Annotated in this window: 192 protein-coding genes, 3 tRNA genes and 1 pseudogene (2 of these 196 cut by a window edge); 96 read left to right on the forward strand and 100 right to left on the reverse strand. The window is 59.5% G+C overall.

Annotated features, from left to right (window positions below):
- The 12 genes from DBAC_RS10855 to DBAC_RS10910 form a co-directional block, all read left to right on the forward strand.
- Positions 1-50 carry the final stretch of an ElaB/YgaM/YqjD family protein gene (locus DBAC_RS10855; RefSeq protein WP_015774346.1) on the forward strand. Its footprint begins 247 nt before the window's first position, so 50 of the gene's 297 nt are visible here — the last part of the coding sequence; its start codon lies beyond the left edge, outside the window; its stop codon occupies positions 48-50.
- A gap of 1 nt (position 51) precedes the next feature.
- Positions 52-441, forward strand: a complete 390-nt coding sequence (locus DBAC_RS10860) for a phage holin family protein (protein ID WP_015774347.1) — start codon at positions 52-54, stop codon at positions 439-441.
- Positions 420-626 (forward strand): hypothetical protein, encoded by a 207-nt coding sequence (locus DBAC_RS10865; protein WP_015774348.1) that lies wholly within the window; start codon positions 420-422, stop codon positions 624-626. Before DBAC_RS10860 ends, DBAC_RS10865 begins: the two co-directional genes overlap by 22 nt.
- A gap of 367 nt (positions 627-993) precedes the next feature.
- Positions 994-2,472: an arginine-ornithine antiporter gene (gene arcD, locus DBAC_RS10870; protein ID WP_015774349.1), complete on the forward strand. Its 1,479-nt coding sequence runs from the start codon at positions 994-996 to the stop codon at positions 2,470-2,472.
- Between the two features lie 64 nt (positions 2,473-2,536).
- Positions 2,537-3,760 carry an arginine deiminase gene (locus DBAC_RS10875; protein WP_015774350.1) on the forward strand — a complete coding sequence of 408 codons (1,224 nt, stop codon included), beginning with the start codon at positions 2,537-2,539 and terminating at the stop codon, positions 3,758-3,760.
- Between the two features lie 47 nt (positions 3,761-3,807).
- A complete protein-coding gene (argF, locus tag DBAC_RS10880; RefSeq protein ID WP_015774351.1) occupies positions 3,808-4,806 on the forward strand; it encodes an ornithine carbamoyltransferase in 999 nt (332 codons plus the stop codon).
- A 25-nt stretch (positions 4,807-4,831) separates the two neighbouring features.
- The gene (arcC, locus tag DBAC_RS10885; RefSeq protein WP_015774352.1) at positions 4,832-5,746 is read left to right on the forward strand and encodes a carbamate kinase; all 915 of its coding nucleotides are present in this window, start codon (positions 4,832-4,834) and stop codon (positions 5,744-5,746) included.
- Positions 5,743-7,182: an efflux transporter outer membrane subunit gene (locus DBAC_RS10890; RefSeq protein WP_015774353.1), complete on the forward strand. Its 1,440-nt coding sequence runs from the start codon at positions 5,743-5,745 to the stop codon at positions 7,180-7,182. The genes arcC and DBAC_RS10890 overlap by 4 nt, the downstream gene beginning before the upstream one ends.
- Before the next feature lie 24 nt (positions 7,183-7,206).
- A complete protein-coding gene (locus DBAC_RS10895) occupies positions 7,207-8,610 on the forward strand; it encodes an HlyD family secretion protein (RefSeq protein ID WP_015774354.1) in 1,404 nt (467 codons plus the stop codon).
- Positions 8,607-11,390: a ribosome-associated ATPase/putative transporter RbbA gene (gene rbbA, locus DBAC_RS10900; RefSeq protein ID WP_015774355.1), complete on the forward strand. Its 2,784-nt coding sequence runs from the start codon at positions 8,607-8,609 to the stop codon at positions 11,388-11,390. Before DBAC_RS10895 ends, rbbA begins: the two co-directional genes overlap by 4 nt.
- A gap of 4 nt (positions 11,391-11,394) precedes the next feature.
- Positions 11,395-12,519: an ABC transporter permease gene (locus tag DBAC_RS10905; RefSeq protein WP_015774356.1), complete on the forward strand. Its 1,125-nt coding sequence runs from the start codon at positions 11,395-11,397 to the stop codon at positions 12,517-12,519.
- 350 nt (positions 12,520-12,869) lie between these two features.
- Positions 12,870-13,346: a general stress protein gene (locus DBAC_RS10910; protein WP_015774357.1), complete on the forward strand. Its 477-nt coding sequence runs from the start codon at positions 12,870-12,872 to the stop codon at positions 13,344-13,346.
- Between the two features lie 17 nt (positions 13,347-13,363).
- Here DBAC_RS10910 and DBAC_RS10915 read toward each other — a convergent pair whose 3' ends face one another.
- Complete coding sequence (locus DBAC_RS10915; protein WP_228644878.1) at positions 13,364-14,440, reverse strand: ATP-binding protein; 1,077 nt, start codon at positions 14,438-14,440, stop codon at positions 13,364-13,366.
- Positions 14,441-15,025: 585 nt separating this feature from the next.
- Between DBAC_RS10915 and DBAC_RS10920 the strand changes: the two genes are divergently transcribed.
- From DBAC_RS10920 to DBAC_RS10945, 8 genes are all read left to right on the forward strand, one after another.
- Positions 15,026-15,205, forward strand: coding sequence for a CsbD family protein (locus DBAC_RS10920; protein WP_015774359.1), 180 nt, complete (start codon positions 15,026-15,028; stop codon positions 15,203-15,205).
- The gene (locus tag DBAC_RS10925) at positions 15,177-16,106 is read left to right on the forward strand and encodes a BON domain-containing protein (protein ID WP_218915574.1); all 930 of its coding nucleotides are present in this window, start codon (positions 15,177-15,179) and stop codon (positions 16,104-16,106) included. Before DBAC_RS10920 ends, DBAC_RS10925 begins: the two co-directional genes overlap by 29 nt.
- Before the next feature lie 26 nt (positions 16,107-16,132).
- Positions 16,133-16,354, forward strand: a complete 222-nt coding sequence (locus tag DBAC_RS10930) for a hypothetical protein (protein ID WP_015774361.1) — start codon at positions 16,133-16,135, stop codon at positions 16,352-16,354.
- 200 nt (positions 16,355-16,554) lie between these two features.
- Positions 16,555-16,704 (forward strand): lmo0937 family membrane protein, encoded by a 150-nt coding sequence (locus DBAC_RS20045; protein ID WP_143890901.1) that lies wholly within the window; start codon positions 16,555-16,557, stop codon positions 16,702-16,704.
- 302 nt (positions 16,705-17,006) lie between these two features.
- The gene (locus tag DBAC_RS10935) at positions 17,007-19,124 is read left to right on the forward strand and encodes a PAS domain-containing hybrid sensor histidine kinase/response regulator (protein ID WP_015774362.1); all 2,118 of its coding nucleotides are present in this window, start codon (positions 17,007-17,009) and stop codon (positions 19,122-19,124) included.
- 133 nt (positions 19,125-19,257) lie between these two features.
- Positions 19,258-28,008 (forward strand): GH36-type glycosyl hydrolase domain-containing protein, encoded by an 8,751-nt coding sequence (locus DBAC_RS10940; RefSeq protein ID WP_015774363.1) that lies wholly within the window; start codon positions 19,258-19,260, stop codon positions 28,006-28,008.
- A gap of 62 nt (positions 28,009-28,070) precedes the next feature.
- Complete coding sequence (locus DBAC_RS19070) at positions 28,071-28,316, forward strand: hypothetical protein (protein ID WP_143890903.1); 246 nt, start codon at positions 28,071-28,073, stop codon at positions 28,314-28,316.
- 23 nt (positions 28,317-28,339) lie between these two features.
- Complete coding sequence (locus tag DBAC_RS10945) at positions 28,340-29,530, forward strand: AI-2E family transporter (protein ID WP_015774364.1); 1,191 nt, start codon at positions 28,340-28,342, stop codon at positions 29,528-29,530.
- Positions 29,531-29,724: 194 nt separating this feature from the next.
- Here the strand turns inward: DBAC_RS10945 and DBAC_RS10950 are convergent, their stop codons facing one another.
- The 35 genes from DBAC_RS10950 to prsT form a co-directional block, all read right to left on the reverse strand.
- A complete protein-coding gene (locus tag DBAC_RS10950) occupies positions 29,725-30,213 on the reverse strand; it encodes a response regulator (protein WP_081434422.1) in 489 nt (162 codons plus the stop codon).
- A gap of 195 nt (positions 30,214-30,408) precedes the next feature.
- A complete protein-coding gene (locus tag DBAC_RS10955) occupies positions 30,409-31,212 on the reverse strand; it encodes a sigma-54 interaction domain-containing protein (RefSeq protein WP_050762082.1) in 804 nt (267 codons plus the stop codon).
- A 23-nt stretch (positions 31,213-31,235) separates the two neighbouring features.
- A protein-coding gene (locus tag DBAC_RS10960) for an IS3 family transposase (RefSeq protein WP_143890812.1) occupies positions 31,236-32,347 on the reverse strand; the annotation gives its coding sequence in 2 pieces (ribosomal slippage) (positions 31,236-32,095 and positions 32,095-32,347; 1,113 coding nt in all).
- 42 nt (positions 32,348-32,389) lie between these two features.
- Positions 32,390-33,325 carry a response regulator gene (locus tag DBAC_RS10970; RefSeq protein ID WP_050762083.1) on the reverse strand — a complete coding sequence of 312 codons (936 nt, stop codon included), beginning with the start codon at positions 33,323-33,325 and terminating at the stop codon, positions 32,390-32,392.
- Positions 33,322-35,151 (reverse strand): PAS domain-containing sensor histidine kinase, encoded by a 1,830-nt coding sequence (locus DBAC_RS17945; RefSeq protein WP_015774365.1) that lies wholly within the window; start codon positions 35,149-35,151, stop codon positions 33,322-33,324. Before DBAC_RS17945 ends, DBAC_RS10970 begins: the two co-directional genes overlap by 4 nt.
- A gap of 251 nt (positions 35,152-35,402) precedes the next feature.
- A complete protein-coding gene (gene prsR, locus DBAC_RS10980) occupies positions 35,403-36,773 on the reverse strand; it encodes a PEP-CTERM-box response regulator transcription factor (protein WP_015774366.1) in 1,371 nt (456 codons plus the stop codon).
- Between the two features lie 127 nt (positions 36,774-36,900).
- The gene (prsK, locus tag DBAC_RS10985; protein WP_015774367.1) at positions 36,901-38,955 is read right to left on the reverse strand and encodes an XrtA/PEP-CTERM system histidine kinase PrsK; all 2,055 of its coding nucleotides are present in this window, start codon (positions 38,953-38,955) and stop codon (positions 36,901-36,903) included.
- A 4-nt stretch (positions 38,956-38,959) separates the two neighbouring features.
- Complete coding sequence (locus DBAC_RS10990; RefSeq protein ID WP_015774368.1) at positions 38,960-41,059, reverse strand: hypothetical protein; 2,100 nt, start codon at positions 41,057-41,059, stop codon at positions 38,960-38,962.
- Between the two features lie 17 nt (positions 41,060-41,076).
- Positions 41,077-41,709, reverse strand: coding sequence for an exosortase C-terminal domain/associated protein EpsI (locus DBAC_RS10995; protein WP_015774369.1), 633 nt, complete (start codon positions 41,707-41,709; stop codon positions 41,077-41,079).
- Positions 41,706-42,539, reverse strand: coding sequence for an exosortase A (gene xrtA / locus DBAC_RS11000; RefSeq protein ID WP_015774370.1), 834 nt, complete (start codon positions 42,537-42,539; stop codon positions 41,706-41,708). Before xrtA ends, DBAC_RS10995 begins: the two co-directional genes overlap by 4 nt.
- A 41-nt stretch (positions 42,540-42,580) precedes the next feature.
- Complete coding sequence (locus tag DBAC_RS11005; RefSeq protein ID WP_015774371.1) at positions 42,581-43,753, reverse strand: carboxylate--amine ligase; 1,173 nt, start codon at positions 43,751-43,753, stop codon at positions 42,581-42,583.
- A gap of 44 nt (positions 43,754-43,797) precedes the next feature.
- The gene (locus DBAC_RS11010) at positions 43,798-44,592 is read right to left on the reverse strand and encodes a hypothetical protein (RefSeq protein ID WP_015774372.1); all 795 of its coding nucleotides are present in this window, start codon (positions 44,590-44,592) and stop codon (positions 43,798-43,800) included.
- Between the two features lie 41 nt (positions 44,593-44,633).
- Positions 44,634-46,409 (reverse strand): asparagine synthetase B family protein, encoded by a 1,776-nt coding sequence (locus DBAC_RS11015; RefSeq protein ID WP_143890905.1) that lies wholly within the window; start codon positions 46,407-46,409, stop codon positions 44,634-44,636.
- Positions 46,410-46,522: 113 nt separating this feature from the next.
- Positions 46,523-48,808: a WD40/YVTN/BNR-like repeat-containing protein gene (locus DBAC_RS11020; protein ID WP_143890907.1), complete on the reverse strand. Its 2,286-nt coding sequence runs from the start codon at positions 48,806-48,808 to the stop codon at positions 46,523-46,525.
- Entirely contained in the window at positions 48,796-50,004 is a 1,209-nt protein-coding gene (locus tag DBAC_RS11025; RefSeq protein ID WP_015774375.1) for a polysaccharide deacetylase family protein, read from the reverse strand. The genes DBAC_RS11020 and DBAC_RS11025 overlap by 13 nt, the downstream gene beginning before the upstream one ends.
- Positions 50,004-51,323, reverse strand: coding sequence for a phenylacetate--CoA ligase family protein (locus DBAC_RS11030; RefSeq protein WP_015774376.1), 1,320 nt, complete (start codon positions 51,321-51,323; stop codon positions 50,004-50,006). The genes DBAC_RS11025 and DBAC_RS11030 overlap by 1 nt, the downstream gene beginning before the upstream one ends.
- Positions 51,320-52,435 (reverse strand): glycosyltransferase, encoded by a 1,116-nt coding sequence (locus tag DBAC_RS11035; RefSeq protein ID WP_015774377.1) that lies wholly within the window; start codon positions 52,433-52,435, stop codon positions 51,320-51,322. Before DBAC_RS11035 ends, DBAC_RS11030 begins: the two co-directional genes overlap by 4 nt.
- Positions 52,432-52,692 carry an acyltransferase gene (locus tag DBAC_RS19865; protein WP_228644881.1) on the reverse strand — a complete coding sequence of 87 codons (261 nt, stop codon included), beginning with the start codon at positions 52,690-52,692 and terminating at the stop codon, positions 52,432-52,434. Before DBAC_RS19865 ends, DBAC_RS11035 begins: the two co-directional genes overlap by 4 nt.
- Positions 52,693-53,062: 370 nt before the next feature.
- Entirely contained in the window at positions 53,063-53,548 is a 486-nt protein-coding gene (locus tag DBAC_RS19870; RefSeq protein ID WP_228644882.1) for an acyltransferase, read from the reverse strand.
- 304 nt (positions 53,549-53,852) lie between these two features.
- Positions 53,853-54,992 carry a glycosyltransferase family 4 protein gene (locus DBAC_RS11050; protein ID WP_015774380.1) on the reverse strand — a complete coding sequence of 380 codons (1,140 nt, stop codon included), beginning with the start codon at positions 54,990-54,992 and terminating at the stop codon, positions 53,853-53,855.
- Positions 54,989-56,167, reverse strand: coding sequence for a glycosyltransferase (locus DBAC_RS11055; protein ID WP_015774381.1), 1,179 nt, complete (start codon positions 56,165-56,167; stop codon positions 54,989-54,991). Before DBAC_RS11055 ends, DBAC_RS11050 begins: the two co-directional genes overlap by 4 nt.
- A gap of 55 nt (positions 56,168-56,222) precedes the next feature.
- Entirely contained in the window at positions 56,223-57,710 is a 1,488-nt protein-coding gene (locus tag DBAC_RS11060; RefSeq protein ID WP_050762085.1) for a lipopolysaccharide biosynthesis protein, read from the reverse strand.
- Positions 57,711-57,712: 2 nt separating this feature from the next.
- Positions 57,713-58,579 (reverse strand): O-antigen ligase family protein, encoded by an 867-nt coding sequence (locus tag DBAC_RS11065; protein ID WP_167320935.1) that lies wholly within the window; start codon positions 58,577-58,579, stop codon positions 57,713-57,715.
- 427 nt (positions 58,580-59,006) lie between these two features.
- Positions 59,007-60,185 carry an acetyltransferase domain-containing protein gene (locus DBAC_RS11070; protein WP_015774384.1) on the reverse strand — a complete coding sequence of 393 codons (1,179 nt, stop codon included), beginning with the start codon at positions 60,183-60,185 and terminating at the stop codon, positions 59,007-59,009.
- A gap of 1 nt (position 60,186) precedes the next feature.
- On the reverse strand, positions 60,187-61,302 hold the full coding sequence (locus DBAC_RS11075) for a glycosyltransferase family 2 protein (RefSeq protein WP_015774385.1): 1,116 nt from the start codon (positions 61,300-61,302) through the stop codon (positions 60,187-60,189).
- A complete protein-coding gene (locus DBAC_RS11080; protein ID WP_015774386.1) occupies positions 61,299-62,537 on the reverse strand; it encodes a DegT/DnrJ/EryC1/StrS family aminotransferase in 1,239 nt (412 codons plus the stop codon). Before DBAC_RS11080 ends, DBAC_RS11075 begins: the two co-directional genes overlap by 4 nt.
- A complete protein-coding gene (locus DBAC_RS11085; RefSeq protein WP_015774387.1) occupies positions 62,534-63,562 on the reverse strand; it encodes a FemAB family XrtA/PEP-CTERM system-associated protein in 1,029 nt (342 codons plus the stop codon). The genes DBAC_RS11080 and DBAC_RS11085 overlap by 4 nt, the downstream gene beginning before the upstream one ends.
- Complete coding sequence (locus tag DBAC_RS11090; RefSeq protein WP_015774388.1) at positions 63,559-64,455, reverse strand: XrtA system polysaccharide deacetylase; 897 nt, start codon at positions 64,453-64,455, stop codon at positions 63,559-63,561. The genes DBAC_RS11085 and DBAC_RS11090 overlap by 4 nt, the downstream gene beginning before the upstream one ends.
- A 77-nt stretch (positions 64,456-64,532) precedes the next feature.
- Positions 64,533-65,756, reverse strand: a complete 1,224-nt coding sequence (locus DBAC_RS11095; RefSeq protein ID WP_015774389.1) for a TIGR03016 family PEP-CTERM system-associated outer membrane protein — start codon at positions 65,754-65,756, stop codon at positions 64,533-64,535.
- A gap of 64 nt (positions 65,757-65,820) precedes the next feature.
- Positions 65,821-67,008 (reverse strand): XrtA/PEP-CTERM system-associated ATPase, encoded by a 1,188-nt coding sequence (locus tag DBAC_RS11100; protein WP_015774390.1) that lies wholly within the window; start codon positions 67,006-67,008, stop codon positions 65,821-65,823.
- A gap of 8 nt (positions 67,009-67,016) precedes the next feature.
- A complete protein-coding gene (locus DBAC_RS11105) occupies positions 67,017-67,817 on the reverse strand; it encodes an XrtA-associated tyrosine autokinase (RefSeq protein ID WP_015774391.1) in 801 nt (266 codons plus the stop codon).
- A gap of 36 nt (positions 67,818-67,853) precedes the next feature.
- Positions 67,854-69,323 carry an XrtA system polysaccharide chain length determinant gene (locus tag DBAC_RS11110; RefSeq protein ID WP_015774392.1) on the reverse strand — a complete coding sequence of 490 codons (1,470 nt, stop codon included), beginning with the start codon at positions 69,321-69,323 and terminating at the stop codon, positions 67,854-67,856.
- 21 nt (positions 69,324-69,344) lie between these two features.
- The gene (locus DBAC_RS11115) at positions 69,345-70,190 is read right to left on the reverse strand and encodes a polysaccharide biosynthesis/export family protein (protein WP_015774393.1); all 846 of its coding nucleotides are present in this window, start codon (positions 70,188-70,190) and stop codon (positions 69,345-69,347) included.
- Between the two features lie 2 nt (positions 70,191-70,192).
- The gene (locus tag DBAC_RS11120; protein WP_015774394.1) at positions 70,193-71,569 is read right to left on the reverse strand and encodes a TIGR03013 family XrtA/PEP-CTERM system glycosyltransferase; all 1,377 of its coding nucleotides are present in this window, start codon (positions 71,567-71,569) and stop codon (positions 70,193-70,195) included.
- A 9-nt stretch (positions 71,570-71,578) separates the two neighbouring features.
- Positions 71,579-74,233 (reverse strand): XrtA/PEP-CTERM system TPR-repeat protein PrsT, encoded by a 2,655-nt coding sequence (gene prsT, locus DBAC_RS11125; RefSeq protein ID WP_015774395.1) that lies wholly within the window; start codon positions 74,231-74,233, stop codon positions 71,579-71,581.
- Positions 74,234-74,953: 720 nt separating this feature from the next.
- Here prsT and DBAC_RS11130 point away from each other — a divergent pair.
- The 6 genes from DBAC_RS11130 (at position 74,954) to DBAC_RS11155 (ending at position 84,226) form a co-directional block, all read left to right on the forward strand.
- Positions 74,954-75,748, forward strand: a complete 795-nt coding sequence (locus tag DBAC_RS11130) for an outer membrane lipoprotein-sorting protein (RefSeq protein WP_015774396.1) — start codon at positions 74,954-74,956, stop codon at positions 75,746-75,748.
- 184 nt (positions 75,749-75,932) lie between these two features.
- On the forward strand, positions 75,933-77,741 hold the full coding sequence (locus DBAC_RS11135; protein ID WP_015774397.1) for an AMIN domain-containing protein: 1,809 nt from the start codon (positions 75,933-75,935) through the stop codon (positions 77,739-77,741).
- 178 nt (positions 77,742-77,919) lie between these two features.
- Entirely contained in the window at positions 77,920-78,786 is an 867-nt protein-coding gene (locus tag DBAC_RS17950) for an N-acyl amino acid synthase FeeM domain-containing protein (RefSeq protein ID WP_015774398.1), read from the forward strand.
- A gap of 151 nt (positions 78,787-78,937) precedes the next feature.
- Positions 78,938-79,837: an N-acyl amino acid synthase FeeM domain-containing protein gene (locus DBAC_RS11145; protein ID WP_015774399.1), complete on the forward strand. Its 900-nt coding sequence runs from the start codon at positions 78,938-78,940 to the stop codon at positions 79,835-79,837.
- A complete protein-coding gene (locus DBAC_RS11150) occupies positions 79,834-82,101 on the forward strand; it encodes an efflux RND transporter permease subunit (protein WP_015774400.1) in 2,268 nt (755 codons plus the stop codon). The genes DBAC_RS11145 and DBAC_RS11150 overlap by 4 nt, the downstream gene beginning before the upstream one ends.
- A gap of 85 nt (positions 82,102-82,186) precedes the next feature.
- Positions 82,187-84,226: a ThiF family adenylyltransferase gene (locus DBAC_RS11155; protein WP_015774401.1), complete on the forward strand. Its 2,040-nt coding sequence runs from the start codon at positions 82,187-82,189 to the stop codon at positions 84,224-84,226.
- A 92-nt stretch (positions 84,227-84,318) separates the two neighbouring features.
- On the opposite strand, the gene DBAC_RS11160 is transcribed toward DBAC_RS11155, so the two are convergent.
- Together DBAC_RS11160 and DBAC_RS11165 are read right to left on the reverse strand one after the other, a co-directional pair.
- The gene (locus DBAC_RS11160) at positions 84,319-85,110 is read right to left on the reverse strand and encodes a THxN family PEP-CTERM protein (RefSeq protein WP_015774402.1); all 792 of its coding nucleotides are present in this window, start codon (positions 85,108-85,110) and stop codon (positions 84,319-84,321) included.
- 334 nt (positions 85,111-85,444) lie between these two features.
- Positions 85,445-86,356: a PEP-CTERM sorting domain-containing protein gene (locus tag DBAC_RS11165; protein WP_015774403.1), complete on the reverse strand. Its 912-nt coding sequence runs from the start codon at positions 86,354-86,356 to the stop codon at positions 85,445-85,447.
- A 290-nt stretch (positions 86,357-86,646) separates the two neighbouring features.
- Between DBAC_RS11165 and DBAC_RS11170 the strand changes: the two genes are divergently transcribed.
- Complete coding sequence (locus DBAC_RS11170) at positions 86,647-87,333, forward strand: CAAX prenyl protease-related protein (protein ID WP_015774404.1); 687 nt, start codon at positions 86,647-86,649, stop codon at positions 87,331-87,333.
- Between the two features lie 40 nt (positions 87,334-87,373).
- Here DBAC_RS11170 and DBAC_RS11175 read toward each other — a convergent pair whose 3' ends face one another.
- From DBAC_RS11175 to DBAC_RS11185, 3 genes are all read right to left on the reverse strand, one after another.
- Positions 87,374-87,685: a hypothetical protein gene (locus DBAC_RS11175; RefSeq protein WP_015774405.1), complete on the reverse strand. Its 312-nt coding sequence runs from the start codon at positions 87,683-87,685 to the stop codon at positions 87,374-87,376.
- 206 nt (positions 87,686-87,891) lie between these two features.
- Positions 87,892-88,671 carry a THxN family PEP-CTERM protein gene (locus tag DBAC_RS17955; RefSeq protein WP_015774406.1) on the reverse strand — a complete coding sequence of 260 codons (780 nt, stop codon included), beginning with the start codon at positions 88,669-88,671 and terminating at the stop codon, positions 87,892-87,894.
- Between the two features lie 256 nt (positions 88,672-88,927).
- Positions 88,928-89,278, reverse strand: a complete 351-nt coding sequence (locus DBAC_RS11185; RefSeq protein WP_015774407.1) for a PilZ domain-containing protein — start codon at positions 89,276-89,278, stop codon at positions 88,928-88,930.
- A gap of 70 nt (positions 89,279-89,348) precedes the next feature.
- Here DBAC_RS11185 and DBAC_RS19075 point away from each other — a divergent pair, with 70 nt between their 5' ends.
- Positions 89,349-89,729, forward strand: a complete 381-nt coding sequence (locus DBAC_RS19075) for a hypothetical protein (RefSeq protein WP_143890911.1) — start codon at positions 89,349-89,351, stop codon at positions 89,727-89,729.
- A 200-nt stretch (positions 89,730-89,929) separates the two neighbouring features.
- On the opposite strand, the gene DBAC_RS11190 is transcribed toward DBAC_RS19075, so the two are convergent.
- The 8 genes from DBAC_RS11190 to DBAC_RS11230 all read right to left on the reverse strand — a co-directional run bounded on the left by DBAC_RS11190 (position 89,930) and on the right by DBAC_RS11230 (position 99,848).
- Complete coding sequence (locus DBAC_RS11190; RefSeq protein ID WP_167320936.1) at positions 89,930-91,462, reverse strand: putative bifunctional diguanylate cyclase/phosphodiesterase; 1,533 nt, start codon at positions 91,460-91,462, stop codon at positions 89,930-89,932.
- Between the two features lie 131 nt (positions 91,463-91,593).
- Positions 91,594-93,087, reverse strand: coding sequence for an ATPase domain-containing protein (locus DBAC_RS11195; protein ID WP_015774409.1), 1,494 nt, complete (start codon positions 93,085-93,087; stop codon positions 91,594-91,596).
- Entirely contained in the window at positions 93,084-93,716 is a 633-nt protein-coding gene (locus DBAC_RS11200; protein ID WP_167320937.1) for a hypothetical protein, read from the reverse strand. The genes DBAC_RS11195 and DBAC_RS11200 overlap by 4 nt, the downstream gene beginning before the upstream one ends.
- A gap of 463 nt (positions 93,717-94,179) precedes the next feature.
- Positions 94,180-94,968 carry a dimethyl sulfoxide reductase anchor subunit family protein gene (locus DBAC_RS11210; protein ID WP_323740352.1) on the reverse strand — a complete coding sequence of 263 codons (789 nt, stop codon included), beginning with the start codon at positions 94,966-94,968 and terminating at the stop codon, positions 94,180-94,182.
- Between the two features lie 11 nt (positions 94,969-94,979).
- A complete protein-coding gene (locus DBAC_RS11215; protein ID WP_015774412.1) occupies positions 94,980-95,537 on the reverse strand; it encodes a 4Fe-4S dicluster domain-containing protein in 558 nt (185 codons plus the stop codon).
- 12 nt (positions 95,538-95,549) lie between these two features.
- Positions 95,550-97,802: a molybdopterin-dependent oxidoreductase gene (locus DBAC_RS11220; RefSeq protein WP_015774413.1), complete on the reverse strand. Its 2,253-nt coding sequence runs from the start codon at positions 97,800-97,802 to the stop codon at positions 95,550-95,552.
- Positions 97,803-97,831: 29 nt separating this feature from the next.
- Positions 97,832-98,401 carry a TorD/DmsD family molecular chaperone gene (locus DBAC_RS11225; protein ID WP_015774414.1) on the reverse strand — a complete coding sequence of 190 codons (570 nt, stop codon included), beginning with the start codon at positions 98,399-98,401 and terminating at the stop codon, positions 97,832-97,834.
- A 106-nt stretch (positions 98,402-98,507) separates the two neighbouring features.
- Positions 98,508-99,848 (reverse strand): helix-turn-helix transcriptional regulator, encoded by a 1,341-nt coding sequence (locus DBAC_RS11230; protein ID WP_015774415.1) that lies wholly within the window; start codon positions 99,846-99,848, stop codon positions 98,508-98,510.
- Positions 99,849-99,977: 129 nt separating this feature from the next.
- Between DBAC_RS11230 and DBAC_RS11235 the strand changes: the two genes are divergently transcribed.
- Complete coding sequence (locus DBAC_RS11235; RefSeq protein WP_015774416.1) at positions 99,978-100,394, forward strand: hypothetical protein; 417 nt, start codon at positions 99,978-99,980, stop codon at positions 100,392-100,394.
- A gap of 257 nt (positions 100,395-100,651) precedes the next feature.
- Here DBAC_RS11235 and DBAC_RS11245 read toward each other — a convergent pair.
- Positions 100,652-100,728: transfer RNA gene (locus DBAC_RS11245), tRNA-Pro, on the reverse strand.
- A gap of 93 nt (positions 100,729-100,821) precedes the next feature.
- Between DBAC_RS11245 and DBAC_RS11250 the strand changes: the two genes are divergently transcribed.
- The 9 genes from DBAC_RS11250 to DBAC_RS11290 all read left to right on the forward strand — a co-directional run bounded on the left by DBAC_RS11250 (position 100,822) and on the right by DBAC_RS11290 (position 108,040).
- Positions 100,822-101,604, forward strand: a complete 783-nt coding sequence (locus DBAC_RS11250) for an SAM hydrolase/SAM-dependent halogenase family protein (RefSeq protein WP_043812505.1) — start codon at positions 100,822-100,824, stop codon at positions 101,602-101,604.
- The gene (locus DBAC_RS11255; protein WP_015774418.1) at positions 101,601-102,326 is read left to right on the forward strand and encodes an adenosylcobinamide-GDP ribazoletransferase; all 726 of its coding nucleotides are present in this window, start codon (positions 101,601-101,603) and stop codon (positions 102,324-102,326) included. Before DBAC_RS11250 ends, DBAC_RS11255 begins: the two co-directional genes overlap by 4 nt.
- Before the next feature lie 218 nt (positions 102,327-102,544).
- Complete coding sequence (locus tag DBAC_RS11260; RefSeq protein WP_015774419.1) at positions 102,545-103,627, forward strand: NAD(P)H-dependent flavin oxidoreductase; 1,083 nt, start codon at positions 102,545-102,547, stop codon at positions 103,625-103,627.
- Positions 103,628-103,785: 158 nt separating this feature from the next.
- On the forward strand, positions 103,786-104,151 hold the full coding sequence (locus DBAC_RS11265; RefSeq protein ID WP_267195238.1) for a flagellar export protein FliJ: 366 nt from the start codon (positions 103,786-103,788) through the stop codon (positions 104,149-104,151).
- Positions 104,072-104,731 carry a MotE family protein gene (locus DBAC_RS11270; RefSeq protein ID WP_015774421.1) on the forward strand — a complete coding sequence of 220 codons (660 nt, stop codon included), beginning with the start codon at positions 104,072-104,074 and terminating at the stop codon, positions 104,729-104,731. The genes DBAC_RS11265 and DBAC_RS11270 overlap by 80 nt, the downstream gene beginning before the upstream one ends.
- A gap of 1 nt (position 104,732) precedes the next feature.
- Entirely contained in the window at positions 104,733-105,473 is a 741-nt protein-coding gene (gene truA, locus DBAC_RS11275) for a tRNA pseudouridine(38-40) synthase TruA (RefSeq protein WP_015774422.1), read from the forward strand.
- An 87-nt stretch (positions 105,474-105,560) separates the two neighbouring features.
- A complete protein-coding gene (locus DBAC_RS11280) occupies positions 105,561-106,403 on the forward strand; it encodes a flagellin N-terminal helical domain-containing protein (protein WP_015774423.1) in 843 nt (280 codons plus the stop codon).
- Positions 106,404-106,587: 184 nt separating this feature from the next.
- On the forward strand, positions 106,588-107,181 hold the full coding sequence (locus tag DBAC_RS11285; RefSeq protein ID WP_015774424.1) for a hypothetical protein: 594 nt from the start codon (positions 106,588-106,590) through the stop codon (positions 107,179-107,181).
- Between the two features lie 109 nt (positions 107,182-107,290).
- Positions 107,291-108,040 (forward strand): DUF4197 domain-containing protein, encoded by a 750-nt coding sequence (locus tag DBAC_RS11290; protein ID WP_015774425.1) that lies wholly within the window; start codon positions 107,291-107,293, stop codon positions 108,038-108,040.
- 85 nt (positions 108,041-108,125) lie between these two features.
- Here the strand turns inward: DBAC_RS11290 and DBAC_RS11295 are convergent, their stop codons facing one another.
- Positions 108,126-109,478 (reverse strand): phosphohexomutase domain-containing protein, encoded by a 1,353-nt coding sequence (locus DBAC_RS11295; RefSeq protein ID WP_015774426.1) that lies wholly within the window; start codon positions 109,476-109,478, stop codon positions 108,126-108,128.
- A 354-nt stretch (positions 109,479-109,832) separates the two neighbouring features.
- On the opposite strand from DBAC_RS11295, the gene DBAC_RS11300 reads away from it, so the two are divergent.
- The 7 genes from DBAC_RS11300 (at position 109,833) to DBAC_RS11330 (ending at position 115,878) form a co-directional block, all read left to right on the forward strand.
- On the forward strand, positions 109,833-112,646 hold the full coding sequence (locus DBAC_RS11300; RefSeq protein ID WP_015774427.1) for an FAD-binding and (Fe-S)-binding domain-containing protein: 2,814 nt from the start codon (positions 109,833-109,835) through the stop codon (positions 112,644-112,646).
- Between the two features lie 197 nt (positions 112,647-112,843).
- Positions 112,844-113,092, forward strand: a complete 249-nt coding sequence (locus DBAC_RS11305) for a type II toxin-antitoxin system Phd/YefM family antitoxin (RefSeq protein WP_015774428.1) — start codon at positions 112,844-112,846, stop codon at positions 113,090-113,092.
- Entirely contained in the window at positions 113,082-113,369 is a 288-nt protein-coding gene (locus tag DBAC_RS11310; RefSeq protein ID WP_015774429.1) for a type II toxin-antitoxin system RelE family toxin, read from the forward strand. The genes DBAC_RS11305 and DBAC_RS11310 overlap by 11 nt, the downstream gene beginning before the upstream one ends.
- A 153-nt stretch (positions 113,370-113,522) precedes the next feature.
- Positions 113,523-113,711: a twin-arginine translocase TatA/TatE family subunit gene (locus DBAC_RS11315; protein ID WP_015774430.1), complete on the forward strand. Its 189-nt coding sequence runs from the start codon at positions 113,523-113,525 to the stop codon at positions 113,709-113,711.
- Positions 113,712-114,034: 323 nt separating this feature from the next.
- Positions 114,035-114,616 carry a peroxiredoxin family protein gene (locus DBAC_RS11320; RefSeq protein ID WP_015774431.1) on the forward strand — a complete coding sequence of 194 codons (582 nt, stop codon included), beginning with the start codon at positions 114,035-114,037 and terminating at the stop codon, positions 114,614-114,616.
- A gap of 11 nt (positions 114,617-114,627) precedes the next feature.
- Complete coding sequence (locus DBAC_RS11325; protein ID WP_015774432.1) at positions 114,628-115,227, forward strand: redoxin domain-containing protein; 600 nt, start codon at positions 114,628-114,630, stop codon at positions 115,225-115,227.
- A gap of 141 nt (positions 115,228-115,368) precedes the next feature.
- Positions 115,369-115,878, forward strand: coding sequence for a nitroreductase family protein (locus DBAC_RS11330; RefSeq protein ID WP_015774433.1), 510 nt, complete (start codon positions 115,369-115,371; stop codon positions 115,876-115,878).
- A gap of 178 nt (positions 115,879-116,056) precedes the next feature.
- Here DBAC_RS11330 and DBAC_RS11335 read toward each other — a convergent pair whose 3' ends face one another.
- Positions 116,057-117,133, reverse strand: a complete 1,077-nt coding sequence (locus DBAC_RS11335; protein ID WP_015774434.1) for a sigma-54 interaction domain-containing protein — start codon at positions 117,131-117,133, stop codon at positions 116,057-116,059.
- A 275-nt stretch (positions 117,134-117,408) separates the two neighbouring features.
- Between DBAC_RS11335 and DBAC_RS11340 the strand changes: the two genes are divergently transcribed.
- Genes DBAC_RS11340 through DBAC_RS11385 form a run of 10 tightly spaced genes read left to right on the forward strand, consistent with a single transcriptional unit; the run spans position 117,409 to position 125,155 of the window.
- Complete coding sequence (locus DBAC_RS11340; protein ID WP_015774435.1) at positions 117,409-118,398, forward strand: sulfite exporter TauE/SafE family protein; 990 nt, start codon at positions 117,409-117,411, stop codon at positions 118,396-118,398.
- Positions 118,399-118,425: 27 nt separating this feature from the next.
- A complete protein-coding gene (locus DBAC_RS11345) occupies positions 118,426-118,845 on the forward strand; it encodes a hypothetical protein (RefSeq protein ID WP_015774436.1) in 420 nt (139 codons plus the stop codon).
- 11 nt (positions 118,846-118,856) lie between these two features.
- Positions 118,857-120,089 (forward strand): sigma 54-interacting transcriptional regulator, encoded by a 1,233-nt coding sequence (locus DBAC_RS11350; RefSeq protein WP_015774437.1) that lies wholly within the window; start codon positions 118,857-118,859, stop codon positions 120,087-120,089.
- A gap of 2 nt (positions 120,090-120,091) precedes the next feature.
- Positions 120,092-120,445: a hypothetical protein gene (locus DBAC_RS11355; protein WP_015774438.1), complete on the forward strand. Its 354-nt coding sequence runs from the start codon at positions 120,092-120,094 to the stop codon at positions 120,443-120,445.
- Positions 120,442-122,157 (forward strand): sensor histidine kinase, encoded by a 1,716-nt coding sequence (locus DBAC_RS11360; RefSeq protein ID WP_015774439.1) that lies wholly within the window; start codon positions 120,442-120,444, stop codon positions 122,155-122,157. Before DBAC_RS11355 ends, DBAC_RS11360 begins: the two co-directional genes overlap by 4 nt.
- A 2-nt stretch (positions 122,158-122,159) precedes the next feature.
- Positions 122,160-122,552 carry a response regulator gene (locus DBAC_RS11365; protein WP_015774440.1) on the forward strand — a complete coding sequence of 131 codons (393 nt, stop codon included), beginning with the start codon at positions 122,160-122,162 and terminating at the stop codon, positions 122,550-122,552.
- Complete coding sequence (locus DBAC_RS17960; protein WP_015774441.1) at positions 122,545-123,171, forward strand: hypothetical protein; 627 nt, start codon at positions 122,545-122,547, stop codon at positions 123,169-123,171. Before DBAC_RS11365 ends, DBAC_RS17960 begins: the two co-directional genes overlap by 8 nt.
- A gap of 23 nt (positions 123,172-123,194) precedes the next feature.
- Positions 123,195-123,578, forward strand: a complete 384-nt coding sequence (locus DBAC_RS11375; RefSeq protein ID WP_015774442.1) for a response regulator — start codon at positions 123,195-123,197, stop codon at positions 123,576-123,578.
- A gap of 6 nt (positions 123,579-123,584) precedes the next feature.
- Positions 123,585-124,733, forward strand: a complete 1,149-nt coding sequence (locus DBAC_RS11380; protein ID WP_015774443.1) for a hybrid sensor histidine kinase/response regulator — start codon at positions 123,585-123,587, stop codon at positions 124,731-124,733.
- Between the two features lie 2 nt (positions 124,734-124,735).
- The gene (locus tag DBAC_RS11385) at positions 124,736-125,155 is read left to right on the forward strand and encodes a response regulator (RefSeq protein ID WP_015774444.1); all 420 of its coding nucleotides are present in this window, start codon (positions 124,736-124,738) and stop codon (positions 125,153-125,155) included.
- Between the two features lie 58 nt (positions 125,156-125,213).
- Here the strand turns inward: DBAC_RS11385 and DBAC_RS17965 are convergent, their stop codons facing one another.
- From DBAC_RS17965 to DBAC_RS19080, 6 genes are all read right to left on the reverse strand, one after another.
- Positions 125,214-125,573 carry a response regulator transcription factor gene (locus DBAC_RS17965; protein ID WP_015774445.1) on the reverse strand — a complete coding sequence of 120 codons (360 nt, stop codon included), beginning with the start codon at positions 125,571-125,573 and terminating at the stop codon, positions 125,214-125,216.
- A gap of 76 nt (positions 125,574-125,649) precedes the next feature.
- A complete protein-coding gene (locus DBAC_RS11395) occupies positions 125,650-126,027 on the reverse strand; it encodes a NifB/NifX family molybdenum-iron cluster-binding protein (protein WP_015774446.1) in 378 nt (125 codons plus the stop codon).
- 27 nt (positions 126,028-126,054) lie between these two features.
- Entirely contained in the window at positions 126,055-126,927 is an 873-nt protein-coding gene (locus DBAC_RS11400) for an ATP-binding protein (RefSeq protein ID WP_015774447.1), read from the reverse strand.
- Positions 126,920-127,789 (reverse strand): nucleotide-binding protein, encoded by an 870-nt coding sequence (locus DBAC_RS11405; protein ID WP_015774448.1) that lies wholly within the window; start codon positions 127,787-127,789, stop codon positions 126,920-126,922. Before DBAC_RS11405 ends, DBAC_RS11400 begins: the two co-directional genes overlap by 8 nt.
- Positions 127,790-127,798: 9 nt before the next feature.
- On the reverse strand, positions 127,799-128,491 hold the full coding sequence (locus DBAC_RS11410) for a NifB/NifX family molybdenum-iron cluster-binding protein (RefSeq protein WP_015774449.1): 693 nt from the start codon (positions 128,489-128,491) through the stop codon (positions 127,799-127,801).
- Between the two features lie 84 nt (positions 128,492-128,575).
- Positions 128,576-129,154: a DUF134 domain-containing protein gene (locus tag DBAC_RS19080; protein ID WP_015774450.1), complete on the reverse strand. Its 579-nt coding sequence runs from the start codon at positions 129,152-129,154 to the stop codon at positions 128,576-128,578.
- Positions 129,155-129,544: 390 nt separating this feature from the next.
- Here DBAC_RS19080 and DBAC_RS11420 point away from each other — a divergent pair, with 390 nt between their 5' ends.
- From DBAC_RS11420 to DBAC_RS11465, 10 genes are all read left to right on the forward strand, one after another.
- Positions 129,545-130,198 carry a CBS domain-containing protein gene (locus DBAC_RS11420; RefSeq protein ID WP_015774451.1) on the forward strand — a complete coding sequence of 218 codons (654 nt, stop codon included), beginning with the start codon at positions 129,545-129,547 and terminating at the stop codon, positions 130,196-130,198.
- The gene (locus DBAC_RS11425; protein ID WP_015774452.1) at positions 130,185-130,979 is read left to right on the forward strand and encodes an ABC transporter ATP-binding protein; all 795 of its coding nucleotides are present in this window, start codon (positions 130,185-130,187) and stop codon (positions 130,977-130,979) included. Before DBAC_RS11420 ends, DBAC_RS11425 begins: the two co-directional genes overlap by 14 nt.
- Positions 130,980-132,875: an AMP-binding protein gene (locus tag DBAC_RS11430; protein WP_015774453.1), complete on the forward strand. Its 1,896-nt coding sequence runs from the start codon at positions 130,980-130,982 to the stop codon at positions 132,873-132,875.
- 10 nt (positions 132,876-132,885) lie between these two features.
- Positions 132,886-133,773 carry a branched-chain amino acid ABC transporter permease gene (locus DBAC_RS11435; RefSeq protein ID WP_015774454.1) on the forward strand — a complete coding sequence of 296 codons (888 nt, stop codon included), beginning with the start codon at positions 132,886-132,888 and terminating at the stop codon, positions 133,771-133,773.
- Positions 133,770-134,819, forward strand: coding sequence for a branched-chain amino acid ABC transporter permease (locus tag DBAC_RS11440; RefSeq protein WP_015774455.1), 1,050 nt, complete (start codon positions 133,770-133,772; stop codon positions 134,817-134,819). The genes DBAC_RS11435 and DBAC_RS11440 overlap by 4 nt, the downstream gene beginning before the upstream one ends.
- A gap of 49 nt (positions 134,820-134,868) precedes the next feature.
- The gene (locus tag DBAC_RS11445) at positions 134,869-136,026 is read left to right on the forward strand and encodes an ABC transporter substrate-binding protein (RefSeq protein ID WP_015774456.1); all 1,158 of its coding nucleotides are present in this window, start codon (positions 134,869-134,871) and stop codon (positions 136,024-136,026) included.
- A gap of 91 nt (positions 136,027-136,117) precedes the next feature.
- Complete coding sequence (locus DBAC_RS11450) at positions 136,118-136,915, forward strand: ABC transporter ATP-binding protein (protein ID WP_015774457.1); 798 nt, start codon at positions 136,118-136,120, stop codon at positions 136,913-136,915.
- Positions 136,916-137,018: 103 nt separating this feature from the next.
- Positions 137,019-138,275 (forward strand): phenylacetate--CoA ligase family protein, encoded by a 1,257-nt coding sequence (locus DBAC_RS11455; RefSeq protein WP_015774458.1) that lies wholly within the window; start codon positions 137,019-137,021, stop codon positions 138,273-138,275.
- Positions 138,276-138,284: 9 nt separating this feature from the next.
- On the forward strand, positions 138,285-139,697 hold the full coding sequence (locus DBAC_RS11460) for a sigma-54-dependent transcriptional regulator (protein ID WP_015774459.1): 1,413 nt from the start codon (positions 138,285-138,287) through the stop codon (positions 139,695-139,697).
- Positions 139,694-141,304: a PAS domain-containing sensor histidine kinase gene (locus tag DBAC_RS11465; RefSeq protein ID WP_015774460.1), complete on the forward strand. Its 1,611-nt coding sequence runs from the start codon at positions 139,694-139,696 to the stop codon at positions 141,302-141,304. Before DBAC_RS11460 ends, DBAC_RS11465 begins: the two co-directional genes overlap by 4 nt.
- 93 nt (positions 141,305-141,397) lie before the next feature.
- Here DBAC_RS11465 and DBAC_RS11470 read toward each other — a convergent pair whose 3' ends face one another.
- Together DBAC_RS11470 and DBAC_RS11475 are read right to left on the reverse strand one after the other, a co-directional pair.
- A complete protein-coding gene (locus DBAC_RS11470; RefSeq protein ID WP_043810866.1) occupies positions 141,398-141,628 on the reverse strand; it encodes a hypothetical protein in 231 nt (76 codons plus the stop codon).
- Positions 141,629-141,640: 12 nt separating this feature from the next.
- Positions 141,641-142,132, reverse strand: a complete 492-nt coding sequence (locus DBAC_RS11475) for a YajQ family cyclic di-GMP-binding protein (RefSeq protein WP_015774461.1) — start codon at positions 142,130-142,132, stop codon at positions 141,641-141,643.
- Between the two features lie 302 nt (positions 142,133-142,434).
- Here DBAC_RS11475 and DBAC_RS11480 point away from each other — a divergent pair, with 302 nt between their 5' ends.
- From DBAC_RS11480 to DBAC_RS11500, 5 genes are all read left to right on the forward strand, one after another.
- A complete protein-coding gene (locus DBAC_RS11480; protein ID WP_015774462.1) occupies positions 142,435-142,839 on the forward strand; it encodes a Ros/MucR family transcriptional regulator in 405 nt (134 codons plus the stop codon).
- A 481-nt stretch (positions 142,840-143,320) separates the two neighbouring features.
- Complete coding sequence (locus DBAC_RS11485; RefSeq protein WP_015774463.1) at positions 143,321-144,958, forward strand: glutamate synthase-related protein; 1,638 nt, start codon at positions 143,321-143,323, stop codon at positions 144,956-144,958.
- A gap of 109 nt (positions 144,959-145,067) precedes the next feature.
- Positions 145,068-146,213, forward strand: coding sequence for a sensor histidine kinase (locus tag DBAC_RS11490; protein WP_015774464.1), 1,146 nt, complete (start codon positions 145,068-145,070; stop codon positions 146,211-146,213).
- Positions 146,200-146,868, forward strand: a complete 669-nt coding sequence (locus DBAC_RS11495) for a response regulator transcription factor (RefSeq protein ID WP_015774465.1) — start codon at positions 146,200-146,202, stop codon at positions 146,866-146,868. The genes DBAC_RS11490 and DBAC_RS11495 overlap by 14 nt, the downstream gene beginning before the upstream one ends.
- Before the next feature lie 145 nt (positions 146,869-147,013).
- Positions 147,014-148,315, forward strand: coding sequence for a hemolysin family protein (locus tag DBAC_RS11500; protein ID WP_015774466.1), 1,302 nt, complete (start codon positions 147,014-147,016; stop codon positions 148,313-148,315).
- Between the two features lie 344 nt (positions 148,316-148,659).
- Here DBAC_RS11500 and DBAC_RS11505 read toward each other — a convergent pair whose 3' ends face one another.
- The 9 genes from DBAC_RS11505 to DBAC_RS11545 all read right to left on the reverse strand — a co-directional run bounded on the left by DBAC_RS11505 (position 148,660) and on the right by DBAC_RS11545 (position 157,095).
- On the reverse strand, positions 148,660-148,893 hold the full coding sequence (locus DBAC_RS11505) for a hypothetical protein (protein WP_015774467.1): 234 nt from the start codon (positions 148,891-148,893) through the stop codon (positions 148,660-148,662).
- Positions 148,893-149,639: an N-acyl homoserine lactonase family protein gene (locus tag DBAC_RS11510; protein ID WP_015774468.1), complete on the reverse strand. Its 747-nt coding sequence runs from the start codon at positions 149,637-149,639 to the stop codon at positions 148,893-148,895. Before DBAC_RS11510 ends, DBAC_RS11505 begins: the two co-directional genes overlap by 1 nt.
- A 57-nt stretch (positions 149,640-149,696) precedes the next feature.
- Positions 149,697-150,536, reverse strand: a complete 840-nt coding sequence (locus DBAC_RS11515) for an MBL fold metallo-hydrolase (RefSeq protein WP_015774469.1) — start codon at positions 150,534-150,536, stop codon at positions 149,697-149,699.
- Between the two features lie 16 nt (positions 150,537-150,552).
- Complete coding sequence (locus tag DBAC_RS11520; protein ID WP_015774470.1) at positions 150,553-151,464, reverse strand: Mrp/NBP35 family ATP-binding protein; 912 nt, start codon at positions 151,462-151,464, stop codon at positions 150,553-150,555.
- Complete coding sequence (locus DBAC_RS11525; protein ID WP_015774471.1) at positions 151,465-151,857, reverse strand: NifB/NifX family molybdenum-iron cluster-binding protein; 393 nt, start codon at positions 151,855-151,857, stop codon at positions 151,465-151,467. It abuts the gene before it with no gap.
- A 160-nt stretch (positions 151,858-152,017) separates the two neighbouring features.
- Positions 152,018-153,394 carry a sigma-54 interaction domain-containing protein gene (locus DBAC_RS11530; RefSeq protein ID WP_015774472.1) on the reverse strand — a complete coding sequence of 459 codons (1,377 nt, stop codon included), beginning with the start codon at positions 153,392-153,394 and terminating at the stop codon, positions 152,018-152,020.
- A gap of 103 nt (positions 153,395-153,497) precedes the next feature.
- On the reverse strand, positions 153,498-154,667 hold the full coding sequence (gene metK, locus DBAC_RS11535; RefSeq protein WP_015774473.1) for a methionine adenosyltransferase: 1,170 nt from the start codon (positions 154,665-154,667) through the stop codon (positions 153,498-153,500).
- Between the two features lie 30 nt (positions 154,668-154,697).
- Positions 154,698-156,119, reverse strand: coding sequence for an adenosylhomocysteinase (gene ahcY, locus DBAC_RS11540; RefSeq protein WP_015774474.1), 1,422 nt, complete (start codon positions 156,117-156,119; stop codon positions 154,698-154,700).
- Positions 156,120-156,159: 40 nt separating this feature from the next.
- Positions 156,160-157,095 carry an ArsR/SmtB family transcription factor gene (locus DBAC_RS11545; protein ID WP_015774475.1) on the reverse strand — a complete coding sequence of 312 codons (936 nt, stop codon included), beginning with the start codon at positions 157,093-157,095 and terminating at the stop codon, positions 156,160-156,162.
- Between the two features lie 123 nt (positions 157,096-157,218).
- Between DBAC_RS11545 and DBAC_RS11550 the strand changes: the two genes are divergently transcribed.
- The 4 genes from DBAC_RS11550 to DBAC_RS11565 all read left to right on the forward strand — a co-directional run bounded on the left by DBAC_RS11550 (position 157,219) and on the right by DBAC_RS11565 (position 158,597).
- Positions 157,219-157,746, forward strand: a complete 528-nt coding sequence (locus DBAC_RS11550; protein WP_015774476.1) for a DciA family protein — start codon at positions 157,219-157,221, stop codon at positions 157,744-157,746.
- Positions 157,743-158,378, forward strand: a complete 636-nt coding sequence (locus DBAC_RS11555; RefSeq protein WP_015774477.1) for a DUF2927 domain-containing protein — start codon at positions 157,743-157,745, stop codon at positions 158,376-158,378. The genes DBAC_RS11550 and DBAC_RS11555 overlap by 4 nt, the downstream gene beginning before the upstream one ends.
- A gap of 61 nt (positions 158,379-158,439) precedes the next feature.
- A tRNA-Gln gene (locus tag DBAC_RS11560) sits at positions 158,440-158,513 on the forward strand.
- Between the two features lie 6 nt (positions 158,514-158,519).
- Positions 158,520-158,597: transfer RNA gene (locus DBAC_RS11565), tRNA-Glu, on the forward strand.
- A gap of 122 nt (positions 158,598-158,719) precedes the next feature.
- Here the strand turns inward: DBAC_RS11565 and DBAC_RS11570 are convergent.
- The 8 genes from DBAC_RS11570 to DBAC_RS11610 all read right to left on the reverse strand — a co-directional run bounded on the left by DBAC_RS11570 (position 158,720) and on the right by DBAC_RS11610 (position 173,861).
- Positions 158,720-159,769 carry a Fic family protein gene (locus DBAC_RS11570; RefSeq protein ID WP_015774478.1) on the reverse strand — a complete coding sequence of 350 codons (1,050 nt, stop codon included), beginning with the start codon at positions 159,767-159,769 and terminating at the stop codon, positions 158,720-158,722.
- Between the two features lie 329 nt (positions 159,770-160,098).
- Entirely contained in the window at positions 160,099-163,266 is a 3,168-nt protein-coding gene (locus tag DBAC_RS17970; RefSeq protein ID WP_015774479.1) for a transporter substrate-binding domain-containing protein, read from the reverse strand.
- Positions 163,267-163,471: 205 nt separating this feature from the next.
- Positions 163,472-167,335, reverse strand: coding sequence for an efflux RND transporter permease subunit (locus tag DBAC_RS11585; protein WP_015774480.1), 3,864 nt, complete (start codon positions 167,333-167,335; stop codon positions 163,472-163,474).
- Between the two features lie 2 nt (positions 167,336-167,337).
- Complete coding sequence (locus DBAC_RS11590) at positions 167,338-169,455, reverse strand: efflux RND transporter periplasmic adaptor subunit (RefSeq protein WP_015774481.1); 2,118 nt, start codon at positions 169,453-169,455, stop codon at positions 167,338-167,340.
- Positions 169,456-169,473: 18 nt separating this feature from the next.
- Positions 169,474-169,755 (reverse strand): YHS domain-containing protein, encoded by a 282-nt coding sequence (locus DBAC_RS11595; protein WP_015774482.1) that lies wholly within the window; start codon positions 169,753-169,755, stop codon positions 169,474-169,476.
- Positions 169,756-169,771: 16 nt separating this feature from the next.
- Positions 169,772-171,148 (reverse strand): TolC family protein, encoded by a 1,377-nt coding sequence (locus tag DBAC_RS11600; RefSeq protein ID WP_081434428.1) that lies wholly within the window; start codon positions 171,146-171,148, stop codon positions 169,772-169,774.
- A gap of 270 nt (positions 171,149-171,418) precedes the next feature.
- Positions 171,419-171,988, reverse strand: coding sequence for a 2-oxoacid:acceptor oxidoreductase family protein (locus DBAC_RS11605; RefSeq protein ID WP_015774484.1), 570 nt, complete (start codon positions 171,986-171,988; stop codon positions 171,419-171,421).
- 10 nt (positions 171,989-171,998) lie between these two features.
- Positions 171,999-173,861, reverse strand: coding sequence for a thiamine pyrophosphate-dependent enzyme (locus tag DBAC_RS11610; protein ID WP_015774485.1), 1,863 nt, complete (start codon positions 173,859-173,861; stop codon positions 171,999-172,001).
- 141 nt (positions 173,862-174,002) lie between these two features.
- On the opposite strand from DBAC_RS11610, the gene DBAC_RS19085 reads away from it, so the two are divergent.
- The 3 genes from DBAC_RS19085 to DBAC_RS11620 all read left to right on the forward strand — a co-directional run bounded on the left by DBAC_RS19085 (position 174,003) and on the right by DBAC_RS11620 (position 175,997).
- A complete protein-coding gene (locus tag DBAC_RS19085; protein WP_143890915.1) occupies positions 174,003-174,194 on the forward strand; it encodes a hypothetical protein in 192 nt (63 codons plus the stop codon).
- Positions 174,195-174,250: 56 nt separating this feature from the next.
- Positions 174,251-175,507, forward strand: a complete 1,257-nt coding sequence (locus DBAC_RS11615) for an ATP-binding protein (RefSeq protein ID WP_015774487.1) — start codon at positions 174,251-174,253, stop codon at positions 175,505-175,507.
- A 124-nt stretch (positions 175,508-175,631) separates the two neighbouring features.
- On the forward strand, positions 175,632-175,997 hold the full coding sequence (locus DBAC_RS11620) for a virulence RhuM family protein (RefSeq protein WP_015774488.1): 366 nt from the start codon (positions 175,632-175,634) through the stop codon (positions 175,995-175,997).
- A gap of 193 nt (positions 175,998-176,190) precedes the next feature.
- On the opposite strand, the gene nspC is transcribed toward DBAC_RS11620, so the two are convergent.
- Genes nspC through speA form a run of 3 tightly spaced genes read right to left on the reverse strand, consistent with a single transcriptional unit; the run spans position 176,191 to position 180,551 of the window.
- Positions 176,191-177,360: a carboxynorspermidine decarboxylase gene (nspC, locus tag DBAC_RS11625; protein WP_015774489.1), complete on the reverse strand. Its 1,170-nt coding sequence runs from the start codon at positions 177,358-177,360 to the stop codon at positions 176,191-176,193.
- Positions 177,360-178,550 (reverse strand): saccharopine dehydrogenase family protein, encoded by a 1,191-nt coding sequence (locus DBAC_RS11630; protein ID WP_015774490.1) that lies wholly within the window; start codon positions 178,548-178,550, stop codon positions 177,360-177,362. The genes nspC and DBAC_RS11630 overlap by 1 nt, the downstream gene beginning before the upstream one ends.
- A 33-nt stretch (positions 178,551-178,583) precedes the next feature.
- Positions 178,584-180,551, reverse strand: a complete 1,968-nt coding sequence (gene speA, locus DBAC_RS11635; protein WP_015774491.1) for a biosynthetic arginine decarboxylase — start codon at positions 180,549-180,551, stop codon at positions 178,584-178,586.
- 213 nt (positions 180,552-180,764) lie between these two features.
- Between speA and DBAC_RS11640 the strand changes: the two genes are divergently transcribed.
- From DBAC_RS11640 to DBAC_RS11685, 10 genes are all read left to right on the forward strand, one after another.
- Positions 180,765-181,325, forward strand: coding sequence for a manganese efflux pump MntP (locus DBAC_RS11640; protein WP_015774492.1), 561 nt, complete (start codon positions 180,765-180,767; stop codon positions 181,323-181,325).
- A 99-nt stretch (positions 181,326-181,424) separates the two neighbouring features.
- A complete protein-coding gene (locus DBAC_RS11645; RefSeq protein WP_015774493.1) occupies positions 181,425-183,368 on the forward strand; it encodes an aldehyde ferredoxin oxidoreductase family protein in 1,944 nt (647 codons plus the stop codon).
- Positions 183,369-183,634: 266 nt separating this feature from the next.
- Complete coding sequence (locus DBAC_RS17975) at positions 183,635-186,904, forward strand: PAS domain S-box protein (RefSeq protein WP_015774494.1); 3,270 nt, start codon at positions 183,635-183,637, stop codon at positions 186,902-186,904.
- 75 nt (positions 186,905-186,979) lie between these two features.
- Positions 186,980-188,068: an HD-GYP domain-containing protein gene (locus DBAC_RS11655; protein WP_015774495.1), complete on the forward strand. Its 1,089-nt coding sequence runs from the start codon at positions 186,980-186,982 to the stop codon at positions 188,066-188,068.
- Positions 188,069-188,201: 133 nt separating this feature from the next.
- Entirely contained in the window at positions 188,202-191,678 is a 3,477-nt protein-coding gene (locus tag DBAC_RS17980) for a bifunctional diguanylate cyclase/phosphodiesterase (RefSeq protein ID WP_015774497.1), read from the forward strand.
- The gene (locus DBAC_RS11665) at positions 191,654-192,415 is read left to right on the forward strand and encodes a UPF0280 family protein (protein ID WP_228644885.1); all 762 of its coding nucleotides are present in this window, start codon (positions 191,654-191,656) and stop codon (positions 192,413-192,415) included. The genes DBAC_RS17980 and DBAC_RS11665 overlap by 25 nt, the downstream gene beginning before the upstream one ends.
- Before the next feature lie 412 nt (positions 192,416-192,827).
- Entirely contained in the window at positions 192,828-195,503 is a 2,676-nt protein-coding gene (locus DBAC_RS11670; RefSeq protein ID WP_015774499.1) for an intermembrane phospholipid transport YdbH family protein, read from the forward strand.
- 1 nt (position 195,504) lies between these two features.
- Complete coding sequence (locus tag DBAC_RS11675; protein ID WP_015774500.1) at positions 195,505-195,705, forward strand: YnbE family lipoprotein; 201 nt, start codon at positions 195,505-195,507, stop codon at positions 195,703-195,705.
- A gap of 11 nt (positions 195,706-195,716) precedes the next feature.
- On the forward strand, positions 195,717-196,088 hold the full coding sequence (locus DBAC_RS11680; RefSeq protein ID WP_015774501.1) for a YdbL family probable chaperone protein: 372 nt from the start codon (positions 195,717-195,719) through the stop codon (positions 196,086-196,088).
- 256 nt (positions 196,089-196,344) lie between these two features.
- On the forward strand, positions 196,345-197,220 hold the full coding sequence (locus DBAC_RS11685) for a DMT family transporter (RefSeq protein WP_015774502.1): 876 nt from the start codon (positions 196,345-196,347) through the stop codon (positions 197,218-197,220).
- A 30-nt stretch (positions 197,221-197,250) separates the two neighbouring features.
- On the opposite strand, the pseudogene DBAC_RS11690 reads toward DBAC_RS11685, so the two are convergent.
- The 6 genes and pseudogenes from DBAC_RS11690 to DBAC_RS11715 all read right to left on the reverse strand — a co-directional run.
- Positions 197,251-197,703: pseudogene (locus DBAC_RS11690) on the reverse strand (rhodanese-like domain-containing protein); the annotation flags it as partial.
- Positions 197,704-197,802: 99 nt separating this feature from the next.
- Positions 197,803-199,101 carry a rhodanese-like domain-containing protein gene (locus DBAC_RS11695; RefSeq protein ID WP_015774504.1) on the reverse strand — a complete coding sequence of 433 codons (1,299 nt, stop codon included), beginning with the start codon at positions 199,099-199,101 and terminating at the stop codon, positions 197,803-197,805.
- An 80-nt stretch (positions 199,102-199,181) separates the two neighbouring features.
- Complete coding sequence (locus tag DBAC_RS11700; protein WP_015774505.1) at positions 199,182-199,904, reverse strand: formate dehydrogenase subunit gamma; 723 nt, start codon at positions 199,902-199,904, stop codon at positions 199,182-199,184.
- A gap of 8 nt (positions 199,905-199,912) precedes the next feature.
- A complete protein-coding gene (locus DBAC_RS11705; protein WP_015774506.1) occupies positions 199,913-200,668 on the reverse strand; it encodes a 4Fe-4S dicluster domain-containing protein in 756 nt (251 codons plus the stop codon).
- The gene (locus DBAC_RS11710) at positions 200,668-202,857 is read right to left on the reverse strand and encodes a molybdopterin-containing oxidoreductase family protein (protein ID WP_015774507.1); all 2,190 of its coding nucleotides are present in this window, start codon (positions 202,855-202,857) and stop codon (positions 200,668-200,670) included. Before DBAC_RS11710 ends, DBAC_RS11705 begins: the two co-directional genes overlap by 1 nt.
- Positions 202,858-202,951: 94 nt before the next feature.
- Positions 202,952-203,293 (reverse strand): c-type cytochrome, encoded by a 342-nt coding sequence (locus tag DBAC_RS11715; RefSeq protein WP_015774508.1) that lies wholly within the window; start codon positions 203,291-203,293, stop codon positions 202,952-202,954.
- A 280-nt stretch (positions 203,294-203,573) separates the two neighbouring features.
- On the opposite strand from DBAC_RS11715, the gene DBAC_RS11720 reads away from it, so the two are divergent.
- Positions 203,574-205,004 carry a sigma-54 interaction domain-containing protein gene (locus DBAC_RS11720; RefSeq protein WP_015774509.1) on the forward strand — a complete coding sequence of 477 codons (1,431 nt, stop codon included), beginning with the start codon at positions 203,574-203,576 and terminating at the stop codon, positions 205,002-205,004.
- Positions 205,005-205,165: 161 nt separating this feature from the next.
- Here DBAC_RS11720 and DBAC_RS18425 read toward each other — a convergent pair whose 3' ends face one another.
- The 9 genes from DBAC_RS18425 to DBAC_RS11770 form a co-directional block, all read right to left on the reverse strand.
- Complete coding sequence (locus DBAC_RS18425) at positions 205,166-206,485, reverse strand: (Fe-S)-binding protein (RefSeq protein WP_015774510.1); 1,320 nt, start codon at positions 206,483-206,485, stop codon at positions 205,166-205,168.
- A gap of 86 nt (positions 206,486-206,571) precedes the next feature.
- Complete coding sequence (locus tag DBAC_RS11735; RefSeq protein WP_015774511.1) at positions 206,572-207,486, reverse strand: universal stress protein; 915 nt, start codon at positions 207,484-207,486, stop codon at positions 206,572-206,574.
- 21 nt (positions 207,487-207,507) lie between these two features.
- Positions 207,508-208,425 carry a CoB--CoM heterodisulfide reductase iron-sulfur subunit B family protein gene (locus DBAC_RS11740; protein WP_015774512.1) on the reverse strand — a complete coding sequence of 306 codons (918 nt, stop codon included), beginning with the start codon at positions 208,423-208,425 and terminating at the stop codon, positions 207,508-207,510.
- Positions 208,422-208,988: a 4Fe-4S dicluster domain-containing protein gene (locus DBAC_RS11745; protein WP_015774513.1), complete on the reverse strand. Its 567-nt coding sequence runs from the start codon at positions 208,986-208,988 to the stop codon at positions 208,422-208,424. Before DBAC_RS11745 ends, DBAC_RS11740 begins: the two co-directional genes overlap by 4 nt.
- A gap of 18 nt (positions 208,989-209,006) precedes the next feature.
- Positions 209,007-212,438 (reverse strand): 4Fe-4S binding protein, encoded by a 3,432-nt coding sequence (locus DBAC_RS11750; RefSeq protein ID WP_015774514.1) that lies wholly within the window; start codon positions 212,436-212,438, stop codon positions 209,007-209,009.
- 16 nt (positions 212,439-212,454) lie between these two features.
- Entirely contained in the window at positions 212,455-213,597 is a 1,143-nt protein-coding gene (locus DBAC_RS11755; protein ID WP_015774515.1) for a 4Fe-4S dicluster domain-containing protein, read from the reverse strand.
- A gap of 20 nt (positions 213,598-213,617) precedes the next feature.
- Positions 213,618-214,043, reverse strand: coding sequence for a hydrogenase iron-sulfur subunit (locus DBAC_RS11760; protein ID WP_015774516.1), 426 nt, complete (start codon positions 214,041-214,043; stop codon positions 213,618-213,620).
- A gap of 10 nt (positions 214,044-214,053) precedes the next feature.
- The gene (locus DBAC_RS11765) at positions 214,054-216,063 is read right to left on the reverse strand and encodes a CoB--CoM heterodisulfide reductase iron-sulfur subunit A family protein (protein WP_015774517.1); all 2,010 of its coding nucleotides are present in this window, start codon (positions 216,061-216,063) and stop codon (positions 214,054-214,056) included.
- 21 nt (positions 216,064-216,084) lie between these two features.
- Entirely contained in the window at positions 216,085-216,354 is a 270-nt protein-coding gene (locus tag DBAC_RS11770) for a transposase (protein ID WP_015774518.1), read from the reverse strand.
- A 457-nt stretch (positions 216,355-216,811) separates the two neighbouring features.
- Here DBAC_RS11770 and DBAC_RS11775 point away from each other — a divergent pair, with 457 nt between their 5' ends.
- The gene (locus DBAC_RS11775; protein WP_015774519.1) at positions 216,812-218,221 is read left to right on the forward strand and encodes a sigma-54-dependent transcriptional regulator; all 1,410 of its coding nucleotides are present in this window, start codon (positions 216,812-216,814) and stop codon (positions 218,219-218,221) included.
- A gap of 141 nt (positions 218,222-218,362) precedes the next feature.
- The gene (locus tag DBAC_RS11780) at positions 218,363-219,958 is read left to right on the forward strand and encodes an aspartate:alanine exchanger family transporter (RefSeq protein ID WP_015774520.1); all 1,596 of its coding nucleotides are present in this window, start codon (positions 218,363-218,365) and stop codon (positions 219,956-219,958) included.
- Positions 219,959-219,981: 23 nt separating this feature from the next.
- Here DBAC_RS11780 and DBAC_RS11785 read toward each other — a convergent pair whose 3' ends face one another.
- From DBAC_RS11785 to DBAC_RS11800, 5 genes are all read right to left on the reverse strand, one after another.
- A complete protein-coding gene (locus DBAC_RS11785) occupies positions 219,982-220,434 on the reverse strand; it encodes a PaaI family thioesterase (protein ID WP_015774521.1) in 453 nt (150 codons plus the stop codon).
- A gap of 84 nt (positions 220,435-220,518) precedes the next feature.
- Entirely contained in the window at positions 220,519-220,665 is a 147-nt protein-coding gene (locus DBAC_RS19235) for a hypothetical protein (protein WP_015774522.1), read from the reverse strand.
- A complete protein-coding gene (gene wtpA, locus DBAC_RS11790) occupies positions 220,666-221,643 on the reverse strand; it encodes a tungstate ABC transporter substrate-binding protein WtpA (RefSeq protein ID WP_015774523.1) in 978 nt (325 codons plus the stop codon).
- A gap of 183 nt (positions 221,644-221,826) precedes the next feature.
- Complete coding sequence (locus DBAC_RS11795; RefSeq protein ID WP_015774524.1) at positions 221,827-222,093, reverse strand: hypothetical protein; 267 nt, start codon at positions 222,091-222,093, stop codon at positions 221,827-221,829.
- A gap of 102 nt (positions 222,094-222,195) precedes the next feature.
- Positions 222,196-223,557: an MFS transporter gene (locus DBAC_RS11800; protein ID WP_015774525.1), complete on the reverse strand. Its 1,362-nt coding sequence runs from the start codon at positions 223,555-223,557 to the stop codon at positions 222,196-222,198.
- A gap of 147 nt (positions 223,558-223,704) precedes the next feature.
- Here DBAC_RS11800 and DBAC_RS11805 point away from each other — a divergent pair, with 147 nt between their 5' ends.
- The 6 genes from DBAC_RS11805 to DBAC_RS11830 form a co-directional block, all read left to right on the forward strand.
- Positions 223,705-224,619, forward strand: a complete 915-nt coding sequence (locus DBAC_RS11805; protein ID WP_015774526.1) for a bifunctional enoyl-CoA hydratase/phosphate acetyltransferase — start codon at positions 223,705-223,707, stop codon at positions 224,617-224,619.
- Positions 224,616-225,704, forward strand: coding sequence for a butyrate kinase (gene buk / locus DBAC_RS11810; protein ID WP_015774527.1), 1,089 nt, complete (start codon positions 224,616-224,618; stop codon positions 225,702-225,704). Before DBAC_RS11805 ends, buk begins: the two co-directional genes overlap by 4 nt.
- Before the next feature lie 123 nt (positions 225,705-225,827).
- The gene (locus DBAC_RS11815; protein ID WP_015774528.1) at positions 225,828-226,223 is read left to right on the forward strand and encodes a bacteriohemerythrin; all 396 of its coding nucleotides are present in this window, start codon (positions 225,828-225,830) and stop codon (positions 226,221-226,223) included.
- Positions 226,224-226,351: 128 nt separating this feature from the next.
- Positions 226,352-227,749, forward strand: coding sequence for an efflux transporter outer membrane subunit (locus DBAC_RS11820; RefSeq protein ID WP_015774529.1), 1,398 nt, complete (start codon positions 226,352-226,354; stop codon positions 227,747-227,749).
- On the forward strand, positions 227,746-228,927 hold the full coding sequence (locus DBAC_RS11825) for an efflux RND transporter periplasmic adaptor subunit (protein WP_015774530.1): 1,182 nt from the start codon (positions 227,746-227,748) through the stop codon (positions 228,925-228,927). The genes DBAC_RS11820 and DBAC_RS11825 overlap by 4 nt, the downstream gene beginning before the upstream one ends.
- A gap of 4 nt (positions 228,928-228,931) precedes the next feature.
- Positions 228,932-230,686: the 5' portion of an efflux RND transporter permease subunit gene (locus DBAC_RS11830; RefSeq protein ID WP_015774531.1), read on the forward strand. It continues 1,344 nt past the right edge of the window; the window shows 1,755 of its 3,099 coding nt (coding positions 1-1,755); its start codon is at positions 228,932-228,934; the stop codon falls past the right edge of the window.

The raw sequence follows: 230,686 nt of genomic DNA on the forward strand, positions 1-230,686 counted from the left end.
GAACCTTTATCTCCGGCCTGCTCCTGGGCTGGATGATGACCAGGAAATAACGTGAACAGGCTCTCCACGGGGATTTTCGGATTCACCGGCGCGGCAACCCGGCTCGGCGGGGTTGCCACCCAAATCCTTCAGGACCGCCTGGCACTGCTGGCGCTTGAACTGCGGGAGGCCAAAATCCGTTTCGTGCAGGCCTTGGTCCTGGTCTGTCTGGGGGTGGTCTTTTCCCTGCTCGGTCTCGTACTGCTGATGGTGGCCGGAGTGTGGATATTGCCGCCAGAGTGGCGGGTCTATGGGCTCGCAACCCTGGCCGTAGCCAGCCTGATCGCAGGAGTGGCCGCCTTTCGCACCCTCGTAAGAGCTCTTGCACAAAACCCCTTGGCCTTTGACCAGAGCGTGGCTGAACTCAAAAAGGACGCGACATGCTTCTTGACCAAAAACTAGATCTGATTCGGGATGAGAAAGCCAGGCTTGGCATTTGCTGCGACCTGCACCGGCAGCTGGTCCATATCGAATTGCGGGAACTGGTATCCGGGGCGCTTCGCACAGCCACAAACGTCACCCTGGGATTTGCCGTGCTCCAACAGATCATTCAGCGGCTGCGTGACCGCAAAGACCGTCGACAGTGACACGCGCCCTGATCATCCAGTCACGGACACGCGCCGGCAAGAATGAACAGCTGTTCGGTTCAGACAATTTTCTCGCGATTGCGACACCGCGCATGAACGGTAGTCTCGTATCGCCTCCTTGCTAGGGTCCGCGCAGATCACTTCCCCTTCATGCGCGGCGTCGCAATCGCGAGTTGAGGATACCCCTCCCGGGCCTCACGCCGGGAGGGGAAATTTATCCATGGAACAATCTGCCCCTGGCTGCGGATCATGAAATCCGCGTGCGCCCCATACGCACAAGACCGCTCCATGCACATGTTGCCCGCCCCCGTTCTGAATGTTTCCCAATGACTTGGCATAAAGAAAAAAAGTACCAAAGGAGTGTTGCATGGCTTCACAAAATACCGCCGTGGCTTCTGACCCACCGCCCGCATCCGCGGTCAGCAATGCCAAAGAATCTCTGGGCGTTGCGTTGCTGGTGGCGCTGGTCGTGGGGTCAACCATCGGCAGTGGCATTTTTGGACTGCCGCAAAACATGGCAGCGGGCGCAGGCGCAGGCGCGATCCTCATCGGCTGGGCTGTTACCGGCGTTGGCATGCTCATGCTCGCGCTTGTCTACCAGCGGCTTGCGATCCGGAAGCCCGAACTGGACAATGGCGTGTATGCGTATGCCCGAGCCCTGTCGGGCGAGTATGTCGGCTTCAACTCGGCATGGGGCTACTGGATCAGCGCATGGATCGGCAATGTCGGGTATCTGGTGGCCGCTTTCGGGGCTCTTGGCTACTTCTATCCGGCCTTTGGCGCAGGGAACACGCTGAGTTCGATCATTGGCGCTTCGGTCGTCGTATGGGTCGTGCACGTCCTGGTTCTGCGCGGGATCCAAGGCGCAGCAGTGCTCAACGCCGCGGTCACCCTCGCCAAGATCGTGCCGCTGGTGCTTTTCATCATCCTGGTGGCCATGGCCTTCCAGGTCGACACCTTCAGTTTCAATTTCTGGGGAGATCCCGGGCTTGGCTCGGTGCTTGATCAGGTCAAAAGCACGATGCTTGTCACGGTCTGGGTCTTCATCGGCATCGAAGGCGCAAGCGTCTACTCCGCGCGGGCTCGGCAGCGGGCTGATGTGGGCCGGGCCACGGTCATCGGCTTCCTGATCACTCTCATGCTGCTCATGTCCGTCTCGCTCCTCTCGCTTGGAATCTTCGCGCAGCCGGAACTGGCGGCACTCAAGAATCCCTCCATGGCCGGCGTGCTCGAAAAGGCGGTGGGCACCTGGGGCGCGATACTGATCTACATCGGACTCATCGTGTCGGTTGGCGGCGGATTTCTGGCCTGGACGCTGCTGGCCGCCGAATCGCTCTTCACTCCGGCCGGAGACGGGGTCATGCCGACCTGGCTTGCGCGTCAAAATCACAAGGGCGTGCCTGCAAACGCCCTGTGGCTGACCAGCTCCATGGTGCAGATCTTTCTGCTGCTGACACTCTTCTCAAAGGCTTCCTATCTGGCTCTGATCTCGCTTTCCACGGCGATGATCCTCGTCCCGTATCTGTTCAGTGCCGTGTACGGGCTGTCGCTGACGTGGCGGGACAAGGTCCACCACGGCGCGGGAAACGCCCGGTTGAACCGTCTCGACATTCCAGTCGCAACCCTGGCCACGATCTACTGCCTCTGGCTGCTCTATGCCGCCGGACTGAAATACCTCCTGCTCAGCGCCCTGCTCTATGCGCCAGGTGCCGTGCTGTACCTGGTAGCCAAACGTCAGCGCGGCGAGCGTGCGTTCACCGCTCGGGAACGCTTCATCCTCGGAGCGCTAATCGTTCTTGCCCTTGCGTCCACCTATCTGCTCGCAACCGGCCGTCTTGGCCTGTGAATCAGGCCCACGTGACCCGGCTTGTGGCAATTCATGAAAACGGACTTCAACAATGGAGAATATAATGGTTCCTTCAAAAGGACTTCACTCGGAGGTCGGCCGGCTACGCAAGCTGCTGGTCTGTCGACCCGGCCTTGCCCATAAGCGTCTGACACCGGCAAACTGTCATGACCTGCTGTTCGACGACGTGCTGTGGGTGGCGCAGGCCATGAACGATCACGATACATTTACCAATGCCATGACCGAGCGCGGCGTCGAGGTTCTCGAACTGCACGATCTGCTCACGGATACGCTCGGCGATCCGGCAGCACGTTCGTGGCTGCTCGACCGCAAGCTCGGTCCCGGTTTCATCGACGAGGAGACAGCCCTGCAACTGCGCCCCTGGCTTGAAGAACTGCCCGAGGCAAAGCTCGCCGACCATCTGATTGGAGGGCTGTCGCGAGCCGAATTGCCTTTCGAACCCACGGGGCTGCTGGGACACTTTACGACTCCTGCCGATTTTCTCCTCCCTCCGCTGCCCAACATCCTGTTCACGCGTGACAACAGTTGCTGGATCGGGGAAGGCGCGGTTCTGTGCCCGATGTTCTGGCCCGCGCGCAGGCAGGAAACGCTGCTCATGGCCGCCGTGTACCGCTTTCATCCCATGTTTTCCGGCCAGGTCCGGGAATGGTGGGGCGATCCGGATCAGGATCATGGACAGGCCACCATCGAGGGCGGCGATGTCATGCCCCTGCGCAACGGTGTCGTGCTGATCGGCATGGGCGAGCGAAGCTCTCCGCAGGGCGTCAGCCAACTGGCCCGCAGCCTGTTCGCGGGCGGCGCGGCGACCACCGTGCTGGCCGCGCAAATTCCCAAGTCGCGCGGCGCGATGCATCTCGATACTGTCTGCACCTTTTGCGACGTCGATCTGGTGACCGTCTTTCCCGAGATGGTCGATGCGATCCGCGTTCACACCCTGCGGCCCGGCAAGCGGGAGGGCACGCTCGATGTCCGGAGCGAATCAAAGCCCTTCCTCGATGTGGTCGCCAAGGCCATTGGTGTTGCAAAACTGCGCACGGTGGCTACCGGCGGCGACGCCTACGAGGTCGAACGCGAGCAATGGGACGATGGCAACAACCTGCTCGCCCTCGCTCCGGGCGTGGTGATGGCCTACGAACGCAACACCTACACCAACACCCTGCTGCGCAAGGCCGGAGTGGAAGTGATCACGATCTCAGGCGCGGAACTGGGCCGGGGCCGTGGCGGGAGCCACTGCATGTCGTGCCCCATCGAACGTGACGAGGTCTAGGCTCGCATCAGGCCAAAGCGATACATTCTTTAAAACGGGATACACACATGAGTTTCAATCTACGCAACAAGAGTCTGCTGGCCCTGAAGGATTTCTCTCCAAGGGAAATCCGCTTTTTGCTCAGCCTGGCCAAGGAGTTGAAACACTCCAAATATGCCGGCAACGAAATCCCTCGTCTGAAGGGCAAAAACATTGTTCTCATTTTCGAAAAATCTTCGACACGCACGCGCTGCTCTTTCGAAGTGGCGGTGCACGATCAGGGGGGGCATGTCACCTACCTTGATTCGGCCGGTTCCCAATTGGGGCACAAGGAGTCGCTCAAGGATACGGCCAGGGTTCTGGGTCGGCTGTATGACGGGATCGAGTACCGGGGATACGATCAGACCGCTGTCGAAGACCTGGCCCGCCATTCTCACGTGCCGGTCTGGAACGGCCTGACCGATGAGTCGCACCCCACTCAGGTCCTGGCCGACCTGATGACCATGGAGGAGTTCGGGGACAGGCCGCTGCATGAAATGTCCTTTTGCTATCTGGGGGATGCCCGCTTCAACATGGGCTGCTCCCTGCTGGTCGGCGGAGTGCAGATGGGCATGGACGTTCGTATTGCCGCGCCAGACGGATTTCAGCCACCGCCGCCGCTCGTGGATGAGATGCGCGCCCTTGCGCAGACCACCGGAGCACGCATCACCATCGAAACCGATCCTCTGAAAGCCGTCGCGGGCGCGGATTTTCTCTATACGGACGTCTGGGTTTCGATGGGAGAGCCGGACGACGTATGGAAAGAGCGTCTTGAGCTGCTGCTGCCCTATCAAATTAACACCGGCCTGATGCAGGCAACGGGCAAACCGCACACGCGGTTCATGCATTGCCTGCCCGCGTTCCACAATCTCGAAACCGAAGTCGGCCGCGAAGTGCACGAAAAATATGGCCTGAGCGAACTCGAAGTGACCGATGACGTGTTCGAGTCCGAAGCCTCCATCGTCTTCACCCAGGCCGAAAACCGGATGCACACCATCAAGGCCGTGCTCGTGGCCACCCTCGCATGAAAATACTCACACCAGGAGGCCGCTCATGAAACTGGTCGTCGCCCTTGGAGGCAATGCCCTGTTGCGCCGCGATCAGGCCCCTACCTCCGAGAACCAATTGGAGAACATCCGCCGAGCGGCTTCACAGCTTGCCCGCGTGGCATCGTCGCACCAGCTGGTGCTGACGCATGGCAACGGCCCGCAGGTGGGCCTGCTGGCGTTGCAGGAAGCCTCCTACAGGGCGGTGGAAGCCTACCCGCTGGATGTACTGGGCGCGCAAACAGATGGAATGATAGGCTATCTGCTTGAACAGGAGCTTTGCAACCTGTTGCCTGCCTCGCGCGTGGTGACGACCTTGCTGACGCGTGTGGAGGTGGATCCGGGGGACCCGGCCTTTCAAAACCCCCACAAGCCGATCGGCCCCGTGTACACACAGGCCGAGTCACAGCGCATCGCCGCTGACAAGCAGTGGTCCATGGCTCCCGATGGAGACGGTTTTCGCCGTGTGGTGCCTTCGCCGCAACCCATGCGCGTGCTCGGCATGGAACCGATTCGCTGGCTGCTCGAACGCGGTGCGCTGGTCATCGCTGCGGGCGGTGGCGGCATCCCGGTCGCACGGGGCGCCGATGGCCGCAGCCTGCATGGGGTAGAGGCCGTCATCGACAAGGATCTGTGCAGCTGCGCGCTGGCGATTGAGCTGGAGGCCGACTGTCTGGTCATCGCCACCGACGTGGACGCGGTTTACCTTGACTGGGGAAAGCCCGGTCAACGCGCGCTGGGAAAAGTGACCCCGCAGGCGCTGGAACAACACACGTTCCAGACGGGATCGATGGGGCCAAAAGTCGAAGCCGCCTGCCATTTTGCCCGGGCCTCCGGAAAAAGGGCAGTGATCGGCTCTCTTGAACGGATCGAAGAAATGCTTGCGGGACGCGCCGGGACCGAGGTCAGCGAAGCACCATGAACACAGATTCCCGCATGCGAAGGGGCGCGCTCCTCTGTATTGCCGCCATGATTCTTCTGTCCGGCTGCGCCTCCATGGCTCCACGTTATGAAGCGCCCGCCCTTCCGGTGGCTCCCATATACGCCCCGGACAACGCGCAGGACGGAGCTTCGGCATCGGCCATCGGCTGGCGCGACTATTTCATCGACCCGTCATTGCAGAACCTGATCCAGCGCGCGCTGGACAACAACCGCGACCTGCGAACCGCAGTGCTGCGGGTCGAGGAAGCGCGCGCCGTCCATGGCATCCAGCGCTCGGAGCTTTTTCCGACTGTCGGAATTCAGGCTGGCGAAGACCGTTCACGGACTCCGGCCGATCTGAACATGACCGGCAAGACGCTTTTCGCCAGCCAGTTTCAAGCCGGGCTGGGCATGGCCAGCTGGGAGCTTGATTTCTGGGGGCGCGTACGCAGCCTGCAGGACGCCGCGCTGGAAAACTTTCTGGCCACCGATGCCGCTCGTCGTGCAGCCGCCCTCGGCCTGGTCGCGCAGGTGGCCGACAGCTATTTCAGGTTGCTTGAATTTGATGAGCGCATCGCATTGGCGCATCAGACCATCGCCAGCCGGACAGAGAGTTTCCGCATCTTCACGCGTCGCGTGGAGGTGGGCTCGACGTCGCGGTTCAGCCTGACCCAGGTGCAAACGCTATTGACACAGGCACAAGCGCTCGGAGCGCAACTGGAACAGGAACGTGAAGCACAGTTCCATGCACTGACGCTCCTGGTCGGGGCGACCATTGATCCGCCACCCGAACAGGATCAGCCAGGCGAACGAAACACCCTTGTCCGAGTGCGCCCTGGCCTGCCTTCCGACCTGCTCTTCCAGCGCCCCGACATCGTTGCCGCCGAACATCGGTTGAAAGCCGCCAATGCCAACATCGGGGCGGCGCGGGCGGCTTTTTTCCCACGCATTGCCCTGACCGGTTCCCTCGGTACGGCAAGCGCCGAACTCGGCGATCTGTTTGCCGCCGGCAGTCTGGCCTGGATTTTCTCCCCGAGCATCTCGCTGCCCATCTTCGACGGCGGGCTCAGGTCCGCCAACCTGAGCCTCGCCGAAATACGTCTCGACATGAACGTGGCCAACTACGAGAAAACCGTACAGGCCGCCTTCCGCGATGTCGCCGACGCACTTTCGGCTCGTCACTGGCTGGCCCGGCAGGTCTCCATCGCCCAGGCGGCGCTGGAGACGCAGACCGAGCGGGCGCGGCTCTCGCAGCTACGCTACGACAACGGCGCCTCGGCTTATCTGGAGGTGCTCGACGCCCAGCGCGATCTGCTCGACACCGAGCAACGGCTTGTGCAGATGCGCCGGGCACTGCTGACGAGCCACGTCAGCCTGTATGCCGCGTTGGGTGGCGGATCCATGGATTTTGTTTCCACCCCCGGCACGTACTTCTAACCGCACACAAGGCGCGAGCACCCCATGACCACCACCCCTCCAGTCATCCCTCCGTACACCGTCACGGTCACCGTGACGATTCCGCCTCCTGGCACGGAGCCAGCCATTGCGGCGCAGGTTCCCCCTGCCCATGCCCCGGCCGCATCAGCCACTCCTGTGGCCGACGTGGCGGTTGCCGCTCCCGGCGAACCGGCTCCTGTGCCCACCGCAGCGGCTGCCGCGCCCGCCGCTCCGGAAGGCAAGCCGTCAGCCACGGCGGCCACGCCCCCGGTCGCCAACGCCTCCGAGGCTCCTGCTCCGGCGGAGAAGAAACCCGCTCCGGAGGCGAGCCCAGAGGCCGCGCCGGCCACCCCGCAACCGCAGAAATGGAAAAAATGGCTGATCCCGCTCGGGATTGCCGCCGTCCTTGTGGCGGCGGGCCTGGTGGCGTGGCAAATGCTGCGCCCTAAAGGGCCCGGCGAGGGTTTCATCAGCAGCAACGGCCGCATCGAGGCCACGGAAATCGATGTGTCGTCCAAATTCAGCGGACGCGTGCAGGACATCCTGGTGGCTGACGGCGATTTCGTCACGGCAGGCCAGACCCTGGCGCACATGCAGGTGCAAACCCTCGAAGCCCAGCGTGATGAAGCGCAGGCGCGATACCAGCAATCCCTCACCCTGGTGGCGAGCGCCGAGGCGCAGGTCGCCGTGCGTGAAAGCGACCGGCACGCCCTGCAGGCGCTCGTTGCGCAGCGAATGAGCGAACTCGACGCCGCCCAGCGGCGTCTTGCCCGCTCGGAAACGCTGGCTGGCGAGGGCGCGTCGTCGGACCAGGAGCTTGACGATGATCGCGCCCGCGTGCGCAGCGTGCAGGCCGCGGTTGTCGCGGCCAAGGCGCAGGTCCAGGCGGCGCAGTCCGCGATCATGGCCGCCCGCGCGCAGGTGGCCGGGGCGCGCTCCACGGTTGACGCGGCGCAGGCCACCATCGACCGCATCAAGGTTGACATCGACGACAGCGCCCTGGTCGCGCCACGCGATGGCCGCGTGCAGTACCGCATCGCGCAACCGGGCGAGGTGCTCGCGGCAGGCGGCAAGGTGCTCAATCTGGTCGATCTTGGTGATGTGTACATGACCTTCTTCGTGCCCGAAACCGCCGCCGGGAAGCTGGCGCTGGGCAGCGAAGTGCATATCGTGCTCGACGCCGCACCGCAGTACGTGATCCCGGCCACGATCTCGTTTGTGGCCAGCACCGCGCAGTTCACGCCCAAGACGGTGGAGACGGCCAGTGAGCGGCAGAAGCTGATGTTTCGGGTCAAGGCCCGGATCGGCCGCGATCTGCTGGAAAAAAACATCACGCAGGTCAAGACCGGACTGCCGGGCATGGTCTGGTTGAAGCTTGATCCGCAGGCGCAATGGCCGCCCGAGCTTACGGCCAAGGTACCGCAGTGACAGCGAATCCAGGTACTGCGGCACCCGGTGCTACTGCACCCGGCGCCAAGACACCTGTCGCGCGACTGTCAGGCATCAGCCTGCGCTACGGCAGGACGCTGGCGCTGGACAACGTCACGCTGGACATCCCGGCCGGTTGCATGGCCGGATTGATCGGTCCCGACGGCGTGGGCAAGTCCAGCCTGCTGGCCCTCGTAGCCGGTGCGCGGGCCGTGCAGCAGGGGCATCTGGAGGCGCTGGGCGGCGACATGGCCAATACGCGCCACCGCGACACGGTCTGCCCGCGCATTGCCTACATGCCGCAGGGCCTTGGCAAAAACCTCTATCCGACGCTCTCGGTGGAGGAGAACTTGCAGTTTTTCGGCCGCCTGTTCGGCCACAACGCCGCCGAGCGCCGCCAGCGCATCGACGAACTGACGGCCAGCACTGGCCTGCGAGCTTTTCTGACACGCCCGGCAGGCAAGCTCTCGGGCGGCATGAAGCAGAAGCTGGGCTTGTGCAGCGCGCTGATCCACGATCCCGACCTCCTGATTCTGGACGAACCGACAACCGGCGTCGATCCGCTCTCACGCAAGCAATTCTGGGACCTGATCGGTCATATCCGTCTCGAACGCGGCAGCATGAGCGTGATCGTCGCCACCGCCTACATGGAGGAGGCCGAGCGCTTCGACTGGCTGGTGGCCATGGACGCAGGCAAGGTGCTGGCCATTGGCACGCCGACCGAATTGCGGACGAACAGCCGAACCGAATCACTGGAAGCCGCCTTTATCGCCCTGCTGCCCGAGGAAAAACGCCGCGGCCATCGCGCAGTGGTCGTTCCACCGCTCGCCGCGTCCGATGACGCCAGCATCGCCATCGAAGCCAAGGGGCTGACCATGCGTTTCGGCGACTTCGTGGCCGTCGATCATGTCGATTTTCGCATCAAGCGAGGGGAAATCTTCGGCTTTCTCGGCTCCAACGGCTGCGGCAAGTCGACCACCATGAAGATGCTGACCGGACTCTTGCCGGCCAGCGAGGGCGAAGCGTGGCTGTTCGGCAAGAAAGTCGATTCGCGCGATATCGATATTCGCCGCCGCGTGGGCTACATGTCACAGGGCTTCTCGCTGTATGGCGAGCTTTCGGTACGCCAGAACCTGGTGCTGCATGCGCGACTGTTTCAGGTGCCCGAGACGGAAATTCCGGGGCGTACCCGGGAGATGCTGCAACGCTTCGGCCTCGGGGACGTGCAGGACAGCATGCCCGCGAATCTGCCGCTTGGCATACGCCAGCGCCTGTCACTGGCCGTGGCCATGGTGCACAAGCCGGAAATGCTGATCCTCGACGAACCGACCTCCGGCGTGGACCCGGTGGCGCGTGACATGTTCTGGCAGCTGATGATCGACCTCTCGCGCCAGGATCACGTCACGATCTTCATCTCCACCCATTTCATGAACGAGGCCGCCCGGTGCGACCGCATCTCGCTCATGCATGCCGGAAAAGTGCTGGTCAGCGACACGCCGGCGAAGCTGACCCTCCGGCGCAAGGCAAAAACCCTGGAGCAGGCCTTCATCATGTATCTGGAAGAAGCTTCAGCCGGCACCGCGCACAAGGAGAGCGCGTCGGAAACGGCGCCGCTCGCGCCACAGACCAAGGCACCGCTCAAACCGCGCCGCTTCGGTTTCAATTTCGGCCGGGCCTTCAGCTACACGCTACGCGAATCGCTGGAGCTCCGGCGCGATCCGGTGCGCGGCACATTGGCGCTGCTCGGTACGGCGCTGCTCATGTTCATCATCGGCTACGGAATCAACCTCGATGTCGAGAACCTGTCCTATGCCATGCTCGACCGCGATCAGACCGTGCTGAGCCAGAACTATGCGCTCAACCTCTCGGGTTCGCGCTACTTCATCGAGCGCCCACCCATCAGCGACTACGACGATCTGGACCAGCGCATGCGCAGCGGCGAGCTCTCGCTGGCCATCGAAATTCCCCCTGGTTTCGCCCGTGACATCGCGCGGGGCACACCCGCACAGATCGGGGCCTGGGTCGACGGCGCCATGCCCACACGTGCGGAAACCGTGCGCGGTTACGTCCAGGCCATGCACCAGATGTGGCTGGTCGACATGGCCAAGCACCGCATGGGCGTCGATCTCGCGGCGGCGAGCACGCTTGAAACCCGCTACCGCTACAACCCCGACGTAAAAAGTCTGCCGGCCATGGTGCCGGCGGTGATCCCCATGCTGCTGATGATGATTCCGGCCATGCTGGCCGCCTTGTCGGTAGTGCGCGAGAAGGAGCTGGGCTCCATCATCAACCTCTATGTCACGCCGGTCACGCGCAGCGAATTCCTGCTGGGCAAGCAGTTGCCCTACATTGTACTGGCCATGGTCAATTTCCTGCTCCTGGCTTTGCTCTCCGTCACGGTCTTCGGGGTGCCAATCAAAGGCAGCTTTGCCACGCTGGCACTGGCGGCGTTCATCTTCGTCATCTGCGCCACCGGCTTTGGCCTGCTGGCCTCGACCTTCACCCGGAGCCAGATCGCCGCCATGTTCGTGACCATGATCGGCACCATCATCCCCTGCGTGCAGTTTACCGGCTTGCTCAACCCGGTGTCCTCGCTGGAAGGCGTGGGCGCCTTCATTGGCAGCATCTACCCGGCAACGCATTTCCTGACCATCAGCCGGGGCGTGTTCAGCAAGGAGCTCGGGCTCGCCACCCTGGCCCCTTCGTTCTGGCCGCTGCTGGCCGCCGTGCCGGTCATACTTGGGCTGGCCATCGTGCTGCTCAGAAAACAGGAGGCCTGACCTCATGATCCGGATCGAAAATGTACTCCGCCTGGGAGTGAAGGAGTTGTGGAGTCTGGTGCGCGATCCAATCATGCTGGTGCTGATCGCCTACACCTTCACGTTCGCGATCTACGTGGCGGCCACCGCCATGCCGGAGAGCCTGCACAACGCACCCATCGCCATCGTCGACGAGGACGGTTCACCCCTGTCCGCGCGTATCGTTTCCAGTTTTTATCCGCCCCGTTTCAAAACGCCGGCCATGATCGCGCTGGCGCAGATCGATTCCGGCATGGACAGGGGCGACTACACTTTCGTGCTGGACATTCCGCCGGGATTCCAGCGCGATGTGCTGGCCGGACGAATGCCGGCGATCCAGCTCAATATCGACGCCACGCTCATGAGCCAGGCCTTCACCGGCAACGGCTACATCCAGCAGATCGTCGCCGGCGAAGTCGGCGAATTCGTCCAGCGCTACAGAAGTACCGAGGTGCCGCCGGTGGAACTGCTGCTCCGCATGCGCTTCAACCCCAATCTGGAAAAGTCCTGGTTCGGTTCGCTGATGGAGATCATCAACAACGTGACCATGCTGTCCATCATCCTGACTGGCGCGGCGCTGATCCGCGAGCGTGAGCACGGCACCATCGAGCATTTGCTGGTCATGCCCGTGACGCCTGCTGAAATCATGCTGGCCAAGGTCTGGTCCATGGGGCTGGTCGTGCTGCTGGCCGCGATGGTGGCGCTGGTGTTCGTGGTGCAGGGCGTCCTGCAGGTCCCGGTGCAGGGTTCGGTGGCCCTCTTCATTGTGGCGACGGCGCTGCATCTGTTCGCCACGACGTCCATGGGCATCTTTCTGGCGACGCTGGCCCGCTCGATGCCCCAATTCGGCATGCTGCTGGTGCTGGTGCTGCTGCCGCTGCAGCTCCTTTCGGGCGGGGCCACTCCGCGCGAGAGCATGCCGGAGCTGGTTCAGAACGTCATGCTCATCGCACCCACCACCTATTTCGTATCGGCAGGGCAGGCCATTCTGTATCGCGGAGCAGGCATCGACGTGGTCTGGCCCCAGTTTCTGGCCATCGCCGCGATTGGCACCCTGCTGTTCTTCGCCGCCCTGGCACGATTCCGAAAAACGATCACCCAGATGGCGTGACGGCGTAAACACATCAATATTAATCATCAGAATCGGATAGTTAAGTGGAAATATGCTGAATTGTCGGGGAAGAATGAACCAGCGATCGACTCTGACATGCGAATACCCGTCACATATCGCGATGTTGTCATATGCAATAGACATTGTTGTTTACCAAAATTTAAATTTGTACATTTTTATTTTAATTTAATAATAAAATTCAAATATTTAAATTTTTTCTTCAATTTATTTCATTTGGTGTATTTGTTGCTCTTTCATAAAAAAGCAGAAATGCCCATGTCGATATATAAATATTTTTTTCTTACGTGAATGGCAACAATATTAAAAAAAGCTAATCAAGAAAATAAGTTATGAAAAATAACCACGTATCACTAGGAATTTTCAATACCAATACCGAAGCTGAAGCGAGTATAAAAGAATTCCAGCGGTCAAGATTTAACAGAAAAAAGCTGTCCATAATTGGTAATGACAATCAAACTGAAGAGCATGCTGTCGGCTATTACAATACAGCCGAGCGCATGATGGACTGGGGGAATCACGAGGCGTTTTGGGGCGGCCTGTGGGGCATGTTGTTTGGCTTGGCTCTTTTTGTTGTTGGCTCGGCCCTTTTTGTTCTGCCGGGCATCGGCCCCCTCCTCGTATTTGGCCCGCCGGCTTCGTGGGTTGTCGGGCTTCTGGGAGGTGCGATCGTTGTTGGCGGGCTGAGCACCTTGGCCGCGGCGCTGCTCGATACAGGCAGCCCCGAAGAGAGCTGCCTGTATCATGAGACGACCAAAGTCAAAAGCCTCCTCGAATCCAGCGGAGCATCGCATATCGACCTTCATTGAACGATTTCCGTATCCCGTCAGATCCGAGAATAGGTGACGCTGTCTTTTTCGAATTCATCCAGCACATCGGCACTCAAGGACGGGACAATCTTCGGATTCATATGCAGGAATGTTTCCGTGGTGACGAGGTAGTCAGTATTGCTTTCCAGCTCCCTCTCAAATGAAAAGCTGGCAATCTGCTGAAACAAATACTGGATATCGGCAGGAGTAAATCCACGGGTCATCTCGACTACGCTCTCAATGTCGACCTTGCCTGCATTTATCTTCGAAAGATAATATTCGAGAATGGTCCTTCTTCCGGCATCGTCCAGGCCGCCCACCGGTATGATGCAATCAAACCTTCCGGGGCGCAGCATCGCCGAATCGAGTTGGCGAATGTAATTGGTGGCGCACACCAGCAGAATCTTGCTGTTTTCATTCTTGAACAGCGGAATTTGTTTCAAAAATTCATTCGTGATGGACTTGTCGATCCTGTCTCCCATGTCGCGGCTGCCCGCGAGCTCCTCGAATTCGTCGATGAAGAGAACCACCCTGTCGAGACCTCTGACTTCCTCCATGACGTGCCGCAAATTCGCCCCGATCTTCTCAACCCCGTTCGCCATGAGCATGCTGGGCATGACCTCTATGTACCACCAGGACAGGATTCCGGCGATGGCCTTTACGAAATGCGTCTTGCCTGTGCCCGGAGGGCCGAAAAACACGATCGCCTTGGGCGGGACCACGCCATGTTTCGTAGCCAGACCTTCCTCTATCAAGGGGAGAATGACCCGGCGCTGAATCAACTGTTTTGGAGGTTGGGAGTCGGAGATGGTATTCCAAAGATCGCTGCTGATGGTTTGAGCACCCATCTCACGCAATGTGTCTTTACGTCGCTGTGTAAAGTACTCATCAACTGCTTGATCCGTGTTTTCTAAAAAATCAATACAGGAAGTTCTCACACCAACATCTCTTCCCAATTTTTCAGATAGAATCCATTTATGTTTTAATATTTTTAACCATATATCAGATGCTATTTCAGGCTCATACATCATTCCACTCAGTTCAAATATTTTATTTGAACACTCTTCAAAAGACAAATTTTCTATTTTATTCATAATCATTATTAAACAAGAATATTACAATAATCAACTATTATATTTCATTTTATATTAAAACATTAATCATGAATAATGCGTAATAAATCAACATGTCTGAATTAAAATCAAATGTATAATACGATTTATTTGAATACATAAATTTCAAGACCGATTCGTAGAGAAGCGCCAGAAGCTTTTCGCAACATCTTGCAGTTGCGCCATATATGGCGGCCTCAGCCGACCGACCTCCTCGACTCCTCCCAAAACTCCTTATTTTCCCCATTATAATCAGACCATTAAGAAGCACAAGCAATCCGCCGAGTATGGCACGTTCGTTGCGATGTACATCATGCCCCCGAAAATCGCGCCTCCACATTTACGAGGCACTGCAAAAAAGTCGCGAGGTGCCATTCACGTCATTCTCGCGAACGTATGCCCAGGTTGATGCCCGTCAGGGTGAATCCGGTGTTTCAAATGGCTATGCAAAGCATGAAACCCCTTCTTCAAAGGGATGACGAATCACTGGCGCCTGCATTTCATAAAAATGCGAGGGCGTGAAAAGCGGGAAGAATTTAAGGTCTTTTACAGAAAAAGGAGAAATGTATGAAGTCCAGCACAAAAAACAAGACGGAAGGCGTTTACCATGAAGGCAAAGGCAAGATCAAGGAAACCGTCGGAAAGATTATCGACAAACCCTCCTTGGAAGCTGAAGGACAGGCGGAAAAGGTAGCCGGCAAGGTGCAGAAAAAAGTCGGTGAGGTGCAAGAGGTTTTGGAAGATTAGCCAGACGCAAAAAACCCTTCGCCCGCACCGCCCGGTCGCCACGAATCCGCGGCATGCCGGGACGGCGATCAAAGCCCCGGAGAGCGAACGTGCTCTTCGGGCAACCCTTAAAATTAAAAAAGGTTCCATATTGATGAAAACGACATTTCTTCGGTCCCTGCTTTTCGCAGCGGCGGCGCTATTGGTTCTCGGCATGCCTTTGCAGGCGGCTGAGTCGGATCGCGACATCGAAACATCCGCCAAACAGTCGCATGTATTCAAGAAATACCTGCAGGAGGATGATATCAAGATAGAGTCCAAGGATGGCGCAGTCACAATGACAGGAGTTGTCTCGGGAGAATACCACAAAGCCCTGGCTCAGGAAACCGTGGCCAATCTTCCCGGAGTCAAAAGCGTGGACAACAAGCTCGAACTCAAGAGCACTCCACCTTCCACCAACACCGACGCATGGGTGCTCGACAATGTAGTCGCGACACTCTTGTTTCACCGCAGCGTCAGCCCCACAACAACGCAGGTCGATGTCAAAGACGGCGTGGTGACTTTAAAAGGCGAAGCATCCAGCCAGGCTCAAAAGGAATTGACAACCGAATACGCAATGGATGTCGAAGGCGTGAAGGACGTCAAGAATGAAATGACCGTGGCGAAGGCTCAAGAAAAGGACAACGACACAAAGCAAACCTTCATCGAAACCGTTGATGACGCATCAATTACTGCCCAGGTCAAGATGACGCTTCTCTATCACCGCTCGACCAGCGCCCTCAACACCAAGGTCAAAACCCTGGACGGCGTGGTCACCCTGACTGGCGAGGCAAAGAACGCGGCGGAAGCGAATCTGGCCACCAAACTTGCCTCCGATGTGAATGGTGTGAAGGAAGTCAAAAACCAGATGAGCGTCAAATAACGTTCGACCAACAATCGGGAGTAGTCATGAAAACATTAAGCATAGTGGGAATCCTGCTGATCGTCCTTGGAATAGCGGCCTTTGCTTACCAGGGCATCACCTACACGACCCAGGAAAAAGTCGTTGATCTTGGTCCCCTGCAGATGACGGCTGAAAAAACGCGAACAATACCGCTGCCCCCGATCTTGGGCGCAATCGCGCTTGCGGGCGGCATCACACTGCTGATTGTGGGAAAAAGGAGCTCATAACCGCAATAGCGGCCTTGCCAGAAAAGCAGTCAGGCCATCAGCAACAGAGGGTGCTGCAACCCATCGCGAATACCGCGAAAATTCATTTTCGCGAAGGAGTGAATATATTATTTTCTGGCAGTTAAAAAAATACGGTCATTTTCTTCAAGGAAATAACAACTTTTCACTGCAACACCAGTAACTCACAATGGAGAAAAAAAATGTTATACACTATCGCCGGCGTTCTTATAATATTATGGCTTCTTGGTATTGTTAGTGGCTACACAATGGGTTCTTTCATTCACATACTCCTTGTTGTTGCCGTCATTGTCATCCTCGTAAATTTAATACAAGGAAGACGCACACTCTGATCAACAATGATTACTTATACGCAACAATATGGTCCAATATTTTCATTCTTAATTATTTCACTTGTTGTTATAAACATTTTACCTTCTTATACACATGAATTATCGTACTTTTTAGCTCAATATGTTTGATATATGGGACTCGATAAAGACAAAAATATAGACGACAAGCTGCTTACGGACTGCGATTTGGATACAATTTTACACAGTATTCATCGCAAAATAGAAATTCGCACGGACAAAAGAGCCTGCACGGGAGAGGGCCTGCTTGGCCAACCCTGGCCAACCAAGGATGGAGACGCCCGATGAAGAACAAAACAGGTCAACCCGAAAATCCGGACCTGCTTCGCCGCAAAGCTGAAGAAATCAGCCGGAAGAACGAAGCAGGTTCGCCGGAGAGCCTCGCCACCGACTCCGTCGAAGAGCCGTCATGGATAGTCCATGAACTGCGCGTTCACCAAATCGAGCTTGAGATGCAAAATGAGGAATTGTGCAGGACACACGCAGAACTCGAAGAAGAACACCAGCAGTACCTGGATCTCTACGACTTTGCTCCGGTGGGCTATTGCACTCTTTCGGAACAGGGACAGATCACGGCAACAAATCTCACTGCCACGGCAATGCTCGGCATACCCCGAGACAACCTCATCGGACAGCAGATAACCAGCTTCATCTGTGATGATGACCAGCACACCTTCACCCGCGAAATGAAAGAACTGTTTGCGACCAGGGTAGCGCGAAGCTGCGAACTGCGCATGAAAAAAACAGACGGTGTCCAGTTCTGGGCCTGCCTGGAATTCGTTTTAAAGCCTTGCGATGACTGCCCCGTGTGCCGCGTCGTCATAAGCGACATCAACGACCGTAAACAGGCCGAGATTGCGCTGACCGAGAGCGAACTGCATTTCAGAAACCTGTCCAACAGCGGCCAGGCATTGATCTGGACTTCCGGAGAAGACACGCTGTGCGATTATTTCAATGAGCCCTGGCTCGACTTCACCGGCCGCACCCTGGAACAGGAGCTCGGCAACGGCTGGGTCGAAGGGGTGCATGCGGAGGACCTTGACCGTTGCATTGACACCTATGTGACGGCCTTTGCCCGACGCGAACCGTTCAACATGGAGTACCGGCTGCGCCATGTCAGCGGCGAATATCGCTGGCTGGTGGATCAGGGCACGCCACGCTTCAATTCACAGGGCGCATTCGTCGGGTACATCGGTCATTGCCTGGACATCACCCCCCGCAAGCAGATGGAAGTGGAGCTCGTGGCCGCGAAAAATGCGGCTGAATCGGCGAACAAGGCCAAGAGCGCATTTCTGGCCAACATGAGTCACGAAATCAGGACACCTTTAAACGGGTTGCTGGGCATGATGCAGCTCCTTGAAACGACGGATACAAGCGACGAACAGCAGATGTACATCGAAATGGCCATCCGCTCCGGGGGCAGACTCACCCGCCTTTTAAGCGACATCCTGGACCTGTCCCGCATCGAGGCAGGCCGAATGCCCTTGAGCGAGGAACCGTTCAATCTGTCCGAAACATTTTCCGCCGTCACCGACAGTTTTGGCCCGGTGAGCATTCAAAAGAGACTGCCTGTCCGCATCGACGTCGCGCCGGATGTGCCCAAGGAAGTGTTCGGGGATGAGGTCCGCGTCCGTCAGGTGCTGTTCAATCTTGTCGGCAATGCCATGAAATTTACCGACCAGGGAGAGGTCCGGATCGAGGTATCGACCCTGCTTCCCCTGCCGCCGGATACGGTCCGCGTGCTGTTTTGCGTTACCGACACGGGCGCGGGAATGAGCGACACGACGCTTAAGACTTTGGGGAACCCTTTCACCCAGGCCAGTGAAGGTTTCACCCGCGAGCATCAGGGCGCAGGCCTTGGGCTTTCCATATGCAAGCGTCTTGTTGCCGCCATGGGAGGCACGCTGACCTTTGAGAGCACCTTGGGAGCTGGAACCGCCGCGTACCTGATGCTTCCTTTCAGGTGGCGGGCGTATTCCATCCTCCCGGATCAGCCAGGCCTCGACTCCGCCGCGCCATCGCTACGCATTCTGCTCGTCGAAGACGACGAAATAAGCCGCGTGGCGGAAACGCAGCTGCTCAAAAAAATGGGACACACCGTGCAAACGGCCGGCAACGGGATTGAAGCACTGGAAAGCATGCGACGCAGCACCTTTGATTGCGTACTGATGGATGTGCAGATGGAAGTCATGGATGGCCTGGAAGCCACCAAAAACATCAGGACGGACGTCTCCAAATTCTTTGACCCCAAAATTCCCATCGTCGCCATGACGGCGTATGCCATGCGTGGCGATCGCGAACGGTTCATCATGGCGGGCATGGATGACTACATAGCAAAACCGTTCGACCGTAATAAGTTGGAGCAGGTGCTGGGCGGCATTGACGTCAAAAACAGGACATGAGCCGCCCTGCATGTGCGGCCGAATCATCCTTTGGCGTCTTCGCTGAGGCCAAGAAGTGATTTTTGAAATTTCACGGAATCCGCAACCAGGGCAAGTCTCATGCTTTCGCTCTAACTGAAAGGGGACACCACGCATGAAGACGACGAGCGACATTGGCAAGAGCTCCTTTTCAATTCTCTGGACACGTCTGACCGGACGCGGTCCATACGACACGAGCATCGACGAGGAGCTCCCTCTCCGGGCGGAACTGTTCAGCGCCTCCCAGATGGAGCAGCACGGCAAAATTCTGGCGAGCATGCACCAGCTCACGGAAAAGCGCACGCACGACCGCCTCCTGTCGCGTCTGGCCGAAAACGAGCGGGTGTTGCGGAACGTGCACCGCCTGCTGACGGAAGACGTCAAGAACGACCGGCGCATGACCCCGGCGGGGGAATGGCTGCTCGACAATTTCTATGTGATCGAAGAACAGATCCGCACCGCCGCCAAACACTTGCCCAAGGGTTACAGCCGCGAACTGCCGCAACTGCGCGGCGGGCATTCGGCCGGTCTCCCGCGCGTGTACGATCTCGCCCTGGAGGCCATCTCGCACGGCGACGGCCGGGTGGACCCGGAATATCTGAGCCGCTTCGTGGCCGCCTACCAGACCGTGACATCCCTCAAGCTCGGCGAACTGTGGGCCATCCCCATCATGCTGCGCCTGGCCCTGATCGAGAACCTGCGCCGGGTCGCCGCCCGCCTCGCCGTGCGCAGGAAAGAACGCAACAATGCCGATTACTGGGCCAATCTGATGACCGAGGTGGCCGCCAGCGACCCCAAAAGCCTGATCCTGACCATCGCCGACATGGCCAGGTCCGACCCGCCCATGACCAGCTCGTTTGTCGCGGAACTCACCCGCCGTCTGCAGGGACAGGGTCCGGCGCAATCCCTCCCGCTGTCCTGGATCGAACGCCGCCTGTCCGAATCCGGCCAAACCATCGATCAACTGGTGCGCCTGGAAAACCAGCAGCAAGCCTCCGACCAGATCTCCATCAGCAACAGCATCGGCAGCCTGCGTTCCCTGAACGCCACCAACTGGAACGATTTTGTCGAGTCCTTGAGCACGGTCGAAAGTATTCTCGGGCAAGACCCCGTTTCCATCTACGCCAAGATGAATTTTTCCACCCGCGACAGATATCGCCATGTCGTGGAAAAAATAGCAAAAAAATGCCCGCATTCCGAATCCGAGGTGTCGCGCAAGGCGCTGGAACTGGCACAGGAAGGCGCGGCGAGCCAGAGCGAACAACGCAAGGGCCATGTCGGGTTCTATCTGGTCGGTGACGGACGTGCCCAGCTTGAGCGGCTGGTTCAGATGCGCCGCTCGCCCGCTGCGGCGCTGTGCGTTCTTGGCCGCCAATTTCTCTTCTATGGCGGCGGCATCGTGCTCCTGACGGCCATGCTGACCACGTTGCTTGCGTCCAAGGCCCATGGCGACGGACTGAGCGGCTGGCAGCTCGGCCTTTTCTGCCTGCTCCTCGTACTCTGCTGCAGCCACCTGGCGGTGTCGCTCGCGAATTGGCTGGCCACGCTCCTGGCCACCCCGCGCCTGCTCCCGCGCATGGACTTTTCCAAGGGAATCCCGCCCGAGGCGCGGACCCTGGTCGTGGTCCCGACAATGCTCACCAGCGCACGCTGCGTCGAGGAACTGGCCAACGATCTCGAAGTCCGATTTCTGGGGAATCGCGACCGGCACCTCCATTTTGCCCTGCTCACCGACCTTGCCGACGCAGCCCAGGAAACCATGCCGGAGGACGAAGAACTGGTCAGCCTGGCCCGCGGCATGATCGAAGCGCTGAACGCCAAATACCCGAGCGATGCCGGCAGCACCTTTTTCCTGCTGCATCGTCCGCGCAGATTCAACGCCGCCGAAAAGACGTGGATGGGCTTTGAACGCAAGCGCGGAAAACTCGGTGATTTGAACGCCCTGCTGAGCAAGGGCTCGGCTGATGCGATGGATCGCTTCGCGCTCATCGTCGGCGACACGTCCATCCTGCCGGACATCAGGTTCGTCATCACCCTGGACACCGACACGCAGCTGGCCCGCGACTCGGCGCGAAAGTTTGTGGGCGCCATGTGCCATCCGCTGAACCGCGCCGTCTACGACGCGGCACGCGGTCGCGTCACGGCCGGCTACGGCATCCTGCAGCCACGGGTGGCGATCAGCCTGGCCGGCTCGAATCGTTCGAAATATGCGCGGATGTGCGCCAGCGAGGTCGGCATCGACCCCTACACCAACGCCGTCTCCGATGTGTATCAGGACCTGTTCGGCGAAGGTTCGTTCATCGGCAAGGGCATCTACGACGTGGACGTCTTCAGGCAGGCGCTCGAAGGCCGCTTCCCGGACAACCGGATTCTGAGCCACGACCTCCTGGAAGGCTGTTACGCCAGGTCAGGACTTTTGAGCGATGCGGAACTGTATGAGCAGTATCCGTCCCGCTACAGCGAGGACGTGAGCCGCAGGCATCGCTGGATCCGGGGCGACTGGCAGATCGCGCGTTGGCTGATGCCCCGGGTTCCCGGCGCGGATGGGCGGCGTTACAAAAACCCCATTTCCATGCTGTCCCAATGGAAGATTCTCGACAACCTGCGGCGCAGCCTGACCGCCACGGCGCTGACCCTGCTTCTGATCCTGGGCTGGACGGTTCTGCCCGCCGCCCTGTTCTGGACCACGGTGGTGCTCGGCATCATTCTGATCCCTTCCCTGGTGGACTCGCTTTCAAACCTCCTCAAAAAACCCGATGACGTTTCCCCAGCGCAGCACTTCGCCGCGTCGGCAGGCCTGACCCTCCAACATTTGGGGCGCACGGCCTTCACCCTTGTCTGTCTGCCCTACGAGGCCTATTTCAGCCTGGACGCGATCCTGCGCACCATCTGGAGGATGCTGGTCACGCATCGGGGACTGCTGGAGTGGAATCCGTCATGCAACGCACAAAGCGACCAAGCCGGTTTCGCCGGCTCACTTACGGCCATGTGGATCGGGCCGCTTCTGGCCATCAGCGTTGCGAGCGTGCTTGCCGTATCGGCGCCGCAGACGCTGCCGGTGGCAGGTGGACTGCTCGCGCTCTGGCTTGTATCCCCGGCCATAGTCTGGTGGATCAGCCGCGCCATCCCTCGCCGCAAGGACGCCCTGACCAGGGAACAGATTCTCTTTCTGCGCAGGGCGGCCCGCAAGACCTGGGCCTTCTTCGAAACATTCGTCGGCCCCGAGGATCAGTGGCTCCCACCCGACAATTTTCAGGAGCACCCCGCTCCCGTGGTTGCGCACCGCACCTCTCCGACCAACATGGGCCTTGCGCTGCTGGCGAACCTCTCCGCCTGCGATTTTGGGATCATCTCCGCCGGAAAATTCCTCGACCGCACCATGAAGACGCTGCGCACCATGGGCACGCTGGAACGCTATCGAGGGCATTTCTACAACTGGTACGACACCCTGACCCTGGCCCCGCTGCCTCCGAGCTACATCTCCTCCGTGGACAGCGGCAACCTGGCCGGTCATCTGTTGACCTTGAAGCCTGGCCTGCTCGAACTTGCGGGCCGCAAGATTCTGGAACCCCGCACTTTCGAGAGCTTGCGCGACACGCTTGAAATCCTGGCCGAGGCCTTGAAATCCACCCCAAAAGCGGCAGTGGACCCGCTTGCCGGCCTCAGGCTCGACCTGAACGCCGTGAACGCCGCGCCCCGCTCCGAGCCGCTCACCCTGGTGGCTTCACGGCAGCGGCTCGAACGGCTGGCGGCATCGGCCACGACCCTGATCGACAGCTTAAGCGCCTCGGGCTCGAACTCGAACGCACTCTGGTGGGCAGGCGCCTTTGCCGAGCAATGCCGCGACGCGCTCGCGGAGCTGACCAGCCTTGCCCCGTGGGCGGAGCTTGCCATCGTGCACAAAAATCTGCCGGATCTTCCCGCTCTCGACCGGATCCCGACCTTAAGCGAACTGACGACCCTGGCCGAGGCCATCCTGCCGGACATGACGCGGCGGCAGGAAACGGCGTCCTCCCTGGATTACAACGCGTGGGGAGAGCTGCAAAGCCTGGTCACCAAGGCCGGCCAGCACGCCGAGGCGCGGATCAAGACCTGCGAGCGCCTCGCCCTGCAATGCGGCACAATGGCCCAGATGGAATTCGAGTTCCTGTGCGACGAAACGAGCCATCTGCTGGCCATCGGCTACAATGTCTCTGAATGTCGACGAGACAACAGCTTCTACGACCTCTTGGCCTCGGAAGCGCGGCTGGCCACCTTCGTGGCCATTGCCCAGGGGCAGATTCCGCAGGAGAGCTGGTTCTCGCTGGGGCGCCTGTTGACCACCGCCGGAGGCGAGCCGGTGCTGTTGTCCTGGAGCGGCTCCATGTTCGAATACCTGATGCCGATGCTGGTCATGCCGACCTACGAGTCCACCCTGCTTGAGCAAACCTGCAACGCCTCCGTGGCCAGACAGATCGAATACGGCAAGAAGCGCTCCGTGCCCTGGGGCATTTCGGAGTGCGGATACAACGCCATCGACGTGCACCAGAACTATCAATACCGGGCCTTTGGCGTGCCTGGCCTTGGCCTCAAACGCGGACTGGCCGAGGATCTGGTCATCGCGCCCTACGCCTCGGCCCTGGCGCTCATGGTCACGCCGGGTGAGGCATGCCGGAATCTCATCCGCCTGGCGGACGAAGGATTCGACACCAGATTCGGCTTTTACGAGGCCATCGACTACACGCCCACGCGCCTGCCGCGCGGCCAATCAAGCGTCGTGGTCCGGTCCTTCATGGCCCATCATCAGGGCATGAGCCTGCTCTCCATGGCCCATCTGCTGCTTGATCGCCCCATGCAAAAGCGATTTGCCTCCGACCCGCTGTTCCAGGCGACCATGCTGCTCCTGCAGGAGCGCATCCCCAAGACCACCGCGTTCTATGCGCACACCTCCGAACTGTCCGAACTCCAGATGGACTCGGACAGCGGGGGCTCGCACATCCGCGTGTTCTCACGCCCGGACACGCCCGCCCCGGAAGTGCAGCTGCTTTCCAACGGCCGCTACCACGTCATGGTCACCAATGCCGGTGGCGGCTACAGCCGCTGGAAGGGTCTGAGCGTAACCAGGTGGCGCGAAGACCGCACCTGCGACAACTGGGGCACGTTCTGTTTCCTGCGTGATCTGGACACCCGGGAATATTGGTCCACGGCGTACCAGCCGACGCTCAAACAGGCGCAGCGCTATGAAGCCATCTTCTCCGAAGGCCGGGCCGAATTCCGCGTGCAGGACCACAATTACGACACCCATACGGAGATCACGGTGTCACCCGAAGACGATATCGAGCTGCGCCGGGTGCGCATCACCAACCGCGCCCGGACGCGCCGGACCCTTGATCTGACCAGTTACGCCGAGGTGACCCTGGCCGACTCCGCCTCCGACGACCTGCACCCCGCTTTCAGCAACCTGTTTGTCCAGACCGAGATCATCCCCAAGCAACAGGCCATCCTCTGCTCCAGACGGCCGCGCTCCCGGGGGGAAAAGCCGCCCTGGATGCTGCACATGATGATCGTGCACGACGTACGCCCCGTCGACATCTCCTTTGAAACGGACCGCATGCAATTCCTCGGGCGCGAAAACACCGTCGCCGAGCCGCTGGCCATGAGCTGCAAGGGCGAATATTTCTCCGGCGCGCTCTCGGGCAGCGAAGGCTCCGTTCTGGACCCCATTGTCTCCATCCGCGGCCGCATCGTCCTTGAGCCTGAAGAATCGGTAACCCTCAACATCATCTCCGGCATCGCCGAAACCCGGGAAGAAACCCTGCGCCTGGTTGAAAAATACCAGGACCGCCGCATCGCGGACAGGGTCTTCGACCTGGCCTGGACACACGGCCAGGTGCTTTTGCGGCAGCTCAACGCATCCGAGGCCGACGCGCAGCTCTATGGCCGCCTTGCGGGATCGGTCATTTATGCCAATGCGGCGCTGCGGGCCGAGCCGGGCATTCTCATCAAGAATCGGCGAGGACAATCCGGACTCTGGAGTCATGCGATTTCCGGGGATTTGCCCATCGTGCTGCTCCAGATCCAGGACATCGCCAACATCGAACTGGTCCGCCAGCTCGTGCAGGCCCACGCCTACTGGCGCCTGAAAGGGCTCAAAGTCGATCTGGTCATCTGGAACGAGGATCAGACCGGATACAGGCAGGTCCTCTATGATCAGATCATGGGCCTCGTCGCGGCCGGGGTCGAATCCGGCGGAACCGAACAGCCCGGCGGGATCTTCGTGCGCTCCGGCAATCGCTTCGCGGAAGAGGACCGCATCCTGATCCAGACGGTCGCGCGCGTCGTCATCTCCGACACCCTCGGGACCCTGGCGCAGCAGATCGACGGCCGCACCTTAACGCGCATCAGGATTCCCCAGCTGGTACCGAGCAGAACGCATCGCTCCGATCCCCTACCGCTAGCTCCGCAGCCACGCCACGACCTGACCTTTTTCAACGGCCAGGGCGGATTCACTCCGGACGGACGCGAATATGTCATCACCACCGCCCAGGACCTTGCCACGCCCGCGCCCTGGGTCAATGTGCTGGCAAACCCGCTCTTCGGGAGCGTCATCTCCGAATGCGGCGGCTCCTACACCTGGAGCGAGAACGCCCATGAATTCCGCCTCACCCCCTGGGACAACGACCCTGTCAGCGGCGAGGGCGGGGAAGCCTTCTACCTGCGCGACGAAGAACGGGGGCATTACTGGTCGCCCACGCCGCGCCCTTGCCGCGGAGTGACACCGTATGTGACCAGGCACGGGTTCGGATACAGCGTCTTCGAGCATACCGAACGCGGGATCCGCTCGGAACTCATGATCTATGTCGCCCTCGACGCGCAGATTAAATTCTCGGTGCTGAAAGTGTCCAATGTTTCCGAGCGCTCCCGGCGGATTTCCGCGACCGGATACGTGGAGTGGGTGCTTGGCGACCTGCGTCCGAAATCCGCGTTTCACGTCATCACGGAAATCGACCAGCACAGCGGGGCTCTGCTGGCGTGCAACCCGTACAATCCCGAATTCGGCACGCGAACGGCGTTTTTCGATGTGGACGACGTCTCCCGCACGATCACCGCCGACCGCACGGAATTTCTGGGCCGCAGCGGCACGCTCCGAGCGCCCGCCGCCATGACCCGCACCCGCCTCTCCGGCAAGACGGGGACGGCCATGGACCCATGCGCGGCGATCCAGGTCGGTTTCGATCTCGAAGTCGGAGAAGAGCGGGAGATCATCTTCAAACTGGGCGTGGGAACCGACGCCACGGACGCGCAGCAGCTGATCCAGCGTTTCAGGGGCGCGCCCGCGGCGCGGCACGCCCTCGACAAGGTATGGCAGCACTGGGCTCATACCCTCGGGGCCATTCATGTCCAGACTCCCGACCAATCGCTCAACGTGCTCGCCAACGGCTGGCTCCTGTACCAGACCCTGGCCTGCCGCCTGTGGGCGCGCAGCGCGACCTACCAGTCGGGCGGGGCGTTCGGTTTTCGCGACCAGCTTCAAGACGTCATGGCCCTTGTCCATGCCAGGCCGGGCCTGGTCCGTGAACATCTCCTGCTCTGCGCCTCCCGCCAATTCGAGGAAGGCGACGTGCAGCACTGGTGGCATCCGCCCATGGGCCGGGGCGTGCGCACCAAATGCTCGGACGACTACCTGTGGCTGCCGCTCGCGACGTGCCGCTATGTCGCCGCCATCGGGGACACCGGCATTTTGGATGAAAGCGTCCCGTTCCTGCGGATGCGCGCGCTCGGTGACGACGAGGAATCCTGCTACGATCTGCCCGAACGCTCGGACCAGAGCGCCAGCCTCTACGAACACTGCGTGCGGGCCATCCGGCACGGCTTGCGCTTCGGCGTGCACGGGTTGCCGCTCATCGGCTCCGGCGATTGGAACGACGGCATGAATCTGGTGGGCGAACACGGCAAAGGCGAGAGCGTCTGGCTCGGCTTCTTCCTGCATCATGTGCTCGACGCCTTCGCCACGCTGGCCAATGGACGGGGAGACGCCCCGTTTGCCGAAGAGTGCCGGCAGGAAGCCGCCAAACTGAGCCGCATCATCGAAGAGAGCGGTTGGGATGGAAACTGGTACCGCCGTGCTTACTTTGATGACGGCACGCCGCTGGGTTCAGCGAAAAACGACGAATGCCGCATCGACTCCATCGCTCAGAGCTGGTCCGTGCTCTCGGGGGCGGGAGACCCCAAACGGGCGCGCACGGCCATGCAGTCCCTGGACAGGCATCTGGTTCGACGCGAGCACGGGCTGGTTCAACTTCTGGACCCGCCTTTCGACACGTCCGACCTCAACCCCGGCTACATCAAGGGATATGTGCCCGGAGTACGTGAAAACGGGGGCCAGTACACCCACGCAGCCATCTGGGCTGCCATGGCCTTTGCCCGTCAGGGGGATACGAAACGCGCCTGGGAGATTTTCGACATGATCAACCCGGTCAACCACGCCCGCACCCCCGAAGAGACGGCCATCTACAAGGGCGAGCCCTACGTCGTCGCCGCCGATGTCTACGGCGCGCCGCCGCATACGGGCCGTGGCGGCTGGACATGGTACACGGGCTCGGCCGCCTGGATGTATCGGCTCATCATGGAGTCGCTTCTGGGCCTGAGCCTTGAAGTGGACAGGCTGCGCATCACGCCCTGCCCCCATCCGCAATGGCAGGAATTCACGGTGCACTACCGCTTCCGGGAAACGGTCTATCACATCACCGTGTCGCAGTTTAAAGGCAAGAAGACCGGCACGCGCCTGACCCTCGATGATGTCGAGCAGACAGGCCAGACCATTGCGTTGGTGGACGACCACCAGGAACACTGGGTCAAGGTGCGCATGAACGTGAGCGGTGTTTGAGAATCGAAATTTGCAAAACATTTCGTTAATGTACACAACCTCATACCCTCAAAGGATGAAAAATGAACACACCCCCTCCTCAAACCTTGCGTGCAGACATGAGCCCCGCAACGCGAGGCAACGACCGCAGACAGCAGACGGACAGAAGGCGCGTGAGCGGTCGGCGGGAAACGGACCAGCAGCCGGAGGAATCATTCCAGCATGATGGAGACAACGATGCGCGCAGGCGCGAAACAGTACTGAACAGCAGACCTGCCGGACGGGCATTAAGCGAGGATGAAATCAGATTTCTTTTGGTCGATGACTGAAGGTAAAGGTCGAAAAGACGAGTATGCCAAACAAATCAGCAGATCAGACAAGACGAAGCTTTGTTTCGTATCATATCATTCTTGGCGCAGTGTTGTTCGCCGGCATTCAGTCCTTCACGCTGCTCTCTCACATTCTGTTGTCCTTTCTGCTTGTCATGCTGATTTCACTCGCGCTCAACCCCGCGATTTCGCGGATGCGCGCATGGACCGGCGGCAGGGCACTGCCAACGGGACTGATCCTGGCAGGATTCCTTTCAATCCTGGTCTTGACCGGGTGGGCCTTCCTCGGGCCAATGCAGACTTCGATCACGAATATCTCGAAGCAATTGCCCGGCTACTGGGAACGCCTCCAGAAACCCTTGATCATGATGGAACAACGGGCCGCAATCTCGGAGGAAAAACTCCAGGCGGAAGTCACCACTGAAATCGCCCGGGCCGAACGGCTGGCAGGCGAACCCGTGGTCCCGGTCGCGCCCCAAAAGCCCCCTGCGCCGGAAGATTCCGGCTCTCTTCGTTCCAGCTTGAGCGAAATGCTGGGAGAGGCGGTCAGCAGCTTCACCAGCGTGGCCTTCAATGGAACCCAGATCCTCATTGTGATGGTGACCGTCTTCTTCGGCGTGTTCTTCACGCTCCTGAATCCCCGCCCGATCGTGGGCGTCATATTCGCCATCGTGCCCGTGCGTCACCACGACAAGGCCCTTGCCGTGGCGCAGCGCATCGGGATGTTCGCGCCACGGTGGGCCGGAGCCATGCTGGTGGGCATGGTGACGATCGGCATGCTTGTTTTCCTGACCATGTGGCCGATATTCGGATTCACGGACGCGCTGGTCCTGGGCCTGATCGCAGGCATCCTGGAAGCGGTCCCCTTCCTGGGGCCGACACTCAGCTCCATACCGGCGCTGCTGCTCGCGCTCGGCATGGGAGGCATGACGACACTGTGGGTGGCCCTCATCTATGTCGCGATCCAAATCCTCGAAAACAACATCATCGTCCCATTCGTCATGGCCGGCGGCATGAAACTGCATCCGACGGCGGTGATCTTCTCGATGCTCCTGTGCGTCGGGGCCTTCGGCGTACTCGGAGTCCTGGTCGCAGCCCCGCTGGTTGCCATCGCGAGCATCCTGCATGAGGAACTGTATCGAAAGCAATATCTTCAGACAGTTACCGATGAATACATACGTGAAATGGCGCGAAAAGCTCTGCACGAAAAATGAGGTTTGCGTAAGAGTGTTCCACCGCTGATAAAAACAAACACTGCACGCGAGCAAAAAAAAGTGTTGTTGCAGACCATGTCTTTTGCAACAACACATATTTTATTAAAAAAAGATTATTATAAAATTTAAACTTTCAAATTATAAAAATTTTACTATTAATAATTTATTATTAATAGTAAAATATAAATAAAAAACTACGCAGAAAGTTCTTTTTTCGATTCACTATTATTTTTACGCAAAGACAATTTGCTCTGTATAATATTATTTACAGAAGAAATAAGCTCATTTTGCCTTATTGGCTTTATAATATAATCCGCTGCGTGCATCTTGAAACTCATGTCAATTGTTTCCATGGTCGGATATGCCGTCATTATGATCACCTGAGTTTCAACTTCGTTGCGATCAACTTTTTTTAAGACATCCAATCCACATCCGTCGCTGAGAATAATATCCACAATTATCACGTCATAAATCGTCTCTTTCATTTTAGAAAGAGATTCAAATAAATTTTTTGACGTGCAGACGTTATTCCCTTTCTCGGCCAGAAATTTACAAAATGTAAATCGAATGGATTCTTCGTCATCAATGACAAGTATGTTTGCGCTCATAGCTGTTTCAATTAAAATTTCATAAAAATGAATTTTTGAAAAAATTATGCCGAAACATAAAGTCGGGATCAGCATTTAAACCCGCACTGCCAAGAAACCACTGAACCGAGTCAATACAACATTCGTGCCAATAAAAAGACAAAAATGGTTGTTTTTACCATTTTAAAATAGTTGAGCTTTTCTATAGAAAATGAATGCGGGCTAGGATGGGGAAAGAAATAAACGTTGCATGCAACAGAATCGTTGCATGTGAAAAATGTATCAGAAACGCTACAGTTTCACATCGAGGGGCTCACGAACCAGACCGTATCTCTTGATCTTGCGATACAGGGTCACCCGGTCTATCCCAAGCAGCCGCGCAGCTTTCGCCTTGTTCCAGTCGGTATTGTTCAGGGCCGCAAGAACCGCGCCCGCATCGTCACTCTGAGCCTCGGGACGGGAGCGACGCACGCCTGCCAACTTCATGAAATCCGTGGGCAAATCGTCATACGTGATGACGCTCTTGTTACAAAGGACAAAGGCATGCTCCATGGTATGCTCAAGCTCGCGCACGTTGCCCGGCCATGAATATTTGAGGAAAGCCTGAAAAACATCGGATGACACGGATTTGATGTTCTTCTTGAACTTCGCGTTGAACCGTTCACAAAAATGATCGACAAGGAGCGGGATGTCCTCAGTCCGGGCGCGCAAAGGAGGCAGCTTGATCTCAACCACCTTGAGCCGGTAATAAAGATCCTCCCGTAGCGTCCCCTGACTGACCTGCTCCAGGAGATTCTTGTTTGTCGCCGCGATGACCCGCACATTGGCCTTCACGGTCGCGGAGCTTCCAACCCGCTCAAACTCCCGCTCTTCCAGGACGCGCAACAGCTTGAGCTGCACCATCGGCGAGAGGTCGCCAATCTCATCAAAAAAGATTGTTCCGCCATTTGCTTTCTGAAAGCGCCCTTCACTGTCCTTGATCGCGCCCGTGAACGCCCCCTTGACGTGACCGAAGAGTTCGCTCTCAAGCAGGCTCTCGGGCAAGGCCGAGCAGTTCACCTTGACCAGGGGCTTGTCGCTGAGATCTCCGGCCATGTGCAGGTGTAAACCTCCCCAAGTTAGTGCCATCCAAAAGTAGAGACTTCCTTGGGTGAATATTTCATGAGGAACTCTGCCGGGGTCAAATCGCCAAGAGACTCATGGGGCCGCTCCTCGTTGTACTGCCTCTGCCAATTCTCCGTAATTTCCTTCACTTCCGTGAGTGATTTGAAAAAGTAGAAGTCTAGGACCTCTTCCCTGTAGGTCTTGTTGAACCGCTCAATGTACGAATTCTGCGTGGGCTTGCCTGGCTGGATGAACTCCAATGCCACGCCGTTCTTTTCGGCCCAGTCGGCCAGCAGCACGGAAATCAGCTCCGGCCCGTTGTCCATTCTCAGCTTGGCAGGAAGCCCGCGCCAAGCCACAATCCGATCCAAAACCCGCAATATCCTTGCCGCTGGCAGATTCGTATCCACCTCAATCCCCAAACACTCACGACTGAAGTCGTCCAGCACGTTGAAAGTCCTAAACCTCTGACCGCTGGCCAGCGCGTCATGCATGAAGTCAATGGACCAGCAGACATTCGCGCATGGCGGAACCGCCAGTGGTTGCGGGTTTCGCGAGGGCAGGCGCTTCTTGCCTTTGCGCCGGAGATTCATCTTCAAAAGACAATATACCCGGTAGACGCGTTTATGGTTCCAGCGAAAACCGTGTCTGCGCAATACCGCGAACAGCTTGCCGAAACCGTAACGAGGATACCGGTCGACCAGTCCCAGAAGCGCTTCAATGATCGGCGAATCATCTTTCGGTTTGGGCTCATACCGGTACACAGTCCGGCTAAGGCCCAGCGCAGCGCATGCCTGCCGCTCACTGATGCCATGCTCGCTGTGCATGAAATCCGCTAAATCGCGCTTCTCGGCTGGCCTCAGAGCTTTTTTGTGATGACATCCTTCAATGCCTCGTTTTCGAGGCTGAGATTGGCGAACATGCGCTTGAGCTTGCTGTTCTCTTCTTCAAGCTCCTTGAGCCTGCGGATATCCGAGGCTTCCATGCCGCCAAACTTGGCCTTCCACTGGTAGTAGGTGGCTTGGCTCACGCCGTGTTCACGACAAATATCAACAACCTTGCGACCGCCATCGGCTTCTTTCAAAATCCGAATGATCTGGCTTTCCGAAAATCGAGACTTCTTCATCTTGCCCTCCGTGAGGCAATCTTTACCAGAAATCTCTATTTTTCAATGGCCCGGTTTTACGGGAAGGCTACACAGGGCCTCGGCGACAAGCTCCTTGCCCGTGCCGCTTTCACCGGTGATCAGGGCCGTAGTCTGAACGCTGGCCAGCGTTTTTATCAGGGCGTAAACCTTCTGCATCGGCTCGCTCTTGCCGATGATGCGGTGAAACTGCCCGTACTCCCTCAGCTTCATTTCCAGATTGGACACATGCGTGTCGTCACGCAGCATCATCACCACACCGGTGGATTGCCCCTGGGTGTTGAGCAGCGGATAGATCCGCGCGCTGACCACTTTGCGGACTCCATTCGCCGCCCTGCACTCGACGCGATCATCTTCGCGGGGCTGTCCGCTCGTCAGCGCTTCCGCAAGAATCCTCTCGAACCTGTCGTCGCTCGTTCGCGGCAGCAAACCGACTGGGTTCCCGATGTCGGCCTGGGAAAACCCGCACATTTCGCTGGCCGCCTCGTTGAATTCGATCAGCACGGACTCGTTGTTCACAGAGAGGATAGCCTCTCTGACGCTTCTGAAGATCGCTTCGAGATTTGAGCGGTATCTCTCCTTCTCGTCGTTGGCGGCTTTGTAGGACAAGGCCAGGCGGGTGGCGTTCAAGAGCGCCTCCTGCTTGACGGGCTTTGGGATGTAATCGAAAGCCCCCAGATGAATGGCATCGGTCACGGTCTCGATGCCGGGATCGCCGGTGATCATGATCACCGGACAGGCCAGCCCTCTGGCTTTGATCTCGCGCAGGATGTCAATTCCCGTACCGTCTTCGAGGATTATGTCCGCGAACACGACGTCAAAGCCTTCCCCTGAAATTTTGGCCAAGGCGTCACCGCAACTTGAAACGGTCACCACAGTATGGCCCGCAGCCCGCAAAAATCGTGAAAGCGTGAACCTGATCGACTCTTCGTCATCGAGAATCAGAATTTTGCCGGTCATTTACATGTTCCTTCATCTTTTTGATGAACCGGCAAATCAATTATAACGCGGGTAAACTCCCCCTCTTCACTCTCAAACCGCAGATGCCCGCCGTGATCATCGATGATCTTCTGCGTAATGCTCAGCCCCAGCCCGGTCCCCTTGCCAAAAGGTTTGGTGGAGAAAAAAGGCTTGGTCAAAAACGAGAGCTTTTCGACCGATATCCCTCCCCCCTGATCCAGAAACGCCACCCGTACAAAAGGACAGCCATCGACCAAGACGGATTCGCCGGAGATCGCGAGACATTTGTTCTTATGCCACCCCGGATACTTTTCATTCAATGCATAGCGCGCATTGCTGATGATGTTTATGAACCCCTGCTGAACCTGCTGCAGATTTGCCGTGACCTTGGGGAGACTTTCAGGGAAGTCGAGAACAAGCTGAATGCCGTCCTTGCGAATCTGGGCCTGGGTCAGGGCCAGGGTTTCCTCAAGAATAGTCGCGACCTGTGTCGCTCTTTTCTCTTTTCGCCTTTCGTGCGCGTAGGAAAGGAGGGACTTGACGAGGCGGCCGATGCGCTCGCCCTCTTTGAGGATGCGCACTCCCAGATCACGCTCCATGCTCTCTGCGCCGCATTCGTTGACCAGTATTTGCCCGTAATTGATGATGCCGTTGACCGGATTGTTTATCTCATGCGCGACGCTCGCAGCCAGTTCCCCGAGTGACAAAAGATGGCAGGCATACTGCGCATCCTCCTGAATCGCCATTTTTCCCGTGACATCGCACACCAGCAGCAGCACACTGCTCACACTTCCACTTTCCTTGACGGGAAAGGCCCGTATATCCAAAACAGATTCGCCATGCGTAACGATGCACGATTTTTTTTCTCCGGTATTAAAGCAATCAATGATAACAGATTTTTCATAGAGCACTGAACAATTACTCACAAAATCATTGCAATACTTTAAAACACTTTCTGATATATTCGAATTAATTCCAAAATCGTTGACTATGTTCGACCATAAAACCTTCATATCTGGCGAAACAATAATTACAGTACCACTGATATCACTTAATATCGCGTGAAACTGCTGTAATAATATTTGAAATTTATCTTCACTTTCTACAGTAAAATCTGTATTTGAATGAAAAATTTCATCCACATCAGAAGAAGAAAAGTTATTTAAGAGTTTTGGATTATACATGCCAGTAATATCTGCCAAAGCAGACATACACAAATCAGCACAGCCACTATTTGAAGATTTGATGCTGTCTATTTTGACCCGGAGATCCTGCATGTTCTTCCGCTTGAGCATCAACTCGCAACTCTGCCGCTCTCCTGTTTTGAAAACAAGATCAAGATGCACCCTGAATTTTTCCATGTCCTGAGAAGCGACACGCTGCCCAAAAGACGAGCCAAGCAGCGCGTCTCTTTCCACGCCCAATTGACCGATTGTCCAAGGGTTTGCCTCCCAAACGCGCCCCTGTTCGTCCAGGCAGACCAAGCCATAGGGAGAAAAATCATAAAAATCCGAATAGATCGCTAATTTCTTTTCCGAGTTGTCCAAAGCCCTGCGCAGTTCTTCGTTCTGTATCAACAACGCGCCCTGCTTGGCTTTGAGTTCATTCAGCACCCGAACATCATTGGAATCGTCAAGCCCGTGAAGCCGGTGGGAGAAACACTCCTCCCGGCCCAACGTCCCCCCTCTGTTCAACTCAAAGAGGTGATCTTGCTCCGCATACCGTTTTGTCATGCCATCACTCTCATTATAATTCTTCTTTATATCAAACATGTAAAAACCAGAGATCGTAACTGTTTCGCAATACGTCGGCATAGCAACGATCACGCCAAGACAATCCTGTAAATATTATTTCACAACAATCTGATTATAAAGAAGAAATAAAAAAAATCGCATGAGCTGTCGAAAAAAGATTTTCACCTGAATCCGTCACGCGCCCCACAACTGCACTATATGACGGGTCATTTTTAAAAAGCGTGTATCACTCTTTTGAATCATCCATCCAGAAAAATAATCTTCGTGTCGCCTCCTGAAACTGAAAAAAAAACTTCAATTTTTACAAAATGTTAAAAAAAATCCTAGTTTTCGATCTCGTGCTTTTTCAAAAGGTCGTACATGGTCGGCCGGCTGATCCCCAGCGCTTCGGAAGCCTTGACGATGTTGCCTTCGTACTTGGCCAGGGCAGCCAGAACCATCTTCTTTTCGAGCATGGCGCGAGCTTCCTTCAGGGTTTTATCCGCTAGGCCAAGCCCGTTCAGGGCGAAGGCGCTCTCCCCGAAACCCAACTCCTCGGCCGTGAGCAGGGTCGAGTCCGCGAGCAACACCGCACGACGCAGCTTGTTTTCAAGCTCGCGAATATTGCCGGGCCAGCCGTAGGTATTGAGGCAGGCCAGGGCGTCCGGCGTGAACCCGGCCAGGGGCTTACCCAGGTCGCGGGTGATGCGCTCCAGAAAATATTCGGCCAGAATGCGCACGTCATCTTCCCGCTCCCGCAGGGGAGGAAGATGGATATTGACCACGCCGATGCGGTAATACAAGTCTTCCCGAAAACGTCCATGGGCGATGGCCGCGGCGATATCGATGTTCGTGGCCGCGATGATGCGCACATTGACGGGAATGTCCTTTCTGCCCCCGACACGCTGAATGACCATTTCCTGCAGGAATCTGAGCAGCTTGACCTGCAGGTTGACGGGCAGCTCCCCTATCTCGTCCAGAAAGAGGGTCCCGTCGCCGGCATACTCGACCTTGCCCCTGACCATGGAGGCGGCCCCGGTGAAAGCCCCTTTTTCATGCCCGAACAGCTCGGATTCGATCAGGTTCTCCGGGATTGCTCCGCAGTTGATACAGATCATGGGACCGTGCTTGCGCAGGCTCTTGGAATGGATGGCCCTGGCCACCAGTTCCTTGCCCGTGCCGCTCTCACCGGAAATGAGGATCGGCACGTCCGAAGCCGCGACCTTGTCGATGAGGCCGAGCACCCCGCGCATGGCCGCGCACGAACCCACAATTCCGCAGTTGTCCTTGACCTCGCTCGCGGCTTCGTCCTGCTGAACCACACTCTCCCGCTCGATGGCATGCAAATGGAAAGCGCGGCGGATGATGACCCGCAGCTCGTCCAGGTCGATGGGCTTGCGGAAAAAATCGAAAGCCCCCAGCTTGATTGCCTGCAAGGCGTTTTCACGCTCATCGTTGCCGGTGACGACAATAATCTTGGCTGAGGGCTCAAGCTTGAGCATCTCCACCAGCCCCCGAAACCCCTCCTCCGAAGACTCCACGTGCGGAGGCAGGCCCAGGTCCAGGGTTACGACGCCGGGGTGAAGCTTGCGAAAGACAGCGAGCGCCTCGTCGACATTGGCAGCCAGGTGGAGCGTGTAGGATTCCGAAGTCAGACCCCATTTGAGCTGGGTCAGGACGTCCTCGTTATCGTCAACGATTAGCAGATGTTCCAATTATGTCTCCACTCACTGTGAATTTTTCGGCCGCAAAACATGTCATGCTGCGGCAGAAAAAAAGATGTTTATGAAAAAAATAGCACAGCCAGCCAGGGAACGTCCACACTTCCTGGCCCGAAAATGCTCACAAATCCTGCCTGTCCCCAAGACAGACAACAAATTCAGCACCCTCGCCCAGCGCACTGCGCACTTCGATGCGCCCGCCGTGGGCCTCCACGATCTGCTTGCATTGATAGAGCCCGATCCCCATGCCCTTGGCCTTGGTAGACTTGAACGGCGCGAAGAGGCCGCCGGCCATGAACTCCTCGGCAATGCCCACGCCGTGATCCGTGACCCGTACAAACGGTTCCGGATCCTCACCGACCGTGACGGATATGGTTTGTCCCGCCGTGGAAGCCTCCAGTGCGTTGAGGCAAAGGTTGAGGATCACCTTGCCCATCTCCGCGCTGTCGACCATGACCCGCGCGTCCGGACCCTGAAAGTCCAGACGTTCCTGCGGCAGTGGACGGGTGGCGTCTTTTGCGAGGGACAGAAGGCCCACAGGCTCGCGCTTCAGGGTGTGACGGTCGGGAAGGCCTTTGAGCTGCGAAATGAGAATCTTCATCTTGCCCACCGTGCTGCCCAGGGAATCGACCAGATCCTTCTGGAACTCGGGATTGGCTATATGCTTTTGCGCGTTGTCGGCCATGAGCGAGAGCGTATAGACGTGATTTTTTAAATCATGGAGCACAAAGGCCGACACCTTGCCCATGATCTCCATCTCCCGCGACCGGGCCAATTGGTCCAGAAGGCGCATGTTCAAGAGGGATGAGGAGATGTGCCGAGCCATGGTGTCCATCAGCTCGAAGTCCTCCTCGTCGTATTCTTCCTTCGGATTGATGGGCGGGCCCAGCAACACGAATCCGTCCAGCACGTCTTCGCGGAAAATGGGGATGGCAAAGCCGGCCCGCGCGAGCCAGGGCGAGGGGTCGTCCACATCCGCCGCGCGCAGCACCGAGCGCCGGGCCTCTAGCGCCGTCACCAGGGCCGAACCTTTCTCGAAACCGCCTTCGTAGTGGTCCGTCTCCACCAGGCTGACGGGCAGATAGAGCTTGCGGCCATGATCGAAGAGAAAAAGCCCCGCGCCGACAATGCCGAAGGTTTCGCAGCAGGCCGATAATGCCGCCTGCTGCAGCTCGTTTTGCGTGCGGGCCGAGGCCAGGTGCTGGGTGAACTGCACCCACTGGATGCGGTAATCATACTTTTCGCCGTAAAAATGCATCTGCAGAAAAAGGCGGATCTTGCGGCGTACCGTGTCCGAGAGAAAAACGACCAGGAGTCCGAGCCCGGCCAGAAAGCTGACCACCAGCAGCACGGCCCGGCCCAGATCGTCTCCGAAAAGGCGCGCGCCCTCGCCGAGCAGCCCGAGCCCGACCAGATACAGCCCGGCCGCGACCAGGACCACGGACTTGAAGGCCAGCCGCCTCGAAAAGCTGATCCGTACTTCGGGGCCGCGCCGCAGGTCCGAAAACCACATCATGGCCGTGCCCAGAAGCAGGGCCAGGGAGCGCAGGCCCGCCAGGCTCATGTCGATGGAACGATGCAAAAGGCTCTGGCTGTAATAGAGGATCAAGGCAGCCAGGATGCTCACGGCCCCCAGAAGAATGAATTTGATCTTCCAGCGGCGGTGATGCACGGCCGCCGCCAGGGTGGCCTCAATGTTGAGAAGCGCCGCGACGCAGCACACGGCAAAACCGATATAGAAATAAAAGCTGCCGGGAAGAAGGAAAAGAAGGCCTTCGGCCACGAAATCCGGCGCAAAATAGGCGCCCTGCGCAGCCAGGTATCCGGCCCAGGGCAGCATGAGGCAGGACAGGAGAATCAGCGCGCGCTGCGTTCCGGGCAACCTGCCCTCTTCATAATCCCGGGCAAAAAGGGCCGTGAACCAGATCCAGGCCGGTCCCAAGGCCCCTTCCACCAGCAGCCCGGCCATGCGCCAGGCCTGCACCGCTTCGGGGTACAGGAGCGTCAGCAGATCCAGCGCTTCCAGCCCGGCAGACAGCACGAGCGCCAGGGCCAGGGCTCCCGAGGCCCGCGACCGATCGGCGCGCATGACGCCAAGCAGCATGCGCGCGGCAAATCCCAGGGCCAGGATGACGGCGCACAAGGTTGTCAGAAAGGAAACGAAGGAAGGCGTCATCAAGCTACTCCAGATTGCCCGCAAGCGTTGCCGTATTGCCGAAAGGATCCATCAATTCCAGCCTCCACGGCTCCCCCTTGCGCACTTCCCGCTTGGGGACGAACACGCAGGGCCTGGAGGCAAAGCGTTCGAAGACATGCGTTGCCCCGTTTTCCTCGCCAGCAACGCGGCCAAGGCGCATCTGGGCCAGGCGGGGCTCATGGGCGCTCGACCCCAAATCCGCCATGACCAGATATCCCTTGCCGCGCTCCGCATCGCGCGCCTGCGCCACGCGCACGTTTTTGTCCCAAGTCAGGCCGGTCAGGCCCCCCGGCTTTTGCGGTTCAGGCGACAATCGGTACAGAGGATCGCCCACAAAACTGGTGATCCAGCCCAGGTGGACCTGGTTGCCAAGCAGAATTTCACCCACAGGGCGGCCTTCACGCAGGGCCGGATAAAACACCGCTTCGTCCCAAAAACTGTGGCTGTGTATGTGGGGCGTCTTGCGCGGGTCGACGCGAGCCGACCCGGCCGTCATCGTCACCCCTTGCCTGAGGAATTCGTGGAATCGCGAATCCTTCATGTTCCAGCCCTGATTCGATTGGACAAAGGCCCCAATCCCGCCGGGAAGGAACACAGGGCCTGAGTTGAAGAATCCGCTCCCCGGGGCCAGTTTGAAAAGGTCAAGCCGGACCCTGCCTTTGGGGTGCTGGAACAGATGCCTGTATCCCAGGTCCCAAAACGGCTTGGCCGGAGTCCGGTCACCGATCTCTCCGACGCGTTCCGGGGTTTTTAAGAGAGTCACATCCGCAAGCATGCCCATTTCCGGGCCCGCATGCCTGGATGCATAGACGGCCCGGTCCACCAGTTCCATGGCTTCAAGGGGTGTCTGTCCGTCGATGCGCATGGCGAAAAAGAGGTGGCGATCCGGGCGCAGGGCCCTTCGCGCTGATGTGAACCGGGGCGAACCCAGCCCGGCCTTATTCCCGCCTTTGCTGTAGGCCGCAGGGTGCACGAACGGATTTATATCCGCCCCTTCGAGCGGCATGGACATTCGCGTGCGGAATATAATATTCGTGAATGCGCTTTTCTTTGGAGCCGGAGCAAAGCGCATCGGCTGGACCTCACTTTGGTGCAGGCTCTCGAAATCGTAGTACATGAGCTGGAGTCGCTGACACAAATCAATCGCAGATCCATAATCGCGCAACTGCGGGCCGACCCCGGTGGCAATGCCGTACGGAGCCGCAACGGTGCGGGGCAGCCCATGACAAACAACGATGTACAGGACATGATCCTTCAGCAGGGTTCCGTCGGGCCGCGCATTGGCGGGGTCTTCCAGAAACGCCTTGATCGGAGCCTCCACCAGATCCAGATACTTCCGGTCGTCACGGATTCCGTCGAGGCCCGTGGCACTCCATGACGCCTGCAGAATGTCCTTGTACTCGGCGCTCCACTCATGAACATCGCCCTGAACATTCCCGCATCGGGCCTTGGCCGTAAATGTCCCCTTTATGAAAAGCCCGCCCAGAGCCCTGATCTGCCAATCCCCGTCATGCCGGACCCGCACCTTGTCGGGATAAAGGCTTGCGCCATTCTCGACGAGCAGGAAGCGTGCGCGGTTTGAACTGTCGTCGGACGCGATCTCAAGCCGCAGGGTGCCTGGGTCCCACGGAACCTCGGACTTGGGCAACACCACCTCCACCATGCGGCTGTCCCGCATCTCGCAGGCGGACACGGAACGTTTCGAATCATGGGGCTGATAAACCACCCCGCAACCGTTATCGCTGCTGGGTTCCTCCAGATGATCGCCGAGGAGGAGGCTTTTTGACGACCGGTCATCCGTCAGTCCCAGCAGATAGGGTCTCTCCCCGGTGACCGGGTCGGTATGCATCCGCGCATAATGCTCGGCGACCGCCAGGGAATCCTGAGCTGCAGAAACAAGGGGATGCCGCGCTCGCAAGTCCGCATTGTAAAGGACGAGGACCTGCGAGGGCGACACCCCGGCCGGGGACCCGGCAAACGCCACGCCTCGGCAGAAAATAAACGCGCACAGGAAAAACAGGAACGCGGCGGACAGGCGGCATGAAATCTGGAGCCAGGCAAGCCTTGATATATCCATGTGCATACGCCCCCCCGAAATTCCTAGTTTGGCAAAAAATCGCGAATGACCGGATAGAAATCCCGCAGGAAATCTTCGATCTGCTGCTCCGCCGCCTCCTGGGCGCCATCTCCCTGCACGGAAATTCTCATGAAGCTCTGATCCCGGCGGCGGTGAAACATGGAACCCGTGATCTCGGCAAGCTTCAGGGAAAACTCGTCCGACATGGTCCTGCCGCGCATGGAGAACCAGTAGTAGATGACCTCCCGCTTGTTGCCCATGGCGTACACGGCCCGGGCCAGGTTGACCGCTTCCCCGCCCAGATCCAGCGTGGTGTGCGTGGAGGATATTTCCGTCCAGCCGCCGCCCGGCAAACAATGCTTGGGCGAGTGAATCCTGCCCGCATCGGGGCCGCCGTTGAAAAAGCTCAAATACATGTCGACGCTTGATCCGTCCTCTCTGGCATAGCGCCGGGAGAGGTAGTCCGTCGGCATGAGCACTTTGAGGATGTTTTCGCCGAGGTTTGCCTGCCCGATCATGCGCCAGCCCTCATGGCTGGCCGGGAACTCCCCGAAGGGCCGCCCCAGGGGCACTTCGAGATCGCGGTGATAGCCCATGTATATCCCGGCTCCGGCCAAAAGAAGCATTATGAAAATAAAACGGAAGCGAATATTCATGACCACCTCTTGAGTGCTGCGCCCAGGGCCACGAACATGACCACCGCTGCGAAAAAGACGAAGAATCCCGCGAATTCATGAAAAAATCCTTCGGCTGCCGCCGCTCCGAAATATTGGGCCAGAACCCCCGTGGCGATGACCCGCAAACAGTTGGTGAAGACCGCGATAGGCAGGGTGGAGCCGATGAGCACCACCCGGTCCCGGACCGAGGAATGCAGCACGAAGGCGTATGCCGTGCCCAGGGCCAGCAGGGACATGATGGAGCGCAATCCGCTGCAGGCATCCGCCACTTCAAGGGTGATGTTCGGGAACATGAGGATGTTGCCTTCCTGCCAGATGACGATGCCCATGGCTTTCAAGGCCAGGACCGAAACCTTGGTCACAAAGAGCTTCAGCGGAAAGGCGGCGGCGTCGTAGATGATGTAGGGGATCGGGATCATGAGCAGCAGATAGGCCAAAGGGGCAAGGAGAATCCCAAAAATCCTCCAGCCCAGGATATAGAGCACCGATCCCGCGATGATGACCACCAACGAGGCGCGCATGGTGAAGTATTCCGTGCCCAGCCAGCCGAAAAGAAGCATGGCCAGCCCGAAGAGGACGAGCCCCATGCCGGACTCGGCAGGCTTGACCTCCGCCTCCAGGAGATCGTCCCGACGCATGTAGGCCAGGTACCCGGCGATGAAGGGCACGAGAAAGCCGTGCGAGTAATTGTCGTCGGCAGCCCACTGCCTGACCATGGGGACGACGATCGGCCAATAGACGACCCCGGCGGCAACGGCCAGAAAAACAACCCAGATGATCAGATTCTTTTGATTCTTCAAGAGTTCCATTCAGCTCCCCTCATCCGATGTTCACGTTCCAAAGGCCTGTCCTACTCCCAAACTCCGTCCAAAGCCTCCCGATGCGCGCCCCGTCCGACCAGGCTGCGCACCTTGCGCGCGGCCTGACAGGCGGCCCAGCCTGCCAGGGGAAAAGGATCGAGCAACTCGAAATCATCCATGGCCGCGAATCCGGCCAACACCGCGTCCGGCCGCGCGGCGCTGGATCCGGACAAAAATGCGTGGGCTTTTCTCATCATGTCGCCGCCCAGCCACCGCGTGGCGACGACCGGCGGGTTCAGGGGCGCACTGAAGTCGTTCTCGCCCATGGCACATTTGTAATAGTAGTAGGGAAAATCTATGCCCCGGGCGATGCTCTGCCCGACCGAGCCCCAAAAGCGCGGATTGACGTCGATGAGAAAACTCTTGCCCCGGACCTCGTCATGAAGAAAGTCCGCCTGACACGGCCCGGTCCAGCGCAAATCATCGAGGATGGTCTTCATCGCCGCCGTGGCATCGGGAAAATCCCGGCTGACCCGGACCGTCGGCTGGCCATACGGATGGGGATAGGTCTGCACGGTCCAATATGAGTCCGCAGCGACCAGGGCCCCGTCGCGGTAGAGCATGGCCACTCCCGCAATGGGACCTTCGATTTTCTCCTGAACGAGATAGCGCTCCGGAAGCACGTCAAACTGCTCTGTCATGCCCCGCAGGGCAGTCATGTCGTGCACCTCCATCACCGACCACCCGCCCCCGCCCTGCTTGGGCTTGAGGACGGCAGGGAAATGAAAATCGGACGGCAAGCCTGAAGTCATTGCGTCTTCGAGTTCCACGGTCAGGGGCATGCTCACCCCGAGACGCTCCGCAATGTTTTTGAGAGAGCGCTTGTCGTGCAGACTGATGAGATCCGTGTACTGCGCCATGAAGATGCGCACATGAGGGGCAAGGACGGCGCGATGACGCGCCACGAAATAGGTTTCTTCCAGCACAGGGATAAGAACGTCGATTTTCTCCTTGTCGATGATCCGAAGGAGGTCTTCGACAAAGCGGGCCTCATCCAGAAAGGGCGAAGCGTACACATGTCTGCCGGCGGCATGGCGCGACCAGAATGACATGGCCAGCGGATCGGAATCCGCCATGACCGCCTGGATGCCATGGCGACTTAAATTCTTACAGATGCAGTAGGCAACACGAGTGCTGGCCGAAGTGATGAGTGCGCGTCCCACAGTATCTCCATTCTACACATTGAGATTAATTTTAAGCGCACTATTCATGAAGCTATCTTCCTTGCCAAAGAATTCTTCATGGACTTGAGAAAAGAGAAAGTGCGCGAATTCTTATCAAAATAATTTTTGGGCTTTGAATAATAATTCAAAAAATACATACATTTTCCATACGGGCCGAGCCTGTCTCCAAGACCCTTCACATATGTATTCTTACAAGGATTACATGTTCCGCACGGCTTGGAGAAAAACGTTGGACGATGACAAAACCATGACAAATTCAGTATATCCGCAAAATCGTGTTCTGCCGCTATTCTTCGCATGTCCACTTTATAAATGTCCGTTATCGCGAAAGCAAAATAATGAAAAAGATCGTAGACAGGCGTTCCTTTAAATTTTGCATCGATACCGCGATATCCCTTTTCATCTTCGGATAAATAATTTGCAATGACGGAACGACAGCCGACAACCGAATCAGAACGTTCAATAACCAGCTCAATTTCCGACAGGCCGAACTGATCGGCCCAGATGGACAGCCACTCGTATTGTCCACCCAGTCTCTCTTTAAGTCCGTCATAACATACGGATAAATGCAGATTTTCGCCCACATCGGTTTTGTCAAAATAGAGTGTCGGCAACAGAAGAGCACTCAATTCAGGATATTTTTGTTTCAAGGTACGCTTGATGTTGCTCATCGCCTTGAACTCATGAACAAGAGACCAGCGGAACGGATCAATTATATAAAATGTCTGCACGGGACATTTCTCCACCACGACAAGGTAAAGCACTCTGAATGTCGAGTCCCACCCGCCAGTCCATAATACTTTTTTAACTTCACTCATTGATCCCTCTTCACCAGTATAGAACTGATAATTTCAGCATTTTACCAAAATTTAACCCATCTATTCTTAACAAGCCGCAGCACTATCTCCACAGTAAACATTTTCGTAAACATATGGCCACTTTTGTCCCCACTGAGCAATTCCATCAAATTCTTCTTGGAAACATATTTTGATATCTCAAGATCATGACCGTGAAAAAACTCATCGATCCATGCTCCACAATCATTATTCAGCCATGTTTCCCAATCTTCGAGCGGGACCTGATTTATTTCCTTATTCAATGTATTGCGAATCTTATGGTTAACCCGGTACAGGAAGTGAAAAAAATCTCCCGCCAGGACAAACTCGGGACGCGCGCTGACAATGGGTATTTTTGCAAGGTGAGGAGCTTTTTTCGCCAGCAGATAGGACTGCATGACCATTTCGCAGCGCGAGCCGCGACTATGCTCGGGCAAAAACTGGGAATAGCTCAGCATGCTGAGCTCCGAAGCAAAACCGTACTCAATGATTTTCGTATCGTATGCAGGAACTCGCCACGTGGTGAAGTTATCCGCAATTTTCATTTCCCCGCCAAAATATCTCGCGCCGATCATGTACAAGCTATATGAAAAATGATGTGCGCTGGACGTAAAACTCCCGAATCTATCAGCAAGTAAACAGTTTGTTTCTACAATATGATCCGAGAAATGACCAAGGTCATCTTCAAATACTTCACTCCATGAACCATTTTGAAATTCTGATGTCTTGCCTTCAAAGAGGTCGTATACGTCTGGAGAAGTCAAGGGATGCCATCCAGCATGTCCACGCAGCGCACCCAAGGCAACACCGCTCAGGGTAAGAGGATATTTCGTCCCATTTTGCGTTATCGAGCGATACACGTGCAGCAATGTGGCCCGTTTCACCCCTTGTGTTCCGGAAGACACATAAACAGTGTCCAGCATAAGCTCAGGCAAACCGGCTACGAATTCCTGACCAAACAAAATTTCCTTGTGCGACGTTCCGGCGCTGTGGGCCACTCTTGCCGCACGGATCAGATCCGACGTACCGGGAATTCCGTAGGTGTAGGTTGTCAAGTCCGCACCGGCCGGCTTGAAACCAAGCACCGTCCGTGCATCCCAACCGGCGGTGATGGGGCACGCCATTTTTGTATCTTCAAAATAAAGCGGGAATCTTTCCGAAAAAACGTCCAGGGCAGCTTCCAGTGCCTTTTCTTTCTTGAGAAGCGGCGTATGCACCTTGAATTCCGATGCATATGTGAAAATTTTGTGCACAATTGAATCTTGCAGCGAAAACTTCATCACCGTGCCTGCAGAAGCTCTGGTTACACCTTCCAAAAAACTTACGTTGGAGACAGGGAAATTGTAATATAAAAATTCCCATATCCATTTCTTGCTGATATTAAACGCATCCAGCTTGCAAAACGACGAGACCTCAGACCCTATATACAATTTCCCAGAATCAACCCCCCAGTAAATGGAATATTGGCTTCTTCTGTCGGTCACGACAAACACTTCATTTTCAAGATTATTTACTGCGATTATCCCGTACATACCCTCGAATTTGGATAATTCATAAAATGACTCCCTGCTGAGAGCATCGGATATGATCTCAATATGATTCGAAGGAATATCAACCACATCCCCTATTATGAATATCTTCCATTTCGAATTTTCATAAAAAATTGAATACTTCATTTCCGGCGAAGGAGTTTTGCCAATTCTGATGCGAAAATTCTTTCCGATGAAGCTTGAAAGTGTGCGCGTCCGACAAGGATTCAATGTTTCATCGACATCCAGAAAAAGAGAATCCTGATTCAAACATTCTTCATTGCATCCAAAGCAACTAAAAAATGAGGACATATGCACCTCGCTCTATACAAGCATCAATTTTCAATCCAGATCTTTCGTGTAAACTCATGTCCTGCCTACTCTCATTGCGGAAGATAGGGACCTTCAAACACCCCCTGTCCAAAGGTCGTGACAATGATCCGTGTCATATCCGCAGGATCAAAATTAATGCTTTGCACCGTTGCAGCAGGAAATTCCGAATAATGCCGCCAAGTCGCCCCGCCATCCTGGCTGTAGAGCAATCCGTTCCTGGAAGTACCGGCATAAACCAACCGGGAATTTTGAGGATGAAGGGCCACAGCCATGGTCTGTTCATAGCTCTCCCCCCGGGCCGCTTTTTGAATCATCTCGTCGGTCAGGACATGCGCCCAGGAGCCTCCGCCGTCCGTCGTCTTGTATATGCCGCCCTGCATCCAGTGCCCTTCCGAAGACCCGGCCGAGACGTACATCACGTCTTCGTTTTCAGGGTCCCAGGCGAAATTCGTGGTCCACCAGACAAGGTTGACGCCACTACTGATTGGCTTCCATGTTTCGCCACCATCCGTCGACTTCCAGACGCCGCCTGGAGCCGTGAAATAATTATTCTTGGAGCGCAGCCCTGTGATGAGGCAGTACAAATTTCCGCTCTTCGGATGCATGCGTAACCTGTAGATATGCAGATTTGGCGCAACGCCCGGGCCCGGCGAAATTTTTGCCCACGACGTTCCTCCATCAACGGACTTGTACACACCCGCTTCGTCATCATCGCCTTCCCCGTAGATTCCGGCGTAAAGAATCCGCCTGTCCGTAGGCGACTTCGGATCGAGAAGCACCGTAGTGCAGACCTGCTTGGGCAACCCGGAGGAGCTGCCCGGCTTGTAGGGAACCTGCCAGCTCAGGCCGCCGTCCGTGGATCTGACCACCCCGCCCTGATGCCCCCGATATCCCGATTTGGTAACCGAAAGATTGGAGTGGTGCGGAATGTCGTGACGGGCGCTCACCGCCGCGTACAGTACGTCCGACACATCCGGATCGATGGCCAGATCATAGAACGTGTTCCTCCAGGGCGAACCCTGCGCCGTCCATTGCCAGCTTTTTCCGCTGTCCGGCGACCTGGCGAACCCGATGTCCGTGTAGGTGATGTAATGTCTGGCCGGGTGATGGGGGTCGAAATGATAGCCCCAGGCGCTGGTCACCTCCAGCCCGATACTCTGGTAATGCGCCGACTTCTCCGGCCCAACGGCAACCTCTGTGGCCATGCGCGGATGCCATGTCTCTCCTCCGTCCCGGGTGCGATACAGTTCGCCCTGCGTGACGAGAAAGGCTTCCTCGGGTTTTCGCGGATTGACCGCAAAACCCTTGGGCGAGATCAGATAACTCCATTTCAGGGAGTCCTGAATCCAGGTCGGTTCCACATTCGCCTTCCAGCCGTATTTGCGGGCGAAATCGGCCATCCTGAAACTCGGGCTCCAGCTTTGACCGCCGTCAATGGAACGGAGCAGGTTGATGTTGACGTTTGATCCGGTCTGGGCGGCATAGACGACATCGATCTGCCCGGGGGCCATGACAAGGTGATTTTCGCCCCCATAGGGTGAATGCGCGAGGGCCCAGCTCGACCCTTGGTCCGTGGAGCGGATGATGCCGAACTTGTGCAGACTGGCCACCATGAGCGAACCTTTTTCCGACACCGCGCCAGTAAGCCCCATGGCAGGGTGCCCCTTGATTGCCCGCCCGTCGACGACCACGGGAGACGTCGTCCACGTCTGGCCCCGGTCACGGCTGCGTGCGACAACATCCGGATCCGCCATGGCGCAGAGGACCTCGCCAAGGATGACGGTCTCGGTTGTTTGCCGGTCCAGCACTATTTTCCAGGTCGCGCAGTCGTCATCAGTACGCCACAGCCCGCCCTTCGTGCCGACGAGAAGAACATCCGGCGAGCCGGGAATCGCGGTCAGGTGCAAAATCGCTTCTTTCCCCCAGGGCATGCCGTCCACCTTGGGCCACGAGCGTCCCTGGTCCGTGCTGACCCGCAGTGCGGTCTTCCCCGACCGCCAATAGATGCGATCCTTGAAGAACACCGGGGGCGTGGAGAACTGCATGAAGCGAAAGCCCTGGGTGTAATGGATCAGTTCCCACCGCTCGCCGCCGTCTTCCGAGCGGTACGCGCCGCCCATGTCGGTGACCAGAAACATGAGCCCCTCGTCGTATGGAGAGATGGAGAGGACGTACATTCCGCCCCCGCCGCCAATGCCACGCGGGGAAAACACTCCCGTATTCACCGTTGCAAACGATGACGGCGCGGACATGCCCATGATGACGAACACGGCCCAGAACATCAGGCCATACGCTGCGCATTCGCCATGCTTTCTCTCTTCCATTATTCGTGACACGATTCGTCCCTCACCCGCCCAAGCATGGCTATCTTCATTTTTTCCCAGTTTTCGACCGCGAGCTTCCCGCCTCCCCGAAAGAGCCGCGCCAGGCGGCTTCCGCCCCGCACCTCCTCCAGAAACAGCGGCAGCAGCCACGGACCGAGATAGCGAAACCCCATGCGCCCCTCGACCCCCGGAGGCCCTACGCGGGAAAAGCGGAAACACCCCTTCGCGTCCAGGGCCGCCGGCCGGAGCCGTTCCCGAGACCCGACGGTGGTGCCGACATAGTACTCGGCGGCCGCGTCAAACACTTCCTCAGTGTAACCACCTCCCGGCCAGCAGAAGAAATCGATCTTCTTGCCCAGGTTTTCCTCCAGTACGGTTTTTGAGTCCGCGAGCTCCCGGCGCACCCGCAGCATGAATTCATCATGGGTCTCCAGCCCGGTGCGCGTGCAGGTTTTCATCAGTTCTTCAGCCTTGGCGCGCAGCTCGTCTCTCCAATCCGGCCGGTCGAAAAACGACCGTCCCCGAGCGGCCGCAAATTCACGCAGCGCCTGTCCGACGCGTTCATCAGGATAGTAAACAGGGCCATCCATGGATTTGGCGTGTTCATACACCGGCTCGCCCCAGACGCCCGGATCGGATTTGAAATCCAGATAGCGCCACTTGTCTGCGGGCGAAGCGTTCCAGTCCATCCAGTAGTGCGTATCGCCCGGGTGACGAAAATCCACGATCCCGGGCCCGCAAGGATACCAGGTGTGCGTGATCCCGTGGGACTGAATCTCCATGACACCGCTCTGCTCCAGGGCGCGCATCTCGCTCCAGGAGAGAAAACCGGCGCCTGGCAGACGGGCGCTGTCCGGACGCAGCGGATCAAACTGGGGCCGTGGCTCGCTCGCGGGATCGACGAAATCGGTTGAAGCGAAAATCGTGGCGCAAAAGCCGTGTTTTTTGAGCAGCGGCGCAGCATAGACCCAATTATCCAGATACCCGTCGTCAAAAGTCAGGGACACGACCCGCTCCTGGCCAAGACGCCCGGCCAGGGCGATGTCCATGTACTCGCGCAGGAAAACCGACCGATAGCCGAAACGCCGCAGCGCGCGAAGCTGGGCGTCGAAGAGCTGCCACGGAACCGTGAGGAAACTCCAGGCCCAGCGTCTGTCAGGCACGCCCACGGTATGAAACATGACGGAACTGGTTCCAGGACGAGACATTACTGCACCTCGCAGACGATATACCTGTGTTTTCCACCGATTGTGCGTGGGATTTCATCCACAAAGCGGACCCGCAGCCGGATCTCGCCCCCGTGATCATGTGCGACGCATTGCGGCAAGGCATTGAGCTGCCTCATGGACTCTTCGCTCACGCCTTCCTTGCATTTGACCAGCAGTTCCACCTCTCCGGACACCGATTGCCTGAACTGGAATGAAAGAACGCCCTCTATCTCTTTGATGATCTTGACAAAATATGCGCCGTGAATCTTGCCCCCGCCTGCGGCGAGCATGTAGTCATAGATGCGGCCGATATCCATGCGGATGAGGGGAAAGCCCCGGCCACAGGGACAGCCATGGGAGAGCGGGGTCGCGTAATCGCCGATCTCGTAGCGCAGGAGCGGCATGGTCCGATTGGTGAGGCCGGTCACGACCAGACGCTTCAGTTCCGAACCCGCCTCGGGCAGGAACTCGGCATAGGCCGAATGCGTCAAAAGGTGCATGCCGCCGTGCTCGCACTCCACGGCGATGCACGGCACCTCCCTGCTCCCGTACTGGTCGTGGACCCGGCACCCGAACGCCTGCGCGATGAGGGCGCGCTGATGGTCATGGAGTTTCTCCGCCGAGGTCATGACTGCGCACACGCTCGAAGGCTTGCGTCCGCAGGCCAGGATGTGTTCGGCCAAATCGCTCAAAACCGAGACATAGCCGTACACGAAGACCCTGCGAAAACGCGCCAGAACCCCCAGCCAATCATCCATTTCCTTGCGCCCGTAGCGGTAGGCGCTCAAGGTCATGGATCCTGAAAGCCATTGCTTCAGGTCCACCGACGGCCGCGCAGTCCCCTTATCCCTTGGATTGCCCCAGATGTTGACGATCATGTCGGAGGGCTTCCACCCGGCAAAGGAAAGCCCGAGCATGAAGCTGCCCTGCATGGCATCGAACACGTCCATGTCCTGATAAAATCTGACAGGTTCCCCGGTGGACCCCCCGGTGGCGTTGTCCACGCGGCGTGACCCGTTCGATGCGGAGGACAACATGCGCGGCAGGTTCTCGCGCAGATCCTGTTTTAAAAGAACCGGCAGACAGGCAAAATCTTCAAACGTCCTGATCTCGCTCGCCTTGAGGCCGTGCGCACGAAAAAGGTCCTGATAGAACGGCACCGTGCGGGCGGCATGCTGGACCACCTGGACAAGCCGGGCCAGTTGCCGCCGCCGCAATTCCTCCACGGGCAGCCGTTGCAGGGTGATGCCTTCACGCATGAGCGCATAGCGCCTGCTTCCGCGCAGGGTATGCATTGCCTGGCGCACAAGACCTATCATGGCCGCCTCCCCGCATCCGCATACAGCGCTGCATAACGCTCCACCATCCGCTCATGCCCGTATTGCCCATGAATCAGGGCCTTGCCCCGCGCCGCCATGTCGGCGCGCGCGGCGGCATTCTCGACCATCCAGGCCAAGCCCCCGGCAAGGGCCTGGACGTCACGAGGAGCTACGACCTTGGCCGTCACTCCGTCCTGCACGACCTCGCCAATCCCCCCGACATCGGTGGTGAGCACAGGCAAGCCTGCGGCCATGGCCTCCAGGACCGAGATCGGCATGCCCTCGCGCATGGAGGACAAGACAAAGACGTCCATGAGGCCCAGCAGGGCCGGGACGTCCCGGCGCATGCCCGTCAATTGGACGAATTCGCCAAGGCCAAGCTCGCCGATCAGGGATTCGATGCCCGGCCGGGTTTCGCCGTCGCCCACCAGCAGGAGACGGGCGCCGGGATGACTGCGCCGGACCGCGTCAAAAGACCGCAGCAGTACGGGGTGATCCTTGGCTTCGCTGAAGCGGGCCACATTTCCGAACACCGTGATGTCCGGCCCTCCCCAGTTCTCGGGCAAGAGCCCGCGCGTTTCAGGGCTTGGCTCCGCTTGGGCAAAACGTCCCAGGTCCACCCCGTTGGGGATGACCTGAATCCTGCGTGCGTTGATGCCTACGCGCTCGACCATGAAGGACTTCAGGTTCTCCGAGACGCAGGTGACCGCGTGCAGAAACGGAGCGCAAAGGCGCACCATGCGCCGCAGCATGGGCTGCTGTTCGAGGGAATGCTTGGCGTGCTCAGTATAGACCACGCGCACACCGGCCAGCAGCGCTGCCGGGAGTACGAAGGAGAGAAGATAGCCAGCCTGGACGTGCGCCACATCGACCCGCTCGCGGCGCAGCAGGCCCGCAAGAGCCTTCCAGACCGGGAGACGGCGGGGGGAATTTGACGAGAGCACATGCCAGGGCAACCCCAGGGCCTCGATGGCCGGAATCAGCGTACCGGTGCCGCGCACCAGTCCGCACACGGAGCCACGCACGCCCGCCTTCTCCAGAATGGTCAAGGCCAGGCTCTCGGCGCCTCCGGGAGCCAGGGAGACAACACACTGCATCACATGGGGCTTCACGGACGCTCTCCGATGACCTTGGCGGGCACGCCCGCAGCGATGCTGTACGGAGGAATCGGTTTGGTCACCACGCTGCCGGCCGCGATGACGCAGCCCTCGCCCAGATCGGCCATGATGATGGCGCCGTTGCCGACCCAGCAGTCCCTCCCGATGGTGATGGGCTGGAACTCCCCGCCCTGCAACCGGATCGGGATGTCCCGGGAGTCGAAACGGTGCTGATTCTTTCCGCCGGTGACCATGACGTAGGTGCCGATCATGCAGTCAGCCCCGATATGGCATCTGCCTATATTGGCACCCGTGCTGAAATCCGTATTGTGACCGATGCGGATATCCGGAGATGAAAACGTGGTCAGAAATCCAACAGCACAACTTTGCGGAAACTCATTCATCGCAATACGGTAAAAACCACCACGAATATACGAACCCAAAAATCCTGGAAAGAGAGATAAGAATTGCGACATGCTTATAAATGCGCCGTTTTTTCCGACAAAAAAAGATCCAATCCGATATATGACGTACGGAATTATTGCGATAACGAGAAAAATTGCATGAAATAATTTCTTGATCATATATCACCAGCCCCTATCTATGTGTGCATGAAACTAAAAGCCTGTTGAAAAATTCATGTTAAATGACAACAGCCGCCTGCTGCTCCTTCCACATCCGGTATCGATCTTCCCCGAAATGCTCCTTGAGTTCTTCGGCAATGGGGAGCTTGCCCACAATGCGGCCCGGATTGCCCGCGACAAGACAGAACGGAGGAATTTCGCCCGCCACGTGGGCACCGACCTTGGCCACGACCCCGTCACCGAGACGCGCGCCGGGATACAGGCAGCTCCCTGCGCCGAGCAGACACAGATCGCCCACGCTCACCGGCCGGACGCTCTCCCGGGAAGCACTCCCACCTCCAGAGGTCATTCTTGCGGCCGCGTTGGCGATGGGGTGTCCGGAATTGTCCATGACGATGCGGCATCCAATCAGGCTCCAACTGCCGATGACGACACTTTTGGCGACCATGAACCTGGATCGTGGTGAAATGTACGTGTTATCCCCAATCCTCAGTTCAGGATCGTCAAATATCTTGAGACCGGCCAAGCTGACGTTGTCGAACATCGTGACATTTGATCCTATGTAAATATTCAGCTTCCCCCCAATGCGCGTAATTCCATTTCCGCCATAATACATCTTGAATCCTGGTCCAACCTCTTTGCACATCGACTTGAACATGGGCTCATAATAAACGACACGCCAGAAATCATGCCATAATGAAGTCCGAAACGCCCATTCCGTATACAAAAATTTATGCAGACCCGGGATTACAGGAACTGACAATCCATAAAATTTCTTTGCTATGTCATAGAGCTTTGAATGGAACGGAGTTTCACGGCGCCGGATCGCCAGTTTGAATTCAGAAAAATTACGCATTTTTGTTTCCTTCAAGAGTTTGCGCCACGAGGAGTTCTTTATAGAGCGCCAGCAAACGATCCACTCTGACCGTTGGTGAAAAATTATCGAGCGCGCGGCGTCGCCCCGCTTCGCCCATGGCCTGCATGCGACTCGGCGATTCCAGCATGCGAATAAGTGCCACAGCCAAAGACTCGGCATCGCCCGCAGTGACCATGAAGCCCGTCTCGCCTTCAACCACCACCTCGGGCACCCCTCCAACCCGGCTCGCGACCACCGGCTTTGCGAATATCATGGCCTCCAGGGCCACATTGGGCATGCCCTCGCTCAAGGAAGGCATGGCCACGAGATCCATGGCCCGGTAATAATCGCCCAAACCTGAAATATGCCCTGTAAAAAAAACCGCCCCCGCGAGCCCGCACCGGACAGCCTCAGTCTCCAGCATGGCCCGGTCCTGGCCATCACCCAAAAGAATCCCCACCGCATTGGGCACTTGCTTGCGAGTCTGAGCCAGGGCCTTGAGAAAAAAAATCTGCCCTTTCTCCGGACTCAATCTTCCAACCACTCCGACAACCAGCGCCTCGCCGGGAATACCCAATTCGTGCCGTACATCACGTCCGCTTGAATCATTGAGTTCAGCCGGATCCACGGCGTTGGGAATCACCGTCATCTTGCGCTGCGCGATCCCCGGCAGTCGTTTCCCCAGCGCTTCGGAAACAGCGACAACTCGTGTTGCCAGCGTCACCAGACCCATTTCAACGAGCCTGTAACAATGCATTTTCATGTTTTCGGAAGTCCAGCCGTGAACAAAAGCAACCCAGGGAAGTCGTACGCGTCGTTTCAAAAGAGCGCACAGTACATGGCTTTTATATCCATGCGACTGCAATATCTGACAGCCTTCCCTTTTAACGATGTTCTCCGCCTGATCCACCAAGTTCATGTCAAATTTTCTATTCTGGCGAAGCTCGACGACATTGGCTCCCGACAAGCGCATGACTCGCGCAAACTCCGATTCGCAGCCTGATTCCGTGACAAAATCCACGACCACGGGATCACAAAGCTCAAAACCTCCCGATCGCAGGAACTGAAGCAGTCCCTTCCCTGGCCCGCCCAAATTGGAGGTGGCCAAACTGATGAACACGCGCGGCCTCATTTGACACCCGAAGCGGCTTGAGATTTTGCCGAGAGAGCCTCTTCAATCCAAGCGGAGACCATCTGCGCCTTGTCCGTCCACGCATCCCCTTTCAAACACGCCCGCCTGGTCTCAAGGTCCACGGCATCAGACAACGCCTTGTCCACTTCACTCGCAAAATCTTCCGGCCTGGCTGCAATGCGCAGATGCTCCTTGAAACGAAAAACTTCCGCCATTGCCGTGGTCACGATCGGTTTGCCGGTCGCCAGATACTCTCTGAGCTTAAGAGGACTTGCAGTATTGGTGTGCTGATTCACCACGTAGGGAATTATGGCCACATCAAAAGCCGACGAGTACTGCGGCAATTGCGCATAGGGCACGGCCGGCAACCAGCGAAAGTTCGGCCTTGATTCCAGTGTGCCAAGATCGATGCGTTTTGTGCCAATGAGCACAACAGTCCAATCAACGCGCCAATCGAGCAGCATCCGAATAATTTCCACATCAAGATGAGAGTCGATAAGTCCGTAAAAACCAATTATGGGGCCTTGAATATCCGCCAAAGAGAGTAAACGTTTCTGCGTAACGGTTGCCGTGAAAAAATGATCGACATCTACTCCATGCGTTAACAGGAATGTGTTTTTATTAACACTTTTCTTCGTCGAATAAAGCTCATCAGAAACCGCCATGACAATATCAGCTTTTTCCAAAAGTTTCTTTTCAAATTCCATAACCAAATCTGGCAAATTCATACCAGGCCATACTGTGAAATCATCAACACAATAATACGACACAAGGCATTCATCAAAGTATCCAATATATTCGGAAGCATTCGGAACTGTCGCAAGAAATATTGGATTGCGAAGATCCCATTCATCCATGGCTTTTCTGACTGTACGAACTACATTCCATTTATTGAAATTTCGAACAGAAGACACGTTGTTGAAAGGAATCATAACGGGTGAAATAATCCGGAGATTATCCGGCAGGGTTTCTTGCGGCGGATTTGAAGTCCACGAAGAAATTTTTCCGGCGGCCCTTTTCACATCATACAGACTGAGTCGGGGTAAGCGCAGGCCGATGGTGTTGACCCACAGCACCCGGTTATCCGGCAGAAAATGCTGCATGATGTGCTGACAACTGAACGGATGCCGTCCCCAGTCGTCGGAAAAAACCAGAAAATTCCTGCCCTTGATCATACGCATCTCCATGCGCTCTCAAATGATGAAGGCGGGATCGCCACGGGTATGCGCATCATGTCCGCACCGCGTCCGCGAACCCGACCAACCTGCGATCCAGACGGAAGAGCCCGTATTGAACCACAATGATTACCAGTCCCTGCATGACCGACATCGCAAACAAGGAAAGATATCCCGTCCCCATGTAATCCCTGACCGAAATCCAGAAAATCCATTGAGGCAAGACATGCGTCAGTGCGACGCATCCGAGCAACTGTATATAACTCGATAGAGGCGCATCAGCCTGCCGAAACGCATAGTACGGAAGAAGGCATGCGCGAAAAATAAAAGAACAGACAAAAAACGACCACCCGACCCCAACAATCCCAAAGTACATCATGGAGATAATTGACGCGAAGACTACGCAAATACCCTCTCCTATATTGCAAATCGCCGTTATTCTATGCTGGGAAATGCCCATGAGAAATTCTTGTGCCGGGATTATGCTTGTAGAGAATATTGACCCGATCGCCATGGGCACAAGGACAAGCTGCACGTCCCGAAATTCGGGACCAAGCCACAGCTCGACAAACTCTCCACCGTAGAAAACAAGACAAAGCCCGACATAGGCCGAAACCCGATAACTGAGCCACAACGCGCTCAGCATGGATTGCCGAATCCCATCGTGGTCGTGTTGAGCCTGAAGACGGCTGAAATGGGGAATGAATATCCCGAACGCGCTACGAATGAGATTGGTAAAATACGAAATCAATTGGGTTGCTATGGAAAAAACCGCAACCCCTTCCGCGCCGATGGCCTTGACGATGATGTATGGCTGCGACCTGAAGCGCATAGCCTGTCCCACCTGAGCCACCAGGGAGGTCAACCCGAACCGGAAAAGCTCTCCCCCCAGCCGCCAATCGACATGCCTGAAGCGGATGCTGACCGAAAAGCCGCGCCGGGCGAAAATCCAGTAGACCACGCCTTCCAGAAGAAAACCCACGCCATTGACCACGGACAGAAACATCAGACCGTTTTCCCCGGATATCCAGATCAGGACCGATAGGCTCACGATCACGTTCTTGACCATGGAAATGAAGGCCAACAGGGTCCAGCGCATCTCGCCCGCCAGCACCCCGTTCCAGGTTCGAAAAAGGAAGAGCAGGGAGAATGTGCCCGCATAGATGGCAAAATACGTCTGGACTTGCGCAAAATCAGCGCCCTGCGGGATATGGTCCTTGCCGAAATAAAGCAGCACAACTGTAATAATGCATGACAAAAGACACGATATGACGTTCAGCGCGATCCCAGTGGAACAAATGCGATTTATTTCCTTCTGGTCTTCACGGGCAATGGCCGCTGCCACGAATTTGGAAACCGCCTGGGAAAGTCCGAAATCAAGCAGGAGATAGTTGGCCACAGTGGCGCTGATCAGCGCCCAGACACCATAGGCGGCCTGGCCTATGGCATTTATTATGACCGGCGTCACAAACAGGGCAAAGACTATCCCCACCCCAAAGGACACCAGGCGCAACGTCGAGTTGCGTATGAGATAACGCATCATTCTCACAGGCGCACCTTTTGCTGCCGCACCTGCAGTGCACTCTGCGGAGGATATCTGAGCGGAGCGCTGGAGCGGACTTTTTGCGGTACAGGCGCGCCGCTTGATCCGACATGGTGAAAATGCATGACCGCTGCCAAACCGAGCAGATAGTACAGCGTCGAGGAATACCCCGCGGAAATGAAGAAACTCGCTGTCCCGAAGCCGACAATGCCGACCTTCAAGGCAATCCAGCGCGCGCGGGCGCCGGTGCGTTCATCCTCCTCGACATGCCGCGTGATGAGCTGCCAGGCGCTGCAAAGCATGGCGAGATACAGAATGAATCCGGGGAGCCCCAGTTCAGCGGCAAACTGAAGGTAGGTATTGTGCGCCGTGAGCCCGATCTTGCCATCAAGCAAAAAGTGCGCGGTCCCGAACATTCCGATGCCCACGCCAAGCACCGGATTGTCGGCCACGATCTTCAGACCGTTTTTCCAAATCTGCACGCGACCGGACCTGCCCTCAAGATTGTAATCGGCGGCTTCGCCCTCCGCAGTGAGACTCGCAAACCGATCCCACAACGACTGCTCGGCAGTCGCCACGACAACGAGACCGGCCGCACAGACAAGGGCCAAAGCCAGGAGTCTGAACTTTTTGGCGGTCAGGACGAAATACAAGGCCTGAACGCCAATCGCGACGATCGCCCCACGCGAGCCGGTCAGGACAAGTCCGAGCAGGACCATGGAGCCCAGCCCCAGATAGAAACCGCGCCGGACCATGTTCCCATTCATGGCCTCGGCCAGAACAACAGGCATGAACGTGACAAACAGGAGCGCGATGTCGTTCGGGTCGTACGTAAAGCCGGCGGAAATCCTGCCGGCGCCCTTGCTCATGATCATTACACCGGCCAGCAAGGAAACGCCGTAAATGAGCGCCGCCCTGTATTGATTCAAATGCCCGGCGGCTGAAAGCAGCACCAGGCAACACGTAAAAAACAGGATCCGAGTAAAAGAAAGCAAACTGTTCAAAGCCCCGGTGCCCCAGACGCTGAACGGAACGCTCACCATTGCCATGATGAACAGCAAAAACAGATAGTGTGCGAACGGAACGCTGGCCTTAAGCTTCCCCAAAAGTCCTTTCGGCAAGAAAAACAATGAAATAAAACCTGCTGCAAACGCAATTTTCCCAAGATGCAAGGGAACAAGAAATGTGAACAGCTCAGGCATTCGAGCCATGACCACAAAAACAATGATGAAAATTACTATTGCGTGCATAAGGCCTCTTAAAAATTTTAGATGAAGAACTTAAAAAAACACTGAACTATAAATAACTCAAAATTTTAAATTTTTTATATTTTTGCTTAATGCTTAAATAATATTTACTTATCGGATAAATACATATTATTGCTATAAGAGCTATAAAATAACTTGTTGGCACGCTAAAATAAACGTTTTTTGATATTGGCCAATACATTTGATTTAAAATTTTTGATAATCCGACAGCAATAATTTTGCATAAAGGAAGATGAACTATATATATAAAAAGAGATGTCGACCCGATGCTTATTAAAAACTGACACCGCAAGGAAAAATAATCGATCAAAAAGGAAAAAATAAAAATCGTCCCCAGCGTCACAAGTGAAAAATACAAGGAAGGCGGGTACTTCGAAATATTTACAAAGGATGCCACCGTCTTCCATGTTTCAGGATATTCCTGCCACAAAGGCTGATACCCGTAGACATTTGCACCGCGAAGCACCACCCACACAAAAAAGAGGGACAAACCCAAAAAAAGGAAAACATTCCTTCTTTCCTTGAGGGGCAAGAGAAACAAATGTCCTGTGGCATACCCCAGAAGCATCATTCCAAACCATGGTATGACAGGAAAACGATTGAATATTGATGTGTCACCAACGAATCCAAACGTATCCGCGGTCATGAATATCCGCCAAATCACATGATCTTCACCCGGGAAGTCATAGAGGACAGGCAGTCCATGTCCGGCCAAAATCGCCACGCTCACGAGAAGAAGCAGATTTCGGGGCAGTTTGGAAAAAAAAGACAGCAGGATCATGGACATCCCGATGCTCCACAGCACATCGAGAGATGCCGGATACTCCGACGTGAAGAGCTGCATGACGGTCCTTACCAACTGCAGCGCGATCAACAGCAATCCTCTGGGGATCAGGAAGCTGCCCAGCGATCTCTGAACTCCGCCCTTGTGGGCCCACAGATAAGCGCCGACACCGGCCAGAAACAGAAAAATGGGCGCCCCGCTGTGCGTGAACCAGCGATTGAAGAAAACGAAGACCGTGGTCACGTTGACGTTCAGCATGGCCAGCGGGAGCGGCGAGGCCTTGCCCAGGACTGCGGCCGCTTCGTAGGAAAGATAGTCGTAGCTGTGCCCCACGACCATAAGCATGATGGCGATCCCGCGCACCATGTCGATGGACTCGATGCGCGAAGGGGCGGATGCCTGAACCGTGGTGGAACCGTGCATCTTAATTCCCCCTCGGATTCCAGGTCACGAACCTCTCGCCTTGGGCAAGCCGGAAAAGACCCAGCATCGCGGCCCAATGCAGGATGAAAAACATCCACGCCGCATGCGAAATGCCCCCCCGCCCCCGAAATCCCGCCCAGGCCGACACGGCCAGAGCCGCCAGTCCGAAAAGGACGAGGGCCTGCAAAACCCCGCTGCCCGCACCCGCGATGGCGCTCGCGCCCAGCACGGCCAGCAGCGGCAGGGTCAGCCAGCGCAAAATCTTGTGCGAGACAAGCTGCCACAGAAATCCGAAGCGCCCAGCCTGCAAAAGATCGCCACTGAAACGCAGACAAAGCAGCCAGGACTGCGCCATGATGCGCGTCTGCCGCCGCAGCTCCGCCCCGCCGCTTTCCTCCCCCGCCTCGATCACCGTGGCCGAAGGCTCGCTTATGGCGCGCTTGCCGCGCAGGACGACCTGGATGGGATGCAGAAAGTCGTTGATGTATTCAGGGCGCAGGGGTTCGAAAAGTTCCTTGCGCAAGGCGTAGATCGCGCCGTCGGCGCCGACGATGGAAAAAAGCCCGCTCTCGCCTTCCTTGATCCATTCCTCGTACCGGCGGTACAGGCCACCCGGAGTCTCGCGCCCATCCTTGTCCGCATACACGCTGCGCCCGCCGACCAAACCGACATCTTCGAGAGCAAAGGGCGCGATCAGTTTACGCATGCTGTCAGGACGGAACATGGAGTTGGCGTCGGTGAAAACCAGAATATCCCAGGCGGCCTCCCTCGCAGCTCTGTTGATGGCCCGGGTCTTGCCCCCGCGCGATGGCTGCCGCAGCAGACGGACCTGCGGGGAGGCGTACTGCGCGACCAGAGCCTCGGTGGCGTCATCGCTTCCGTCCGAGACCACCAGAAGCTCAATGCGGTCCTGCGGATAGTCGAGTTCCAGAAAATTGCGAATCTTGGCCGCGATGACGCGCTCTTCGTTATAGACTGAGAGCAGCACGCTGATGCTCGGAAGCTCGCCACCGGACGGCACGGACCTGCGCCTGCGGCCAAGGATGGCGACAAGCAGCGGATACCCGGCAAAGGCATACGCAAGAGTCAGCAGGGAGATCCAGAACAGCGCGTTCATGCCGCGACCTCCTTGACGCGTGCGCATCTCTTTGCAGGCAGATCCTGGAAGGCCCGCACAATGGCCCTGATGTCGTCACCGCGCACATGGCCATGGGTGGGCAGGGTCAGGAGATTTGCGGCCAGCATCGAGGCGCCGGGATATTCGCCGACCGAGACCAGAAACGGCGCCAGCCCCGGGATGCGGTGCAGGGCCAAGGGATAGGAACGGACTACGCCGAGCGCCTGCGCCTCTGGCGCGACTCCTCCCGGCCAGGCACCTGAAAGGGGCAGAAGCGGCAGGCGCAGATACACCGGCACGGTCCCGGCGGCTGGCTGCACGACGCGCACGCCAGGCACCCCCTGCAACCCTGCGTGCAGGGTGGCGGCAGTCCTGCGGCGGGCGGCATTCAAGTCGTCCAGCCGGTCCAGGACGCTGCGGGCTATGCCTGCCCGCAGTGCGTCCAAAGATTCCAGGCGAAAATCCGGATCGAAAACAGAGGCCCCGATCCCCAGAAACGGCAGGGATGCGGGCAGCCAGTACGCCCGGGGGTGAAGCATGGCCATGAGCGCCAGGGCTAGGCCCAGGCTTTGAACGGGCCGGAGCCTACTCCCCTCCGTAAAAAGCTCAGGCATAACCTTAAGCGCGTCCGCCAGGTCCTCGCGGTCGGTGAGGACGATCCCTCCGTCCACGGCGGTGATGTTCTTGCCCCGGCTCAGGCTGAAAAGCCCCGCATCACCCATGGTCCCGGCCAGTTCCGTCCCGGCCCGCGCGCCCATGGCCTGCGCGGCGTCGTCCAAAAGGGCTGCGCCGTGAACGCGGCACAGTTCACGCAGCGGCTCAAGATCCAGCGGATATCCGAAAAGATGACAGGCCACGACGCACAAGGTCTTGCGGTTCATGGCCTTTTCGAGGCTGGCCATGTCCGGGGCCAGGGTCCGGGGACTGACATCGTAAAGACCGACCTTGAGCCCGGCATTGACCACGGCCGACGGCACGGAAAAGGAGGTGAAGGCGGGCAGGAGCACCTGGTCCCGTTGCGGGCAAAGCGTGCGCATGGCCCGCAGCAAAGCGGAAAGCCCGGCCCGGCCGGAAGTCGCGAAAAAGACGTGCCGCGCCCCGAACCGCCGTTTGATTTCGCGCCGCAGGGACTGCGCCCCTTGGCCGGTCACCCACGCCCTGATTCCGGCCGCGATATCGGCGGGACGCAGCGGCGAGGCGCTCGGCGGCAGCATGCGCAAATACGGACCGCTCATGGAATATCCCGTACGATCAGGGGACCGAGGGCGCGGGTCATGGCCAGGGGCAGACGTTGCCACAGCCTGATGGCCATGGAAAATTTGGGGTTGCTGTTGCTCAGGTTCGGCAGCTTCGCGCCCGAAGGCAAAAGGTAGTGCCACTGCAATATTTCGGGCCGTGCCCCCCATTGCTCCTTGAACCTGAACGTCCCGGAGCCAAGGGAGGAGCGACCGAGATCGAACCGGCGCAGCCCCAGACGCAGAGCATGACGGATGGACTCCCAGTACATGAGGTTGTTGGGGCAAAGAGAATTGTAGTCCCGGATGGACGAGGCCCAGGGAATTTCCAGAGTCTCGCCGTGCCAGTAAAGCAGCCCGGCGGCGATGGGCTGGCCCTGCCTCCTGATCAGCACGATCCGGGTAGCGCCGGGCAGACCGGCCAGGATGTTGGCAAAAAATGAACGCGCATACACCGGGGTACCCAGGTCCCGCATATTGCGCACGAACACGGCGTAGAATTCATCCAGCAATTCTTCCTCGCCCCAGACCGTCTCCAGACCGGCCTTTTGCGCCTTGCGGACCTGGTTGCGGACCTTGGCGTTGAAACCCGTCCACATTTCCTCTTCGCTTTGAGCCAGAGCCAGCACCATGGCCACCTTGTGCCGTCTGGCGGGCAGGTCCGGATTCACGGCCAAAGTGTGCCTCAGCTCCACGTGGTGCGCTCCCAGCCGGGAACGCAAGTCCTCGGCGGCGTCCAGCAGGGCCTCGCTTGAGGCCTGATCCCGGCAGAGCAGCCCGCCGTAGGTGACAAAGGGCAGGGAGACCAAAAAATTGCCAAAGATGCTGCGCATGTGCACCAGCGGCAGGACCCCGGTCATGACGTCATTTGTCCTGGCGGCCAGAAAATGGGTTTCATGCCCGAAGCTGCGCTCCAGAATAGCGCGCCAGGCATGACTGTAATACCCCGCCGCGCAAGGCATGGATGCGACGAATCGATCCCAGTCCGCTGCCGCGCCCTGAAAGGTTTCCGTGCACACGCTCATGGCTGCGACCGCTCCAGGCCGGTCCTGCTTGCGCTCTCATCGCCGTTTTCCCCGTCCAGCCCCAGCACCTGGGCCATGGTGTCAAAACGCAGCTCGCCCAGGAGGCTGCGGACCTTTTCTTCCGTCGTGTCCAGATTGAGATAATGCCGAAAGCGGGACCTGAGCCGAGCCTTGATCCGCGGCTGGTCGGGGTCCAATTCCCAGGGATGGAAATAGAGGACCACGGGCTGCTTCTCCGTAGTGTTGACGCTGCGCATCCCCCACAGCACAACGCCTGCGGGGAGAAGGCGCAGATAACCGCCTCCGGCGATGGGCAGGACAATTCTGCGGCCCGCGAAGTTCACCGCCAGGGTGGTCAGGGGAAATTCACGGATGGTGCCCCCGGGGCGAACGATGTCGTACGGGAATCGATGGGAGCCCGGAATGCCGTAATTATCGTGGACAATGGGAAAGATGCTCGAATCATAGACAAAGCCTTCCTCGATGAGGATGTCCAGAGCCCACATGGAGTTATTGGTGATGGAATAGCTCGGGGCGCGGTAACCCAGGACAGGGACGCCGGTCAGGTCTTCGAGCAGGGCCTTGCACCTGCGCACATCGCTGCGGAAAACATGGGGCTGCAGGTTGTAGACGAGGTCATGGCCGTAGCCGTGGCAGGCCACTTCGTGACCGCCGTTGGCAATGGCCTGCACGACGCCCGGATAATGCTCCGCCACCCAGCCCAGGACGAAGAATGTGCCTGACAGGGAAAATTCATCCAGCAAGTCCAGCACCCGCCGGGTGTTGTTTTCGACCCGGGACGGATAGACCATCCAATCCTGCCGCTTCACAACGCCGTCAAAGGCCGTGACTTGAAAATAATCTTCCACATCTATGGTCAAGGCGTTTTTCATGCATCCCCGTTCGTCGTTACAGGCCTTCGTGCCGCAGCCGCTGCCGTCATCATCGTCCTGTCCCGCTCCCATACTGCCTAGAAAGTCATTGTGAGCTGCACGCCGACCCGGTTCACCTGATATTCCTCCTCCTCGTCATCCGATGAGGAATCCTTGAACCGGTACCAGCAGCCGAGTCCCACGCGTTCGCTCAAGGCGTATTTCAAGCCGACATTTGCGTACCAGCGCCGCGTGTCGTCATCCGAGCGGTCCTGAAAATCGTGGATAAGCCCCATGGAGGCGGTCAGGCGCTCACTCAGCTCATGGGACAGGCTCATCCCGAGCAGCGTTCTGCGCACCTCCTCCCCATCCTCGCCTTCATCGCTCCTGTCTTCGTACTCCTCCAACGTGGAGTACACGCTGGCCGTGGTCCGGGACCAGGTCTTGGTCAGCCGCAGGGTGCCGAACCTGCGCTCATAAGTCTCGCCCGTGTCCGGATCGTCCTCGAAGGAGACTCCCGTGTTCAGGTGCAGGAGCACGGCCCCGAAATCATGATCCAGCCCCGCGTCCCAGAACAGGCTTGAAGAGCTGGTGTCGCGGTCCCGGTAGCGGGTATGCTGGGGGCCGGCCTTCAGGTACACGACGCCGTTTTCGGCGTAGGCATAGCGGCCGCCGAGATAGAGGATGTTGCGGTCCAGAGTCTCGTCTTCCCAGAGCTCCTGGGTATAGGAGTAGCCGCTGAGCAAGGCGGTCTGTCCGGAGAGCTCGTATTCCCCGTCCACGAACCCCCGGTGGATGTTCTTGGAGTCCCGGTCATCCTCGTCGTACCAGATGTTGCTGTAGGCGTAGCCGACCTTGGCCTGGCCGCGCTCCCCGAAACGCGGGGTGATGTAGGGGGAAAAAGTGAAGATGTTCTGCTGCAGCTGATCGACGGTCGAGTCCTCTTCCACGGCTTCGCCACGGGTCCGGTCCTGGTTGACCAGTCGGTATGTGTCGCGCAGGTCCAGGAAGAAAAAGTCCTCCCAGGCATTCAGCAGGCCATGCAGCATGGCATCGTGGTTGAATTCCTGATCCCGGCTCCCGGACGCGTAATGATTCCACGTCCCCCTGTAGCTGGTCTCCAGCAGCGTGCGCGCGCCCTCGTGTCTGTAGCTCAAACCGGGACGGACGGAGGTCACGAAATCTTCTTCGCCGTGGCGCTCTTCCTTTACATTGTCATTGTACTCTTCACTCACGCTCAAAGATGCCTTCCACTCTGGGTCTGCCCAGGCAGGGGATACGGCGATCATCAGCAAAAAGGCGGCGATCAGATAATTTTTCATGGTGCGGTCTCACGTTGAAGTTCGGAATTAAAAGGGCCCGTTACGTCCCCCAGGCCGGTTTCAATCAGTTCCCCCACAGGTAATTCCAGATGCTTCTCATGGTCCCGTTGCGTTTCTTCACGTCGACCTCGGCCGGCAGGGGATCAAGCTGCTGCACGATTTCACTGCGCAGTTGCTGCTGCATCGATCGCAGCTCCCGGACTTTGGTCTCCAGGGACTTTTCCAGCCTGTCCACCCGTTCCTGCATGTCGAGCATGGCCGCATGGTCCCAGACGGGCATGAATTCCAGTTCCTCAATGCGTTTGTTCATGGACCCGATGACGCTTAGGATCCGGGACTGCGCGGCCGTATTCCGGGCCACCTCAGGGACTTCCCGCTTCTCTTCGGGCGGTGCAGTCGCCGCAATGGGCTCCTTTTTTTCAGACGGCTCCGGATTCCAGTACTGAGCCTCGAAGGACAGGTCCGCTGCCAGTTCGTGAATCACGCTTCCCCCTATGTTCCGGGTCTGGGAGGAAAAAGCGTCGATCATGATGTAATCGCAGAGGATGTTGACAAGCCGGGGAATGCCGCGGCTGTACGTAGCGACGGCCTCCACGGCATCATCGTCAAAGACCAGGGCTGTCTTGTTGCCGGCCTTCTCCAGACGGAAAAGAATGTACTCACGGACCTCCGGCGCGCTCAGCGGCTGCAGATGGCAGTTGATCTGAATGCGCTGCCGCAACTGCAAGAGACCGGGCCGGGCCAGAAGGTCGCGCAGCTCCGGCTGGCCGACGAGAATGATCTGCAGAAGCTTGTCCCGATCCGTCTCCAGGTTCGAGAGCATGCGCACCTCTTCCAGGATTTCGGCGGACAGGTTCTGGGCCTCGTCGATGATCAGCACGGCCTGACGGCGCTGGGCATATTGTTCGATGAGGAAATCGTTCAGTTCCCGCAGCAGCGTGGCCTTGTCCCGCCCGTCCGTATCCAGCCCGAAATCACCGTTGATCTGCATGAGGAGCTGCAAGGAATCGACACGGGTGTTGAACACCTTGGCCAGGACGCTGTCCCGCAGCTGCGACCGGATCATGTTGCGGATCAGGGTAGTCTTCCCGGACCCCACTTCGCCGGTCAGCAGAATGAACCCCGCCCGCTCCTTGATCCCATGCGTCAGATAGGTCAGCGCACGCTTGTGAGCCCGACTCGGATACAGGAAATCGGGGTTGGGAAGAAGATCGAAGGGTTTCTCACGCAACCCGAAGAATGCTGTGTACACGGGACAATCTACTCCGCGTAATAGTAGGACGATCTGCTTTGCAGGTGCGCCCCGTTGTAGACAATGCCCAGAACCTTCTGATCCAGGGCGTCGATGGCCTCCTCGATCTGCTCCAGGCTTGGCATCCCCTCCTTCACGACCAGAATCACGCCATCGACGATGCTCGCGATGGACCGCGTCTCGGCAAAGGGCAACACCGGCGGGGTGTCGACTATGATGTAGCGGTCTCCGTAACGTATCTTCATTTCCCGAAACAGGCTGCGCATGGCGTCGGAAGAGAACAGCTCCACCGGATTGGGGGTGGGCGTGCCCGCAGGCAGGACCGAGAGCTTTCCGATCCCCGTCTTGACCAGCAGTTCTCCCACGTCCAGACCCTCGCGCATGCAATCCGAAAGCCCCTTGCACGAGCCAAGGCCCAGGTACTTGTGCACGGCGGGCCGCCGCAGGTCGGCATCGACGAGCAGAACCGTATGATCGTACTCACCCGCAAGGCTTGCGGCCAGGTTGACCGCGGTCATGCTCTTGCCCTCGCCCGCGGTGGAACTGGTCACGGCGATGAGGTTGTCGAAACGCTCACGCTTGGTCATCTTGACCAGCGCCTCCTTCAACTTGCGGTACTCCTCCGCCATGGGCGACAAAGGCGCGTTGATGACCACCATGGTCTCCTCGGCCAAGCGGACCCCGCCGACGCTGGTCGACTCGCCCATGGGCGCCCGGGCAATGCCGGACACTCCGGCCCTGTTTCCTTTGCTGTGCAATCCGGATTGCATTCCAGCCGCTTTGGCCAGTGCTTCCTCGATTCTGCTCATTGGTTTTAAGTATCCTTTTAAATTCAGGTTTCGGAGCTACAGCCAAGGGCCGAGCGCCCTTTCAAACAGCACATCGAGGGGTGAGTTGCCCAGGGCCTCCATGACGCCGATGGTCACCAGCATGAGGAAATAAAGCGCCGCTCCGGACATAAAAATACGGTCCCCCCTCACGCGCTGCCTCTCCTCCTTTGGCTTGGAAATCGCAGGCAGAACGGCCAGCACCCGCTGGTTGAGAGACCGCAGGTCGGCCAGGCTCTCCACCGACCCGCGCATGAGGTACGGCACCATGATGACGGCCATGCCTATCCCGATTCCGGCCAGGGCCGACAAAAGCATGATCGGCACGCGCTTGGGACTGACAGTGGTGTCGGGCATGACAGCCGGATCCACGACCCGAAAGTTCATGGACTTGTTTTCCATCTCCATTTGTTTGGAAACTTCCGACTGGCCGTAGCGGGTCACGAGCTGACTGTAGATCAGGGTCTCGTTATCCTTCTTGCGCAAGAGTTCGTTCAGCCCCGTGCGGAGCGTGGGAATCCGGCGCAGAAGCTCCGTCTTTTCCTCGATGGTCGCAAGCTGGGCCTTCTCCTGAAGCGTGGCGGCCTCTATCTCGGCCTGAACCAGTGTCTTGGCGGCTGCTCCCGAGTTCCCGGTCATGCCGCCCGACGGACTGCTTTTCACGGCCCTGATCTGCCCCTGCAGCCGCACGACCTTTGGATGCTGATCCGTATAGGCCGTCAAAAGCGTCGCCAATTGGCGCTCCATATCGGCCAGATGCGCGGACCGGCCCCCTCCGGAGGGCATGAGCTGCAACTTGGTCTCAAGCTCAAGCTTGCGCGCCCGAATGGCCTCCAGCTTTCTCTCGGCATCGGCGATCTCGAAACGGATTGTGGTCTCGTCCGTCGCCAGCTGGAGGCCATGCTCGGCCCTGTACTGATTGATCTCATCCTCCACCGCGTCGAGGCGCTTCTTGAAGCTCTCTATCTGCTCGGATAAAAAGCGGGTCGCTTCCAGGGATTCGTCCCGCTTGGAGGCCGTATTCGACTCGATGTAGACTTGAGTGATGGTGTTGACGAAATCACGGGCATAACGCGGGTCGCTGTCCTGAAAGGAGATGAAGAAGATCCCCCGTTTTTCGTCCAGCCTGATGGAAATCCGCTCCCGCAAATCCTTGATGTATGCTTCCCGATCCATATCCGAAGCAAACTCGACATCCTTATCCAGAATGCGCATCACCTTGAAGAGCGTTTCCCGACTGAGCATGGCCACGGTCAAAACCTTGATCTTGGCCTCCATGGACGGAGTGGTGGCAATGCCCTTGACCAATTCGCTGATGACGCTCTGTTCGATGAAAACCGTGGACTGCGCCTCGTATTTCCTGGGCAGGACATAACTGGTTATAACGCCCAGGGTCATGACCAGCAGAGCCACGACGACCACAACGCGCTTGCGTTGCAGCAAGATCCGCGCATACCTTTCAAATTGCTGATACAGTTCATGATTCATGTGTGGCTCCGCTCCTGCGGCTTAAAAAAAACTTTCCGCGGCAATGATGTAATCCCCGCGACGCAAGACTACGTTCTGAGACAAATCGCGGCCCTCGGCCAGATCCTGGGCCCGGACCGGAATCCGCTTCTCGGCCCCGTCCTCTCGCCGGACCACGACCGTATCGTTCTTCTTGGCGAATTTGTTGAATCCTCCGCACGCCAGCAGGGCATCGAGCACCGTCATCCCGTCCTTGTAAGGCAGGGCCTGGGGCGTGTTCACGGCACCGACGACATAGACATACGGTTCAGGCAGAGCCGGAAAGACAATGATGTCGTTGTGGCGCAGAACAAGGTCCTGCTTTAAGTCCCCGTTGCGCAGCAGAAGATCGAAGTCCCGATCCATCCGGGCCCCGTCGCGCATGACATGGGCACCGTGCAGGTCGGCCCGGGCCAAATCCATGCCCGCCAGAAGATGCAGAAGCGAGGTCTTCTGCTTCAGGGGGTAAACGCCCGTGACGACGCCACCGCCGATGATGTAGACCTTGCTGTTCTCGATGCCGACCATGGACACCGTGACCATCGGCTCCTTGACCAGGGCCGAGAGACGGCCTGCGATCTCCTTCTGCAGGGCCTCGGGGGTCAAACCCTCGGCCATGATCTCTCCGGCTCCGGGCAGGGAGATGCGGCCGTCGGGACGTACAAGGGCGGGAACCGTCAAATCAGGCTCGCCCCACACGAAGACATGCACGCTGTCTCCCGCGCCGATGATGTACTCGCCGGCCAGCCCTGTCCCACCAAGAAGCATCGCGCCGAAAATCAGCACCGCAACCTTGGCCATAAAACATTTCTTCCACATGATGGATCCAATTCCGATACAAGACGACATCTCTACCTCCCTTTTCCAAGCAATACGACTTTAAATGTTTTAATAACAATGTACAAATCAAGTATTATTGAGATGTTCTTTATGTAATACATATCATAACGAAGCTTCTCAATTGCATCCTCAACGGTTGAACCATACGGATAGAGCACTTGCGCCCACCCCGTCAGTCCCGGCTTCACATAGTGCCGCTCCGAATAGTATGGGATCATTTCCTTCAGCTCACTCACGAACTCAGGGCGTTCCGGCCTGGGACCGACCAGGCTCATGTCGCCTTTGAGGATGTTGATCAGCTGTGGAATCTCGTCCAGGCGGGAACGGCGCAGGAAGTTGCCGAACTTGGTTATGCGCGGATCATCCACCTGGGACCAAACGGCTCCGGTCCCTGCTTCGGCGTCTTCGCGCATGGTGCGGAACTTCATGAGCACAAAGGGCCTGTCGCCCCTGCCGACCCTGACCTGCCGAAACAGCATGGGGCCGGGAGAATCCATTTTGATGGCCAGCGCGATGAACGGCACGAACGGCATAAAACAGATCAGGCCGATACTGGCGGCGCTCAGGTCAAAGACGCGCTTGCACAGGCGCAGCATCCAGTTCACCTTGAACCCATGACTGAATATGAACCAGCTGGGCGAGATGTTCTCGATGAGCAGCTTATGCGTCGCGCTTTCATAGAAGGAGGGGGCGTCCACGACCTCGATCCCGGCCATCTTGCAGTTCAAAAGCTCCTCCACCGGGAAAAAGCCCCGCCGTTCGGCCAGGGCGACCACGACCTTGTCGGCCCCGAAATTCTGGGCCAGGCGCAACAATCTGCCGATCCTGTCAGGAGCCGCTTCATGCCCGGCCTCTTCGTCTGCCGGGGGAAAAACCGTCGACGTGCAGCTGACTCTGCCCAGCATGACATAACTCTCCCGATTGGCGTGCATGAACTCCTCCATCTGCACGGCCAGAGGACCGTCTCCAACGATAAGTACGCGCTTGAGCACTCCCGGGATGACCCTGCGATACTTGGCGAAGAGGTATTCGGCGGACTTGAGCCCGGCAAAGACGCCGAGCCCCAGCACGACAAGACGGATCTCGCTTCCGAGCATACCCGATGACCTGTCCACGACATAAAGCATCGCCATGGTCAGCGAGGTCGCCACGGCTTGATAATACAAGGCCCTCGGCGCCCTCGGTTTACGGCCGGTGAACCAGAAGACCGACCAGACCCCGACCGAGGGCAGGAGGGTAATGGCCAGAACACTGCTGGCACCGCGCACGAACTCAAAGTCCCCGGAAAGCGATGCGACGGACGGCGCCAGGATGGCCAGGGACGCACTCAGGGCCAGCAACGCCCAGACGATGTCGTGGGCAAGATTGCGAAGTATAATTGGAGACATGCTTCCTCCCTACTTCCCGCTCAAGGCGCGCAGAAGCTTTTCGGCGTCCTCGCGTTCAGCGAAATCGGCCGAAGCCAAGGCCGTTTCAAGCGTTGCCCTGGCTTCGGCCGTGCGGCCCAGCTCGGCCTGGGCCAGGCCCTGATGATAAAGGATTCCGGGATTGCCTGGAGCAAGGGTCAAGGCCCGCGCGAGTACGCCCAGGGCCTCCTCTGGACGATTGTTACGAATCAGGGCGTAGCCGAGCGTGTCGATGACGGCGGGGTCGCTGTTCGCAAGCACAAAGGCTGCCATGGCCAGATTCACGGCCTGGGCGCTTTTCGCCTCGTCATCGGCCCAGATCATGGCCAGATTATTCAAGGCCGGGACATGGTCGTGCCGGGCCTGGACGGCCTGGAGATACATCCTGGCCGCGTCGTCGTTCCTGCCAAGCAGTTGCAAGGCCATGCCCTTCCCGGTCAGGGCCGGGGCGTTGGTGGGTGAATGCGCCAAAACCTGATCAAAGGTGGCGAGCGCCTTCTTGGTCTCCCGGCCACGCAGCTGAAACTCGCCCAGCACGACGCCGACCTGATCGTCCGAGGGCTCCAGCTCCCACCCTTTGAGCAGTACTTTTTCGGCTTCTGCCCGGTTCTGGCGCATCTCAAGAATACTGGCCAACGGCAGGCAGGACTGCCCCTTGTCCGGCTTCAACTGCATCAGACGCCGGGCGCTTTCCTCGGCCTTGTCCAGATCTCCGGCGGCCATCCACGCTCTCATCCGCTCCACCGTCCCGGCATAGGGGTCGATTTGCTCAAGCCGGCTGTATAAGGCCATGGCCTTGTCCATTTCCTTGCGCGCGACATGCAGCTTGGCCATGCCCTGGACAATGACCATATTCTCGGGTTGCTTCGTTCGTTCCTGGTCCAGAACCGCCAGGGCCTCGTCGCTTTTCCCGTTTCGCTGCAGGAAACTCGAAAGCATCAGGATCGCCCCGGTGTCCTTGGTGGAACGAGCCTTTTCCAGCCGGACCCGGGCCTCGTCGAGCTTCCCCTGCTTCTCAAGGACCGCCGCCGAGGCAATGAGGGCCCGCACGTCGTTCGGGGCGAAGCCCAGGGCCAGATCATACTGCGTCACGGCCTCGTCGAGCTTGTTCTGGAAGAGTTTGGCGATGGCGCCGTGATAATAGGTCTGTAGGAAAGCCGGGTCCGCGCCACGTGCCTTGGCCAGATATTCCTCGGCCTCCTTGGCGTTCTTGCGTCCCAATGACGCCTTGGCCAAGGCGTTATAGAGCACCGCGTCATTTTTGCTTCCATTCAGGCCTTCGCTTAGCACGGCCACGGCCTCGTCCATGCGGCCATTTCTGAAATAATACGAGTGCAGGGCCATGCGCGCATCGACGCCCTCGGGCGAAATTTTGATCGCGCTGACCATGTCGTCCTCTCCGCTCAGGTCCCCCAAGGAGAGCTTGAGCAGGCCCGTCTTGAGCAACAAGCCATAATGAGATGGCGCCAATCCAATGCCCTGTTTGAATTCAGCCAGCGCCTCATGGGCCTTCCCCTGCATCAGCAGGGCATCGCCTTTGAGGACATGGCCGCGAAAATCCTCCGGACTGCCTTCGATCAGTTTTTCAGCCGCGACCATCGCTTCCGGTCCCCGGCCCTGGCGCAGAAATATCTCACCCTGCATGATCCTGGCCTGCACGAAGCCGGGACTGTAATCGAGCACGGTCTGGAATTGGGTCACCGCCAGTTCCAGATTGTCGAGGTTGTAGTAGACAAGACCAAGCAGGTAGTATGTTTCCAGATCCGGCTTGATGCGCAGGGATTTGCTGAGGTACGTCGCGGCCTCGTCGAATTTACCCTCACGGAAGAGATACAGCCCCATGAGCCGATGCCCTTCGGCGCTGTCGGGATACTCACTCAGCATGGCCTCGGCCGAAACCCTGACCTTCTCCCCTTCGCCTTTGTTCATGAGGAGACTGCCTTGCTTGTAGCGGGCAAACAAATCGGAGGGGTAGATGGAAGAGATGCGGGAATACGCATCCAGCATGGCTTCGGGATCCTTTTCCTGGGCCTCAAGCTGCGCCAGCGCGTGCAGACCCGATCTGTTCTCGGGATCTTGAGCCAACAGTTTGTCGAGCATTTTGCGAGCCTCGGCCCTGTCCCCCTGAATCATAAAAATCTGGACAAGACCCAGCTTGGCCGAAATCCGGTCAGGCTCGACGGCCAGCGCCTTTTCCAGATGTCCCTTGGCACTGGCGGGATCTCCGGAAATCGTGGCCGAAATGGCGAGCTGCTCCAGGGCGGCGGCATCATCCGGATGTTCCTGCAAATAGGCCATGATCAAGGGCACGGCCACGGCAGGCTTGTTCTGGAAATTGGCGATCCGGCCCAGCTGAAAATTGACTCGGCCGTCATAGGGGTTCTGCAGCAGAACTTTCTGAAATTCCCGCTCGGCCTGGTCCATCTTGCCGGTTTCGATATAAGCCAAACCGAGGTTGTATCGCGCCGCGACAAAATTGGGGTCCTTCTCCAAGGCGTTCTTGTAATGGACGATCGCCCCGTTATAGTTGCCTTGCTTGAAAAGCGCCTCCCCTTCGGCGTTGAGGGATTCGCTGGTATGTCCCTTGCAACCAGCAAGCGCGACGCAGAGCATGAGCGCAACCGCGAATACAGTACATCTGATCATTCTTCCTCCGTCGAACAAGCCTTTTGAAGAGCGGATCGCTCCGTATGCTGAATAATGCGCCGTGGTCCGTCCTGGGCAGTCAATCCCGGGCGAGCCGACCGCGCCCGGACGTCAGGCCCCAAGGCAACTCATCCGATGTGCAGGACAGCGCGGCCGCTCATCTTTCAAAGCGCCGCGAACATCACGCTCCGCCCGCCTCGCCGACGCCGTTGATGTCCTTAGGGATACGCACCCAGGCCGCCTCGTCAGAGGCAGGGCCGACAGACGCTCATCACGCCCGTCGACCCCCCTAGAGCAAGTTCAATGCCCGGAGGAGAAAAACCCGCTCAAATTTAAATTATTGCATTAATTCAAAATGTTAAGGAATAAAAAGAGACCTCGGCAGGGGTGCGGAAGCACGCAAAAGCGTTGCGCGCAGCAGAAGTGTTGCATCAACATGTAACAGACATCAAATCTCCATTTTTATCTTCATTAGCTGTGCAACAGCGCAAATCAAAAACCGGCTTCAAGTGTTAAAAATATCTCGATTTACTGTCGAAAAAACTTACATTTAATCAAAATTATCCGAAATAATTCGCAGCGGATCTCCTGACCATTACTGTTGCATCACTTTTTTTTATCTCTTCCAACATATCATTGACACTTCGGGCAATTTCCATGAAAAAACATGGGAGATGGAGGTGGCGGCCTCAAACAATCAAAAATCCGTGAGCGTCGATCATGCATACCCGCACCCTGTTCCCGAAATATTTCCTTTTCTGCTCGATCCTGTTCTGGGGCTTTGCCAACCCGGCGCTTCCGGCCCACGCCCAGCCTTCGGGCCGGGAACTGGCCCAACTGGTCCATGACCGCTACGTGGGCGACGATTCCGTCTCCCGGCAAACCATGGAGCTCGTTCCGGCCTCGGGACAAAAGCGCGTCCGCCAGCTGAACATTTCCGTTCTGGAAAAAAACGACGCTCGATCTACCCTGCTCCGGTTCATATCCCCTGCGGATATCCAGGGCACAGGCTTTCTGGCCGTCGAGGACGGACAGGGGGAGACGGCCCAATTCCTCTACCTGCCCGCCCTGAACAGAACGCGACGCATCGTGGCAGGTCAGAAGAGCCGGAGCTTCGTGAACACCGATTTCACTTACGAAGAGATGGAGCGCAGGCCTGTCGACGACTCCGAGCACATCATTGTCGGCGACGAATCACTGAACAGCGTACGGTGCTGGATCATGGAAAGCAGGCCCAAAGACGGATCAAATTCCCAGTACACCATGGTCCGAAGCTGGGTGGCGCAGGATATGCTCCTGCCTTTGCGGGTAGAATTCTTTGCCGGCGGCGAAACCCCGATCAAACGCTACGCCGTGCTCCAGCTGGAAAGCATCCAGAACATCTGGACCGAGACCAAGGTGGCCATGGAAGACCTCTCGTCCGGTCATAAAACAACCATGGAAACAACGGATATCCAATACAATACAGGGTTATCAGACAGCATATTCACGCAGCAGGCTCTCGAGCGCTGGTAAAATAATCGAACATGCATATGTACAATTTTCTCCGCCCCATGAACATGCTGAATGAGTCTCCAGGACTGAAAAAAATTTACCCACAAACTGAAGTGCAGTTCTGGGAGATCCGAGACATATGAAAACTCGACAAAAAAGGCTGCCCTCATCGTGCAGATGGACGCACCGCCAACCTGGACCTGCCTTGCCGCCTCTCTTGCACGTCATCCTGTTGTTCATCGCGTTCATCTTCCCGATCCCAGCCTTTGCAAACACGCCCGTCCTGGTCTCCGCTTTCGAGCTGAGCCAGGCAGATGCGCCGCAAACCCTGACCATCCTTTTGTCCAGAGCACCGCGAAGCGTACGCTCTTTTGTATTGGACGACTCCAATCGGCTGGTGCTCGACATCACCGAGGCACGGCTTTCAGGCACGGCCACCACTCTGCCCGCGCAGCACCCGTTGATCTTCCGTGTCCGCGCGGCCCAATTCAACCCGACAACCGTGCGTGTGGTCCTGGACTTGAAAGACGAGGTGACGCACCGCATCGACGCGATCCCCACAAGCACGGAAAACGTCGCCCACAAGATCGTGGTCAGCCTGGCCCCGATGAACCCGGCAGCGCCACCCCAAAAGTCCGCTCTTCCCACCCCGCCACCGCAAGGCGTCAAGCCCGGCATCCAAAAGGTGCATCCGGCGTATACCGTGGCCCTGGCAGACACAGACGGCAGCCCCGAGAATAAAACCCTTGTCTTTGGAGAATCCAAAGCCCCAAGCGAGGACCAGGAAGAGCCTTCGCCTTGGGGGCGGCTCAACTTTTCAGGGTTCCTCCTGGCAAAAATAGCGCAGGAACTGCATGAATCGGGTGATCCCGAGCAGGCGCGAAACTTCCGCAACACGGTCAGGCTCGAAGGAAAATGGACTCCGCCGCTGCCCGGCAACGACCCTACGGCCGTCCCCGGCGCATCGAGCACCTTTCTTTTGGCCTCGCTGCAGTCCGACTACCTCTGGTTCGGTCCCGAACATTCAACGGACGACTATGACCTAGACCTTTACGAAGGCTACATCTCCCACGCCACTCCGGACTGGGACCTGCGCCTGGGCAGACAGATCGTGCGCTGGGGCAAGACGGACCAGATCAGTCCGGCGGACAACGTCAATCCTCAGGACATGCGGGAATTCTTCGTCCCGGAACTGGAAGACCGCAAGATTCCCAACTGGATGGCCAGAATCCGACTGTTCCCCGGCGACATCACGCTGGAAGGCCTCTTCATCCCCTTTTTCGAGGAAAACGAATTCGACTTCTCCGGGACCACCTGGGCCCTGCTCGGCAATCAGCCGAGCGACCTGAGAATCAGGGAGTCAAAGCCCAGCAAGGGACTGGACGACGCCGATCTGGGCTTGCGCACCTCCGCGTCCCTGGCGGGATGGGACGTGGCGGCGAGCTACCTGTACGCGACGGAAAAGTCGCCCCGCCTGCGCTTCGACCCGGCCAATCCCGCAGGACCAACCCTGCATGCCGACTACCACAGGCAACACATCTGGGCCGTGGAATTCGAAACCACCGCGGACAAATTCGGATTTCGGGGCGAAGGGGCCTATTTCGACAAACAGAGCCTGCACACAGAGTCCCTCGACTCCGTGGCCAAACCCGTGGCCCATTATGTCTTGGGGGTGGATTATCTGGGCGAGCAGGACTGGTACGCGAACGTGCAGCTCTCGCACCAGCACGTCTTCGAATACGAGTCCCGGATCCTGTTTCTCCGGCGCGACAATTTTTATTTGAACGGCGAAATCAACCGCGAGTTCTGGCGGGGAAACGCCATGCTGAAACTGCGCTATGCCCTGGATCTTTACGATGGAGGCTCGTTTCTGACGCCGGAAGCCACCCTTAGCTACTACAAGAACCTCGAACTCACGCTGGGCGCAAACGTCTTTTTCGGCCCACAGGATTCCCTGTTTGGCCGCTACCGGGACAACGACCAGGTCTTTTGCAAAGCCAAATACTATTTTTAGAAATAAAAACGCACTCCACCCGCGCCGCGATCTTCGGGGACACGCAGACCATCTTAGCCCCGGCAGCTTGCGACGGAGATATTCGCCGACAAGAGCGGCGCTATCCTGTGTTCCAATGAACCAGGGATAGCGCCGTTCTTGCGAGCAACACGCAAAAACACATTTGTCTGGAGATATAATGACACTGACAAGACATAGATGGCTCAATTTCTCAAACTCAATCACGCGCGAAAATGAATGTTTTCAGCGTGCAGAAGAGATTGATTATCTGTTCAAAGTTGCCGATTCCGCATGCGAGCTACTGGAATCCTACCACCTCTTGTATCACGAATATGTAAATGCAGGGTACGCACAAGAGAATAAAAGCGAAATATTATTCACAAAACACCATCTGCATCCCAAAACAACGGTGCTTTTGGCCAAGTCCGAAAGCACCGTGATATCCACAGCGACACTTGTTCCCGACTCCAATCAGTTCGGTCTGCCCATGGACGACTTGTACGGCAAGGAACTGGGGTCGCTACGCAGGCAGCGGCGCAAGGTGGTGGAAGTATGCTCCCTGGCGTCCAGCACGCATAGATTTTCGAGAATCGGCATTCACAATTTCACCAGGTTGCTCTTCTTGTATTGCGTATTCCTGGATGTCGACGACGTCTGCGTGATGGTCAATCCGAAACATGTCCCCGTCTACAAGAGGCTCTGCGACCTGGAACTTTTCGGAGACGAGAAGCACTATCACAGGGTCAACGCCCCGGCCGTGGCGCTTCGCGCGGACGTGGCCGCGGTGCGGGAGCGACTCGGCAGCAATGGCCTCATGACCTCGTACCGCAACACGCTCGACTCTCAGTACATGTCGCTGCGGATCGCCCTCTGCGAGCGGATCACAGGCATCTTCAAAGGCGAACACTTTCCACGGTTCCGCCCCAACCCCCTGGACACGGGTCTGATCAACCGCATCCTGTCCGACGTCATCGACGACCTGCAGGATCTGTCCCTGGAATGCAAAATCCTGCTCCGGAATTCGTATCCCGGCCTGCAGATCTGATTCTCCCAAACCAGGTTCAGGCATGGCATATGCAACGAACATTTGCGTCTCTTCAAGCGTTGCCGCCAGGAGGAAACGATAACGAACAGGGCCGTGACGCGAGCCGCGTCGGCTTTTCCTTTTTTTCCGTGCTCGCGAATATGGAGAACCCATGACCGATCTCTCCGAAAATACGCGCCAGGATCGCCGAAGATCCGTCAGACTTCGCCGTTCCGCCATGCTGAGGGCCAAGCTGGATGAAATAGACCGACCGAACATCAAAATTGCGGAAGCCCGCGATGAGTGGGCTCAGTCCTTCGCCCTCGTCTACAGGGAGTACCTTGCCTCGGGATACATCGCGGAGCCGCACCCTTCGGGGATGCATTTAAGCGCCTACAATCTCCTGCCGGCGACGTGCGTCTTCATTTTCAGGACCTATGTCACGGTCATATCCACCCTGACCCAGATATTCGACAGCGAACTCTTCGGCTTGCCCATGGACGCTCTGTATCGGCCAGAGCTTGATGCGTTGCGTTCCCAGGGCAGAAAGATCACCGAGCTTTCGGCCTTGGCAACGCCCAGGGAGACACGCTGGTGCAATCTCATGGTCTTCCTGTCAAAAACGATGTTTGAATATTCGATGATGAACAACATTGACGACATATGCATCATGGTCAACCCGAAGCATGTCAATTTTTACAAGACAATGTTCCTGTTCGAAGACTTCGGAGAAGAGCGTTTTTACCCGGGAGTTGGCGCTCCGGCAGTCGCCTTGCGCATCAACATGGAGCATATCGAAGACAAGGCGTCGGAAAAATACAAGGATTATGACGTGGATGACAATATCCATGAATTCTTCTACAAAATGAAAAGCACCTTGGTGGAATTGAACAACGGGTGGACGTTCTATGACAAAAGGCCCCCCATGAGCGAAGAGGACGCGCGGTTCTTTTTCAACACCCGGCAGGAACTCTGCGAAAAGCTGTCCCCGCGCCAAATGGAGCATCTGACGCGGCTCTATCCCTTCCTCAAAAGCATCCCCGCATCCACCATGCGCACGGATCATCCATGAAGCACCTCGCCAGCCTGGTCACCCGCTTCCCCATACTCTGCCTCGTGCTGTCCCTGTGCCTGGCCGCCCCGTTCCTGATCCAGCTTCCCCGCATCCAGACCGTGGACAATGTGGATTATTTCACCGTCGAGGACGATCCGGACGTCGCCTTTTACCAAAGCATCAAGGACACCTTCGGAGAAGACGAATTCTTCGTGATCGCCTTTTCAAATCCTGAACTTTTCACGCCCCCCATCTTGCGCATGATCGCGGCCATCACGCAGGAACTCGAAACCATCCCCGAAGTCCGGGAAGTACAAAGCCTGGCCAATGTGGACTACATCCACGGCGAAGAGGAATATTTCGAAGTCCGCCCCTTCCTGGAGCGCATTCCGGAAGATGCTCCGGGACTGGCCGTCCTGCGGAAGCAGGCGCTGGGCAACCCGCTGTATGTCGGCAACCTCGTCTCCGCCGACGGGGAGACCACTGCCCTGGTGGTCTTTCCCACAGCGCACGAGGCAGGGGACGGAAGCTTTCGCAAGAGGCTCATCGAACAGACCGAAACGGTGCTCGCCAAACATGAAGCGCTCGCCGGCCGGTTTCACCTGGCCGGCTGGACCATGACCAACTTCAGCCTCAGCCAGTACATGAAGTCGGATGTGGCCGTGTTCATTCCGGTGACCTACCTGTTCATCACCCTGACCATCTGGCTCTTTTTCCGCAACGTGCGTCTGACCCTGCTGGCCCTGGCCAACATCTCCATGTGCACGGGGGCGACCATGGGTCTCTTCCCCCTGCTCGGCATCACGCTGAACAACGTGACCACCGTTGTACCGCCCCTGGTCATGGCCCTGGCTCTGGCCGATTCCGTACACATTTTCGCCCATCTGGATAAAAAACTGCTGGATGATGCCCCATCACCCGCCAAGGCCATGGAGAGCATCCTGCATCGGGTCATAACCCCCTGCTTTCTGACCAGCCTGACTACGGCCGTGGGCTTCATCTCCCTTGTCGTGAGCGACATTCCGCCGATCAAGGAATTTGGATACGTGGCTTCGGCGGGCATGATCTTCGAATTTCTGTTCTCCTTCCTGCTGCTGCCGCCGCTCATGCTCATGTGCAGGCCCGACGCCATATACACACACCAGCGCAAGGACATCGGCATGGGCGCCTTTCTGGGCCGCCTCTCCACGTTGGTGCAGACCCACGCCCGCCCCATAACCATCTTCATCGCGTTCCTGACCCTGGGCGCTTTGTGGGCGGCCTCGACGATCCGGGTCGAGACCAACCTGCTGGAGTACTTCAAGCCTTCAAGTCCCCTGCGCCAGGAGCTTTCCTACATCGAACCCCGCCTGAGCGGGGTCGGCACGGTGGACATTTCCGTCAAAGCCGGGGAGCGGGATGCCTTGCGCGACCCGGACAAGCTGGCCGTGATCGACAGGCTGCAAACCTTCGCCCTGACCCTGCCGGGCGTCGACCGAACCATGTCCTTCGTGGACTTTTTGAAAGACATGAACATGTCCTTTCACAACGAGGATCCGGATTTCTACGTCATCCCCGTAAGCCGGGAACTGGTGTCCCAGTATCTGCTGCTCTACGACTCCGACGACATGGATGAATTCATCACCCCGGAATACGATCAGGCCCGCATCCTGATCCGCATCTCCGAGCACAGCTCCGCAGGCCAGGCCGAACTCATTGACTCCCTGCGCGCCTTCATCGACCAGCACGAACACGATGGCCTGCAAATCCGGGTCACCGGCCGGGCCGTACAGGACGTGAACACCATCGACGCCCTGGTCCAGGGACAGGTGGAAAGTCTGGCCCTGGCCGCCGCCGTGATCACGTTCATCATGTTCCTGGCCCTGCGCTCGCTTGTCACAGGGGCCTTAAGCCTGATCCCTAATGCATTTCCGATCATTCTCAACTTCGGGATCATGGGCCTGCTCGGCATCCCCCTGAACACCTCCACGGCCCTGATCTCCGTGGTAGCCTTGGGCATCGCCGTGGACGACACCATCCATTTCTTGACCGAGTACAATCGAAAACGCGCCGAGAACCTGCCCATGCGGGAGGCTCTTCAACAATCCATCCTGGAAAAGGGTACGGCCATTACCGCCTCGTCGCTGATCCTGGTCATCGGCTTCGGCGTGCTTCTTTTCAGCAGCTTCGTGCCTACCATGAGCTTCGGGGGCTTAAGCGCCGTGATCATGATCACGGCCTTGATAGGCGACCTGATCGTTCTGCCGGCGGCCATGCTTTCCTTTGACGGCAAGAGCGCGTGACAAGGCAGGAGCAAGCCGCCCAGCAAACACGCCGGAGACGCCCCGCATCCCGGGGGCATCTCCTTAAGGAAAAAGAGGATCAAGCATGAAACGAGATGAACACCTGGCAACGCTACAGACCCTGGGCATTTCCAGCGCGGCGGCATACCGCGAAGCCGCCTTTTCCCGCAACATCGGGCTGTTTTCGCCGGGCGAGCAGGAGCGGCTGGCCGAGGCCAGGGTCGCGATTCCGGGTATGGGCGGAGTGGGCGGAGTACATTTGATCAATCTTGTACGCACCGGAATCGGCCGCTTCCATCTGGCCGACTTCGACCAGTTTGAGCCGGTCAACGTGAACCGCCAGTTCGGGGCCAAGGTTCCTTCCTTCGGTCGCCCCAAGCTTGCGGTCATGATCGAAGAGGCGCACAGCATCAACCCGTTCCTGGATATCACCCCCTATCCCGCAGGGCTGACTGCGGACAACATGGAAGCCTTTCTGACGGATGTGGACGTGGTCCTGGACGGACTGGATTTCTTCCAGTTCGAAATCAGGCGGACGCTCTTCAACATGGCCCGGTCCATGGGCGTGCCCGTGATCACGGCCGGGCCGCTGGGATACAGCTCGGCCCTGCTGGTCTTCACCCCGCAAGGCATGGGCTTTGACGACTATTTCGATGTGGGCGGAAAACTGCCGGAAGAGCAGAAATACCTGCGCTTCGCCATGGGGCTGGCCCCCAGACCGACACATATCGGATACATGGACCTGTCACGCGTGGACCTCAAGGGCGGCAAAGGCCCGTCCCTGAACATCGCCTGCCAACTGTGCTCGTCTCTTGCCGCCACCGAGGCCGTGCGCATCATTCTTGGCAAGCCTGGGCTCAGGCCCGCGCCCTGCTTCCTGCAGTTCGACCCCTTCCGCCAGGTGCTCCGCAAAGGACGCCTGAGCCGGGGCAATCGCACCTTCAGCCAGCGCGCCAAACTCTGGTACGTGCAAAACGTGCTGATCAAGGCTACCGACCAGGCTCGGGTGCGCATACCGGACCCACCTGTTGTAAGCGTCGCACATTTCGATTCCCTGCCCCAGGGTGTCGGCACCTATCTGCTGCAGGCCGCAGTTCAAGCTCCTTCCGGGGATAATGTCCAACCCTGGCAGTTCCGTCTGGCAGGCAACGACATCCACGTTTTTCTGGATCCGGAAGCCGACGTGTCCTTTTTCAATGTCCGCCAGACCGCCTCCATCATCGCCTGCGGGGCAGCAATGGAAAACATCCGCCTGGCCGCCACAACCATGGGCATGGATGCGACCACGCAAATCCGGCCGGATGCCGCGCAAGAAAATCTGCTGGCCACCGTGCGCATTCAGCCAGGCGATCACACAGCAGACCCGCTGGCCCGGCACATCTGGACGCGCTGCACCAACCGCCGCCCGTACAGCAAGCGGCCTCTGCCGGAGTGGGTGCACAACGACCTCAAAACCCGCATCCGCAGCATGCCCGAAGCGCACCTCCACCTTTTGACCGGCCGCGCTCAACTCCGCAAGCTTGCCAAGGTCATCTACCTGGCCGACAGGATCCGCACCGAGCATCAGGGCTTGCACGAGCATTTCACATCCATGATCCGCTTCAACATGAAGGAGGCCGAGCAGCGACGCGATGGGCTGCCTCTCAAAAACCTGGAAGCCGGATTGGCGGGGGAGGCATTCCTGCGCCTGACCAAGCCGTGGCCCGCAATGCGTGTCGCCAACGGCATCGGCCTCGGCCGTTTGGTGGCCTTGCACTCGGCCCAGGGCATCCTGGAGAGCGGAGCTGCCGGGATGGTTGTGGTCGATGGGTTCGAAACACGGGATTTTATGCTCGGAGGCCAGGCCTTGCAGCGCATCTGGCTGGCAATGGAGCACCATGGCCTGCAAATGCAGCCCATGACCGCCGTGACCCTCTTCTGGCTGCGCTGGCTGTGGGAAGGGCCGTCAAGTTTTTCCGAAAAACACCGCAAATTACTGGAACGGGTCTGGCAGGATTTGAAAGGGTTGTTCGCTTCCGTTGATTTTGAAAAGCAAGGTCTGGTCATGCTCTTTCGCGCAGGCTACGGCCCCGGAATCCGTCACCGCACCTTGCGGCGGGGTGCTGGCGACTTTCTGATGAAATAACCCGCCGTTGCTCCCGGGAAAGAGGACCACATAAACGAAAAATGGCCGGGAAGCATGCGCTTCCCGGCCTTCATTTGACGAGATCAATCTGATCAGTTCTTCTTGTTGCGACGTACCGCTATGCCAAGGCCGAGCAGGCCGGCACCGAGAAGAAGCATGGTGGCAGGTTCGGGAACAGGCGAGGCCATGATGCTCAGGTTGAACTGAGCCGAGTTGTCGCCGTCTTCACTTGCAAGCCAGCCAAAATACTCTGTGTCAATTCCCAACTTGCCGACAATGAAATCATGATAAGCGCCAGTGATGAGCCCGAAACCATCGCTATTGAAAGCAAAGTCATACTTATAGCCGTCATAGTTGAACGTGCCCTCGGTCAGACCTGGGTCGATGAGGATAAAGATATCCATTGGCGTCACATCATCATTCGGAGTTTCAAAGAACAAAAACTCCAGAAAGGCGGTGTCGATAGGCTGTTGCGGTCCAGCAGGAACAAAAGGCGTAAACTGAATGGTAGCCGCAACCTTTCCATATGCAAGGGTTGGATACAGGGAAGAAAGAACGTGGTTATAATGTGTAATTGAAGTAACAGGTACCGCAGGTCCTAACTCCAGCCAGCCAGTCATCAGGTCATCACCGCTGACAGGAGCGAAAAGCTCAAGCGAGCTTTGAAGCCCGGTTTCACTGAAGTCGGACGGAACGCCCCAATACAGGGTATTCAAATCCGCGCTTACGCTCATTTCGTCCTGGTTGCCTTCATCGTTAAGCCAATCAACGAAATTCGCGTCATTGGTATACGACCACTGAGTCACCAAGGCAGCGGAGGCGAATGTCGCCGAGAAAAGAAACGCCACAGCCAAAAGACATGTTACAACGAAATTCTTCCTCATGGTAATCCTCCAATGTTAAAATAATTATCTTGTGGTGACAGGGTATAAGCATGGTCCATGCCAATATTTAAATTCATGATACCAGACAGTTAAGCACAGACATAATAACAGGAACTCAAAAAATGTAAGGTCTGCCGACTTTCTTCCAGTTAAAATTTACAGACAAGGAATGCCCCTCGTCTCGGAGTCGCCAACGCGGTGTGATCCTGCCCTGCGGTAAACGAGTCCCATATCGGGACAAATCAAAAATCATACATAATTTCTGCATGATAAATAAAAAGACTCGAAACATCCTTGGGATGTTCCGAGTCTTTTTTACCGAGAACGGCTTGTTTTATTTGCGCAGCTTACGGCCTGTGAAGGCCAAAGCCGCCATGCCGAGTCCGAGCAGAGCCACGGTGGCCGGTTCAGGCACTGGAGGCGGAGGAGGATTCTCGCTTCTGTAACCCAGAATGAAGAAATCTTCAAAACCATCGCTCAAAAGCTGATACTGGAATGTAGCCGTGAAGAAAAGGCCCTGACCAATAAACTGGGACAGGTCCATTGTCGGAGCATAGACAAGAAAGTCCACGTCGTTTGTTCCGGTTGTATCGAACGAATATTCCACGCCCATGAACTCCACAGTGCGGGTGTTCGGCACCTCGACAAGTGCTTCCTCGTCAAACTCTCCATTAGGAGAACTGTCAAAAGCCCATTCTGCAAGACCGAAAGCATCTGGTGCATACGGGACAACGGCACCGAGTTCATCGACAATCGCGACATACCCATTGCCAAGCATGTTGGGCTGGTTGCCTATCTGATTAATATCGAAAGCAAAAACAGGTATATTTGAATTTTCGAATTCGCTTTGCAGAAAATCGTAAAGCAAATCTACGGATACTTCCCAAGTGATAAGCAAATCAGTGTTAAATTCCGTAGTCGAACCTGCGTTCGGAAATGACAACGGATCAGGAAAGTCATATCCGCCCCTGATGTCCAAATTGTCTCCAGCAGCCTTATCGGCACTCTCGCTATCACCCCACCATATTTTGAGCTCATCTTTTAGCGAACCCTGATTTGATGGATAATCGGAAAATCCTCCTGGATAAAGTTGCTGCAATATGCTTGTGGAATAGGAATAATATTCGTCGTACGGCATCGCATTAGGAAAGACCGGCTCCGGCAACCAAATACTTGCCCATGACGGCGAAGCCAATAAAAACACCAGCACTGTCGTGCAAAGACTGCCCTTGACAAGCGATTTCATAATCATTCCCTCCGGTTGTTTTCTCTCTGTGACGTCCTTTGACTATCAATCCTGTGGAGCAGGAAAAATGCCAAGACGCACCATCCGTTAATCATTCAATTTATTGTAAATACACGCTCAAGTAATGTAAGATTATCCGACAACGCGTTGCTTTACTTTCCAAGTATCGACCAACGCTTGCCCCAATGAAACGCTCCGGCACAACCACCAGATTCGAGGAGCAGCAAAATCGTTTTCAACTCGCAACGGAACGTTGCAAACAGGCACACTTTTAGTTTAACAGCCAGACAATGAACGACAACGCCTGGCCGCGCATATTGCCTTTTGCCCTCTTCATGGCCGTCATCGGTCTAGAGGAAGGATTGCGTTTCATGGATGACAAAGCCTGGGTCAGCATCCAGGACTCCACCTTCGCCCTGCTTTATCCGCTGAGACCCCTGGTTGCCGGCATCGCACTCATCCTGTGCCGCCGGGCCTACACGGAACTGCGGTGGTCCGACCTGGCCCGGAGCAGCCAGACAGTGATGAGTATCGCGCTGGGGCTTGTGGTCTTTGCGCTGTGGGTCAACATGGACTGGACTATCGGCGCGCTGAGCGAGCCGCCGGGCTTCAATCCGGGCATCTTTCCGGACCCCGGCCTGCGCCGGGTCATGACCGTCATCCGCATCGGCAGCGCCGTGCTCGTTGTCCCGATCATGGAGGAAATCTTCTGGCGTTCCTTCATTCTGCGCTACGTCATCAATCCGGATTTCGCCAAAGTCCCGCTCGGTACGTTCACCTGGATTTCGTTTCTGGTCGGAGCCGTGCTCTTCGGCTTGGCCCACCATTTCATCCTAGCCGGAATCATGGCCGGCATGGCCTATTCCTGGTTGCTCTACAGAACCAGGAGTCTGGCGCAATGCGTCCTGTCCCACGCAGTGACCAATCTGGCCCTGGCCGCCTTTGTGCTGAACACGGAAAAATGGTGGTTTTGGTAAATCGTGAGAAAACCTTTCGGCAGGCTCCGCAAGACACGCCTCACGTCAGCGAGATTCCGCCGTAAAGAAGGCCGACGACCACCCCAAAATTAAAGGCAAAGACCCAGCGGCTTCCGAAGCGATGGATCTTGTACAGCGACACGGCCACGCTCGCGATGCAGATCAGGACAACGACCATCCAGCCAAGACTCGACCCGCCCCATTCAACAATGCTTTTCGCCACATAGATCTGACCATAGCCGAGCAGCATCCCGTGAGCCAGGGAGACGGCCCCTACCCGGCTCATGAAATCGTCCAAGGCCTGCATGCCCTGACAAACAAGAATCGCGGCAATGGCCAGCAATATCTCCATCAGCCGATTCTCCCTCATGGATGCGCGGGCACCACAAACACCGCCGGTTCGCATGCAATCATGCACAATCAGCAACGAACAGTTGCAGTTACGTCGGTATATTTCCGGCTCGGCGTCCCTTGAACAGCACGCTCATGGACACGGAATCAAAAAAGGCCGGGCAGCTCATGCTCCCCGGCCTTTCCCTAGTGATCGAAAGCGCGTGATCAATTCTTCTTGTTGCGTCGCGCCGCCAAGCCCAGGCCAAGCAGGCCGGCGCCGAGAAGAAGCATGGTGGCCGGCTCGGGGACAGGAGCCACCGAGATACCCAGGTAGAACTGAGCCGACGTGCTGCCGTCCTCGTTTGCAAGCCAGCCGTAATAGTCTGTGTCCACACCGAGCTGACTGACAATGTAATCATGATACGCGCCAGTGAGGAGTCCGAAGCCGTCGCTCAAGAAAGAGAAGTTGTATGTGTAGCCATCGTAGTTAAATGCGCCGCTGGTTGCGCCCGGATCGGTGAGAACGAAGATATCCATGGGCGTCGCGACATTACTGTTTGGAGTCTCGAAGAACAGAAACTCAAGATAAGTTGTTTCGGCAGGAAGAGGCAGTCCCGCAGGCAAAAATGGCGTAAACTCAACATTAGCCTCGACCTTACCATACGCAAGATTAGGAAATGCTGAACTCATCAAGTAATTGAAGTGTGTAATTGACACTACCTCTACAGCGGATCCCGAAGTCATCAGATCGTTTCCAGCGACAGGCCCGTCGATCACAAGCGAACTTTGCAGTCCTGTTTTAGAGAAAACGGATGGCACTCCCCAGGACAACGTTCTGCCGTCGGGGCTTAGCACCATATAATCCTGATTAACGTCTTCGTTGCTCCAATCGACAAAAGTAGCATCGTTGACATACGACCACTGTGTCACCAGAGCTGCGGAAGCAAATGTTGCTGAAAAGATGAATGCCGCCGCCAGACATGTCGCTGCTAGTTTTTTCTTCACAGTAGTACTCCAGTGTTAGATAATTATGTCGTTCTCTCACAACAATGCATCGACCGTGCCAAAATATAACTATCCAATATCACTATATTATTCTTCAAGAAATCTTCAGAAAAAACATACCGTGTAAAGTTCTCCGACATACTTCCTGGGCAAACTTACACGCCAGGAAACACAATCCAAAAGTCCACGGACGCTTCGAGCGTGCCGGCCAAAATTTCGCATGCGCAAAGCCCTTTTGCATGATTCGCTGCGAAGATCAGTTCGACCTCTGCGCGTCCACTTCCGGAGAAGCGATGGGAACGGCAAGCTCCACGCCAACGGAATACGTGCCCATGAGCGAGGATTCGTCGGTCTGGCCCCAGCGGACGTGGCCCTGATAGCTGTCACTCAAATCATAGCCATCCACTTCTCTTCCGGGGCTTGCGATAATCGACAGGACATCGCCGACATTGAACGCGCAATCCGTCTCTATGAGGAACCCTTGCCTGCTCATGTTGAGGATTCGACCCAATACGATCGTGTCCTTTTTCTTCCCGCATATGATTCCGCAGGGAAACAGGCAGGCGTGACGCTTCCATTTTCTGATTTTTTGTTCTGTCGTCGACATGGTTTGTCCTGCCTTGAGGCGTTTTGCATATTATCAAGCATCCAGCGCCCAGTCTTGATTGAAAATTTTGATGATGAACACATTTTCCATCACATTTAGCAACGAACGTACCAGCAAGTCCGAACTGCATCGGCACGGACATGCTGCGTATTACATGATACCTGCGCACCCTGAAGTTGTGCACATCAGAAAAATTTCGGAGAGTTGTAAGATTTCACGCCCGGCATTGTCGAAAAAATTTACATGCGAGACATCGCTTTTTCCGTTCAAGGCCATGCCGCAACAAGCCTGGGCCGGAGAAGCCCTGTCGGTACTGAATTCTGGAGACTTCCACGCCGCGCCCAAGGCCTCAAAAGACGTCGTCAAGCATCCAAAGGGTCGCACAGACGCGCCTGGTTTCCGCTCGGCGGGAATGGCGGTCAGCGAAGTCACTTTTTGGCATAGAACATGATACGGCAATCGTGAAAGACAGTTCCAGATTCCGGCAAACACTCGTGACATAGCCGGCAACGCGGACAAATGGCGGATGCCTCTCCTTGCTAACGATGACGCAACCCCGTCATTCATTGCGGCGCCTGGCAACGAAATCACGAGTTGAGCATACCCCTCCCTGATAAGCCACCAGGGGGGGGGATTTTTTTTGGGGGGGGATTACGAGGGATTTCTTTGAGAAGCGAGTGCCGCGAAGGCTTCGGTGGCCATTGGCCGACCGAGGTAGTATCCTTGTCCTTCGGCACAGTGATGTTTTTTGAAGAAGGCATGCTGCGTCTGCGTTTCAATGCCTTCGGCCACGATTTGATGATTAAAGCCCCGCGCCATCGCCAGCAGGGCGGAGGCCACCGCCTTTCCTGATTTGGCCTCGATGTTGTGCACGAACGACTTGTCGATCTTGACCGTACCGATCGGAAATTCCCGTAAAAAACTCAAACTCGCATACCCTGTGCCGAAGTTATCCACGGCAATCTGCACTCCAAGGTTCTTGAGCGCATGCAAGGCAGGCAGAGCCTGTTGCGCATCCCGCGACAGGCCGTTCTCGCTCATTTCAATCTGCAGAAAATGCGGATCCAGTCCCGTCTCGCGCAGGATGGCACGAACTCCAGTCAAAAAATTCTTGTCCCTGAATTCAACCGCCGAGACATTGACCGCGATCCGGCTCAGGTTGAAGCCCGTCTGCAGCCACGCCTGCGCCTGCCTGCAGGACTCACGGATCACCCACTGCCCAATCGGCAGAATGAGCCCGCAGCTCTCGGCAATGGTGAGGAACTGAGCCGGGAAGTTGAGCTGATGATCGGAACGCTCCCAGCGCAGCAGAACCTCGGCGCCGGTGATGACGCCGGTCTCCAGATTCACCGTCGGTTGGTAGTGCAGGATGAATTCGCCGTGGTCGAGAGCGCGCTTCAGAGCCATCTCGGCGGACTTGCGCATGGCTGAACTGGAACTCGGGTTCATGCTCGGGGTGAATATCTTGTAGCTGTTGCGACCGGCCTTTTTGGCCTGATACATCGCCATGTCCGCCTTGCGCATCAGCGCTTCGGCGTCGACACCGTCATCCGGATACATGCTGATGCCGACGCTCAAGGTGACGCGGAGCTCTTGTCCGGAAATGAAATGGGGCTCTCCCACGCTGTGAATCAGTTTCTCAGCGGCGTGGGCGGCGCTCTGCACATCCTCGACTTCCGGAAGCAGGACCACGAATTCGTCACCGCCGTGACGGCTGACCGTATCCGAATTACGGACGCTGGCCTGCAGACGCTTTGCAACGGATTGCAGCAACTGATCGCCAATCCCATGCCCCAGGGAGTCGTTGATATGCTTGAAGTGGTCGAGGTCCAGAAACATCAGCGCCACTTTGTTGCCGTGGCGCTTTGCGAGCAGGATCGACTGCACCAGACGGTCGGTCAAAAGCGCCCGGTTCGGCAATCCGGTGAGCAGATCATGCTCGGCCATGTAGGACAAATGAACCGAGACCCGCTCGACCGCCTCGGTCATCATATGCGCATTGACCGAGGCGACGACGAGTTTCTCGTTTGCTTCCCGGAGCGTAGTTTCCATTTCCGAACAGGAATCGATCTTGACCTTTTCGGCATTTTTGCGCACCCGCAACGCCTTCTTGACCACCTTCAAAACTTCTTCTTGCCTGTCGGAAAGCGCCTCGTCATGAGTGCCTGTTCTTGCTTCTCGCACGGTCTTTTCGCCAGCCTCGTGTTTGCTTCCCGGAAGCGTTTGCAGGGCCTTAAAACTCGACGGCAAGGTGTACGCACGCCTCCTGAGCGGTCGTTTGGACGTATAACGCCTGTACATCAAACCAATTTTGTTCAGCATCGTCGGTCCTGATCATTCGCGGCCAAAGCCGTAGTCAACGTCGGGCTTCCACTCATAATCCCGCTATATTCGGACAAAGTCTCGCCGATGACAATGCCGCCATCGTTGATCTCAAATTCCCGCAGCGCATTGCTGTGGGCGCTGGCGCGGACCTTGACGACCGCCATGACCCGCTTCAGGCGGCTCTTAACCTCTATGTAGCGCTGCACGATAATGGCGTCGGTGAGAAATGCGGACCCGTAGGGGCTGAAACGCAGATCCGTGAACCTGTCTTCAAGTTCCGAAGTCATGAGCACCGTCACCCCGAGATTGGACAGCGCGGCGATCATGCGAAACAGCGACTCCCGAAAATCCTCGCGAAAGGTCGGGGCCACGGCGAGCTCGAATCCGGACAGCGAATCGATCACCACACGTGTCGCTTTCATGCTGTGAATGAGGTTTATGAGATGCTGAATGACCTCGTCCATGGACAGATCGAGGGAACGGGTATTGATCAGACCAATGCTCCCGGCCCGGACCAGTTCGTCGATGGTGCGCGTTCGGGACTGGCTCGGAGTCTGCTCAAAGGCGACAATCACGCCTGGCTCGCCCAGCCGCACCCCCTCCACCAGAAAGGCCGTGGCCAGGATGGTCTTGCCAGAACCGGACGGTCCGGCGACAAGAAGCGAATAGCCGGACGGCAACCCCCCGCCCATCATCTCATCAAGACGCGGCACGCCCATGGACAGACGCTTTTCCGTGGAATCCGTGCGGCGGGGCGTGGCCGCGAGGTTGCCGTCATCACGAACCTCCACCGCAGGGAAGACGACGATCCCGTCGCCCGTGATGCGGAACGTATGCACCCCGGGGCGGGTGGCCTGGCCGCGCATTTTCATGATCTGAATCTTGCGCACCATGGAGTTCCGATAAACGCTCTGTTCAAGCGATATGAGCCCGTCGGCCATGGTGAAAATCGGCGGTGGACCTGTCTTTGAAGAATATTCACCAATCAGAAAGGTTGTTGTCTCCCATCCCATGAGTTGCATACCCAGCTGCTGGATGAATTGCTGCTGGCTGATCGATCCGTCGGACTGACGCTGCGCCTCCAGCATGATCGAGCGGAACGAATCGACGAAGACCAGCGCCGGAGCGGTGGTCTCGACCTCATGCGTGATCCGCTTCAAAACCTCGGTAAATGTCCCCGTGGCGACGTCATCGCCCAGGCTGACGAAGCGAATCGCCCCGCTGATCTTGTCCTGATCGAAAAACGAAAACTGCTGCTGGTAACGGAGCATCTTCATGGGCGATTCGCCGAGCACGGTAAAAAAGAGCGCAGGCCGCTCACGTGTCGCCATGGCGAACATGAGCTGATGCGCAAGCGTGGTCTTGCCGCAGCCCGGAGCCCCCAAAATGAGATTGAACGAGAGATCCGGGATCCCGCCGCCAAGGATCGCATCAAGCCCGGGAACGCCGGTGGCGAGGCGGGCTATGCTAACTTTTCGGTTCATGATGTCTTCTCCTGCTCCACCACATCAGGCGCGGTAATCCAGACCGGATCCAGAAGGCGCCTAGTCAGGGAATTTCCAATCAAGGTGGCGAGTAATTCAGTGAACGTTATCAGTAGCGAACTGCTTGCCTGCGCCGCCGCGACCGGTTCGCGCCCGGCCAAAAGCGCGTTGATTCGCACCGGAAGAGAGTCAATGTCCATCTGCGCATCCGGAATTGTCATCCAAGGGAAGACGACACTCGTCAGATGCACAGATCGTTTGAGAATGGCTTCAACACCATTGCCGCCAATCACAGGCGTCAACTGAGCGGACATCAGCAGCCATGTCTCGGACGTCGCCTTGGCGATGGCCAGCGCGTCGGGGGAATCGCCGGCGCGGTGCCTCAGCGTTCTTCGTATCGCTTCACGGCAGAGGTCGCGATCTGTGATTGCCATCGGAATGACTCCTGAAACCTGACACCTGGCTTTGTGTGTGGACATGCGCGATTCGTCGGCACGCCATAAAATTGTATCGTATGACGGCACTCTGAAAGTCGAACCAGGACAAAACTGCATCAGGCGTGGCTTCGCAGGACAGAGATCGCCATATAGATCAAGATTGAAATCCCAAGAATCCAAAGCCACGGCCATCCGATCCTGCCAAATTCCCTACTGCGCGGGGCAATCCGCCACCTTTGGTCGTGCTGCAAAAAATCAAATTTGAGCGAATGCAATTTTTCAATATCTCCAGACCTCAAAATGTTATTAAAAATACCCTGCCGCTTACTGGTTTTCTGCAATAACATCGGTTCTCCATGTTCGGATATGTGTCGATTTTTATCACGAGAGCGAGCACGCAAACGCCAAAAAGCGATCCTGCTCAGCACATCAACTAAGCAACGATCGCGCCAAGACGATCCTGCGAAGAGTGTTTCACATCAAACTGATTATATAGGGGAAATACAAACGCCGGAGGGGAGCAGACGAAAAGAAATTGCAACGAAATCCGTCGCATACACCGCAACCGGGATATATGACGGGTCAGGCCGGAGGGGAGCCCAGCGTATATATCGCGGGTGCGCAGCCGTAAGCTCCGCACCCGCGTGGCAATGGATCAGTACACGCCGCCGATATTCATGGCTGTATGGATGGTTTCGGAAAAGAACACCGCCCGGCCCGCCAGTTCGGCGGCCAGAGCCAGAATGGGGAGCCAGACCGGAATTGTCCGGTTTTTCCAGAGAACGCCCAGACACGCCGCCATGAGCGCGACATGGACCCAGTACAGCGGGGCGCCAAGCCAGGCCAGGCCCGTCTGGCGCATGACTTCCGAACCGGAGAGCCAGGCGCAGGGCACGGTAAGACGCACGACCAGACCGACCACGAGGGCCGTTACGAATATGCGCGCCAGCAGCGGCTGATTCTCCGCCCCGGCGAACCAGCTTGCGAACCCGGCACCCAGGACCACGGCGGAGATGAGGAAGAAGACCGTGGGCAGGGCGTTGTTCACCGCCGGCAGCGCGGGCGGGGCATAGGTCATGCCCGAGGCCAGAAGCACCGACAGCCCGGCCAGGATCGACGCCCACATCAGCACAGGCGAACCTTTTCCCCGTGCCGTGATTGCGGCGAACACAGCCAAGGCGAAAAAGATCCCCGCCGCAAGCACCTCGCGGCTGAGCCATGCCTTTTCAAGATGTACAAGCGCCCGATATGATTCAAGAGGATGGCCGAGATGGAAGAGAGACGCCGCGATGCCCACCCCCATGAAGGCCGCGATCAGCGTCCATTCCATGCGGACGTTGCCCTCGCCGGGGCCTGCGCAACGACACTGACGCACGGCATTCATGAGGACGAGGCCGATGGCGGCCTGCGAGAGCACCGTGAACAGGACCAGTGGTAATTCCATGGATTGCATGCCTACCTCCTTACCATTGTCGGAACTTTGGGCAGGATGAACCGGGTGGAGGGGTTCACCTTGTCGTTTTTCGGGAATCCGGGAGGAAACTGGACATGGTTCCCGGGCTCAAGAGTCGCCAGATCCACAAGTTTCAGCGCCTCCGTGGGGCAGCTTTGCACGCAGGCCGGGAGCAACCCCGCGTCAAGGCGCTCGTGACAGAAGCTGCATTTCTCGGCGCGCTTCTCCACCGGGTTGTACACCGGGGCACCGTAGGGGCACGAGCGGATGCAGTTTCCGCAGCCGATGCACTTCTCCTGATGGTGGACGACAACCCCGTCCTCGCGCTTGGTGTAGGCTTCCACCGGACACACGTTGAGGCAGGTCGGATTTTCGCAATGGTTGCAGGCCAGCGAAAAGAAAGCCCGTTCCCGATGCGGATATATTTCTTCGTTGAGCGGGTAGACATGCCTCCATACAACGCCCTTTTCCTGCTGGTAATAGTTGCGGCAGGCCATGGCGCAGGTGAAGCAGCCGATGCATCGCTCCGAATCCACTAAAAAAGCATATTGTTTCTTCATTGCATTCACTCCTTAGACCCGTTCCACATTGGCAAACTGGCCATGTATGGCGACGCCGGGCGCTCCGGTCTTGTATGCGCCCATGTCGGAGGACTCATCATCCACCAGATTCTGGACATTGAAGTCGTTTCCAGCCCCAAACCATGCTTCATAGATGACCAGGCTTTTCTTGGCGACGTTGCTGGTCAGCTTGACCTTGATTTTGAGCTCTCCGACCTTGTTGAAGACACGCACCGTATCAAGGTCGGCAATCTTCTTTTCCTGCGCATCATCGGGATGCATGTAGAGGAACGGCTCCTTGTTGAACTCCTGCATCCAGTCGAGATTGACGAACTGGGAATGCAGACCGAATTTCGTATGCGGCGTCAGCAGCCTGAATTCATCATACGGCTTGCGCCCTTCCTTGTATCTGGGCAGGGCGTCGTGGCCGTTCTGCTGGCACAGCTCGGACTGAAACTCGTACTTTCCGGAGGGCGTGCCGAACTTCATGTCGCTCCAGGAGGCCGAGGACGCGAGCCGTGCCTTGACGGGGCCGTTTTTAAGGTCGGTCCAGTGCTTGATGCCCAGGTAGTCGTAGATGCCCTGGTTGAATTCCTTTTCCAGCCATTCCCTGGTGTCGATGTCCTGCGGGAACGTGCAGGATCCGGGCGAGAGCTGGTTCATCTTTTTGGAGAGCACGGCCGCGATCTCGATATTCGATTTGGTCTCGTACATGGGCGTTATGGCCTGTTCGTTGATGCCCACCCAGTAATGCCAGTAGGAAGCGTTGACGGTCCACTCCTCGAACAGCGTGGTCACCGGCAGCACGATGTCCGAGTTGTTGACCGTTTCGGTAAAGAACTGCTCCACCGAGACGACCATCTCCAGCGTATCGAAGGCCTTCTCCAGCTTTGGCCGGTCGAAGTCCTGGGCAAAGGGATTCTTGCACGACACCCACAGCATCCGCAAAGCGGGATCCTTGGTATCGAGGATGGCCTGCGCAGTCTTGTTGATGTTCACGGTGCGATCCGTGAAACTGGCGGCCTCGCCCTTGGTGAAATCGAACTCGCCCTTGGGGCCGGTCGCCCCGATGAAACCGGTGGAGCCTTCGGGCTGCTTCTGCAGCAGCGCGTGGTAGTTGAAGCCCCACGTGCGCAGATGGCCGTAACGCGCCCCGCCGCCTTCCTTGCCGACATTGCCGGTCATGGCGACCAGCGCGTCGATGGCGCGGACGGAGGCGCCGCCGTTGGTGTGCCGCTGCATCCCGTAGCCGATCCAGATTGTGGCCGGATCAGCGGTGGCGAACTCCTCGGCCACTTCCTTTATCTGAACGGCAGGGATGCCGCTGACCTGTGACGCCCACTCCACGGTCACGTTTTCGCGCAGATATGCGGCGAATTCAGCGTACCCGATGGCGTGCGTGTTCACGAAATCGTTGTCCACCAAGCCCTGGTCCAGAATGTGGCGAGCCATGCCCAGTGCCAGGGCGCCGTCGCTCGACGTTTCGGGCTGCCAATAGACATCCCCCTTGGCCGCAGTCTGGGTGAAGATGGGATCGATGACCACGACCTTCGCGCCGCGACGTTTCGCCTCGTTCACGTACTTCATGGAATGCACCGAACACCACGCGGGATTGGCGCCCCAGATGATGACGAACCTGGATTTGACCATGTCCTCGGGATCGTTGCACCACATGTCGCCAAGGTCGTAGTTCTGCGCATCGATACCGGCCGGCCAGCAGGGCGTACCCACAAAGCGGGTGGTGTAGCCGAGCGAGGACATCATGCCCTCGACGCCGTAGTTGGTGATGCCGAAGTTTCCGGAATACTTGGTCAATCCCATTCCCAGCAGGTTGCCGTCCTTTTCCTTGATTTCAAGGATTTTGCCGGCGATGCGGTCCATGGCCTCGTCCCATGAGACGCGGCGCCAGTTGCCCGTGCGGCGGCCGTCCTGCACCATAGGATACTTGATCCGGTCAGGGCTGTAGACCCGCCGGGGATAGGCATACCCTTTCACGCACAGGCCGCCCTTGGTGAAGGTGGACTCCTGCGCGCCCTCGATGAACTTGACCACCCCGTCCTTGACGTACGTCTTGATGGAACAGGTGTCGTAGCAGTTCCTGGGGCAGGCGTTCCTGAATATCTGGAAATCCTGCTCCCTGAACGCCGTCGCGGCCTCGGCGGAATACGGCATCAGCAGCTTGAGCGGGAGCAGCGAGGCCGCTCCGGCCACGGAGATCCCTTTCAGGAACTGACGCCTGCTGAGTGCTCTTGTTTTTTGAGACATACAATCCTCCTTGAAGGTCGCCTGCCCGATCACTTCGGGTGCGAGGCTGCAATGGTGTTGAGTTCGTTGTCGAACCACGCGGCAAGGGCGTCCGTAGCCAGGGCGATGACCCCGCCTTGGGACGCGTGTGTTCTGGTCGCCAGGATGAAATGCGGGAGCCATCGGGCCAGGTGCTCGCGCACGAACCACGCGTGCCGGGCCACCGTGTCCGGGGAAGGAGAAGAGTTCGCGCCAAGAGCGCTTTTCAGGACGATCATCGCCTCCAGCTCATAGGCCAGATGGTCGTCAGGGATGACGCCCTCCTGCGGCACGGCCAGTCCGAGCCGATGATAAAGCTCGCGGGCCTCCAAGGCCGCCTTGCCCATCAGCACGCGGTCGGATTCGCAATAGGCGGAGGCATAGGGAGGGGCGGGCACGGCGGCAGGACCTACGAACAGGCGGTTGAATTCATACTCCACCGCTGTCCAGTCCGTACCGGGCAAAATGGCTGCATCGACGCTACCGCCAATGCGGCCGGCCGCATCCTTGAGCTCGATGGCGTTACATGCGGAAAAGAAATCACGCAGGCCTTCCAGGGAGGCGATACATGCGTCGGTCATGCGGGCGCACCTCGGTAATGGGGAAGAGTTCTTTATATGCTGTATCCCAATTACAGGCGCGCCGCCATGATAAACAGGCGGGATTCAGGGTATATATTGGGTAGCTTTATGTACCCAGCGAGTCGTCCAGCCCCATGGTGTTCAGATGGGCGTACAGGCTGACGCTTTTGCCGAGCAGCCCGAGCTTGCGGCGGATGTTCTTGCGATGGGTCTGGATGGTTTCGACGGAGAGGCTTAAAAGCTCGGCGATTTCCTTGTTGGAGTGGCCGGATTGAATGAACTGGCAGACTTTCATCTCCATCTGCGTGAGCTTGAGCAGCAGGGGCATGCCGCCCGGGTCCCGGGGCAAAAGGCGCGTCAGCTGGTCTTTGACGACGGTGACATACCCCTTGCGGATCGCGGGATCATTTTCCGACTCGATGCGTTCCAGCGCCGGCAATACCAGGGTGTTGACCTTGGCGGCCAGGTTGCTGGCGTGGTCTTCGTGTTCCTTGCCGACACTTTTCAAAACGTTGCGCAGCGTGATGTTCATCTCTTCAAGTTGCGCCTTTTCCCGGCGCAGCGCCTCGGTCTTTTCGTCGACAATGCCCTCCAGGGTCTGACGCTGCATGGCCTGGGTGGTCATGTTGGTCAGCACGAAGATGTACTGGTCGCTGGCTAGGCTGACCTGGTTGATGGTGTTGATCTGCATCCTGTAGATGACGTCCTCGTCAAAGGGGGCCAGCTCGCAGGTGATGCCCACCGGATAGTAGCGCAGCAACTCGTCCACCGAAGCGCCCTCCAGGGAAAGGACCTCCCAGATCGGGCGGTTCAGCGTCGAGGCTTCATCCATCACTGCCCTTACCGCGGCGTTGATGTTCGCGACCAGGCCATTACCCTCCACCACGAAGATGAGGTCGGAGGTTGCGTTCAGCGTATTTTCAAAACGGCACTTCTCAAGGGTCAGCAACCTGTTCATCTCGTCAAGCTTGCTGTTTGAAAACTCGGGAAAGGTCCGGATCCAGTCCTGCAGATAGAGCACCTCAAGCGCGTCCCCGTAGAGCCTGATGAGCCTGCGCGCCTCCACCTTGTGATTGAACTCGACGTCCATCTGCTCGATGACGTCCAGCAGGCTGTACACAAAGGTCTTGAAACAGCCGAGAAACATGTCGAAAGTGATGCCGCGTGATCTGTGACGACGGGACGATTCGATCAGGAAACGTTCCCAGCCGGTGTCGCAGCGGAGCAATGCGGAAAATTCCTCGGGGACGTCGTGCTCCTCGATATGTCGTAACAGCGGCTGCAGAAACTCTTTCAGGGCGACAAGGCAGTCGACGCGCTTGGCCGTGGTGTGTTGCAGGTATCCGGCGGTAGCCATGCGCAGGGACCACCGCTCAAGAAAATAGTCCTGGTGCGTTTCCGCCAGGCGCAGCAATATCTGATAACCAGTCGATTCGTGTGCCTTCATGGGATCCTTTTTTTCTTATGCTTCCCCCTACCCATCCCCTACCCATCCCCTACCCAAAGGCTTGTCTTATTTCTTTTAAGGCCTATCAGCAAGGATGCCCGAGCAATACAAAAAATCCGAGGTGGAATCGTGCGATTTTTTCTGATTTTGCTTATCATGCTGACCCTGAACATGACTGGACTCGCCCTCGCAGGCGACACGCCAGCCCGAGCCAAGGGCATGGAAGAGAATGCCACGGTAGTCATTGCCGGTGACCGGATTGTCGGCGCACCGCTCGTCGCCACCTTTGAAATGGGCGATTACAAAGTGCCTGAAGGAATGTACGCATCGATCAATATCGACGTGGAGAAGAAGCCGGAGGGAAAAAAACCTGAAATCCAAACCGGATATCCGCAGTCGCGCCTTCTCTTCTCAGCGCCGGGCACCTACGAGCTCAGATTTCGACTCAACCAGATCAGCAAATCCAGTTGCGGCGGGGTAGACTCCCTTCTGCTGCTGGAGAAGACGGAGGTTTTGGAAATCTTGCCCGCCGGGGGAGGTCAATGACTGTAGGCGCTCAAACAAACCACATGCGCCTCAGCATTATCGCAACTCAGGGAAACACCTGCTCGTCCCTAACATCCTTCCAGCTCATGTCATCGTACGCCACTGCCCGTTTTCGAGCAGCGCAACGAACGCACGACCATTCACCATCACTCTGTTCCACCGCAGCGCAGTCCAAATGTTGGACATGGTACTGGGCGGACAATAAAACGACACGAAAAAAGGGCCTGGATTTTACATCCAAGCCCTTGTTTTCTTTATGGTCGGGGCGAGAGGATTCGAACCTCCGGCCCTCGGTTCCCAAAACCGATGCGCTACCAAACTGCGCTACGCCCCGAAGAGTGGCGTATCTACACAGGCGCGCTTCACGCTGTCAACAGGTTTCTCGATGGGCTCTGGACAGGCCCCGGCCTTGGTCGTAAAACATGTCATGCGCGCGGTTATCGTTTTACTCACAGACTTTGGGCACCTTGATCCCTATACAGGACAAATGAAGGGGGTTCTTTTGCGCGAGGCGCCGGACGCGCGCATTGTGGACCTTTGCCATGAAGTGGAGGCACACAACATACTTCAGGCCGGCTTTTTGCTGCAGGCCAGTTATCAACACTTTCCGCCGCAGAGTATCTTTCTGGGCGTGGTCGATCCCGGGGTCGGTTCATCGCGGTCCATTGTGCTGGCCGAACGGGAGAATCAGCTTTTTCTGGCCCCGGACAATGGTCTGCTGTCATTTCTGATCGATGAGCCTGTCTCGTGGTGGCGGATTGACGCGCAGGCTTATGCCGCCGGCAACACCTTTCACGGGCGGGACATTTTCGCGCCCATCGCCGCCCGCTTGGCCCTGGGTGCGGCGCCGCAAGCCTTCGGGTCCCGCATCGGGCCGGACATGATCATGCGACGTGATTTCATCTGGGCCGAGATTGGGAACCGCGCCATTGACTGTACGGTCCTGCATGTGGACCGCTTCGGGAACTGCCTGCTGAACCTGCGCGCAGAAAATTTTCCCGCACTGCCACGGACCTGGGCCCTTGATGACGGCAGATCGGTTGTTACGACTGCAACCTACGCAGACCTCGCGCCGGGACAAATAGGACTCCTGGCGGGCAGTCAGGGGGTGCTGGAACTGGCCGTGAACCAGGGCGACTGCGCCCGTACCTTGGGCCTTTGCCCCGGCCGAAACATACGCCTGACCCAAAAGGACATCCCGCACCAGTGAACCCGCTGCAAGATTTTCTCGTTGCCCTGACTTTTCTGACCCGCCTGGGCCGTGCCCACATCACCACCAGCGAGGCCATCAGCCGGTCCATGCGCATGTATCCGATGGTGGGGCTCCTCCTTGGGCTGATTTTGGCCTTGTCGTCGATGCTCCCGCTTTCGTCCTGGATCCTGGCCTGGCTGTTGACCGGGCTCAATATTTATCTGACCCGGGGCCTGCACTGGGACGGATGGGCCGACCTCTGGGACGGATGGGGCAGCGGGGCCACGGGGATGCGTTTCTGGACCATCGTCAAGGACAGCCACATTGGAGCCTTCGGCACCATGGGCCTTATTCTGGGCCTTGGACTGCAAACCGCGCTCTTTGAAGCGGCCGTCGCTCAAAAGGCGTGGATGGCGCTGCTCTTCGCCCCTGTTTTCGGCCGTTTCTGCTGTCTGGCCTTGGCCCGGATGAGCCAAAGCCTGTCCCGGCCGGGTCTGGGACAAAACGCCGTGCAGGGCGCAACCACATCCGCCCTGATCCTGGGGGGCTGTACCGCCCTGCTCCCGGCCCTACCGCTGGGTCCGAGCCATCTGGCCGCCACCCTTGCACTGGCCGTGGCCGCCCTGGCTGCGCTGCTGGCGCTGGGCCGCAAGCACGAAGGCGTGAATGGCGATTTTCTGGGTGCGGCCATCATTGCCGGGGAGGTCTGCGCACTGCTCCCCCTATCACTGTCAATCTGACCCCCTGCAGGTATGTATCCTGCGTCCTTGAAGGCCCGATCAATGCCTGCACATCTGCCCATCCGGCATTTATGCCATTCTGCAGACAATGGGTCCGGCGGGCCTTCATTGACCCCTGTTTTATTTTAAGTTAGCAGCGCGACAAACGCCTTCATTAAGTGGTCACTCAAGCCCTGCTTCCCAACGGCCACGAGGCGCAATCCATACAGGAGAACACCATGGACTTTCCACAACTCAAGATCGGTGATCTTGTTGCAAAAATCCCCATCATCCAGGGCGGCATGGGTGTTGGCATTTCCCTTTCCGGGCTGGCCTCGGCCGTGGCCAAGGAAGGCGGAATCGGCGTCATCGCCGCCGCCATGATCGGCATGGGCGAGCCCGATATCGGAAGCAATTACCGCGAAGCCAACATACGTGCCCTGGCCCGTGAACTGCGCGCGGCCCGCGAAAAAACCGACGGCATCCTGGGCGTAAACATCATGGTCGCCCTGACCAATTTCAGCGACATGGTCAAAACCTCCATCAAGGAGGGCGCGGACGTCATCTTCGCCGGTGCCGGCCTGCCTCTTGACCTGCCCTCCTACATTAAAGACGGGGCCAAGACCAAACTCGTGCCCATCATCTCCTCGGCCCGGGCCGCCAGCATCATCTGCAAGAAATGGCTGTCCAAGTTCGATTACCTGCCCGACGCCTTCGTGGTCGAAGGACCCAAGGCCGGCGGTCATCTCGGTTTCAAGCCCGAGCAGATCGACGATCCCGAGTTCTCTCTTGAAAAGACCGTGCCCGAAGTCATCGAGGCAGTACGGGAATTCGAGAAAAAAGCCGGCCGACCGATCCCGGTCATCGCCGCCGGCGGTGTGTGGGACGGCGCGGACATCCACAAGTACCTCAAGATGGGCGCGGCGGGAGTACAGATGGGCACCCGCTTCGTGGCCACCCACGAATGCGATGCGGACATCAAATTCAAGGAGTCCTACATAAACGCCAAGGAAGAGGACATCCAGATCATCAAAAGCCCCGTGGGTCTTCCCGGACGGGCGGTCAGGGGTCCCTTTCTCGATGACGTGAACAGCGGCCTCAAGAAACCCTTCAAGTGCCCGTTCCATTGCATCAGTTCCTGCGACTACACCAAGAGCCCGTATTGCATCGCGCTGGCCCTGGTGAACGCCAAGAAAGGCATGCTGAAACACGGCTTCGCCTTTGCAGGAGCCAACGCGTACCGGGTCAACGCCATCGTCTCCGTCAAGGAGCTGATCGAATCCCTGCGCCAAGGGTACATCGCGGCAGCCAGCGCCGCCTAGCACAAGCGACTCCACGATTACCGAAAGCCCGGCCGAAATGGTCGGGCTTTTTTGTGCACGCTTTTTGCTAATATGCCGACATGGCACGCCCCTTTTCATTCAAACTGGAAAAAATCCTGGAATACCGCAGGCAGCTCGAAGACCAGGCAAAACTGGCCTTGAGCCTGACCAGACAACAGATTGCCGAACAGAACCTGCGCGTGGAGGCCTTACACAAAGACCTGGAGGCCTGCCTTCTTGAGCTGAGCCGCCTCAAACAAATGACCCAACCGGAGCTGTGGCTCTGGTCGGGGTGGCGAAAGCGTCTGGAACTTGACAAAAAACAAGCACAGGCAAAACTTGTCGAGCTGCAGCAGCTGGCCGAAACCCGTCGGCTTGAATTGGTGACAAAAGCCAAAGACCGTAAACTCCTGGAGAAACTCCGGGCCAAACAGGCAGAAAAACATGGTCAGGAAGAACAACGAAAAGAGCAAAAAGAATTCGACGAGACAGGCACCCTCCGGCACGGGCGCACGCCTTACTAGACTGGTCCAGGCCTGCATCGCCCTTGCAGCCGTCAAGCTGGTGGCCATCTGCCTGCTCTGGATTCCGTCCGCCGTCCCGGAAACCTCCTTGTTGCAACCCGTGATCATCCGCCCGGCCATTGCCGCAAGTCTGGCGCAGGCCGAGGAGCCTGCGGCGACCTCCGCAAAAACCCAGGACAACGCCACCGATCCCGATACGCAGACAGGCCAGCTCCAGGACCTCAATGCGCGTGAACAGGCCCTGGCCAAAAAGGAAGCGGAACTGAAGGCGCTTGAAGCGCAAGTCGATGAAAAGCTCACAACATTGCGGGAGCTTGAAATCAGGATGCAAAACCTGATCGATTCCGCCGGAAGCATCCAGGACGAAAAAATGGCGCATCTCATCGATGTCTATTCGAACATGAAACCCAAGCAGGCCGCATTGGTCCTGCAGACCCTGGAAGAACCCATCGCCGTCAGAATCCTGGCGGGGATGAGCGGCCGCAAGGCCGGCGAGATCCTTTCATCGGTGCGGCCCGACCGTGCGGCCGCGCTCTCCGCAGCCCTGACCCGGCTGCAGACCGGCGAAAGCGGGAATTAGCATGCCGCGCATCCGACTGACCGTGGCCTACGTCGGCACTCGCTACCAGGGCTGGCAGATCCAAGGCCGGGGCGAGACCATTCAGGGCGCCATCGAGGACAAACTGGCCCGCATCTGCGGCGAACTGGTGCGGGTCCACGGCTCCGGGCGCACGGATTCGGGCGTGCACGCCCTGGCGCAGGTGGCTCACTTCGACGTGCCCGAGTCCAAAAGGCATATCCCCTGGAGGCAGGCCCTGAACGCCATGCTCCCGGACGACATCTCCATCCTCGAAGCGCGCGAAGCGCAGGATGACTTTCACGCACGCTTTTCGGTCCGCTCCAAACGCTACGCCTATACGCTCTGGACCGAGCCCAGGTTCACCATGCCCCAGCGGGCGCCCTTTGTCTGGCCTGTGCGCGGGCTTGATTTCGAAGCCATGGACCAGGCCGCGGAGGTGCTTGCCGGAACCCACGATTTCGCGGCCTTCCAGAACGCCGGCACGGAGATAAAAGGCACGGTGCGCACCCTGGAGCCCATTGTCCGCGCTCCCGGAACCCATTCTGCGGAGTGGGTCTTCCGCTTTCAGGCCGATGGTTTTTTAAAACAGATGGTCCGCAACCTCATGGGCCTCCTGGTCGAAGTGGGACGAGGCGGGCTGGCCCCCGCTGACGTCCGCCCTATCCTCGAAGGGTGTGATCGCCGCAAGGCCCCGGCCACGGCCCCGGCACGGGGGCTCACATTAGAGGAAGTCATGTATTAATGACTTTTGAAAACCAGCCGATTTATCAAGAATGTTCTACCGAATTTCGACTGCTTCGACACCATTAGCGCCAGTTCAGAGGTTTTCATGGCCTTAAGCGACCTGCAAAAACTATTCGTCGTCTCCACCGCCACCCAGATGTGGCAGCAGGATCTGCTCATGAACGCCTATTTTCAGGGCTCCGCCGTGGGCGCGAACCTGCGCGAAATGATTCTCGGGCAACAGCCGGTCAAACCCCTGACCAACCCCTTCGACGAGGCTATCACCGGCAGGCTGCGTTCGGACAGCGCGGCCATCCGCCGGGCCGGTAAAAATGTGCTGGAAGCCTCCTCCATGGCCGGCATCGCGGCCAGTGCGGTAGGCACGATCAAAGGCGTTCTGGAAGAAATGCAGAGTCTGGCCCAGCAGATCAAGGACGGCACCCTGACCTATTCCGCGGATGTCGCGAATCAGTACAACGCCCTGCGCGACAGCATAACGCCGATCATCGAAGGAACCTATCACAACGGCATCGCCGTGCTGGACAAATCCCAGTGGGGCACGGACCAGATCAGCTCCGACGGCAAGGTACATATCCAATCACTTCCCTCGGCGGCGGGAGGAGGCGGGTTCGACGTTGTCTTTCAGGAAATGGATGAAGCCGGTCTGGCCGCCCTCGACGGCGGCAATCTGGAAGACAACCCGGCAGGCAGCCTGCAAACCGAACTGGACAACCTCTCCACCCATATCGGCGACATGGCCACCCTGGAAGAAATCTACTCCCAGCGTGAAGACGGACTGACCTACCAGGCCACGGCCCTTAATTCCCAGGCCGACCTCTTGGACCAGGCAGTGGAGGCGCGGCGGCAGACGCCGACCCTGTCCCTGGAGGAAATCCTGATCCGGCTGCTCATGCGCGACACCGGAACCCTTTTGGACGAACTCAGCTAAAGCCCTCAGGCAGGGCATTCAACCCATTTTTCCTTGCTTTCTTTTCTCCACAAAACTTGCCCAAAGTCTTTTTCGCGATTACCATCCTTGTATAATACACTTTTTTTTCAGGCCAAAACACTTCCGTAGGAATACGCCTGCTCGTTTGGCAGGTCAGCAAGGGTGAATCCCGAGGCAGCTCATCATGAACCGCGCACGCTACCTAAAAATTATGTATTTCCTGCTCATCGCGATCCTGCTCGCTCCTGGCGCCAACGCCTCCGCGTCATCAGAAAATAACATCGCAGCCAGCCTTTACGGTGGAGTCATGACCGACGATAACTGGCGCCAGTCCATTTCCGGACAAGCCGAGCTGGTCGATTCGCACATTCTTGTCGGCGCCTTGGGCTGGACATTCCACCGCCCAACCAACCGTCTCTGGTCCCTGGAACTCGAGGCCAATGTGGCCCGGCATTTCGGCATCCAGGACCATTTTGAATTCAACGCCCCGGTACTGAACGTCCGCTGGGAATATTTCCCCTGGGACAAGATCCTGGATACAAGCCTGGCCTACGGCCTCGGCCCTTCCTACGCCACGAAGCTGCCCGAATACGAAAGACAAAAAAGCGGTGACAGCGAACAATTTCTGCTCTTCTGGCACATCGAGGCCGCCTTTGCCTTGCCGGATTCCAGTTGGTCCACCATCTTCCGCCTGCATCACCGATCCTCGGGCTACGGCATGTTCGCCGACAAAGGCGGAAGCAACATCCTGACAATGGGATTGCGCTACGAATTCTAAAACGCGAACAGCCTGGGATACGGCTCGACTGAATCCATTTTTCCCTTGCCTGCGCAGCCGGATCGGGCCTACGATCTTCACAAACATTGCATCCACACCGGAGGAACCCATGCCTGTTCGTACCAAATCACCGTATCTGACGACCATCTGTGTTCTGGCTGCAGCGGTGCTCATGTCCGCCACAGTCTGGGCGCAAAGCAATCTGTTGCAGCAGGGGCTGGGGCTGCTGTCCTCGGGCGGTTCCAAAACCGGTTCCCTGTCCCAGGGCGAAATGGGTGACGGCCTCAAGGAAGCCCTGCGCGTGGGCACCGAGAACGTGGTCGCCAATCTGGGCCAAACGGACGGCTTTTACACGGACAAGGCCATCCACATCCCCCTGCCGGGACAGCTGGCCACGGTGCAGAAGGCGCTTAAAGCCGCCGGGTATTCGAGTCTGGTCGACGATCTGGAACTGAAGCTGAACCGGGCCGCCGAACAGGCCACGCCCAAGGCCAAGGCCCTTTTCGTGGACGCCATCTCGGCCATGACCATCGAGGATGCCCAGAAAATACTGAGCGGCCCCGATGACGCGGCCACCCAGTATTTCCGCAAGGCCATGGGCCCGGGTCTGGCCACAGAGATGCAGCCCATCGTCGACGCCACTCTGGCCGAGGCCGGAGCGGTGCAGGCCTACGACAACATGATGGGACAATACAAAGCCCTGCCCTTCATGCCCGACGCCAAGGCCGACCTCACGGACTACGTGGTGGAAAAAGGCATGGACGGCATCTTCCACTATGTGGCCAAGGAAGAAGCGGCCATCCGCACCAACCCGGCCGCGAGAACCACGGATCTGCTGAAAAAGGTTTTCAGCAAGTAGCCAAAACACCATGAGGGCGAAGCCCCCCGGCCTCGCCCTCATCCATCCTGGGCACTCCCAGGACCATCCCTTCCATTCAGTCCACTCAGTCCATCCCGTCCACAACCTCCAGGATCTCCCGCGTCTTCTCCTCCATGAGCGTCCGGTCCCCGCGCGACTCGACGTTGAGACGCAGCACCGGTTCGGTGTTGGATGAGCGCAGGTTGAAGCGCCACTGATCAAACTCAAGGCTCAAACCGTCGGTTTCGTCACGACGCAGGCTTTGAGCGGCAAACCGCGCCTCCACGGCGGCAATGGCCGCGCCCGCGTCCTTGACCCGGCGGTTGATCTCTCCGCTGGCCGGATACGCGGCCATAGCCTCGTCCACCAGCTCGGCCAGCGACTTGCCCGTGCGCGAGATCTGCTCAGCGACCAGGAGCCAGGGGATCATGCCCGAATCGCAATAGGCGAAATCACGGAAATAATGGTGCGCGCTCATCTCCCCGCCGTAGACCGCGTCTTCCAGGCGCATGCGCTCCTTGATGAAAGCGTGCCCGGTCTTGGACATGATGGGCCGGCCTCCTGCGGCGCTCACGGCGGCGATGGTGTTCCAGGTCAGGCGCGGATCGTGGATGATGCCCGCCCCCGGAACCTTGCGGGCGAAGGCCTCGCCCAGAAGACCCACCAGATAATAGCCTTCGATGAAGCGCCCGCTGCCGTCAAAGAAAAAACAACGGTCGAAGTCCCCGTCCCAGGCCAGCCCCAGGTCCGCCTTGTGTTCGAGCACCGCCCGGGCGGTCAATTCCCTGTTTTCCGGCAGCAACGGGTTGGGCACGCCGGCCGGAAAATTGCCGTCGGGCTTGTGCAGCAGCTTATGGAATCTGAAGGGCAGCTTGTGTTGGAGCAGGTCAACGATGACCCCGGCTCCGCCGTTTCCGGCATTGACCACGATGGACAGGGGTCGCAGCACATCGCGATCCACATAGGACAAAAGATGGTCGATATAGCGCGGGCGCATGTTCAGTTCGTACAACTGACCGACCCGTTGCGCGGCCCTGAATTCTCCGGCCACCGCCAGGTCGCGGATGGCGAAAAGGCCAGTGTCGCCGCTGATGGGGCGGGACTCTTCGCGCACGAGCTTCATGCCGTTGTAATCTTTGGGATTGTGACTGGCGGTGACCATGATGCCGCCGTCAAGCCCCTGATCAAAGACGGCGAAATACACTTCCTCGGTGCCGCACTCGCCCAGGGTGCACACATCCACGCCGGAATCGCGCAGGCCGCGGATCACGGCATCCGCCATGGCGGGGCTTGAAAGGCGGATGTCATGGCCGACCACCACCCGGTCGGGATTCAGAAAAGCGGCATAGGCCCGGCCGATACGATACGCCAGGGCTTCATCCAGCTCGTCCGGGACGCGTCCGCGAATATCGTAGGCTTTGAAACAGGAAAGGTTCATGCTTGAGACTCCTGAAATACTGACATGCATTGAAATATCACGGCCAAGAGAACCGGACAGACGGCTACCAGGCCCGGACCGCCTGAAGCAAGCAAAAAGAGGGATTTTGCCGCCACGCCGCCCCCAGATACTGTTATGCCCTACGGCCAGGCATGTCGACATGCACGTGCGCCCCGCAACGTGCAGGCGCGCACCCCCTTTTACGCAAGACAATCCGGTGCCGGGAGAAACCGAATCAAATCAGGCTGTTGAACACCAGGTCCAGGCTACTGCCTGAAAAGCAGATTAATCTTGTCAGAATTTCTGTTTTTGAATACCTTAATAGTATCTTTTATCAAAAACAAGGAGACGCTCATGCTTGCTTCAAAATATCGTGCCTTCCACAACGCGGTGGCCGCATTCGTCCCCATCGCGCGCATCATCACCGATCCCTTGCGTCTGCTGGCCTATGGCACCGACGCGAGCTTCTATCGCCTCGTGCCGAAAATCGTCATCAATGTGGAAAACGAGGCCGAGGTGGCCCGTATCCTGCGCCTGGCATACAAGAGCCGCATCCCCGTGACCTTCCGCGCCGCCGGGACCAGCCTCTCCGGCCAGGCCGTGACGGACTCGGTGCTGATCCGCCTCGGTGAAGGATGGCAAGGCTGCCGCGTCTATGACCAGGCCCGCCGCATCGACCTTGAACCCGGCATCATCGGCGCCCACGCCAACCGCACCCTGGCCCCATTCGGCAAGAAGATCGGCCCGGACCCGGCCTCCATCGACAGCTGCAAGATCGGCGGCATCCTGGCCAACAACGCCAGCGGCATGTGTTGCGGCGTGGCCGAGAACAGCTACCAGACCCTTGAAGAGCTGCGGCTCATCCTGGTCGACGGCACGGTCCTGGACACCGGCGACGACGAATCCAAGCGCAGGTTCCGGGAAAAGCACCCGGAAATAGTGGAAGGGCTGGCGGATCTGAGGCGTCAGGTCATAAGCGCCCCGGAACTTGAAGCGCGCATCCGCCACAAGTTCAAAATCAAAAACACCACGGGCTACAGCCTGAACGCACTGGTCGATTTCGAGGACCCGTTCGACATCCTCAAGCATCTCCTGGTCGGATCCGAAGGAACGCTGGCCTTCATCTCCAAGGTCACCTACCGCACCGTGACCGAGCACGCCCACAAGGCCTCGGCGCTGATGCTCTTCCCGGACATCCGCACCGCCTGCGAGGCGACCATCATTTTGAAGAAGCAACCCGTGGCCGCCGTGGAACTCATGGACCGCCCGGCGCTTCGGTCAGTGCAGGACAAGGACGGCATGCCTCCCTACCTACGTGAACTGTGCGATACCGCCGCCGCCCTGCTGGTCGAGACCCGCGCCGGGGACAAGGCGGAGCTCGACGCCCAGATCGAAACCATCAAGGCCGCCCTGGCCGGGGTGAACATGGTCCGCGAGATCGAGTTCACCCCCGTGCCGCAGGAATTCGCCAAGCTATGGAACATCCGCAAGGGCCTCTTCCCGGCCGTCGGCTCGGTGCGGGCCACCGGCACCACGGTCATCATCGAGGATGTGGCCTTCCCCATCGAGCGCCTGGCCGACGCGACCCTGGAGTTGCAGGGTCTGCTCGATACATACGGCTACTCAGAAGCCATCATCTTCGGCCACGCGCTAGAAGGAAACCTGCACTTCGTCTTCACCCAGGATTTCGGAGACCCCAAAGAAATCGAGCGCTACAGCAAACTCATGGACGACGTGACCGTGATGGTCGTCGAGAAATACGACGGCTCCCTCAAGGCCGAGCACGGCACGGGCCGCAACATGGCGCCCTTTGTCGAGATGGAGTGGGGGCAGGACGCGTACCGGCTCATGCAGGACATAAAGCGCATCTTCGACCCGCTGACGCTCCTCAATCCGGGCGTCATCCTGAACCCGGATCCCAAGGCCCACCTGAAGGACTTGAAACCCCTGCCTGCCGCCCACGAACTGGTGGACAAGTGCATCGAATGCGGGTTCTGCGAACCCATCTGCCCCTCCAAGCACATAACCCTGTCCCCGCGCCAGCGCATCACGTCCTGGCGTGAAATCCAGCGACTTCAAGGCAAGCCCGAACACAAGACGGAGCTGGCCAAGCTTTTAAAAGCCTACGGCTACCAGGGTGACGGCACCTGCGCCACGGACGGGCTGTGCGGCACGCGCTGCCCCGTGGGCATCGACACGGGCAAGATGACCAAGGCCCTGCGCGCCGAAAGCGCGACCATACGGCAGAAAAAAGCCGCCGACTGGATCGGAGAACACTTCGCGGGCGTGGCCCGGACCGTGTCCGGGGTGCTGCAGGCCGTGGACGCGGTGCATGCCGTGGCCGGGACAAAATTTATGGATGTGTCCTCCGAAACCCTGCATCGCATGACGGGCAAGCGCGTCCCGCGCTGGAACGCGCAGATGCCGGGAGGAATCAGCCGCATCCGCCGCGAAAAGGTGAATGAAGGCAACCCGCTGAAAGTGGTCTACTTCCCGAGCTGCATCGCCCGCAACATGGGTCCATCCCGCTGCGAAAAGATCCGTCCCCTGCCCGAGACCACGGTGAGCGTGCTGCGCAAGGCCGGATACGAGGTCATCTTCCCTGAGAACATGGCCGCGCTGTGCTGCGGTCAGGCCTTTGAGAGCAAAGGCTTCGTGGCCCAGGCCGACGTCAAGAGCGCTCAGCTCGAAGAGGCGCTCCTGACCGCAAGTCGAAATGGAGCCCTGCCCGTGCTGTGCGATACCAGCCCATGCCTCAAGCGCATGCAGGAGGTGCTGGACCCGCGCCTCAAAATCTATGACCCGAGCGTGTTCGTGCTGGAGTTCCTGCAGGACAAGCTGACCTTCACGAAAAAAGACAAACGCGTGGCCCTGCATGTGACCTGCACGTCCCGCAAGCTGGGCCTCGAAGGCAAGCTGCTGGAGCTGGCCAAAAAATGCGCCGCCAAGGTGGTCGTACCGGAGGACATCTTTTGCTGCGGCTTTGCCGGGGACAAGGGCTTTTCCGTACCGGAACTGAACGCCTCGGCCCTGAAAACCCTGGCCGAGAAGGTCGAGGACTGCACCGAAGGCTACTCCACCAGCCGGACCTGCGAGATCGGCCTGGCCCTGCACGGCGGCATCCCGTACCGCAACATCCTCTACCTGGTGGATGAATGCACGGCCTGAATCAAATCAGACTGCCGCGTCCTGAACAAACGATCGAACAACGCCGCGGCGGCCCGGACTCAAGAGTCCGGGCCGCCGCCTGCTTTTGAAAAGCAAGCCCTCCAACGCACACTCGCCTCTTCCTTTGCCGCCTTGACCACGCCCCACAAAAGACCTAATTAAAGCCCCATAAACAGGCCTTAAAAAAAGGAGTCCTCATGCCCAACATGATCCTTGCCGATGTGGCGGCCAGCGTATCGGAACTCAAGAAAAACCCCATGGCCACCGTAGCCGCAGGCGAGGGCTTCCCCGTGGCCATCCTCAACCACAACGAACCGGTCTTCTACTGCGTGCCGGCTCATGCATACGAAGCCCTCATGGACAAGCTCGAAGACATGGAGCTTGCAGCCCTGGCCGTCGCCCGCAAGGATCAGCCGGAGATCGAGGTGGCCTGGGATGACCTATAGCCTGCGTTTCAAGGAAGAGGCCAAAAAGGAATGGGACAGGCTTGATCCCGTCATCCGTGAGCATTTCGCCAAAAAACTGCGCCAGCGGCGCGAGAACCCAAGGGTAAACAGCGCGAGGCTCTCGGGCATGCCAGACTGCTTCAAGATCAAGCTCCGCAGCGCCGGTTACAGACTTGTTTACGAGGTCCGCGACCACGAGGTGGTCATTGTCGTGATCGCGGTGGGAAAGCGTGAACGCAGCGCGGTGTACAAGATCGCGGCCAAAAGACTGGGCTGACTTTTTTCGAGCATCTTCCCCCTTTCTCTTGGACAAGTCCCCTGCTATGAAGGCTCGCATTCAAAGACCAGAAGGTCTGGACCGTGTTTTCTCTTTTCGCCCTGACTTTAAAAGCGTCAAACCATTTTTCCAGCACCTCTCGCGGAGGCTCTCATGTTCGGAATAGGCGTTCAGGAACTGCTCATCATTCTGGTCATCGCCCTGTTTGTCTTCGGGGCAAAAAATCTCCCGCTTCTCGGCACCAATATGGGCCGGGCCATCTCCAATTTCAAAAGAGGGCTCAGCGAACCGGAGGTGATCGACGTCACGGCCGAATCGAAGCCCAAGGACACGGCCGCATAAAACACGCAACTTCAAGCGTGCCGCCCCGGAGTCCCATGTTGCACAGGCCTCTTGCGACCATGAGGCTGCACTCATGGCTCAAGAAACGTCACCTCATGCCGGAATGAACCTACTCTTCCACCCCGTCTGAAATGATCTCCGCCGGCCCCCTGCCGGCGGAGATTTTCCTTTTCCTCCGGTGCAAAAGCCTGAGTAATAGAAAGTCATTTGCCGCGACCGTCACATCTTGCTAGTATTTGTCCAAATATTCGTGGATGCCCCGGCAATTCATATCCTCGCCGGCAACCGCCCCTTTTCATGCAAGCCTGGCTCAAGGAGTCTTTATGCGAATCAGAACCATTTTCACTTTTCTTTTCTTTTTGCTGCTCTCCGGCAGCGCCGTGGCCATGGAGGCCTCGGACAACGCGAACTCCCACCCCCTGCCCGTAGGCGCCGCCATGCCGGACCTGCTCCTGCGCGGCGAACTGAGCGCGGAGCATCTGGCCCATCTGGGGCTCAAAGGCCCTGCGCCACGACATCTTTCCGAAATAAACGCCAAGACCGTCATTCTTGTTGCGTTCAGTATGTACTGTCCTCACTGCCAGCGCGAAGCCCCGGCCCTCAACGACTTGAACGCCCTGATCGCAAGCCGGGGCCTGAGCGAAGAGGTCAAGCTCATCGGGGTGGGCATCGGCAACTCGGACTTTGAGGTGCAGGTTTTCCGCGACAAGTACGCAACCACCTTCCCACTCTTTTCGGACCCGGATTTCAGGGTCAACAAGGAACTCGGCGAAGTCGGCACCCCGTTCTTCTATGTGCTGGCCATGAACCCGGAGAAAAAGGAGATCCGTGTCGTCAAGACACTGCTTGGACGCATGGAATCAGCGGAGAGTTTTTTTGACCAGGCCATGAAGGCTTGTGAATAGAGGAATAAAAAATGACACCTACCCTGCCCGCCAGTCTGTTCTTCGTTGCCCTGCTGCTGTTCCTGCCGGCTCAGCTCCCGGCCCAGGAAGCGTCGATTCCCCCGGACAGGATCTATGAGACAGGCCAGCTCAAGCCGGTGGACAGCACGCTCAAGGTCAAGGTCGGAGACCAGGCTCCGGATTTTTCCCTGCCCACCATAAGCGGGGAGACAGTCACCCTGGCCCAGTTCCGGGGCAACAAGAACGTGGTGCTTTCTTTTATTCCGGCCGCCTGGACCCCGGTCTGCTCCGGCCAGTGGCCCGGCTACAACATTGTGCAGGACATGTTTGAACAGACCGACACGCAGCTCATCGGCATCAGCGCGGACAATGTCCCGACCCTGCATGCCTGGGTGCAGGAGATGGGCGGAGTGTGGTTCACCGTGGCCTCGGATTTCTACCCCCACGGACAACTGGCCGACTCACTGGGCATCCTGCGATCAACAGGGGAAACGGAGCGCGCGCTGTTCCTCATCGATAAGGAAGGCATCATCCGCTACATCGACGTGCACGACATCAACTCGAGGCCGGACCTTGGCCCGCTGATAAAGGCCATGCAGAGTCTCAAGTAGTCCCGTGCCAAACCCTGGCTGAAACGCCCTTCGGACTTTGCGGTCCGAGGGCGTTTTTGCTTGGCATACCGCGCAACGACAACTATGAAAGAAGCAAACCCATGCCGTCCGGCGTGGACACCCGAAACAAGGAGACGTCTGATGGAACTCATCGAAGCCATCCACACCCGCCGAAGCATCCGTAAATATCTCGACAAGCCCGTTTCACCGGAAATGATCGAGACCATCATAAAAGCCGCCATGGCCGCGCCTTCGGCTGGAAACCAGCAGCCGTGGCACTTCATCGTCATCACGGATCGCACCAAGCTCGACGCCATCCCGGCCTTTCACCCCTACAGCAAGATGGTCCTGCAGGCCCCCGCCGCCATCCTGCTTTGCGGTGACCCGGATGGCAAAAAATGGCCGACCTTCTGGGACCAGGACTTAAGCGCCGCCACCCAGAACATGCTCCTGACCGCCCGTGACCTGGGCCTTGGCACGGTCTGGGTCGGGGTCTTCCCGGAAAAGGACCGCATGGAAGGATTCCGCAAGCTTTTCGCCATCCCGGATAACATCCATCCCTTCGCCCTGATTCCGATAGGATGGCCGGACGGACAATTCGAGGCCGTGAGCCGCTACCGGCCGGAGTTGATCCATCGGGAAGCATGGTAGATCTAGAAAGCAGCCGAGAGGCTTCAAGCGCACAGCCCATAGCGGCAAAATTTTGCCGCTGCTAATCATAGGCGCCTGCAAAGCAACGCATAGACCCGCCGGCAGGGAAATTGAACTGCGCAACGATGCGAGGAAAAAGGTTGCCGCAGGCGCGCCTTCCTAAAGCAAAAAGGGGATTTCAGGTCAGCTTCAGATCGTATTCGGCCAATTTGTAGCGCAGAGTTCGCGGGCTCACGGCCAGGATTTCGGCCAGTTTAGCCTTGCTGCCCCCGGCTTCAGCCCAGCCTCTGACAATGGCCGCGACCTCGGCCTGGCGCACGGCCGCTTCCAGGGTCATGACGTTCTGCCCGCACTCGGTGGCGGGCAAGCCCGTGGCCAGACGCATCTCCAGGGGCAGGTGGGCGGGCTCGATGAGCGGTTCGGCGCAGAGCAGGACCAGCCGTTCCGTCAGGTTGCGCAGCTCGCGCACATTGCCCGGCCAGGAATACCCGCACAGGGTCTCAAGCGTGGCCGGGGCCAGACGCACATCGGGCTTGTGATAGCGATGCCGATACATGGCCAGAAAATATTCGGCCAGGGGAGGAATGTCGTCGATGCGCTCACGCAGGGGCGGAAGTGTTACCGGAATGACATTCAGACGATAATACAGGTCGGCCCTGAATTCCCCCACAGTGACCATCTTGTGCAGCACCCGGTTGGTGGCGGCCACGATGCGGGCATCGAAGGGCTGGGTCTTCTCCCCGCCCAGGCGTCGGAAGGTCTTCTCTTCCAGAACGCGCAGAAAATCGACCTGATTGGGGGGCGGGATCTCGCCCACTTCATCCAGAAACAGGGTCCCATCGACGGCCAGCTCGAAGCTGCCCTTGCGCTGGCGCTGGGCTCCGGTGAAGGCTCCGGCCTCATGCCCGAAGAACTTGTCGGCGAAGAGCTCTCCTTTGAGCACCCCGCAGTTAACGGGAATGAAGGGCTTTGCCCTGCGACCCGAAAGCTGGTGCACGAGGCGGGCGAAAAGCTCCTTGCCCGTCCCCGATTCGCCGTAAACCAGGATGGTCGCATCGGAACCGGCAACCTGCGTGGCCAGGCGATACAGGTCGCGCATGGTCCGGGACTGGATGACGAACTTTCCGAGCCCGTCCTCTGTTCCCAGTTCCAGAATCTCCACTCCGGAATCCAGCGGAACTTCCGGCAATTTCTTGCCGGACCGCGAGCGCCCTCCACCTTTGGGCTGTTTGACAATATCCGGCTGAAATTCCATTGTTTGAATCCTACTCCATGCTTTCGGCGAAAACCTGAATGTCGGTACACCGACATTTTGCCCTGTGGGCTCTGAATTTGAGAAAAAAGGCACAATCCTGCCGCTTGCGGCAATATTTTGCCGTTTACTCCCTGTGCCCAGGTACGTCAACAAAGGAGCCGCCTGTATTTTCGTGCTGGCATGGTCTTTGCCTATTCTGGAGTTCGGATGCGTTGTGCATCGCGGTGCAACATCAATCAATTCTTGAAGAACGTGTAAACGGGAGCGAAACAGGAATGAAACTGAACACGAAGTGGATGCGAATTCTGGGAGGGGCCGCATTGTGCGCACTCCTGTTGGTCACTTTGGCTTGGGCGAGCAATAACCCTGAAATCGCGGATGAAGCGGCCAAACAGCTGGCGGAAGCCACGGGCACATCTTCGGCCCTGCCCTGGTGGGCCTGGCCTGTCATCTTGCTGTTTTTCTGTTTTATACTTGGCATCATCGCGGTCCTTGCCGGTGTTGGCGGCGGCGTGCTCTACGTACCGCTGGTCAGCGGATTTTTTCCCTTCCATCTTGACTTTGTGCGCGGCGCGGGCCTGCTTGTGGCCTTGGCCGGAGCCCTGGCCGCCGGTCCCGGTCTCCTGAAACGCAATCTGGCCAGCCTGCGCCTGGCACTGCCCGTTGCGCTCATAGCCTCCAGCTGCGCCATCCTCGGCGCCTTCCTCGGACTTGCGCTGCCGAACCACGTAATCCAGATCTGCCTGGGCGGCACCATCATGGGTATCGCCATCCTGCTCCTGCTCTCCAAGAACACGGCTCGTCCCGTCGTCGAAAAGCAGGACGCCCTGAGTATGGCCCTCGGCATGCGAGGCGCCTACATGGAGCCCGCCACCGGCGAGATCGTGGAGTGGAAAACCCACCGCACCATCATGGGCCTCTTGCTCTTCATCGTCATCGGCATCATGGCCGGCATGTTCGGTCTGGGTGCGGGCTGGGCCAACGTACCCGTCCTGAACCTGCTCATGGGCGCACCGCTCAAGGTCGCCGTCGGCACCAGCAAATTTCTCCTCTCCATCACCGACACCTCCGCCGCCTGGGTTTATCTGAACCAGGGCTGCGTCATCCCGCTCATGGCCATACCCTCCATCGTGGGCCTGATGATGGGCTCTTTCGTGGGTGTGCGTCTGCTGGCCATCGCCAAGCCCACATTCATCCGCTACATGGTCATCGGCGTGCTGCTCTTCGCAGGTGGAAAGGCACTGGCCAAGGGCCTGGGCTTCTAACATATTCCAGAATCAAGGAGAAAAGACATGAATAAACCCGATACCAACGCGCCTGCCGAACAGATCGCCTACGCAAACATCCTCTTCTACGGATGTTGGGGCGGCCTTGCGCTCATGCTTGTCACATACGTGCTCTACGTCACCGGCATCATGGATCCCTACGTGTCCATGGACAACGTGATCAAATACTGGGCGCTGCCCGTAGGCCAGTACCTCGCCGACAACAACGTGCCCAACGGCTGGGGCTGGGCAACTCTGCTGTCCAATGGCGACTTCCTGAACTTCCTTGGAATCGCGCTCCTGGGCGGCCTGACCATCGTGGCCTATATCCCGGTCACCCTCGCCTACTTCAAGAAAAAGGACTTCGCGTTCGCCATTATCGCGCTCCTTGAGGTCCTTGTCCTCTGCTTCGCGGCATCCGGAATCGTCGGAGGCGGCGCGCACTAAAGGAGAGGCTCGTGCTCAAACGGATTGAAGAATTGATCGGCACCAATTGCCCGGACCTGCCCTCCCTGCTGGACGGGCTGCCCGTTGGGGTGGCCCTCCTGGACGAAGAGGGACATGTCCTCATGCTCAACAAGGCCCTCGAAGCTTTGACCGGCTACAACCGGGAAGAAGTGCGCGGACTGCCTTGCCGGCACGTCCTGCGCAGCCGGGCCTGCCTGCAGGACTGCCCTCACGGGCGCGAGGCCGCTGCAGGAGTCGGAATTGAGACCGATTGCATCAACCGTCACCACCGCAAGATTCCCATCCGCATCACTCCGGTGCGCGTTCTGGACGGCAACAACCGCCCGATCTGCGTGCTCGATGTGGTTGAAGAATTGACGGCCTTGCGGGAAATTGAGGCGCGCCTGTCCCAAGCTGCGGATCATGGCCAGATTGTCGGACGCAGTCCGGCCATGAAAAAGATTCTCGGCCTTGTGCCGGTCATCGCCCAGCACGACACTGCGGTGCTGATCACCGGCGAGACAGGCACGGGCAAGGATCTTTTGGCCGAATCCGTGCACAAGGCTTCGCCCAGATCACGCGAACCCTTCGTGCGCTTCAGTTGCGGGCCTATGCCCTCCGAACTGCTCGACGCCGAACTGTTCGGACGCATGCAGGGACCCGACGGAGAGTTCAAGCCGGGCCGATTTCAGCAGGCTCAGGGCGGAACCCTGTACTTGTCGGAGATCGCGGATCTGCCGCTCTCCCAGCAAAGCAGTCTGGTCAGGTTTCTGGATGAAGGAACCATTCTGCCTGTCGGCGCGGGCAAACCCCTGCGCGCGAGCGCCCGGCTCATGGCTTCCACCGCCGAGTCACCGGAAAAACTGGTTCAGGACGGCCGTCTGCGGGAAGATCTTTTTCATCGCATTTCAGCCATCCGCCTGCACCTGCCCAGGCTCAAGGACCGCGCGGAAGACCTTGGATTTCTGTTGCACCATTTCATGGGCCATTATGCGGCGCGTTTCAAAAAGGATATCAGCGCCATCAGCCCAAGAGCCCAGCGCCATGTCTACGCCCACGATTTTCCGGGCAACGTGCGGGAACTCAAAAACATCATGGAATTTGCCGCCATGGTCTGCAACGGCGATACCATTCGGACCGAACACCTGCCCATGCATTTGACCGACGACGTCGAGCCTGAATCGGTTGTCCGACCGGTGGAGAAAGGCCGCAAAGCCGGCCGCAAGAACACAGAGGAGCGATAGCAATGGAACGCCGCGTGCTGATCACCGTCGCCAAGGACGAAATCGCCCCTCGCTTCGATCTGACGACCGAAGCGCTGTTGCTGACCATTTCCGATGGTGGAGAAATCGTCTTGCGCAAGTCCTTTCTTCTGGCTTACGCTTCCGGAGACGAACTGTGCGACCTGGCCCTTTCCCGGGACATCGGGACCATCGTCTGCGGAGGCATTGAGGACGAGTATTACCACTATCTGCGCTGGAAGCGCATCGACGTCATCGACTCGGTCATGGGTCCGGTGGAACGCGTTGTCTCCCGCCTGACGGAAGGAGCACTCAAAGCCGGAGACATTCTCTACGACCGGGCAATGGAAACGACATGAAAAAAATCCTGTCCGGCCCCATGGAAGCCATCAAGGCCGATCTGGCCACGGTGATCAATTCTCCCGACCGCTATAAGCTGCTGCGGCGCAAGATCGTCTCGCTCATGGCCCTGGTCACGCTGCTCCCGCTGCTCTCGCTGGCCGCAATAAACTATTACGAACACCAGAACTCCATGTCGGCCGAAATCCAGGCCCCGTTGCGCTCGCTGGTGGGCAAGGCCAAGCATTCTTTCGAGCTGTTCCTGGCCGAACGAACCTCGGCCATCAGCTTTATCGCCTCGGCCTACTCTTTCGACGAGCTCTCAAATGACGCCAATCTGCAGCGCATCTTTCAGGTCATGCGCCGCGAATTCACCGGGTTTGTGGATCTCGGACTCATCGATGTGGCCGGCAACCAGGTCAGCTATGCGGGTCCGTACGATCTCAAAGACCGCAATTACACGTCCCAGGACTGGTTCCACCAGGTCCAGTTCAAGGGCACGTATATCAGTGACGTGTTCCTGGGTTTCCGCAAATTTCCCCATGTGGTCATCGCGGTGCGACACACCACAGAAAGCGGCCAGTCGTGGATTCTGCGCGCCACCCTCGACACCATGCATTTCGACCGCATCATCTCGGCCATGGGCCTGGAACCAGGCAGCGACGCTTTTCTGGTCAACCGCAACGGAATCCTGCAAACCGAATCTCGTCGTTACGGCAAGGTGCTGGACATGTTGCCCTTCGACCTGCCCCCAACAAATTTTGAATCCAACGTGCAGGGCATCCGCGACCCCGATCAAAACGACATCTTCATCGCCTCGGCTTTCATCGCCGACTCGGATTTCGCCCTCGTGGCCGTCAAGCTCAAGCCGACGGCCTTCAGCACCTGGTACACGGTGCGCCTGGACCTGCTCGTCATATTTGTCACCGGCGTCATTTTCATCTTCATGGCCGTCTACCGCTTGACCAGCGTGCTGATCAACCGTCTGCAGGAGAGCGACGAGCAACGCCTGGGCGCCATCCACCAGATGGAACATTCCCAAAAGCTGTCCTCCATCGGTCGCCTGGCCGCGGGCGTCGCGCATGAAATCAACAACCCCCTGGCCATCATCAACGAAAAGGCCGGACTCATGCGCGATATCATGGAACTCAGGCCCGATTTTCCGGAAAAAGATAAATTCTCCAAACAAATCGAGTCCATCCTCAGATCCGTGGACCGTTGCCGGGGCATCACCCATCGCATGCTCGGCTTTGCCAAGCGCATGGATGTAAAGATCGAAATTCTGGACCTGAACGCCGTGCTGGAGGAGACCCTCGGTTTTCTGGAACGCGAGGCCCAATACCGCAACGTGGAACTAAAGCGTGAACTGTCCAAGAACCTGCCAAGCATCGCCACCGATCACGGCCAGATCCAGCAGGTCTTCCTGAACATTTTGAACAACGCCCTGGCCGCCGTGCCCGACGGAGGACGAATCGTGCTCTCGAGCTGGAACGTGGACGATCATTACGTCGCCATTTCCATCGAGGACAACGGTTGCGGCATGTCCGAGGAAACGGCCAAAAACATGTTTGAACCGTTTTTCACCACCAAAAAAGAAAAAGGCACCGGGCTCGGCATGTCCATCACGTACGGCATCGTCAAACGCCTGGGCGGAGAGATCAAGGTCAAGAGCAAACTGAACGAGGGCACCACAATGACCATCCTGCTGCCCAAACACCCCGTGGAAGGTTAATCATGGATATGAATACATGGAACATCCTCTTGGTGGACGATGAAGTCGATTTCATCGTCACCCTGGCCGAACGTCTGGAACTCAGAGGAGTCAACGCCCGGGTTGTCCATGACGGAGAAGCGGCGCTGAAGGCCGTGGCCGACAATGTGCCGCAGGTGATTGTTTTGGACGTCATGATGCCGGGAATGAAAGGAATCGAAGTCCTGCAGAAGGTCAAAAGCGAACACCCCAAGGTCAAGGTCATCCTGCTCACCGGACAGGGCAAGACGCGCGACGGGATAGAAGGCATGCACCACGGCGCCTTCGCCTATCTGACGAAACCCCTTGACCTTGAAGAACTTATCCGAACCATCGACGAGGCCATAAGCGAACCCGAAGGAACTCCACATGCCTGAAATCCCGAAAGAAGCGCGTTTCATGGGCACTGTCACGGCTCAGACCATGCATGAAATGCAAAACATCCTGGCCATTATCCGCGAATCGGCGGGACTCATGGGCGACATCCTCAAAGTCAACTCCAGGGTTGATTTCAAGCACAAGCCCAACATGGAACGGACCCTTGAGAACATCACCTTCCAGGTGGACCGGGGCAAAGGGTTGCTCGACGCCACCAGCCGTCTGGCCCACACGCCGGACGCGGACCTGCTCGAAGGCTGCGACCTGACCGCCTACTCCAAAACCCTGGTCCAGTTGGCGGATCGTTACGTACGCTTGAAGGGCACGGCCTTGAACTTCAGCGCCCCGTCCACGGCACTGCCTGTTTCCATGGGCGCCCTGCAGGTGCTCATGAGCGGTTACAGGGCCCTGCAATGGGCGGTGGGTGCGGGCATGAAAGACGGCGTGATGCGTGTCGACCTCGAAGGCGGAACAGACTTTCATGTCCTGACCATCTGTCCCCCGGAAGGGGTCACTCCCGACCGGGAGGGAATCGCCGCTTTGGGGACGATGCTTGAACCGGGACGCGTGGAATGGGACGGCAGTCGGCTGCAACTCTTTTTCCCCGTTCAGCGCTAAGAACACAATCGCGGCAGGAGCACATGGACGAACCCAGCATTTTACTCATCGATGATGAAGAGGCATTCGTGACCACGCTGCAAGAGCGGCTAGAGATGCGCGGATTCTCCGCCGCTGTTGCGTTTGACGGCCAAAGCGGGCTGGACATGATCGCCACGAACCCACCCGATGTGGTCGTGCTTGACCTGCGCATGCCGGGGATCAGCGGGGTGGAAGTATTGCGCCGCATTCGCAAGCAGTGGCCCGGTCTCCCCGTGATCATGCTCAGCGGCCATGGTTCGGACCTGGATTTTGAGACCTGCATTCATCTCGGGGCGGCGATGTACCACAAAAAACCCTTGGACATCAGTACGCTGATCGACAGCGTCCACGCCGTGACCCAAGGCAAACAACAGCCTTTGCGGTAGAACGATATGGTACGAGTCCTGGTCGTTGATGACGAACGCGATTTCACGGATCTGCTCTCCGAGCGGCTGCGCACGCGCGGCATGGAGGTCAGGACAGCGTACAACGGGCAGGAGGCATTGGACGTCGCGCGGATCTTTGCACCGGAGGTCGTGGTGCTCGACATCACCATGCCGGGCATGAGCGGGATTGAAACCATGTACGCGCTGCGAGCCGAAAAGCCCGCGCCGGAAGTGATTCTGCTCACGGCAGACACCACCCTGGGCACGGCTGTCGCCGGAATGAAAGGCGGCGCGCGGGATTACCTGACCAAGCCGACCGACATAGACACCCTTGTGTCGGCCATCGGGGAGGCCGAAGGGCGACGGATGGAAAACATGTCCAGGCAGCGCATGGCGGAAACGGCCAAGCTTGCCGCCCTGGGAGAACTGGCTACCGGCGTGGCCCACGAGATCAACAACCCGTTGCAGGTGATACTCAATGAAGCGGGCTGGATCGAAGAAATCCTGGGCGAAACGGCCCTTGAGGGCAACAGCCGGGAACAGATTCTTGAATCCATCGCCCTGATCCGGCGTCAGGGCCTGCGCTGCAAGGCCATCACCTCCAAGCTGCTGACTTTGCGGTGCGCCCTGGACGCAAAAGGAGCGACCACGAATTTGCCCGATCTGGTGCACGAAGTTCTCATTGCGCGCCGGGCGCAAATCGAAAAGATGGGCATCCGGGTCGAAAAGCACTGGCCGGAGCAGTTGCGCGAAGTGAAGCTGCCGGATTCGGAATGGAGCCAGATCCTTGGCAACCTTGTCGACAATGCCATGGACGCCCTCGAATCGACGCCCGCCGAAGAACGTCTGCTGACGATTCAGGCCGACGTCGACGATGCGGAGCTCATTATTTCGGTTCAGGATTCGGGCTGCGGTATCGAAGAGCATCTCTTGACGCGAATTTTCGAACCCTTTTTCTCCACCAAGGAGGTGGGCAAGGGAATTGGACTGGGGCTGGCTATTTGTCACGGCATCATCGAGGCCATGGGAGGGAGCATCTCCGTGCGCAGCACCCCTGGGCATGGATCGACCTTCACCATAAAGGTGCCCATGGCCGTGCATGCGCACAACGAACATAACGGGCCGGAAAACCCGGCATCTGCCAAGGAGGAATGAACATGAACAAGATGAAGCTTCTGATCGTGGACGACGAGAAGGATCTGTGCCGCATTCTCGCCGACCGCCTCAATATTCTTTACGGTGTGTCCCCGGATGTGGCCCATACCGGCGACGACGCCCTGGAGATGGTCAAGAAAAAGAGCTATGATGTCGTGGTCCTCGACATCGAAATGCCCGGCATCGACGGCATCGAGACCCTGAAACAGATCAAGGCCATCAACTCCAAGATCCAGGTCGTGCTCTTCACCGGACACGGCAGCGAGGAGACCCGCCGCCTGGCCGAGGTCATGGGCGCGTTCAGCTATGTCGACAAGATCGACGGTCTGCCGAAACTCGCCCCCATGATCGAGGGCGCCTTCCGTCTGCGCAAGGTGCTTGAAGACACCTACGCCGACGCGGCCATGAACGAGTACAACTAACAACAAGGGGGAAGGCGATCTCGACCGCCTTCCCCCTTGTTTCTCGTCCAGCCTTGTTTCAACCCATTCCGTACAGCACGCACAAAAGGTTCATGGCTTTGGCACCGTCATCCCACTTCGGGTTTGCCGGCACGGCACAAAGCACCCCGAGCCCCTCGCTGTCCTCGTGAAACGCTTCCTCGCCCATGTCCGTGATGACCACGGTGTTCAGCATGGCGTTCACGCGAAGCAAATCCATCACAAATTTTTTGTAGTCCATCCCGGGGGTCATCGCGTCGACCACGACAAGCTGCCAGGGCGGGGTTGTTGCACGACCGAGAACATCTTCCGCGCTCTTCGCCCACTCGACATCGCCCCCCAGTCCCTGCGCGAATTCGTGCAGTGCCTCATTCCGTTCGGTGACAATGACCACCTGCATGTCGTTCTCCTTCAAGGAAGCTTAAAAAAATGGCCGGGCGATCTCCAGAGGCGAAATCGTCCGGCCGGGAGGATGGCTATTGACCACCGCCGCAGGTGTATTCCTGGGTGAAAGGCACCAACGCGCCCTTCAGAAGCGCGTCCACGGCTGTTCCGACACTCGGCGCGCCGGCGCCATAAAAAACCTGGATGCCGACCTGATTGAATCCCATCAGCGGACGCATGCCCATGCCGCCGGCGATGAGCAGGTTGACCCCGTTGCTGGCCAAATGCTGGACCGGGGCCATGCATCCGCCCTGGGCGTGAGGGACGTTGGGCAGGGTGCTGACCTGGGCCACGGAACCGGCCTCGACGTCAATGATGGTGTACAGGTCGCAATGCCCGAAATGGGCGCCGACTTCCGCTTCAAGTCCGCCCGGAAGCGCCGAGGGGACTGCAATTCTGACTTTTTCCATAAACGTGTTTCTCCTTGTTCGATACACTTATGATTGCAAAAGATTCGTGATCGTCTGCCACGCCTGCCGAACCTGCGTGGCGATGGCGCTGTCTTCACCTTCGGTAATGGCCTGCCGCCGGACCATGGCTTCGGTGACCGCCGTGTCATGAGGCAGCAAAGCAGCCAGTGTGTACCCCTTTTCCTTGCACAGCGCACCAATTCGACTTGTTTGCTCGGGATTGAGGTCATGCTTGTTGACCACGACGGCGACTCTGGTGCGAAAATGATCGCACAGGCTGGCCACCCGTTCCAGATCGTGCACGCCCGACGGAGTGGGTTCGGTCACGACCACGGCCAGATCCGTCTGCGAAAGGGAGGCGATGACCGGGCAGCCGATGCCCGGCGCGCCGTCACACAAAATAAGCTCCAGGCCGCGCTCTTCGGCGAGTACCCGGGCTTCCTTCTTCAGGCGCGAAACCAGAAGGCCCGAGTTTTCCTGTCCGGGGAAAAGCTGCGCATGCACCATCGGGCCGAACCGGGTCTCGCTCATGTAATGCTGCCCGCAATGCCTTGCGGGAAAATCTATGGCCTGTTCAGGGCAGAACGCCACGCAGACCTTGCACCCTTCGCAGCGCAGCGGGGCGACGCTGAAAACACCGTCCTTCTCGTCGATGGCGTCGTACCGGCACATGGATGCGCAGAGGCCGCAGCCCGTGCATTTTTCAGGATCGATGACCGCTTCATGTCCGGAAATGAACCTCTCATCGCGGATGATGGTGGGGTCCAGCAAAAGATGCAGATCCGGCGCGTCCACATCCAGGTCGCAGATCACCTTGCTCTCGGCCAAGTGGGCGAACGCCGCCGTCAGGGAGGTTTTCCCGGTGCCGCCCTTGCCGCTGATCACAACTACCTCACGCATGGCGGACCTCCTTGGCTAGCTGACGCAAGTCCCGGCCCAGCTTGGAAAACAGCTCGCCCAGATCCGCATCCAGTTCGGCCAGGATAAATCCCTTGGAATAATGCTCCGCGATGTCGCGGCGATAGGGGATTTCCGCCAGGATCGGCAGGTTCTGGACCGCGCAGAATTCGTAGACACGATGGTCACCCAGGCCGGCCCGATTGATGACCACGGCGATGGGCTTCTCGTAAGGGGAGAAGGCTTCCCAGGCCAGTTTGAAATCATGAAATCCGAACGGAGTGGGCTCGGTGACAAGCACGATGACATCGCTGTCGGCCACCGCGCTCATGGCCGGGCAGCTCACCCCGGGAGGGGCATCGACCAGCACGTCCATGGACTTGGCGGCACTTTCCGCGCGCATGCACGAACGCACGTAGCGCATGAGCGGCGGGCTCATGGCCTCGCCGACTCGCAGCCGTCCGGTCAGGCACGGCAGCGTGCCGCGGACAACGCCGCGCTCCATGACGCCAAGCTCACGCATGCCCACGCCGATGGCGCCTTCGGGACAGATGGCCATGCACCCGCCGCAGCCGTGACACATCTCCGGAAAGGTCATGATGGCCTTGCCCATGACCGCGATGGCCTTGAACTGGCACAGTTCCGCGCACTTGCGGCAGTATGTGCATTTGCTCTCGTCCACTTCGGGGACTTCTATGGTCACGACTTCGGTGTCCGTGACCTCAGGTTTCAAAAAAAGATGAAGATTTGGCTCTTCCACATCCAGATCAACGGCCATCACAGGCCGTGACCACGACACGGCCAGCGAGGCCGTGACCGTGGTCTTGCCCGTGCCGCCCTTTCCGCTGGCAACCGATACGATCATGGTGACATCCTATCTGTTTGGAGAGTCCGTGAATTCAACCTTGCCGGCCTTGAACGCTTCCACCGCATCGGCCACGGTGCCGCCGTTCATGTTGTGGCCGATCTTCACGCCTCCACCCTTGAGGGCTGTAAACGCCTTGGGCCCGACGCTGCCGGTCAGAAGCACCGAGGCTCCGGCATTGATGATGTTTTCGGCGGCCTGAATGCCGGCCCCGTGCGACAGGGTCTGGGAGCCGCCGTTGTCGATGTACGTAGATTCCATGGTCTCAAGGTCGACGACGACAAATCCCGCGGCCCGCCCAAAACGCGGATCAACGCGATCAGTCATGCTCGGGCCTTCACTAGTTATGGCTATCTTGGTCATGCTAAGCTCCTTGCTGCGGGCCGCCACACGGTCCGGATACAGTTGTAGACACGGCATCTTGGCATCATGGGCGATGTGCAGAGCAAGCCCCTCCACCAGCGCCTTGGTCACGACGCGACGGGCATCGCCAAGGATACGGCCGAAGGTGTGCCGGGAGACGTGCATGCGCTCGGCACCCTCTTCCATGCTCAGGCCCTCGTAGTCGGCCAGGCGCAGGGCTTCAAAACCGTCCATGGTCAGATATACTTCCGTCAGTTCGCGCAGGGGAATTCCCTGCGGCTTGAAAAACGACGCCTTGGGACATCCTTCGATGCGGCGACATTTCCTGGGTCGTGGCATGGCACCTCCATTTTGCTCAAACGAGCATTTATTCCTCCGTTTTCACGGTGTCAATCCCCGGGGACTGCGGAGCCTGTCCATCCGTCAAGCAGGATCCGTCGCGACGCACGCGCCCCTGCCCGGCTCCTCCCTTGGCGCCAGCACCGGCTCCGGCTCCTCCCTGGACACCGGCTCCGGTTCCGCAACCCGGACGCCTCCCGCGGCATCCGCCGCCCTGACCGCCCTGTCCGCGTCCACCCTGGCCTCGTCCTCCGCCACCGCCTTGTCCTGTTCGTCCCGGCATGACCTTTCTCCTTGCGTTTGCTCCGTACCCCTGGCGCAGCTCTTGCCGCGCAGGCAACACGGAGTCATTTCCTCAAAGTCCGCACCCGTCACGGTGTGCTCTCCATCAACATCGATGCGCAAAGCCCAGCCGCGCGAGAGCGCACGCGCCACCTGGGTCCTGGCCTCTCCCAGAATACGGCACAGGGTCGGCCGGGAAACCCGCATGCGGGAGGCGGCCTCTTCCTGGCTCATCCCTTCGCCGTCCACCAGCCGCATGGCCTCGAAACCATCGAGCCCCAGCACCACGCCGTGCAACCGCCCCATGGGCACTCCCACCGGCTTGAAAACCGTCACGGCAGGCACATCGGCCACAAATCTGCATTTTCTCCTGCGCCCCATTCGCCCCTCCTCTATATTGAAACTATGTTCAAAATAATCCCGCCATGCCAACCTGTCAAGGACCCTTCTGAAAAACAGGCGGCAACTTTTTTTTCATGAGCAATTTTAATTGCAGAATGACATGCCCACCATGCGGACTCTTTCCGCCGAAACCGATCTTCATTTGTCAATTTTTATTGCAAAAGCCCGACTACAAACACTCTCGTTTCGCTTGGCCGTACCCAAACCTGAAACGCGCGCCGGTTCTTTATCATACATAACATTCTGAATTTAATATATTTTTAAAAACGGTATTAAAAAAACAAGATTATTCGACCCGCCACGATGCGTTCTGGCACGAACCTTTCTTAATGCACTCCGACACCCACACCCCGAGAAAAAGGAGCAACCATGTTTGTCGGGCTCAAAATGCTAAAGAATTTCATAGCGATGCCGCCGGAAGCACTGGTCGAGGACGCGCAGCGGCTCATGGACGAGCAGCAACTCTGGATGCTGTTCGTGGTCAAGGGCGGAAAACTGGTCGGATACGTTCGCACCGAAGACATCAGCGCGGCCATGCCTTCGCTCGTGACGGGACTGGACAAGCACGAGATCAACTACCTCCTGTCCAAACTGACCGTCAGCCGGATCATGCGCACGGACATCACCCCCGTCACCCCCGAAACGGAAATCGAGACCGCCGCCATGCTCATGCACGCCAAGAACCTGGCCGGACTCGCCGTGGTCAACCCGGACGGCGATCTCATCGGCTACATCAACCGCACGGTCATGCTCGAAGTGCTGGCCGAGGAGATGGGCTTCGGCCAGGGCGGTTCGCGTATCGTCTTCGAGGTCGTGGACAGGCCCGGCGTGCTCAAGGAAGTCTCGGGCATCATCGACGCCATGGGCTACTCCATCATCTCCACCGGGACATTTACCCACAAGGAACGCCGCATGGTCGTCATCCGCGTGGACACGCCCAATCCATCATCCATTGCGGCAGCATTGCAGAAAACCGGATACGATGTGGTCGGGCCCGAGGATTTCAAGCATGAATGGCAGTAGTCCCCTGCTCGCGGTGCAGGAGGTCACCCTGACCTTCAAGAACGTGGCCGCCCTGTCCCGGGTGTCGTGCAGCGTACAAAAGGGCAGCATCACCTCGCTCATCGGCCCCAACGGCGCGGGCAAGACCAGCATGCTCAACTGCATCTCCGGCCGCTACACCCCGACCAAGGGCACGATCCGCATGGGCGACCGCGAACTCTCCGGCGTGCCCGCGCACAAGCGCACCAGCTTCGGCCTGGCCCGCACCTTCCAGAACATCGCCTTGTTCCGGGGCCTCTCGGTTCTCGACAACCTCATGGTCGGCCGCCATTCCCGCCTTGATTACGGACTGCTGGCCTCCATCTTCTACCTCGGCAAGGCCAGGGCCGAAGAGGATCGCCATCGGCTGCGGGTGGAGGAGATCATCGATTTTCTGAACCTCTCCCCCTACCGCCATCAAATCGCCGGACACCTGCCCTACGGCGTGCAGAAGAAGGTCGAGCTGGGCCGCGCCCTGGCCGCCGAACCGGAACTGCTGCTGCTCGACGAACCCATGGCGGGCATGAACCTGGAAGAGACCGAGGACATGGCCCGCTCCATCCTCGACATCAACGAGGAGTGGGGCGTGACCGTCTTTCTGGTCGAGCACGACATGGGCGTGGTCATGGACCTCTCGGACCATGTCATCGTGCTCGACTTCGGCCGGGTGCTGGCCAGCGGAACGCCGGAAGCCATCCAGAACAATCCCAAGGTCATCAGCGCCTATCTCGGCGATGATGACGCGCTCTATAAGGGACGCTAAATGACCGCTCCGTACGAAACCACCCTCCCGAGGCTGCTCCTCGAAAACAGCCGCAACCGTCCCGGCCGCACGGCCCTGCGCGAAAAAAGCTTCGGCATCTGGCAGCCCTTTTCCTATGCCCAGTACTGGACCATCACCGCCGAATTCGCGGCGGGCATGAAGGCCCTGGGCCTGGGCCGGGGCGACATCATCGTCATCATCGGCGACAACCGCCCCGAGTGGCTCTGGGCGCAGCTGGCCATCCAGGGTCTGGGCGGCGTGTCTCTCGGGCTGTATCAGGATTCGCCGGGAGAAGAGATCGGCTACGTGTTCGAACTCTCGAAGGCCCGCCTGGTGGTGGCCGAGGATCAGGAACAGGTCGACAAAATCCTGTCCATCAAAGACTCCCTGCCGCTCCTCGAATACATCGTCTATCACGACTCCAAGGGCCTGATCGGGTACGACAGGTCGGGGCTCAAATCCTTCGACGAAATCCGCGCTCTGGGCAAAGAGCGGGCGCACGAATTCGAGAGCTGGATAAAGGGCGTCTCCCCGGACGACACGGCGCTCATCGCCACCACCTCAGGCTCCACCGGTCGGCCCAAGCTGGCCATGCTCTCGCACAAAAACCTCCTCTCCATGGCCTGGAACCTCGGCCAGTCCGATCCAAAGCGCGATTCCGACGAGTTCGTGTCCTTCCTGCCCCTGGCCTGGATGGGCGAACAGATGATGGCCGTGTCCTCAGCCCTGTTGTTCGGATTCTGCGTCAATTTCCCCGAAGAGCCGGACACCGTGCAGGAGAACATCCGCGAGATAGGGCCGCACCTCATCTTCTCGCCGCCACGGGTCTGGGAGAACATGGCCGCCAAGGTCCGGGTGCGCATCATGGAGACCACCCGCTTCAAGCGTTTTCTCTTCAATACGTTCATGCCCATCGGCCTGAAATACGCAGACGCGGTGCTACGCGGCGAGACGCCTTCGGCGGGACTGCGCATGGCCAACAAGCTGGCCGACTGGGGCCTCTTCCGGGCGCTGCGGGACCGGCTCGGCTTTTCACGGGTGCGCTCAGCCTCCACGGGCGGAGCACCGCTCGGCCCTGACACCTTCACCTTTTTTCACGCCATGGGCGTGAACCTGAAGCAGATTTACGGCCAGACCGAGATCGCGGGCATCTCCTGCATCCACCGCGACGGCGCGGTCAGCTTCGAGTCCGTGGGAGAGCCCATTGCCGGAACCGAGATCCGCATCTCCGAGGACGGCGAGATCCTGTCCAGAAGCGCCGCCGTATTCAAAGGCTATCTCGGCAACGACGCCGCCACCGCCGAGACCATCACGGACGGCTGGCTGCGTTCGGGCGATGCCGGGTTCTTCAAGGACAACGGTCAGCTCGTCATCATCGACCGCCTCTCCGACGTCATGACCACGGGCAAGGGCGTGCGTTTCTCGCCGCAGTTCATCGAGAACAAGCTCAAGTTCTCGACCTATGTGCAGGAAGCCGTGGTCCTCGGACACGAACGCGAGTTCATCACCGCCATCATCTGCCTAGACGGGGACATCGCCGGCCGCTGGGCCGAGTCCAAGGGCCTGACCTACACCACCTACCAGGATCTGGCGGCCAAGCCCGAGCTCTACGACCTGATCGAGTCCGAAATCCGGAGCATCAACCCGTCCCTGCAACCCGGCACCGAGGTGACGCGCTTCGCCCTGCTCTTCAAGGAACTCGACGCCGACGACGGCGAACTGACCCGCACGAGGAAGATCCGGCGCAAAGTCATCAATGAGCGCTACGTGGAGCTGATCGCCGCGCTGTACGACGGCACGGACAACACGGACCTGTGCATCGCCATCACCTACCAGGACGGCTCGCACCGCGAGATGACGGGCGCGATCTGCATCCGCGACATCCGGCAACAGTAAGGAACACCGCATGGAATATTATCTCCAACTCATCATCAACGGCCTGGTGGTCGGCTCCATCTACAGCCTGGTGGCGCTGGGCTTTGTCATCATTTTCAAGGCGACCAAGGTCGTCAACTTCGCCCAAGGCGAGCTGGTCATGGTCGGGGCCTATGTCTGCTTCTCCCTGACCGTGCAGTACCAGCTGCCGTTTCTGGTCTCGTTCCTCCTGACGCTGGTCTTTTCCATCGCCCTGGCCATCCTCGTGGAGCGCCTCATACTGCGGCCGCTCATCGGAGAACCCATCATCTCCGTGATCATGGTCACCATCGGGCTCTCGTCCATGCTCAAATCCTTCGTGCAAATGACCTGGGGCACCCAGATCCAGGTCTTTCCGCCCATCCTGCCCCAGGAACCCTACATGCTCTTGGGGCTGCCCATCGCCCCGGTCTATGTGGCGGCCTTCGGCCTCTCGATCCTGCTCTTCGGGGTCTTCACCCTCTTCTTCAAGTATTCGTCCCTTGGCATCGCCATGCGGGCCACGGCCTTCGACCAGCAGGCGGCGCAGTCCATGGGCATCGGCATCAAATCCATCTTCGCCCTGTCGTGGTGCATCGCGGCCGTGGTTTCAAGCATCGGCGGCATCATCCTCGGCAACATCAACGGCATCAACGCGCAGCTCGGGCACCTTGGTCTCAAGGTCTTCCCGGCCGTGATCCTGGGAGGTCTCGACAGCCTGCTCGGCGCGGCGCTGGGGGGGCTCATCATCGGGGTGCTGGAGAACATCTGCGAAGGCGCGGCCAAGGATCTTTTTGGTCTGGGCGGCTTCAAGGAGGTAGCCTCCTTTGCGATCCTGGTGATCATCCTCATGATCAAACCCTACGGACTGTTCGGAACCAAGGAGATTGAACGGGTATGAGCATGCACAAATGCGGTCTCTTCTACACGACCTACGCCCGCGAGGACGGACTATTCCCCTCGAAGTTCCAGAAGACATGTCTGGCCCTATTTTTCGCGGCGCTGCTGGCCTGCCCGCAGTTTCTGGACTCCTACGTCATGTCCATCCTGAACCTGATCCTCATCGCGGTCATCGGGGCGGTCTCCCTGAACCTGTTGACCGGCGTCTGCGGCCAGATGTCGCTCGGGCACGGAGCCTTCGTCGGCGTGGGCGCCTACGGCGCGGCGGTGCTGTCCAACCTGGGCGTGCCCTTTTTCCTGGCCCTGCTCGGCGGGGGGGCGGTGGCGGCCATGGTCGGCATGATCTTCGGCATCCCGTCGCTGCGCCTGAAGGGCATCTATCTTGCCATCTCCACCCTGGCCGCCCAGCTCATCCTCGAATACGTCTTCCTGCACGCAGGCAGCCTGACCGGCGGAGCCAACGGCCTGCCCGTCAATGCGCCGGAAATCATGGGCTATTCCTTTGATACCGACTCCAAGATCTTCTACCTCATCCTGCTCGTGACCGTGCTGTGCGTCCTGGTCGTGACCAACGTGATCCGCACCCGGCCGGGACGGGCCTTCGTGGCCATCCGCGACTACCACCAGTCCGCCGAGAACGTTGGGGTCAACCTGTTCGCCTTCAAGCTGCAGGCCTTCGGGCTGAGCTCCTTTCTGGCCGGCATCGCCGGGGGGCTCTGGGCGCACTACACCATGTACATCACCCCGGAGCAGTTCTCCATGGGGCTGTCCATCAGCTATCTGGCCATGATCATCATCGGCGGCATGGGCTCGGTGCTGGGGTCCATCTTCGGGGCCATCTTCATCACCCTGCTCCCTGAAATGCTGAATCTCCTGACCACGTCCCTGGGGGGCATCGCCCCGGACTTAAGCGCCATCATCGTGCCCATGAAGGAAGGGGTCTTCGGGCTCATGCTGGTGCTTTTTCTCATCTTCGAACCAGAAGGCCTGGCCCGCAAATGGAGGCTGACCAAGGCCTATTGGAAGCTGTTCCCCTTTGCATATTAACGCCTCGGCCTTCGCGCCGGGAAAACCTTTCGCCGCATCCGGAGACACCATGAAAAAGCTTCTTGTTCTGACCGTCCTGGCTCTCGTCGCCAGCATCAGCACGGCATCGGCCGCCTACAAGGTGGGCCTTCTGTCCGACCTGACCGGCCCCACGTCCAGCGTGGGCGCACCCTACGCCGACGGCATCAAGGCCTATGTCGCCTGGCTGAACGACAACGGCGGCATCGCGGGCGAGCCCGTTGAACTGATCCAGGTTGACTACGCCTACAACGTGCAGCAGGCCCTGGCCGCCTACAAGCGCTTCACTTCCAGCGGCATCGTGGCCATGCAGGGCTGGGGCACGGGCGACACCGAGGCGCTGGTCAAATTCGTGGCCAAGGACAAGATCCCGGTCTTCTCGGCCTCCTACTCCGCACACCTGATGGACCCGGCCAAGGCGCCCTACAACTTCACCGCGGCTCCCGACTATTCGACCCAGGGCCGAGCCGGTCTCAAATATCTGCGCGAGTCCTGGAAGGAAGAACGCGCCCCCAAGCTGGCCTTCGTTTTTCCGGACAACCCATACGGCTCCGTGCCCATCCCGGCCATGAAAGAATATGCCGCCGAACTCGGCTTTGAGATCGTGGGCCAGGAAAACGTGGATTTGAAAGCCATCGACGCCACGCCGCAGCTCTTGAGCCTCAAGAAGGTCGAACCGGACTTCGTCTGGACCGGCGGCACCACCCCGTCCACGGCCGTGATCATGAAGGACGCGCAGAAGCTCGGCATGACCTGCACCTTTTTGACCAACATCTGGAGCAGCGACGAGAACATCTTCAAGCTGGCCGGCGACGCCGCCAACGGGCACTTCGGCCTGCAGGGCGGCGTCATCTACGGTCAAGACGTGCCCGGCATGAAAATCATCCGCGAACTGACCAAGGAAGAGCCGCAGATGACCCACTACGTGCGCGGCTTCGTGTCCGCCATGGTCATGTGCGAGGGCATGAAAATGGCCAAGGCGACGGGTGAAGTTACGGGCGAAAGCATCAAGGCAGCCCTTGAGACCATGCGCGATTTCGATCCGCAGGGGCTCGCCCCGGCCATCAGCTACTTTGCCGATGACCACCGCCCGAACCTGTCCGTGAACATCACCGCCTTTACGGGCGGCAAGCTTGAATTCGTCAAGACCGAGACCCTGGAACGCAAAAAGGAATGGCTGGGACATTAATTCCCCGGCGAAGGGGCGCGGCGCGCCGCACAGCCACGCCGTGTCCCTCCACCGCAACACAATTTTGAATACCATCTCTGAGAAAAAACCGATGAATATCCTCCAAGTCATGAACCTGGAAGTGGTCTACAATGATGTGGTCCTGGTTTTGAAAGGCCTGTCCCTGGACGTGACCGCAGGCAGCATCACCACGCTCCTCGGCGCCAACGGCGCGGGCAAGTCCACCACTTTAAAAGCCATCTCCGGGCTCCTGGCCGGGGAGAACGGCAAGGTCACCTCCGGGTCCATCCTCTATGACGGCATGGAGACGGTCCGCCTTGTCCCGGAAAAGCTGGTCCGGGCCGGGGTTTTTCAGGTCATGGAGGGACGCCGCATCTTCGAGGACCTGACCGTGGAGGAGAATCTGCGCTGCGGAGGCTACACCCAACCCGCACGCCTTTTTGCGCACAACTCCGAAAAGGTGTACGCGTATTTCCCGAGACTTAAAGAACGGCGCCATCAGCTAGCGGGCTACATGTCCGGCGGCGAACAGCAGATGCTGGCCATCGGCCGAGCGGTCATGGCCAACCCCAAACTGCTGCTGCTGGATGAACCGTCCCTGGGCCTTGCGCCTTTGCTGGTGGAGGAGATCTTCGACATCGTGCGCAGGATCAACACGACCGAAGGGGTCAGCGTGCTGCTGGTGGAGCAGAACGCGCGCATGGCCCTGTCCCTGGCCGACTTCGGATACATCATGGAGAACGGCCGCATCGTCATGGACGGCAAGGGCGAGGACCTGCTCCGGAATCCCGACGTGCAGGAATTTTATCTCGGGCTTGGACACGGCGGAGAAAAACGCAGCTATCACGACGTGAAGCACTACAGACGAAGAAAACGCTGGCTCGGCTGAGGCCTTGCGGCAACCATTCGCATGGCGACGCAGCCGGAGCGGTTGGTGAACGTCTCTCACTCATTCGCAAACTTCTTCCAAACAACTCTTGATTGGAGCGTTCATGGACAGAACACAGGGCTTTTATCATGACCTTGAGACCGAATCCGAATCCGTAAGGACGAACAGGCAGTGGCAAACCATCCAGGCCGTGGTCGAAAAGGCGTTGTCCTTCGAGGGGGAATTCCGGGAACGTCTGGCCTCGGTGGGCATCGTGGCGGACGAGATCCGTTCCTTGGACGATTTCACCTCCATCCCCGTGCTGCGCAAGAAGGACCTGTCACGGTTGCAGCGTGAGAAAGGGTTGTCCTGGTTTCTGTCTCGCGCTCCCGGCCGGCTTTCACGCATTTACCAGTCCCCCGGCCCCATTTACGATCCCGAGGGACGGGGCGCGGACTACTGGGGCTGGGCCGAAGCCTTCTTTGCTGCGGGCGTCCGCGACGGGGACCTGGCGCAGATGACGTTTAGCTACCACCTCACCCCGGCCGGGCTGATGCTCGAAGAACCCCTGCGCGCACTGGGTTGCGCGGTGATACCGGCCGGCCCCGGCAACTCGGCCGTGCAGCTGCAGCTCATGCAGGAACTGCCCGTGACCGTCTTCGTGGGCATGACCAGTTTTCTCAAATCGCTGGGAGAAAAGGCTCGGGAAAAAGGGTCCGATCCCAAAAAAGACTTTGGCCTCAAGGTCGGATTCGTTGCCGCCGAACGCCTGACCGAGAGCCTGCGCACGGAAGTGCAGGAAATGTTCGGCATGATCATTCGTCAGGGCTACGGCACGGCCGATGTGGGCTGCATCGCCTACGAATGCCGGGAGCTCGGCGGCATGCATCTCTCGAACCGCTGCTTCGTGGAACTCTGCGACCCGGCCACCGGACGGCCCGTGCCCACGGGAGAACTCGGTGAAGTGGTGGTTACGCCGTTCTCCCCGGACTATCCCCTGATTCGTCTGGCCACCGGAGACCTGTCGCGCCTTTCCGACTTTCCCTGCGCCTGCGGCCGCACAACGCCAAAGCTGCAGGGGATTCTCGGACGGGTGGACGACACCGCCAAGGTCCGCGGGCAATTCATCTATCCCGCCCAGGTCGCGCAGGCCATGAGCCGGTTCCCGCAGATTCTGCGCCATCAGGTGGTTGTCGGCAATCCCGGCGGCAAGGAGACCCTGACCCTGCGCATCGAAACCAATGGACCGGCGGACCCCGGCGCCGTTGGCGCGGGTTTTCAGGAGGTGATCAAGCTGCGGCCGGTCGTGGTGACTCTCGGCCTGGGAGAAACCATCCCGGAAGGGGCCCCGGCTCTTGTTGACGAACGCACATACGACTAGGAAGCAGTCATGACAAAATTTCCAACGTATCCTGTCCTGCTCGTCGATGACGAGGACACGTGGCTGCGGTCCTTTTCCCTGGCGCTCAAATCCCACGGAATCGACAACATCCTCTGCTGCAACGACAGCGCAAAGGTGCCTGAAATCCTGGCCACGACCGAAATCGAGGTCATGGCCGTGGATCTGGCCATGCCCGGCCTGTCCGGGCAGGAACTCATCGACGCCGTGTCCGCGACCAACCCGGACATCCCTATCCTGGTCATCACCGGCATGAGCCAGGTGGAGACCGCAGTGCAGTGCATCAAGCGCGGCGCTTTTGATTTCTTCGTCAAGACCAACGACAAGAGCAGCCTGGTTTCCGGCATCCGACACGCCATCGAAATCCGCGAACTCAAGCGCGAAAACAGCAGCCTGCGCACCCGCTTCCTGCAGGACACCCTGGAACACCCGGAGGCCTTTACGCCCATCGTGACCTGCTCCAAGGTCATGCGCTCCATTTTCCAGTATATCGAAGCCATCGCGCGCAGCACCCAGCCCGTGCTCATCACCGGCGAATCCGGGGTCGGCAAGGAGCTGGTGGCCAAGGTCATCCACGATTTAAGCGGACGGCAGGGCGAATTCGTGCCGGTCAACGTGGCCGGCCTTGATGACAACATCTTTGCCGACACCCTGTTCGGGCACAAGAAAGGGGCCTTCACCGGCGCCGACAGGGCCCGCCCCGGCCTGGTCGAAAACGCCAAGGCCGGCACCCTCTTTCTGGACGAGATCGGCGATCTCCCGCAGGCCTCGCAGGTCAAGCTGCTGCGCCTGGTGCAGGAACGCGAATACCTGCCCATCGGCTCCGACGTGACCCGCAAGACCGACGCCCGCATCATCGCGGCCACCAATGTCGATCCGGAGAGCATGGGCGAAACGGAACGCTTCCGCTCCGACCTGTACTACCGCCTGCGCGGCCATCACGTGCACCTGCCCCCCTTGCGCGAGCGCCTGGAGGACCTGCCTCTTTTGATCGACCACTTCCTGCGTCAGGGCTGCCAGCAGCGCAAGCGCCCCGCAGTGCCGGCGGAACTCCTGACCCTGCTCCTCGGCTATGACTTTCCGGGCAACATCCGCGAACTGCAGTTTCTGATCCTGGATGCCCTGAGCTGCTCCGGCGACGAAGAACTGAACATGGACCGCATCAAGGCGCACGTAAACAAGCACCCCGCCGCAGCCCGCAAGGTCCAGCCCGGTGAAGGCACCAGGCTGCAATTCGGCCCGGAACTGCCGACCTTGAAGCATGTCTGCGCCGAACTCGTGCGCGAAGCCATGCGCCGCACCGGAAACAATCAGGCTCTGGCCGCGAGCATGCTGGGCGTATCCCGGCAGGCGCTCAACAAGCGTCTCAACAAGCTCCGCGAAAAAGAGGACGGCCAGGCGTGACCGCCGGACGGGCAGACCTGCTGCAGAGGCTGCGCGACCTGGAACGCGCAAACCGCCAACTCTCCCGCGAGTTGCAGGATTTGCACGCCCTCATCGATACGCCGCTCAACGTCATGCTCTTTTCCCTCGACCTGAACTACAACTACATCGCCTTCAACCAGGCCCACCGGGAATTCGTCAAACACAACTGGAATCTGGACATTCACCCCGGCATGCACGTTTTCGACGTTCTGAACGAGCCCGAGGAACGCGCCACCTCCCGCCGCAATTTCGACCGCGTTCTGGCCGGAGAATCCTACATTCTGCGACGCAAGTACCGAAAGCCCAAAGGGGAAATCGGATTCTACCAGAACACCTACGTACCATTGCAACGAGGGGGCGAGATTCTCGGGGCCGTGGTCTTTGCCCACGACATCACCGAATGGAGCGAGCGCGAAGAGGAAGGCAAGAAGTACCGCGCCATTTTTGAAAAGGCCCTGGAAGGCATCTACCGCTCCACGGCCGGGGGACGATTCATCGAGGCCAACCGCGAGATGGCCCGCATCCTTGGCTACGACTCACCCCAGGACCTCATGTCCACGATCACCGACATCAGCCGCCAGCTGTACTGTGACCCCGACGACAGGGAACTGGTCTTTTCCATTCTGCGCCGCGACGGCGTGATCAAGGATTTCGAGACCCGCATGCGGCGCAAGGACGGCAACGAGATCTGGGTGGAATTCAACGCCAGAATCGAAAAAGACGATCAGGACCGCACGGTGTTCATTGAAGGCAAGCTGACGGACATCACGACCCGCAAGGAGGCCGAACGCAAGGCCCAGCTGCGCGGGCAGAAGATGATCCAGGCCGACAAGATGGCATCCCTGGGCGTGCTGGTGGCGGGCGTGGCCCACGAAATCAACAACCCCAACAGTTTCCTGACGCTGAACCTGCCTCTGCTGCGCGACGTCTGGGCCGACGCCCTCAATGTGCTGGACGAATATCAGGAAGAGCATGGAGATTATGTTCTTGGCGGGCTCGAATATTCAGAACTCCGACAGCAGATGCCGCTTTTGCTGCAGGGCATGGTCGACGGGTCGGAGCGAATCAAGGATATCGTCTCACGACTCAAGGACTATTCCCGCCAGCGTCCCGAAGGAGAACGTGAATCAACCGACGTGAACAGCGTCGTGGCCGGAGCCCTGGCGTTCGTGCGGCAGAAACTCAAAACCGCGGCCCCGGGCTATCTGGTCAGACTGGCCGCGGAGCCTGTGCTGGTGGAAGCCGACCTGCAGCGCCTCATCCAGGTGCTCATAAACCTGCTGGTCAACGCCTGCGAGGCCGTGCCGGCCACGGGCGGCGAAATCACCGTGCAGGTCCTGTCCGGATTCGGGGAAGACAAAGCCTGGGCCGGGGTGGAAGTGCGGGACAACGGCTGCGGCATCTCCCCTCTCGACCTCAAATACATCCAGGACCCGTTCTTCACCACCAAACGGGAGTTGGGCGGAACGGGCCTTGGCCTGTCCATCTCGTCGGCCATCATGCACGACCACGGCGGGCGCCTGGAATTCTCGTCCCAAGCGGGACAAGGCACCACCGTACGCATGCTCCTGCCGATGACACGGTGAGTGGTGAATAGTGAATGGAAAAAACATGCCTAAGACAGACGCGTTTGCTTTTTTCCGTCCAATCATCATTCACCGACAACTATTCACGACCCGCTACGGAGTCTTCTCCATCGCCCTTTCCTTGACCATGGCACTGTTCATGGCAAAGTCGGCAATTCCCGCAACAAGATAGCCCAGTGCCACGAGCACAAGCAACGCGATCAAGAGCTTCATGGTCTGCCGGGGCTGTTTCCAGAACAGGAACACGACAACCGCACCCATACCCAGCCCGATCAGCGGGTTGGACATGATCCAGGACCAAATGCCCATCATGAATGCGTGCATGCGCACCTCCGGTTATTTTTTCATATTCACGAACTGCAGTGGCAATTCGAATTGCGACTCCCGCAAGAGCGCCATGACCTCCTGCAGGTCGTCTATTTTCTTCCCCGAAACCCGCACCTGTTCGTCCTGAATGGCGGCCTGAACTTTCAGCTTGCTGTCCTTGATCAGCTTGACCAGCTTGCGGGCGGCATCCTTGTCGATGCCGTCATGCAGCTTGATTTCCTGCTTGAGCTGACCACGGGAGGTATTTTCGGGTTCACCGAATTCCAGGGCCTTGGGGTCGACTTTCCGGCGCACAAAATGCGAGATGAGCATCTCCCGTATGGCCCGTATTTTCATCTCGTCGCCCGTAGTCAGAGAGAGAACCTTTGTCTTGCGATTGAACTCCATTTCCGTGATCACGCCTTTGAAATCGTAGCGGGTTTCGACTTCCTTGCGCACGTTATTCACCGCATTATCAACTTCCTGCAGATCGATCTCATTCACAATATCAAAAGATGGCATTAGTCCTCCTTTTCGTCTCGCCGTCCATCACAACATGCACGCATGCTGACCTCAAAACCCCAGCGTCGTCAAGCGTCCCAGGCAAATGTATCCCCCGGAGAAGATAATCAATACCTCAAAAATACACATATTTCCCCAACGTATCCAGACACGTCCCGAGCGACCCTCCCGGCAAACAGCAGCATACATAAAAGATTATCAACAAAGCATTTGACATTCCATCATTCTCTACTATGTAGTAAGCTACTTTGTCTGACGGGCTACATCGTCATCAATGACCCTATTATAGCTATGGAGTAAATATGGAAGATTATCTGAAACAAGCAATCGAAATCGTCAAGGCCCAGGCCTCTGTCCGCAACATGAACGAAGACGAAATCACCTCGATGATCCGCGCCCTGACGCAGAGCATTCGCGGTGTCGCCGAAGGCGTCGCCCCGATTGTCGACACTGAACCCGCCGTAGACCCCAAGAACGCCATCCGCGAAAAGAGCGTCATCTGCTGCGAATGCGGCAAGTCCTTCAAGGTGCTGACCAAGCGTCACCTTGCCACCCATGGCCTGACCCCCGAAGAGTACCGCGAAAAGTTCGGCTACAAGAAAGGCACCTCGCTGGTCGCCAAGTCCCTGGCCCGCGACCGCCGCAAGACCATGCAGGGCATGAAGCTCTGGGAAAAGCGCAAAAAGGCCGTCAAGACTCCGGCATAAATGTAAAAACCCTCCTCGCGAGGGTTTTTTTGCGTCACGGGCCAAAATCCTTAGAACACGACACGCGTGGCTGAGGTAGGCCGCGAGCATGGTTTTGGAGATAAATAGCACGGAATTCTCTTTCCCAACACTCCCGCCTACGCCTTTGGGTTTCAGACCAAATCACCGCGTCGTGCCCGCCCCGTCCTTGAAATAAACGCCCCGCGACTTCGTTTTCCGGGAATTTTTCCCAAAAAACGGGAATTTTACCTATCACGCCCTCCCAAAATGACCAGGAAAACGGGATGCGATCCTATCGACACAGTTCGGGTCGAAACATAGATAATCTATTGAATTTCTCCATGCCCTACCATTGACCGCTTGTTTATGAAAACGCGTGCCGATGCGTTGCGCCACCTTGGATTCCTTGACCGGCTCTCTGGTGGCGACGTGCGTTTTGGAGAAACACAATACTCAAATTTCCATACGGGAGACGAAAACGATGATCCAATGGCCCAAAAGCAACGATGTTCTCGGCACCACCAACCGCGGCAACCCGGCCGAATCCGGCCTGTGCACGTTATGCCGCTCGGACTGCGCCGGAAAATGCGAAACCTGGATGTCCTGCCTCAAAGGCCGGCACATGCTCTACCCCAGGGATTTCGGTTCCGTCACCGCCGGCAGCGCCAATACCTGCCACGTTGGCGTGAGCTATAATTCCCTGCGCATCCAGGGTTTCAGCTATGGCGCCCAGGGCGTTGCTCCCGGACGCACCACCAACCCCGACGACTGCCTGTTCACCAACGTCTCCCTGGAAACCTCTTTTGGTGCCAAGGAACAGACCAAGGTCCGCATGCCGCTCATGACCGGCGCCCTCGGTTCGACCTTTATCGCCGCCAAGTACTGGGACTCCTTTGCCGCGGGCTGCGCGCTGATCGGCATTCCCATCGTGGTCGGCGAGAACGTTGTCGGCGTGGACCGGGCCTCCAGCATGGCGAACGGCCGCATCGAGAAATCCCCGGAACTGGATCGCCGCATCGAAATCTACAATCGTTATTCCGACGGTTACGGCACCATGATCGTGCAGCTCAATGTCGAGGACGCACGCAACGGCGTGGCCGAATACGTCATTGAAAAATACGGCAACAAGGTCTGCATCGAGCTCAAATGGGGCCAGGGCGCCAAGAACATCGGCGGCGAGATCGAGGTCACCAGCCTTGATTACGCCATGTTCCTGAAAAAGCGCGGCTACCTGGTCGATCCGGACCCGGAACTGCCCGAAGTGCAGGAGGCCTTCAAGGCCGGCGCCATCAAGGGCTTCGCCCGTCACAGCCGCCTGGGCTACACCGACCTGCCTTCCTCCGAGGCCGTGCACCAGAACTTCATGGAAACCGTGGCCTACCTGCGCAGGCTCGGCTACACCAAGATCTCGCTCAAGACCGGCTCCTACGGCATGGAAGCCCTGGCCATGGCCATCAAATACGCCACCGAGGCCGAACTTGACCTGTTGACCATCGACGGCTCCGGCGGCGGCACGGGCATGAGCCCCTGGAACATGATGGAGACCTGGGGCGTTCCGTCCATCCTGCTGCACTCCAAGGCGGTGGAATACGGAAATATTCTGGCCGCGCAGGGCAAAAAGGTCGTGGACATGTCCTTTGCCGGCGGCCTGGCCCGCGAAGACCACATCTTCAAGGCCCTGGCGCTCGGCGCCCCCTTCGTCAAGCTGATCTGCATGGGCCGCACGCTCATGATCCCCGGCTTCCTGGGTTCCAACATCGAAGGCGCCCTGAACCCCGACCGCAAGGAAAGAATTGCCGGCAACTGGGACAGCCTGCCGAAGACCGTCAAGGATATCGGCGAAAGCCCTGAACAGATCTTTGCCGGGTACGAATCCCTCAAAACCAAGATCGGCGCCGACGAGATGAAGACCGTGCCTTACGGCGCCATCGCCGCCTGGACCCTGGCCGACAAGCTCGGCGCGGGCCTGCAGCAGCTCCTGGCCGGCGCGCGCAAGTTCTCGGTCACCGAGATCACCCGCGGCGACATCGTCTCCGGCAACCGCGAAACCGCGCAGGAGACCGGCATCCGTTTCATCACCGACGTACAGGACGAGATCGCCCGCAAGATCCTGGCCTGATCCGCATAAATCCCCAGGGGCGGACCGGCTGCTTGCCGGTTCCGCCCCTGGCCCCTTGCTCCATCCTGTGCTACACGGCCAACGCGCCCGTTGCCCAGGAGAAACGCTCATGACCATCCGCCCCGACAACACCGATACTTTTCCCGCTTCGAACGAGGAGTGGCAGAGTTTCGTGGCCCAGAGCCACAAAACCCAGCACGATCTGCTCGAACGCATAAAAGAGCTCAACTGCCTCTACGGCATCAGCCGGCTGGCTCAACGCCGTGAACAACCTCTGGCCGAACTCCTGACAGACATCGCCGGCCTGATCCGCTCCTCCTGGCAATACCCCGACATCGCCTGCGCCTCCATCCGCCTCGGCGAGACACTGCACAACTCCGACAACTTCGTGCGCACCCGCTGGTGCCAGTCCAGTCCCATCATCATCGAGGCGGATGAATGCGGCACGGTCGAAGTCTGCTATCTGGAGGAACGTCCGGACAGCGATGAAGGACCGTTCCTGCGCGAGGAGCGCAGCCTCATCGACGCCGTGGCCGATCAGATCGGACGCATCGTGGCCCAGCGCCGGGCCGAGGAGCAAATGCGCGCCCTGTCCCAGGAACTGATCATGGCCCAGGAAAACGAGCGCCAGCGCATTGCCCGCGAGCTGCACGACCATCTGGCCCAGGATCTCTCCCTGGCCCGGGCCGACCTGGAACGCATCGGCTGCGGCCTGCCCGAGGGAGGCCCGTGGCGTGCCCAGGCCGGGGTCATTGCCGAACGCCTCGGCACGGCCATCCGTTCCATCCGCGACCTGGCCTACGGCCTGCTCCCGCCGGGACTAACCGAGCTAGGGCTGGTCGAAACCGTGCTCGCACACTGCGAGGACTTTTCCCTGCGTCACGGCATCGCGGTGGATGTCTTTGCCGACGGTCTTGACGGAGTCAGCTTCGACTTCGATACCCAGATCAATATCTACCGTCTCATCCAGGAAGCACTGAACAATGTGCGCAAGCACGCCAAGGCCAGTCGCGTGACCATCCGCCTGCTCGGGTCCTATCCGAGTCTTTTGGTGCGCATCGAAGACGACGGCTGCGGGGCGGACATGGATCGCTGCCTGTCCCAGGCCGGCCGGAACAAACGCATGGGCCTCTGGAGCATGCGCGAAAGGGTAAAGCTTCTGGGCGGCAAGATCAGCTTTCGTTCCAAGCCCGGACACGGCCTGCACATCCGCATCGAAACCCCGCTCAACAGGAGCAGCCATGAGCGCGCCTAAACGCATCCTCATCATCGACGACCACCCGCTCTATCGCGACGGCCTGAGGGCCCGCCTCGACACACGACCCGACCTCTGCGTCGTCGGCGAGGCCGGGACCTGCGCCGAAGGACTGCGCCTGACCCAAACCCTGGCCCCGGATCTGGCGGTTATCGACATCTCCCTGCCCGACGGCAGCGGAATCGAGCTGACCCGTGAAATCCGACTCGCCAGGCCAGACCTGCCCGTGCTCATCGTCAGCATGCACGCCAAGCTCGACTTCATCGCCGCCGCCTTTCAAGCCGGAGCCAGCGGCTACATGTCCAAGGAATCAGGCGGGGAAGGCATCCTGCAAGCCATCGAGACAGTGCTCTCCGGCGGGCAATACCTCGACGGTTCCCTCTCGCCCTCGGTGCTGCGCAGGCTCAGCGACATCTCCGGCCGCAAGGCCAAGACCGTGGACGCCTCCTACGGCAGCCTCTCCCTGCGCGAACAGCAAGTCATGCGCCTCTTGGCGGAAGGGCTGACTCCGGAGGAGATCGCAGCCAAACTTTTCGTGTCCCGCAAGACCGTTCTCAACCACCGCTACGCCATCATGACCAAGCTTGGCATCAAAAGCCCCGTGGCCTTCGTTCGCCATGCCGCACGCCTCGGGCTGATCGAAATCGACGACTGATCCCGCCCGCGCGAAATTTCGGCGTCAGCGCCATTTGCGCCTTTACCCTGGCGGCCGATCATGGTTACAGATGAATGAGAACGCTGCGGGGATCTGACCACGCTGGCCAAAGTTCAAACAGCCCGTTTTCATCAAGGATTCTTTCATGCTCCGCTCTTTAGCATTTCTGCTGCTGGTCCTCGCGCTGGTCCTGGCCAACGGTTTTTTTGTAGCCGCGGAATTCGCCCTGGTGGGCGTGCGGCGTTCGCGTATCGTGAGTCTGGCCGAAAGCGGAAACAGAAAAGCCGTTCTGCTGCTGCGCCTCATCGATCACCTGAACGCCTACATCTCCGCCACCCAGTTGGGCATCACCCTGTCCTCCCTGGCACTGGGCTGGATCGGCGAACCCGCCATTGCCCGGCTACTGGAACCGTTGCTCGAAGGCCGGGTTCCACCCGCCGTGCTGCACTCCATCTCCTTCGCCATCGCCTTTAGCCTGATCACCTTCCTGCACATCGTGCTCGGAGAACTCGCGCCCAAGACCATCGCCCTGGAACGGGCCGAGAAGACGGCCCTGGCCATTGCCCTGCCCATGGAGATCTTCTACCGCCTCTTCTACTGGCCCATCCGCCTGCTGGACTGGTCCGGAACCCGCACGGTCCGCCTGCTCGGCTTCACCCCCAGCGCCACCCACGGCTCGGTCTACACCGAGGACGAACTGCGCATGCTCATCGACGCCAGCTACTCCAGCGGCCAGATCGAAGAGGAAAAACGCCGCCTCATCCGCCGCGCCTTCGACTTCAACACCACCGAGGCCTGCGAGGCCATGATCCCGCGTTCGGAGATCGCGGCCCTGCCCGTCACCTCCACCCTGGACGAAGTGCTCGACGCCTTCCGCATCCACGGCTATTCCCGACTGCCGGTCTACGGAGAAGATCTGGACGACGTGGTCGGCGTGCTCTTTCGCCAGGACATGGAACCGTTCATGGCCCGCGAACCGGGCCTGGTCTTCTCCATGACGGGGCTCCTGCATCCGCCGACCTTCGTGCCCTCGGGCAAGCGGCTGGGCAGCCTCCTCAAGCAGATGCAGGCCACGCGCACCCACCTGATCTTTGTCATGGACGAATACGGCGGCCTGGAAGGGCTGGTCACCCTGGAGGATGTGCTGGAAGAGATCGTGGGCGAGATCAACGACGAATACGACGAGGAAGTGCGCTCCCAGATCGTGCGCGACGGCACGGCCTTCATCCTCGACGGGATGCTCGCCGTGCGGGACCTGAACCGCAAACTCGGGCTCAAGCTGCCCGAAGACGAGGCCTACACCACCGTGGCCGGATTCCTGCTGTCCGAAGCCGGAAGAGTCCTCGAAGCCGGGGATGAAGTGCCGATCAAGGAAGGCGTATTCAAGGTCGAACGCTTGGAGCGCCGCCGCATCGTACGCATCAGGTTCACGCCCGAGGCGCATTAGAAGGAATGAAAAAGATGCCTCCGGCGGGCAGGGGGCGCGCCCCCTGCACCCTTTGCAGGTAAATATTCTATTGCGAAATGACGGCTTGTTCCCCTTACCCCCCAACTCTCGCCCAACTCTCGGACAAAGCGTGCCGGGGTGTTTCGGGCGAGGCTCGGCGACTGTCTGACTGATCCAGGCATCGTTTGTTTGACCATCGCCCCCCGCCCGAAGTGCAAGCCCGTGTTCGAAGCAGCGATGGTCAAACTCTACGAGGCCGGAGAAGGAGTTTCGGCGGGCCTCGCCCGAAACGCCCCGGCTCGCGGCCGCACTGAAACAACCCCTGACATGTCTCGCCTCTCAACCTAAATATCGATCTTGGTCCCCGAATACGTGAACGCGTTCCGGTTCATCTTGATGAACGTCCCCTTGTCGATGCCCACGGCCTTGCCGCACTGGCACCAGACCTTGCCGTCCCTTTCCTCCAGAATCCAGACCTTCTCGATCCGCTCCCGGTGGCACCTGAGGACCTCCCCCGGTCCCAGCTTGCGGTAACGCCACAGTTTCTTGCGGCAGGCGGCGCACTTGATGACCAGCATTATTCCGGCACGCTCTCCATCCCGGCCCATTTCGGTTCGTGCAGGGGCAGGATGTGGTCGGCCAGGGTCTTGGCCCGGACCAGGGTCTCGTAGGCCTCGTAGGCGTTCACGTGGGTGCCGGGGGGGATGACCTCCATCTCCATGGCCGTCACTGCCTTGGGTGGGTAGAGGTTTTCGAGGATGGTGCAGAAGCCGCAAATGAGGACGCTGCCCTTGTCCGTCTCCACGCGCACGGACATGCCGCCCTCAGTGTGGGCCGGGGTGTGGATCATGGTGATGCCGGGCGCAATTTCCGTGTCGCCCGTCAGGGCCACGACCTGCCCGTTCTCCTCCACTTCCTCAATGTAGTCTTCCAGATAGCGGAAATCCAGCGGATGCGGATCGTGGATGCGCGAAAGCTCCTTCTCGTGCGCGTAGATCTTCGCGTTGACGCATTTGGCGTCGTTCTCGCAGTGGTCGTTGTGCAGATGGGTGTGCAGGATGATGTCGATATCCTCCGGCGCAAGGCCGTATTTGGCCAGCCCTTCCTCGAAGCTGTAAATCTTCCCGCCGATGGCCTTCTCGCGTTCCTCGGAGACGACCGGCCGCATCTCCCCGGTATCGACCAGGATCTTCTTGTCCCCGCCCTCCAGGTACCAGCAGTAGATGGGGATGGTGTACGGGGTGCCGTAGTCATGCTGATAGGTCATCATGCCCTTGTCGAAGACCTTGGTGCCCATGACAATGGGATGAATGATGTACGTCATGCAATACTCCGCGGGATTCTGCCCCGTCACGGCCACAAAGCCGCGCACGGATGCGTATCAAAGTTCGGACGTGTCCAGCCGCAAGCCACTGTAACCAGTGTGCACGGGACAGTCCAGATGGTCGCGCAGGAAGGCTATAGAACCCTCGCCGGTGCAATGACAGGGAACCAACAGGCCGGGCTTGATGTCGCGCAAGGCCTGCACGGTCTTTTGCAGTCGCTCCTGGCTGGCCGCGCCCAGATGCAGTCCGCCGACAACGGCTAAAATTCGGCTCTGGCCGGTGATCTCTTTAAGATGGGTGAGCGTGTTGATCAGACCCGCATGGCAGCACCCCACGCAGACAATGAGCCCTTTGTCGGTGCTGATCCACAAGGCCTGGTCATCGTTTACGGGGTCGGAGCGCAAAGCATGCGGGTCGAAGTAGAACGGGCCTCCCGCGTCCTCGAAATCCGTCCACCTCGGAATGAAACCGCTCAGGCCGATCCCGTCGCCGATCAGCTGGGGACCGCCATTCCAGTGCATGCGTTCCATGGGGAGAGCAGCCAGGGCCCGCATGGAAAAGAGGGGCATGCGAATGTCCCGCGCCTCGCCGCCCGAGATGCTGTAGCGAGGCTCGGTCACGCCCGAATGGCAATAAACCCGGGACTCCGGCGCGGCCCCCAGAACCATGGGCACCGCACCGGTATGATCATAATGCCCATGACTCAAAACAAGTGCGTCGGTGCGGCCGAGGTCCACTCCGAGGGCGCGTACGTTTTCGGCCAGGGCCGAACCCTGGCCGGTATCAAGCAGGAAGCGTTCATCGCCATGCTCTATCCACAAGGCAAAGCCATGCTCCGCCAGACATCCGAACCCGGCCTGATTGTCGACCAGCACCGTAAGCACGGTTTTGTGCATGTTGCGTACTCCAAAATCAGAGGTTCTGTTTCACGCTCGGCAGTTCCAGCAAAGGCGCGACCACGCTGCGCATGATTTCAGCCGTGGGGCTTGCGGAGTGATGCATGACGAATGCCTGCCCCATGTCGCCCGATTCGGCCACCATCGGATCGATGGGGATGGAGCCGAGAAAGGGAACGCCCATGTCCTCGGCCATGAGCCGCCCGCCGCCCGAGCGCAGAATGTGGGTCAGTTCCCCACATTTGGGACACACGAATCCGCTCATGTTCTCGACCACGCCCAGCACCTTCATGCCGACCTGAGCGCAAAAGGTGATGGACTTGCGCACATCCATGGCCGCCACCCGCTGCGGCGTGGTTACCACCACGGCCCCGTCGATGGGATTGATGAGCTGGCAGATGGAAAGCGGTTCGTCACCGGTGCCGGGAGGTGCGTCGATGATCAGGTAATCCAGATCGCCCCAGGCCACATCCTTCAAAAACTGTTTGATGACATTGCCTTTGACCGGGCCGCGCCAGATCACGGCATCGTCGGGGTTGCGCAGCAGAAAGCCCATGGATATGACCTTCAAATGCCCGAGCTCCACCGGCATGAGTCCGTCGGGACCGGCTTCGATGTTCGCCCCTTCCAGACCGAGCATGGTCGGCACGCTGGGTCCGTGGATGTCGACGTCGAGAAGTCCGACCTTCTTGCCCGCGAGCATCAGCCCCATGGCCAGATTCACGGCCACGGTGCTCTTGCCCACGCCGCCCTTGCCGGACATGACCATGATCTTGTGTCCGATGTGGCACAGCCGGGATTGCAGAGCCCGACGGTCTTCAAAATCCTGATCGTTCTCGTTCTGTTCGCGCTTGGCTGCCGAACAGCTGGAATCCTTGCATGAATCGCACGAACCGGCCTTTGGGGCGTTATTTTCCATATTCTCCATTCACTCTCTCCACGATGCGCGGTTAGTTGTTGTTCGCCGCATGCCTCTTTTGCGGACGTGGCCCCTGCCCCGACAGCCCGGCATGTCAAAAGTTTCATCCAGATCGCCACGTTCCCAGGCCGCAATGACCTGCTCCACATCCCCTGCCACGAAACCGACAACCTTTATCCCGCCGGCCGCGAGCGCTTCCTGCATGGGCCGCGAAATGGCCCCGCAGAGAAGCGTTCCGACGTCCAGGCGAAGCAGATCCTCGGCCCTGTGCAAAGGTTCGCCGCGCAGCAGGACATGTTCTTCCCGCTCGCGGTTCCCTTCTGCCAGCACAAGGATGCGCCCGCCGACGTCAAAGACCGGCGCGATACGACCCTGCCAGTGGTGCAAAGCGATGCGCGACATTCCAGCTCCTCTTTATCCGTTGCCAAGCATGAGCCGTGCCGCCGGACAACCAGTCGCAAAGAAGAAGCAACAAGCTGATAATACTGAATTTACGCGCAAAGACTAAAAGAATGAGAGGAGCAGGAGCGCACCACAAGCAGACAAAAGAGTAGCGTGCCGGCTACTCTTTTGCGGGAGATCGGCCGTCGCGTTCAGGCAGGGCCATGCCAAGACGCTTCATGCGCCGAAAAAGCGTGGTCTTATGGATGCCGAGCTCCCGCGCTGCGGCCAATCGATTGAAATCATTATGTTCCAGGGCCGCGTGGATGGCCTGCCTGTCGAGCATGTCGTGCATGGTGCGGCCTGCGGCGAAATGTCCGCGCGGGGCAAGAAGTGTCAGTTCGTCCGGCAGATGGTCGATATCGATGCATCCTTCACCGCACAGCACGAAGGCCCGCTCGATGCTGTTCTCAAGCTCCCGGATGTTGCCCGGCCAATCATGGGCCATGAGCAAAGACAGTGCCTCGGTGCTGATGCCCGTGACCGTGCGGCCCTGGATGCGATTGAGGCGACGGATGAACTGCTCAACCAAGAGGGGCAGGTCGTCCTTACGCTCGCGCAAGGGGGGCAGTTCCAGCCGGATGACATTGATGCGATAATAAAGGTCTTCGCGGAATTCACCAGCCCGAATCAGCTCCGTCAGGTTGCGGTTGGTGGCCACGATGACGCGGGCGTCGGTGGATTCGGTTCCGGAGGAGCCGAGCGGCTCGAAGGTCCGCTCCTGCAATACGCGCAAAAGGCGCACCTGCAGGGCCGGGCTGATCTCCCCGATCTCGTCCAGAAAAATTGTCCCGCCCCGGGCCTGGGCAAAGCGGCCGAGCCGGTCGCGGGTTGCCCCGGTGTAGGCCCCGGCCTTGACGCCGAAGAGTTCGGATTCAAGCAGGGTGTCGGGCAGGGCCGCGCAGTTGACGGCAATGAAAGGCCCGCCGGCGTGAGCGCTCAGGGAATGGATGGTGCGGGCGAAGAGCTCCTTGCCGGTGCCGGTCTCTCCGGTCAGCAGGACTGTGCTCGGGCTGGCGGCGATGGCGGGCAGCATGGAGAAGAGCTTGTGCATGCGCGGGCTGCGGCTGAAGAGCTCGCCGACATGGTAGCGGCCTTCGAGCTCGCGCTTGAGCGCGTCGATTTCCGAAAGATCGCGGAATGTCTCGGCCCCGCCCATGACCTGGCCGCTCTCGTCGCGGAACACCGCCGTGGACACGCTGATGGGGATGCGGTCCCCCTGGGCCGTGATGATGTATCCGCAGGTGCCGATGCGGGGCTTGCCGCTCTGAAGCGTGCTCTGCAGGGGACAGTTGTCGCCGCACAGGCTGGAGCGGAAAACCTCGGAACACAGCCGCCCGATGGCCTCGGAGCGCGGCACCCCGGTGATCTCTTCGGCGGCCCGATTGAAGGACGTGATGCGCCACTGGGGATCGACGGTGAATACCCCATCGGAGATGCTCTCAAGAATGGCGTCCGTGGGCGTGCGTACGGTGGGGTTCTTTGTAGGCGAGGACATGGCTTTTCTTGTCCCTCTCGGCCACCTCGGTCAAGAGTGCCGCCAACAAAAAGGGGCGGAAGAGATGCACTCTCCCGCCCCCGCGCGACAAATCGGCAAAGGCCTAGATCTTGGCGGCGGTCTTCAGATCGGCGATGGCGTCGGTCACTTCCCAGGGGAAGACGAAATCCTCGCGGCCGAAATGGCCGTAGCAGGCGCTTTTCCTGTAAATGGGCTGAATGAGGTTCAGACGCTTGATGATGTAATAGGGGCGCAGGTCGAAGACCTCCTTCACGGCCTTGGTCAGCACCTCGTCGGGCACCACTCCCGTGCCTCCGGTGGTGACCAGCACGGAGACCGGCTCGGCCACGCCGATGGCGTAGGCGATCTGCACTTCGCAGGTCCCGGCCAGCCCGGCGGCGACCACGTTCTTGGCCACGTAGCGAGCCATGTAGGCACCGGAGCGGTCGACCTTGGACGGATCCTTGCCGGAGAAGGCGCCGCCGCCGTGGTTGCCCATGCCGCCGTAGGTGTCGTTGATGATCTTTCGCCCGGTCAGGCCGCAGTCGGCCAAGGGGCCGCCGGCCACGAAACGGCCGGTGGTATTGATGTAGATGCGCGTCTTCTCGTCCATCATGTCCGCAGGCATGACCTTGGCAATGACCTCGCGCTTGATGCCCTCGAAGATCTCCTCGTAGGTCACCTCGGGAGTGTGCTGGGAGGATACGACCACGTTGTCGATGCGCACGGGCTTGCCCTTGTGGTATTCAACGGAGACCTGGGTCTTTCCGTCCGGGCGCAGGAAACTCAGGATGCCGCTCTTGCGCACCTCGGCCAGCCTGCGGCTCAGGCCGTGAGCGTAGTAGATGGGCGCGGGCATGAGCGCGCTGGTCTCGGTGGTCGCGTAGCCGAACATCATGCCCTGGTCGCCCGCGCCCTGATCCTCGGGCTTGGCGCGGTCAACGCCCATGGCTATGTCAGGGGACTGTTTATCGATGGAAGAGATCACGGCGCAGGTGTTGGCGTCAAAGCCCATATCGGAGCTGACATAACCGATCTCGCGTACGGTTGAGCGCACGATCTCGGGCAGGTCGGCGTAGGCCTCGGTGGTGATCTCACCGGCGATGACGGCCATGCCGGTGGTGACCAGGGTTTCGCAGGCCACGCGCGAGCGGGGGTCCTGGGCCAGAAGGCAATCGAGCACCGCGTCGGAAATCTGGTCGGCGATTTTGTCCGGGTGGCCTTCGGTCACGGATTCGGAAGTAAACAGATAGTGATCGGCATTGAGAATCATGAAAAATCTCCTTCTTTGATAGGGAGGCTGTTAATAGCGATAATGATCGGACTTGTACGGACCTGTCACGGGTACTCCGATATAATCGGCCTGTTCCGTGGACAGGGTCTCAAGCTCCACGCCCAGACGCGCCAGGTGCAGGCGGGCCACTTCCTCGTCCAGAATCTTGGGCAGAGTCATGACCTGGGGCTCGTAGGTGTTCTTGGCCAGATCGAGCTGGGCCAGAACCTGGTTGGTAAAGGAGTTGGACATGACGAAGCTGGGGTGCCCCGTGGCGCAGCCCAGGTTCACCAGACGCCCTTCGGCCAGGACGATGAGGCTCTTGCCGGAAGGCAGGATCCATTTGTCCACCTGCGGCTTGACGGTGATCTTGGTGCAGCCGGGGGTGTTCTCCAGGAAGCCCATGTCGATCTCGTTGTCGAAGTGGCCGATATTGCAGATGATGGCCTCGTCCTTCATGACCTGCATGTGTTCGGCGCGCACGACGTGGTAGTTGCCCGTGGCCGTGACGAAGATGTCCGCTTCCAGGCAGCCCTTGGCCATGGTCGTGACCTCGTAGCCTTCCATGGCCGCCTGCAGGGCGCAGATGGGGTCGACTTCGGTGATCAGCACGCGCGCGCCGAAGCCGCGCATGGACTGGGCGCAGCCCTTGCCCACGTCGCCGTAGCCGCAGACCAGCACGACCTTGCCCGCGACCATGATGTCCGTGGCGCGCTTGATGCCGTCGGCCAGGGACTCGCGGCAGCCGTAAAGATTGTCGAACTTGGATTTGGTCACGGAGTCGTTGACGTTGAAGGCCGGGAAGAGCAGTTCGCCGTTCTTGGCCATCTGGTAGAGGCGATGCACGCCGGTGGTGGTCTCCTCGGACACGCCACGGATGCGGGCCGCGATCCTGGTCCACTTCTGGGGATCGGTCTTGGCGCTCAGGATCAGGCGATCGAGCACGCAGCGGAACTCTTTATTATCCGTGGTGCGGGCAAGAAGGGACTGGTCCTTCTCGACCTTCACGCCTTCGTGCACCAGCAGGGTGGCGTCTCCGCCGTCATCGACGATGAGGTCCGGTCCTGTTCCGTCGGGCCAGGTCAGAGCCATCTCCGTGCACCACCAGTAATCTTCCAGGGTCTCGCCCTTCCAGGCGAAGACCTTGGCCAGGCCCTCGGCCACCACTGCGGCCGCGGCATGATCCTGGGTCGAAAAAATGTTGCAGGAGGCCCAGCGCACGTCAGCGCCAAGGGCATGCAGGGTCTTGATGAGCATGGCCGTCTGGATGGTCATGTGCAGGCTGCCGGTCACGCGCAGGCCTTGAAGCGGCTTGTCGCTGCCGTACTTGTCGATGAGCGCCATCAGCCCCGGCATCTCGCGCTCGGACAGCTGCATTTCCTTGGAGCCCCAGTCAGCCAGACTCATGTCGGCGACCTTGTTATCAAGCTTTGGGTCAATGGGTAATGTCATGATTTCTCCTTTCCTTGAATGTGGCCGTGGCCACCTGATGTTACATTGAAAATTCTTCGCGGCGGGCGGTGACGACCATGAGCGTCAGCCCCAGGTTGACGGGATGGCGCTCGCAGGCCAGCTCCTGAAAACCGGCCTTTTCCAGCCACAACTGGAGGTCGTTCTGGGAAAACCCGAGCCAGCGGTCGCCATAGCGTGTGCGCAGGGTCTCGTTGTCGTGCAGCAGAAAATCCACCAGCACGGCCTGGCCACCGGGCCGGACCACCCGGCCCATCTCGGCGATGCCGTCCTGGGGCGCGGCCAGATGATGCAGCACCAGCGACATGATGGCCGCGTCCGCCTCCCCGTCGCGCAGGGGCAGGTGCTCAAGATCGCCGATGCGCAAGCTGACCTCGAGCCCCTCGGGCAGGAGCTTGGCCGCCGCGTCAAGCATGCGCGCAGAGTTGTCCACGCCGATGACACAATCTGCCGCGCCGGCCAGATGCCCGAGCAGAAGTCCCGGTCCGCAGCCCAGGTCGACCACGGTGCCCTTCTCCATCTCAGAGGCGGCAAGACGCTTCATGATGGCCGGCCCCAGCGCAAAATCACCCAGCATTTCGCGGCTCAGGCGGTTCCAGTCCGAAGCGATGCCATCAAAAAAGCGGGTCGTTGAAAGCCTGCGATCGTTCAGGACCTGCGCGGCTCGGTCCAGATCCTGCTGATGCTCGGGCAAGCCCTTGAGCCCTTCCAGCACCGCCGCAAGGAGCGCCCTGGAACCGTTGGCCGCGGAAGACGAATAGAAGGCCCACAAGCCATGGCGCTGACAAACCACCAGCCCGGCGTCCATGAGAATCTTGAGATGCCTCGAAATGCGCGACTGGCCCATGTCCAGAACCTGCACGATCTCGCCCACGTTGAGTTCGTGCGCGGCCAGCACGCCGATCAGGCGAAGCCTGGTTTCATCGGCCAGGGCCTTGGTCTGGGTCAGTAGTTTCATGAATGACGCTTGTGGTTATTTTTATATATCAAGATATCCTGATATAGGCTCGCCTACATGCCCCCATCTTAAAGGTCAAGAACCAGTCTTGCCGGGCGCAGGCAAGATGGTTAGGCAGGTCACATGCACAAACGCGAAAAGAAAGTACGCTCCGCGTCCGAGGCGCTCGGCATGGTCCTCGGTACGCCCGAGGCCGCGCTGGAGCTGGCCATAGCACGGTTGTGGCGGCACTGGCCCGAAATCCTCGGGCCTGAGATCGCCGAAATGATCCGTCCCCTGGGGCACCGGAAGACCACCATGCTGCTTGGGGCGACCAACTCCATGGTCATGCAGGAATTTTCCTACTTTGCGCAAAACATCCTGGACAAGGCCAACAGTTTTCTGGGCAACGCCTATTTTCAAAAAGTGCAGATCGAGCTCATGGCCGGCCGCCCCGCCCTGGACACGTCTCTGCTGCCAAAATTCCCGCCCCGGCCCGCGGCACCGAAACCAGACATCCTCGGCAACCTTCTCCCCTGCATGGATCCCTCCTCGCCGGTAACGTCCTGCTACCGGGCCTACGTCAGGCATTTCCGCCCGGAGCTCGATATCCCGGAGCTCGACATCCCAAAACTCGATATCCCCAAACCCGATATCAAAGGAAACGAATGAGCAAGCACGCCCTCTTTCTTATCGCCCTTTTTCTGCTGTTCACCTCCGCGTCAGCCCGGGCCGACACGGACGCGATCCTGCGCGACTACATCCCGAGCGGGACAATCACGCGCTTCGAGGAGCCGGTGCTGTTCTGGATCGGAGGCAAGGATCGCCTTGAAGGACAGTATTATATAGATACGGTCGTAAACGAAATGCGCCGCATCATCCCCCATCTGTCCTTCAAGCAGGTTTCCTCCATGAACAAGGCCAATGTGCGATTCTACCTGACCGACTCCAGGGAAGAGTGGCAGGAGGCGGTGACCAAAAGCTCCCAGGGCATGGCAGGCTGGCAGGAGGTTGGTGACCGCATCCGGGGCTTCACCCTGCTGGCCTCAAATGGCGGGATCATCAAAAAGGCCGACATCGTCCTGCATCTGAACTTTCAGACCTCGGGCGGACAAAAACTCTGGATTGTCCGCCACGAACTCATGCACGCCCTGGGCATCATGACCCACCCCAAGGCAACCCTGAGCACGGTTCTCAACTCAAAGCAGGCCCAGGAAGAAAAGAACAGCATCTTTTCGGACGCCGACATCCTCGTGCTCAAGACCATATACAGCCCCGATCTCTTGCCCGGAGCCACGTGGTGAGAGATGCCACTTTGCGATCTTGACAGCCAATAACTCTTTCCCTAATGAGACTTTTCGCTGCTGGGTGATCGTTCAACGGTAGGACAGCGGACTCTGACTCCGTCAATCTTAGTTCGAATCTAAGTCACCCAGCCACCATGCGTCCCCATCGTCTAGCTCGGTCCAGGACACCGGCCTTTCACGCCGATAACAGGGGTTCAAATCCCCTTGGGGACGCCACTTTCGACCATAACGGGATTCATCCCGCCCCCCCGGAGGTTCCGGGAAACAACACCTTAGGCCCCGAGCGAACGTTCGGGGCTTTTTCTTTTCATCGATTGAAATTGCGTAATCATGGATTTTCAGCCGATCCTATACCACACCCCTCTGCCCTGACCCTGCATGGTCAAATGCCTTATTTCCACCAGCTTGCGAAAATGATCTTTCAAGGTGTTCCGGCTGGCCCCGGTCAGGATGACCATTTCTTTCAGCGTTACCCGGCCATGTTCACGGGCGTGCTCCAGAATGCGCAGGGAAAGTTCCGGCAATGCGGCCAGCACGAGATGCTCTCTCTCTACCTTCTTTTCAAGCCGTTTCATCTGTTGATGCAGAGCGCGTAGAAAAAACAACAGCCAGGGCTTCCAGTCAGGGGCATCGGTGCGAATGGTCGCCTGTGTCTGACGCAGAGCGAGGTAGTAGCCTTCTTTACTGTTCTCGATGACGCTTTCAAGCGAACTGTACGGCGCGTAGGCATAGCCAGAGCGCAGCAGCAGGAGCGAGGTCAGGATGCGGGACAAACGGCCGTTGCCGTCTTGAAAGGGATGGATCGCGAGGAACGTCACTGTAAAGATCCCCATGACCAGCAGAGGATGCAGGCTTCGAGTTTCCAGCGCGGCGTTTGTCCACTCGACCAACTCACGCATGAGGCGGGGCGTATCAAAGGGAGCGGCGGTTTCAAAGACGATGCCTATTTGTTGCCCATTCTCATCAAAGGCGGCGACGTTGTTCGGGGAGGATTTGTAATTGCCTCGGTGGCGTTCGTCTTTATCACTGTGGCGCAGCACGTCCCGATGAAGCTGACGGATATGATTTTCCGTCAGGGGAATGTATTCCCAGGACTGGAAAATTTGCTCCATGGTTTGCGCATATCCGGCCACTTCCTGTTCGTCGCGCGTGGCAAAGGAGCGGATGGAAAGATTTGCCAGCAACCTCTCCACCTCGCTGTCGGAGAGCCTACTGCCCTCGATGCGGGTGGAAGAGCCGATGCTTTCAATGGACGCAATCCGTCGCAAGGCGGAAAGCCGCTCCGGGGCCAGCGTACCCAGAGCTTTCCACGCGCCTTTAAATTCGTCGATTTCTGCAACAAGACCAAGGAGTTCCGGCGTAATATCAAGGGTATCGATGATAAGCATACCCGTTTATACATCCAAAACCATCCATTTTGTCAAGCCGCAAATACATCCGTTTTCACCCGATTTCTGTTTTCCGGAAGAAAATCATCACATCATCAAATCCTAACCGCATCGCACCCTTTGTGCTTCAGGCGGGACATTCGGACTTTTCACGCCGATAAGAGTGATTCGGTTCATCGACGCCTGATATGGAATTCATGAAGCATGCTCCGAATTGGGGTCGCGGTCAGGTAGGCCATCGTGATGAAGTCGACCTGCTTTCATGCACGCTGGATGCTTGGCCTGGCATCGGGGAAACTGTCCGGCGCCAGGCAAGTGCGCCCGCTTCCCTAACGCCGCCGCCCTGCCAGCACTTCATCCATTTTTTGCAGGAGGTTCTCGATCGTTACGGGTTTGGCCGCATATCCGTTCATGCCGGCGGCCAGGAACTTCTCCTTGTCTCCGTCCATGGCGTAGGCCGTCAGGGCGATGATGGGGACGTCCTTCTTGGGGCCGAGGGCGGCGGATTCGCGGATGATGCGGGTCGCTTCGATCCCATCCATGACGGGCATCTGGATGTCCATGAGGATGCAGTCGATATCGCTTGCGGCCAGCAGTTCAAAAGCCTGCCGGCCGTTTTCGGCCAGAAGCACCTCATGTCCAGCCTTTTCCAGGAGCTTCTGGATCGGGAGGCGGTTGGACGGGTCGTCCTCGACCAGGAGCACGTGCAGTCTGTCGCCAGACCCGGTGAAAAATGTTTCGGCGGCGCCTGCTGACGAATCTCCCTGTGTCTTGAAGGGCAGGACGACATGCGCGCTCGTGCCTTGACCCAGGGTGCTCTCGATGGTGATGGTCCCGCCCATGAGGCCAACCAGCCGTTGCACGATGGACAAGCCCAGTCCGGCGCCCTGGTAATTTCGGGTCAAGGAGTTTTCGACCTGCCGGAACGGCTCGAAGATGTCGCCAAGCCTGTCTTCGGCGATGCCGATGCCTGTGTCCGTGACGCGAAAATGCACGCGATAGTCGCCGTCATCCTTTGCGGGCAAGGCCGTGATGTCCATGACGACCCTGCCGCGCTCCGTGAATTTGAGGGCGTTGCCCACCAGGTTGAAGAGCACCTGACGCACCCGCATTTCATCTCCGACCAGGACTTCGGGCATGCCCGGGGCCAAGCGACATTCCAGGGCCACGTTCTTGTTTCTGGCCGTGACGGCGAAAAGTCCGGAGACGGAATCGATGATGTCCTGAATCTGGAAGGGTGCTTCGCGAATCTCCATCTTGCCGGCCTCCACCCTGGAGAGGTCGAGAATGTCCGTCAGGAGTCTGGTCAGGCGGTTGGCGGCCTCTGTGGCCATGTGGATGTAGCTGGCCTGTTCGGCGTCAAGCGGGGTGGTCTCCAGCAGTTGGAGCATACCCATGACGCCGTTGATGGGAGTACGGATCTCATGGCTCATGTTGGCCAGAAATTCGCTTTTTGCCTGGTTGGCGGTCTCTGCTTGCGTCTTTGCCTGCAGCAGAGCTTCTTCAGCCCGTTTTTGTTCGGTTATGTCCCGAAACTCCGTAACCCGTACATGCTTTGCTTTATATGGGATGTTACGTGCTTCGAGGCGGACGGGATACTCTTCCCCGTTTTTGCGAAGGCCCAACGCCTCATAGGGGCCGTCGTCTCCAAACAGGATATTGCTCATAACCATATCGCGGGAGTCTTCGGATATGAGCATGAGGCCATTCATCCCGATCAGTTCATCTGCGGAATAGCCGGTTATTTCGGAGAGCCCCTGATTGCAGTCCAGGATGATGCCCTGGTCGTGAATGGCGATGCCGCCGAAAGAGGCATTGTGAAGGACTTTGAAACGTTCCTCGCTTTCCTGCAGCTCTCGCGTCCTTTTTTTCACCTGCCTACGCAGCATCCAGGACCAAAGAAAAAATCCGAACAAGAGCAGAAGCAGCGGCGCAACGACCATGGCGAGATTGCGCAGGATGGCGGCAAACGACGGGGGGTGCTGCTCGTACACGCCCATCCATTTTTCGTGGAGACGACGGTATTCGCCGGAATCCTTGACAACCTGCAGCCCCTCGCTGAACTGCGCCAGAAGCGCCGCATGCCCATTGGGCACGGCATAGCAGTAATCCAGTGAAAAAAACGAATTTTGGCTCAGTTGCAGATTTGTCCAGGCGCGCGCCTTGATGATGTGCAGGGCGACGATGCGGGGGACCAGCGCGCAGTCATATTTTCCCTCGGCCAGTTCCTTAAGCATGTCCTCCGGGCTCTCCACGGTGAAAATCTGGGACTCCAGGCCTCGCTGCAACAGATAGTCGTGACTGACATCTCCTTTCTGAACGACGATGCGCTTGCCTTTGAGATCGCTCAATGAAACCGGCGGAGCGCTTTCTCCGCGTCGCACCACAACAGCGTAATTGTTCACAGAGTGAGCCTGGGTGAAGTCGAATTTACGGTCCCGCTCCACAGAATAGAACATGCCTTGAACAGCATCGATTTCGCCTCGCTCCAGATCGCGCAGCACATCGGCCCAGGGTCCGAGACGGATTTCAACATCAAGCCCCATCTCCCTGGCAATCATCCGGGTGAGCTCGACATTGAAACCGGCCGGGTTTCCCTTTTCGTCCAGATACTCGAACGGAGGATAACGATGATCACCGCCCACGATGAGGCGGCGCTGTCCCGGCAGTTCCAGGGCGGCGAACCACCGGGCGTGGAGACGGCGGTGGGTCCCGTCGGCAATGACTATGGCGAGGCCTTCGTTGAGCAAGGCCAGCATGTGGCTGTCGCCATTCTTGACGGCGAAGCAGAAATCCTGACGAAAGCCCTCGATGGGCTTGTCGACGATCCGCAGGTTCGCAAGTCCTGTTTTAGAGATGAGGCGCAGCCCCACAAGGCGTTGCACGACCACGGCGTCGTGACGTCCCTGGGACAACTCGTGCAGGGCTTGTTCGAAGCTGGGCGTGGTTTGGATCAGTATGCCGCGTTCTTCTCGACGCAAAAATTCCTCGGCGTTGTCGCCGCGCATGACGGCCACCCGCCGTCCCTTGAGATCGGCCAGGCTCTGGATATCTTCCGTCCCGGAGCGCACCACGATGGCCCCGTGCAGGGACATGTAAGGCACGGTGAAATCAAAGAGTTCTTCACGCTCGGGCGTGCGGCCGACCAGGGGCAGGACCTGCACGTCACCCTTTTCCAGCCAGCCCTTGACTTCGCCCCAGGGCCCCGTGCGGAAGGTGACGTCGCGGCCCATGGCGGCCAGGGCGGCACGCAGAAGTTCCACGGAAAAACCGTCTGCGCGGCCCGTTTCATCGACAATGGAAAAAGGCGGGTAATCGATCTCGGCGGCCGAGATGACGGGTGACGATGGTTCGGATGCGACGGCAGTTCGCGGCGTTTGCAGGATGAAGACGAGCAGCATGAACGCGAGCAACGCCACGACGTGTCGCGACGGTCTGAAGACATGACTGCCCGAATGGTTCGCGTCGCAGCCCGCAAAGAAAATTTGTTCGCTCATGTTTTTTTCCAGAACACCTTGGGTATATTGAGCATCATCGTCTTACGCCCTTGTGGCCTACATCCATGAAAATCTCAAGGCATGCATAAAGATTGGCTCGAGGTTGCCTCAATTCGACACCTCTCCCGCCCCCCGAAGGTTCCGGAAAACAAATCCCCGTTCAAGACACCGGGTCCCGTCAGACCTCCTCAGGGTCGCCGGGACATCAAGCCCTGCCTAAGCGAAACTTCACCTCCTCCACCCAACAATACAGCACCGGCACCACGAAGACGGTGATAATGGCGAAGACCATGCCGCCAAAAGACGGGATGGCCATGGGGATCATGATGTCCGAACCCCGGCCGGACGAGGTCAGGATGGGCACCAGGGCCAGGATGGTCGTGGCCGAGGTCATGACCGCCGGCCGTATGCGGCGCTTCGCGCCTTCCAGAACCATGTTCCGGATAGATGCTATGGAATCGGGCCTGAAACGCGCCTTGCTCTCGTCCAGAAAGGTGGCCATGAGCACGCCATCGTCGGACGCGATGCCAAAGAGGGCCAGGAAACCGACCCAGATGGCCACGCTCAGGTTGATGGGGTGCACCTGGAAGAGTTCGCGCATGTCCACGCCGGCCACATGGAAGTTGAGAAACCACTCCTGCCCATAGAGCCAGATCATGGTGAACCCTCCGGACCAGGCCGTGAAGATGCCCGAGAAGACCATAAGCGTGGTCGCGATGGACCCGAACTGCAGATAGAGGATAATGACGATCAGCATGAGAGCCACGGGCAGAACGACCATGAGCTTCTTCTGGGCCCGCACCTGGTTCTCGTAGCTCCCCGCGAATTCAATGGTCACTCCCGCCGGAATGACCAGCTTGCCGTCAACGCGCTGCTGCTCCAGATACGCCTTGGCCGACTCGACCACGTCCACTTCCGCATAGCCCGGTTTCTTGTCGAAGAGCACATAGCCCAAGAGGAACGTGTCCTCGCTCTTGATGGCCTGGGGGCCGCGCACGTAGCGGATCTCGGCCAGCTGTCCCAGCGGGATCTGCCTGCCGCTGGCGGCCGGAACCGGGATGCGTTCCAGGCTCTCGGCAGAGTCGCGCAGATCGCGCATATAGCGCACCCGGATGGGATACACCTCGCGGCCCTCGATGGTCGTGGTCGCCACCATGCCGCCCACGGAGGCCTGGATGATCTCCTGCACCGTTGCGAGCATGATGCCGTAACGCGAGATGGCCTCACGGTCCGGCACGATCTCAAGATACGGCTTGCCCACGATACGGTCCGCCACCACCGCCGCAGGCTGGACCATGGGCACTTCCTTGAGCAGCCGTTCCACCTCCATGGCTACGGACTCGATAGTCCGCAGGTCCGGCCCCTTGATCTTGACGCCCATGGGCGCGCGCATGCCGGACTGCAGCATGACGATGCGCGCGGCGATGGGCTGCAGCTTCGGGGCCGAGGTCATGCCCGGCACATCGGCGGCCTTAACGATCTCGTCCCAGATATCCTCGGGAGACCTGATCCCGTCCCAGGCCGCGCGCCCGGGATTCAGGTCCGGGTCCAGGGCGGGCCGCCAGAGACGCAAAGGCTGCCCATCCTCGTCGGGAATGAGCCGGCCCTGATCGTCGCGTTCGAACCAGCCACGCACCAGGTACGGCATCCCGTCGGCCGCGGGAACGGGCTTGCCGGCCGGGTCGCGGAAATAGTCCTTGGCATCCTCGTGCCAGACAAAGCGCTGGCGTCTGCCATCCCCGTCCAGCAGATACTCGTTTTTATAATTGATGACGGTCTCGACCATGGACACAGGCGCCGGATCCAGGGGCGAGTCCGCGCGGCCGAGCTTGCCCACGGCGCTGTCCACTTCCGGGATGGCCTGGATGGACATGTCCTGCAAGGCCAGGAGTTCCTTGACCTCGCCCAGGGAGGCGTGGGGCATGGTGGTGGGCATGTACAGGAAGGAACCTTCGTCCAGCGGCGGCATGAACTCCTTGCCCAGGCCCGGAAAGGCATGGACGAAGGCCACCATGGGACTGCTGGTGCGCAGGCCCTCGGGCATAAGCGCCAAGAACGGCGCCGCCCCGAGCCAGACCACACCGCCAAACAGGGTCAGAAAGACCGGAATGACGAGAAAAAGCGCCTTGTAGTGCAGAAAAACGTTCAGCAACCAGCCGTAGGACCTACTGAAAAGCTGGAAGAAACCCAGCAAGAGGGCGATGAGTCCGAGCACGAAAACAGTGTTGACCGTCCGTCCTTTCTCAAGCCCGAGCGGCAGCCAGTCCAGGGCCAGAAACACAGCCACGGCAAGGGCCAATCCGAAGCTCGTGCCCCAACGCAGCCGGGTCTGCCAGGATGTGGACAGGCGGTCGTAAATCAGGCGGTAGAGCCCGGCCGCAACCAGAGCCGTCCCTATCCAGACGGATTTCCAGACCGCCACGACCAGACCGGCGACCACCAGCGCGGCAACGAACCACAGCGACGGTCGCACCGAGCGACGGCGAAAAATGAGGGCCGCGCCCGCCGGGAGGATGGTCAGCGCCACGATGATCGAAGCGACGAGGGCGAAGGTCTTGGTATAGGCCAACGGACCGAACAGTTTCCCCTCGGCCCCGGTCATGAAGAAGACAGGCAGAAATCCGACGATGGTCGTGGACACGGCCGTGAGCACGGCGCTGCCGACCTCGGATGCCCCCTCGAAGACCACCCGGCTCATGGGCGTGTCCTCAGGGGATGAGTCCATCTTCTGCAGGATGCTCTCACAGATGATGATGCCCATGTCGACCATGGTCCCAATGGCGATGGCGATGCCCGACAGGGCCACGATGTTGGCGTCCACCTTGAACTGCTTCATGGCGATGAAGCACATCATCACGGCCATGGGCAGAAGCGCCGAGATGAGAAAGGAACTGCGCAGGTGCATGACCAGCACCAGGACCACGATGATGGTGATCAGAATCTGCTGGTAGAGGGCCGTGCCCAGCGTATCGAGGGTCTCGTGGATAAGGCCCGCGCGATCGTAAAACGGCACGATGGTCAGTTTGGAACGCGTGCCGTCGGCCAGGATCTTCTCCGGCAAACCGGGCGCGATGCGGGCGATCTCGGCCTTGACCGCGTCGATGGCCGCCAGGGGGTTTTCTCCGTAGCGCACCGTGACCACGCCGCCGACCGCCTCCACCCCGCCCTTGTCCAGCAGGCCGCGACGGTTCGCCGGGCCGAAGCTGACGTGCGCCACGTCGTCCACGGTGATGGGCAGGGAGTCGCGCATCTTGATGACGGAAGTGCGTATCTGATCGAGATTTTTGATGAAGCCGATGCCGCGAATGACGTACTCCACGCGGTTGACTTCCATGGTCCCGGCGCCCACCTCCAGATTGGCCATCTTCAGGGCGCCGACGACTTCAGGCAGGCTGACGCCCGCCGCGCGCATGGCGTCGGGGTCGACCTCGATCTGGTATTCGCGCACGAAGCCGCCCACACTGGCCACCTCGCTCACGCCTTCGGCCGAGGTCAGGGCATAGCGGACGTACCAGTCCTGCACGGTGCGGATCTCGTCGGGATCCCATCCGCCCGTCGGACGACCCTCAGGGTCCCGGCCTTCCAGTGTGTACCAGAAGACCTGGCCCAGAGCCGTGGCGTCGGGGCCCAGGGTCGGGCGCACGTCGGACGGCAGCGTGGATGGGGGCAGGGAGTTGATCTTCTCCAGCAGCCTGGTGCGGGACCAGTAGAACTCCACGTCCTCGTCGAAGATGACGTAGATAGTCGAAAAACCGAGCATGGAATAGGAGCGCACGGTCTTCACGCCGGGCATGCCCAGCAGCGACACGGTCAGGGGATAGGTGATCTGGTCCTGCACGTCCTGGGGGGAACGGCCGGCCCAGGACGTGAAGACAATCTGCTGATTTTCGCCGATGTCCGGAATGGCGTCCACAGGCACCGGGTCGCGCTCGATGCCGGGCGCGTGCCAGGCGAAGGGGGCGACAAGGAAGCCCCAGCCGAGCGCCATGCAGACCACGAGAATGACGACAAGCTTCTGATCCAGGCAAAAACGGATAATGCGGTCCATGAAAGACATCTGCGTGCTCATGCCTACTCGTCCTTCAGCTGGCGTTTAACCTCGCCGCAGCGCAGCATGGAGGCCCCGAAATAGGGGTTGTCGACCTGTGGGTCACTCTGCAGCCAGGTCGCGCCCTGATTGCCGAAAGCCATGGGACAGTAGAGTTCGTAGACCGGTCCCTGTCCCGCGCCGTAGGCTTCGACCATTCCGATCATAGCCACGGACAGCGGAAAAAAACCGGCGCGCAAAGCGTCCATGTCCGCAGCCTGCTCCATCTCGCCAAGACCCGAGGCGATGGCCTCGGAGTAGCGTCCCCATTCGCCGTCGCCGGCAAGGCGGGCGTTCTCGTCCGCCTGCCCGAGGGCCTGCCGAAAAAGGATGAGCGCCGCGTGGGCCCTGGCCGTATCGTCGCCGGCCAGGGCTTCCTGTACCGGGACATAGGCGGCATAAAGGGCGTCGAGGGCGCTGCGCAACCCGGCCGGAGCCTCGATCTTCGCCGCGAGTTCATGAAGAGGGAACGCGGCCCGGACCCGAGCGAAATGACCGCGCATGTCGTCCAACACCTGGACGGCGCGGCGCGGGGTGGGCGACTCGTAACCAAGGAGCGCGTCGTTGGACAGGAGCATGGACAGCTCCTTCCACTCCAGGGCCGCCTCGCCGTCCAGGGCGTCGGCGTCCACGCTGTTCAGGGTTTTGCCGAACTCGTGATACGCGCCGCGCACGGCGTCCAGGCCACCTGCGGCCACCGCTTCCTCGACGGTCCCGAGGCGCTGGGCCAGGGCCGCCAGGCGGACGCTGAAGGGCTGTGGGACATCCGCGAAGCGCGCCCCGGCAATGGCCGGGGCCTCGGCCGGATTCATCATGCTCGGCCGGGCCACGATCTGCAGGGCCGCGTCGATGCGGAAATTGCCCTGCACCACCACCAGCTCGCCCTCGGCTATGCCGCTGCGGACCACGTACCCCTGGTCGGTCCGGGGCCCAAGCACCACCTCCCGTCCCTCGTACACGCCGGGCCTTTCTGCGTCGGCCACGTAGACCACGGCGCGCTTCCCGGTGATGAGCGGGGCCGAAGCCGGAACGACCAGCTCGCGCGACCGCGCCTCCTGCCCGTCCGTCTGCACCGCGCTCACGAACATGCCGGGCTTCAGCGCCAGTCCGGGGTTGGGCACCTCCACGCGCACCTCCACGGTGCGCGTGGCCGGGTTCACGGACGTGCCCACATAAACGACCTTGCCCGTAAATTCCTGTCCAGGCAGGGCCTGGGCACTAAAGGCGACCTCCTTGCCCGGGGCCATCCAGACCAGGTCCGACTCGTAGGCTTCGAGCACCACCCAAACCTTCGAGAGATCCGCCACGGCATAAATGGGCATCCCCGTCTGCACGTACATGCCCTCCACCACCTTCTTCTCGATGACGATACCCGGCTGCGGCGCGGTCAGGGTAACGTGGTCCGCCGGAGTCCCGCGTTTGACCATGCCGTCGATCTGCGCCTTGCCCATGCCCAGCAGGCGCAATTTCTCGCGGGCGGCGTTCTCCATGCGTTGGGCGGCGTCCGCGACGAGGCGGCTGCCGCCGGAGGTGCTCTGGCGGGCTCGCACGGCCTGGATGAGTTCGGCCTGGGCCGCCACCAGCTCGGGGCTGTAGACGAGGGCCATGGGTTGTCCGGCGCGGACAACCTCGCCGGTCGTATTCACATGGAGCCTGTCGATGCGGCCGCCGATCCAGGCCGTGATGACGCCGACCCGTGACTCGTCGTAGGCCACCTTGCCGAAAAGATGGGTCTGCACGGAGACATCGGTCAGCCGCGCAGCCTCCACCCGGATGCCGGCCAGTCGCGCCGCGTCCTCGGAGAGGGTCAGCTGTCGCAGGCTCGTCCTGCGTCCTTCGCCGTCGGGGATGGCCAGAGGTATGAGATCCATGAAACAGATGGGACACTGTCCGGCCTCGGGCAGCTTGATCTGGGGATGCATGGAGCAGGTCCACAATGACGTGGAGGGGGCGCCTGCCGCGGCCTCCTGCCCGGCATGGTCGTGTCCGTCATGCCCGGACCCGGAAGGAGCCCACAGGATGTACCCTGTGCCCAGCCCGAAAGCCACGAGCAGCAACCCGGCCACGACCCACACCACGTATTTCCTGAGTATCGCGTTCATGCACCCCTCGAAGTAGGTTTACTGTTTCTTTTCCGTCGGAGCAGCTTCGGCCGGGACCTTTTCCAGCTCCACGCCTTCGTCCCGGAGCTTCTTCATATACTTTTCAGGGTCCTTCTTAAAGGTCTCAGGGCAGCCCGCGCAGCAGAAATACACCCGCTCGCCCTTGTAATCCACATAGAGTTCCTTGTTGATGGTCCCGCCCATGACGGGGCATTCGGTCTGAGGCGCGGCCCAGGCCTGGGACAGGGAAAGAAAGGCGAAGGCGGTCACGGCCGCGCAGAGCAGAATGAGCTTTTTCATGATGGTTCTCCTTGCCTCACTTGGAGGCTTCGGGGGTTGTCAACGAAACCCGCAGATCACGGGCTTGTTCCTTCCCGGCCGTAGCCGGGGCCTGCACAAATTTTCGAGGGATCTCCTCCCCGGCCAGCATATCGAGATCCGCCAGGCGCACGGCCTGGTCCGTCAGCACCCGATGATACTGCAGATTAAGCTCGATGAGCGTCTTCTCGGCCGTAAGCAGGTCCAGCATGGAGGCTTTCCCCGCCTGATACGCGTCCATGGAGGCTTCCAGATTTTGCCGCGCCTTGGGCACGATGGTATCCAGCAGAAGCCCCAGACGCCTGGACCCGTCGCGGACGCCAAAAAGCAGCCTGCTGGCCTGGGCCTCAAGTCCGGCAACCTTGTCGGCCCGCTCCAGGCGCGTCGCCCGGGCGGAATTCTTGGCCTGACGCACCGCCGCCTCCCGCGCCTCCTGATCGAAGGGCAGGTTGATGCCGAAGGTGATGGCCACAGGGTCCTTGCCCTCGTTGACCACTCCGGCCATGCGCGGGGCGTCCGTGTAGATGGACTCCACCCCTACGGTCAGGTCGGGGATGAATTCCTTGCGTGCCAGGACTGCGGCGGCATCGGCGGCTTCGGCCTTGGCATCAAGGGCGGTCAGCACCAGATTGTGTTCCGTCACGGCCGCCGTGATTTGTTTGTCATCCCAGCCCGTGTCCATGAGCGGCACGCCGACGGGCATGGGCAGGACCTCGCCGGCGGGCCTACCAAGGAGAGTGCGCAGGCGCTCGGACAAGGGGAGTCGGTAATCGTCCAAGGAGGCGATGCGCTCCTCAGCCTTGGCCCGCTCCACCTGGACGCGGGTGAAATCTGCGTAGGTGGCTGTGGACACGGTGTATCTGGCCTCAACCAACGCTTCGAAATACTTCAGGATCTCCAGCTCTTCCCGGGCGGATTCGAGCGCCTTGCCAAGATAGGCGTATTCGAAATAGGCGGCCTCTATCTCGCGAAAAAGAGCCAGCTTGACCCCCTGGGCCTGAGCGAGCAGAGCCGCGGCCTCGCGCTCGGCCACCGTGGCCTTCAGCTCGCGCTTGCCGAACCAGGGCAGCATCTGGGACACGCCGTAACGCATGCGCTGGGGGCCGGTGCGCGTCTCGACGGGGACGGTGAAGACCCCAAAAGACAGCCTCGGATCGGGCCAGGCCCGCGCCTGCGGGACCTTGTCCAGGGCGGCGTCGAAGCGGGCGAAGGCGGCCTGCAGGCCCGGATTGGCGCGTGCTCCCTCCTCCAGATACCCGTTCAGCACGCTTTGCTCCGGCCAGCCTTCATCCCCGGCGTATGCAGCCGTGCCCGCAAAAACCAGCACCGCCGCAAGGCCCCAGATGGCCAAACAAGTCAGGTAAATCCTCATCATGATCCTCCGGCAAGATAATCTCGGGGCGCTTCATAGCAACTGCCATGCTTGAACCCATAAGTTTCATGATTCCGCGAAAATAGATCTGAGCCTTCAAATCGGACCATTCTTGTCAGAATAATACACGCAGCATATTGCACAAGGGCCTTTCACAAATTGGCCGCGCCCACGAATTCTGCACAACCGGAACGGACCTGCCGCCGGACATGCCCTCATCGCCCTACTGACGCTACCCCTGGTGCCAGGCCTGCTGCTCTGAGAGCACGCGACTCAGTCCCCGCGGAAAAGCCGCAGGTTAGCCTCAAGCACCACGCCCTTGAGCAGGTCGTCCATGGCCTGTTCGTAATGCTCCGCCGTCACGCCGGGTATGAGCCCTTCCCGGCTGATGACGGACAGCACGGCGATGTTCTGCATGCGTGGGTCGGCGATGTCCGGACGAATGACCGCATGGCTCGTGATACCGCGCGCGGATGAGACCCGGGCGACGTCATCGCCGGAGATTTCCGCCGCCGCGCCGAGACGCACGGGCAGGGGCTGAAGCACGGTGTCGTAATAGACGAGTGCGCCGCCGTCCTTCAGGGCGGACTGCATGGAGCGCAAGGCTTCGTGACGTTCGAGGCCGACGACCAGGTCCGCCTCGCCCTCGGGAATCATGGGGCTGTGTGCGGCTTTGCCAAGCCGGATCTGGGACACGACGATGCCGCCGCGCTGGGCCAGGCCGTGGGTGTCGACGGCCTTGGCCGCGTGGTCGGCGTGGTCGGCCGCACGCAGAATGATCTCGCTCAAAAGGCCGATACCCTGCCCGCCGACGCCGCATAGATGGATATTGAATATGTTCATGGAGCGCTCCTTAACGGGTGATGGCCGTGTTCGCACAAGTCTGCATGCAGGAGCCGTCGCCGATGCACAGCTCCGGGTTCACGGTCACGCTTCCGTCGGCGGCCCGGATGAAACTCGGGCAGGCGAAGTCCTGCACGCACGTGTGGATGCGGGTGCAGCGCTTCTGGTCGATGGTCACGTGCCGGTCCACGTAGCCGCTCTTGCGACGCTGATTGCGGGTGAAGAGCAGCATGCAGGGATGGCGGGCGATGACCACGCTGAAGGCGTCCACGGCCAGGGCCTGGCGCATGAGGTCCGTCAACTCGGCCTGCTTGTAGGTGTCGGTCTCGAAGACATGCTTGACCCCGAGCCCCTCCAGCACCTGCCGCACCGGAATGGCATCGGTCGGCTCGTTGAAATTGTGCCCCGAGGCCGCGTGGTCCTGGTGGCCGGTCATGGCCGTGGTGCCGTTCTCCATCAGCACCAGGGTCAGGTTGTGCCGGTTGAAGAGCGCGTTGACGATGCCCGGCAACCCGGCGTGGAAGAAGGTCGAGTCGCCCAGGAAGGCCACGACCTTGCGCGTGTCGTTGAAGAGGGTCAGGCCGGCGCCCATGCTCGTGGACGCGCCCATGCACAGCAGTATCTCGCCCATGCGGTACGGCTCCATGAAACCCAGAGTGTGGCAACCGATGTCGGCCACGGTGATGGTGCCCTCGGGCAGGGCCTTTTTTATGGCGTGGAAGGCGCTGCGATGGCCGCAGCCAGGACACATCTGCGCCGGCCGCGCGGGCACTGGGACAAGAGGCTCCATCGCCGCCTTGCGGGGCGGGACCATGTCCGGCCAGGCGCGGTGCAGGATGTCGCGAACCTTGTCCGCAGTGTACTCGCCGATCCAGTCCCCATCGTCCTGCTTGCCGATGATCCTGGTCGTCAGGCCCCGGTCAAAGGCCATGGCCTTGATGTCTTTCTCCAGGGTGTCGTCGAGCTCTTCCAGAACCTTCACCTCCTCGTGAGCGGCCAGGAAGTCGGCCACGACCCGGACGGGCATGGGATACGGCATGGCCAGCTTGAGCACGTCTGGCCGGTCGGCCAGCCCCTCCAGCACGTCGGCCACAGACAAGGCGACCATGCCCGACAGAATGATCCCCCTCGGGCTGCCGTGATCCGTGACCGTGTGCAGACCGCGTTCATCCACCCACGCGTCCGCCTTGCGCAGGTTCTCCAGAGCCATGCGCTTCTTGGGGAATACGGCAACGGTCAGCGGGATGTAGGGGCCGTTGGCGGCGTCGAAGCGCGGGTCGTTATCCGGCTCGGCCGGCGTCCAACCAGCGAAGGACACCTTCGCCTTGGCGTGGCAGACGTGGGTGGTCAGCCGCAGGATGACGGGTCGGCACAGTTCCCGGGCCAGGGAGGCCGCCTCCTTGTAGTAGGCGTAAACCTCGGCCGGGTTGGCCGGCTCCAGGAGCGGCGTGTAGCTCATGGCCGCGTAGTGGCGGTTGTCCTGCTCGTTCTGGGAGGAGTTGGCGCCGGGGTCGTCGCCGAGCACGATGACCATGCCGCCGATGAGGTTCAAAAGCGACAGCTGCACGAAGGAGTCGGCGGCGACGTTCAGCCCCACGCTCTTGAAGAAGACCGTGGACAGATAGCCGTTCAGGGATGCGCCGAGCGCAACCTCCGTGGCCACCTTCTCGTTGGTGGAGAATTCAAAATGGAAGGGACGCTTTTCGGACGGAATAGCGTGGATGGCCGTGGCGATCTCCGGCGTCGGGGAGCCGGGGTAGGATGTGACCACGCGCGTTCCGGCCTCGATCATGGCCCGCACCAGGGCCGTGTTGCCCATGACGATCTCGGAAAACGGCGTCCGGGTCAGGAGCATTTCACCCATGTACTTCATGTGCTTCCTCGCTGTAGGGAAGTTTCGGACCCTGCGAAAACGGAATCCGGTTATTTCTCACGCCTACCCCACACGAAAGCGGGAAGCAATGACCCTGCGATGGAATGGCACACGGACCAGGAAATCTACGAGACCATCGACGTGACCATCGAAATGGGCGGCGGCCAGGCCGTCGGAATCCGAAACCAAAAAATTTTTCTCCGGAAAGAAAACAAAAATCAACTTTCTCCAACCTTCCAAAAATTTGATACATTAAAATATAGTTATCTTAATTTATTTTCTTTATATAAAAAAATACATACCAAAGATGACAATTTGACAGACATAAATTAACAATTGGACGAACGATAAATTGCAATTGGACGGACGATAATCTACACATGGACGCCATGGAACCGACAGACCTCTACCCGCGCTTCATCCGACCCCGCCTGGTGGAAGCGCTCGCCGATGCTCCGGTCGTGCTGATTCATGGCCCCCGTCAGTGCGGCAAGACGACCTTGGCCCGTCAGGCGGGCGAGGCTGCTGACTTCGCCTATCTCAGCTTTGACGACGATGTGCAGCGCGCCGCCGCGCAGACCGATCCAGTGGGCTATGTCGCCGATCTTCCGGCGCGGGTGATCCTGGACGAAATTCAGCGCGTGCCGGAACTGTTCACGGCGCTCAAAGCGGCCGTGGACGCCCGCCGGGAGCCCGGCCGTTTTATCCTGACCGGCTCGGCCAACGTGCTCCTCATTCCCCGCCTGGCGGATTCGCTGGCCGGGAGAATGGAGATACTCAGACTCCATCCGCTGGCCCAGGCGGAACTCGCCGGGAAGAACCCTGAGTTCCTGCCCGCGTTGCTACAAGGACGATTCAAGGCAGGCATCACAGGCCAGCGCCTGGGCCGGGATCTGGCCGAACGTGTGGCGGCCGGAGGCTACCCGCCCGCCTTGAAGCGGTCCTCTGCCAAACGCAGAGCCGTCTGGTACCGCGATTACGCCGAAACTCTGGTCCAGCGGGACATCCGCGATCTAGCCCGCATCAGCCAGATGGGCGCCCTCCCGCGCCTGCTGACCCTGGCGGCCGGACAAACGGCCCGCCTGCTGAACGTGTCCGACCTGGCTGCGCCCTTCCAGGTCACCCGCCCCACCATCCGCGAATATGTGACCTTACTTTCACGGATATTCCTGCTGGAGGAACTACCCCCCTGGCACAGCAACCGTCTTAGCCGGCTCATCAAGACCCCGAAGCTGCACCTCGGAGACACGGGCCTAGCCTGCGCCCTGCTCGGCCTGGACGCAGGCACCCTCTGGAACGATCGCGCCGTGTTCGGCCAGATGCTGGAAACCTTCGTCTATCAGGAACTCAGGCGCCAGGCCGGCTGGCTGGATGACGCGGTCTCCTTCAGCCATTACCGTGACAAGGACAAGACGGAAGTGGATATCGTGCTGGAATGCGGTGGAAGGATCGCGGGGGTCGAGGTGAAGGCGTCATCGACCGTGACCGGCGATGATTTCAAAGGACTACGCAAACTCCAGCAGGCCGTGGAAAATCGGTTTGTCGCCGGTATCGTGATGTACGACGGCGAGGCCGTCGTTCCCTTCGGGAGTCAGCTTTATGCCGTGCCGATATGTAGCTTGTGGGAAGCAACGCGGCCATCGTAGCAACAAAATATAGGACCACCCGGACTGAATCGATGCTGTTTTTCACCGATTCTGGTGGATTCGTCACCCGGAAAATGGCTTAATCTTAAGGCTGAAAATCTGAACCCAAATTTCACAGGTGGCAATGGAACAGAGCAAAATCAAGATTTATCAATCCTCCGACGGTCAGGCCCGGATTGATGTCCGCTTGGAGAGGGATACCGTATGGCTTTCCCAAGCGCAGATGGCCGAATTATTCGGGCGTGATCAATCGGTTATTTCACGGCATATTCGCAATGCCTTGACCGAGAGCGAGGTAAACGAAGAAAGCAATATGCAAAAAATGCATACTGCAAATTCAGACAGACCTGTCGCAATGTATGATCTGGATGTGGTGATTTCGGTCGGCTACCGCATCAAGTCCGAGCGGGGGTGCAGTTCCGGCGCTGAGCTACGAACGTCCTGCGCCAGCACCTTGTCCAAGGCTACACATCGGCTTACAACAACTTGATATAAAATATGAAAAAAATTCTTTGTCATTTTCACTCAACGAATTGAGTAAAAATACTCAGTCATTGAGTAAATCTGCCAGACTGAACGCAGTCCCTTACTTCTTAAGCAGTTACAATTCAAATCGTTCATAACAAAAAGCGGGAGCCCGAATGATCCGGACTCCCGCTTTTTTTATCGTTTTCCAAAGACTTTCAGGACAACCGATTCTTGAAGTCCTCATAGCCGAACTTGCGCACCACCCGCATGGAGTCGTCCTCGGGTTCGAAGATGGCGATGCTTGGGAGCTGGATGCCGTTGAAAGTGTTGGTCTTGACCATGGAGTAGTGGGCCATGTCCGTGAAAACCAGGCGATCGCCGGGGACCAGCGGCTTGTCGAAGGAGTATTCCCCGGCCACGTCTCCGGCCAGGCAGGACTGGCCGCCCAGGCGGCAGGTCCAGGATTTTTCGCCCGGAAGGCCCGAATCCACTATGTGCGGGCGGTACGGCATTTCGAGCACGTCGGGCATGTGCGCCGGAACAGAGGTGTCGAGGATGACGATGGGCATGTCGGCCTGCGTCACGTCGAGGACGGTGGAGACCAGATAGCCCGTGTTCAGGGCTACGGCCTCGCCGGGCTCCAGGTAGACCTGCACGCCGTGACGGGCCTTGAACTCGCTAATGAGTCGGCACAACAGGTCCACGTCGTAGTCGGGGCGGGTGATGTGATGGCCGCCGCCGAAATTGACGTACTGCATGCGCGAGAAGAACTCGCCAAAGCCCTTTTCCGCCGCCGCGATAGTGCGCTCCAGGCAATCGGAGTTCTGCTCGCACAGGTTGTGCCAGTGCAGACCCGTCACCCCTTCCAGCAGGTCGGGTCGGAAGTCCTTGCGCCGGATGCCCAGACGCGACCCCGGCGAGCACGGGTCGTAGATGGGCACGGCCCCTTCGGAATGCTCAGGATTGATGCGCACGCCAAGCTCTATCTCACGCCCCAGACGCCCCGCCTCGGTTGCGATCAGTCCCCGGAATTTCTCCAGCTGACCGAAGGAATTGAAGACGATATGGTCGGCCGTGGTGCACAGGTCGAAGATGTCGGCCTGGGAATATCCAGCCGCAAAGGCATGCACCTCGCGCTTGAATTCTTCCCGCCCGAGTCTCGCCTCATGCGGCGAACTGGCGCAGACCCCGTCGAGCACCTGGCGCAACACCGGAAACAGGCTCCACATGGCAAAACCTTTCAGCGCCAGCAGAATCTTGCATCCGGTGCGCTCCTTGACCTCCGCCAGCACGTCCAGGTTGCGCCGGAGCAGCCCCAGGTCGATCACGAAGGACGGTGTGGCGACTTGCCTGGGATCAAACCGGTACGCGGTGCGTCCATCCATCACAGATCAACCACTACCCAGGGCAGACCATGGACATTGAGTTTCTCCATGAACGGATCCGGATCGAGCTGCTCCATGTTGAAGACGCCCTCGCCGCGCCATTTGCCAGTCAGCATCATCATGGCCCCGATCATGGCCGGTACGCCCGTGGTGTAGGAAATGGCCTGGGAGCCGACCTCGCGGTAGGCCTCCTCGTGACTGCAGATATTATAGATGTAGGCCTTGCGCTCCTTGCCGTCCTTGACGCCCTTCATGACGCAGCCGATGCAGGTCTTGCCCTTGGTCAGCGGCCCCAGGGAGCCGGGCTCGGGCAGCACGGACTTCAGGAACTGCAGGGGCACGATCTTCTGGCCCTTGTAATCCACGGGCTCGATGGAGGTCATCCCGATGTTTTCCAGCACCTTCAGGTGGTTGAGGTAGTTCTGGGAGAAGGTCATCCAGAAGCGGGCGCGCTTCAGGCCCCGGATGTTCTGCACCAGGGATTCGAGCTCCTCGTGGTACATGAGGTAGCAGTCCTTGGAGCCGATGCCCTCGGGGAAGTCATAGCTCATGCGCCAGGACAATGGATCGGTCTCGACCCACTCGCCCCGCTCCCAGTAGCGGCCGCGCTGGGTGATCTCGCGGATGTTGATCTCGGGATTGAAATTGGTGGCGAAGGGCTGGCCGTGGTCGCCCGCGTTACAGTCGATGATGTCCAGCTCGTGGATTTCATCGAACAGATGCTTCTGGGCGTAGGCGCAATACACGTTGGTCACGCCGGGATCGAAGCCCGAACCCAGGAGCGCCATGAGGCCCTTCTCCTTGAAGCGGTCCTGATAGGCCCACTGCCACTTGTACTCGAACTTGGCCTCATCGAGGGGTTCGTAGTTGGCCGTGTCGAGGTAGTCCACGCCGGTTTCGAGGCAGGCGTCCATGAGGGCCAGATCCTGGTAGGGCAGGGCCACGTTCAGCACCAGCTTGGGGCTAAACTTCTTGATGAGAGCCACGGTCTCGGCCACGTTGTCGGCATCCAGGGCGGCCGTCTGGATGGTACGACCGGTGCGTTCCTTCACGGACGCGGCGATGGCGTCGCACTTGGACTTGGTTCGGCTGGCCAGCATGATCTCGCTGAAGACCTCGGGAACCTGGGCGCACTTGTGGGCCACCACATGGCCGACGCCGCCGGCGCCGATAATGAGCACTTTGGACATGGCACTCCTCCTTAAAAAAGACTTTTTTTAAGATTACAATCCGCTCGTCAATCCGGTCGCGCAGGCATCGGGATTATCGCAGTCCCGGCCCACATTCAGATAGGTGTATCCGCGCATGCCCCGCTCATAGGCGCGCATGATCATGAAGCGCTCCTGGGGGCTGATCTTGCCTGTACGTACGCCCTGTTCCGCCACCTTGCGGAAATTCTCCAGGACCTGCTTGGGCTCGAATTCGACGTAGGACAGCACGTCGGCCACGCTGTCGCCTTCCAGTTCGCGGATGAAATCATAGGTGCCATCCTCGTTGATGCGCACGCTGACCACGTTGGTGTCGCCGAAAAGGTTGTGCAGGTCGCCCAGTGTCTCCTGGTAGGCCCCGACCAGAAACGCGCCCAGGTAGTACGGCTCGCAGGGCTTGACCGAGTGCAGCTCCAGCACGCGCTTGACGCCGTGGATGTCGATGAAGCTGTCCAGCTTGCCGTCGCTGTCGCAGGTGATGTCGGCCAGGATGGCCTGTTCTTCGGGGCATTCGTCCAAGCGGTGCACGGGCATGATCGGAAAGAGATGGCCGATGGCCCAGGCGTCGGGCAGGGACTGGAACACGCTCATGTTGCAATAGTAGATGCTGGCCAGGGCCAAATCCACGTCCTTCAGAGCCGAGGGCGGGTTCTTCATCTCGGGCAACTTCTCGGCGATATTGCGGATCACGGCCCAAAAGATGGTGTCGCTCATGGCGCGCTGACGCAGGCTGCACTGGCCCAGGCGGAAGAGCTGACGCATCTGGTCGCGGTAATAGATGGCGTCGTTGTAGCATTCCTGCAGATTTTTAAGCGAGAGCGAATTGTACACTTCCAGCAGGTTGTGGATGGCCTCGGGGTCTTCCTCGTCCAGGGTCTGCGGTACGGTGCGGTTTTCCAGGCGGCTGACATCGAGGACATTGAAAAGCAGCACCGAATAATAGGCCACCGTGGCCCGGCCGGATTCGGTGATGATGTGCGGGTGGGGCAGATCGTGCTCGTCCACCGTGGCCATGACCGACTCGACGATATCCGTGCAGTATTCCTCCAGGGAATAGTTGCGGCTGCTGGCGTAATTGGTATGGGAGCCGTCGTAGTCCACGGCCAGACCGCCGCCCAGATCCAGAAAGCCCATGGCGCAGCCTTCCTTGGCCAGCTCCGCGTACATGCGCGTAGCTTCGTGCACGGCGGTGCGGATGTCGCGGATGTTGGGTATCTGCGAACCAAGATGGAAATGCAGGAGCTGCACGCAATCGAGCATGGACTGGCCGCGCAGCAGGTCGAGCACGTCCACCACCTCGGCCGTGGACAGGCCGAAAATGGACAGGTCCCCGGCCGATTCGGCCCAATGCCCGCCCGCCTGAGTGGAGACCTTGATACGCACGCCGATGCGCGGCTTGATGCCCAGCGCCTTGGCCCGGTCCAGAATCAGCGGCAGTTCGCTCGGCATTTCAAGGACCAGAAAACACAAAAAACCCATCTTGCAGGCGTAGAGGGCCAGATCGATATAGTCCCGATCCTTGTAGCCGTTGCAGACCAGACAGGCCTTGGGATTCTTCAGGAACGACAGGGCCGCGATCAGTTCGGCCTTGCTGCCGACCTCGTAACCGTGGTTGTAACGGTCGCCGACTTTGGAGATCTCTTCCAGAACCTGCTGCTGCTGATTGACTTTGACGGGATACACGCCGCGAAATTCGCCACTGTATTGCAGAGCCTTGATGGCCGACGCAAAAGAATCATGGAGCAGAGAAATTTGCGCATCGAGCAGATTCTCGATCCGAAGCAGCACCGGCAGCCCCAGGCCGCGTTCCTGCAGGCCGCTTATAATGGAAGGAATGGGCACGCAGACACCCTTGCCCGGAAAGGGCGTGATGCCGAGCTTGCCATCGGGGGTGATCTTAAAATATCCCCCGCCCCAATTGTCCACGCCGTAGAGTTCCACAGAACGTTCCACGGTCCATTTTTCGAGATTCCGAGATCGCATCAAAATCCTCCACCATCTTACCTGTAAAATGCAGACCCGGCTACAATCCGGACCAGCGCACCCCTCTAAACAGCAGGGGGCAGCCCGTCAATAAAACTTGTGGCCGCCGAGGCATGAGGGGATTCAGGCTTCTGGATCGTCCCAAATTCACCTTTGCCTTGAGAGCCGCCCTGGGCTATCTGCCTTGTGCCACTTCACCCGCAGGAGAGCGCAATGCCTTTTGTTGAAATTCTGGCCGTGGCTGTCGCCCTGGCCATGGACGCCTTTGCCGTGGCCATCGCCTCCGGCGCGGCGCTGAGGATCGTGACCAACCGGCAGACCTTCCGCCTGGCCTGGCATTTCGGCCTTTTCCAGGCCGCGATGCCGATCATCGGCTGGTTCGGGGGCTTCCTCGTGCGCGACTATTTCCTGCGTTTCGGCCACTGGATCGCTTTCGCCCTGCTCCTCTATATCGGAGGACACATGCTCTGGGAAGGGCTGCACCATGACGAGGATGATGTCTGCCAGGACCCGACCCTAGGCTCAAGACTGATCATGCTCTCCGTGGCCACCAGCATCGATGCCCTGGCCGTGGGCTTCACCCTGGCCATGCTGGGACTGTCGATCTGGTTCCCGGCCGCGATCATCGGAGTGGTTGCCCTGCTCTTCACGGCCGCAGGCATGCATCTGGGCAAATTCCTGGGCTGCCAGACCCGCCTCGGATACTACGCCGAAGTGCTCGGAGGGCTTGTGCTCATGGGCATCGGCGGCAAGATATTGTGGCAGGGTTTGTAAAAAAAATCGTTGGCCCCATATGTCCCATGAGTCCCATTCTTTGCATTATTCATCCGAAAGAAATAGTATGCCGTCAAATTCTTTTTGCAGGAGGTCGCCATGCACGCCTGGACCGGACGCATCATCGACATCGACCTGACGGCAGGCTTGGTCCATGGCCGGGAATTGTCCCGCGATCTGGCGCTGGCCTTTCTGGGCGGACGCGGCCTCAACTCGAAAGTCCTTTTCGACCGCATCGCGCCGGGGCTTGATCCTTTAAGTCCGGACAATGTCTACTGCATCGCCCCCGGCCCCCTGTCCGGCACGATACTGGGCATGACCAGCCGCATGGAGGTTTCGACCCTCTCCCCCTACTCGGGCATCCTCGGCGACGGCAACGCCGGGGAACGCTTTGCGACAATCATGAAACGGGCCCGCGCCGACCAGATCATCATCACCGGCCGCGCCCCCAGACCATGCTATCTGCTGGTCACTCCGGAAACGGCTGAACTGCATGACGCAACCGGCCTGTGGGGCAAGGGCGCATGGGAAACGACCGATCTGCTCCTGGCCAAACACGGCCAAAAAGCGTCCGTGGCCTGCATCGGCCAGGCGGGCGAAAATCTGGTCCGCTTAGCCTCGACCATTGTCGACAAATACGCCTCGGCCGCACGCGGCAGCGGCGCAGTGCTGGGATCCAAGAACCTGAAAGCCATCGTGGTCGTCGGCAACCATGCCGTGAGCCTGGCCGACCCCGCCACATTCAAGGAATTGGCCGGACTGGACCGGGAATTCTTCGCCAAGGACGAATTTCAACAGAATGTGGCCAGCAGGTACGGCTCCCACCACGGAATGAGCGACTGGCGGCCCGGCTTTCGCAATTACGCAAAATACCTGGAACCGGGCGAGGTGCCTCCCGAACTGCGGCCCGAGGCCTGGAAAAAATACGAGATCGGCCGCACGGGCTGCGGAAACTGCTCCGTACGCTGCAAGAACGTGTACGAAATCCCGGATGGCCCGCGCAAGGGCGAGCACGGCGAGGCGCTTGAATACGAGTCCATCTTCTGCATGGGCACCAACTGCGGAGTCTGTGATCCCGTGGCCATCATGGAGATGAGCAACCTTGGCGACATCTACGGTCTCGACGTCATCCCGCTGGGGAACACCATGGCCCTGGCCAAGGACCTCTTCGCGCGCGGCATCCTGACCCGTGAACAGACCGGCGGCCTCGACCTGTCGTGGGAAAATATCGAGGATCAGGTCGAACTGGTCCACCTGACGGCCCTGCGCGAGGGTTTCGGCAATATCCTGGCCGAGGGCATGCTCTCCATGGCCAAAATTCTCGGACCCAAGGCCATGCAGTATTGCTACCACGTCAAGGGCTTAAGTCGCGGGCCTTACCCGGCCGGACTCTTCGCCCTGGCCCACGCGACCTCGACGCGCGGGGCGGACCATCTGCGCGGCCGCAGCTGGGCCTACGGCGAGAACGATCCGGAACTGTACCCGAAGCTTCAGGCCTCCGGCGCCTTGCACGCTGATATGGACGACCCGGTGCAAGCCATAATCCTCTCGGAGCGGGTCTGCACTCTGGCCGACTCGGTGGGACGCTGCAAGGGGGCGGTCAATTCATGGGCCAACGCCCTGCCCCTGGCCTGGAAATATCCCCTTTTCGAAGGCCTGGCCCGGCTGCTGAACGCGGCCACAGGGGAAGTCTTCACCGAAGCGAGCCTTGTCGAAGCGGCGGACCGCATCTACACGCTGGAAAAAGCCTTCAACGCCCGCCAGGGCATCACCAGCGCCCACGACTCCATTCCCCTGAACCCGGACCACCACAGCCCGGAAGAAATGGAAAGGGAGCGGGCCAGGCACCGGGATCTTCTTGGCCGCTACTACACCCTGCAAGGACAGGACACGCAAACCGGCGTTCCGACAGAGAAACGCATGCACGAGCTGGGGCTGGCCCGGGAAGGGGCACGCCTGCACGACGAGGGGCCCTACCCCGAATGGACCGGGCCGACGCTTTGGCCCCTTGCGGCCTATCCACACGGAGGCAAGCGGGCCTGATCCGCATCCATCTCATATCTTCAACAACATTAAATGCTTGACTGCTCCTGATAGCGAAGGCAGAAAATGTCATACAAAATCTGGATCCAGCCAGCCAGGCATCGCCCGAACAGCGACGCGTCAGACGTGCTCACCGATCTGACGCCCAGCGCAGTGTGCGCACGAAGGGGGGGAAACATCCGTTTTCCTGCTTGCTGGATGATTGACGTATCAGGAGTAACCATGGCCGAGTCATGCGGTCTGCATCTTCATCCCCGGAATGGCCCATGCGCTTCATCCTTGCCCTGCTCCTGCTGCTGACCGTCGGCAGCCAATGTCTGGCAAACCCTCCGCTGGACCTCAGTCCCGAGGAGCGTGCCTGGCTGGCCGAGCACAAGGATTCCCTGACCCTTTCCTTCGACCGCTCGTTCCCCCCCATCGAATTCGAAAAACCAGACGGCTCGTTCACCGGTCTGAGCGCGGACCTCGTCGCCCGGATCGAAGAGCGCCTCGGCATCACCTTCCGTAAGCAGGGCATACCCTGGACCCAGGCCCTTGAAGGCCTGCAAGACGGAACCACGGCGCTTGCCCCGGCCATCGTCAACAACGCGGAACGCTCCGAATACACGCTTTTCACCCAGCCCTTTGTCCGCATTCCCCTCGTCATCGTCACCTCCCGCCATATGAAAGGCCCTCTGTCCCTGGACGATCTCGCCGGGATGCGCGTGGCAGTGGTTCGCGGCTACGCCTCGGCGACGCTGGTCAAGAAGGCCGGCCAAGGCCGGTTCACCGTGGTGGAATTGGAGACCATTCGCGAAGGGCTGCGCGACGTCTCCTTCGGAGTGGTCGACGCCTTTGTGGAGAGCCTGGCCGTGGCCGCATGGCACATCGGGCAGGAAAAGCTGCCCAACCTGCGCGTCGCCGGAGATCTGGACGTGACCCAGGACCTGTCCATCGGCGTCAGCAAGCATTATCCGCTTCTGGCCAGCGCCGTGGCCAAGGCACTGACGTCCATCCCCGAGCCTAGCATAAATAATATCACTGATCGCTGGATTCACTTACCGACCTCTTTTCTGGGCAAGCATACCCTTGAGGCCTTGAGGCTCGCGGCGCTTTTGACGGCCGTCGTCTTCCTTGTCCTGGCCGGAATCGCCTGGGCTCTGAGCCGCACGCTGCGCAAAAAGATCAACGATCTCAAACGCACCGAGTCCGCTCTGACGGAACAGGTCGACCGCTTCCGCCTGGCCCTGGAAACCACCCAGGCCGGATTCTGGGAACACTACCCGGCAGAAGGCCGGGAAGTGCACAGCCCGGAATGGTACGCCATGCTTGGATACACTCCCCAGGCCGTTACGGGCGGCGTGGAGGACTGGACCGCCCTGATCCATCCCGAGGAGCGGGAAAAAGCGCTGGCCAGCTTTTCCGCCTACATCAGCGAAGGCGGCAAGGGCATGTATGAAGCCCAGTACCGCCTACGCGCCAAGGACGGTTCCTGGCGCTGGATCATGGGCAAAGGCCGCGCCGTTTCCTGGGACGACGAAGGCCGGCCGACGCGCATCATCGGCCTCAATCTGGACATTCAGAAAAGCAGGCAAGATCAGCTCGAAATGCAGCGCACCCAGACCCTCAACAAGGCGCTGCTCGAACAGACCACGCAATTCATCGGCCTGCTCGACCTGCAGGGGAATCTCCTCGTCGCCAACCGCACGAGCATGGAATGGATCAAAGCAAAGCCGGAGGAAGTCCTGGGGAAACCATTCTGGGACGGACCCTGGTGGCCGGACAAAACCAAAGCCGAGTTTCTTTTGCTGCAACTCATCGATCAGGTCAGAGAGGGCAAAACCGTTCGGCGCGAGATCGTGCACGCCGATTCCGAAGGCAGGGAATCGTTCTTCGATTTCACGATGTCTCCGTTCCGCAATGAAACAGGTCAGGTCGTCAACTTCATCGTTGAAGGCCGCGACATCTCCATGCTCAAGAAAAAACAGCAGGAGATCATGGAAAGCGAGAAGCGGTTCCGCACGATTTTTGAAAACGCGCCTTACTCCATGGTCATCACCCGCCTTTCGGACGGCAAGTACATGGACGCCAACACTGCCTTTCTGGACCGGATGAACATCAGCCGCGAGAATCTTCTCACGCTTTCTCCCAAAGACGTCGGAACCTTCGGCCAAGCGCACCAGCAGGAAATATTACTGCGCCTCAAGGCCAGCCGCAACATCCACAACATGGAAACCCAGGTGCAAAGGCCCGACGGCACGACCGGACACATCCTGTATTCGGGCGGGCTCATCACCCTTGACGGCGAGGCCTGCATCCTGTCCATGACCGTGGACATCACCGAACTCAAACAGGCCCAGGAAGAACTGCGCCGTTCCAAGGAGATGTTCGCCCGTCTTTTCCAACTCTCTCCGGACATCATCACCCTGGCTAGGCAGGAAGACGGTGTCCTTCTGGAGGTCAACGAAACCTTCTCGCGCACCACCGGCTACTCCCGGGACGAAGCGCTGGGTAAAAGCACGCTGGATCTGACCATCTTTGCCGCGCCCGAAAGAAGGACCGCGTTCGTGCAGGCCCTGCTGCGCGACGGACAGGTCGACAACTTTGAATTCGAAATGCGCCACCGTGACGGACACACCCTGCAGTGCTCGACCTCGGCCAGGCTGATGAACATCGACGATACGCCCTGCATTCTGGCCATCACCCGCGACATAACGCATCTTCGGGCCTTGCAGGACAGCATGATCCAGTCCGAAAAAATGCTCTCCCTCGGGGGCATCGCCGCCGGCATCGCCCACGAGATCAACAATCCGCTCGGCATCGTGCTGCAGGCGGCCCAGACCATCACCCTGCGCACCAGAGCCGACTTCCCCAAGAACATTGAAGCGGCCGCGAAGGTCGGCGCGGATCTGGGCCAGGTGGACCGCTACCTCAAAGAGCGCAAAGTCGATGTCTTCATTCGCGATATCCAGGGCGCAGCGGTCCGGGCGGCGGAGATCATCCGCCACATGCTCGATTTCAGCAGGCGCAGCGAGTCGAGGCACTCGGTCTGCGACATAAGGGTCATCCTTGAAAACTCCCTGCGCCTCGCCTCCAGCGACTACGACCTCAAGAAAAACTACGATTTCAAATCCATCAGAATCGAGAAGGACGTAGAGGACAACCTGCCCTGTCTGCTGTGCACGGAAACGGAAATCGAGCAGGTCCTTCTCAACCTGCTGCGCAACGCGGCCCAGGCCATGGCTGAAGCCGAACCGCCCCTTCCCGATCCCTGCATCGGCATCCGGATCAGAAAGATGGAAACGGGGCTGCGCATCGACATCAGGGACAACGGACCCGGCATCTCGGCGGAGAACCGCAAACGCATCTTCGAACCCTTCTTCACCACCAAGACCGCCGGGGCGGGCACCGGCCTTGGGCTGTCCGTATCCTACTTCATCATCACCAAGGGACACGGCGGAGCCATGTACGTCACCGCCCCTGCCGAGGGCGGGACAGTTTTCAGCATCGAACTGCCCGGAACAACGGAATCCGTAAAACATGAAGCCCATGCCTAGACGGATGACGGGATTTCAACATATCACGACGGGCATGTCAGACAGCATGTGCAGACCGACAAAGCGGGAAAACCCATGAATATACTGGTTATCGACGACGAAGACGGGCTGCGCCGCTCACTGTGCGCCTATCTTGAAGACCTTGGATACGACACTCTCGACGCGGGCAATGGGAGAGAAGGCCTTGATGCCATGCACAAGGTTTTGCCCGATCTTGCGGCCGTCATCGTCGATCTGAACATGCCGGTGCTGGACGGCTACGGTTTCCTGCAGCAGGCCCGGCTCGAAGCGCCGGAATTGCCCATCATCGTGCTTTCGGGCGTGGGGGTGGTCGACGACGCGCTGCAGGCCGTGAGGATTGGCGCTTGGGACTTTCTGACCAAGCCTCTGCACAATTTGAGCGTCCTAGCTCACACGCTGGACAAGGTCATGGAGAAAGCCCGCCTGATCCGGGAAAACCGGGAATATCAGACCAACCTTGAACAGCTCGTGCAGCAGCGCACCGCCGAACTGGAGCGCACCCGCCGCCAGATCATGCACCGTCTGAGCCGCGCCGCCGAATACAAGGACAACGAAACCGGACACCATGTCATCCGGGTCGGAGAAATCGCGGCAGTTCTGGCCCAGGCTCTCGGGCTGGACGAAGCCGACTGCGCCAACCTGCGCGACTGCGCCCCGCTGCACGACATCGGCAAGATCGGCATCCCCGACGAAGTGCTGTTAAAACCCGGCAAGCTCGACCCTGCGGAGTGGAAAATCATGCAGCAGCACTGCATGTTCGGCTGCGAAATCCTGGGACCGCTGACCAGCAAGGAAGAGGCGCATTCAAGCTGCGAGCAATGGGACAGAAAGGACCTGGGCGGAAACGAGTTGCTCGACCTGGCCCGCATGCTGGCCCTCCTGCATCATGAACGTTGGGACGGCAGCGGCTATCCCTTCGGCCTGGCCGGAGAAGATATCCCGCTTGCGGCACGCATTGTCGCGGTGGTCGACACCTATGACGCTCTGTCCAGCGAAAGACCGTACAAGGAAGCCTTCCCGGAAGAAAAATGCCTGGCCATCATCCGCGAAAGCTCGGGCAGTCATTTCGATCCCGAAGTCGTCGAGGCATTTTTTGCCAACATTGAAAGCATCCGAAGCATCCGCGTGCGGTGGCAGGACTAGGATCCTCATCCCAAAATACAATGATTATCAGCCAGATGCATAGTAACTCCACAGGAGAATGGGAAATCGACTCCGCCAAGGCCTGCGGCCTGCACAATCAGACCATGATGGGCACCGTGCTGAAGGAACGGAAATGAGCATGCACCGCCTCTTGCAACGCCAGCTCAAGCGGGCCCGGATCACTCCTGGCGAGCTACCCTCCGACTTCGGACCTTTCATGAACCTCGTCGATGACGCCTACCGCCAATTCGATGAAGAAAAGGAGGTCCTGGAAAGGGCTCTGGAAATCAGCTCCGCCGAGCTTGTGCGTCGCAACGAAGTCATGCGCGCCGTATTCATGGCCCTGCCGGACGTATTTCTCTGGATCACCCGCGACGGCCTGATCACGGATTGCCGTGGCGGTCTGCAAGCCCTCTTCGGGGTTGAACCCCTCAGCCTTTTAAAGAAGAACCTGCGCGAAATCCCGGATATCGCCGAGCCCCAGGCTTTCTCCCTGGCCATGCGCATGTTGACCGAAACATCATTCTTCCAGGCCGAGTACTCCATCCACTCCACAGACCGGACCCGGCACTACGAAGCCCGCTTCGCCAACCTCGAGGACAACCTGATTCTGGTCCTGATCCGGGACATTTCCGACCGCGCCATGGCCGAGGAGGCTCTCCTTGGAGTGCAGCAACACCTGGATCACATCATCGAATTTCTGCCCGACGCCACGTTGGTGGTCGACAACGAACACCGGGTCATTGCCTGGAACAGAGCCATGGAAGGCATGACCGGAGTTCCCAAAGAGGAAATCCTCGGCAAATCGGGCTATGAGTACGGCACGCCCTTTTACGGACATCCGCGTCCTATTCTCCTGGATTTCATCGGCAAGGACCCAAGCCACGACTATCCCATGTACGAGCCCACCCAGAGCAACCTCGAAGGACTGGCCACGGAGATTTTTGTTCCGCTCCTTAGCGGCGGGCGGGGAGCCTACGTCTGGGCCAAGGCCTCCGCGCTGTACGACAAGGACGGCAACATCGCCGGAGCCATCCAGACCATCCGGGACATCACCGACAAGAAGCGCGTCGAGATCGGCACCCGGGTCCTCTATCTGGTCTCCACCGCGGCCAGCACCCCCCTCGCGGACAGGGATCTGCTCGCCAAAGTCTTCGACATCCTGGCCGAACACCTTGACGTCCAGATCATGTTCGTCTCTCTGCTTGGCGAAGAAGGCTCAAACCTCACCTTCCCATTTTTCAGCAGGCAAGAACTGGCCAGACACGAGACCTTGAAGCATATTTCCATGCTCTCCGCCGAGGCATGGGTGTCCTTGTCCCCACAAATCACGGACACCAGGCCGGAGGGCCTGGACAACGACAAGGCGCAGCCCGCGTTGTGGTTTGCCTCTCCCCTGCGCTACGGGGAACAACTGCTGGGATCCGTGGTCATCGCCCTGCCCGAGAACAATCACTTTGTCTGCGAAAAGGACACACACGTGTTGGCTTCGGTGGCAGACCATCTGGCGCTGGCCATTTCACGCAACGCCACGGAAAAAGCGCTGAGCCAAAGCGAGAAAAAGCACCGCGCCATCTTCGAAAACGCGACCGAAGGCATCTTCCAGATCTCGCTCGATCACGATCTCTTGAGCGCCAACCCGGCCATGGCCAGCATTTTCGGGTACGACAGTTTGGACAGTCTGATGGCCGGGGCCAAGGGATTCCTGCAACGCGCCATCTCCTCGTCCGACCGGGTCCGGTTATTGAGTCAGGCCCTGAAGCTCGGCACCGCTCAGAACTTCGAACTCGACGCGTTCATGGCAGGCGGAAAGAAAACCTGGATCTCGATCAACATGCGCACCGTAAAGCGATCCGACGGTTCCATCAGCCACCTCGAAGGCTCCGTGCGCGATGTGTCCAAACGCAAGAAGGCCGAACGCAGGCTCGCCATCCAGAAAGGCCTTTTCCAGCAGCTCTTCGACAATTCCCCGCAAGGCATCCTGCTGCTGGGCAAGGACGGGGCGCCCATGGACATCAACCCGAGCTTCACCAGCCTTTTCGGATACGCCAGAAGCGACCTCCATGCCCTTTTTGAGATGCTGTTGCACCCGGACAGCCTCGACGAAAGCTACGCCTTCGTCTCCACGGTGCTGAGCGGGACCTCGGTCAGCACGGAAACCCAGCGCAGGACCAAGGACGGACGAATCATTCCCGTCTCCATGCTCGGCTATCCCTATGTGCTGGACGGCACGATCTCCGGGGCATTCTTCATCTTCAGCGACATTTCCGAGCGCAAGAATTACGAAGCGCAGCTGACCAGGCAGGCCCTGCGCGACAACCTGACGGGGCTGCCCAACAGAGTGCTGTTCATGGATCGGCTGAACCGGGCCATGACCCGGCAGCAGCGCAACGGCGAATACCGTTTCGCCGTGCTCATGATCGACCTGGACAGCTTCAAGCGGGTCAACGACACCCTCGGCCATCAGGCCGGGGATCACCTGCTGCAGGAAGTGGCCGCGCGCCTGACCCATTGCCTGCGAACCATGGACACGGTGGCCCGCATGGGCGGAGACGAATTCGCCGTACTGCTCGAAGACTTCCAGAACAATCATGAAGCCATCGGCATCACCCGCCGGCTTCTGGACACCATCCGCCAGCCTCTCAAGATTCAGGACCGGGACGTGCTGGTCAGCGCGTCTGTCGGCGTGGTGCTGCAGACCGCGCGCTACACCTCGCCCAACGACCTGTTGCGAGACGCCGACATCAGCATGTACCGCTCCAAGGAGCTGGGCAAAAACCAGTTCAAGGTCTTCAGCAAAAGCATGTACGAACAGGTCGTGCAGACCGTGCAGCTTGAAAACGACCTGCGCCAGGCCCTGGTCGAAGACGAATTCGAACTCTTTTTTCAGCCCATCTATGCCTTAAGCGGACAGAAGCTCCGGGGATTTGAGGCGCTCATCCGCTGGAACCACCCTCAGCGCGGCCACCTCCCTCCCGGAGAATTCATCCCCGTGGCCGAGGAAACCGGGCTGGTCACCGAGATCGGCAAATGGGTCATGCGCCGCGGATGCCGGGTTCTGGCCGGATGGCAATCGCAATTCCCCGGACTTGACATCAGCCTGTCCCTGAACCTTTCGCCCAAAGATCTGCTGCAGGCCTCGCTCGTCCCCGTGCTGACGGAGTTGCTGCATGAAACCGGCCTCGACGCGCGGCACCTCAAACTCGAGATCACCGAAACCGCGGTCATGGACAATCCCGAGCAAGCCACATCCAGGCTGGAGCGACTGCAGAAAATGGGCTTCCAGATCGCCATGGACGATTTCGGCACCGGGTATTCGTCCCTGTCCTACCTGCAGCGCCTGCCCATCGACATCCTCAAGATCGACCGCTCTTTCGTGCAGACCATGCTCGAAAACCCCAACAACCTTGAAATCATCAAGGCCATCATCGGGCTGGGAAAAATCCTGGACCTGCGCATCGTGGCCGAGGGCGTGGAAACCCGGCAGCAGCTTGAAACCTTGCAGGAGCTCGGGTGCGACCTGGCCCAGGGATTTCTCCTCGGCCGGCCCATGTCCAAAGAACAGACCGAAAGCCTGATATCCGCATGCAGCGAGAACCCGTCGGCATGACCAGGTCCGCCCACCTGTCCCCGTTCCGCACATACCGCGCATCTCGGCACTTCGACCTCGTTTCCTTCCAACTCGTCATCGAGGAAACAGACCTGTGGGTCGCGGCGCAGGAAGACCTTGGCGCCCCCATGGCCGACCAGGTCCGGCTTCTACGCGGGCAGATCAAGACCTACGCGGCAGTGCACCCCGAATTCTTGACCTCGCTTGAGCCTCTTGAAGCCGGCCCGGGCGCTCCGGAAATCATTCGCCGCATGTGCCGGGCCGGAACCATGACCGGCGTCGGACCCATGGCCGCCGTGGCCGGCACCCTGTCCCAGCTGCTGGCCGAGCACTTCCATGAGCGCTCGCCGGACCTTATGATCGAAAACGGTGGAGACACCTACCTTTTCTCCACCCGGGACAGGCACATCGGCATCCTGAACATGCCGGACCAGGCCGTACGCCTTTGTGTGCCGGTGGCGGCCGGGGACTTTCCCTGCTCATTCTGCGCATCCTCGGCCACGATCGGACATTCGCTCAGTTTTGGTAAGGCCGACCTGGTCGTGGTCAGATCAAAAGACGCGGCCCTGGCCGACGCAGCGGCCACGGCCCTGGCCAATGCCCTGACCGGAGCCCATGCCATGGATGCTGTCCTGGCCCAGGCGCAAAAATGGGAGCCCCTTGGCCTCGACGGCGTCTTCACGCAGTGCGAAGGCAAGATCGGAGTATGGGGAAAAATGCAACTGGCCGTGATTTAAGGCTCGAAAAAACATTTCGAATCTGGACAATGCCTGTCGCCGGGCTTATAAGTAAATCAAAGGTTGTTCGCGTTAACCTCAACGGAGGGAAGACCATTGGACCATACACGTCGGTTGAGAGGTTGCTGAAAGCAGCGTCGCAAAAGAGGCCTTACGAGGCGGGGGAAATTTCCCGTCAGCCCAGGCAAACCAGACGGAGAGACCGTCACCAAACGCTGCGAAAAGAAGTTTTACGTGTTCAAAAATCTTCAAACTCACAGCACGAAGAAACGATCAAATTCCAAAATGCCTTGAAATGACTCGCCCCGCTTCACCATGAAGCGGGGCGTTTTTTTTGGCTCGGCCAAATCCGTCTCCAAACAAGTCAAACGTGCTCTTTGCCTTTGCCCCAACCTTTGCTAAACAAGGGATCATGCCCACTGCGAACGGCCCCGCGCCGGACAAAACGGCCCCAAAGGTCGACAATCAGCCCGCCAGACCAGCTCCGGCCCGTCTCCTGCGCGGGTTGCTGTTTTTCCTGATGCTGTTCTGCCTTGTCCTCGCCGGTCTGTGGATCGCACTGCCCCGCATCGCCCAGGAGCTCCTCGTGCCCGTGCTGGCCAGGAGCCTGCAGGCTCCTGAAATGCGCGTCGACATCCGCCGGGCGGATTTCAGGGGGCTTGATCTGGGCGACATTTCCCTGTCGCGCGAGCATGGCCTGACTGCCGGGGCAGTGCTGGTCGACTGGAGCCTGTCCGGTCTGCTGCAAGGACGGATCGACCGGGTCAGCGTTTTAGGTCTTGAGGTCCGAGTCCGGAAAAATGACGAAAAATGGGAGATTCCCGGTCTTCCCCGGTTGGAGAAATCATCAAACGCGAGCGCCGGACCCACATTCATGCCCACGGTTGGCCAGATGTACGTGGACGGCCGGATCAGTCTGGAGGGCCAGGGCCCTGGGTACTCGCTGCCATTCAGCGTGAATGGCAGCCTGGATGAGGATACTGTCATCCTGCTCGATGCCAAAACCGCGCTGGCCGGCCAGGAAGTGACCCTGGCGCTCCAGGGGAACCTGCGACAAAATGACTTCCAGGTGACCTGCGTCGTGCCGCCGGCGTCCATCGCGGCCCTGGCCAGCCTGGTTCCTGCCCTTGAAGGCCTGCCTCTCGCCGGAACCCTGCGGGGCGTGGTCGAAGCGTCCCTGCTCCCGGACCAGAAGCCCGCTCTTGAAGCGGCACTTGGCCTTGACTCCTTCCAGTCCGTGCTCGGCGGCACGTCCCTGGCACAGGATGGCAACGCCACGCTCAGCCTGGCCTGGCAAAACGAGCCGCAGCTTTCCCTCTCGGCCCTGAGCCTGGGCGCCCCCCTGCCGCTGACCCTGGTCGTGAAGGACATCACGGCAAACCTTGAGGACATGACCTTTGGCTGGTCCTGGAGCCTCACCACGCCGGCCCTGCCGGGCATCGCCTTTTCCTCTGCGCCGCGCCTGGACGGGAAATGCGAAATTGAGGCCACGGACCAGGGCTGGAGCATGCGCGCCGCAGCAGAACTCGGGGCTCTTGCAGCCCGGCTGAACCACGTCCCGGATCTGGACCTGACCCTGAACGCGACCACCCTGAGCCTTGAAGCTTCCACGGGTACATCCGGCACCGTCGTGGACGGAGCCCTGACCCTTGGCACATTGCGCCTGACCCGGGACGACGCCGGCGCGACCCTCTCAAGCCTGAGCCTGACCGTGAACGCGACAGTAGCGACGGACCTGAACGGGACAATAAATCTCTCCGGGGCGCGTCTGGAGGCCAGGCAACCCGGCATGGCCCTGACCACGACCAGACTGGACGGGCAATGCACCTTTGCCATGGCCGAGCAGCTTTTCCTGAACGGCATCGTCAATGTCGGCGCACGCGCCAGCAGCGGCGACACCGCCGCGTTCACGACCCTGCGCCTGCCCCTGGCCTGGCCCACCCCGGCGACATCATCCGGCAGCATGAACCTCGATCTGAAATGGAAAGGCAAGGGCCTGGCAAAAATTTCATGCAAAATCGCGCAAGATTTGCACGGCGCAAGCATTGACGGCACTCTCTCCGCTTTGCCCGTGGCGGTCCGGGCCACGCTGAAGGGACGCATCGACGCCAAAGACATTTCCGGCTCATGGGCCGAAATGAAGGCCGCCCAGACCATCTCCCTGCCCGGCAATCTGGCCAATCTCGTCCCGGCCGTGGGCGAACTGTCAGGCAATGCCCGCCTGGACGCGACAGCGCGTCTGGACATGAGCCGGGGAATACCCATGCTCCCCGCGGACTTAAAGCTCACCGGATTGTCTCTGGCGCACGCGAAAAGCGAAATCACCTTGACCAAGGGTGCTGTCGAACTGGCCTTTTCCAACCTGCTGAGCATGCGCTCCGACCCGGACGGGCGCATGAACTTCGACCGCCTGCAGCTGGGCACCATCATCCTTGAACAGGGCGACATCCATTTCCAGATCGAGGCCCTGCACAGCATCCTGGTCGAGGGGTGCCGCTTTCAGTGGGCGGGAGGCCGCATCGGCAGCCAGGCTTTTCGGATCAACCCGAGCGTGGAGGACTACACCGTCGAACTCTATTGCGACCGGGTCGAAATGGCGCAGGCCCTGGAGCAGTTCGGCATGACCCAGGCCCAGGGCGGAGGCACCGCCAACGGCCGCATCCCGGTGCATTACGCAGACGGAAACCTGACCTTCGACAACGGCTTCCTCTATTCCACTCCGGGCGAAAAAGGGGTACTCAAAGTCAAAGGGACGGAGATCCTGACGGCGGGCGTTGCCCCAGGGACGCCTCAATACGGACAGTTGGACCTGGCTGCGGAGGCCTTGAAGGACTTCACCTATGACTGGGCCAGAATCCGCATCAACACCGAGAAACGGGAGCTTGTCGTCTCCCTGGAGCTTGACGGCAAACCCGAAAAGCCGCTGCCTTTCACGTATAATCGAGACATAGGAGGCTTCGCCCGGGTCAGTGCCTCCTCGCCGGGGTCCATCTTCCAGGGCATCCGCCTGGACGTGAATTTCCGCCTGCCACTGGATCAACTTTTGCAATACAGACAACTCCTGGAACTGATGAAAAACGGAGGTTAACGTGCGAATTCCCTTAATGGCCCTGGCCGTGATGCTGCTCCTGCAAAGCGCCTGCAGCACCCGCCATGAGGTGCAGATGGCGCCGGTGGAGGTCAAACCCATCCACATCACCATCGATGTCAACGTACGGGTCCAAAAAGACCTGGAAGACTTCTTCGGCGACATCGACAAGGCCGATCAAAATCTGAACCCAAGCAAATGATGGAGCCCCATATGCGCAAAATGAAACACCTCATACCGATTCTGCTGGCCCTCTCTTTCGTCATGCTCTGCGTACAGGCCGGCTTTGCCCAGGGCATCAAGGACAGGATGCTGTCCCGCCTGCCCGTCATCAATGAACTCAAAGCCCAGGGCCTCGTCGGCGAAAACAACCAGGGATTTCTGGAGTTCCGATCCGGAAAGAAGCCGAGCGCCGATGTCATCAACGCCGAAAACACTGATCGCCAGGAAGTCTACAAGGCCATCGCCGCCCGCCAGAACGCCACCCCCGCCTTGGTAGGGCAGACCCGCGCCGCCCAGATTGCGGAAAAGGAAGCTCCGGGAACATGGATCCAGAGCCCCGATGGGGCATGGAAAAAGAAATGAACCGTTGATAAGAATGGACTAAAGATAGACCTAAAGATGGACGAACACGGACTGACACGGACGAACACGGCATTTTTAGTCAGTGTTAGTCCGTGTCAGTCCGTGTTCGTCTATGCCTATCAGTCCCTATTCGTCCTCACCCGCCCATCCCTCCGCGCCCCCTCTTCACAAGCTTGACGCGCTGAAAGCCGGTCGGTACAGCCTGCCGCTGAGCCACAGCCATTCCCGCTGGCGGCCATTTCAACCAGGACCTGCCATGAACTCCCGAACCGCTCGCGCCAACCTTTTCCTCCTGCTGACCGCCCTGATCTGGGGCGCGGCCTTCGTGGCGCAGCGCATGGGCATGGACCATATGGGCCCCCTGACCTTCAACGGCATCCGCTTCGCACTGGGAGCCCTGGCCCTTTTGCCCCTCATCGCAAACATGGACAAAAAACGCACCAGCGCCGCTCCGCCGCTGGCCACCCTGATCCGGGGCGGCGTGCTCATGGGCGGAGCACTGTTTCTGGGCGCTTGGCTGCAGCAATTCGGGCTGTGCTACACCACGGCGGGCAAGGCGGGATTCATCACCGGGCTGTACGTGGTCTTCGTGCCGCTGATCGGCATCTTTCTCGGGCATCGCTACGGCCTGGGCACCTGGGCCGGAGCGGTGCTGGCCATCGCGGGCATGTATATGCTGAGCGTGACCGAGAGCATGACCATGGACAAGGGGGACGCGCTGGTCCTCTTGTCGGCATTTTTCTGGGGCGTGCACGTGCTCCTCATCGGCAGGCTGACCAGCGGCCTCTCGGCCGTGGACGCCATCAAACTGGCCGCCGTGCAATTCGCCTTCTGCAGCCTGATCAGCCTGGCCGGAGCCGCCGCCTTTGAAGAAATCAGCCTGAGCGGTCTTTGGGCCGGCATCATCCCCCTGCTTTACGGAGGACTGATGAGCGTGGGCGTGGCCTACACCCTGCAGGTCGTGGCCCAACGCGACGCCCGCCCGGCCCCGGCGGCCATCATCTTAAGCCTTGAAGCCGTCTTTGCCGCTGTGGCGGGCTGGATGCTGCTGGGCGAAATCCTCACCACCCAGGCCCTTGTCGGCTGCGCGCTCATGCTCGGCGGCATGATCTGGTCTCAGGCCAGACCCTAAAACGCACCAAAAACACATCCTCCCACGTCACTCATTCCAGCCCTCATACCCGGCCGGGTAGCGAAAGACGTTTGTGTATCCCAGGCGCACGGCCCAGGCTGCGGCGATTTCGCCCAGCACTCAGCGAAAGCCCCGGCAGTAAATCACGATGGTCCTCCCCTTTTCCTCACCCAGGGCGTCCGCAAATGCCTGCCTGCGCTCCACAGACAGATCGGTACGATCCGTCAGGTCCACGGGCAGACTGACCGCGCCGGGCATGTGTCCGGCGGCGTACTCGTAGGCAAAACGCACATCGACCAGCAAGACGTCCGGATCGGCAAGCAGCATCTCGCGCAGTCCGGCGGTGGTGATCAGTCTGTAGCCTTCTCGCTCGGCCACGCGCTGGGCCTGCTGAAAAAGCGGGGAGACGGCTTCCTGATCGGCCAGCCCTGCGGTGACGCAGCACAGCGCCGTCAGCACGGCCAGGAATATCGATCGACGCATGACCCTCACGGCATTCCCCTCCTTACAGACGTAATGGCCGCCCTCGACAGATGACGAAGACGGCCATGGTTGAAGCATTCCGGATAAAGGGCAGGCCCGCTACTTCTTGATGGTAAAAGAACCGTCGGGAGCGAAGCTGACGTTGGCGTCCACGTAATAGACGTCTTTGAGGTCGGGCCGCATTGCCTGGAACATGTAAAAAGCCTCGCCGCTACGTGCGCCGGTGGTGCAAATGAAGACGATGGGCTTTTCCGCCGTGAACTCGTCTATCCTCTTCTCGATCATGTCCACGGTCATGTTTTCGGAGCCGGGGATGTGCGCGATGGCGTACTCCGCAGGGGAGCGCGCGTCGATGAGACGGATGCTGTCCACGTTGTTCCTGGCCAGTTCGGTGAAGACAGCGTTGTCGATGGACCCCTCGGACGCGCCGGCCTTCAGGGCTCCGGCCGAAGCAGCGGCCTTGGCCTTGGCCGGCGCGGGAGCGACCTCCTGGGAAGCCCCCTCGGCGGTCCAGACCTTAAGGCCCTTGGCCACCCACTCAGGATCGCCGGCCGGATACACGGCCACGTTGGTGTAGCCAAGGGCTTCGGCCTTCCAAGCGGACTGGTGGCTCAAGGGGCACTCCACGCCGCCGCAGTAGAAGATCAGCTTCGCGGTCTTATCGGCGGGCAGCACCTCGGCGGCCATCTTGTCGAACTGGCTGTCGGGCAGGCTTATCGCCGTGGGGATGTGGCCCTTGTCGTAGCGAGGCTGCTTGGGCCGGGAGTCAATGATTATCACGTCCTCGGCGGGCGTAGTCGAAAGCAGGGCGGCGGCCACGTACGGCTTGAACTGATCAAGGGTCAGCAGGCGGTGAAAGGGCCTCGTCACCTTGGCCGGGTCGAGCACGGGCAGGGGCGTGCGTACATCGCGCGCCGTCCACACCTCGTAGCCCAGGGATTGCCACTCCGGGTCCCCGGCGGGATAGACCTTCACGTTGGTGTAGCCTAGGGCCTCGGCCTTCCAGGCCGACTGGTGGCTCAAGGGACAGGCCAGCCCGCCGCAATAGAAGACCAGCAGGGTGTTCTTGTCCGCAGGCAGCACCTCGGCGGCCATCTTGTCGAACTGGCTGTCGGGCATGCTCACGGCAGTAGGGATATGGCCCTTGTCGTAGCGGGGCTGCTTGGGCCGGGCGTCGATGATCATCGCCTTGGGGGAGGGATCCTGTCCCAGCATGGCCTCAAAGACCAGAGGCTTGACGTACTCGATGTCCACCAGGGTGTGATAGGGTGTGGGTACCTTGGCCGGGTCAAGCTGAACAGCCGCGCCCTTGTGGCCACGCGCGCCGGAACACCCGGCAAGAAGCCCCAGCAAGAGTGCCACCACAAGAACATGAAGAATGGATGAATGTCTGCGCATTGTCGTGCTCCTCATCTGAATGTTTTTATCAAAGTTGAAATTTCCGCTCTTGCACCGCAGCGACTCTTATGAGCCCATGGCTAACCATCTTTTTCCTTTTCGGCGGACACCTGTGCAAACCACAGCGGATGGTGGTGTCTGGCGTAATGTTCGGGCACGCTACCCGTGAACATGGACAAAAAGGCCGGACGCTCCTCGCGGGAGATGGCGGCCATGAAAATGTGCACCAGCAGTCCCGCAAATACCAGGCCCACGGTCAAGTAGTGGATCACGCGGGACCAGGCCGCCGGTTCGGGGTTGTCCATGAATATGGTGGAAAAGAACATGGTCAGGCCCGTGGCCACGATCACGACCCCGCCCACCACCGAGGCCTGGGCAAAGACCTTCTGCCCGAAGTTGTAAAAACCCTGGGGAGGCAGGTCCGGGGTCAGGCCGAAGCGTTGCAGCCCTTTGCGGCCCAAGGTCATCTTCAGGTTCATCTTGGCCAGCCAGAGCATGTCGCTGGCCGGGGACACGGTGAAGACCTCTTTCAAAAAGACCCAAGTCTCCCGTGGCCTTAAGAGGACGTAGGCCAAAAATATCCCGGCCCAGACCAGGCCGAGGTACTGATGCACCATGAGCAGGTTTTCCCCTCCTCCGAAAAGGCTGCGCATCAGATTCGGCAGCCACGCGCCCACGGGGTTCAGCTCCTCGTTCTTGATAAGCCCCAGGCCCGTCAGCAGCAGGGCGAACCAGCAGAACGCGTTGAACCAGTGCATGAAGATGGAAAGCCTGGTATGTCTGTGGATCATTATTTCACTCATGGGGCACCTCAATCCTTCCCTGGGGCTGACGATTCATGTTCGCTCTCCTCCTTGTCCGGAGAAAAGATCTGCTTGGCCCACATGACTGCGACGCCCAGGGCTGACAGACCCACCGCCACCTTGACCACCGGATTGACCAGGCTGGCCAAGGCGGTGAACGCTCCGGGGAATTCCACTTCTCCCGCCCAGTCCGTGGGCGCGGTGGTGGCCACGTAGTACATGTTGGGCTTGGTATCGATGCCCCCTCTGGCCAGCACCCGTACGGTCGGCTTGTCCCGCAGCAAACGGGAAGCGTCGCTGTCCGGATCGTTCAAGTCCCCGAAGACCCGGGCCTTGGTCGGGCAGGTGTCCACGCAGGCCGGAAGAAGGCCGCGCTCAAGCCTGCCCGAACTGAAACAAAAATCGCACTTGTCCGGCACCCGCTTGTCAGGATGACGAAAGCGGGCACCGTAGGGGCAGGCCGTGATGCAGTTGCCGCAACCGATGCACAGCGCCTCGTTGACATGCACGATCCCGTTCTGCGGGTCCTTGTAGGTGGCGCCACTGGGGCAGGCCTGCACGCAGGTCGGATTGTCGCAGTGCATGCAGCCACCCGGCTGGAAGTGGGTTCGGGTCAGGGGGCCCTTAGAAAAATCAGGCATGGTGTGCTTGATCCAGTTGCGCCAGTATCCGTGGGGCACGTTGTTCTGCACCTTGCAGGAGACCATGCAGCCCTTGCAGTCGATGCACACCGAGGAATCGATGACCATGGCGTATTTTTTCATCAGCCGACCCTCCTCGTCACGGTGACCAGGGTTTCATGCATGGCCATGTTTCCGGAAATAAAATCCGCATGATCTTCCAGCACCTCGGCGATGCTCGCGCCCGTGTTGTACACCAGGGGCAACTGCGGAGACAGGGCCCCGAACCCGGTGGCCATATACACCGTCTCTTCCTCCATGCCTTCGAAAAGCCGGAGCGCGAGTTGCACCTTTCCGACCCCGCTGGCCACCTCGACCATCTCCCCGTCCTTCAGACCGAGCCCGGCCGCGGGCCTGGGGTGCATCCACAGGGTGTTTTCATCCATGAACTCGATGAGCAGGGCGTTGTTGGTGTTGCTGTGGGTGAAGAAGGCCGTGCGACCCACCACCAGCCTGAAGGCGCCCTCCTTGCGGCGCGGTGCCTTGTACACGGGCATGGGGTCGAGCCCTTCGTGGGCGTAGCGCTGGTTGAAGAGTTCGATCTTCTTCGCCTGGGTCTTGAGCGGCGAGTCGAAGTAGATGCCGTAGACCTTGCTCGGGTTGTAATACACGCCGTCGGCCTTGATGGCCTCAAAGGCTTCTGGGATGCTTTCCAGCTGCGATTTGCGGTATTCGTCCAGGGTGAAGTTGAAGCTCTCCGGGAAGCCCAGGCGCCTCGACAGCTCCGTGCAAATCGAGAGCATGTCACGGCATTCGTACATAGCCGGGACCACGGCGTCGCGCCACACGGCGCAGGCGCAGGCCGAGGAGCCCTGCAGGGCGGAGACGGGGTCGTTGCGCTCCAGAAAGCTTGGCGAAGGCAGGACCAGGTCCGAATACCAGGCAGTATCGCTCATGACGATGTCCGCGTTGACCACGAAATCCAGGTGCTTGAGCATCTCCAGGGTTTTGTTGCGATTGGCCGCTGTCTGCATGAAGTTGGTCTTGAAGGTGAACCACCCACGGATGGGATAGGGCTCCTCCTTAATGATGGCGTCGCGCATGAGCTTAAAAGACCCCTCATGATGGATGAGGCCCGGAGCCATGCCGTGGTCAATGCGGTCCTCGGGGTTGTCGTCGTACCAGGGCACGTCGAAGTACGGGGCGCGCACGCCCACTTCCCGCGCCGCCAGGATGCCACCGGGGCGATCCCAGTTCGACAACAGGGCGTTGGCGATGGCCATGGAGCGGCGGATCTGCGTGGAGTCCTCGTAGTCCGAGCTGCGACGGCCGGGATAGATCATCGCCGCCGGGGCCGCCGCCGCGATCTCGCGGGCGATGCGGCGGATGTCCTCGGCCGGGATTCCGCATTCCCCGGCCGCCCACTCCGGCGTGTACTGCCGCACATGGGCCGAGTACTCTTCGAGCCCGAACAGCATTTTTTCGGCAAAGTCCGGGTCATAGAGCCGCTCTTCGGTGATGACGTTGGTCAGGGCCAGAAAAAAGGCCATGTCCGTGCCGGGCCGAATGGCGTACCACTCGTCGGCCAGGGCGGCGGTCTTGGTGTAGCGCGGGTCCAGGACCACGATCTTGCAGCCGTTCTTGCGGGCTTCGATAAGGTCGATGGTGTCCGGGGTGATGATCGCCTCCAGGGGGTTGGCCCCGGAGATGATGATGTACTTTGAATAGAGCACGTCGGCGTATGGAGTCTCCCCGAAGGTGTCCAGGTACGCCCGGTTCTTGCTCAGCAGGCAGAGCGTCTCGTGCGAGGTGACATTATATGAGCCGAAGACCTCGGCAAAGCGGATCAGGAACTGTGACTGCATGTCCGAGCCCGGAGAAAACATGACGCCGCAGCGGGTGTATTTCTCCGCGATGCGTGTGAACTGCTCCGCAGCATGATCGAGAGCCTGCTCCCAGGTCAGCTGCTGCCATTTGCCCTCCCCGCGTGCGCCTTTGCGCAGGAGCGGAGTTTTCAGGCGGTTGGGATCATAGAGGTGCTCCACAGCCGCATTGCCGCGCGCGCAGACCATGCCCCTGGATTTGAGGAATTTGGGGTTGGGGTCGAGCTTGACCACCCGGCCGTTCTGCACCCGCGCGATCATGCCGCAACGGTTGAAGCACATGTCGCAGACCGTATAATGCGAGGTAATCGGAGCCTGCGGCGACGCTGCAGCAGCGTGCGCCGTGGACACATAGCCCTTCAGCGCAGGGACGCCGGCGGCGGTGGCCGCGACCGCCGCCGACGCCTGCAGAAATCCGCGTCTGGAGAGTGTTTTCCCTTCGGTTTTCATCCCGTGTTCCCTTGTCAAACTACCGGTGGCGGGTTTCAATATTCCTGCTCCTTCATGCATGTTCAAACTTCGTGGCCAATATTGGGCCGCGCGATCAGCCGCACTTGGCCGGGGTCGGGGAATCCTTGGCACCGTCGTGGAGATAACGGAAGATGTCCTGACGATCCTCATCGGAAATCTTGGACCACTCGTCCTTGCAGGGCAGGTCGCCGTAGTTCTCGAACACGGCCTTCCACTCGGCCTGGGTCTTGGCGTCGGGTCCGAGATAATGGGCGGGCTTGGCCCCCACGGGATTTTCCATATGGCACGGGCGGCAGTTCTGACGGAACAAAAAACGGCCCTTGCGCGCGTTGCCCGCTTCGCTGGCCACGGAAATGCCTACATAGGACACCAGGATCAGCGCAGCGGCGATGCCGATGAAAGTCTGCTTGTTCATGATTCACTCCTGTTCATATAAGATTGGATAAAAGGTTCTTTGTCATAGTATTGCCGGAATTTGTGAATATCGTAAAGCAGAACGCATACCAACACGCCCTTTCCAAACGAAGCATACTATCCTTCTGATTTATTGAAGGAAAAAAGAGAATGGCCCGGCGTGGTGCGGCTAAGCGGCATTGACAACTGTTTAATCGTGTAGCAGTTGTTAAAATGTTTTAAACAACTAACTCTAATTCCCGTTCAGGGCTCGTACGCCTCCGTGCGGCCTGAGGAGGGTCATGAATCGCTCTTTCCCCCCTGCTGCCAACCATAAGCCTCAACCCGCCCTCTCACCAACGCCGCCGCTAGAGACCCACTGGCACGAAATCGTGGATATCATGCAAGAGGGGCTGTTGCTGGTGGACCCGGACGGCTCCATCAAGATGGTCAACCGGGCCCTGGAGGAAATCACCGGATACACCCGTGACGAACTCATCGGTGCCAACTGCTCCCTCTTCAAATGCGACGCCTGCCGCCGGGTACGCTCCGAAGCTCGCCAGGCCTGGTGCAAGCTCTTCGAACAGGGTGTTTACGTGCGCCGAAAATGCAGCATCATGCGCAAGGACGGAACCTATGTTCCGATCCTCAAAAGCGCCTCCATTCTGCACGCCGAGGACGGGAGTACGGTCGGGGCCGTGGAAACCATGACCGACCTTTCGGAGCTGGATCGCAAGGAAAACGAACTGCAGCAGCTCTCGCGGATGCTTGACGAAGAGACCATGTTCCACGGCATGGTCGGACATTCGGCGCAAATGCGCAGGGTCTTCCATCTGATCGAAAAGGCCGCCCAGAGCGACGCGCCGGTGTTCATCTACGGAGAATCGGGCACGGGCAAGGAGCTGGTGGCGCGGGCCATTCACGATCTGGGACCCAGAAGCGACCAGCCTTACGTACAGTTCAACTGCGCGGCCCTGAACGAGGCGCTCCTTGAGAGTGAACTGTTCGGGCACGTCAAGGGCGCGTTCACCGGAGCCTTCAGGCATCGCCAGGGCCGCTTCGAGGCCGCCCATGGCGGAGACATCTTTCTGGACGAGATCGGCGATCTGCCCATGCCGGTCCAGGTCAAGCTCCTGCGCGTGCTGGAGACCAAGACCTTCGAGCGGGTCGGGGACAACCGTCAGCTGTCCGTGGATGTGCGCATCATCACAGCCACAAATAAAGTCCTGCCCGAGCTTATCTCCCAGGGCCAGTTCCGCGAAGACCTGTTCTACCGCATCAACGTCATCCCCGTGCATCTGCCCTCCCTGCGCGAACGCAAGGAAGACATCCCGCTCCTGGCCGATTACTTCATCCAGCGACTGCGCATGAAGAGCGACAAGGACATCAAGGGGCTCAGCCCCCAGACATTGAGACTGTTCATGGACTATTCCTGGCCGGGCAACGTGCGCGAGCTGAAAAGCTCCCTGGAATATGCTTTCGTGCTGGCCGACCACGGACATATCGAGCCGGAGCATCTGCCGCACAACGTCGTCGTGACCGCGCCCCCGGTGGCAGAACCACGATACGGCAATCCCGGCCATGACTCACAAAGACAGCAGCTTGTCCAAGCCCTGCACCAGGCCGGCGGCAACAAGTCGGAGGCGGCCAGGATCCTGGGCATCAACCGCGTGACGGTGCTGAACCGCATGCGCAAGCACGGCATTGACATGACCAGGGTCATCCAGTCCTGAAAAGTCGAGATGAATGCGGACCAAGGAAAAAATGTAATTTGTATGCATTACCGCAAACTTACCACGTCAAAAGCCGAAACTTGAACGCCAAGTTTCGGCCTCATTTTCATTCAGAAACGTCATTCATCAAAAGCATCCGCCATTGTGATGGAGCCCCCATATTAGACCGCGATCTCCGGGTGAAACACGCCCACCTCCTTCAGATCGTCACCCAGATACGTCCGTTCGTTGGGTCCGAGGATGCCAAGAGAGAGGCAGATCAGGGTCCACAGGTGCACCACGCCGTAATGGCCTTCGTAATGTTCGCTCAGTTCATGGATCTGGGCATGGCAGTTGTGGCAGGCGGCGATGCAATAATCGGCTTTGGTCGCCTTTATCTGCGAGTCCTTGGTCTGACCGTAGGCTAGGCGCTGATCCTTGAAGCCCGACTGCAGGAATCCGCCGCCGCCGCCGCAGCAATAGTTATTGGAGCGGTTGGGCTGCATGTCGATGAAGTTCTCCTCGCCGACGATTGATTTCACGACAAAGCGCAGGTCTTCGGCGATGGCGTCCCCGTAGCTTTTCCGCACGATCTGACACGGGTCCTGCACGGTGAACGTTATCTTCAGGTCCTTGTTCCAGTCGGAGTTGACTTTGAGTTTTCCCTCCCTGATCCATTTCGCGTAATATTCGTAGATGTTTTTGACTTCGAAACGATGCTCTATACCGAATTTTTCCAGTCCGGCCCGGACTGAGTACGTGACGTGGCCTCACTCCGTGTTGAGAAAGACCTTGCACCCCAGCTCGCTGGCCTTGTCCGCCGATTGGCGCGTCAGGCGCTCCCAGCTCTGGTTGTCCGCCAGAAACATGCAGTAGTTCTCCCCGGCCCAGCCCTTTGAACCATACGTCCAGTCCGCTCCGACCAGATGCAGGATCTTCCACAGGGGCAGCAGTTCGTCGGGCTCGGTCACAGGCTCGCGCGAGTTCTGGTTCAGGAAGAATTCCGCGCCCTCCTTGTCGATGGGCGCTTCCATGTCCGCGAATTCGGGCTGCGCCTCACGGCACTCCATCAGGATGTCGTCGACCACGAAGGCGAAGTCATCCGGCGCGGTGCCCATGGCGCTGCCGCTCTCGTTCTTGAGGGCCATGTCGCAGGAGCCCATGATGCCCTTGGGGCGGGTCTCCCGGGGCCAGGCCGCCCGAACCTCGTAGACCAGGCGGGGAATGTCGATCTTCATGGGGCAGGCGTAGATGCAGCGTTGACACATGGTGCACATCCACACCCACGGCGTGCCCAGGATTTCTTCGTCCATGCCCAGCGCCGCCATGCGCAGAAACTTGCGGGGGTCCATGTTTTCCAGGCCGGAAGCCGGGCATCCGGATGAACATGCCCCGCAGGTCAGACACATGTTCAGGTTCCCTCCCTCGGGCAGAATGTCCCTGACTGTTTCCAGAAAGGAACTTTTTCCGCGACCAAGCTCGATTATCTTTCCGTTCAACATCCCGGTATCCCCCGAAATGAATGGTTTCCCAAACGACTGAAACGGGTGCGGGGAAGGCCCTTTGCCAGCCCCGCGCCCGCGAACACCTATGCCGTGGCCGCGACTTCAACCACCTGGCCGGTCTGATCGTACATCAGCCCGCAGCGCAGGTCGAAATGGCGGTTGACGCTCATGGTCGGACAGGGCGCGTTGACCGAAACCTGCACCACCGTGGAACCGAGGAAGGCCTCTTCCGGGTCGTCGGCGTTGGAGTGGTGGGCCATGATGATCAGATCCGCGCCGATCTGGGTGGCCATGTTCAGGATCTCCATGGCCGGCCTGCCGAAGCGCCCCGCGTAGACGCAGTTGTCGATGCCCTGCAGCCGGTCGCCGTATTCGGCGTTGAGCCTGGCTTCGATCTCGGCGCGGCCCTGAGGTGAATCCGTGGAGGTTTCGCTGACGTTCATGAGCGTGAGCCTGGCCTTGTACTGCCGCACCATCTGACCGCCGTAGCTGACCGCGCATTCGGACTGCTCGGAAAAGTCCGTGGCCACGAGGATGTTGGAGAAGGCCGGATCCTTGCACTCCACGGCGCGGTGCACGATCATGACCGGGCAGCGCGCCTTCTGGCTGACCCGCTCCAATGTGCTGCCGGCCATGCCCCACATCTGGGCCCGCTTCTCCTCATATTCCTTGGTGTGCGGCCCCATGACCACCAGATCCGTGTCCTTCTTGCGCGCCAGGCGCAAAAGCTCATTATGCGGAATTCCGGCCACGACCTGCACCTTGGCATTAGGCAAATCGGCCAGCAGGGATGCGTACATCTCCCGAATGCGCGCCTCCAGCCGGGCCGTCTCGCCCGAGGCCTCCAGGGTCTCGATGGAACCCCAGCCCTGCTCCATGCCGGCCACGTGGACCAGATACAGGTTGGATTCAAACTTCTTGGCAAAACCCACCGCGGATTCGACCGCGCATGCATCCACGCCGCTGGGCGTCACGCCTACGATGATGTCCTTGAACATAACTACCCCCTTTGTTTTTAATCAAATTTCGCGGGCAAGCGTCTCGTCACCTTCGCCTGGCGGTTCATGCCGCCAGGCCCGGGATCTGATCCCGGCGCGCATGCTCCCGTCCATGCTCATGTTCGTGTTCAGGCGCACGGAAGGCTCTTCCAGTCCGAACGCGAGCCCCATGAGCTGGGTCAGGTACAAAATCGGCACGTAGTGGCCCCCGGCCGCGGCGTCATGCTGATAGGCCTCCAGGTTCATCTGGCACAGCGGGCAGACCGTGGCCACGGCGTCAACGCCTTCGGCGGCCTCCAGAATGGCGGCCACGGAGTGCATGGCCACCTCCGGATGGGTGACCATGAGCGAGGCGCCGCAGCACTTGTTGCCCACGTCCCACGGCTGGGGCTTGGCCCCGAGGGCGCTCAGCACATTGTCCATGGTCATGGGTTTGCGCGGATCATCGAAAACCTCGTAGGGGCGCAGGATCTGGCAGCCGTAGTACGGCGCCACCCGCATCCCGCCCATGTCCACGGCGACCTTCTCCTTTACGGCATCAAGCCCGATGTCGTTGACCAGAACGTCCAGAATGTGCCGTACCCCAACCGTGCCTCGGTAATTCAGATCCACCGCGCCAAGGGCCTCGTTGACCCGGGCGTGCAGTTCCTTGTGGCCGACGACCTCGCGGTTAACCTTCAGGAGATTGAGATAGCAGGCGCTGCATGGGGCCAGCACGTCGAGCCCGGCCAGATCCCTTTCGGCCAGGGCAAGATTGCGGGCTGGAAGAGCGTAATTCATGAGCGCGCTGACCGGTTCGGCCGCGCTGGCCCCGCAGCAGGTCCAGTCCGGTATATCGACGAGTTCCACCCCGAGGGCGGCCATGACGGCCCGCACGGACACGTCGAACTCCCGGGCGCTTTCCTGTAGCGAGCAGCCTGGATAATAGGCGTATTTCATGATTGATCCTCCATCTCACGCACCTTGGCGAAGAGTTCCTTGAGGCGTCCCTTCTGGGCGCTGCTTGGCGCGTGCAGCTTGCCGGCCTTCATCATGCGCACCCCCAGAGGCAGGTAGTGCAAAGGCAGGAACGGATCGCGGCTTTTCAGGAAGTAGCCGGGCATGAGGCTCGTCTCCTGCACGCGCCCGTACTTCTCCACGTTGTCCATGAATGCGTCGTAGAAGGCGCTGTTCTTGCGGATCTTCCAGGTCCCCCGTTCGCGCGCCAGGCGCTTCAGGGCGCCCATGGCCCGCGTCAGCTTCAGCCCGCGCGGGCAGCGCAGGGTGCACATGTAGCAGGACGAGCACATCCAGAAGGTCTTGCTTTCAAGAATGGTATCCAACATGCCGAACTGCACCATGCGCCACATCTGCCGGGGCGTCACATCCATGGCGAAGCCGTTGGGGCAGGACGCGGTGCACGTCCCGCACTGCATGCAGGCCCCGAGCTCGCCGCGCAGCTCTGCAAGAACTTCCCGGGTCACGGAGTCCGGGCTCCATGGTTTTGTTTGCGTCTGGTTCATGATCCACCTTCCCTTGGCCTAGGCCAATTGTTCCAGGGCGGCGTCGATCACCGCCATCATCGGTCCGTCATGGAAACCCTTGATCACTGTTGCGCTGTTGGGACAGACCGCCGCGCAGGCGCCGCAGCCCTGACAGAGCATCTCGTCCACCAGTATGAGCTCGTTTTCCAGATCCACGGTGCGCGCCCCGTAGGGACAGGCCGCCACACAGGCTTGGCAGAGGGAGCAGAGGGACGGCCGCACCGTGGCCACCAGGGTCTCCCGGGCCACCTTGCCCGCGGAGAGGATGCGCAGGGACTGCTGGGCCGCCGCCTTGGCCGAGGCCACGGTTTCGGCCATGCGCCGGGGCGAATGGGCTAGCCCGCACATGTAGACGCCCTGCTTCAGGAAATCCACGGGCCGCCACTTGCTGTCGGCTTCCTGGAAGAATCCGTTGCGGTCGGTCTTGACCCCGAAAATCTCCACCAGATCATCCACGTCATTGGGCTCCACCCCGCTCGACAGGGACAGGATGTCGGCGTGCACCTCTATTTCCGCGCCCAGGATCGGATCCAGGGCCCTGATCACGGGCTTGCCCTCGACAAAGGTCACTTTCGGCGGATTTTCCGGATCGTAGCGGATAAAGATCACTCCGGCCTTGCGCGCCTGGGTGTAGTAGCTTTCAAGAAAACCCTGGGCCATGATGTCGCGGTAGAAGACATAGATGGACAGCTCGGGCTTACGCTCCTTCATGGTCAACACGTTCTTGAGCATCTCGGGGCAGCAGATGCGGCTGCAGTAGTTGCGCTCGCCTTCCTTGCGGGACCGCCAGCACTGGATCATGGCCACCGCGCCAAGGCTGCCCACATCGAGCGCGCCGGTGGACAGCTTCTCCTCCAGGCCGAAGTGGGTCATCACGGTCCTGTGGACGCAGAAGCCGCTCTCGTAGATCTTGGCCTCATGGCCGCCCGTGGCCAGGATGGTCACCCCGTGCTCCAGCGGGAAGATGCCGTTCTCGCCGCTGATGGCGGAGCGGAAGCGCCCGGCGCTGCCACGGGACAGGACCACGCGTGCGTCCTTGAAGACCTTGATGCGCGGGTGCTTCTCCACCTGGGCGATGAGGTCCTCCATGTACTTGCGCGGGTCCGTGCCATCGAGTTGGGTGTGCAGGCGCAGGGCCATGCCGCCCAGTTCCTCCTCGGCCTCCACCAGACAGACCCCGAAACCCTGGTCGGCGATGGCCATGGACGCGGTCAGACCGGCCAGACCTCCGCCCACCACCAGAGCCGAGCGCGACACATCCATGAGCACGTCCGGCGGCGTAGGATCGACTCCCTGCAACTTGGCCACGGCCATGGACAGACTGGAGAATATCTCGCGGGCCACATCCACGGCGTCCTGACCGTTGAAGGTCGGGGTGTGCACGTCGACCACATCCATGAGCGCCGGGTTGAGCCCCACGGTGCGGGCCATCTCTTTCAAGCGCGGAATGTAGGCGTAGGGCATGCAGGCCCCGATAAGGATGCGGTTGGGCTTTTTCTGCTTGACTGTTTCAAGGATCTGCTTCCAGCCGGCCTCGGTGCAGGCCTGGAACACGGGCAGCACGGTGCCGACCGAGTGAACCCGGCCCACGGTGCGCGCCAGTTCTTCCAGGTTCACCGCCTTGCCCAGGGTCGGGCAGGAGGTGCACATGGCAACCAATGTGCGCACCGGCTCGCGGGAAACATCGGGATATTCCGGTTCCGGGGGCGCGGGGGCCGGCCCCAGCACGTCGTAGATATTGATCATGCGCGCGGCGGCTTCGGACGCGGCTCCTGCCTGCATGACGGACTCGGAGATATCCCGAGGCTCGCCGAAGGAACCGGCCGCGAACACGCCGACGCGACTGGTCCGCTCAGGCGCGTAGGGCTGGGTCTTGCAAAAGCCCCACTCATTGGTCTCGATGCCCACCGTGGCCGCGAACGTGTCCATGCCCTTGGGAGGTCTGGCACCCACGGCCAGGACGACCATGTCGAACTCTTCCGAGCGGCGCGTGCCGTCGTCGTTCAAGGATTCAAGCACCACCCCGCCGCCCTCGGCGGCAGGAAGCACGGAATGCGGCCGGTTGCGCACGAAATGCACGCCCTGCTCCACGGCCCGCAGGCGGTAATCGTCCCAGCCTTTGCCGAAGGTGCGCATGTCCATGTAGAAAATAGTGGCATCGACCGCCCCGTTTGTGATCTTCTTGGCCAGCATGGCCTCCTTCATGGAAAACATGCAGCAGACCGAGGAGCAGTAGTTGGCGTTCTTGCCCACATCGCGCGAGCCCACGCACTGAATCCAGGCGATCCTTCGCACCGGCTTGTTGTCGCCCGGACGGTTAAGCTTGCCACCCGTGGGCCCGGTGCCGCTCAACAGGCGCTCGAACTCCACGGCGGTGAGCACGGCCGGATGGCCGTATCCCCAGATATCGCGCCCGCCGTTTGGGTTCATGTCGGGATTGTAGCAGTCAAAGCCTCCGGCCAGGATCACCGCGCTGACCTGCAATTCCTCCGTGGTGTCGGACATGATGCGCATGTAGTGCTTGTCCAGCCAGGGCACGAATTTCTTGGACGAAAGCGGCTTCATGAACTGGTCCCGCGCTCCGCGCCGGATCAGTTCGGCGGCAGCCTCCTCTTCTCCGGCCGCAGTCAGGACGGCCACGGGCATGCCGGGGTAAAGTTCCTTGGCGCGGGCCATGACGCGCTGGGCATCGACGCCCTGCAGATTCAGGCCCACGAGCACGAAATTGATCTGCGCGTCGGACTCAAGCAGATCCAGGGCCTCCTGGCCGCTGGCGGCCTCAAAGACCGGAAAATGCAGATGCTCAAGGCTTTGCCGTACCGTCAGGCGGGTCTGTTCATCCTCGTCCGCGACCAGAATGCCGAACTGCGCCCGCTCTTCGAATTTGAGATCAATGGCCCCGGTCGGGCAGGCCTCGTGGCATTTCCAGCAGCGAATGCAGTTGTCCAGGTCCAGCACGTAATGGTTGGGGATGGCGTGGGGCACGGGCAGATACACGGCCGAACGCTGTGTCAGCCCGGCGTTGAATTCGCTCGGAACCTTGACCGGACAGACCTCGGAACACTTCCCGCAACTGACGCATTTGTGCGGATCGACCAGCGGAGAACGGCGGCTCAGGCTGACGAAGAACTTGCCCGGTTCGCCCTCCAGGGAGGCAAGCTCCGTAGAGAGCATCAGATCTATGTTTTCATGGAACATGCCCTTGCGCAGACAAAACTGGCTGGACGCATCCCGGCTCATGAGTGGAAGCATGCGGCACATGCCGCAATGATCCGAGGGAAACTGGTAATCCAGCTGGCTTAAGATGCCGCCATGACTGGGGCGTTTGTCGATCAGGGCCACCTTGTGTCCGGTCACGGCCAGATCAAGAGCCGCCCGGATTCCGGCGATGCCCGCGCCCACCACCAATGCGCCGTATTGTTTCCTCATTGCCTCCTCCTCGGGTTCACGCCAGGTGCGAAACCGTATCCTGATATTCGTCCTCCCTGAACACCGTCAGGGGCGGAGCCTGGTCCAGACTCAGGCCAGGCTCGTAATCGAAACTCTTCTGCGTGCGGGCGGCCACGGTGCGGAAAAGCTCCACGACCTCCACCCCGTTGGGGCAAGCGTTGGAGCATTGGCCGCAACCGACGCAGGCCGTGCTCATGTGCGCCATGCGCGTCAGGTGGTAGAAGACCGTGTCCGTGGGCAGCTTGAGGCTGCCCTTGCGCTTGGCCCAGTCCAGGTATTGCCAGGGCTTGTGCTCGAAGACGTCAGTGTTGAAGACGCACTCCTTGCAGTAACAGACCGGACAGGCCACCCGGCAGTTGTAGCAGTTCACGCAGGAACCCAGGTATTGGGCCAGTTTCTCCAGGGTCGAGGTCCGCTCCTCCACATCCTTGAACATGGCGTCGCGCGCGACCTCGCGTTCACTGACCAGGGCGGCGACAGCGGCCTCGCGCTTTCCGCCGGGCTCCTGCGCCGGCAGCCCCATGGCTCCGAGCAGGGCCTCTCCGCGAGGGCTGGCGGCCATGACCTGGATGCCTGTGGAAACATCGCCCCCGAAAAGGCCGACAACCATGTCCGTGCCTTGCGGCGTGGGATGCTCGCAGACCCGGCAAGCCCCGGCCAGATCCACGGCGGCGGGTTTGCGCCCCTCGGCCAGGGCCTTGTGGAAATCGGCGCTGGCAGCCATGGGCTCGCGCTCGCCCAGAAATTCGCGGTAATGCATGTTGTCGTAGGCTCCCGGACAATCCATGCCGATGAGGATGACCTCTTCCAGAGAGCCCTGGTTGAGCTTGACCAGCTCCACAAAGGCCCGGATCTCGCAAGGGCGCATGACCACGGCGAAACGCTCTCCGGCCGAGCCTTTGCTCAGACGCGAAACAAGTTTGGCGCTATTCAGGGGAAAGGCCGGAGCCAATGGATCGGCCCGGTCCAATTGGGCCGGATCGGTGACCAAGGTCGGCATGGGCATGCCGCCGCCGAAAAGGTGCACGGGGACCATGATCCCGGACAGGGACTCGTCCGCCAGCAATTTCCTGAAAAAATCCTGCAGGGCCGGCACCGGGCCGTTTTCGCCGACTTCAATCCGTACAGTGGTGGCCATGATTGTTCCTCCCCGTCCGCTTAAAGGGCTGCCATGCCGCGCACGTCCAGCGGCCCGAGCTCCCGTATTTCATTGATGAAATTATTGACCGTGGCCGCAAACTCGTTGCCCTCGCTGGCTCCGACCCAGGTCAGGCAGAGCCGCCGCTGGTCGATGCCGAACTGCGGCAGGATCTCGTTCAAGAGCTTGACCCGCCGCCGGGCCTTGTAGTTGCCGTTTATGTAGTGGCAGTCACCGGGGTGGCAGCCGCTGACCAGCACCCCGTCGGCCCCGGACAAAAGTGCCTTGATGACATATTTGGGATCAACCATGCCGGTGCACATCATGCGCACCAGACGTACGTTGGGCTGCTGCACCATGCGCGAGGTTCCGGCCAGATCGGCGGCGGTGTAGGTGCACCAGTTGCAGACAAAAGCCAGAATGGCGGGTTCAAATTCCTGGTTCATGCAATCCTCCTCACGCCCCTGCTCGGTTCGCGGGTTCGTAAATGTCTCCAATCAGGGCCATTATGTCCGGTTTGCGGTCCAGCAGACCGTCTATCTCGTTGAAAACCTGCACCTGGCGGAAATGCTTGATCTGGGCCGCGCCGCTGGGACAATGCCCGGCACAGCTGCCGCAGCCCTTGCACATGGCCTCGTTGATGACCGCTATGTGGCGACGCTCGTCGAACTCGATGGCCGAGTACGGGCACAGGCCGATGCACATCTTGCAGCCGACGCAGATGTCGGGATTGATCCAGGAGGTCGTGGGGGAAATGGACACCACTCCGCGCGCAGCCAGGGCCAGAGCCTGCGCCGCGCCACCGGCGGCGTGGGCCACGGCGTCGGGGATGTCTTTCGGGCCTTGACAGGTTCCGGCCAGGTAAATGCCGTCCGAGGCCGTGGAGACGGGACCGAGCTTGGGATGCTCTTCCAGGAAGAATCCGTCCCGACCCTGGGACACGCCGAAGATGCGGGCCACTTCCGTGGTGTCGGGGCGAGCCTCCATGGCCGTGCACAGGACGACCATGTCCACGGGCACGCGCAGCCGCGTACCGAGCAGGGTATCCTCGCCCACCACGACCAGCTTGCCGTTTTCCTGCACGACTTCGGAAGGTCTGCCGCGCACGAAGGTCACCCCTTCGTCCTGAACGCGGCGGTAGAATTCCTCGTATCCTTTGCCGAAACAGCGCATATCGATGTAGAAATTATAGACTTGCGCCCCGTGCCCGACCTTGTCTTTTATCAGGTGGTCGTATTTCAGGGCGTACATGCAGCAAGTGCGGGAGCAGTATTCGTGATAATTCGTGTCGCGGCTGCCCACGCAATGGATTATGGCAACGCTTTCCGGGGCCTGGCCGTTCTTCATCAGGATCTTGCCGCCGGTGGGGCCCACCGCGTTGTTCAGCCGCTCGAACTGCAGGGCGGTATAGACCTCCGGATAGCGGCCGAAACCGTATTCGGTCATGGGCGTGGGATCCATGGTGTCGTATCCCGTGGCCAGGATCACGCTGCCCACATGATAGACCTCTTTGCGGTCCTGCTGGGTGAAATCGATGGCTCCGGTGGGACAGGTCTTCTGGCAGATGCCGCACTTGCCCTTGGTGAGCATCTTGCAGTGCTCGGCGTCGATGACCGGGGTGCTGGGCACGGCCTGGGGAGAATTGCGGTAGATGGCCCGGCGCATGCCGAGGCCTTCCTCGAATTCGCTGACCACCTTGGTCGGGCATTTTTCCAGGCACGCCCCGCAGCCGGTGCAAATGTCCTCGCGCACGTAACGCGCCTTGCGCCGCACCGTGACCGTGTAGTTGCCGACAAAGCCCGTGACTTCCTCGACCTCGCTCCAGGTCAAGAGGTCGATGTTCGGCTCCTGGGCCACGGCCACCATTTTCGGGGTGGAGATGCAGGCCGCGCAGTCCAGGGTGGGAAAGGTCTTGTCGAATTGGGCCATGTGCCCGCCGATGGACGGGGACTTCTCGACCAGGATGACGCGGTGCCCGGAACGGGACACATCAAGCGCGGCCTGGATGCCGGCGATGCCCGCGCCCACAACCATGACATCGGGCACCACGGCCACTTCGCGGGAATGCAGTTCCTGATGCCTGCGCACCCGCAGCACCGCGGCTTCGACGATGTGCTTGGCCTTGGCCGTGGCTTCGCCCTTGTCCGCGGTCACCCATGAGCAATGCTCGCGGATGCAGCAATGCTGCATGAGGTACGGATTGAGCCCGGCCCTGGCGCAGGCCTTCTGAAATGTCTTTTCATGCAGACGCGGCGAACAGGAGGCCACCACCACCCGGTCCAGCCCATGCTCATTTATGTCCCGGATGATCATATCCTGTCCGGGGTCTGAACACATGAACTGATAGTCGCGCGCAATGGCGACGTTTTTGAGCCCACGGGCAAAAGCGGCCACCTCCGGACAATCGACCTTGCCCGCGATGTTCGAACCGCAATGACAGACATACACCCCGATCCTTCTGGCCATGTCATCCCCCTTGTCCCTTGATCAGCGAAGACTTCCGCCCTTGTTGAGTTCCAGGGTCAATTCACCCACCAGACGCTTGAGTTTCTCGTTCTCGACCGCCAGGTCCGATTGGCTTGGCGCCCTGGGCTGCTCCTCGAAAATAAGGTGGCAATGCTCCAGAAAATGCCCTCGCCATTTATAGTACAGACCCGGCCGCAGCTCATGGTTTCGGCAGATCTCGTTCACACACCCGCCCATGAGCCCTTCGAGCACGATACGCGCCTTGGTCCTTGCGTCCCATTTGCGTTTCATCCTCAATTCCTCCTCGCAGGGGGCACCCTGACAGCAGACCTCTGCCCCCCTTGCCGGGAAAGGCAAATAATGCATTGCCCCTTCCATGCGCCGGCATCAAAGTTACATTTCAATCCATATTCACAATGTAAAAGAACTCCGCTCCAGAACACCCACGCTCTCTCATGTTGTCCCTAAAAACACATTGCATGCCGAAACCTGTATTCTAAACTAATCCAGACAAATAAATCAAAAACAAGCGACACGGATACGTTGAGAACAGGTGAGAGACAAATCCATATTGTCTTGGGACAAAAGATGAGTCTTACTTGACGAGACATCAAAACAGTGTAGGTGAGAGCCATGGTCTCGCAAGTGCCTGTGCATGTCTTTGCAGCAGAGACAGCACTCTCTTTTGTGACACGCCAAAAGGCCAGACAGTCGTCTTGCGAGGCAAGACAACACTCCGGGAGCCCTCATGAGCAACATTCTGATCATTGATGGAGATGTGGCTTTCTGCCAAGTGCTGATGGCGGAAATGGCCAAGAACAACCTGCACGCGGCCCACAGCACGACCCTCTCCAAAGGTCTGGCCATGCTGCACGTAGGCGAATTTTCCCTGGTCCTGCTTGGCGACGAGGCCAGCGGCAAGAACAACAGCCTGGACTTTTTGTCCACCCTGCGCGAGGTCCCGTCGCGGCCGGAAATCATCGTCATATCCAAAAATCGCGACCCTGACGCGGCCGAGGCTGCGATCCGTGGCGGGGCCTGGAACTTCATGCCCAAGCCGGTGAACATGCAACGCCTCATGGTGCTGGCCCAGAGGGCGCTGGAGTACCACCGCGAACGTCCGGCCAAATGCGCGCCCGTGTCCCTGCGGCGCGAAGGCATTGTCGGCAACAGCCGCCTGCTCAATTCCTGCCTGGACATCGTGGCCCAGGCCGCGTCCACGGACGTGAACGTGCTCATCACCGGCGAAACGGGCACCGGCAAGGAACTCTTTGCCCGCGCCATCCACGCCAACAGCTCTCGCGCGAACAAACCCTTCGTGGTCGTCGATTGCGCGGCCCTGCCCGAAACGCTGGTGGAAAGCATGCTTTTCGGCCATGAGCGGGGTGCGTTCACCAGCGCGGAAAACCGTTCCGTGGGGCTCATCAAACAGGCCGACGGCGGGACATTGTTTCTGGACGAAGTGGGCGAACTGCCCGTGAGCACGCAAAAGGTGTTCTTGCGCGTGCTGGAAGGACGCAGCTTCCGGCCCGTGGGCGGCGCAAAAGAGATCAGCAGCAATTTCAGGCTGGTGGCGGCGACAAACCGCGATCTTGAGGCCATGGTCCGCGCTGACACCTTTCGCCGGGACCTCTTTTACCGCCTACGCGGAATCCGCCTGGAACTCTCTCCCCTGCGCGACCTGCTCGACGACCTGAACGATCTCATCTGCCACTTCGTCCGCCGCGCCTGCAAGCGGCTGGGCATAGACAACAAGGGCTTTGCGCCGGATTTGCTGGACACGCTCCTGCAATACGAATGGCCGGGCAACATCCGTGAACTGATCAATGCCCTGGATCAGGCCGTGGTCCGCGCCGGGACCGAACCCATCCTCTACCCCCAGCACCTGTCCCGGAACATCCGCGCCAATGTCGCGCGACTGCAGGTCGCGGAACTTCCCGTGCTTGAGGAGAGGACACCGCCAATCACGGACAAAGACACCTTTCCCACCCTCCGGGAATACCGCGAAAAGCACATGGCCGAACTGGAGACGTGGTACCTGAAGAATCTGATGCTGATCAGCAAGGGCGACATTCCCACGGCCTGCCGGCTTTCCGGACTGTCCAGGCCGAGAATCTATGCCCTGCTCAAGGAAAGGGACGTGGAGAAGAACGCATGATGTCCCTTCAAATAAATGAATCCAAATAGATACGTCACATATCGCCACTGCAGGACAACTCCATTTTCCGCTTGCAATGCTACGGAAAAAGAGTAGTCCCACCGCCTATTGATCAACCAAACAATATCATGGAGGTTCCCCATGGAGCTCCTGCATAATCCCATGTTCCTGCTGCTTGCCGTCATTCTGTCCGGACACCTGCTCGGCAAAGTCAAAATCTTTTCCTTTTCCCTGGGCTCTTCGGGCATCGTCTTCACCGGACTTCTGGCCGGATTCGCGGGCCTCAGCCTGCCCGGAGTGATGCAGAGCCTGGGACTGATCCTGTTCATCTATTCCGTGGGCCAGCAGGCCGGGCCGGGTTTTCTGCACTCCATGAAACGCGGAGGACTGGCGCTGAGCCTCGGGGCCTTGTCCATGGTTTTCGCGGGGTTGCTCACTGCGCTTGGCTGCAAGGCCTGGTTCGGATTTTCCAAGGAGATCACCGCCGGGCTCTTCGCCGGGGCCCTGACCTCCACTCCGGGCCTGGCCGTGGCCGTGGAACTGGCCCATGACAGCGCCGCCCCAGCGGCATACGGCGTGGCCTACACGTTCGGCGTGGTCGGGGTGGTGCTGGTGGTCAAGCTCCTGCCGCGCCTGCTGCGCGCCGGCATCAGGCAGGAAGAAGAAAAGCTGGAGCAGGAACTGAGCAGCCTGCATCCGCAAATGGAGTTCACGCACCTTCGGGTCACCAATCCCAATCTGTGCACCGGACCGCTGTCCCGGGTCCTCCCCGAGCGCATGGCCGAGGTGACCATCACCCGCGTGCTGCGGGCGGGAACCGAAAGCCCGGAACTGGCTGTGGCGGAAACGATCCTGAACATGGACGACACGGTCCGGGTGGTGGGGACGTCGGAAGCCCTGCATCAGGCCGAGGTGGTCATCGGACCTGTGGTGGAGGCGGATCTGGCATTCAATTCCGTACTCGTGAAAAAAGAAATCCTGCTCTCCCGCCCGGACGTGGCCGGAAAGACCCTGCGCGCTTTGAACCTGAGCCATGTCTTCGGAGTGCAGGTCTCGCGCATCACCCGCAACGGCTTCGACTGCCCGGCCGGAGCCAACGTCCGATTGCGCCAGGGGGATGTGCTGCATGTGGTCGGGCACCCCGAAACCCTGGAGAATGTCAAGAAGCTGCTCGGCGATGACGTGCGCGCGCTTTTCGCCACCAGCGTGATGGTGCTGCTGTCCGGACTGTTCTGCGGTCTGGCCTTCGGCGCGGTGCCGCTTTACCTGCCGGGGCTTGGGATATTCACCCTCGGCTCCACCGGGGGGGTGCTCCTGGCGGGCCTTGTCTTCGGCGCGGTGCGGCAGATCGGCCCGGTGATCACCGAACTGCCCAGCACTGCCAACGCCCTGATCCGCGACCTGGGTCTGGGGCTTTTTCTGGCCGTGGTCGGCACGGCGGCGGGGAGCACTCTCGTGCCCACGCTACGCGAATACGGTCTGCCCCTTTTCCTGGCCGGGGCGATCATGACCCTCGCGCCCATGATCATCGGCGTGCCGCTCTGCACCAAAGTGCTGCGCATCCCGTTTCTGCGCATGCTCGGGGTCATAACCGGCGGCATGACCTCCACTCCGGGACTGGCCGCGGCCTCTTCCCTGAGCGACACTCCCTACGCCGCCACCGCCTACGCCACGGTCTATCCCGTGGCCCTGGTCGGCATGATCATGGCCTCAAAAATCATCATGCTGCTGGGCTGAGCAGCGTATTCCACGGGCCGGCATCATTCCCGGCCCATGGTCTGGGGCATGGGCGCGGCCACGACCTGCCCCCGGACCCGCACCTCTCCCAGCGCCGAAATCTCCACCTCCACCACGATCTTCCGGCCCCGCCTCTCCGTGACCCGCGCCACAAGCTCAAGCTCCGGCCCCAGGGGCGTGGGCCGCAGAAAATCCACGTGCAGGGAAGCGGTCACATAACGCGAAAGCTGCTCGTCGTCCGCGCAAGCGGCAGCTGCGGCCGTGGCCACCCCGTGACAGTCCACCAGAGAGGCGAGCATCCCGCCATAGACGAATCCGGGCAGCGCGATATGCTCCGGCCGGGGAGTAAAGCGCCCCACGCCCTGCTCTCCATCCCAGTGCGTCTGGATATGCAGGCCCTGGGCGTTGTTTTTGCCGCAACCGTAACAGTAGCTCAAATCCTCGGCGTAGCGGTACTGGACGGGTGTATCGATCATGAAATCCTCCTTGAAAAAGAATAGGTCCTATAGGTCTCATGGGACCTATAGGACCTATTCTTTATGCAGTGCAAGTACGTGAGGCTATGCTTCCGGCATGAAATGCAGGTTTTGCGGGGCAAAATCCAGCCGGACGGGCTGGCCCGGATCAAGCCTGCCCTGGGCCAAAAACCGGCGATCCAGAGCCGCGGTAAAGCGGGAGTTGCCGCAGGTGACTCCGCGTGTATTCATCTATTCGGCGACCTTGACCAGCGCCCCCAGCGATGCGGGCAGCGCGGCATGCATTTCCTGCGTCGCCACGTTAACGGGAACAAGCGGCGGCTGCCCTTGCGCCTTCAGGATGGCAAGACCGCCCTTCTCATCGAGCAGATAGGCCAGAAAGGCTTCGGCGGCCTCGGGATTGGCGGCGCCATCAAGCATGGTCACCCCGTAAGTGATGGAACTGCCCTTGAGTTCGACGAACTCGCCCGGCTTCTTGCCCGTGACCTTGACCACGGCGGTTTTATAGAAAGGATCCATGGCATAGTTGCCCATGTTGATGTGGTCGTCGAAGGTCACATACTTGAGCCCGTGTTGCACGGCCACTGACATGTATTCGAAGGCGTAGTCCATATTGCCGGATTCCATCATGGAAATGAGCTCCACGGATTTGGCGCGCACATTCTTTTCCGGCCGGTTGGCCAGCACCTTGTCGTACAGTCCGGCCTGGCCGCTGAACTTCTCGGCAAGCTGGATGGCCATCAGGCTGCGATAACCGCACGGGTCCAGATTCGGATCGGAATGACCCCAGACAACGTCGGGGCGTTGCAGAATCTCGGCCCAGTTTTTGTCGTTTATTTCAGAGGCGTATTTGCTTGAAGCCGTGTAGCAGAGCACGATCTGATTGGTGGCAAAACGAGCGTTCCATTTCGCAAACTCAGGCACGAGCATCTTGTCGATGACCTCGTAGTCGGCCGAGGCCATGATATCGGCGGGCTTGCCAAGCTCCGTGATCATGCGGGCGAGCTTGGTGCTCCCTCCTGCTTCACGCTGCACGTCGACCTTCGGGTATTTTGCCTCAAAGGCTTTTTCCATGTCCGCAAAGGGCACGGACAAGCTTCCGGCATGAAAAATGACCAGCTTGCCCGAGGGTTCGGCAAAAGCAGGGCTCCCCGCGCAAAGCCCAAACACGGCCATAAAAAGAAACATTCTCAAGGAAAAAGAACACATGAGCAACCTCCTGGTGTGGTGGGAAAGATGCCCAGCATTATGCCCTTTGCGACTTTTAAGTCAACAAAGACAGAAAACTTTAAATACGACCAAAAAAGTCGGCTCCATGCAAAGCCAACAAAAAAGTCCAGCCCCTGGCTGCGCCAAAGGCTGGACTTTTCCGCATGGAAAAACGGATGATGGTTATTTCTTCTGGGCCGAGAGCCAATCGACGATGAGCCCGTGCTGCTCGTGAGTGACCGCAGGGGCGTTGCCCTTGGCCAGCATCCGGGCCACCGTGGCCGACCAGGCCGTCTGGTCCTTGACTCCGTAGGCGGCGCGGACCCGGCCCAAGTCGTGGCATGAGCTGCAGGTTTTCTCCACAAGTTCCTGGGGCTCGCTCGCAAAGGCGAAGAACGTTCCCAGGCACACGACAACCGCGCTGACCATCATGATTTTCATCATACGCATCACAAATCCTCCTCGTATAGCGACCTGAAAAAACATCCTCCGGCAACCTATGCCAAGACGAACCTGAAGAAAAGATAATCCTGTCCGGACACGAAAGAGTATTCAGCGTTTTCCGACACGCCCCAGGGAACAGAACACGCCCGCCACGCAAAGCCCTGCGCAGACGGCAAAGATGATGCGCATGCTGGCCAGAAATTCCGGGATCGTTTCAGGGGCGATCTGGCGGTCATGCAGCAAAAAACCGAAGACCACGGCGGCGATGCCCATGGACAGGGTCATGCCGAAGGTGCGCATGGTCGCGACCAGGCTGGAGGCGATGCTGTAGTGCCGGGGTTCGACGCTGCCCATGACCACGCTCATGTTGGGCGAGGCGAACAGGGCGAACCCGAGACCCAGCAAGGCCAGAATCGCGCCGATCTCAAGCAACCCGGTGTGCAGGTCCACCCCGCACATCCCCAGCAGCCCCAGGGCGCACAGCGCCATGCCCAGGCTGGCCAGCCAGGCCGCGTTGAAGCGATCGGCCAGGACCCCGGCCAGAGGGGAGAGCAGGCTCTGCACCACGGGCTGGACAATCAGTATGAACCCGGCATGCATGGGCGAAAAACCCTTCACCACCTGCAGGTACAGACTGAGCAAAAAGCCCACCGCGAAGGTGCCCGCGTAATTGACCAGGGTCGCCAAGCTCGAGAGCAGAAAGACCCTGTTGGCCGTGAACAGCGAAAGGTCGATGAGCGGATGGGCGACGCTGCGCGAACGCAGCACGAAAAAAACGCCCAGGATCAATGCCGCACCGAGCAGAGGCAGTCCCCGCTCCGGCCTGGCCAGCCCGGTCAGTCCGTTGACGCAGCAGACCACAAAGGCGGCGTACAGGAGGCTCCCGATCAGATCGAAACCTTCGCCATGCGCCGGGCGCCATTCGTCCTTGATCCTGCGGGCCATGATCCAGGCCAGAAGGCCCGGAGGCAAGCACAGAAAGAAGACCGAGCGCCACCCGGCCAGGGAGGTCATCATTCCGCCCACAAGCGGCCCCACGGACAGGCCGAGGTAGACGCAGGCGACCATGATGCCCATGACCCGGCCCCGCTCGGTGCGCGGATACAATTCCGTGACGATGGCCACGCCCGTGGACAGAATCATGGCCGCGCCCACCCCCTGCACGACGCGCAGAGCCACGAGGCTGGTCACGGACCAGGCCAGGGATGCGCACAACGAAAAGATCACGAACGCCGCCGTACCCCAGACAAAGGTCCGCCTGCGGCCCAGAATGTCGGCCAGCCGGCCCACAGGCAACAGAATGGCGGCCAGGGCCAGGATATAGCTCCCCGCGATCCAGCTGAGTTCCACGGCCGTGGCCCCAAGCTCCACCTGCATGACCGGCAGGGTGATGGCCACGGCGGACATCATGAACGGAACCAGAAAACTGGCCACGGACGCGGCGGCCAGCGCGGATGTACGAATATGCATGCTTCCTCCGAAGATCGGCCCTGCTTAGCTCCGTGCGGGCACAGGGGCAAGTCCCGCAACCAAGGCTGCAAAAATGGCAAAAACAGTTGCGGACCTCTTGTTTTCAATCAATCGATGATCTATCGGCATGGCTCGCAAGGAGATGCCATGCTCACATCCATGAAGTCCATCATCGACAAGGCCCTGACCCTGCCCCGGCAGACCGTGGCCGTGGCCTGCGCCCAGGATGCCGAGGCCCTTAAGGCCGTGGCCGAGGCCCAGGCCATGGGGCTGGCCGATTTCATACTGGTCGGCAACACCGACAAAATCAGATCCATCGCCGATACAATCGAACTGGATCTCGCGCCCTTCGAGCTGGTCGACGCGCGGGGCGAGGCCTGCGGCGCGGCGACCACGGTGGCGGTCGTGGCCTCGGGCCGCGCCCAGATCCTCTTGAAGGGCTTTGTGGACTCCTCGGTCCTGTTCAAAGCCGTCCTGAACCGCGACGCGGGCCTGCGCAACGGCGCAACGGTCAGCCACACCGTGGTCATGGACGTGCCCGGCTTCGACAAGCTCTATCTTTTGACCGACGCGGCCATGATCATCCGGCCGGACCTTGAGACCAAGCGCCAGATCGTGCTCAACGCCGTTAAGGTGGCCCGCGCCCTGGGCAACCCGGACCCCGTGGTCGGAGTCTTGTGCGAGTCCGAGAAGGTCAACCCGAAAATGCCGGCCACCGTGGACGCCGCGGCCCTGGTGGAAATGAACCGCAGCGCTGTACTGACGGGCTGCCGCGTGGGCGGGCCCTACGCCCTGGACAACGCCATCAGCATCGAAGCCGCCCGGCACAAGGGCATGCGCGACCCGCTGGCGGGCAAGGCCGATATCCTGCTGGCCCCGGACCTGGCGGCGGGCAACATCTTTTACAAGAGTCTCATGTATTTCGCCCATGCCCGTTCGGCCGGAGTGGTCATGGGCACCAAGGCCCCGGTGCTGCTCAATTCGCGGGCCGACTCCCACCAGACCAAGATCAACGCCGTGGCCCTGGGCATCCTCATGGCCGCAAACGGAAACCAGGCATGAAGATTCTTGCCATAAACCCAGGATCTACCTCCACCAAGATCGCGGTCTTTGACGACCGGCAGGAGCTCTTCGTGGAAACCATCCGCCACGATGCGGCCGATCTCGCGCGATTCGAGCATGTCATGGATCAGGAGCAGCTCCGGCGGGAGACCATCACCCAGGCCATGATCCGGCACGGGCAGAGCGTTTCAGAGCTTGGTGCCGTCATCGGCCGGGGCGGGCTCATGCGCCCCATTCCCGGCGGCGTGTACGCCGTCGGCCCGCAGATGCTATTCGATCTGCGGTCCTGCGCGTTCGGCACCCACGCCTCCAATCTCGGCGCCATCCTGGCCCACGATCTGGCCACAAGCGCAGGCATTCCCGCGCTTATCGCCGACCCCGTGGTTGTGGACGAACTCGGGCCCCTGGCCCGCTACTCCGGACACCCCTCCATAGAACGGCGCAGCATCTTCCACGCCCTGAACCACAAGGCCGTGGCCAGGCGCGTGGCGGAAGGATTGGGACGATCCTATGAAGAGCTGCGCCTCATCATCGCCCACCTGGGCGGGGGCGTGTCCGTGGGCGCGCACGAGCTGGGCCGGGTGGTGGACGTTAACAACGCCCTCGACGGGGATGGTCCCTTCTCGCCCGAACGCAGCGGCGGCCTGCCCGCCGCAGAGATCGTGAGCTGGTGCTTCGCGCCCGGCGCGACCGAACGGGATATCCGGCGCAGGATCACGGGCCAGGGCGGTTTCCTGGCCTACCTGGGCACGGCCAGCGGCATGGAAATCGAGGAGCGCATCCGCAAGGGCGACGCACTCGCCCGGGAAGTGCGGCAGGCCATGGCCTACCAGGTGGCCAAGGAAATCGGGGCCATGGGCGCGGTGCTGCGCGGACAGGTCGACGCCGTGATCCTGACCGGCGGGCTCGTGCATGACCGGGAGCTGGCAAACAGCATCGCTGAACACGTGCAATTCCTGGGGCCGGTCATGGTCCATGCGGGAGAAGACGAAATGTCCGCCCTGGCCCTGGCCGCCCTGCGCGCAGTGGCCGACCCTGAATCCATCCACACCTATCCACCCCGCAAGGCTACCGAATCCGCCTGAGCCCGAACCGCGCCTTTGTCCACCAAATCCGGGATTAAACGGGAATTGCCCCTTTTCCCGCAGGGCGCTCTGGGTTAATGATATGTAATATTCTGCACCGCCAAGCCCAGGAGCCAAAAGGGAATGAACAAAAAAATCGTTTGGGATCAATCTTTTGAAACGAATATCCCCGAAGTCGACACCCAGCATCAACGCCTGGTCGAAATCATAGGCACCCTGGCGGACGGCATCGGTTGCGCATCCATGGACGACCTGCAAGCAGTCCTGGCCCAGCTCAAGGAATACGCCCAGTACCACTTCCGGACCGAGGAGACGATCATGGACGCCGCAGGCTACGCCGATCTGGCGGAGCACCGGGATGAGCATCTGGCCTTCGTCGACCAGCTCCAGCTCTTTGATCTGGATATCATCCTGGCCTCGGAAGGGCTGGCCTGGGACATGTACCATTTCCTGAGCGGCTGGCTGACCAACCATATCCTCGTCGTCGACAAGAAATTCTCGACATCGCTATCGGTCTGAAACCCGCCCGCGAACTTCGACGCAACTGTAAAGAGCGGCCCTCTGCCATTCACCTTTCAGATTCAGATTGCACGCATGGTCACGCCGCGCACAACCTGCTTCCTTCTCTGTCTTCCGGAGCGCATCGCATGAGGCTACTCGTTTTTCTTGTTCTCATTCTGAGCGGATGCCACGCCTTCACCCCCGTACCCCCGTCAGTGCCACAACCGCCGCAGGCGTACCGTCTGCAAGCCGGGGAACATATGCCCGGCGAAGAGTGGTGGCGCGCACTGCACAGCGAAGACCTCAACAGGCTGATGGATGAAGCGTTGCGCTCCGCCCCGGACATTCGCACAGCCCTGGCCCGACTCGAACAGGCCGAGGCCGCCGCGCAGAAAACCGGGAGCGCCCTGTGGCCGACCCTGGACGCCAGCGCCGAGGCTGCGCGGTCCTGGACCAAACTCCACGCCCAAAACCAGGTCGAGAGCGACACCTACGGTCTGGGACTGGCCGCCAGCTATGAACTCGACCTCTGGGGCCGGGTCAGGGCGCTGCGGCAGGCCGATACGCTTTTCGTCATGGCCAGTCGCGACGACCTGCGCACGGCGGCCCTGACCTTAAGCGGCGAAGTCGTCGGGGCCTGGATATCCCTCTGTTCGACCAGGCAGCAGCTCGCCGTGCTTGAAGAGCAGCAGCGCACCAATGCGGCCATCCTCTCCACCCTTGAACTGCGCTTCGCCAACTCGCTCGCCTCGGCTCTGGATGTGCTGCAGCAGCGCGAAGCCATCGCCCAGACCGAAACCGTCATTTTCCCCCTGAGGTCCGAAGCCGTGCGTCTGGAAAACCGGATCAACCTGCTCCTGGGCAAAGCGCCCGGCAGCGTGGATCTGGCCAGCGCCACCACTCTCCCGGAGCCCATGCCCATCCCAGGCACAGGGCTTCCGGCGGACCTGCTGCGCGAGCGCCCCGACATCCGCGCCGCCTGGCAGCGTCTGCTCGAATCGGGCTGGGACGTGGCCGCCGCCAGGGCCGACCGCATGCCGGCGCTGCGCCTGACAGGAAATTTCGAGCACAGCGGCGGCGATGCGAGCCGCATCTTCGACAACTGGCTGGCTAATCTCGCCGCATCCCTGACCGCCCCGATCATCGACGGAGGCAGCCGCCGGGCCGAAGTGGAACGGCAGGAGGCCGTGCGCAGGGAACGCCTGGCCACATATGAAAAAACCGTGTTCTCGGCCCTGTCCGAAGTGGACACCGCGGTCAGCTCCGTCCTCAAGCAAATCGAACTGGTCCGCGCCCTTACGACGCAGCGCGACACAGCCCAGGCTGCGCTGACCAGCGCCCGGATTCGCTATCAGAACGGCGTGCTCGAATACGACACGGTCCTTTCCCTGTTGCTGAAATTGCAGCAACTCGATCGCACGCACATTCGTGAACAGGCATCGCTTCTGACCCTGCAGACCGGACTTTGCCGGGCTCTGGGCAAAGGCTGGCGCACCTCTTTCCCCGACGCTCCCTCAAATACCAAAGCGGAAAAAAGTATATGATCATCCCTGAATGCGACAACACAAAGCCCCTGCCGAGACGAATCAAGCTCCTGGTTCTTGTTTTGTCCCTGCTTGTCATCGGAGCCGGAATTTTCATGGCCGTCCGCTTCATCAAAACCCGGCCCAAACCGCCGCAACGCCCTCCGGCGCTCATCGCCCCCCTGGTCGAAACAACCACGGTCACGGCGGGGCCGCAGACAGCCGTCGTCCAGGTCCTGGGAACCGTCGTTCCCGCGCGCCAGACCCAGATCCGGGCCGAGGTGGCCGGAATCGTCCGTGAAATCGCCCCCGGCTTTCTGCCCGGTGGAATCGTCACCAAAGGCAGCCCCTTGCTGCGGCTCAAAGATGAGGATTTTCGCCTGATCGTGACCAGCAGGGAGGCGGAACTTCAAAGCGCCGCAGCCGCGCTGGAACTCGAAATCGGCTACCAGCAGGTGGCCAGACATGAATGGGATCTCCTTGAGATGACGGGCAAGGCCGGGGAAAGTTCGGACCTGGCCCTGCGCAAACCGCAACTCGCCCAGGCCCGGGCCAAGCTCCGCCAGGCCGAAGCGGCGCTGGAGCAGGCCCGGCTCGACCTGAAGCGGACCAAGCTGACCGCGCCCTTTACGGCCCTCGTGCTGGACAAGAACGTGGAGCTCGGCTCCCGGGTCTCCATCACCGACACCCTGGCCACCCTGGTCGATACAGGCGAATTCTGGGTCGAGGCCGCCATCCCGGTGGACCGTCTGCCCTGGATCACCCTGCCGGGGAAAAACAGCCCCGGCTCGAAGGTGCGCATCCTGTCCCAAGCCAGCGGCGCCGAACGCAGCGGCCACATCCTGCGCCTGCGCGGAGACCTGGAAGAGCAGGGCCGCCTGGCGCGGGTGCAGGTCTCCTTGCCGGCCCCCCTTGAAGCCAAACCCGCGCCCATTTTGCTGGGTGAATACGTGCGCCTTGAAATCGAGGGCACCCGCCTTCAGAACGTGATCCGCCTGCCCAGGGCCGCGCTGCGCGAAAACGACACGGTCTGGGCCGTGCACAACGCAACCCTGGCCATTCGGCCCGCCACCGTGGTCTGGCGCGATACGCACACGGTCCTGATCTCGGACGGCCTTGCCTCCGGCGACACCGTGGTGACCAGCGAGCTGGCCTCTCCCATCGACGGCATGCCCGTCACCCTGGGCGAGGAAAGGTAGATCCATGCGCCAGAAAATTCAGCACGGCGCCATCGCCTGGATGGCCTCCAATCCGGTGGCCGCGAATCTGATCATGCTGCTCTGCCTCGTGGGCGGGCTGATCATGGCCTCCCAGATCAAGCAGGAAGTCTTTCCCGAATTCGAGTCCGAGATCGTGACCGTGTCCGTGGTCTACCCCGGGGCCAGCCCGGAAGAGGTCGAGAAGGGCATTGTCCTGGCCATCGAAGAGCGGGTCACGGGGCTGGACGGGATCAAGAAGGTCACGTCCTCGTCCACGGAAGGCGTGGGCACGGTCACCATCGAGGCCCTCGAAGGAACCGACATGGAACGCCTGGCCCAGGACGTCAAAGGCGAGGTCGACCGCATCTCCTCCTTTCCGGAAGACACCGAGACCCCGAAGGTGGTCGTCGCCTCGAACCAGCGCCGGACCCTGTCCATCGCCGTTTACGGGGACCTGCAGGAAAGCGTGCTGCGCGAAATGGCCGAGACCGTGCGCGACGAACTCCTGCAGGACCCGGAGATCACCCGCATCGACTTAAGCGGCGCGAGGGATCTTGAAATCGGCATTGAAATTTCCCAGGACACCCTGCGCGCCCATGGCCTGACCCTGCGCGAGGTGGCGGAAATCATCGGCAACTCGGCACTGGAACTGCCCGGAGGCAGCGTCAAGACCGCGCAGGGGGAAATCCTGGTCCGGGTCAAGGACCGCCGCGAACTGGGCAAGGAATTCGCAGGGCTGCCCATCATCAGCACCCCGGAAGGCTCCGTGGTCCGCCTGGAAGACCTCGGCCGCATCACCGACGGATTCGAGGACACGGACCTCTACGCCCTGTACAACAATCAGCCCGCCATCCTGCTCGACATCTACCGCGTCGGCGACCAGACGCCCATCTCCGTGTCCGACGCCGTCAAGCGCCACATGGAGCGCCTGAACCAGATTCTGCCTCCGGGCGTGCACATCGCCAAGCGCAACGACAGTTCCGACATCTTTCGCCAACGCATGGACCTTTTGACCCGCAACGGCCTCATGGGCCTGTGCCTGGTCTTTGTCCTGCTGGCCCTGTTCCTGGAAATCCGGCTCGCTTTCTGGGTCAGCATGGGCATCCCCATCTCCATCATGGGATCGTTTCTGATCCTTCCCGGACTCGGGGTGAGTTTCAATATGATATCCATGTTCGCCTTCATCATCACGCTCGGCATCGTGGTCGATGACGCCATCGTGGTCGGCGAAAACATATACCAATACAGGGAACAGGGACTCTCCCCCCTCAAAGCCGCCACCAACGGAGCCAGGGAAGTGGTCATGCCCGTGACATTCTCGGTGCTGACCAACGTCGTCGCCTTTCTACCCATGCTCTTCGTGCCTGGTGTGCTGGGCCGGGTTTTCGGCGTACTTCCGGCGGTGGTCGTCAGCGTCTTTATCATTTCGCTGGTGGAGAGCCTCTTCGTGCTGCCTTCCCACCTCGGGCACCTCAAGTCAGGAGGCAGATCCTGGCTGTCCTTCGTGCACAAATGGCAGGGCAAATTCAGCACCTGGTTCATGCACATGGTGAACACCGTCATCTCGCCCCTGCTCATGCTGACCATCCGCCTGCGCTACCTGACCGTGGCCTTGGCCGTGGCCGTCCTTGTCGCCACGATGGGATACGTGGCCAGCGGGCGCATGGGCATCGTCATGTTCCCCAAGGTCGAGTCGGATTACGCCTATGTCGAACTGGCCATGCCCTTCGGATCGCCGGTGGCAAGGACGGAGGCGGCC

It is taken from the genome of Desulfomicrobium baculatum DSM 4028 (genome assembly GCF_000023225.1).
Classification (GTDB): Bacteria; Desulfobacterota; Desulfovibrionia; order Desulfovibrionales; family Desulfomicrobiaceae; genus Desulfomicrobium; species Desulfomicrobium baculatum.

Bases quoted from the DNA above. Each gene is read 5' to 3' on its own strand.
- DBAC_RS10865 (WP_015774348.1), top strand. From the start codon at position 420: ATGCTTCTTGACCAAAAACTAGATCTGATTCGGGATGAGAAAGCCAGG.
- arcD (WP_015774349.1), top strand. From the start codon at position 994: ATGGCTTCACAAAATACCGCCGTGGCTTCTGACCCACCGCCCGCATCC.
- DBAC_RS10875 (WP_015774350.1), top strand. From the start codon at position 2,537: ATGGTTCCTTCAAAAGGACTTCACTCGGAGGTCGGCCGGCTACGCAAG.
- argF (WP_015774351.1), top strand. From the start codon at position 3,808: ATGAGTTTCAATCTACGCAACAAGAGTCTGCTGGCCCTGAAGGATTTC.
- arcC (WP_015774352.1), top strand. From the start codon at position 4,832: ATGAAACTGGTCGTCGCCCTTGGAGGCAATGCCCTGTTGCGCCGCGAT.
- DBAC_RS10890 (WP_015774353.1), top strand. From the start codon at position 5,743: ATGAACACAGATTCCCGCATGCGAAGGGGCGCGCTCCTCTGTATTGCC.
- DBAC_RS10895 (WP_015774354.1), top strand. From the start codon at position 7,207: ATGACCACCACCCCTCCAGTCATCCCTCCGTACACCGTCACGGTCACC.
- DBAC_RS10905 (WP_015774356.1), top strand. From the start codon at position 11,395: ATGATCCGGATCGAAAATGTACTCCGCCTGGGAGTGAAGGAGTTGTGG.
- DBAC_RS10910 (WP_015774357.1), top strand. From the start codon at position 12,870: ATGAAAAATAACCACGTATCACTAGGAATTTTCAATACCAATACCGAA.
- DBAC_RS10915 (WP_228644878.1), bottom strand. From the start codon at position 14,440: ATGAATAAAATAGAAAATTTGTCTTTTGAAGAGTGTTCAAATAAAATA.
- DBAC_RS10920 (WP_015774359.1), top strand. From the start codon at position 15,026: ATGAAGTCCAGCACAAAAAACAAGACGGAAGGCGTTTACCATGAAGGC.
- DBAC_RS10930 (WP_015774361.1), top strand. From the start codon at position 16,133: ATGAAAACATTAAGCATAGTGGGAATCCTGCTGATCGTCCTTGGAATA.
- DBAC_RS20045 (WP_143890901.1), top strand. From the start codon at position 16,555: ATGTTATACACTATCGCCGGCGTTCTTATAATATTATGGCTTCTTGGT.
- DBAC_RS10935 (WP_015774362.1), top strand. From the start codon at position 17,007: ATGAAGAACAAAACAGGTCAACCCGAAAATCCGGACCTGCTTCGCCGC.
- DBAC_RS10940 (WP_015774363.1), top strand. From the start codon at position 19,258: ATGAAGACGACGAGCGACATTGGCAAGAGCTCCTTTTCAATTCTCTGG.
- DBAC_RS19070 (WP_143890903.1), top strand. From the start codon at position 28,071: ATGAACACACCCCCTCCTCAAACCTTGCGTGCAGACATGAGCCCCGCA.
- DBAC_RS10945 (WP_015774364.1), top strand. From the start codon at position 28,340: ATGCCAAACAAATCAGCAGATCAGACAAGACGAAGCTTTGTTTCGTAT.
- DBAC_RS10950 (WP_081434422.1), bottom strand. From the start codon at position 30,213: ATGCTGATCCCGACTTTATGTTTCGGCATAATTTTTTCAAAAATTCAT.
- DBAC_RS10955 (WP_050762082.1), bottom strand. From the start codon at position 31,212: ATGGCCGGAGATCTCAGCGACAAGCCCCTGGTCAAGGTGAACTGCTCG.
- DBAC_RS10970 (WP_050762083.1), bottom strand. From the start codon at position 33,325: ATGACCGGCAAAATTCTGATTCTCGATGACGAAGAGTCGATCAGGTTC.
- prsK (WP_015774367.1), bottom strand. From the start codon at position 38,955: ATGACGCCTTCCTTCGTTTCCTTTCTGACAACCTTGTGCGCCGTCATC.
- DBAC_RS10990 (WP_015774368.1), bottom strand. From the start codon at position 41,059: ATGCACATGGATATATCAAGGCTTGCCTGGCTCCAGATTTCATGCCGC.
- DBAC_RS10995 (WP_015774369.1), bottom strand. From the start codon at position 41,709: ATGAATATTCGCTTCCGTTTTATTTTCATAATGCTTCTTTTGGCCGGA.
- xrtA (WP_015774370.1), bottom strand. From the start codon at position 42,539: ATGGAACTCTTGAAGAATCAAAAGAATCTGATCATCTGGGTTGTTTTT.
- DBAC_RS11010 (WP_015774372.1), bottom strand. From the start codon at position 44,592: ATGAGTGAAGTTAAAAAAGTATTATGGACTGGCGGGTGGGACTCGACA.
- DBAC_RS11025 (WP_015774375.1), bottom strand. From the start codon at position 50,004: ATGTCTCGTCCTGGAACCAGTTCCGTCATGTTTCATACCGTGGGCGTG.
- DBAC_RS11030 (WP_015774376.1), bottom strand. From the start codon at position 51,323: ATGATAGGTCTTGTGCGCCAGGCAATGCATACCCTGCGCGGAAGCAGG.
- DBAC_RS19865 (WP_228644881.1), bottom strand. From the start codon at position 52,692: ATGATCGGCACCTACGTCATGGTCACCGGCGGAAAGAATCAGCACCGT.
- DBAC_RS19870 (WP_228644882.1), bottom strand. From the start codon at position 53,548: ATGTTCGACAACGTCAGCTTGGCCGGTCTCAAGATATTTGACGATCCT.
- DBAC_RS11050 (WP_015774380.1), bottom strand. From the start codon at position 54,992: ATGAGGCCGCGCGTGTTCATCAGTTTGGCCACCTCCAATTTGGGCGGG.
- DBAC_RS11055 (WP_015774381.1), bottom strand. From the start codon at position 56,167: ATGATCAAGGGCAGGAATTTTCTGGTTTTTTCCGACGACTGGGGACGG.
- DBAC_RS11060 (WP_050762085.1), bottom strand. From the start codon at position 57,710: ATGATGCGTTATCTCATACGCAACTCGACGTTGCGCCTGGTGTCCTTT.
- DBAC_RS11065 (WP_167320935.1), bottom strand. From the start codon at position 58,579: ATGAGCAAGGGCGCCGGCAGGATTTCCGCCGGCTTTACGTACGACCCG.
- DBAC_RS11070 (WP_015774384.1), bottom strand. From the start codon at position 60,185: ATGCACGGTTCCACCACGGTTCAGGCATCCGCCCCTTCGCGCATCGAG.
- DBAC_RS11075 (WP_015774385.1), bottom strand. From the start codon at position 61,302: ATGAACGCGCTGTTCTGGATCTCCCTGCTGACTCTTGCGTATGCCTTT.
- DBAC_RS11080 (WP_015774386.1), bottom strand. From the start codon at position 62,537: ATGAGCGGTCCGTATTTGCGCATGCTGCCGCCGAGCGCCTCGCCGCTG.
- DBAC_RS11085 (WP_015774387.1), bottom strand. From the start codon at position 63,562: ATGAGCGTGTGCACGGAAACCTTTCAGGGCGCGGCAGCGGACTGGGAT.
- DBAC_RS11090 (WP_015774388.1), bottom strand. From the start codon at position 64,455: ATGAAAAACGCCTTGACCATAGATGTGGAAGATTATTTTCAAGTCACG.
- DBAC_RS11095 (WP_015774389.1), bottom strand. From the start codon at position 65,756: ATGAAAAATTATCTGATCGCCGCCTTTTTGCTGATGATCGCCGTATCC.
- DBAC_RS11105 (WP_015774391.1), bottom strand. From the start codon at position 67,817: ATGAGCAGAATCGAGGAAGCACTGGCCAAAGCGGCTGGAATGCAATCC.
- DBAC_RS11110 (WP_015774392.1), bottom strand. From the start codon at position 69,323: ATGAATCATGAACTGTATCAGCAATTTGAAAGGTATGCGCGGATCTTG.
- DBAC_RS11115 (WP_015774393.1), bottom strand. From the start codon at position 70,190: ATGTCGTCTTGTATCGGAATTGGATCCATCATGTGGAAGAAATGTTTT.
- DBAC_RS11120 (WP_015774394.1), bottom strand. From the start codon at position 71,569: ATGTCTCCAATTATACTTCGCAATCTTGCCCACGACATCGTCTGGGCG.
- prsT (WP_015774395.1), bottom strand. From the start codon at position 74,233: ATGATCAGATGTACTGTATTCGCGGTTGCGCTCATGCTCTGCGTCGCG.
- DBAC_RS11130 (WP_015774396.1), top strand. From the start codon at position 74,954: ATGCATACCCGCACCCTGTTCCCGAAATATTTCCTTTTCTGCTCGATC.
- DBAC_RS17950 (WP_015774398.1), top strand. From the start codon at position 77,920: ATGACACTGACAAGACATAGATGGCTCAATTTCTCAAACTCAATCACG.
- DBAC_RS11145 (WP_015774399.1), top strand. From the start codon at position 78,938: ATGACCGATCTCTCCGAAAATACGCGCCAGGATCGCCGAAGATCCGTC.
- DBAC_RS11150 (WP_015774400.1), top strand. From the start codon at position 79,834: ATGAAGCACCTCGCCAGCCTGGTCACCCGCTTCCCCATACTCTGCCTC.
- DBAC_RS11155 (WP_015774401.1), top strand. From the start codon at position 82,187: ATGAAACGAGATGAACACCTGGCAACGCTACAGACCCTGGGCATTTCC.
- DBAC_RS11160 (WP_015774402.1), bottom strand. From the start codon at position 85,110: ATGAGGAAGAATTTCGTTGTAACATGTCTTTTGGCTGTGGCGTTTCTT.
- DBAC_RS11165 (WP_015774403.1), bottom strand. From the start codon at position 86,356: ATGAAATCGCTTGTCAAGGGCAGTCTTTGCACGACAGTGCTGGTGTTT.
- DBAC_RS11170 (WP_015774404.1), top strand. From the start codon at position 86,647: ATGAACGACAACGCCTGGCCGCGCATATTGCCTTTTGCCCTCTTCATG.
- DBAC_RS11175 (WP_015774405.1), bottom strand. From the start codon at position 87,685: ATGGAGATATTGCTGGCCATTGCCGCGATTCTTGTTTGTCAGGGCATG.
- DBAC_RS11185 (WP_015774407.1), bottom strand. From the start codon at position 89,278: ATGTCGACGACAGAACAAAAAATCAGAAAATGGAAGCGTCACGCCTGC.
- DBAC_RS19075 (WP_143890911.1), top strand. From the start codon at position 89,349: ATGATGAACACATTTTCCATCACATTTAGCAACGAACGTACCAGCAAG.
- DBAC_RS11195 (WP_015774409.1), bottom strand. From the start codon at position 93,087: ATGAACCGAAAAGTTAGCATAGCCCGCCTCGCCACCGGCGTTCCCGGG.
- DBAC_RS11200 (WP_167320937.1), bottom strand. From the start codon at position 93,716: ATGGCCGTGGCTTTGGATTCTTGGGATTTCAATCTTGATCTATATGGC.
- DBAC_RS11210 (WP_323740352.1), bottom strand. From the start codon at position 94,968: ATGGAATTACCACTGGTCCTGTTCACGGTGCTCTCGCAGGCCGCCATC.
- DBAC_RS11215 (WP_015774412.1), bottom strand. From the start codon at position 95,537: ATGAAGAAACAATATGCTTTTTTAGTGGATTCGGAGCGATGCATCGGC.
- DBAC_RS11220 (WP_015774413.1), bottom strand. From the start codon at position 97,802: ATGTCTCAAAAAACAAGAGCACTCAGCAGGCGTCAGTTCCTGAAAGGG.
- DBAC_RS11225 (WP_015774414.1), bottom strand. From the start codon at position 98,401: ATGACCGACGCATGTATCGCCTCCCTGGAAGGCCTGCGTGATTTCTTT.
- DBAC_RS11230 (WP_015774415.1), bottom strand. From the start codon at position 99,848: ATGAAGGCACACGAATCGACTGGTTATCAGATATTGCTGCGCCTGGCG.
- DBAC_RS11250 (WP_043812505.1), top strand. From the start codon at position 100,822: ATGCGCGCGGTTATCGTTTTACTCACAGACTTTGGGCACCTTGATCCC.
- DBAC_RS11260 (WP_015774419.1), top strand. From the start codon at position 102,545: ATGGACTTTCCACAACTCAAGATCGGTGATCTTGTTGCAAAAATCCCC.
- DBAC_RS11270 (WP_015774421.1), top strand. From the start codon at position 104,072: ATGGTCAGGAAGAACAACGAAAAGAGCAAAAAGAATTCGACGAGACAG.
- truA (WP_015774422.1), top strand. From the start codon at position 104,733: ATGCCGCGCATCCGACTGACCGTGGCCTACGTCGGCACTCGCTACCAG.
- DBAC_RS11280 (WP_015774423.1), top strand. From the start codon at position 105,561: ATGGCCTTAAGCGACCTGCAAAAACTATTCGTCGTCTCCACCGCCACC.
- DBAC_RS11285 (WP_015774424.1), top strand. From the start codon at position 106,588: ATGAACCGCGCACGCTACCTAAAAATTATGTATTTCCTGCTCATCGCG.
- DBAC_RS11290 (WP_015774425.1), top strand. From the start codon at position 107,291: ATGCCTGTTCGTACCAAATCACCGTATCTGACGACCATCTGTGTTCTG.
- DBAC_RS11295 (WP_015774426.1), bottom strand. From the start codon at position 109,478: ATGAACCTTTCCTGTTTCAAAGCCTACGATATTCGCGGACGCGTCCCG.
- DBAC_RS11300 (WP_015774427.1), top strand. From the start codon at position 109,833: ATGCTTGCTTCAAAATATCGTGCCTTCCACAACGCGGTGGCCGCATTC.
- DBAC_RS11305 (WP_015774428.1), top strand. From the start codon at position 112,844: ATGCCCAACATGATCCTTGCCGATGTGGCGGCCAGCGTATCGGAACTC.
- DBAC_RS11310 (WP_015774429.1), top strand. From the start codon at position 113,082: ATGACCTATAGCCTGCGTTTCAAGGAAGAGGCCAAAAAGGAATGGGAC.
- DBAC_RS11315 (WP_015774430.1), top strand. From the start codon at position 113,523: ATGTTCGGAATAGGCGTTCAGGAACTGCTCATCATTCTGGTCATCGCC.
- DBAC_RS11320 (WP_015774431.1), top strand. From the start codon at position 114,035: ATGCGAATCAGAACCATTTTCACTTTTCTTTTCTTTTTGCTGCTCTCC.
- DBAC_RS11325 (WP_015774432.1), top strand. From the start codon at position 114,628: ATGACACCTACCCTGCCCGCCAGTCTGTTCTTCGTTGCCCTGCTGCTG.
- DBAC_RS11330 (WP_015774433.1), top strand. From the start codon at position 115,369: ATGGAACTCATCGAAGCCATCCACACCCGCCGAAGCATCCGTAAATAT.
- DBAC_RS11335 (WP_015774434.1), bottom strand. From the start codon at position 117,133: ATGGAATTTCAGCCGGATATTGTCAAACAGCCCAAAGGTGGAGGGCGC.
- DBAC_RS11340 (WP_015774435.1), top strand. From the start codon at position 117,409: ATGAAACTGAACACGAAGTGGATGCGAATTCTGGGAGGGGCCGCATTG.
- DBAC_RS11345 (WP_015774436.1), top strand. From the start codon at position 118,426: ATGAATAAACCCGATACCAACGCGCCTGCCGAACAGATCGCCTACGCA.
- DBAC_RS11355 (WP_015774438.1), top strand. From the start codon at position 120,092: ATGGAACGCCGCGTGCTGATCACCGTCGCCAAGGACGAAATCGCCCCT.
- DBAC_RS11360 (WP_015774439.1), top strand. From the start codon at position 120,442: ATGAAAAAAATCCTGTCCGGCCCCATGGAAGCCATCAAGGCCGATCTG.
- DBAC_RS11365 (WP_015774440.1), top strand. From the start codon at position 122,160: ATGGATATGAATACATGGAACATCCTCTTGGTGGACGATGAAGTCGAT.
- DBAC_RS17960 (WP_015774441.1), top strand. From the start codon at position 122,545: ATGCCTGAAATCCCGAAAGAAGCGCGTTTCATGGGCACTGTCACGGCT.
- DBAC_RS11375 (WP_015774442.1), top strand. From the start codon at position 123,195: ATGGACGAACCCAGCATTTTACTCATCGATGATGAAGAGGCATTCGTG.
- DBAC_RS11380 (WP_015774443.1), top strand. From the start codon at position 123,585: ATGGTACGAGTCCTGGTCGTTGATGACGAACGCGATTTCACGGATCTG.
- DBAC_RS11385 (WP_015774444.1), top strand. From the start codon at position 124,736: ATGAACAAGATGAAGCTTCTGATCGTGGACGACGAGAAGGATCTGTGC.
- DBAC_RS17965 (WP_015774445.1), bottom strand. From the start codon at position 125,573: ATGCAGGTGGTCATTGTCACCGAACGGAATGAGGCACTGCACGAATTC.
- DBAC_RS11395 (WP_015774446.1), bottom strand. From the start codon at position 126,027: ATGGAAAAAGTCAGAATTGCAGTCCCCTCGGCGCTTCCGGGCGGACTT.
- DBAC_RS11400 (WP_015774447.1), bottom strand. From the start codon at position 126,927: ATGCGTGAGGTAGTTGTGATCAGCGGCAAGGGCGGCACCGGGAAAACC.
- DBAC_RS11405 (WP_015774448.1), bottom strand. From the start codon at position 127,789: ATGATCGTATCGGTTGCCAGCGGAAAGGGCGGCACGGGCAAGACCACG.
- DBAC_RS11410 (WP_015774449.1), bottom strand. From the start codon at position 128,491: ATGCCACGACCCAGGAAATGTCGCCGCATCGAAGGATGTCCCAAGGCG.
- DBAC_RS19080 (WP_015774450.1), bottom strand. From the start codon at position 129,154: ATGGGGCGCAGGAGAAAATGCAGATTTGTGGCCGATGTGCCTGCCGTG.
- DBAC_RS11420 (WP_015774451.1), top strand. From the start codon at position 129,545: ATGTTTGTCGGGCTCAAAATGCTAAAGAATTTCATAGCGATGCCGCCG.
- DBAC_RS11425 (WP_015774452.1), top strand. From the start codon at position 130,185: ATGAATGGCAGTAGTCCCCTGCTCGCGGTGCAGGAGGTCACCCTGACC.
- DBAC_RS11430 (WP_015774453.1), top strand. From the start codon at position 130,980: ATGACCGCTCCGTACGAAACCACCCTCCCGAGGCTGCTCCTCGAAAAC.
- DBAC_RS11435 (WP_015774454.1), top strand. From the start codon at position 132,886: ATGGAATATTATCTCCAACTCATCATCAACGGCCTGGTGGTCGGCTCC.
- DBAC_RS11440 (WP_015774455.1), top strand. From the start codon at position 133,770: ATGAGCATGCACAAATGCGGTCTCTTCTACACGACCTACGCCCGCGAG.
- DBAC_RS11445 (WP_015774456.1), top strand. From the start codon at position 134,869: ATGAAAAAGCTTCTTGTTCTGACCGTCCTGGCTCTCGTCGCCAGCATC.
- DBAC_RS11450 (WP_015774457.1), top strand. From the start codon at position 136,118: ATGAATATCCTCCAAGTCATGAACCTGGAAGTGGTCTACAATGATGTG.
- DBAC_RS11455 (WP_015774458.1), top strand. From the start codon at position 137,019: ATGGACAGAACACAGGGCTTTTATCATGACCTTGAGACCGAATCCGAA.
- DBAC_RS11460 (WP_015774459.1), top strand. From the start codon at position 138,285: ATGACAAAATTTCCAACGTATCCTGTCCTGCTCGTCGATGACGAGGAC.
- DBAC_RS11470 (WP_043810866.1), bottom strand. From the start codon at position 141,628: ATGCACGCATTCATGATGGGCATTTGGTCCTGGATCATGTCCAACCCG.
- DBAC_RS11475 (WP_015774461.1), bottom strand. From the start codon at position 142,132: ATGCCATCTTTTGATATTGTGAATGAGATCGATCTGCAGGAAGTTGAT.
- DBAC_RS11480 (WP_015774462.1), top strand. From the start codon at position 142,435: ATGGAAGATTATCTGAAACAAGCAATCGAAATCGTCAAGGCCCAGGCC.
- DBAC_RS11485 (WP_015774463.1), top strand. From the start codon at position 143,321: ATGATCCAATGGCCCAAAAGCAACGATGTTCTCGGCACCACCAACCGC.
- DBAC_RS11490 (WP_015774464.1), top strand. From the start codon at position 145,068: ATGACCATCCGCCCCGACAACACCGATACTTTTCCCGCTTCGAACGAG.
- DBAC_RS11495 (WP_015774465.1), top strand. From the start codon at position 146,200: ATGAGCGCGCCTAAACGCATCCTCATCATCGACGACCACCCGCTCTAT.
- DBAC_RS11500 (WP_015774466.1), top strand. From the start codon at position 147,014: ATGCTCCGCTCTTTAGCATTTCTGCTGCTGGTCCTCGCGCTGGTCCTG.
- DBAC_RS11505 (WP_015774467.1), bottom strand. From the start codon at position 148,893: ATGCTGGTCATCAAGTGCGCCGCCTGCCGCAAGAAACTGTGGCGTTAC.
- DBAC_RS11510 (WP_015774468.1), bottom strand. From the start codon at position 149,639: ATGACGTACATCATTCATCCCATTGTCATGGGCACCAAGGTCTTCGAC.
- DBAC_RS11515 (WP_015774469.1), bottom strand. From the start codon at position 150,536: ATGCACAAAACCGTGCTTACGGTGCTGGTCGACAATCAGGCCGGGTTC.
- DBAC_RS11520 (WP_015774470.1), bottom strand. From the start codon at position 151,464: ATGGAGAATATGGAAAATAACGCCCCAAAGGCCGGTTCGTGCGATTCA.
- DBAC_RS11525 (WP_015774471.1), bottom strand. From the start codon at position 151,857: ATGTCGCGCATCGCTTTGCACCACTGGCAGGGTCGTATCGCGCCGGTC.
- DBAC_RS11530 (WP_015774472.1), bottom strand. From the start codon at position 153,394: ATGTCCTCGCCTACAAAGAACCCCACCGTACGCACGCCCACGGACGCC.
- metK (WP_015774473.1), bottom strand. From the start codon at position 154,667: ATGATTCTCAATGCCGATCACTATCTGTTTACTTCCGAATCCGTGACC.
- ahcY (WP_015774474.1), bottom strand. From the start codon at position 156,119: ATGACATTACCCATTGACCCAAAGCTTGATAACAAGGTCGCCGACATG.
- DBAC_RS11545 (WP_015774475.1), bottom strand. From the start codon at position 157,095: ATGAAACTACTGACCCAGACCAAGGCCCTGGCCGATGAAACCAGGCTT.
- DBAC_RS11550 (WP_015774476.1), top strand. From the start codon at position 157,219: ATGCACAAACGCGAAAAGAAAGTACGCTCCGCGTCCGAGGCGCTCGGC.
- DBAC_RS11555 (WP_015774477.1), top strand. From the start codon at position 157,743: ATGAGCAAGCACGCCCTCTTTCTTATCGCCCTTTTTCTGCTGTTCACC.
- DBAC_RS11570 (WP_015774478.1), bottom strand. From the start codon at position 159,769: ATGCTTATCATCGATACCCTTGATATTACGCCGGAACTCCTTGGTCTT.
- DBAC_RS17970 (WP_015774479.1), bottom strand. From the start codon at position 163,266: ATGAGCGAACAAATTTTCTTTGCGGGCTGCGACGCGAACCATTCGGGC.
- DBAC_RS11585 (WP_015774480.1), bottom strand. From the start codon at position 167,335: ATGAGCACGCAGATGTCTTTCATGGACCGCATTATCCGTTTTTGCCTG.
- DBAC_RS11590 (WP_015774481.1), bottom strand. From the start codon at position 169,455: ATGAACGCGATACTCAGGAAATACGTGGTGTGGGTCGTGGCCGGGTTG.
- DBAC_RS11595 (WP_015774482.1), bottom strand. From the start codon at position 169,755: ATGAAAAAGCTCATTCTGCTCTGCGCGGCCGTGACCGCCTTCGCCTTT.
- DBAC_RS11600 (WP_081434428.1), bottom strand. From the start codon at position 171,148: ATGATGAGGATTTACCTGACTTGTTTGGCCATCTGGGGCCTTGCGGCG.
- DBAC_RS11605 (WP_015774484.1), bottom strand. From the start codon at position 171,988: ATGAACATATTCAATATCCATCTATGCGGCGTCGGCGGGCAGGGTATC.
- DBAC_RS11610 (WP_015774485.1), bottom strand. From the start codon at position 173,861: ATGAAGTACATGGGTGAAATGCTCCTGACCCGGACGCCGTTTTCCGAG.
- DBAC_RS11615 (WP_015774487.1), top strand. From the start codon at position 174,251: ATGGAACCGACAGACCTCTACCCGCGCTTCATCCGACCCCGCCTGGTG.
- DBAC_RS11620 (WP_015774488.1), top strand. From the start codon at position 175,632: ATGGAACAGAGCAAAATCAAGATTTATCAATCCTCCGACGGTCAGGCC.
- nspC (WP_015774489.1), bottom strand. From the start codon at position 177,360: ATGGATGGACGCACCGCGTACCGGTTTGATCCCAGGCAAGTCGCCACA.
- DBAC_RS11630 (WP_015774490.1), bottom strand. From the start codon at position 178,550: ATGTCCAAAGTGCTCATTATCGGCGCCGGCGGCGTCGGCCATGTGGTG.
- speA (WP_015774491.1), bottom strand. From the start codon at position 180,551: ATGCGATCTCGGAATCTCGAAAAATGGACCGTGGAACGTTCTGTGGAA.
- DBAC_RS11640 (WP_015774492.1), top strand. From the start codon at position 180,765: ATGCCTTTTGTTGAAATTCTGGCCGTGGCTGTCGCCCTGGCCATGGAC.
- DBAC_RS11645 (WP_015774493.1), top strand. From the start codon at position 181,425: ATGCACGCCTGGACCGGACGCATCATCGACATCGACCTGACGGCAGGC.
- DBAC_RS17975 (WP_015774494.1), top strand. From the start codon at position 183,635: ATGCGCTTCATCCTTGCCCTGCTCCTGCTGCTGACCGTCGGCAGCCAA.
- DBAC_RS11655 (WP_015774495.1), top strand. From the start codon at position 186,980: ATGAATATACTGGTTATCGACGACGAAGACGGGCTGCGCCGCTCACTG.
- DBAC_RS17980 (WP_015774497.1), top strand. From the start codon at position 188,202: ATGAGCATGCACCGCCTCTTGCAACGCCAGCTCAAGCGGGCCCGGATC.
- DBAC_RS11665 (WP_228644885.1), top strand. From the start codon at position 191,654: ATGCAGCGAGAACCCGTCGGCATGACCAGGTCCGCCCACCTGTCCCCG.
- DBAC_RS11670 (WP_015774499.1), top strand. From the start codon at position 192,828: ATGCCCACTGCGAACGGCCCCGCGCCGGACAAAACGGCCCCAAAGGTC.
- DBAC_RS11680 (WP_015774501.1), top strand. From the start codon at position 195,717: ATGCGCAAAATGAAACACCTCATACCGATTCTGCTGGCCCTCTCTTTC.
- DBAC_RS11685 (WP_015774502.1), top strand. From the start codon at position 196,345: ATGAACTCCCGAACCGCTCGCGCCAACCTTTTCCTCCTGCTGACCGCC.
- DBAC_RS11695 (WP_015774504.1), bottom strand. From the start codon at position 199,101: ATGCGCAGACATTCATCCATTCTTCATGTTCTTGTGGTGGCACTCTTG.
- DBAC_RS11700 (WP_015774505.1), bottom strand. From the start codon at position 199,904: ATGAGTGAAATAATGATCCACAGACATACCAGGCTTTCCATCTTCATG.
- DBAC_RS11705 (WP_015774506.1), bottom strand. From the start codon at position 200,668: ATGAAAAAATACGCCATGGTCATCGATTCCTCGGTGTGCATCGACTGC.
- DBAC_RS11710 (WP_015774507.1), bottom strand. From the start codon at position 202,857: ATGAAAACCGAAGGGAAAACACTCTCCAGACGCGGATTTCTGCAGGCG.
- DBAC_RS11715 (WP_015774508.1), bottom strand. From the start codon at position 203,293: ATGAACAAGCAGACTTTCATCGGCATCGCCGCTGCGCTGATCCTGGTG.
- DBAC_RS11720 (WP_015774509.1), top strand. From the start codon at position 203,574: ATGAATCGCTCTTTCCCCCCTGCTGCCAACCATAAGCCTCAACCCGCC.
- DBAC_RS11735 (WP_015774511.1), bottom strand. From the start codon at position 207,486: ATGTTCAAGGACATCATCGTAGGCGTGACGCCCAGCGGCGTGGATGCA.
- DBAC_RS11740 (WP_015774512.1), bottom strand. From the start codon at position 208,425: ATGAAATACGCCTATTATCCAGGCTGCTCGCTACAGGAAAGCGCCCGG.
- DBAC_RS11745 (WP_015774513.1), bottom strand. From the start codon at position 208,988: ATGAACCAGACGCAAACAAAACCATGGAGCCCGGACTCCGTGACCCGG.
- DBAC_RS11750 (WP_015774514.1), bottom strand. From the start codon at position 212,438: ATGAGGAAACAATACGGCGCATTGGTGGTGGGCGCGGGCATCGCCGGA.
- DBAC_RS11755 (WP_015774515.1), bottom strand. From the start codon at position 213,597: ATGGCCACCACTGTACGGATTGAAGTCGGCGAAAACGGCCCGGTGCCG.
- DBAC_RS11760 (WP_015774516.1), bottom strand. From the start codon at position 214,043: ATGAACCAGGAATTTGAACCCGCCATTCTGGCTTTTGTCTGCAACTGG.
- DBAC_RS11765 (WP_015774517.1), bottom strand. From the start codon at position 216,063: ATGGCCAGAAGGATCGGGGTGTATGTCTGTCATTGCGGTTCGAACATC.
- DBAC_RS11770 (WP_015774518.1), bottom strand. From the start codon at position 216,354: ATGAAACGCAAATGGGACGCAAGGACCAAGGCGCGTATCGTGCTCGAA.
- DBAC_RS11775 (WP_015774519.1), top strand. From the start codon at position 216,812: ATGAGCAACATTCTGATCATTGATGGAGATGTGGCTTTCTGCCAAGTG.
- DBAC_RS11780 (WP_015774520.1), top strand. From the start codon at position 218,363: ATGGAGCTCCTGCATAATCCCATGTTCCTGCTGCTTGCCGTCATTCTG.
- DBAC_RS11785 (WP_015774521.1), bottom strand. From the start codon at position 220,434: ATGATCGATACACCCGTCCAGTACCGCTACGCCGAGGATTTGAGCTAC.
- DBAC_RS19235 (WP_015774522.1), bottom strand. From the start codon at position 220,665: ATGAATACACGCGGAGTCACCTGCGGCAACTCCCGCTTTACCGCGGCT.
- wtpA (WP_015774523.1), bottom strand. From the start codon at position 221,643: ATGTGTTCTTTTTCCTTGAGAATGTTTCTTTTTATGGCCGTGTTTGGG.
- DBAC_RS11795 (WP_015774524.1), bottom strand. From the start codon at position 222,093: ATGCGTATGATGAAAATCATGATGGTCAGCGCGGTTGTCGTGTGCCTG.
- DBAC_RS11800 (WP_015774525.1), bottom strand. From the start codon at position 223,557: ATGCATATTCGTACATCCGCGCTGGCCGCCGCGTCCGTGGCCAGTTTT.
- DBAC_RS11805 (WP_015774526.1), top strand. From the start codon at position 223,705: ATGCTCACATCCATGAAGTCCATCATCGACAAGGCCCTGACCCTGCCC.
- buk (WP_015774527.1), top strand. From the start codon at position 224,616: ATGAAGATTCTTGCCATAAACCCAGGATCTACCTCCACCAAGATCGCG.
- DBAC_RS11815 (WP_015774528.1), top strand. From the start codon at position 225,828: ATGAACAAAAAAATCGTTTGGGATCAATCTTTTGAAACGAATATCCCC.
- DBAC_RS11820 (WP_015774529.1), top strand. From the start codon at position 226,352: ATGAGGCTACTCGTTTTTCTTGTTCTCATTCTGAGCGGATGCCACGCC.
- DBAC_RS11825 (WP_015774530.1), top strand. From the start codon at position 227,746: ATGATCATCCCTGAATGCGACAACACAAAGCCCCTGCCGAGACGAATC.